General features: G+C 70.2%; 221 protein-coding genes and 2 pseudogenes (2 of these 223 only partly in view). 106 read left to right on the top strand and 117 right to left on the bottom strand.

Annotated elements, in window-relative coordinates:
- The 5 genes from QF037_RS17450 to QF037_RS17470 form a co-directional block, all read right to left on the bottom strand.
- A protein-coding gene (locus QF037_RS17450; protein ID WP_307026292.1) for an ABC transporter substrate-binding protein crosses the window boundary here: on the bottom strand, positions 1–596 show its 5' portion. The gene continues 1,213 nt to the left of window position 1, outside the view; only the first 596 of its 1,809 coding nucleotides appear in the window; the start codon lies at positions 594–596; the stop codon falls past the left edge of the window.
- 122 nt (positions 597–718) lie between these two features.
- Positions 719–1,756, bottom strand: coding sequence for an ABC transporter permease (locus QF037_RS17455; RefSeq protein WP_307026294.1), 1,038 nt, complete (start codon positions 1,754–1,756; stop codon positions 719–721).
- 642 nt (positions 1,757–2,398) lie between these two features.
- On the bottom strand, positions 2,399–4,306 hold the full coding sequence (gene typA, locus QF037_RS17460; RefSeq protein WP_307026296.1) for a translational GTPase TypA: 1,908 nt from the start codon (positions 4,304–4,306) through the stop codon (positions 2,399–2,401).
- 134 nt (positions 4,307–4,440) lie between these two features.
- Positions 4,441–5,040 (bottom strand): hypothetical protein, encoded by a 600-nt coding sequence (locus tag QF037_RS17465; protein WP_307026297.1) that lies wholly within the window; start codon positions 5,038–5,040, stop codon positions 4,441–4,443.
- Between the two features lie 88 nt (positions 5,041–5,128).
- A complete protein-coding gene (locus QF037_RS17470; protein WP_307026299.1) occupies positions 5,129–7,321 on the bottom strand; it encodes an ABC transporter family substrate-binding protein in 2,193 nt (730 codons plus the stop codon).
- 283 nt (positions 7,322–7,604) lie between these two features.
- Here QF037_RS17470 and QF037_RS17475 point away from each other — a divergent pair, with 283 nt between their 5' ends.
- From QF037_RS17475 to QF037_RS17490, 4 genes are read left to right on the top strand one after another with little or no spacing between them, the layout of a single operon-like run.
- Positions 7,605–7,895 carry a hypothetical protein gene (locus QF037_RS17475; protein WP_307026301.1) on the top strand — a complete coding sequence of 97 codons (291 nt, stop codon included), beginning with the start codon at positions 7,605–7,607 and terminating at the stop codon, positions 7,893–7,895.
- A 19-nt stretch (positions 7,896–7,914) separates the two neighbouring features.
- Positions 7,915–8,736 (top strand): hypothetical protein, encoded by an 822-nt coding sequence (locus QF037_RS17480; RefSeq protein WP_307026303.1) that lies wholly within the window; start codon positions 7,915–7,917, stop codon positions 8,734–8,736.
- Positions 8,736–10,679: a fumarate reductase/succinate dehydrogenase flavoprotein subunit gene (locus tag QF037_RS17485; protein ID WP_307026305.1), complete on the top strand. Its 1,944-nt coding sequence runs from the start codon at positions 8,736–8,738 to the stop codon at positions 10,677–10,679. The genes QF037_RS17480 and QF037_RS17485 overlap by 1 nt, the downstream gene beginning before the upstream one ends.
- Positions 10,676–11,446, top strand: a complete 771-nt coding sequence (locus QF037_RS17490) for a succinate dehydrogenase/fumarate reductase iron-sulfur subunit (RefSeq protein ID WP_307026307.1) — start codon at positions 10,676–10,678, stop codon at positions 11,444–11,446. Before QF037_RS17485 ends, QF037_RS17490 begins: the two co-directional genes overlap by 4 nt.
- Here the strand turns inward: QF037_RS17490 and QF037_RS17495 are convergent.
- The 3 genes from QF037_RS17495 to QF037_RS17505 form a co-directional block, all read right to left on the bottom strand.
- The gene (locus QF037_RS17495; protein ID WP_307026309.1) at positions 11,427–11,747 is read right to left on the bottom strand and encodes a hypothetical protein; all 321 of its coding nucleotides are present in this window, start codon (positions 11,745–11,747) and stop codon (positions 11,427–11,429) included. The two genes, QF037_RS17490 and QF037_RS17495, sit on opposite strands and share 20 nt — an antisense overlap.
- Positions 11,748–11,752: 5 nt before the next feature.
- Positions 11,753–12,742, bottom strand: a complete 990-nt coding sequence (locus QF037_RS17500) for a phosphotransferase family protein (protein WP_307026312.1) — start codon at positions 12,740–12,742, stop codon at positions 11,753–11,755.
- Positions 12,743–12,860: 118 nt separating this feature from the next.
- Positions 12,861–13,604, bottom strand: coding sequence for a hypothetical protein (locus QF037_RS17505; RefSeq protein ID WP_307026314.1), 744 nt, complete (start codon positions 13,602–13,604; stop codon positions 12,861–12,863).
- 545 nt (positions 13,605–14,149) lie between these two features.
- On the opposite strand from QF037_RS17505, the gene QF037_RS17510 reads away from it, so the two are divergent.
- Positions 14,150–14,401 (top strand): hypothetical protein, encoded by a 252-nt coding sequence (locus tag QF037_RS17510; RefSeq protein ID WP_307026317.1) that lies wholly within the window; start codon positions 14,150–14,152, stop codon positions 14,399–14,401.
- A 13-nt stretch (positions 14,402–14,414) separates the two neighbouring features.
- On the opposite strand, the gene QF037_RS17515 is transcribed toward QF037_RS17510, so the two are convergent.
- From QF037_RS17515 to QF037_RS17540, 6 genes are all read right to left on the bottom strand, one after another.
- Positions 14,415–17,090: a SpoIIE family protein phosphatase gene (locus QF037_RS17515; RefSeq protein ID WP_307026319.1), complete on the bottom strand. Its 2,676-nt coding sequence runs from the start codon at positions 17,088–17,090 to the stop codon at positions 14,415–14,417.
- A 261-nt stretch (positions 17,091–17,351) separates the two neighbouring features.
- On the bottom strand, positions 17,352–17,789 hold the full coding sequence (locus tag QF037_RS17520; RefSeq protein ID WP_307026321.1) for an ATP-binding protein: 438 nt from the start codon (positions 17,787–17,789) through the stop codon (positions 17,352–17,354).
- 192 nt (positions 17,790–17,981) lie between these two features.
- Positions 17,982–18,377: a (deoxy)nucleoside triphosphate pyrophosphohydrolase gene (locus QF037_RS17525; protein WP_307026323.1), complete on the bottom strand. Its 396-nt coding sequence runs from the start codon at positions 18,375–18,377 to the stop codon at positions 17,982–17,984.
- Positions 18,378–18,407: 30 nt separating this feature from the next.
- Positions 18,408–18,602 (bottom strand): SPOR domain-containing protein, encoded by a 195-nt coding sequence (locus QF037_RS17530; RefSeq protein ID WP_307026324.1) that lies wholly within the window; start codon positions 18,600–18,602, stop codon positions 18,408–18,410.
- A gap of 309 nt (positions 18,603–18,911) precedes the next feature.
- Positions 18,912–19,664, bottom strand: coding sequence for a GntR family transcriptional regulator (locus QF037_RS17535; RefSeq protein ID WP_307026326.1), 753 nt, complete (start codon positions 19,662–19,664; stop codon positions 18,912–18,914).
- Between the two features lie 147 nt (positions 19,665–19,811).
- On the bottom strand, positions 19,812–20,966 hold the full coding sequence (locus QF037_RS17540) for a DUF4190 domain-containing protein (protein WP_307026328.1): 1,155 nt from the start codon (positions 20,964–20,966) through the stop codon (positions 19,812–19,814).
- Positions 20,967–21,056: 90 nt separating this feature from the next.
- On the opposite strand from QF037_RS17540, the gene QF037_RS17545 reads away from it, so the two are divergent.
- Positions 21,057–22,250 (top strand): serpin family protein, encoded by a 1,194-nt coding sequence (locus QF037_RS17545; RefSeq protein ID WP_307026330.1) that lies wholly within the window; start codon positions 21,057–21,059, stop codon positions 22,248–22,250.
- A 4-nt stretch (positions 22,251–22,254) separates the two neighbouring features.
- On the opposite strand, the gene QF037_RS17550 is transcribed toward QF037_RS17545, so the two are convergent.
- Positions 22,255–23,811: a S8 family peptidase gene (locus QF037_RS17550; RefSeq protein ID WP_307026332.1), complete on the bottom strand. Its 1,557-nt coding sequence runs from the start codon at positions 23,809–23,811 to the stop codon at positions 22,255–22,257.
- Positions 23,812–23,949: 138 nt separating this feature from the next.
- Between QF037_RS17550 and QF037_RS17555 the strand changes: the two genes are divergently transcribed.
- The gene (locus QF037_RS17555) at positions 23,950–25,056 is read left to right on the top strand and encodes a pyridoxal-phosphate dependent enzyme (protein ID WP_307026333.1); all 1,107 of its coding nucleotides are present in this window, start codon (positions 23,950–23,952) and stop codon (positions 25,054–25,056) included.
- Here the strand turns inward: QF037_RS17555 and QF037_RS17560 are convergent, their stop codons facing one another.
- A complete protein-coding gene (locus QF037_RS17560; RefSeq protein WP_307026335.1) occupies positions 25,057–25,497 on the bottom strand; it encodes a MarR family winged helix-turn-helix transcriptional regulator in 441 nt (146 codons plus the stop codon).
- Between the two features lie 128 nt (positions 25,498–25,625).
- On the opposite strand from QF037_RS17560, the gene QF037_RS17565 reads away from it, so the two are divergent.
- On the top strand, positions 25,626–26,597 hold the full coding sequence (locus QF037_RS17565) for an SMP-30/gluconolactonase/LRE family protein (protein WP_307026337.1): 972 nt from the start codon (positions 25,626–25,628) through the stop codon (positions 26,595–26,597).
- Positions 26,598–26,613: 16 nt separating this feature from the next.
- Here the strand turns inward: QF037_RS17565 and QF037_RS17570 are convergent, their stop codons facing one another.
- Positions 26,614–27,444, bottom strand: a complete 831-nt coding sequence (locus QF037_RS17570) for an oxidoreductase (protein ID WP_307026338.1) — start codon at positions 27,442–27,444, stop codon at positions 26,614–26,616.
- An 82-nt stretch (positions 27,445–27,526) separates the two neighbouring features.
- Between QF037_RS17570 and QF037_RS17575 the strand changes: the two genes are divergently transcribed.
- From QF037_RS17575 to QF037_RS17585, 3 genes are all read left to right on the top strand, one after another.
- Positions 27,527–28,432, top strand: a complete 906-nt coding sequence (locus QF037_RS17575) for a LysR family transcriptional regulator (RefSeq protein WP_307026340.1) — start codon at positions 27,527–27,529, stop codon at positions 28,430–28,432.
- Positions 28,433–28,478: 46 nt separating this feature from the next.
- Positions 28,479–29,387 (top strand): phytoene/squalene synthase family protein, encoded by a 909-nt coding sequence (locus QF037_RS17580; protein ID WP_307026341.1) that lies wholly within the window; start codon positions 28,479–28,481, stop codon positions 29,385–29,387.
- An 84-nt stretch (positions 29,388–29,471) separates the two neighbouring features.
- A complete protein-coding gene (locus QF037_RS17585) occupies positions 29,472–30,053 on the top strand; it encodes a Uma2 family endonuclease (protein ID WP_307026343.1) in 582 nt (193 codons plus the stop codon).
- A 94-nt stretch (positions 30,054–30,147) separates the two neighbouring features.
- Here QF037_RS17585 and QF037_RS17590 read toward each other — a convergent pair whose 3' ends face one another.
- The 7 genes from QF037_RS17590 to ychF all read right to left on the bottom strand — a co-directional run bounded on the left by QF037_RS17590 (position 30,148) and on the right by ychF (position 36,054).
- A complete protein-coding gene (locus QF037_RS17590; RefSeq protein WP_307026345.1) occupies positions 30,148–31,224 on the bottom strand; it encodes an FkbM family methyltransferase in 1,077 nt (358 codons plus the stop codon).
- Positions 31,143–33,059: a stealth family protein gene (locus QF037_RS17595; protein ID WP_307026347.1), complete on the bottom strand. Its 1,917-nt coding sequence runs from the start codon at positions 33,057–33,059 to the stop codon at positions 31,143–31,145. The genes QF037_RS17590 and QF037_RS17595 overlap by 82 nt, the downstream gene beginning before the upstream one ends.
- A gap of 728 nt (positions 33,060–33,787) precedes the next feature.
- Complete coding sequence (locus QF037_RS17600; RefSeq protein WP_307026349.1) at positions 33,788–34,012, bottom strand: hypothetical protein; 225 nt, start codon at positions 34,010–34,012, stop codon at positions 33,788–33,790.
- Positions 33,991–34,185, bottom strand: coding sequence for a hypothetical protein (locus QF037_RS17605; RefSeq protein ID WP_307026351.1), 195 nt, complete (start codon positions 34,183–34,185; stop codon positions 33,991–33,993). The genes QF037_RS17600 and QF037_RS17605 overlap by 22 nt, the downstream gene beginning before the upstream one ends.
- 54 nt (positions 34,186–34,239) lie before the next feature.
- Positions 34,240–34,494 carry a Txe/YoeB family addiction module toxin gene (locus QF037_RS17610; RefSeq protein ID WP_307026353.1) on the bottom strand — a complete coding sequence of 85 codons (255 nt, stop codon included), beginning with the start codon at positions 34,492–34,494 and terminating at the stop codon, positions 34,240–34,242.
- A complete protein-coding gene (locus tag QF037_RS17615) occupies positions 34,491–34,772 on the bottom strand; it encodes a type II toxin-antitoxin system Phd/YefM family antitoxin (RefSeq protein ID WP_307026355.1) in 282 nt (93 codons plus the stop codon). The genes QF037_RS17610 and QF037_RS17615 overlap by 4 nt, the downstream gene beginning before the upstream one ends.
- 193 nt (positions 34,773–34,965) lie before the next feature.
- Complete coding sequence (gene ychF / locus QF037_RS17620) at positions 34,966–36,054, bottom strand: redox-regulated ATPase YchF (protein WP_307026357.1); 1,089 nt, start codon at positions 36,052–36,054, stop codon at positions 34,966–34,968.
- 168 nt (positions 36,055–36,222) lie between these two features.
- Between ychF and QF037_RS17625 the strand changes: the two genes are divergently transcribed.
- Complete coding sequence (locus QF037_RS17625; protein ID WP_307026359.1) at positions 36,223–36,753, top strand: DUF6542 domain-containing protein; 531 nt, start codon at positions 36,223–36,225, stop codon at positions 36,751–36,753.
- 1 nt (position 36,754) lies between these two features.
- Here QF037_RS17625 and ppgK read toward each other — a convergent pair whose 3' ends face one another.
- Together ppgK and QF037_RS17635 are read right to left on the bottom strand one after the other, a co-directional pair.
- Positions 36,755–37,498, bottom strand: a complete 744-nt coding sequence (ppgK, locus tag QF037_RS17630; RefSeq protein ID WP_307026361.1) for a polyphosphate--glucose phosphotransferase — start codon at positions 37,496–37,498, stop codon at positions 36,755–36,757.
- Positions 37,499–37,527: 29 nt separating this feature from the next.
- Positions 37,528–38,538, bottom strand: a complete 1,011-nt coding sequence (locus QF037_RS17635) for a 4-hydroxy-3-methylbut-2-enyl diphosphate reductase (RefSeq protein ID WP_307026363.1) — start codon at positions 38,536–38,538, stop codon at positions 37,528–37,530.
- A gap of 163 nt (positions 38,539–38,701) precedes the next feature.
- Between QF037_RS17635 and QF037_RS17640 the strand changes: the two genes are divergently transcribed.
- From QF037_RS17640 to QF037_RS17655, 4 genes are all read left to right on the top strand, one after another.
- Positions 38,702–38,866 (top strand): hypothetical protein, encoded by a 165-nt coding sequence (locus QF037_RS17640; protein ID WP_373463737.1) that lies wholly within the window; start codon positions 38,702–38,704, stop codon positions 38,864–38,866.
- A 48-nt stretch (positions 38,867–38,914) separates the two neighbouring features.
- Positions 38,915–40,123: an exodeoxyribonuclease VII large subunit gene (xseA, locus tag QF037_RS17645; protein WP_307026365.1), complete on the top strand. Its 1,209-nt coding sequence runs from the start codon at positions 38,915–38,917 to the stop codon at positions 40,121–40,123.
- A 91-nt stretch (positions 40,124–40,214) separates the two neighbouring features.
- Complete coding sequence (locus tag QF037_RS17650) at positions 40,215–40,448, top strand: exodeoxyribonuclease VII small subunit (RefSeq protein WP_307026367.1); 234 nt, start codon at positions 40,215–40,217, stop codon at positions 40,446–40,448.
- Positions 40,449–40,582: 134 nt separating this feature from the next.
- Complete coding sequence (locus QF037_RS17655) at positions 40,583–41,173, top strand: malonic semialdehyde reductase (protein ID WP_307026369.1); 591 nt, start codon at positions 40,583–40,585, stop codon at positions 41,171–41,173.
- 87 nt (positions 41,174–41,260) lie between these two features.
- Here the strand turns inward: QF037_RS17655 and QF037_RS17660 are convergent, their stop codons facing one another.
- Entirely contained in the window at positions 41,261–41,785 is a 525-nt protein-coding gene (locus QF037_RS17660) for a DUF4245 domain-containing protein (protein WP_307026372.1), read from the bottom strand.
- A gap of 128 nt (positions 41,786–41,913) precedes the next feature.
- Between QF037_RS17660 and glpX the strand changes: the two genes are divergently transcribed.
- Positions 41,914–42,948, top strand: a complete 1,035-nt coding sequence (gene glpX / locus QF037_RS17665; RefSeq protein WP_307026374.1) for a class II fructose-bisphosphatase — start codon at positions 41,914–41,916, stop codon at positions 42,946–42,948.
- Positions 42,949–43,131: 183 nt separating this feature from the next.
- Here glpX and QF037_RS17670 read toward each other — a convergent pair whose 3' ends face one another.
- Positions 43,132–43,506 (bottom strand): WhiB family transcriptional regulator, encoded by a 375-nt coding sequence (locus QF037_RS17670; RefSeq protein WP_307026377.1) that lies wholly within the window; start codon positions 43,504–43,506, stop codon positions 43,132–43,134.
- A 163-nt stretch (positions 43,507–43,669) separates the two neighbouring features.
- Entirely contained in the window at positions 43,670–44,353 is a 684-nt protein-coding gene (locus QF037_RS17675; RefSeq protein WP_307026379.1) for a DUF1707 SHOCT-like domain-containing protein, read from the bottom strand.
- 155 nt (positions 44,354–44,508) lie between these two features.
- On the opposite strand from QF037_RS17675, the gene QF037_RS17680 reads away from it, so the two are divergent.
- Entirely contained in the window at positions 44,509–46,176 is a 1,668-nt protein-coding gene (locus QF037_RS17680; protein WP_307026381.1) for a fumarate hydratase, read from the top strand.
- Positions 46,177–46,262: 86 nt separating this feature from the next.
- Here the strand turns inward: QF037_RS17680 and QF037_RS17685 are convergent, their stop codons facing one another.
- The gene (locus tag QF037_RS17685) at positions 46,263–47,537 is read right to left on the bottom strand and encodes an acyltransferase family protein (RefSeq protein ID WP_307026383.1); all 1,275 of its coding nucleotides are present in this window, start codon (positions 47,535–47,537) and stop codon (positions 46,263–46,265) included.
- A gap of 209 nt (positions 47,538–47,746) precedes the next feature.
- Here QF037_RS17685 and QF037_RS17690 point away from each other — a divergent pair, with 209 nt between their 5' ends.
- The 3 genes from QF037_RS17690 to QF037_RS17700 all read left to right on the top strand — a co-directional run bounded on the left by QF037_RS17690 (position 47,747) and on the right by QF037_RS17700 (position 52,238).
- Entirely contained in the window at positions 47,747–49,132 is a 1,386-nt protein-coding gene (locus tag QF037_RS17690; protein ID WP_307037216.1) for a class II fumarate hydratase, read from the top strand.
- Positions 49,133–49,204: 72 nt separating this feature from the next.
- Entirely contained in the window at positions 49,205–49,897 is a 693-nt protein-coding gene (fomD, locus tag QF037_RS17695; protein WP_307026385.1) for a cytidylyl-2-hydroxypropylphosphonate hydrolase, read from the top strand.
- Between the two features lie 295 nt (positions 49,898–50,192).
- Complete coding sequence (locus QF037_RS17700; protein ID WP_307026387.1) at positions 50,193–52,238, top strand: SpoIIE family protein phosphatase; 2,046 nt, start codon at positions 50,193–50,195, stop codon at positions 52,236–52,238.
- 45 nt (positions 52,239–52,283) lie between these two features.
- Here the strand turns inward: QF037_RS17700 and QF037_RS17705 are convergent, their stop codons facing one another.
- A complete protein-coding gene (locus QF037_RS17705; RefSeq protein WP_307026389.1) occupies positions 52,284–54,578 on the bottom strand; it encodes a transglycosylase domain-containing protein in 2,295 nt (764 codons plus the stop codon).
- A 259-nt stretch (positions 54,579–54,837) separates the two neighbouring features.
- Between QF037_RS17705 and QF037_RS17710 the strand changes: the two genes are divergently transcribed.
- The 5 genes from QF037_RS17710 to QF037_RS17730 all read left to right on the top strand — a co-directional run bounded on the left by QF037_RS17710 (position 54,838) and on the right by QF037_RS17730 (position 59,648).
- The gene (locus QF037_RS17710; protein ID WP_307026391.1) at positions 54,838–55,770 is read left to right on the top strand and encodes an SPFH domain-containing protein; all 933 of its coding nucleotides are present in this window, start codon (positions 54,838–54,840) and stop codon (positions 55,768–55,770) included.
- Positions 55,767–56,000, top strand: a complete 234-nt coding sequence (locus QF037_RS17715) for a hypothetical protein (RefSeq protein WP_307026393.1) — start codon at positions 55,767–55,769, stop codon at positions 55,998–56,000. The genes QF037_RS17710 and QF037_RS17715 overlap by 4 nt, the downstream gene beginning before the upstream one ends.
- Before the next feature lie 116 nt (positions 56,001–56,116).
- Positions 56,117–56,641, top strand: coding sequence for a PadR family transcriptional regulator (locus tag QF037_RS17720; protein WP_266822519.1), 525 nt, complete (start codon positions 56,117–56,119; stop codon positions 56,639–56,641).
- Positions 56,638–57,324, top strand: coding sequence for an ABC transporter ATP-binding protein (locus QF037_RS17725; protein WP_307026397.1), 687 nt, complete (start codon positions 56,638–56,640; stop codon positions 57,322–57,324). Before QF037_RS17720 ends, QF037_RS17725 begins: the two co-directional genes overlap by 4 nt.
- Positions 57,321–59,648: an ABC transporter permease gene (locus QF037_RS17730; protein ID WP_307026399.1), complete on the top strand. Its 2,328-nt coding sequence runs from the start codon at positions 57,321–57,323 to the stop codon at positions 59,646–59,648. Before QF037_RS17725 ends, QF037_RS17730 begins: the two co-directional genes overlap by 4 nt.
- Before the next feature lie 52 nt (positions 59,649–59,700).
- On the opposite strand, the gene QF037_RS17735 is transcribed toward QF037_RS17730, so the two are convergent.
- From QF037_RS17735 to QF037_RS17765, 7 genes are all read right to left on the bottom strand, one after another.
- Entirely contained in the window at positions 59,701–60,129 is a 429-nt protein-coding gene (locus QF037_RS17735) for a hypothetical protein (RefSeq protein ID WP_307026400.1), read from the bottom strand.
- A gap of 4 nt (positions 60,130–60,133) precedes the next feature.
- A complete protein-coding gene (locus QF037_RS17740) occupies positions 60,134–60,520 on the bottom strand; it encodes a roadblock/LC7 domain-containing protein (protein WP_307026403.1) in 387 nt (128 codons plus the stop codon).
- A 77-nt stretch (positions 60,521–60,597) separates the two neighbouring features.
- Positions 60,598–61,452 (bottom strand): MarR family transcriptional regulator, encoded by an 855-nt coding sequence (locus tag QF037_RS17745; RefSeq protein ID WP_307026405.1) that lies wholly within the window; start codon positions 61,450–61,452, stop codon positions 60,598–60,600.
- A gap of 169 nt (positions 61,453–61,621) precedes the next feature.
- A complete protein-coding gene (locus tag QF037_RS17750) occupies positions 61,622–62,947 on the bottom strand; it encodes an AI-2E family transporter (RefSeq protein ID WP_307026407.1) in 1,326 nt (441 codons plus the stop codon).
- 153 nt (positions 62,948–63,100) lie between these two features.
- Positions 63,101–63,805, bottom strand: a complete 705-nt coding sequence (locus tag QF037_RS17755; protein WP_307026409.1) for a transglycosylase SLT domain-containing protein — start codon at positions 63,803–63,805, stop codon at positions 63,101–63,103.
- Positions 63,806–64,206: 401 nt separating this feature from the next.
- Positions 64,207–65,532, bottom strand: coding sequence for a PhoH family protein (locus tag QF037_RS17760; RefSeq protein ID WP_307026410.1), 1,326 nt, complete (start codon positions 65,530–65,532; stop codon positions 64,207–64,209).
- A gap of 321 nt (positions 65,533–65,853) precedes the next feature.
- Positions 65,854–66,627: an isoprenyl transferase gene (locus tag QF037_RS17765; RefSeq protein WP_307026412.1), complete on the bottom strand. Its 774-nt coding sequence runs from the start codon at positions 66,625–66,627 to the stop codon at positions 65,854–65,856.
- A 736-nt stretch (positions 66,628–67,363) separates the two neighbouring features.
- Here QF037_RS17765 and QF037_RS17770 point away from each other — a divergent pair.
- On the top strand, positions 67,364–68,530 hold the full coding sequence (locus QF037_RS17770) for a winged helix DNA-binding domain-containing protein (protein WP_307026414.1): 1,167 nt from the start codon (positions 67,364–67,366) through the stop codon (positions 68,528–68,530).
- Here the strand turns inward: QF037_RS17770 and QF037_RS17775 are convergent.
- The gene (locus QF037_RS17775) at positions 68,521–69,327 is read right to left on the bottom strand and encodes a class I SAM-dependent methyltransferase (RefSeq protein WP_307026416.1); all 807 of its coding nucleotides are present in this window, start codon (positions 69,325–69,327) and stop codon (positions 68,521–68,523) included. The two genes, QF037_RS17770 and QF037_RS17775, sit on opposite strands and share 10 nt — an antisense overlap.
- 314 nt (positions 69,328–69,641) lie before the next feature.
- Between QF037_RS17775 and QF037_RS17780 the strand changes: the two genes are divergently transcribed.
- The 5 genes from QF037_RS17780 (at position 69,642) to QF037_RS17800 (ending at position 73,019) form a co-directional block, all read left to right on the top strand.
- Positions 69,642–69,956, top strand: coding sequence for a hypothetical protein (locus tag QF037_RS17780; protein WP_307026417.1), 315 nt, complete (start codon positions 69,642–69,644; stop codon positions 69,954–69,956).
- Positions 69,957–69,959: 3 nt separating this feature from the next.
- Positions 69,960–71,255 (top strand): putative T7SS-secreted protein, encoded by a 1,296-nt coding sequence (locus QF037_RS17785; protein WP_307026419.1) that lies wholly within the window; start codon positions 69,960–69,962, stop codon positions 71,253–71,255.
- Positions 71,233–71,721, top strand: a complete 489-nt coding sequence (locus QF037_RS17790; protein ID WP_307026421.1) for a hypothetical protein — start codon at positions 71,233–71,235, stop codon at positions 71,719–71,721. The genes QF037_RS17785 and QF037_RS17790 overlap by 23 nt, the downstream gene beginning before the upstream one ends.
- Positions 71,722–71,832: 111 nt before the next feature.
- Complete coding sequence (locus tag QF037_RS17795) at positions 71,833–72,369, top strand: hypothetical protein (RefSeq protein ID WP_307026423.1); 537 nt, start codon at positions 71,833–71,835, stop codon at positions 72,367–72,369.
- A complete protein-coding gene (locus QF037_RS17800) occupies positions 72,366–73,019 on the top strand; it encodes a hypothetical protein (protein ID WP_307026424.1) in 654 nt (217 codons plus the stop codon). The genes QF037_RS17795 and QF037_RS17800 overlap by 4 nt, the downstream gene beginning before the upstream one ends.
- 79 nt (positions 73,020–73,098) lie before the next feature.
- Here QF037_RS17800 and QF037_RS17805 read toward each other — a convergent pair whose 3' ends face one another.
- Both QF037_RS17805 and QF037_RS17810 read right to left on the bottom strand, forming a co-directional pair.
- Positions 73,099–74,130, bottom strand: a complete 1,032-nt coding sequence (locus tag QF037_RS17805; RefSeq protein ID WP_307026426.1) for a hypothetical protein — start codon at positions 74,128–74,130, stop codon at positions 73,099–73,101.
- An 8-nt stretch (positions 74,131–74,138) separates the two neighbouring features.
- Positions 74,139–74,795 (bottom strand): hypothetical protein, encoded by a 657-nt coding sequence (locus tag QF037_RS17810; protein WP_307026428.1) that lies wholly within the window; start codon positions 74,793–74,795, stop codon positions 74,139–74,141.
- A 275-nt stretch (positions 74,796–75,070) separates the two neighbouring features.
- Here QF037_RS17810 and QF037_RS17815 point away from each other — a divergent pair, with 275 nt between their 5' ends.
- The 3 genes from QF037_RS17815 to QF037_RS17825 all read left to right on the top strand — a co-directional run bounded on the left by QF037_RS17815 (position 75,071) and on the right by QF037_RS17825 (position 77,902).
- A complete protein-coding gene (locus QF037_RS17815; RefSeq protein WP_307037218.1) occupies positions 75,071–75,436 on the top strand; it encodes a DUF192 domain-containing protein in 366 nt (121 codons plus the stop codon).
- Positions 75,437–75,897: 461 nt separating this feature from the next.
- On the top strand, positions 75,898–76,371 hold the full coding sequence (locus QF037_RS17820) for a carboxymuconolactone decarboxylase family protein (protein WP_307026430.1): 474 nt from the start codon (positions 75,898–75,900) through the stop codon (positions 76,369–76,371).
- A 292-nt stretch (positions 76,372–76,663) separates the two neighbouring features.
- Entirely contained in the window at positions 76,664–77,902 is a 1,239-nt protein-coding gene (locus tag QF037_RS17825) for an RNA-guided endonuclease InsQ/TnpB family protein (protein ID WP_307026432.1), read from the top strand.
- Here QF037_RS17825 and QF037_RS17830 read toward each other — a convergent pair.
- From QF037_RS17830 to QF037_RS17895, 14 genes are all read right to left on the bottom strand, one after another.
- Positions 77,899–78,546: an OmpA family protein gene (locus QF037_RS17830; RefSeq protein ID WP_307026434.1), complete on the bottom strand. Its 648-nt coding sequence runs from the start codon at positions 78,544–78,546 to the stop codon at positions 77,899–77,901. The two genes, QF037_RS17825 and QF037_RS17830, sit on opposite strands and share 4 nt — an antisense overlap.
- Before the next feature lie 7 nt (positions 78,547–78,553).
- A complete protein-coding gene (locus QF037_RS17835; RefSeq protein WP_307026435.1) occupies positions 78,554–79,135 on the bottom strand; it encodes a hypothetical protein in 582 nt (193 codons plus the stop codon).
- Between the two features lie 34 nt (positions 79,136–79,169).
- The gene (locus QF037_RS17840; RefSeq protein WP_307037220.1) at positions 79,170–79,763 is read right to left on the bottom strand and encodes a pilus assembly protein TadG-related protein; all 594 of its coding nucleotides are present in this window, start codon (positions 79,761–79,763) and stop codon (positions 79,170–79,172) included.
- A complete protein-coding gene (locus tag QF037_RS17845; protein WP_307026437.1) occupies positions 79,763–79,915 on the bottom strand; it encodes a hypothetical protein in 153 nt (50 codons plus the stop codon). Before QF037_RS17845 ends, QF037_RS17840 begins: the two co-directional genes overlap by 1 nt.
- Before the next feature lie 119 nt (positions 79,916–80,034).
- Positions 80,035–80,841 (bottom strand): response regulator, encoded by an 807-nt coding sequence (locus tag QF037_RS17850; RefSeq protein WP_307026439.1) that lies wholly within the window; start codon positions 80,839–80,841, stop codon positions 80,035–80,037.
- 64 nt (positions 80,842–80,905) lie between these two features.
- Complete coding sequence (locus QF037_RS17855; RefSeq protein WP_307026441.1) at positions 80,906–82,393, bottom strand: histidine kinase; 1,488 nt, start codon at positions 82,391–82,393, stop codon at positions 80,906–80,908.
- A 15-nt stretch (positions 82,394–82,408) separates the two neighbouring features.
- On the bottom strand, positions 82,409–83,296 hold the full coding sequence (locus tag QF037_RS17860) for a DUF5936 domain-containing protein (RefSeq protein ID WP_307026443.1): 888 nt from the start codon (positions 83,294–83,296) through the stop codon (positions 82,409–82,411).
- Between the two features lie 14 nt (positions 83,297–83,310).
- A complete protein-coding gene (locus QF037_RS17865) occupies positions 83,311–84,255 on the bottom strand; it encodes a type II secretion system F family protein (protein WP_307026445.1) in 945 nt (314 codons plus the stop codon).
- A gap of 10 nt (positions 84,256–84,265) precedes the next feature.
- On the bottom strand, positions 84,266–85,603 hold the full coding sequence (locus tag QF037_RS17870) for a CpaF family protein (RefSeq protein ID WP_307026447.1): 1,338 nt from the start codon (positions 85,601–85,603) through the stop codon (positions 84,266–84,268).
- Between the two features lie 72 nt (positions 85,604–85,675).
- Positions 85,676–86,026, bottom strand: coding sequence for a TadE/TadG family type IV pilus assembly protein (locus tag QF037_RS17875; RefSeq protein ID WP_307026449.1), 351 nt, complete (start codon positions 86,024–86,026; stop codon positions 85,676–85,678).
- Between the two features lies 1 nt (position 86,027).
- Entirely contained in the window at positions 86,028–86,435 is a 408-nt protein-coding gene (locus tag QF037_RS17880; protein WP_307026451.1) for a TadE/TadG family type IV pilus assembly protein, read from the bottom strand.
- Positions 86,432–87,685 (bottom strand): AAA family ATPase, encoded by a 1,254-nt coding sequence (locus QF037_RS17885; protein ID WP_307026453.1) that lies wholly within the window; start codon positions 87,683–87,685, stop codon positions 86,432–86,434. Before QF037_RS17885 ends, QF037_RS17880 begins: the two co-directional genes overlap by 4 nt.
- Before the next feature lie 7 nt (positions 87,686–87,692).
- On the bottom strand, positions 87,693–88,400 hold the full coding sequence (gene cpaB, locus QF037_RS17890; protein WP_307026455.1) for a Flp pilus assembly protein CpaB: 708 nt from the start codon (positions 88,398–88,400) through the stop codon (positions 87,693–87,695).
- A gap of 40 nt (positions 88,401–88,440) precedes the next feature.
- Positions 88,441–89,292: a hypothetical protein gene (locus QF037_RS17895; protein WP_307026457.1), complete on the bottom strand. Its 852-nt coding sequence runs from the start codon at positions 89,290–89,292 to the stop codon at positions 88,441–88,443.
- A gap of 291 nt (positions 89,293–89,583) precedes the next feature.
- On the opposite strand from QF037_RS17895, the gene QF037_RS17900 reads away from it, so the two are divergent.
- Positions 89,584–91,272: a chitinase gene (locus QF037_RS17900; RefSeq protein ID WP_307026459.1), complete on the top strand. Its 1,689-nt coding sequence runs from the start codon at positions 89,584–89,586 to the stop codon at positions 91,270–91,272.
- Positions 91,273–91,314: 42 nt separating this feature from the next.
- Here the strand turns inward: QF037_RS17900 and QF037_RS17905 are convergent, their stop codons facing one another.
- Complete coding sequence (locus QF037_RS17905; RefSeq protein ID WP_307026461.1) at positions 91,315–91,860, bottom strand: hypothetical protein; 546 nt, start codon at positions 91,858–91,860, stop codon at positions 91,315–91,317.
- A 3-nt stretch (positions 91,861–91,863) separates the two neighbouring features.
- Positions 91,864–92,163, bottom strand: a complete 300-nt coding sequence (locus QF037_RS17910; RefSeq protein WP_307026463.1) for a hypothetical protein — start codon at positions 92,161–92,163, stop codon at positions 91,864–91,866.
- 210 nt (positions 92,164–92,373) lie between these two features.
- Here QF037_RS17910 and QF037_RS17915 point away from each other — a divergent pair, with 210 nt between their 5' ends.
- Both QF037_RS17915 and QF037_RS17920 read left to right on the top strand, forming a co-directional pair.
- Entirely contained in the window at positions 92,374–92,883 is a 510-nt protein-coding gene (locus tag QF037_RS17915) for a SigE family RNA polymerase sigma factor (protein WP_307026465.1), read from the top strand.
- Positions 92,884–92,966: 83 nt separating this feature from the next.
- On the top strand, positions 92,967–94,238 hold the full coding sequence (locus QF037_RS17920; protein ID WP_307026468.1) for a hypothetical protein: 1,272 nt from the start codon (positions 92,967–92,969) through the stop codon (positions 94,236–94,238).
- Here QF037_RS17920 and QF037_RS17925 read toward each other — a convergent pair.
- Both QF037_RS17925 and QF037_RS17930 read right to left on the bottom strand, forming a co-directional pair.
- Positions 94,214–95,539, bottom strand: a complete 1,326-nt coding sequence (locus QF037_RS17925; protein WP_307026470.1) for an Nramp family divalent metal transporter — start codon at positions 95,537–95,539, stop codon at positions 94,214–94,216. The two genes, QF037_RS17920 and QF037_RS17925, sit on opposite strands and share 25 nt — an antisense overlap.
- Positions 95,540–95,616: 77 nt before the next feature.
- Positions 95,617–96,126: an ATP-binding protein gene (locus QF037_RS17930; protein ID WP_307026472.1), complete on the bottom strand. Its 510-nt coding sequence runs from the start codon at positions 96,124–96,126 to the stop codon at positions 95,617–95,619.
- A gap of 244 nt (positions 96,127–96,370) precedes the next feature.
- Between QF037_RS17930 and QF037_RS17935 the strand changes: the two genes are divergently transcribed.
- A complete protein-coding gene (locus QF037_RS17935; protein ID WP_307026474.1) occupies positions 96,371–97,720 on the top strand; it encodes a M14 family metallopeptidase in 1,350 nt (449 codons plus the stop codon).
- A gap of 75 nt (positions 97,721–97,795) precedes the next feature.
- Here the strand turns inward: QF037_RS17935 and QF037_RS17940 are convergent, their stop codons facing one another.
- The 5 genes from QF037_RS17940 to QF037_RS17960 form a co-directional block, all read right to left on the bottom strand.
- A complete protein-coding gene (locus QF037_RS17940) occupies positions 97,796–98,329 on the bottom strand; it encodes a hypothetical protein (protein WP_307026476.1) in 534 nt (177 codons plus the stop codon).
- A 159-nt stretch (positions 98,330–98,488) separates the two neighbouring features.
- The gene (locus tag QF037_RS17945; RefSeq protein WP_307026478.1) at positions 98,489–99,961 is read right to left on the bottom strand and encodes a GntP family permease; all 1,473 of its coding nucleotides are present in this window, start codon (positions 99,959–99,961) and stop codon (positions 98,489–98,491) included.
- A 114-nt stretch (positions 99,962–100,075) separates the two neighbouring features.
- Complete coding sequence (locus QF037_RS17950) at positions 100,076–100,504, bottom strand: RidA family protein (RefSeq protein ID WP_307026480.1); 429 nt, start codon at positions 100,502–100,504, stop codon at positions 100,076–100,078.
- Complete coding sequence (locus QF037_RS17955; protein WP_307026482.1) at positions 100,501–101,265, bottom strand: IclR family transcriptional regulator; 765 nt, start codon at positions 101,263–101,265, stop codon at positions 100,501–100,503. The genes QF037_RS17950 and QF037_RS17955 overlap by 4 nt, the downstream gene beginning before the upstream one ends.
- Entirely contained in the window at positions 101,262–102,524 is a 1,263-nt protein-coding gene (locus QF037_RS17960) for a sugar kinase (protein ID WP_373463741.1), read from the bottom strand. Before QF037_RS17960 ends, QF037_RS17955 begins: the two co-directional genes overlap by 4 nt.
- A gap of 92 nt (positions 102,525–102,616) precedes the next feature.
- On the opposite strand from QF037_RS17960, the gene QF037_RS17965 reads away from it, so the two are divergent.
- On the top strand, positions 102,617–103,894 hold the full coding sequence (locus QF037_RS17965) for an amino acid deaminase (RefSeq protein WP_307026487.1): 1,278 nt from the start codon (positions 102,617–102,619) through the stop codon (positions 103,892–103,894).
- Positions 103,895–103,920: 26 nt separating this feature from the next.
- Positions 103,921–105,567: an N-acyl-D-amino-acid deacylase family protein gene (locus tag QF037_RS17970; RefSeq protein ID WP_307026489.1), complete on the top strand. Its 1,647-nt coding sequence runs from the start codon at positions 103,921–103,923 to the stop codon at positions 105,565–105,567.
- Here the strand turns inward: QF037_RS17970 and QF037_RS17975 are convergent, their stop codons facing one another.
- Together QF037_RS17975 and QF037_RS17980 are read right to left on the bottom strand one after the other, a co-directional pair.
- Positions 105,568–106,500: a S1 family peptidase gene (locus QF037_RS17975; protein ID WP_307026491.1), complete on the bottom strand. Its 933-nt coding sequence runs from the start codon at positions 106,498–106,500 to the stop codon at positions 105,568–105,570. It lies immediately after the preceding gene.
- 178 nt (positions 106,501–106,678) lie between these two features.
- Positions 106,679–107,335, bottom strand: coding sequence for a hypothetical protein (locus QF037_RS17980; RefSeq protein WP_307026493.1), 657 nt, complete (start codon positions 107,333–107,335; stop codon positions 106,679–106,681).
- 126 nt (positions 107,336–107,461) lie between these two features.
- Between QF037_RS17980 and QF037_RS17985 the strand changes: the two genes are divergently transcribed.
- The 6 genes from QF037_RS17985 to QF037_RS18010 all read left to right on the top strand — a co-directional run bounded on the left by QF037_RS17985 (position 107,462) and on the right by QF037_RS18010 (position 113,826).
- Positions 107,462–108,673: a pyridoxal phosphate-dependent aminotransferase gene (locus QF037_RS17985; protein WP_307026496.1), complete on the top strand. Its 1,212-nt coding sequence runs from the start codon at positions 107,462–107,464 to the stop codon at positions 108,671–108,673.
- A 77-nt stretch (positions 108,674–108,750) separates the two neighbouring features.
- Entirely contained in the window at positions 108,751–109,170 is a 420-nt protein-coding gene (locus QF037_RS17990; protein WP_307026499.1) for an SCO4983 family protein, read from the top strand.
- A 248-nt stretch (positions 109,171–109,418) separates the two neighbouring features.
- On the top strand, positions 109,419–110,483 hold the full coding sequence (locus QF037_RS17995; RefSeq protein ID WP_307026501.1) for a hypothetical protein: 1,065 nt from the start codon (positions 109,419–109,421) through the stop codon (positions 110,481–110,483).
- A gap of 13 nt (positions 110,484–110,496) precedes the next feature.
- Positions 110,497–111,726: a toxic anion resistance protein gene (locus tag QF037_RS18000; protein WP_307026503.1), complete on the top strand. Its 1,230-nt coding sequence runs from the start codon at positions 110,497–110,499 to the stop codon at positions 111,724–111,726.
- A complete protein-coding gene (locus QF037_RS18005; protein ID WP_307026505.1) occupies positions 111,723–113,246 on the top strand; it encodes a substrate-binding and vWA domain-containing protein in 1,524 nt (507 codons plus the stop codon). Before QF037_RS18000 ends, QF037_RS18005 begins: the two co-directional genes overlap by 4 nt.
- Positions 113,233–113,826, top strand: a complete 594-nt coding sequence (locus QF037_RS18010; protein ID WP_307026507.1) for a hypothetical protein — start codon at positions 113,233–113,235, stop codon at positions 113,824–113,826. The genes QF037_RS18005 and QF037_RS18010 overlap by 14 nt, the downstream gene beginning before the upstream one ends.
- Positions 113,827–114,068: 242 nt before the next feature.
- Here the strand turns inward: QF037_RS18010 and QF037_RS18015 are convergent, their stop codons facing one another.
- The 7 genes from QF037_RS18015 to QF037_RS18045 form a co-directional block, all read right to left on the bottom strand.
- Positions 114,069–115,247: a hypothetical protein gene (locus tag QF037_RS18015; RefSeq protein WP_307026509.1), complete on the bottom strand. Its 1,179-nt coding sequence runs from the start codon at positions 115,245–115,247 to the stop codon at positions 114,069–114,071.
- On the bottom strand, positions 115,244–116,035 hold the full coding sequence (locus tag QF037_RS18020) for a PP2C family serine/threonine-protein phosphatase (RefSeq protein WP_307026510.1): 792 nt from the start codon (positions 116,033–116,035) through the stop codon (positions 115,244–115,246). Before QF037_RS18020 ends, QF037_RS18015 begins: the two co-directional genes overlap by 4 nt.
- Positions 116,036–116,038: 3 nt before the next feature.
- A complete protein-coding gene (locus QF037_RS18025) occupies positions 116,039–116,800 on the bottom strand; it encodes a vWA domain-containing protein (protein ID WP_307026513.1) in 762 nt (253 codons plus the stop codon).
- A 26-nt stretch (positions 116,801–116,826) separates the two neighbouring features.
- Positions 116,827–117,768, bottom strand: coding sequence for a hypothetical protein (locus QF037_RS18030; RefSeq protein ID WP_307026515.1), 942 nt, complete (start codon positions 117,766–117,768; stop codon positions 116,827–116,829).
- 92 nt (positions 117,769–117,860) lie between these two features.
- Positions 117,861–118,217 (bottom strand): hypothetical protein, encoded by a 357-nt coding sequence (locus QF037_RS18035; RefSeq protein ID WP_307026517.1) that lies wholly within the window; start codon positions 118,215–118,217, stop codon positions 117,861–117,863.
- A gap of 85 nt (positions 118,218–118,302) precedes the next feature.
- Complete coding sequence (locus QF037_RS18040; RefSeq protein ID WP_307026519.1) at positions 118,303–119,289, bottom strand: serine/threonine-protein kinase; 987 nt, start codon at positions 119,287–119,289, stop codon at positions 118,303–118,305.
- A gap of 252 nt (positions 119,290–119,541) precedes the next feature.
- A complete protein-coding gene (locus tag QF037_RS18045; RefSeq protein WP_307026520.1) occupies positions 119,542–121,365 on the bottom strand; it encodes a phosphoenolpyruvate carboxykinase (GTP) in 1,824 nt (607 codons plus the stop codon).
- 330 nt (positions 121,366–121,695) lie between these two features.
- Here QF037_RS18045 and trhA point away from each other — a divergent pair, with 330 nt between their 5' ends.
- The 4 genes from trhA to QF037_RS18065 all read left to right on the top strand — a co-directional run bounded on the left by trhA (position 121,696) and on the right by QF037_RS18065 (position 125,491).
- Positions 121,696–122,409, top strand: coding sequence for a PAQR family membrane homeostasis protein TrhA (trhA, locus tag QF037_RS18050; protein ID WP_307026522.1), 714 nt, complete (start codon positions 121,696–121,698; stop codon positions 122,407–122,409).
- Positions 122,410–122,524: 115 nt separating this feature from the next.
- Positions 122,525–124,069, top strand: coding sequence for a DHA2 family efflux MFS transporter permease subunit (locus QF037_RS18055; RefSeq protein ID WP_307026523.1), 1,545 nt, complete (start codon positions 122,525–122,527; stop codon positions 124,067–124,069).
- Positions 124,070–124,074: 5 nt separating this feature from the next.
- Positions 124,075–124,704 (top strand): TetR/AcrR family transcriptional regulator, encoded by a 630-nt coding sequence (locus QF037_RS18060; RefSeq protein ID WP_444972116.1) that lies wholly within the window; start codon positions 124,075–124,077, stop codon positions 124,702–124,704.
- Positions 124,705–124,759: 55 nt separating this feature from the next.
- Positions 124,760–125,491, top strand: coding sequence for a Mut7-C RNAse domain-containing protein (locus QF037_RS18065; RefSeq protein WP_307026527.1), 732 nt, complete (start codon positions 124,760–124,762; stop codon positions 125,489–125,491).
- On the opposite strand, the gene QF037_RS18070 is transcribed toward QF037_RS18065, so the two are convergent.
- The 6 genes from QF037_RS18070 to QF037_RS18095 all read right to left on the bottom strand — a co-directional run bounded on the left by QF037_RS18070 (position 125,478) and on the right by QF037_RS18095 (position 134,703).
- Positions 125,478–127,877 carry a galactose oxidase-like domain-containing protein gene (locus QF037_RS18070; protein ID WP_307026529.1) on the bottom strand — a complete coding sequence of 800 codons (2,400 nt, stop codon included), beginning with the start codon at positions 127,875–127,877 and terminating at the stop codon, positions 125,478–125,480. The genes QF037_RS18065 and QF037_RS18070 overlap by 14 nt on opposite strands.
- The gene (locus tag QF037_RS18075; RefSeq protein ID WP_307026531.1) at positions 127,874–129,037 is read right to left on the bottom strand and encodes a glycosyltransferase; all 1,164 of its coding nucleotides are present in this window, start codon (positions 129,035–129,037) and stop codon (positions 127,874–127,876) included. The genes QF037_RS18070 and QF037_RS18075 overlap by 4 nt, the downstream gene beginning before the upstream one ends.
- The gene (locus QF037_RS18080; RefSeq protein ID WP_307026533.1) at positions 129,034–130,653 is read right to left on the bottom strand and encodes an ArnT family glycosyltransferase; all 1,620 of its coding nucleotides are present in this window, start codon (positions 130,651–130,653) and stop codon (positions 129,034–129,036) included. The genes QF037_RS18075 and QF037_RS18080 overlap by 4 nt, the downstream gene beginning before the upstream one ends.
- Positions 130,650–131,918, bottom strand: coding sequence for a glycosyltransferase (locus QF037_RS18085; RefSeq protein ID WP_307026535.1), 1,269 nt, complete (start codon positions 131,916–131,918; stop codon positions 130,650–130,652). The genes QF037_RS18080 and QF037_RS18085 overlap by 4 nt, the downstream gene beginning before the upstream one ends.
- Positions 131,919–132,101: 183 nt before the next feature.
- Positions 132,102–134,132: a thioredoxin domain-containing protein gene (locus QF037_RS18090; protein WP_307026537.1), complete on the bottom strand. Its 2,031-nt coding sequence runs from the start codon at positions 134,130–134,132 to the stop codon at positions 132,102–132,104.
- Positions 134,113–134,703: an ArsR/SmtB family transcription factor gene (locus QF037_RS18095; RefSeq protein ID WP_307026539.1), complete on the bottom strand. Its 591-nt coding sequence runs from the start codon at positions 134,701–134,703 to the stop codon at positions 134,113–134,115. Before QF037_RS18095 ends, QF037_RS18090 begins: the two co-directional genes overlap by 20 nt.
- Before the next feature lie 90 nt (positions 134,704–134,793).
- Between QF037_RS18095 and QF037_RS18100 the strand changes: the two genes are divergently transcribed.
- Positions 134,794–135,192 carry a hypothetical protein gene (locus QF037_RS18100; protein ID WP_307026541.1) on the top strand — a complete coding sequence of 133 codons (399 nt, stop codon included), beginning with the start codon at positions 134,794–134,796 and terminating at the stop codon, positions 135,190–135,192.
- Between the two features lie 32 nt (positions 135,193–135,224).
- Positions 135,225–138,425: a tetratricopeptide repeat protein gene (locus QF037_RS18105; protein ID WP_307026543.1), complete on the top strand. Its 3,201-nt coding sequence runs from the start codon at positions 135,225–135,227 to the stop codon at positions 138,423–138,425.
- Positions 138,426–138,453: 28 nt separating this feature from the next.
- Here QF037_RS18105 and QF037_RS18110 read toward each other — a convergent pair whose 3' ends face one another.
- Together QF037_RS18110 and mca are read right to left on the bottom strand one after the other, a co-directional pair.
- Positions 138,454–138,702, bottom strand: a complete 249-nt coding sequence (locus QF037_RS18110) for a hypothetical protein (protein ID WP_307026545.1) — start codon at positions 138,700–138,702, stop codon at positions 138,454–138,456.
- Positions 138,695–139,555 (bottom strand): mycothiol conjugate amidase Mca, encoded by an 861-nt coding sequence (gene mca, locus QF037_RS18115; protein ID WP_307037222.1) that lies wholly within the window; start codon positions 139,553–139,555, stop codon positions 138,695–138,697. The genes QF037_RS18110 and mca overlap by 8 nt, the downstream gene beginning before the upstream one ends.
- A gap of 127 nt (positions 139,556–139,682) precedes the next feature.
- Between mca and QF037_RS18120 the strand changes: the two genes are divergently transcribed.
- Both QF037_RS18120 and greA read left to right on the top strand, forming a co-directional pair.
- A complete protein-coding gene (locus QF037_RS18120) occupies positions 139,683–140,081 on the top strand; it encodes a DUF4307 domain-containing protein (protein WP_307026547.1) in 399 nt (132 codons plus the stop codon).
- 168 nt (positions 140,082–140,249) lie between these two features.
- Positions 140,250–140,750, top strand: coding sequence for a transcription elongation factor GreA (gene greA / locus QF037_RS18125; protein ID WP_046260823.1), 501 nt, complete (start codon positions 140,250–140,252; stop codon positions 140,748–140,750).
- An 80-nt stretch (positions 140,751–140,830) separates the two neighbouring features.
- On the opposite strand, the gene QF037_RS18130 is transcribed toward greA, so the two are convergent.
- The 3 genes from QF037_RS18130 to ilvA all read right to left on the bottom strand — a co-directional run bounded on the left by QF037_RS18130 (position 140,831) and on the right by ilvA (position 144,135).
- Positions 140,831–141,676 (bottom strand): ABC transporter permease, encoded by an 846-nt coding sequence (locus QF037_RS18130; protein WP_307026549.1) that lies wholly within the window; start codon positions 141,674–141,676, stop codon positions 140,831–140,833.
- Positions 141,673–142,701: an ATP-binding cassette domain-containing protein gene (locus tag QF037_RS18135; protein WP_307026551.1), complete on the bottom strand. Its 1,029-nt coding sequence runs from the start codon at positions 142,699–142,701 to the stop codon at positions 141,673–141,675. The genes QF037_RS18130 and QF037_RS18135 overlap by 4 nt, the downstream gene beginning before the upstream one ends.
- Before the next feature lie 195 nt (positions 142,702–142,896).
- Positions 142,897–144,135, bottom strand: a complete 1,239-nt coding sequence (gene ilvA, locus QF037_RS18140; RefSeq protein WP_307026552.1) for a threonine ammonia-lyase — start codon at positions 144,133–144,135, stop codon at positions 142,897–142,899.
- A 163-nt stretch (positions 144,136–144,298) separates the two neighbouring features.
- Here ilvA and QF037_RS18145 point away from each other — a divergent pair, with 163 nt between their 5' ends.
- The 3 genes from QF037_RS18145 to QF037_RS18155 all read left to right on the top strand — a co-directional run bounded on the left by QF037_RS18145 (position 144,299) and on the right by QF037_RS18155 (position 145,780).
- The gene (locus tag QF037_RS18145; protein ID WP_307037223.1) at positions 144,299–144,805 is read left to right on the top strand and encodes a MarR family winged helix-turn-helix transcriptional regulator; all 507 of its coding nucleotides are present in this window, start codon (positions 144,299–144,301) and stop codon (positions 144,803–144,805) included.
- Positions 144,806–144,996: 191 nt separating this feature from the next.
- The gene (locus QF037_RS18150) at positions 144,997–145,500 is read left to right on the top strand and encodes a sigma factor-like helix-turn-helix DNA-binding protein (protein WP_307026554.1); all 504 of its coding nucleotides are present in this window, start codon (positions 144,997–144,999) and stop codon (positions 145,498–145,500) included.
- A 31-nt stretch (positions 145,501–145,531) separates the two neighbouring features.
- Positions 145,532–145,780, top strand: coding sequence for a hypothetical protein (locus QF037_RS18155; protein ID WP_307026556.1), 249 nt, complete (start codon positions 145,532–145,534; stop codon positions 145,778–145,780).
- 37 nt (positions 145,781–145,817) lie between these two features.
- Here QF037_RS18155 and QF037_RS18160 read toward each other — a convergent pair whose 3' ends face one another.
- Positions 145,818–146,972: a cystathionine gamma-synthase gene (locus QF037_RS18160; RefSeq protein WP_307026558.1), complete on the bottom strand. Its 1,155-nt coding sequence runs from the start codon at positions 146,970–146,972 to the stop codon at positions 145,818–145,820.
- Positions 146,973–147,155: 183 nt separating this feature from the next.
- Between QF037_RS18160 and QF037_RS18165 the strand changes: the two genes are divergently transcribed.
- The 5 genes from QF037_RS18165 to QF037_RS18185 all read left to right on the top strand — a co-directional run bounded on the left by QF037_RS18165 (position 147,156) and on the right by QF037_RS18185 (position 152,123).
- On the top strand, positions 147,156–148,274 hold the full coding sequence (locus tag QF037_RS18165; protein WP_307026560.1) for a hypothetical protein: 1,119 nt from the start codon (positions 147,156–147,158) through the stop codon (positions 148,272–148,274).
- A gap of 127 nt (positions 148,275–148,401) precedes the next feature.
- Positions 148,402–149,067: a peptide-methionine (S)-S-oxide reductase MsrA gene (gene msrA, locus QF037_RS18170; RefSeq protein WP_307026562.1), complete on the top strand. Its 666-nt coding sequence runs from the start codon at positions 148,402–148,404 to the stop codon at positions 149,065–149,067.
- Between the two features lie 84 nt (positions 149,068–149,151).
- Positions 149,152–150,273, top strand: coding sequence for an AI-2E family transporter (locus QF037_RS18175; RefSeq protein WP_307026564.1), 1,122 nt, complete (start codon positions 149,152–149,154; stop codon positions 150,271–150,273).
- A gap of 176 nt (positions 150,274–150,449) precedes the next feature.
- Complete coding sequence (locus tag QF037_RS18180; RefSeq protein WP_307026566.1) at positions 150,450–151,121, top strand: HEAT repeat domain-containing protein; 672 nt, start codon at positions 150,450–150,452, stop codon at positions 151,119–151,121.
- A gap of 3 nt (positions 151,122–151,124) precedes the next feature.
- Positions 151,125–152,123, top strand: a complete 999-nt coding sequence (locus tag QF037_RS18185; RefSeq protein WP_307026568.1) for a MerR family transcriptional regulator — start codon at positions 151,125–151,127, stop codon at positions 152,121–152,123.
- A 63-nt stretch (positions 152,124–152,186) separates the two neighbouring features.
- On the opposite strand, the gene msrA (QF037_RS18190) is transcribed toward QF037_RS18185, so the two are convergent.
- Positions 152,187–152,699 carry a peptide-methionine (S)-S-oxide reductase MsrA gene (gene msrA / locus QF037_RS18190; RefSeq protein WP_307026570.1) on the bottom strand — a complete coding sequence of 171 codons (513 nt, stop codon included), beginning with the start codon at positions 152,697–152,699 and terminating at the stop codon, positions 152,187–152,189.
- Between the two features lie 203 nt (positions 152,700–152,902).
- On the opposite strand from msrA (QF037_RS18190), the gene QF037_RS18195 reads away from it, so the two are divergent.
- Complete coding sequence (locus QF037_RS18195) at positions 152,903–153,496, top strand: DUF4291 domain-containing protein (protein ID WP_307026572.1); 594 nt, start codon at positions 152,903–152,905, stop codon at positions 153,494–153,496.
- A 17-nt stretch (positions 153,497–153,513) separates the two neighbouring features.
- Here the strand turns inward: QF037_RS18195 and QF037_RS18200 are convergent, their stop codons facing one another.
- From QF037_RS18200 to QF037_RS18210, 3 genes are all read right to left on the bottom strand, one after another.
- A complete protein-coding gene (locus tag QF037_RS18200) occupies positions 153,514–154,074 on the bottom strand; it encodes a hypothetical protein (protein WP_307026574.1) in 561 nt (186 codons plus the stop codon).
- Positions 154,071–155,540 (bottom strand): sensor histidine kinase, encoded by a 1,470-nt coding sequence (locus tag QF037_RS18205; RefSeq protein WP_307037225.1) that lies wholly within the window; start codon positions 155,538–155,540, stop codon positions 154,071–154,073. Before QF037_RS18205 ends, QF037_RS18200 begins: the two co-directional genes overlap by 4 nt.
- 71 nt (positions 155,541–155,611) lie before the next feature.
- Positions 155,612–156,307 carry a response regulator transcription factor gene (locus QF037_RS18210; protein WP_307026576.1) on the bottom strand — a complete coding sequence of 232 codons (696 nt, stop codon included), beginning with the start codon at positions 156,305–156,307 and terminating at the stop codon, positions 155,612–155,614.
- A 139-nt stretch (positions 156,308–156,446) separates the two neighbouring features.
- Here QF037_RS18210 and QF037_RS18215 point away from each other — a divergent pair, with 139 nt between their 5' ends.
- On the top strand, positions 156,447–157,322 hold the full coding sequence (locus QF037_RS18215) for a DUF3152 domain-containing protein (RefSeq protein WP_307026578.1): 876 nt from the start codon (positions 156,447–156,449) through the stop codon (positions 157,320–157,322).
- A gap of 19 nt (positions 157,323–157,341) precedes the next feature.
- On the opposite strand, the gene QF037_RS18220 is transcribed toward QF037_RS18215, so the two are convergent.
- Positions 157,342–158,016, bottom strand: a complete 675-nt coding sequence (locus tag QF037_RS18220) for a hypothetical protein (RefSeq protein WP_307026580.1) — start codon at positions 158,014–158,016, stop codon at positions 157,342–157,344.
- 151 nt (positions 158,017–158,167) lie between these two features.
- Here QF037_RS18220 and QF037_RS18225 point away from each other — a divergent pair, with 151 nt between their 5' ends.
- A complete protein-coding gene (locus QF037_RS18225; RefSeq protein ID WP_307037227.1) occupies positions 158,168–158,785 on the top strand; it encodes a hypothetical protein in 618 nt (205 codons plus the stop codon).
- Position 158,786: 1 nt separating this feature from the next.
- On the opposite strand, the gene QF037_RS18230 is transcribed toward QF037_RS18225, so the two are convergent.
- Complete coding sequence (locus QF037_RS18230) at positions 158,787–159,500, bottom strand: SDR family oxidoreductase (RefSeq protein WP_307026582.1); 714 nt, start codon at positions 159,498–159,500, stop codon at positions 158,787–158,789.
- Here QF037_RS18230 and QF037_RS18235 point away from each other — a divergent pair, their 5' ends adjacent.
- Entirely contained in the window at positions 159,501–159,623 is a 123-nt protein-coding gene (locus tag QF037_RS18235; protein WP_307026584.1) for a hypothetical protein, read from the top strand.
- A 162-nt stretch (positions 159,624–159,785) separates the two neighbouring features.
- Here QF037_RS18235 and QF037_RS18240 read toward each other — a convergent pair whose 3' ends face one another.
- The gene (locus QF037_RS18240) at positions 159,786–160,826 is read right to left on the bottom strand and encodes an NAD(P)-dependent alcohol dehydrogenase (RefSeq protein WP_307026586.1); all 1,041 of its coding nucleotides are present in this window, start codon (positions 160,824–160,826) and stop codon (positions 159,786–159,788) included.
- 169 nt (positions 160,827–160,995) lie between these two features.
- On the opposite strand from QF037_RS18240, the gene QF037_RS18245 reads away from it, so the two are divergent.
- Positions 160,996–161,916 carry a helix-turn-helix domain-containing protein gene (locus QF037_RS18245; RefSeq protein WP_307026588.1) on the top strand — a complete coding sequence of 307 codons (921 nt, stop codon included), beginning with the start codon at positions 160,996–160,998 and terminating at the stop codon, positions 161,914–161,916.
- Between the two features lie 9 nt (positions 161,917–161,925).
- Here QF037_RS18245 and QF037_RS18250 read toward each other — a convergent pair whose 3' ends face one another.
- The 7 genes from QF037_RS18250 to QF037_RS18280 form a co-directional block, all read right to left on the bottom strand.
- Entirely contained in the window at positions 161,926–162,384 is a 459-nt protein-coding gene (locus QF037_RS18250; protein ID WP_307026590.1) for a hypothetical protein, read from the bottom strand.
- Positions 162,385–162,398: 14 nt separating this feature from the next.
- On the bottom strand, positions 162,399–163,169 hold the full coding sequence (locus tag QF037_RS18255; RefSeq protein ID WP_307026592.1) for a group II truncated hemoglobin: 771 nt from the start codon (positions 163,167–163,169) through the stop codon (positions 162,399–162,401).
- Between the two features lie 77 nt (positions 163,170–163,246).
- Positions 163,247–166,495 (bottom strand): S8 family peptidase, encoded by a 3,249-nt coding sequence (locus QF037_RS18260; RefSeq protein ID WP_307037230.1) that lies wholly within the window; start codon positions 166,493–166,495, stop codon positions 163,247–163,249.
- Positions 166,496–166,731: 236 nt separating this feature from the next.
- Positions 166,732–167,415 (bottom strand): ABC transporter ATP-binding protein, encoded by a 684-nt coding sequence (locus tag QF037_RS18265; RefSeq protein ID WP_307026594.1) that lies wholly within the window; start codon positions 167,413–167,415, stop codon positions 166,732–166,734.
- A gap of 133 nt (positions 167,416–167,548) precedes the next feature.
- Positions 167,549–169,024, bottom strand: a complete 1,476-nt coding sequence (locus QF037_RS18270; protein ID WP_307026595.1) for an ABC transporter permease — start codon at positions 169,022–169,024, stop codon at positions 167,549–167,551.
- 136 nt (positions 169,025–169,160) lie between these two features.
- The gene (locus QF037_RS18275) at positions 169,161–170,423 is read right to left on the bottom strand and encodes a L,D-transpeptidase (protein WP_307026597.1); all 1,263 of its coding nucleotides are present in this window, start codon (positions 170,421–170,423) and stop codon (positions 169,161–169,163) included.
- A gap of 230 nt (positions 170,424–170,653) precedes the next feature.
- Positions 170,654–171,007 carry a hypothetical protein gene (locus tag QF037_RS18280; RefSeq protein WP_307026599.1) on the bottom strand — a complete coding sequence of 118 codons (354 nt, stop codon included), beginning with the start codon at positions 171,005–171,007 and terminating at the stop codon, positions 170,654–170,656.
- Positions 171,008–171,138: 131 nt separating this feature from the next.
- On the opposite strand from QF037_RS18280, the gene QF037_RS18285 reads away from it, so the two are divergent.
- A complete protein-coding gene (locus QF037_RS18285) occupies positions 171,139–171,417 on the top strand; it encodes an LPXTG cell wall anchor domain-containing protein (protein ID WP_307037232.1) in 279 nt (92 codons plus the stop codon).
- Between the two features lie 42 nt (positions 171,418–171,459).
- A complete protein-coding gene (locus QF037_RS18290) occupies positions 171,460–172,260 on the top strand; it encodes a hypothetical protein (protein ID WP_307026602.1) in 801 nt (266 codons plus the stop codon).
- A 48-nt stretch (positions 172,261–172,308) separates the two neighbouring features.
- On the opposite strand, the gene hutH is transcribed toward QF037_RS18290, so the two are convergent.
- From hutH to QF037_RS18305, 3 genes are all read right to left on the bottom strand, one after another.
- Positions 172,309–173,847, bottom strand: coding sequence for a histidine ammonia-lyase (hutH, locus tag QF037_RS18295; protein WP_307037234.1), 1,539 nt, complete (start codon positions 173,845–173,847; stop codon positions 172,309–172,311).
- A 79-nt stretch (positions 173,848–173,926) separates the two neighbouring features.
- Positions 173,927–175,075, bottom strand: a complete 1,149-nt coding sequence (locus QF037_RS18300) for a GGDEF domain-containing protein (RefSeq protein ID WP_307026603.1) — start codon at positions 175,073–175,075, stop codon at positions 173,927–173,929.
- Positions 175,076–175,272: 197 nt separating this feature from the next.
- Entirely contained in the window at positions 175,273–176,067 is a 795-nt protein-coding gene (locus QF037_RS18305) for an enoyl-CoA hydratase/isomerase family protein (protein WP_307026605.1), read from the bottom strand.
- A gap of 219 nt (positions 176,068–176,286) precedes the next feature.
- Here QF037_RS18305 and QF037_RS18310 point away from each other — a divergent pair, with 219 nt between their 5' ends.
- Positions 176,287–176,925: a hypothetical protein gene (locus QF037_RS18310; protein WP_307026606.1), complete on the top strand. Its 639-nt coding sequence runs from the start codon at positions 176,287–176,289 to the stop codon at positions 176,923–176,925.
- Between the two features lie 7 nt (positions 176,926–176,932).
- Here QF037_RS18310 and QF037_RS18315 read toward each other — a convergent pair whose 3' ends face one another.
- A complete protein-coding gene (locus tag QF037_RS18315; RefSeq protein ID WP_307026608.1) occupies positions 176,933–178,048 on the bottom strand; it encodes an adenylate/guanylate cyclase domain-containing protein in 1,116 nt (371 codons plus the stop codon).
- Positions 178,049–178,154: 106 nt separating this feature from the next.
- Positions 178,155–179,024: a biotin--[acetyl-CoA-carboxylase] ligase gene (locus QF037_RS18320; RefSeq protein ID WP_307026610.1), complete on the bottom strand. Its 870-nt coding sequence runs from the start codon at positions 179,022–179,024 to the stop codon at positions 178,155–178,157.
- A 110-nt stretch (positions 179,025–179,134) separates the two neighbouring features.
- On the opposite strand from QF037_RS18320, the gene QF037_RS18325 reads away from it, so the two are divergent.
- Both QF037_RS18325 and QF037_RS18330 read left to right on the top strand, forming a co-directional pair.
- A complete protein-coding gene (locus QF037_RS18325) occupies positions 179,135–180,730 on the top strand; it encodes an acyl-CoA carboxylase subunit beta (RefSeq protein ID WP_307026612.1) in 1,596 nt (531 codons plus the stop codon).
- Between the two features lie 9 nt (positions 180,731–180,739).
- Positions 180,740–180,949, top strand: coding sequence for an acyl-CoA carboxylase epsilon subunit (locus QF037_RS18330; protein WP_266822750.1), 210 nt, complete (start codon positions 180,740–180,742; stop codon positions 180,947–180,949).
- Here the strand turns inward: QF037_RS18330 and QF037_RS18335 are convergent.
- The gene (locus tag QF037_RS18335; protein WP_307026614.1) at positions 180,946–182,052 is read right to left on the bottom strand and encodes an SGNH/GDSL hydrolase family protein; all 1,107 of its coding nucleotides are present in this window, start codon (positions 182,050–182,052) and stop codon (positions 180,946–180,948) included. The two genes, QF037_RS18330 and QF037_RS18335, sit on opposite strands and share 4 nt — an antisense overlap.
- A gap of 128 nt (positions 182,053–182,180) precedes the next feature.
- Here QF037_RS18335 and mmpB point away from each other — a divergent pair, with 128 nt between their 5' ends.
- Together mmpB and QF037_RS18345 are read left to right on the top strand one after the other, a co-directional pair.
- Positions 182,181–182,309, top strand: coding sequence for a morphogenic membrane protein MmpB (gene mmpB, locus QF037_RS18340; protein WP_307026616.1), 129 nt, complete (start codon positions 182,181–182,183; stop codon positions 182,307–182,309).
- Positions 182,310–182,331: 22 nt separating this feature from the next.
- On the top strand, positions 182,332–182,952 hold the full coding sequence (locus QF037_RS18345; protein ID WP_307026619.1) for a Maf family protein: 621 nt from the start codon (positions 182,332–182,334) through the stop codon (positions 182,950–182,952).
- Here QF037_RS18345 and QF037_RS18350 read toward each other — a convergent pair.
- Entirely contained in the window at positions 182,921–183,439 is a 519-nt protein-coding gene (locus tag QF037_RS18350) for a hypothetical protein (RefSeq protein ID WP_307026621.1), read from the bottom strand. The two genes, QF037_RS18345 and QF037_RS18350, sit on opposite strands and share 32 nt — an antisense overlap.
- 363 nt (positions 183,440–183,802) lie before the next feature.
- Here QF037_RS18350 and QF037_RS18355 point away from each other — a divergent pair, with 363 nt between their 5' ends.
- Positions 183,803–185,575 carry an acetyl/propionyl/methylcrotonyl-CoA carboxylase subunit alpha gene (locus QF037_RS18355; RefSeq protein ID WP_307026623.1) on the top strand — a complete coding sequence of 591 codons (1,773 nt, stop codon included), beginning with the start codon at positions 183,803–183,805 and terminating at the stop codon, positions 185,573–185,575.
- 160 nt (positions 185,576–185,735) lie between these two features.
- Positions 185,736–186,314, top strand: coding sequence for a TetR/AcrR family transcriptional regulator (locus QF037_RS18360; RefSeq protein ID WP_444972130.1), 579 nt, complete (start codon positions 185,736–185,738; stop codon positions 186,312–186,314).
- A 92-nt stretch (positions 186,315–186,406) separates the two neighbouring features.
- Here the strand turns inward: QF037_RS18360 and QF037_RS18365 are convergent, their stop codons facing one another.
- Complete coding sequence (locus QF037_RS18365) at positions 186,407–187,324, bottom strand: DeoR/GlpR family DNA-binding transcription regulator (protein ID WP_373463961.1); 918 nt, start codon at positions 187,322–187,324, stop codon at positions 186,407–186,409.
- 233 nt (positions 187,325–187,557) lie between these two features.
- Positions 187,558–188,988: an NAD(P)H-quinone dehydrogenase gene (locus tag QF037_RS18370; RefSeq protein ID WP_307026629.1), complete on the bottom strand. Its 1,431-nt coding sequence runs from the start codon at positions 188,986–188,988 to the stop codon at positions 187,558–187,560.
- A 106-nt stretch (positions 188,989–189,094) separates the two neighbouring features.
- Between QF037_RS18370 and QF037_RS18375 the strand changes: the two genes are divergently transcribed.
- The 4 genes from QF037_RS18375 to QF037_RS18390 all read left to right on the top strand — a co-directional run bounded on the left by QF037_RS18375 (position 189,095) and on the right by QF037_RS18390 (position 193,852).
- The gene (locus QF037_RS18375) at positions 189,095–189,532 is read left to right on the top strand and encodes a gamma-glutamylcyclotransferase (protein WP_307026631.1); all 438 of its coding nucleotides are present in this window, start codon (positions 189,095–189,097) and stop codon (positions 189,530–189,532) included.
- Between the two features lie 276 nt (positions 189,533–189,808).
- Positions 189,809–190,633 carry a purine-nucleoside phosphorylase gene (locus QF037_RS18380; RefSeq protein WP_307026632.1) on the top strand — a complete coding sequence of 275 codons (825 nt, stop codon included), beginning with the start codon at positions 189,809–189,811 and terminating at the stop codon, positions 190,631–190,633.
- A gap of 264 nt (positions 190,634–190,897) precedes the next feature.
- Positions 190,898–192,529, top strand: coding sequence for a phospho-sugar mutase (locus tag QF037_RS18385; protein ID WP_307026635.1), 1,632 nt, complete (start codon positions 190,898–190,900; stop codon positions 192,527–192,529).
- Positions 192,530–192,670: 141 nt separating this feature from the next.
- Positions 192,671–193,852, top strand: a complete 1,182-nt coding sequence (locus tag QF037_RS18390) for a hypothetical protein (RefSeq protein ID WP_373463744.1) — start codon at positions 192,671–192,673, stop codon at positions 193,850–193,852.
- A gap of 27 nt (positions 193,853–193,879) precedes the next feature.
- Here QF037_RS18390 and QF037_RS18395 read toward each other — a convergent pair whose 3' ends face one another.
- The gene (locus QF037_RS18395) at positions 193,880–195,544 is read right to left on the bottom strand and encodes a hypothetical protein (RefSeq protein ID WP_307026636.1); all 1,665 of its coding nucleotides are present in this window, start codon (positions 195,542–195,544) and stop codon (positions 193,880–193,882) included.
- A 116-nt stretch (positions 195,545–195,660) separates the two neighbouring features.
- The gene (locus tag QF037_RS18400; RefSeq protein WP_307026638.1) at positions 195,661–196,290 is read right to left on the bottom strand and encodes a PH domain-containing protein; all 630 of its coding nucleotides are present in this window, start codon (positions 196,288–196,290) and stop codon (positions 195,661–195,663) included.
- 190 nt (positions 196,291–196,480) lie between these two features.
- Between QF037_RS18400 and deoC the strand changes: the two genes are divergently transcribed.
- From deoC to QF037_RS18415, 3 genes are read left to right on the top strand one after another with little or no spacing between them, the layout of a single operon-like run.
- Positions 196,481–197,440: a deoxyribose-phosphate aldolase gene (gene deoC / locus QF037_RS18405; protein ID WP_307037238.1), complete on the top strand. Its 960-nt coding sequence runs from the start codon at positions 196,481–196,483 to the stop codon at positions 197,438–197,440.
- A 5-nt stretch (positions 197,441–197,445) separates the two neighbouring features.
- The gene (locus QF037_RS18410; protein ID WP_307026640.1) at positions 197,446–198,882 is read left to right on the top strand and encodes an aldehyde dehydrogenase family protein; all 1,437 of its coding nucleotides are present in this window, start codon (positions 197,446–197,448) and stop codon (positions 198,880–198,882) included.
- Positions 198,875–199,786 carry an aldehyde dehydrogenase family protein gene (locus QF037_RS18415; protein WP_307026643.1) on the top strand — a complete coding sequence of 304 codons (912 nt, stop codon included), beginning with the start codon at positions 198,875–198,877 and terminating at the stop codon, positions 199,784–199,786. Before QF037_RS18410 ends, QF037_RS18415 begins: the two co-directional genes overlap by 8 nt.
- 66 nt (positions 199,787–199,852) lie before the next feature.
- Here the strand turns inward: QF037_RS18415 and QF037_RS18420 are convergent.
- Positions 199,853–200,282: pseudogene (locus QF037_RS18420) on the bottom strand (hypothetical protein).
- A 222-nt stretch (positions 200,283–200,504) separates the two neighbouring features.
- Here QF037_RS18420 and QF037_RS18425 point away from each other — a divergent pair.
- The 13 genes from QF037_RS18425 (at position 200,505) to QF037_RS18485 (ending at position 212,061) form a co-directional block, all read left to right on the top strand.
- Positions 200,505–201,239 carry a helix-turn-helix transcriptional regulator gene (locus QF037_RS18425; RefSeq protein ID WP_307026645.1) on the top strand — a complete coding sequence of 245 codons (735 nt, stop codon included), beginning with the start codon at positions 200,505–200,507 and terminating at the stop codon, positions 201,237–201,239.
- 186 nt (positions 201,240–201,425) lie between these two features.
- Positions 201,426–201,689 (top strand): phosphopantetheine-binding protein, encoded by a 264-nt coding sequence (locus QF037_RS18430; protein WP_307026647.1) that lies wholly within the window; start codon positions 201,426–201,428, stop codon positions 201,687–201,689.
- Positions 201,690–201,692: 3 nt separating this feature from the next.
- The gene (locus QF037_RS18435) at positions 201,693–203,141 is read left to right on the top strand and encodes a methylmalonyl-CoA mutase family protein (RefSeq protein WP_307026649.1); all 1,449 of its coding nucleotides are present in this window, start codon (positions 201,693–201,695) and stop codon (positions 203,139–203,141) included.
- Positions 203,142–203,170: 29 nt separating this feature from the next.
- Entirely contained in the window at positions 203,171–204,514 is a 1,344-nt protein-coding gene (gene ccrA / locus QF037_RS18440; RefSeq protein WP_307026651.1) for a crotonyl-CoA carboxylase/reductase, read from the top strand.
- Positions 204,511–204,651, top strand: a complete 141-nt coding sequence (locus QF037_RS18445) for a hypothetical protein (RefSeq protein WP_307026653.1) — start codon at positions 204,511–204,513, stop codon at positions 204,649–204,651. Before ccrA ends, QF037_RS18445 begins: the two co-directional genes overlap by 4 nt.
- Complete coding sequence (locus QF037_RS18450; RefSeq protein WP_307026655.1) at positions 204,648–204,788, top strand: hypothetical protein; 141 nt, start codon at positions 204,648–204,650, stop codon at positions 204,786–204,788. Before QF037_RS18445 ends, QF037_RS18450 begins: the two co-directional genes overlap by 4 nt.
- The gene (locus tag QF037_RS18455; RefSeq protein WP_307026655.1) at positions 204,785–204,925 is read left to right on the top strand and encodes a hypothetical protein; all 141 of its coding nucleotides are present in this window, start codon (positions 204,785–204,787) and stop codon (positions 204,923–204,925) included. The genes QF037_RS18450 and QF037_RS18455 overlap by 4 nt, the downstream gene beginning before the upstream one ends.
- Entirely contained in the window at positions 204,922–205,065 is a 144-nt protein-coding gene (locus QF037_RS18460) for a hypothetical protein (protein ID WP_307026657.1), read from the top strand. The genes QF037_RS18455 and QF037_RS18460 overlap by 4 nt, the downstream gene beginning before the upstream one ends.
- A complete protein-coding gene (locus QF037_RS18465) occupies positions 205,062–206,639 on the top strand; it encodes an amino acid adenylation domain-containing protein (RefSeq protein WP_307026659.1) in 1,578 nt (525 codons plus the stop codon). Before QF037_RS18460 ends, QF037_RS18465 begins: the two co-directional genes overlap by 4 nt.
- Positions 206,632–206,880 (top strand): phosphopantetheine-binding protein, encoded by a 249-nt coding sequence (locus tag QF037_RS18470; protein WP_307026661.1) that lies wholly within the window; start codon positions 206,632–206,634, stop codon positions 206,878–206,880. Before QF037_RS18465 ends, QF037_RS18470 begins: the two co-directional genes overlap by 8 nt.
- The gene (locus tag QF037_RS18475) at positions 206,864–208,141 is read left to right on the top strand and encodes an MFS transporter (protein ID WP_307026663.1); all 1,278 of its coding nucleotides are present in this window, start codon (positions 206,864–206,866) and stop codon (positions 208,139–208,141) included. The genes QF037_RS18470 and QF037_RS18475 overlap by 17 nt, the downstream gene beginning before the upstream one ends.
- A 165-nt stretch (positions 208,142–208,306) precedes the next feature.
- Positions 208,307–211,138: a condensation domain-containing protein gene (locus QF037_RS18480; protein ID WP_307026664.1), complete on the top strand. Its 2,832-nt coding sequence runs from the start codon at positions 208,307–208,309 to the stop codon at positions 211,136–211,138.
- Complete coding sequence (locus tag QF037_RS18485; RefSeq protein ID WP_307026666.1) at positions 211,135–212,061, top strand: diiron oxygenase; 927 nt, start codon at positions 211,135–211,137, stop codon at positions 212,059–212,061. The genes QF037_RS18480 and QF037_RS18485 overlap by 4 nt, the downstream gene beginning before the upstream one ends.
- A gap of 65 nt (positions 212,062–212,126) precedes the next feature.
- Here the strand turns inward: QF037_RS18485 and QF037_RS18490 are convergent, their stop codons facing one another.
- The 3 genes from QF037_RS18490 to asnB are packed head-to-tail and all read right to left on the bottom strand — an operon-like array spanning position 212,127 to position 217,544.
- Positions 212,127–214,205, bottom strand: coding sequence for a condensation domain-containing protein (locus QF037_RS18490; RefSeq protein WP_307026668.1), 2,079 nt, complete (start codon positions 214,203–214,205; stop codon positions 212,127–212,129).
- Positions 214,198–215,706, bottom strand: a complete 1,509-nt coding sequence (locus tag QF037_RS18495; protein ID WP_307026670.1) for an AMP-binding protein — start codon at positions 215,704–215,706, stop codon at positions 214,198–214,200. The genes QF037_RS18490 and QF037_RS18495 overlap by 8 nt, the downstream gene beginning before the upstream one ends.
- Positions 215,706–217,544 (bottom strand): asparagine synthase (glutamine-hydrolyzing), encoded by a 1,839-nt coding sequence (gene asnB / locus QF037_RS18500; RefSeq protein ID WP_307026672.1) that lies wholly within the window; start codon positions 217,542–217,544, stop codon positions 215,706–215,708. Before asnB ends, QF037_RS18495 begins: the two co-directional genes overlap by 1 nt.
- Before the next feature lie 174 nt (positions 217,545–217,718).
- Between asnB and QF037_RS18505 the strand changes: the two genes are divergently transcribed.
- Together QF037_RS18505 and QF037_RS18510 are read left to right on the top strand one after the other, a co-directional pair.
- Entirely contained in the window at positions 217,719–218,426 is a 708-nt protein-coding gene (locus tag QF037_RS18505; protein WP_373463745.1) for a uridine kinase family protein, read from the top strand.
- 31 nt (positions 218,427–218,457) lie between these two features.
- On the top strand, positions 218,458–218,796 hold the full coding sequence (locus tag QF037_RS18510) for a DUF6281 family protein (protein ID WP_307026676.1): 339 nt from the start codon (positions 218,458–218,460) through the stop codon (positions 218,794–218,796).
- Between the two features lie 142 nt (positions 218,797–218,938).
- Here the strand turns inward: QF037_RS18510 and QF037_RS18515 are convergent.
- Positions 218,939–219,683: pseudogene (locus QF037_RS18515) on the bottom strand (SigE family RNA polymerase sigma factor).
- Between the two features lie 231 nt (positions 219,684–219,914).
- On the opposite strand from QF037_RS18515, the gene afsQ1 reads away from it, so the two are divergent.
- The 5 genes from afsQ1 (at position 219,915) to QF037_RS18540 (ending at position 223,751) form a co-directional block, all read left to right on the top strand.
- The gene (gene afsQ1, locus QF037_RS18520; RefSeq protein WP_046261189.1) at positions 219,915–220,592 is read left to right on the top strand and encodes a two-component system response regulator AfsQ1; all 678 of its coding nucleotides are present in this window, start codon (positions 219,915–219,917) and stop codon (positions 220,590–220,592) included.
- Positions 220,589–222,139: a sensor histidine kinase gene (locus QF037_RS18525; RefSeq protein WP_307026678.1), complete on the top strand. Its 1,551-nt coding sequence runs from the start codon at positions 220,589–220,591 to the stop codon at positions 222,137–222,139. Before afsQ1 ends, QF037_RS18525 begins: the two co-directional genes overlap by 4 nt.
- Positions 222,140–222,168: 29 nt before the next feature.
- Positions 222,169–222,780: a hypothetical protein gene (locus QF037_RS18530; RefSeq protein ID WP_307026680.1), complete on the top strand. Its 612-nt coding sequence runs from the start codon at positions 222,169–222,171 to the stop codon at positions 222,778–222,780.
- 71 nt (positions 222,781–222,851) lie between these two features.
- Positions 222,852–223,403 carry a VanZ family protein gene (locus QF037_RS18535; protein WP_307026682.1) on the top strand — a complete coding sequence of 184 codons (552 nt, stop codon included), beginning with the start codon at positions 222,852–222,854 and terminating at the stop codon, positions 223,401–223,403.
- A gap of 138 nt (positions 223,404–223,541) precedes the next feature.
- Entirely contained in the window at positions 223,542–223,751 is a 210-nt protein-coding gene (locus tag QF037_RS18540) for a PspC domain-containing protein (protein ID WP_307026684.1), read from the top strand.
- A gap of 73 nt (positions 223,752–223,824) precedes the next feature.
- Here the strand turns inward: QF037_RS18540 and QF037_RS18545 are convergent, their stop codons facing one another.
- Positions 223,825–224,169: an ATP-binding protein gene (locus QF037_RS18545; protein ID WP_307026686.1), complete on the bottom strand. Its 345-nt coding sequence runs from the start codon at positions 224,167–224,169 to the stop codon at positions 223,825–223,827.
- Positions 224,170–224,306: 137 nt separating this feature from the next.
- Positions 224,307–225,470 carry an adenosine deaminase gene (locus QF037_RS18550; protein ID WP_307026689.1) on the bottom strand — a complete coding sequence of 388 codons (1,164 nt, stop codon included), beginning with the start codon at positions 225,468–225,470 and terminating at the stop codon, positions 224,307–224,309.
- A gap of 114 nt (positions 225,471–225,584) precedes the next feature.
- On the opposite strand from QF037_RS18550, the gene QF037_RS18555 reads away from it, so the two are divergent.
- Complete coding sequence (locus tag QF037_RS18555; protein WP_307026690.1) at positions 225,585–226,346, top strand: alpha/beta hydrolase; 762 nt, start codon at positions 225,585–225,587, stop codon at positions 226,344–226,346.
- 152 nt (positions 226,347–226,498) lie between these two features.
- On the top strand, positions 226,499–227,072 hold the 5' portion of the coding sequence (locus QF037_RS18560) for a choice-of-anchor M domain-containing protein (RefSeq protein WP_307026692.1). It continues 71 nt past the right edge of the window; the window shows 574 of its 645 coding nt (coding positions 1–574); it begins with the start codon at positions 226,499–226,501; the stop codon falls past the right edge of the window.

The raw sequence follows: 227,072 nt of genomic DNA on the forward strand, positions 1-227,072 counted from the left end.
GGACCGTCCGGGAGAAGCTTGCGGTACTCCGCGCCCGGGGTGTTGGCCATCCACTGCTGGATGAACGTCGGGCCGTTGGAGACGAACGGTGCGAAGAGCCGCTCGAAGGTCCGGCGCACGTCCTTGGCGGTGATCGGGGAGCCGTCGGCCCACTTGATCCCGTCCTTGAGCTCGAACTTCCAGGTCTTGCCGCCGTCGGTGGTGGTACCGCTGTCGGTGGCCAGGTCGCCGACGACCTCGTGCTTCTCGCCGTCGTTGCTGGTCGCCTTGTAGCTGGTCAGGCCGCGGTGTATCAGCTGCGACAGGGCCATCTCGTCCGAGACGTAGATCTGTCCGGGGTCGAGGTGCGCGAAGCTGTCGCGCTGCAGCACCGTGATCGTGCCACCCGGCTTGGCGCCGCTGATCTCGGCGGCCGGGCCGGTCGAGGCCTTGGCGTCGCCGAAGGTGATGCCGGACTGCTGCCGCTCGGCGTTCTCCTTGTCCTGCTTGTCGTTGTCACTGCCTTTGCTGCCACCCTCGCTGCAGCCGGTGAGCACGAGAGCCCCCGCCGCGAGCAGTGAGAGCGCGGCGTACGCGCGGCGTCCACCCTTACCCATCACTCAGATTCCACCCATCTTGTGTCACCGGTGTGCCTGTCACCAGTGCGAATTGAAGTGCGGACCGGCATCAGAGGTGCCATCCGGTCGGTGTCGGGCGAGGATTGCCCACAACTCCGCGGTCAGCGCGCCGTCTTGGGATCGAAGGCGTCCCTGACCGAGTCCCCGAGCAGGTTGAACGCCACGATGAAGATGATCATCGAGATGCCCGGGAAGAACATGTAGGTGATGTCGTTCTGCATCACGAGTTCCGTCGACGCCTTGGAGAACATCTGTCCCCAGTCCGGCGTCGGTTCGACGATTCCGACGCCGAGGAAGGAGAGACCGGCCTCGGCGGTCACGAAGTTGGGGAGCATGTACGTCGACTGCACCAGGATCGGCGTGACCACGTTGGGCAGGATCTCCCTGCGGATGATGCGCACCGGAGAGGCCCCGCTGACCTTGGCGGCCTCGATGAACTCCCGTTCTCGCAGGGCGAGTGTGGTGCCGCGCAGGATGCGCCCCAGACTCATCCAGCCCAGGAACCACTGCACCGTGATCAGGGCGACGACCCGGACGTACACCGGGGTCTCGTCGCGCGGGCTCACGAACAGCGAGACCACGACCGGCATGCTCGCGATGAAGAACAGCTGGGACGGGAAGGCGAGGAGGAAGTCGATGACCCGGCTGATCCAGTAGTCCGTCCGGCCGCCGAGATAGCCGGCCGCGACCCCGAGGAGGATGCCGGTCAGCACCGTCGCGACGGTGACCGCCAGCGAGATCATCAGGGAGTTGCGGATGCCGTAGATCAGCTTGGTGAAGACGTCGTAGCCGTTGCCGGGCTCCAGGCCGAACCAGAACTCGCCGCTGATGCCGCCGTTGGGCTGGATCGGGACACCGGCGCTGTCGAAGAGTTCGGGGCGCTCGTCCGCGAACACCGTGTACGGGTCCTTGCCGTACAGCTTGGCGATCAGCGGGGCCGCGAGGCCGACCACGAAGAAGAAGATCACGACGTACGCCGAGATCACTCCGGTGCGGTCGCGCTTGAAGCGGATCCACATCAGCTGACCAGGAGAGCGGCCCTCGAGCTGCTTGGCCTCCTCCGGTTTCGTCTTCGGCGCTTTCTCGCCGTCGACGACGACCGACGTACCGCCGCCCTCGATGTCGATAGGACTTGTCACAGTTCGCCCATTTCACAGGTGTGGGTGTGCCGAACCGGCGACCGGCGCGAGTGCTGCGCGATCGCGGTTCGGATCATGAAGAAGCGTCAGCGGCGACGTACGGCCCACGGGAGAACCCGCAGCCGGACGCGCGTAGTGGTAAGGGCGTGGCCCTTCAGAGCCGATCGCCGTGCGCCGGGGCGCAGTTGCCGGCTACTGCGGACGCTGTGACCCACCTGGTGCTTGTGACACCGCGCATGGGACTCCTCCTCATGACTCCACGTGTTCACCAACAGGAGGGGGTTCATGTCTTTCCTCCGACACCCCTGACGGAAGATCAGACACCCCCTGGTGCTCGAGAGTCGGCGCCGTCCCCACGGCGCGAGACCCATTGACCCGAGCGCTACGCGGCTAACTATCTGCCATGAGCCAACCGGCGACCACTGTCTTTAAATCTCGATTCAGTCACAGCTGACGCGTACATCTTCCGAAATTTGGACAAACCGTCTGGCGGGATAAGGCCGCGAAACGGACGTGTTACATGCGTATCGGGCGAGGATCTCCGCATTACGGACATCGACCGACGTGAACCGACTGAAAATGAGTTGCAAAAAGCCCGGGCACCCCCAAGATGGGGGCACCCGGGCTTCAAGCGACCGATTGTCAGCCGTGCTTGGCGCGGCTCGCGGCGCGGGCGCGCTCGCGGGCGTCCAGGTTCACCTTGCGGATGCGAACGGCCTCCGGGGTGACCTCCACGCACTCGTCGTCGCGGCAGAACTCCAGCGACTGCTCCAGGGAGAGCTTGCGCGGCGGGACGATCGCCTCGAACGAGTCGGCCGAGGACGACCGCATGTTCGTGAGCTTCTTCTCCTTGGTGATGTTCACGTCCATGTCGTCGGAGCGCGAGTTCTCGCCGACGATCATGCCCTCGTACACCTCGGTGCCGGGGTCGGTGAACAGCACACCGCGCTCCTGAAGGTTCGTCATCGCGAAGGCGGTGACGGCACCGGCGCGGTCGGCGACCAGCGAGCCGTTGTTACGGGTCGTCAGGGTGCCGAACCACGGCTCGTGGCCCTCGTGGATGGAGTGGGCGATGCCCGTGCCGCGCGTGCCGGTCAGGAACTCCGTACGGAAGCCGATGAGGCCACGGGAGGGCACGACGAACTCCATGCGCACCCAGCCGGAGCCGTGGTTGGACATGTTGTCCATCCGGCCCTTGCGGACACCCATGAGCTGCGTGACCGCGCCCATGTGCTCCTCGGGCACGTCGATCGTCATGCGCTCGACCGGCTCGTAGACCTTGCCGTCGACCAGCTTGGTGACCACCTGCGGCTTGCCGATCGTCAGCTCGAAGCCCTCACGGCGCATCTGCTCGACCAGGATGGCCAGCGCGAGCTCTCCACGGCCCTGGACCTCCCAGGCGTCCGGGCGCTCGGTGTCGAGCACCCGCAGCGAGACGTTGCCGACCAGCTCGCGGTCCAGACGGTCCTTGACCTGACGGGCCGTGACCTTGCGGTCCTTGACCGCGGCCTTGTTCTCCGCGCCCTTGCCGGTGCCACCGCGGCCGACCAGCGGCGAGGTGTTCGTACCGATGGTCATCGAGATGGCCGGCTCGTCGACCGTGATGAGCGGCAGCGGGATCGGGTTCTCGGGGTCGGCGAGGGTCTCGCCGATCATGATGTCCGGGATACCGGCGACGGCACAGATGTCACCGGGGCCCGCCATCTCGGCGGGCCTGCGGGTGAGCGCCTCGGTCATCAGCAGCTCGGTGATGCGGACGTTGGACATGGTGCCGTCGCGCTTGATCCACGTGACGGTCTGGCCCTTGCGCAGCTCGCCCTGCTCGACGCGGAGCAGCGCGATACGGCCGAGGAAGTTGTCGGCGTCCAGGTTGGTGACGTGCGCCTGGAGCGGGGCCTCGGTGTCGAACTCCGGGGCCGGGACGTGCGACAGGATCGTGGAGAAGAACGGCTCCAGGCTGTCGCTGTCCTGCGGGACCGTGCCGTCCTCGGGCTTGGTCAGCGAGGCCACGCCGTCCCGCGCGCACGCGTAGACGATCGGGAACTCGATCTGGTCCTCGTCGGCGTCGAGGTCGAGGAAGAGGTCGTACGCCTCGTTCACGACCTCGTCGATGCGCGAGTCGGGGCGGTCCGTCTTGTTGATGCACAGGATGACGGGCAGCCGGGCCTGGAGCGCCTTGCGCAGCACGAACCGGGTCTGCGGCAGCGGCCCCTCGGAGGCGTCGACCAGCAGGACCACCGCGTCCACCATCGACAGACCGCGCTCGACCTCGCCACCGAAGTCGGCGTGGCCAGGGGTGTCGATGATGTTGATGGTGATGACGTCCCCCCCGTCCTTGGGGTGGTACTTCACGGCCGTGTTCTTGGCCAGGATCGTGATGCCCTTCTCACGCTCCAGGTCGTTCGAGTCCATCATGCGGTCGTCGAGCGACTCGGCGGCGTGCGCGGCGAAGGCGCCGGCCTGCTTCAGCATGGCGTCGACAAGAGTCGTCTTGCCGTGGTCGACGTGGGCGACGATGGCGACATTGCGGATGTCGTGGCGCGTGGCCATATTGCGGCGTACTCCCGGAGTCTTAGGAAGGGGCGTCGCGTACGTCTGGTGTTACGCGGACCCTGCCGGGCTGTACATGCCACGGCCTCACCCCATGGTACGTGGCGTTGACGGGGGCGGCCTCCGCAGGGGACTCAGGCCCCCTCGACGGCCCGGGATCCGGCCGGGCAGCTCCGCACCGCGGCCTCGTGCGCGGCCGTGTCCTCGCGGGGGTCGTCGGCGCAGGAGAGGAAGCCGATGCCGAGGGTGTCCCAGGTGCGTACGTGCCCTTTGACGGGCTCGCCGCCGTCGCAGGTGTACGTGAAGTCGGCGTCGACCATCTTGAGGGCGTCCCAGGAGTAGTACATGCCCTTTGTGAGTTCCGTCTCCGTCTCGTAGTACGTGTCGTACCGCGTGTCCTCGTCCTGGGAGGGGTCGGCGAGCGGCTTCTCGACCTTCAGGTGTCTGCCCAGCGCGAGGATCACCGCCCCGGCGTTCGTCCCGTCCGGCACGGGGCTCACCGTGGGCTCGTACCGCAGGGTGTCGTAGGACTTGAGCCGGGCCTTGTAGGACGCCGTCCTCTTCTTGATCACGATGGGGTCGGCCAGCCGGATCAGCTTCTCCGTGCGGGTGACACCCGACCACGCGTACGTCCCGTCCGCGCAGGCTCCGGCCCGGTCCTCCGTGTCACCACTGCAGCCCGTCAGCCCCGCCCCGAGGGCCACCAGCGCCGCCCCCGCCACCCACGTACGCATCCCCGTCATCCCTCTCTGTGGCCGTACGACGGCCGCCACCCGCTCGTCGCGGAGTGGCGGCCGATCGTGTGCTGGAGGGAATGATCCCCTACTCGGCTGTGGGGCTCGCCACCGGCCTCGCGCCCTTCTTCAGGAAGCCGATGTCCTCGTAGACCGGGGTCCGGAAGCCGAAGGCCCCCGCGTTCACCACGTTCTTCCTCGCGGCCGTCAGCTGGGGCCGCTGGTACAGCGGGATGGACCCCGCCGCCGCCCAGATGCGGGAGTCGGCCTTGCGGATCAGGCCCCGGCTCTCGCGCTCGTCCAGCGTCGTCATCGCCTGGTCGAAGAGCTGGTCCACCTGGTCGGTGCCGACCCGGGTGTAGTTCTGCTCGACGTTCAGGGAGCCGTCGGCGGCCGGGACGGGCTTGGCGTAGATCGGGCGGCCGTCGGTGGCGGGGAAGGCGGAGGCGGGCCAGGAGTACAGCGCGAGGTCGTACTGGCCCGACGCGATGTGGTCCTTGAAGTAGCTCTCGTCCTTGACCTTGGAGATCTCGGTGCGGATACCGACCTTCCGCAGCATCTCCGAGATCCGGTCGGCCACGGTGCCCAGGGTCTGCGAGCCCGGGCCCGAGGGCAGTACGAAGCGGAGCGTGAGCGGCTTGCCGTCCTTGGCCAGCGCGCCCGCCGCGGTGCCCGCCGGTGCTGCGGTACCCCGCGGGGCGTACGCACCCGGCGCCCCGCCCTGCTTCAGCTTGTTCGTGTACTGCTTGCCGTCCTGTGCGAGGTGCTTGGGGTCCTTCTTCTTCTCCCGGTCGGCCTCGCGGCGCGCCTTGTCGTCCTCGCCGACGATGTACGTGTCGTCGTCGCCGTCCTCCGACTTGTCCCGGGACTTCTCGCCCTCGGCCCCGGCCGCCTTCTCCCCCTTCTTCGTCTCCTCCTTGAGCGGACCGCCCCGCACCCATCCGGCGTCCGTGAGCAGGGCCTGCGCCTCCGCGGTGTCCTGGCCGCCGAGCGCGCCGCTGTTGTCGGCGTACGCGGCCTGGCCGGAGAGCGCGAGGTGGCTGCCGACCGGTTCGGCGGGCAGACCGAGCGGCGTGAGGACCACCGAGGCGAGGGCCTCCCGGTCCAGGGCGCGGGCCACGGCACGGCGTACCCGCTCGTCGGCGAGGGGGCCGTCGGCGCCGTTGAGGGCGAGCTGGGTGTAGGCGGGCTCCAGGGAGCGGCGGACCTCGAAGCCGCGCAGCGCCTGCTGCTGACGGGCGTATGCCGCGGCCGCCGTCCGCTGCTGCTCGCGGGCGCTGATCTCGTCGTCGGCGGCCTCCTCGTCGGAGCCGTTGGCGACGGCCCAGGAGCGCAGGGAGTCGGCGGCGCCGAGGTTGCTGCCGGGGCCCATCAGCGGGGTGCTGCCCGTGCCGCGCTTCGGACCGGCGGCGCCGGTGATCCGCTTGACGGACTCCGGGTCGATCTCGGCCAGGTCGAGCTTGCCGGCGGCCAGTGCGGCGGCGCGCTCTTCGCGCGGCACGGCCCGCAGCACGATCTCGTCCAGCTTGGCGGGGTGGCCCCACCAGCGCGGGTTGCGGTCGAGGGTGACCTCGTCGTCCTTGCGGTCGACCTTCTTGACCCGGTACGGGCCCGCGCTGACCTTGAGCTTCTTGCGCGCCCCGTCGTTGAAGGAGTCCGGGGTGCCCATGACGTCCTTCGGGTACAGCGGCGAGAACAGCGACTTCCAGTCGGCGTACGGCCGCCCGAAGGTGACCTTGACCTCCAGGTCGTTCTTCCCGCGCTCGATCCGCTCGATGCGGTCGTAGCCGGCGTTGCGGGCCGTCCAGTACGCGGTGTCCTTGCCGGACAGGGCACGCCACTGCGCGGCGAAGTCGGCGGCGCCGATCTCCCGGCCGTCGCTCCACACCGCCTGCTGGTTGAGCTTGTACAGCACGACCTGCTTGGGCTCGGTCTCGACGACCTCGGCCTTCTCCAGGTAGTCGGGGTTGACCTGCGGACGCCCGTTGGCGTCGAGCCGGTACATCGAGGGCAGGACGGCCTGGGCGACCCGGGTGGTGGTGCCGTCGGCGTCCGCCTGGAACGTGTTCAGGGTCTCCGGCACGGAGTCCACGGCCCAGCCGAGACTGCCGCCGTCGGCGACCATCGCCCGGGCGACGGGCGCGACGTCCGGCTCGGCGAGCGGCTTGCCGGCCGGATCCTTGGCACTGCAGCCGGCGAGCGCGGGCACGGCCAGCGCACCCGCGGTGAGGAAGGCGACCGAGCGCATGACCGCGCGCAGGCCGACGCCGTCGTGGGACATGCCACATACCTCCGGGGGTGCACCGCCGGTTTGGATCACGTTTGGCGGTATATGGAGTTGATCAGATGTATGCGGCCACTGAAGAGGAAAGGGTTCGGCAGAGGGCGGCGACACGGCCGAGGCGGCGCCGAAGCCCACCCATGCGGCGCAATCCAGGGCGTACAGGGGGCGCGCACGGAGGCTCACGATCCGCCAATCCGTGCACGTCCCTTCACACCGGCAGGTGTGACGCGCAACACTCGCAGGCGCACATGAACGTTGCCGCCCTAAGTGAGGTCACGTCATGGCCCTGCACGACGAACTGACATCGGCACAGCGCTGCCTCGACGAGCTGCTCCGGTATGTGAAACGCCTGGAACAGCAGTTGGGCAGCGGTGGTCTCGAGATGCGCCGCGTCCGCATGGACGCCGACCGTCTCCGCGAGAGCCTCGCGCTGCTGAGGGACGCCGACCCGGCGCTAGCGAAAGCCAAGCGCCCCGATCTGGTCTCCATCCCCGACACCCCGTACGACAACACCCTCTGGACGGACTCGGACGACGAGGGACTCGGCGCCCGCGACCGCCACGCCCCCTGAACCCGACCGGAGTCATGCGTTGGCCACTGGTACGGAACCCCATCTGAACAGCGGCGGTGTACGAACGGGTACGCGCGCCGCGATCGACGCCCCGCATCTGCGGACCGACCGCTGGTGGCTGGCGCCCGCCGCCACCACGGCCGGGCTGCTCGCGTTCATCGTCTACTCGACGTGGCGGGCCTTCGCCGACACGGACTACTACACGGCGCCGTATGTGTCGCCGTTCTACTCGCCCTGCCTGGCCGAACGATGCGAGCCGATGCGCAACGGCCCCAACTGGGAGATCTTCGGCGGCTGGTGGGGCATCTCCCCCGCCGTCATCATCCTGATCTTCCCGCTCGGCTTCCGCCTGACCTGCTACTACTACCGCAAGGCCTACTACCGCGGCTTCTGGGCGTCCCCACCGGCCTGCGCGGTGGCCGAACCGCACAAGAAGTACTCCGGCGAGACCCGCTTCCCGCTGATCCTCCAGAACCTCCACCGGTACTTCTTCTACGCCGCGATCGCCGTCGCCGGGATCCTCACCTACGACACCGTGCTCGCCTTCCGCGACGAGCACTACGCGTGGGGCCACATGGGCCTCGGCACTCTGGTGTTCCTGGTCAACATCGTGCTGATCTGGGCGTACACCCTCTCCTGCCACTCCTGCCGGCACATCGTCGGCGGCAAGCTCAAGCACTTCTCCAAACACCCCGTGCGCTACCGGGCCTGGCAGTTCATCGGAAAACTGAATGCCCGTCACATGGCCCTGGCCTGGGCGTCATTGGTGAGCGTGGCACTCGCCGACTTCTACGTGTTCCTGGTCGCCTCAGGCGCTTTCGATGATCCGAGGTTCTTCTGATGTCCGTGGTCGATCGCCAGGAGTGGGACGTCGTCGTGGTCGGTGCGGGGGGCGCGGGCCTCCGCGCCGCCATCGAGGCACGCGAGCGGGGTGCCCGTACGGCCGTCATCTGCAAGTCCCTCTTCGGCAAGGCGCACACCGTCATGGCCGAGGGCGGCATCGCGGCGGCGATGGCCAACGCCAACGAGCACGACAACTGGCAGGTCCACTTCCGCGACACCCTGCGCGGCGGCAAGTTCCTCAACCAGTGGCGGATGGCCGAACTGCACGCGCAGGAGGCCCCCGACCGGGTGTGGGAGCTGGAGACCTGGGGTGCCCTCTTCGACCGCACCAAGGACGGCCGGATATCCCAGCGCAACTTCGGCGGCCACGAGTACCCGCGCCTCGCCCACGTCGGCGACCGCACGGGGCTCGAACTGATCCGGACCCTCCAGCAGAAGATCGTCTCGCTCCAGCAGCAGGACAAGAAGGAGACCGGCGACTACGAATCCCGTCTGAAGGTCTTCCAGGAGTGCACGGTCACCCGCGTCCTCAAGGACGGCAACCGGGTCTCCGGAGTCTTCGCCTACGAGCGGGAATCCGGCCGTTTCTTCGTCCTGCAGGCCCCGTCCGTGGTCATCGCGACGGGCGGCATCGGCAAGTCCTTCAAGGTGACGTCGAACTCGTGGGAGTACACCGGCGACGGCCACGCGCTGGCGCTGCTGGCGGGAGCGCCCCTGCTGAACATGGAGTTCGTGCAGTTCCACCCGACGGGCATGGTCTGGCCGCCGTCGGTGAAGGGCATCCTCGTCACGGAGTCCGTCCGCGGTGACGGCGGCGTGCTGCGCAACTCCGAGGGCAAGCGGTTCATGTTCGACTACGTCCCGGACGTCTTCAAGGAGAAGTACGCCGAGTCGGAGGCCGAGGGCGACCGCTGGTACGAGGACCCGGACAACAACCGGCGTCCCCCCGAACTCCTCCCCCGCGACGAGGTCGCCAGGGCCATCAACTCCGAGGTGAAGGCGGGCCGCGGCTCCCCGCACGGCGGGGTCTTCCTGGACGTGTCGACGCGGATGCCCGCCGAGGTCATCAAGCGCCGGCTGCCGTCCATGTACCACCAGTTCAAGGAGCTGGCGGACGTCGACATCACCGCGGAGGCGATGGAGGTCGGGCCCACCTGTCACTACGTGATGGGCGGCATCGCGGTCGAGTCCGACACGGCCGCCGCACGCGGGGTGCCGGGGCTGTACGCGGCCGGCGAGGTCGCGGGCGGCATGCACGGCTCGAACCGGCTCGGCGGCAACTCCCTGTCCGATCTGCTGGTGTTCGGCCGCAGGGCGGGCCGGCACGCGGCCGAGTACGCGGCGGCCCAGGCGTTCGAACGCCCCGCGGTGGACGAGCTCCAGGTCGACGCGGCGGCCGCGGAGGCGCTGCGCCCCTACTCGGCGGAGTACCCGGAGACCGGCGCGCAGGACGCACGTCCGCCGGAGAACCCGTACACCCTCCACCAGGAACTCCAGCAGGCCATGAACGACCTCGTCGGCATCATCCGCCGCGAGCCCGAGATGAAGCAGGCCCTGGAGAAGCTCGCCGAGTTGCGGGTACGGGCCCGGCGGGCCGGCGTCGAGGGCCACCGCCAGTTCAACCCCGGCTGGCACCTCGCCCTGGACCTCAGGAACATGCTGCTGGTCAGCGAGTGCGTGGCACGGGCCGCGCTGGAGCGCACGGAGTCGCGCGGCGGCCACACCCGCGAGGACCATCCGACGATGGACCGCAAGTGGCGCCGTATCAACCTGCTGTGCCGGCTCACCGATCCCACCGGCGGACTGGCGGCCACGGACCCGGTCCGCGGCCAGATCGAGCTCACCCGTGAGACCACCGACCCCATCCGTTCCGACCTGCTCGCCCTCTTCGACAAGGAGGAGCTGGTCAAGTACCTCGCCGAAGAGGAGCTGTACGAGTGAGCAGCTACAAGGCCCGCTTCAAGGTGTGGCGCGGCGATGTGAAGGGCGGCGGCCTGGAGGACTTCGCGGTCGAGGTCAACGACGGTGAAGTGGTCCTGGACATCATCCACCGCCTCCAGGCCACCCAGGCCCCCGACCTCGCCGTCCGCTGGAACTGCAAGGCGGGCAAGTGCGGTTCGTGCTCGGCGGAGATCAACGGCCGGCCGCGACTGCTGTGCATGACCCGGATGTCGGTCTTCACCCGGGAGGAGACGATCACCGTCACTCCCCTGCGTGCCTTCCCGGTCGTCCGCGACCTGGTCACGGACGTCGGCTTCAACTACGAGAAGGCGCGCGAGGTCCCGGCGTTCGTGCCGCCGGCGGATCTGGGTCCCGGCGAGTACCGGATGATGCAGGAGGACGTGGACCGTTCGCAGGAGTTCCGCAAGTGCATCGAGTGCTTCCTGTGCCAGGACACCTGCCATGTGGTCCGTGATCACGAGGAGAACAAACCGGCGTTCGCCGGGCCCCGCTTCCTGATGCGGGTCGCCGAGCTGGACATGCATCCGCTGGACGCGGCGGAGGAGAGCGGCCTGGACCGCAAGAAGACGGCTCAGGACGACCACGGTCTCGGCTACTGCAACATCACCAAGTGCTGCACGGAGGTCTGTCCCGAGGGCATCAAGATCACGGACAACGCGCTCATCCCGCTGAAGGAGCGGGCGGTGGACCGCAAGTACGACCCGCTGGTGTGGCTGGGGTCGAAGATCAGGAGGAGGCCCTCGTAGCTCCGGCGCCCGCCGGGAACCGGGCCCGGCGCTGCACGTACAGGCCGAGCATGGCCACGGCCGCGCCGGTGAGCGCGAACGGGAAGAAGCCGGGGTGACGCGACGCGTCGAGCGGGCCCAGGAAGAGGAACGCGCCCGTCCCGGCCTGGTTCAGCAGCGTGCCGTATCCCCAGACCCTGGGCCGGAGTATCTTCGCGCTTCCCCGGACCGGGAGCAGCCAGCCCTTGGTGACGGCGGCCGTACCGATCGACAGGCCGGTGGTGATCACCACGGCGCCCACGATCCCCAGTACCTCGTTCATACCGATCATGCTTCCACGAGTTCCAGCACACGCAAGAGATTTGACTCGGCGATGGCCCGCAGGAAACCAGGGTTTGGGAAGTCACCGTCCAGGAGCCGGAGCGGGCCCGCGACCAGGGACAGGTGCATGACGAGCCGGTAGAGGCGCAGCCGGTCCTCGTCCAGGCCGGGGACGCGCAGCGCGTCGTAGCGCGGCCCGAAGCGGATCCGCAGGAAGACGTGCTCCCACTCCACGTCGAAGTACATGAGCCCTTCGATGTCGATGAGGGCGGGACGGCCGTCGCTGTCGAGCAGGACGTGGTCGGGGCCGAGTTCACCGTGGATCAGGGTGTGGCGGGCGCGCGGGCGGACGGCGGCGGCCAACTCCCCGATCCTGGCCGTCAGCCGGTCCGCCACGGCGGCGATCCGGGTATCGCGTACGGCGGTGGCGGCGATGTCGCGCAGCGCGCCCTCGGTGATCCGCCGCGCGCAGGAACCCGCCCCCGAGTCACCGCCGTTGTCGACGATCACGACCTTCCCGAAGTCCCGGCCCTCGTGCGCGTGCAGGAGCGCGAGCTCGTCGGCCAGCCGCTCCAGGGAGGCGCGCGCCGCGACCGGGTCCCTCTCCAGGGCCTCCTCCAGGCTGCCGCCCGTGATGTCCTCCATGATCGCCACGTCCGCGGGCACGTGGGTGTGCGTGGCGTCCGCGTGCAGGAGACGGGGTGTGCGGACGCCGGCCGCGACGAGGCGGTCGTGCGCGGCCGTGAACACGTCCAGACTCGAACCCGCCGAGAAGGGGTCGCGCAGGTCGGAGGGGCCGGAGTCCCAGTAGTCCTCGTCGGCCGACCAGACGTAGGCGACCGCCGTGCTCCCGTCGTCGAGGGCGAGCCGGTAGACGCCCTTCTTGGAGCCGCCGCGCAGCCGGGTCACGGCGGCCAGGGTTCGGTGGGGGCCCAGGGCGGTGTGGGCGAGCGGTGCGAGGTCGTCGCGCGTGAGGAACTTCCGGGTCGCGGTCATCCGGCAGATCGTCGCAGCCGTGCGGGGCGGACCGCCTCGGTTTTTCTCACGGCACCCCACCCCTGCCCCACCCCGGTCGCGCCGCCGCATTCCTGCTCATACGCTCCGAAATGTGACGTCATCCTTGTTCCGGGGCCGGCCGCGGCGCGCGACCTCGCACATATCCGTGCGGGTGGCGCACACCCTGCTGGGCGGGCTGGCCGGGGTGGTGTGGCTGGTGCTGCCGGGGATGGCGTTCGACGACGGTGCCGCGGTCGCGGGGCCCCGGGCGGGGACCGCGCAGCAGGTGCAGGCTCAGGAGGACGGGTCCTCGGCCGCCGATCTCGTCCTTCCGCTCCTCGCGGTGGGTGCCGCGGGTGCGGTCGCGGGATACACCTACGTACGGCGTACGCGGCGGGCCCGGACCCGCACGACTCCCGGCGGCGTCCTCGCCGCCCCATGGACACCGTCCGCCGGTGAACTCGACGCACAGGCTCAGGCCCTGCTCGTCACGGCCGACGACTGCGTCCGCACCAGCCGTGCGGAACTCGGCTTCGTCGAGGCACTGTTCGGAAAGAGTGCCGTGGCGCCCTTCACGGCGGCCCTGCGGGACGCGGAGGGCGAGCTGAGGGCCGCCTTCCGCATACGGCAGCAGTACGACGACGGCGTACCGAAGGAGCCCGCGGCCCGGCGGCACGCGCTCGCCGGGATCGTCGGACGGTGCGAGGAGGCCGGACGGCGGCTGGACGCGGAGGCGGCCGGGTTCGACCAGTTGCGGGCGCTGGAGAAGGGCCTGGGCGAGGCCCTGGAGATCGCCGAGGGCCGCTTCCGGACGCTGGCCGGGCGCACCGGGACCGTCGAGGCGCTCCTCGCCGACTGGCACGAGCGGTACGCCCCCTCGGCCACCGCCCCCGTCACCGGCCACACCGAACAGGCCAAGGACCGCCTGGTGTTCGCCACCGTCCGCCTCAACCAGTCCCGCCAGTGCGCCGACCGCGCGGAGACCGAGAAGGCCGCCCTGCACCTCTGTGCCGCCGAGGGCGCGATCGCCCAGGCCGCCGTCTTCCTGGACGGCGTCGAACGGCTCGGCGCGGCCCTGACGAACGCCGAGGCCCTGCTACCGGCGGCACTGACCGGCGCGGAGGCGGAACTCGCGAGGGCACGGGAACGGCCGGCCGGTGCGCCCGCCGGTGAGCTGCGGGCCCGGATCCTGCATGCCGACGGTGCCCTGGCCGTCGTACGGGAGGAACGGACCACCGGACCGTACGACCCCCTCGGCGCCCTGCGCCGGATCGTGCGGTCGGCCGGCCCGCTGACGACGGAGCCGACGGCCGGGGTGCTGGGGGGGCGGCCGCCCTGCTGGTCGGCCGTACCGCGACAGCCGCCGCGGACGATGTCGTCGCGACCCACCGGGGCGCGGTGGGCGCGGTGGCCCGCACCCGGCTGGCGGAGGCGGCACGAGTGCTCACCGACGACCCGGCAGCCGCGGACGAGTACGCCACGGAGGCCCGCGACCTCGCCGAACAGGACGTACGGGTGCACGGCAATCCGGCGACGGAGCACGAGAGCGGTGTCGCGGGGGCGATCCTGGGCGGGGTACTGCTGGACGCCGAGACGCCCACGACCTTCGGCGGCCCCCGGACGCGAGCACGCGGGATGGGCGCGAACACGCCCTCCTAGGGGCAGGGCGAACTCAGAACAAGCTGAGCAAGGCTTCCGCGGGGTCCGCCAACCCCGTCTCCCCGTCCGGCAGCGGCAGCTCGAACCACACCGTCTTGCCGCGAGGCGTCCGGCGCGACCCCCACGCCGCACTCAGCAGCCCGACCAGCTGCAACCCCCGCCCGCCTTCGTCCGTGTCCCGCGCCCGCCGCCGCCGCGGCTGCACCAGCCCGGAGTCCCACACCTCGCACACCAGGGTCCGGTCCAGCAGCAAGCGCAATCTGATCTCCCCCTCGCCGTACCGCAGGGCGTTCGTCACCAGCTCGCTGACCAGCAGCTCCGTCGTGTCGACCAGCGGCTCCAGATCCCACGCCAGCAACCGCGTACGGGCGTACTCCCGCGCCCGGCCCACACTCCGCGGTTCCCGCGGCAGCGTCCAGTCGCCCACGGAGTCCTCGGGCAGGCCCTGGACACGTGCCATCAGCAGCGCGATGTCGTCCTCGCCGTGGTGGGAGTCGAGGGTGTTGAGGACGTGGTCGCAGACGTCCTCCAGCGGCTGGGCGGGATCCGTCAGCGCGCCCACGAAGGCCTGGAGCCCCTCGTCGAGGGGGTGATCGCGGCTTTCGACCAGTCCATCCGTGTAGAGCGCCAACAGCGCGCCTTCGGGCAGTTCGACCTCCACCTCCTCGAAGGGCTCGCCCCCGACGCCGAGCGGCATGCCCGGCGGCACGTCGAGCATGAGGGCGGCCTCGCCGGGCTCCACGAGGACCGGCGGCAGATGACCCGCGTTGGCGAAGGTGCAGCGGCGGGTCACGGAGTCGTAGACCGCGTAGACACAGGTCGCCAGGTACACCTCGGACAGGTCCGCCTCACGGGGCCGACGGGCCGCGCGGGTGGCCTGCTGGACGCCGCCCGGCGCACCGAGACCGCGCGCGATCTCGTCCAGCGCGCTGAGCACTTCGGCCGGTTCGAGGTCCAGCAACGCCAGTGTCCGTACGGCGGAGCGCAGTTCACCCATCGCGACCGCCGCCCGCAGTCCGCGGCCCATCACGTCGCCGACCACCAACGCCGTACGGTGACCGGGCAGTTCGATGACGTCGAACCAGTCGCCGCCGACCTCGCTGGGCCGGTCGGAGGAGGAGTTGCCCGGCAGATAGCGACAGGCGATGTCGAGGCCGGAGGCGACCGGGTCGCCCGGGGGCAGCAGGGACCGCTGCAGTATCAACGCCCGCTCGTGCTCCCGCCGGTACAGCCGCGCGTTGTCGATACAGACCGCCGCCCGCGCCGCCAGCTCCACCGCCAGATCCCGGTCCCGGTCCCCGAACGGCTCGCTGCCCTTGGTACGGGCGAACTGCGCCAGTCCTACGACCGTGTCGTGGGCGACCATCGGCACGGCGAGCGTGGACTGCACCAGGCCGCCCTCCTCGGCCGGGATGAACAGCGGGCGGGCGGTGCGCAGGGCGTCCGCGCAGGGCGAGTTGAACGGGAAGTGGTGGACGGCGCCGACCGAGGCGGGCGGGCCCGAGCTGATGAAGGGGGTGTCGGAGACGGCGCTGGCGAAGGCGACGCGGCGGAGTTCCGCGCTGCCGTCGGCGAGTCCCGGCGGGGTCTCGTCGCCCGCCAGGAGGCCTTGGTAGAGGTCGACGGTGGCCAGGTCGCAGAAGCCGGGGACGACGACGTCCAGGAGTTCGCGGGCCGTGGTCTCCAGGTCGAGGGAGTTGCCTATCCGGGCGCCGGCCTCGTTCAGAAGGGCGAGATTGCGCCGCGCCGCGGCCGCTTCCCGGGCTGCCGCGCGGCGGGCCGTGATGTCGGTCGCGAGCCAGGCGATGCCGATGGGGCGGCCGGAGCCGCTGCGCACGCGGTAGAGGTTGACCGACCAGTGGCGGCGCTCGTCGGAGCCGGGCAGGAAGCCGGTGACGTGCATGTCCGTGATGGATTCGCCGGTCTCCAGGACGCGGCGCAGGGTGGCCGCCACCCGCTCGGCCTCGGGGCGGGGCAGGTAGTCGCCGACCCCCTTGCCACGGTGGTCGTCCGGGGTACCGCCGAAGAGGGAGGCGAAGCGGTGGTTGGCGCGCCGGACCCGCAGATCGGGGTCGATCAGCAGAAAGCCGAAGGGAGATTGGCCGAATATCGACTGCGAGGCGGCAAGGTCGGTCTCGATCCGACGCAGGGTGCGGACGTCCACGACGATACAGACGGCGGCCCGCTCACCCTCCGCGGTCTGCGTCGGCATGACGTAGACCTCTGCCAGCCCCTCCTCGCCCGCCTCCCGGTCGGCCGACTCCGGCACCCGGAAGGGGACCACCCCGGTCCACTCGCGCCCGTCGAGGATCTCGGCCATCTTGCGCTGACCGACCTCGCGCCGGTCGGCGTCGATGAACGCCTCGATGGGGTCCATGCCGACGGCCCGGTCGGCGGGGATCCCGAAGAGCTGCTCGGCGCGCACACTCCACTGGTCCACGAGGCCGTCGGGGCCGATGGAGAAGGACGCGACCTTGATGTAGTCGTAGATGGAGCCGGGCGGGCTGCTCTGCCACATCGCGTCGCCCCGCAGGACGCCAGCGACTCCGCCGGGTCCACCGGCGGATTCCAGGCCTGTCCCGCCCGTGGCACCACGCGTCACGTCCGCCTCGGTGTCACCCGCGACCTCCGACCTCGCGCCGTCCGACGGGTCCTCGGACTCCGTGGCCTTCGCTGGTATCTCGCTCACGCGAACCGTCCCCTCCAGCTCACCGCGTCCGGCACCGGTCACCGGCAGCGGCTGCCCGCAGTATCCAGCACTACGGCGCCGCACAACACGGTGTTCACGATCACAGCACGGTCCCAGCGTTTTTTGGACCGCACCGCGACAACACTTCCAGTCTTCTAACCAGCCAACACACTGTCGAACCACCCACTCCGGCAACCGTCAGTGGCCTGAACCAGTCGCTGGACAGCACCGGCGGGGTCGTACAGCCGGGGCGGCCCCGCCTCATCCCGGGACCGCGAGCTCGAACCACACCGTCTTGCCCGTCGCACCTGGTCTGGTGCCCCAGCGGCGCGAGGAGTGGGCGACCAGTTGCAGACCCCGGCCGCTCTCGTCCTCGGGGCGGGCGACCCGCTCCCGCGGCGGGTCCGGAAGCGGGTCGGAGACCTCGACCAGCAGGACGCCACCGAGGCCGGCGGGGCGGACGAGGCGGACTCCGATGGGGCCGGTGGCGTGCCGCAGCGCGTTGGTCACCAGCTCGCTGACCAGCAGGGTCGTGATGTCGGCCACGCTGTCGAGCTTCCAGTCGCACAGCCGGCCGCGGACGGCGGCGCGGGCGGCGCGTACGGCGCCGGGGTCCGCGGGGAAGGTCCAGTCGGCGCGGTCGCCCTCGGTGTCGATCACGCCGATCACTTCCCAGGCCACATCCATGTCCGGTTTCATCGGGTTAATGGGCACATACCCGATATTCAGGGCGTGGTACCGCCTGGGAGGGCGCGTTGTGGTGCGAACGGCGTAGCCGGGGGCGCCCCTATGAGGCTGGGGGTGCCTGTTGTGTGGCGGCTGCGGGTGCGTGGCGGCTTGTCGCGCCCCGCGGCGGAGCCGCTGATGTCACAGCCCCGCGCCCCCAGGTCGCTACAGTCGGCCCTCGACTTCACGGACCGCCTCCACGTCCTGGTCCAGCCAGGGCACGTCCCAGAGGTGCTCCCGTGTCAGCCAGCGCAGGTCGTCGTGGTCCTGGAGGGGCTTGGGGTCCGGTGAGGCCGGGAACAGTTTCGCTGTCCAGACCTGGAGGACGTACGGGGATCGCAGGGGCCACTCCCCCGGGATTCGCTCCCCCACCTCCACCTCTACGCCCAGTTCCTCCCGTAGCTCGCGCGCCAGCGCCGCCTGTGGGGTTTCGCCCGGTTCGACCTTGCCGCCGGGGAGTTCCCAGCGGCCGGCCAGTTCGGGGGGTGCGCTGCGGCGGGCGGCGAGGAGGTGGTCGGCGTCAAGCAGGGCTGCGCCCACCACCACGATCGGTTCCGTCATGTGCCGGAGCCTACGGGAGGCGTCGATCGGTCAGTTCGCCGTCGCGGTGCTGCCGTTCTGGCCGATGCGTTCGACCCAGTACAGCTGCTTGTGGCCGCGGCCGTCGAGGCTGTCCGCGATCTTCTGCGCCTCGGCCCGGGTGGCATAGCGGCCCACGCGATAGCGATTGCCGTTGTCGTCCTGCCGTATGACGAGCCAGGGAAGAGTGATCGTGCCGTCGTTCATCGCGCCCCACCGCCCCTTCCCGCTCGCGGTTCTCGCCCTACCCCGCCCGTTGAGGAAACCGCAATCCGCATATGCCTGAGCCTACGCCTAACCTTTACGGAGCGAACACGGATTCTCACAAAGAGGTACGCAACCAGCCAGAACGCAGGGGGCGTGCGATGCCGAACGCGCCGTGCGCGCGCAGGAATGCATCCGGTCAGAGCGGTGTGCGCACGCCCGGGGCCACCTGCGAGAACGGCCAGATTCCAACGCCGCTCGCATGGGCCCCGATGGGACGGGTACTGGTGGCAACTGCCGTAGCGGCGTGCGCTACTTCACCGGAAGGTGGTAGGCGACCCGGTAGCGGTCCGCCGGGATGACCACGTCGGCCGTCTCCACAGGGCGGCCGGAGGCGTAGAACGTGCGGTGGACGACCACGACGACATGGCCGGGGACGCCGCCCAGCGCGAGGAGTTCCTCGGCGAGACCGGGGCGGGCGCCGACCTCCTCGGTGACGTTGTCCACGATCACGTCGATGGCGGCCATGCGCTCGACGACGCCCATGCCGCCCAGCGGGCCCTCCTCGGGCAGCATCACGGGGGTGCGGCCGGTGACGGCGAGGGGCTCCCAGGAGGTGGAGAGCATCATCGGCTCGCCGTTGTCCCGGTAGACGTACTTGGTGCACATCACGCGGTCGCCCGGCCGGATGGCGAGCCGCTCGGCGACGGCGACGCTCGCCTCGGCCTGCGCACTGCGGGACTCCCAGGTGCCGCGCGTCTCGAGGTCGGCCTGCTCCTGCCGGAAGGGCGTGGCCCCGCCGTCCGGACGGAAGCCGGAGCGGGCCACCCGACGGGGCACCGGGCGCTCGCGCACATACGTCCCGGAGCCGGAGCGGCCCTCGACCAGCCCCTCGGCCATCAGCACCTTGCGCGCCTCCAGGGCGACGGTGTCCGAGACGCCGTACTCCTCGCGGATTCTGGCCTGGGAGGGCAGTCGGGTGTGCGGTGGCAGCGACCCGTCGGCGATCTTCTTGCGGAGATCGCCCGCGACGCGCAGATACGCCGGCTGCTCACCGAATGTCACTGGCCGCTCCCATCAGGTTGTACAGACAGCAACAGCCTGGCAACCGTGGGTTCCGCCATGCAAGCAAAGGCCAGAGAATCACTCGATGTAGTGACATGTGCCCGCCTCGGGCTTTACGCAGGCACTTTCTCCCCGCTATGGCGGCGATCACACATCAAGTCCCCCGGCACCCCCGCCGCCGCTCCCGCTGTCGTCGCCCTCGTCGTACGTCGGCGCCGTGGTGGCCAGGCCCAGAGCTTTGCGGGCGGTGACGGTGGACTTGCCGTCGATGAAGTCGTAGCCGGCGTCATAGTGCTCGTAGTACGTGTCGACGTCCTCCGCGTCCGCCGCCTTCGCCCACTCCTTGCGGGCGTCCTTCATGTCCTTCACGAAGTCGGCGACGGGCTGCGCGGCCTCGGCGGACCAGGAGCGGCCGCCCAGTGCCTCGGACTGCTCGCCGAGCGCGGTGTCGACGTCGGCGGCCCAGTCCGTGTTCGCCGGGAGGTCGTCCTCGGCGTAGTCCTCGGGCTCCTCGTAGAGCACCGTGTCCAGGGCGTTGGCCGCCTTGAGGAAGGCCAGCTGGTCGGCGTCGAGGGTCGTCTCGTCGTTGCGCAGCGAGCCGGTCAGGTTCTTGTCCTCGTCGACGTTGCCGAACAGGCAGGTGATCTCGCGGTCCCCGAAGGCCCAGCTGTCCTCGGACGGCACCAGGTAGTAGACGTCCACGTCCTCCGGTACGGCCCAGGCGTCCATGGCGTACGTCTCCTGGAGCGCGTAGCACTTGTCGTCGGCGGTGTCCTCGACCGCGCTGTCGCCCGGGAAGTCGCCGCCGGGGAGCTTGACGACGGCGAACACCTCACCCTGGTGCGCCTGGGCGCAGGGCACTTCGTCGACGTCGTAGGTCTCGCCCGTCAGGGCATCGGTGCCCGAGTCGAAGCAGTCGCCCTTCTTGAGCGAGTAGGCGCTGCCCTCGCCGCTCGCGGCGTCCTTGAAGCCGTCCCAGAAGTCGGCGGCGGCGCCGGTGGTGAGCGACAGGGTCCACAGGACGAGGCCCACCGAGGACAGCACGGAACCCGCGACCGCCATGCCCTTGCCGCGCTCGCCCTTCCTCTTGATCTGGCTCAGCGCGATGAGCCCCAGGACCAGTCCGACGGCCGGCAGGAAGCAGAGGATGCCGAGGACCAGGGCGGCGATGGCGAGGCCGTTGACGGGCACGGGCTGCGCGTATCCGCCGTAGCCGTAGCCCCAGGGGCCGGGCGGGGCGTAGGGGCCCGACGGGTACGGCCCTTGGGGCTGATGGGGGCCGGGAGGGGGTGGTATGGACACGGGTACCGTGCTCCTGGTTCGGGCTGGGGGTTCTCGGGAGAACTCACGTGCGACTTGGCGCATGGTAAGCGCGGGGTGAGTGGGGGCGGAATGGCGGTCACGAATGCGACGATCCGGGCGGTCAACGACCTGACCTCGCGATGGGCGGGGGCGTCAAAGGGCGGGACGGTCTTCTCGGCGGCCGGGGTATGGCCCCTGCTCGCCTTCCTGGCGGACGGAGCGGCGGGCAGGGCGCGGGAGGAGCTGGCGGAGGCTCTGGGTGTCCCGGCGGGGCGGGCGGCCGTCGCGGCGCGGGAGTTGCTGACGACCATGGCCGCCGTCGTGGGGCTGGACTCGGCGGTCGGGCTGTGGACCCGGCGGTTCGTGGAGCTCCGGGAGGAGTGGGCGGCGGGGTTGCCGGCCGAGGCGCACGGTGTGCTCACCGGCGACCTCGACGCCGATCGGGAGGCCCTGGACGCCTGGGCCGCCAAGCACACCGGCGGGGCGATCGGGCGGCTGCCGGTGACGCTGGGGCCGGACTCCTCGCTGGTGCTGGCGACCGCCCTGGCGTTGCGGACGGACTGGGAGGTGCCGTTCGAGGGCGAGCTGGTGCCGTGGTGCGGTCGGGACCGGGCCGGGCTCAGCCGGACCGACCCGGACCTGGACGGTGTGGCGGTGGCGCGGACGGCGGTCGGGGCGGTGACCGAGGCGCGGGTGCGGGGGACCGACGGCGTCGATGTGCATCTGCTGCTCGGCGACGAGGAGTTGACACCCGGGCAGGTGCTCGGCGCCGGAGTGGACATCCTGGCGGGCGCGGTGCCGGCCGTACCCGGGAGCCGTCTGCCGCTCGGCGCGGCCGGGCCCGGGCTCAGGGTCGAGACGGTCCGCACCGCGCGCCCCGAGCCGCCGAGCCTCACGCTCAGCACCGTCGGGTTCACGCTCGACGCGGATCACGACCTGCTGGCGCACCCCGGGCTGTTCGGTCTGGCCACGGCGTCCGACCGCGCCCCCGGCCACTTCCCCGGCATCACCCCGGCGCCGCTCGCGCTCGCGGAGGGACGGCACTCGGCGACGGCCACGTTCGGCGCGGAGGGGTTCCGGGCGGCGGCCGTGACCGCGTACGCCATGGACTGGATGGGGTGGGAGCCCGAGCCGGAGCACGAGTCCAGGCGGGCCTACGCCGGCTTCGACCGCCCCTTCGGCTTCCTCGCCGTCCACCGCGACACACGGCTCGTCCTCGCGGCGGGCTGGGTCACCGACCCGGAGCCCGTCCGCGAGGACGATCGTCGACCGAGGGGCCGTTGACGTACTAGAACTGCAGCGCCCAGGCGTCGATCCGCCCGGTGTCCTGCGCCGCGTTGTCACTGACTCCCAGCCGCCACGTGCCGGCCGCGACCTCGGAGGAGGCGTTCACGGAGTACGTGGTGTCGACGTTGTCCGCGCTGCCGCCGGTGCCGTACGCCTTGAGGGTGTACGCCGTGCCGTCGGGGGCGATCAGCTGGACCTGGAGGTCGCCGATGTACGTGTGGACGATGTGCACCTCGACGGCCAGGGCCGAGGGCGCGTTGCCCGTGACGCCGGAGACGGTCACCGGGGACTCGGCGGTGGAGTTGTCGGCGATCGCGTAGTCCGCGGTGTTCTCGAAGCGCGGTCCCGGCGGGGTGACGGTGCCTCCGGGGACGTTCAGGAGACGGTTGGGTGACCCGGTGCCGGGGCTGGTGACGACGCCGGTGGAGGCGAGGCCCACCAGGGCGGAGGAGACCTGCGCGGGCGTCGAGGCCGGGTTGGCCGCCAGGTACAGCGCCGCCGCGCCCGCCACGTGCGGGGTCGCCATCGACGTACCGGAGATGGTGTTCGTGGCGGAGTCGCTGGTGTTCCACGTCGAGGTGATGGACGAACCGGGGGCGAACAGGTCGAGGACCGTGCCGTAGTTGGAGTAGCTCGCCCTGGCGTCGGTCGAGGTGGTGGCGCCGACCGTGATGGCCTCGGTCACGCGGGCGGGCGACCGGGTGGAGGCGTTGGTCGTCTCGTTGCCGGCCGCGACGGCGAAGGTGACGCCGGAGGCGACGGCATTGCGGACGGCGGTGTCCAGGGCGGTGTCGGCGGTGCCGCCGAGGGACATGTTGGCGACGGCCGGCTTGACCGCGTTCCGGGCGACCCAGTCGATGCCGGCGACGACCTGGGCGGTGGTGCCGGAGCCGGAGTTGTCGAGGACGCGGACGCCGACGATGCTCGCCTTCTTGGCGACGCCGTAGGCGGTTCCGGCGACCGTGCCGGCGACGTGGGTGCCGTGGCCGTTGCCGTCCTGGGCGGTGTTGTCGTTGTCGATGGCGTCGTAGCCGTAGCGGGCCCTGCCGCCGAAGTCGCTGTGGGTGATGCGGACGCCCGTGTCGATGATGTACGCCGTGACACCCGTGCCGGCCGAGTCCGGGTAGGTGTACGAGCTGTTCAGCGGGAGCGTCTTCTGGTCGATGCGGTCCAGGCCCCAGGACGGCGGGTTGGTCTGGGTCGCCGCGATGCCGAAGGTGCGGTTCTGGACCACGGAGGCGACGGCCGGGTCGGCGGCGAGACGTTTCGCCTCGGACGCGGAGGCCTCGATCGCATAGCCGTTGAGCACCTTGGTGTAGGTGCGCTCGATGTCGGCGCCGTACTGCCTGGCCACCGCCTTGCCCTGGGCCGAGCCCGACTTGGTGCCCACCTTCAGGGTCACGATGTAGCTGTCGGCCACGGCGTTCGCCGCGCCCTCGTACTGGACACGACCCTCGGGAGCGGCCGTGGCCGGGAGGGCGGAGACGAGGCTCGCGGTGAGTGCGGCGGTCATCGCCGCGCCGAGCACCGCACATCTTCGGTGACGCATCGCTGCCATCTGAGGGATCCTCCTCGATCGCTGGTGCGCTGATATGTTCATGTCAATTTGCTGTGGGGTTGCTGTGCGCCCGCCGAAAGATTGATGCCTCCACAGGAATTGCACAAGGGCCCTGCGGGGCCCATCTACGCTGCACACATGACCCCACTGCCGGACTGTTACTGCCCCGTCGACGGCACCCGCGTCCCCGGCGGTTCGCTCGTCTGGTGCTGCCCGGTCTGCCACGGCCCCCTCGACCTCGACTTCCACCCCACCCCGGCGTCGCTCAAGTCCCTCACCGGGCGGGCGAATTCCCTGTGGCGGTACGCCGAGACACTCCCGCTCGCGACCCCCTCGGTCTCCCTCGGCGAGGGCCGCACCCCGCTGGTCCCCCTGCGCGACGGAGTCTCGGCCAAACTGGACTTCCTGATGCCGACGCTGTCCTTCAAGGACCGGGGCGCGGTGCTGCTCGCCGAGCTGGCGCTGCGCCTGGAGCCGCGCCGGGTGGTCGCGGACAGCAGCGGCAACGCGGGCACGGCCATTGCCGCGTACTGCGCCCGGGCGCGACTGCCCTGCACGGTGTACGTCCCCGAGGGCACGTCGGCGAAGAAGCTGGAGCAGATCGGGGCGCACGGGGCCCGCCTGGAGGTGGTCGCCGGTGACCGGGAGGCGGCCGCGGCGGCGGCCCGGGAGGCGGCGGACTCGGCGGGCACCTTCTACGCCTCCCATGTCTTCAACCCGTACTTCCTGCACGGCACGAAGACCTACGTCCATGAACTCTGGGAGGACCTCGGCGGCCGTCTCCCGGACGTCCTCGTCCTTCCCGTCGGCAACGGCACGCTGCTGCTGGGCGCCGCCCTGGCCGTCGCCGAGCTGCACGGCGCCGGGCTGATCGACCGCCGGCCCGCCCTGTACGCGGTCCAGGCGGCGGCGGTGGCCCCGCTTGCCCGGGCCTGGCAGCAGGGGGCCGAGGACCTCGTCGGCACGACCGCGGCGGCGCCGACGCTCGCCGAGGGCATCGCGATCCCCCGGCCGCCGCGTGCCCGGCAGATCCTGCGGGCGGTGCGGGAGTCCGGGGGCATCTTCGTGACGGTGACCGAGGACCAGATCCGGCACGCCCAGCGGGACCTGGCCTCGACAGGGCTGTTCGTCGAGTCGACGGGGGTGGCGTGCTGGGCGGCCGTGCGGGAGGGGGTGCTCGGGGAGCGGAGCGGGGTGGTGCCGCTGTGCGGGGCGGGGATGAAGTCGGGGCTGGCTGAGGCCTAGTTACGGCCGCTCCTTTTCCAGGAGCTCGACGCACCGCCCCAACAGCCCCGCCAGGGCCTCGCGTTCCTCGTCCGTGAACTCGGCGGCCAGGGCCCGCTCCACCCGTACGGCACGGGCGTCCGCGTCGGTCATGACGGCGCGGCCCTCGTCGGTGAGCCGGGTCTCCAGGACGTTGCGGTGCCACTCGTGGGGAGTGCGCTCGATGAGGGCGCGGTCCTGGAGGTTCTTCAGGACGGTGTTCATCGTCGGGGGTGTGACCCCGCACAGCCGGGCCAGGGCCGCGGCCGAGATCCCGGGGTTCTCGGAGAGGACGAGCAGCGCCGCGTACTGCGCGACGGTCAGGCCCGCCGGCTTCAAGACCGCGGTCTTCGTCGCGTTGAGAGCCTGTTCGGCCCGCTTGATGTGGGAGCCGAGGCGCTCGGAGGCGGGCATGGACGTCATCTGCGCATGGTAGCGGCCTCGACCATCGACGAGCCCTCACTCATTCATTAATGCATTGACGATGATTAGGACTCTAATCTACGTTCATACCCATCAGTCAGTGAGTAGCCGAACCGAGAGGCTCCGCCGTGTCCCGTACGACGCCCCGCCGCACCTTCCTGACCAGCGCCGCCGCCCTCACCGCCACCGCAACCCTCCCCGCGACGCCCGCCGCGGCCGCACCCAGGATCACCACCGCCTTCGAACTGCCCGGCGACCGCGTCTACCCCGAGGGCATCGCCGTCGACCCGCGCACGGACGACGTGTACGTCGGCTCGTACGGCACCGGCACCGTGTACCGGGCGACACCCGGCCGCCGTAGGGCCGAGGTCTTCCTGCCCGCCGGAACCGACGGCCGGACCACCGCCAACGGCATCAAGGCCGACCGCGCGGGCCGGCTGTGGGTCACCGACTCGACGGCCGGGGTCGATGTGTACGACATCCGCAGCCGTGCCCTGCTGGCCCGCTTCGCACCGCCCGGTGGCACCCCGTTCCTGATCAACGACCTGGTGATCACCGCGGACGGCACGGCCTATGTGACCGACAGCTTCCGGCCACTGGTGTACCGCGTCACCCCGGCCGACCTGGACCGTGCCCGCGGCGGCCGGGCGACGCTGAGCCCGTACGCCGATGTGAGCGGGGTCGGCGTACCGCGCGACGCGTACACCCTGAACGGCATCGCGACCGACGGGCGGCACCTGTTCGTCGTCGACATGGTCGTGGGCGACCTGTTCCGGGTGGACCTGGCCACCGGTGCCGTACGCCAAGTCGCTCTGCGCGGCGGGGACATGACCCACGGGGACGGGCTGGAGCTGGTCGGCGGCACGCTGTGGGTCGCGCACAACGCGTCGAACACGCTCAGCAGGTGGCGGCTGGGCCGGGGGGCCGGATCGGCCCGGCTGGAGCAGCGGTTCACCGATCCCGCGCTGCAGATCCCGACCACGCTGGTGCACAGCCGGGGGCAACTGCTGGTCGTGCGCGCCCAGTTCGACAAGGGCGGGCCGTTCGGGCCGGGGGTGCCGCAGACCCCGTTCACGGTGGCTCGGGTGGACGGGATCTGAGGGGCCGCTCGGGCGGTCAGTCGTCGAAGCCGGTCGCCCGGGTGGTCTTCTCCCACGCCGTGACGTCCTCGCGGACCTGGTCGAGGTGGCCCAGGACCGCCGTGACGCCGTCGTCGCCGAGCGGGAGGCGCAGGGGCGTGCGCTCCGCCTGGAGGGCGGCCAGGATCACCGCGGCCGCCTTGGCCGGGTCGCCGGGCTGCGAGCCGTCACCGCCGGCGACGAAGCCACGGGTGCCGCTGACCTTGGCGTACACCCCGCTGTCCGCGCTCGCGCCGGCCCGGTCCGCCTCGAACAGCGAGGTCCGGAAAGCACCCGGCTCCACGATCAGCACCTTGATGCCGAACTCCTCGACCTCGTCGGCGAGCGCCTCGGACATGCCCTCCAGGGCGAACTTCGTTCCGCTGTAGGCGCCGAAGCCCGCGAAGGACATCTGCCCGCCCACGCTGCTCATCTGCACGATCGCCCCGGAACGGCGCTCCCGCATCGACGGCAGCACCGCCCGCACGAGCGCCGCGGGCCCGAAGACGTGCACGTCGAACAGCGCGCGCAGCTCGTCCTCGCCGGTCTCCTCGAAGGCGCCGACATGGGTGCGGCCCGCGTTGTTGACGAGGACGTCGATCCGCCCGTGCCGCGCCACCACGTCCCGCACCGCCGCCTCGGCGGCCGCCGTGTCGGCGACGTCCAGGCGCAGCGCCTCCACCTGGTCGGGGTGGGCGGCCACGAGTTCGTCCAGCGCCTCGGGCCGGCGGACGGCACCCACGACGACGTCGCCGTCGGCGAGGGCCGCCTGCGCGATCTCCCGCCCGAATCCGCTGCTCGCGCCCGTGATCAGCCAGACCTTGTTCATCTCGATCCCCTTCATCCGAGTGGTTCGTGAACCACCTTGCTGCGAAAGTCCGTTGCCCGTCCAAGACCCACGGTGATAACCGATGGCTATGACAACGGACGTGCATCTGAGGGATCTGCGCTACTTCCTCGCGGTGGCCGAGGACCTGCACTTCACGCGTGCGGCCGAACGGCTGTATGTGTCTCAGCCCAGCCTGAGCAAGCAAGTGCGAGCTCTGGAGCGGCAGTTGGGTGTCGAGCTGTTCCGCCGCGACCGGCACGGCGTGGCGCTCACCGGGGCGGGCGAGGCGCTGCTGCCGCATGCCCGGCGGGTGCTGGCCGACTGGGTGGAGGGCGCGGCGGCGGTGGCGGCGGCCCGCTCGGCCCAGCGCAGCACGCTGGTCGTGGGGATGAGCACCAGCCCGGGCCGCGGCGGACTGCTGCCGGCGATCCGGTCCCGTTTCACCGCGGGCCATCCGGACGCGGCACTGCGGGTGCGCCAGGTGAGCTGGGAGGACCCCACCGCGGGCCTGGCGGACGGGGACGCGGACGTCGCGTTCGTCTGGCTGCCTCTGCCGGACGCCGACCGCTACGCGTGGACGGTGGTCGCCGAGGAACCCCGCCTGATCGCCCTCCCGGAGACCCACCCCCTGGCGTCCCGCCCGGAACTCGACTTCGCCGACCTCGCCGACGAACCGTTCCTCGCCCTCCCCGAGAGCGCGGGCCCCCTGCGTGACCACTGGCTCGCCCTCGACGAACGCGCCGGCCGCCCGGCCCGCGTCGGCGCGGAGATCGCCGGCACGGAGGAGACGTACGAGGCCCTGGTCGCCGGCCTCGGCATCTGCCTGGTCGCCGAGGGCAACGCCCCGCTGATCACGCTGGGCGGAGTGGTGACGCGGGCGGTGCGCGGGGTGAGCCCGAGCCGGTATGTCCTCGCCTGGCGGGAGGGGGACCGCAGACCGCTGGTACGGGCGTACGCGGAGGCGTGCCGGTCGGTCGCGGGAGTCTGACAGGGCGGCTGCTTCGCGGCGCGCCGGGGCTGTCTACGATCGCCGCATGAGCGCGTGGAAGAGGGCCCTGGACGCGGCGGGGATCCGGGAGCCGGAGCTGCGGAGCGACTACGACGCCCAGCGGCGGCTGGTGGCGCGCGAGCGGCGCAGTTCGTATCTCGCGGCCCGGGTGCTGCTGCCGCGGCCGATGCTGCCGCACGTGATGGCCGCGACAGCCGTGATGCACCACGGGGACGACCTCCTGGACACCGGCCCGAAGCACCTGCGGGTGGCGGCGTGGGCGTCCTGGGAGCAGCGGGTGCGCGAGGCGCTGGAGAAGGGCGTGGCCGACGATCCGCCGATCCGCGCGTTCCTGCACACCGTGACCGCGTATCCGCGGCTCTGGGAGGTGACGGAGGAATATCTGGCCACCGCCACAGCCGAGTTGGAGTTCACCGGTTTCACGACGGAGGCCGACTTCCAGGCCTATGTGGACGCCTACTCGCTGCCCGCTTACCTGCTGGTCGGCACCTTGCTGGGGCCGGAGACCGACGACGGACGGTACCGGGCGCTGTCCCGGACCCTCATCGAGGGCAGCCAGCGGCTGGACTTCGTCAACGACCTCGCCGAGGACCTCCCGGAAGGCCGCCTCGGCATCCCGGACGAGACCCTGCGGCGCTACTCGCTCACGCTGGAGGACCTCACGGCGGGCCGAGCCTCACCAGGCCTGCGCGACCTGGTGCACGACCAGGTCGACACCGCCCGGACCGCCCTGAAGGCGGCACGCGAACTGCCCGCCCTGGCGGCGCCCCCGGGCCGGGCGCTGCTGAGCGCGGTGATCGAGATCGAACTCCTGACCGCGGACGCGGTGTCGGCGCGCGGAACGGGGCTGCTGCACGGCTCCGCGAGCCCGCCGCTGCCGGGCACGCTGAAGGTGCTGCGGAACGCCCGCAGGCTGCGCCGAACGACGTCCTGACCGGGAGCTCCCGACGACGTGAAGGCGGTCGCCCCCGTTGACGATCTCGTGGCCCGGACCCCGTCGAGTCGCTACGGTTGAGCCATGACCGCACTGCCCGACTGGATGCGCCCGCCGCGCGCGGAAGGCTGGTTCGCGGAGGACCTGGACCGCCTCCCCGAGGCACCCCGCCATACCGAGCTGATCGACGGAGCTCTCGTCTTCATGCTGTCGCCCCAGCGAGCCTGGCACGGCCGCCTCGTCACTGCCCTGACCACCACGCTGATGGCGCAGGCGCCAGCCGGTTTCGAGGTCGAGCGGGAGATGACGATCCGCCTCGATGACCGAAGCCGCCCCGAGCCAGACCTGTTGCTCACGGACCTGCCCTACGACCCCAACCGCACCTGGTACGCCCCCGAGGACGTGAAACTCGTCATCGAGGTCGTCTCCCCCGAGTCCGCCCACCGCGACCGCACGGTCAAGCTCCGCAAGTACGCGGAGGCGGGCATCCCGCACTACTGGTGCGTCGAGGACGAGGACGGGGCGCCCGTCGTCCACGTCTACGAACTCGACGAACCGACCGGCCGCTACGCACCCGGGGGTATCTTCCGGGGCACCCTGGAGCGCCCCGTGCCTTTCGAGATCAGCCTGGATCTCGACAAGCTCACCCCGCCGAGCGGGAAGTAGAAGTCGTACGGGAACGCGGAGGGGGCCGGGCTCACCAGAGCCCGGCCCCCTCCGTCACGGCTGATCAGACGTTGAAGCGGAAATCAGCACAGAATCAGCACGGTTCGAACAAGGCGGCATCGAACGGTTCATCACCTACGCGGCGTTCGGACAGTCGCACGCGCTCGGCCCTCGGGACTGGTGACGTCGCATGTTCAAGTGTCGCGCATTCGCAGTGCACGAATGACCAGTCGTCACGCGGAGTGAACGTTGTGCGCCGCAGATACGGGGCGTTCCAGCCGCGGGGGAAGGAGGCACCGGCGGGGACCATCAGGTTGGTGCGCTCGTCGCACGCCAGGATGGCCCTGAGCCAGGTGCGTACCGCGAGGTGGAAGTCGTACGTGAGCGGCGCGGGCGCAAGCAGCCAGTCGCGGCACTGACTGCCCACATGCCGACGGTAGTCGCCGCGGTTTCTGCCGGGCCACGGGCTCTCCGGCTGGAGGAGATGCAGTCCGTATCCCAGCTCGGTGAGCACATCCAAGGCCCGGCCCAAGGCGTCATGGTCGGAGCCGGGCAGGATCTCCAGCACGATCCAGGGCCGGTGCCGGCGCACCGTCTCCAGCGCGCCCGCCAGCACCTGGCCCTCCAGCGTCTCCACATCGATCTTGATGAGGTGGGGCCGGGCCGACCGTTCCTCGGTGAACGCGTCCAGCGTGGTGACCGGCACGCTCACCGTCTCGGTGTGCTTGCGATGCGCGGCGTTGAGGGAGTTGGAGGATTCGGCCTTCAGGGACAGACAGAGCTCGGCGGTGCCCGGCGTGTCGGAGACCGCCGAGGTGATCAGCTCGAAGCCGAGGCCGTTGTGCCGGCGGATGTCCCCACAGATGCGTGCCGTGTCCGGTGTCGGTTCGAAGGCGTGCACCGACAGCCGGTGGCCGTACACCGCGTCGATCAGTGCCGCGTAGAGCCCGATGTGGGCGCCGACGTCGTACACCGCGCTGCCCGGCGGCGCCTGCTGCGCCAGAGCCAGCAGCGTCGCCTGGGTCACGGGCTCGTACCCCGCCAGGCCCGATCGGCGCAGCTGCCGCTGTACGGCGGTCTGCTTGCGGCTCAGGACGTTGAGCGCGCGTGGGTAGGAGCCGTCGGCCTCGAGGACGCCGGGATGGTGAGGGAGCCTGATGGCGAGGGGCATGGCAGGGAGAGCGCTTCCTTGTGGTCGGGCTGGTGCTCGAAGGGACTGGGGGCGGGGAAGTAGCCGTCCAGAAAGTGCTGTACGAGTGCCACATCGGTGTGGCGCTCGGCGTCGCAGGTCACCGTGTCGTTGAGGCAGAAGGCGACATTCGATCTGGAGGCCAGCAGACGGCTCAGCCGCGGGGCGATGCCGGGCTGGGAGATGTCGATGTAGTCGTAACGGATGCTGCCGGGCACGGCCCGGCCCGTGTGGAATGCGTAGTAGTGGTGCAGCGAGTTGGTGATCGAGATGTCGTCCGGGCTGCGGAAGGCGTGGGCGGCGGTGCGCCGGTGTTCGTCCGCGAAGACCTGTTCGATCTCCGCGAGCACACTGCGCCGCAGCGCGCACGGTGTGTGCTTCATCTTCTGGGTGATGCTGCTGCCGAAGCGTGCCTGAAGGAGCCGGCGGTTGGTGAGGCCCGCGGCGGAGACCGGTACGTCGTCCGCGCCCGCGCTTCCGACGGGCGGCAGCAACGCCTTCGAGAGGAAGAACTTGCTGATGCCGTTGGCCAGGAAGAACTGCTGCGGCACCGTGGGGCGCCCGAGGAAGACGTCGTCGTTGAAGTAGAGGAACTGCTCGGCGAGCCCCTCGATGTGATGCAGCTGGCTCTCGATGGCGTGCGAGTTGAACGTCGGGAGGACGGCAGGGTCGGTGAAGATCTCCCGGTGGTCGACGACCGTGAGCCGGGGATGTCCGGTGTCCAGCCAAGCGGGCACCTGCTGGTCGGTGACGAGGTAGACATGCCGGATCCAGGGGGCGTACATGTGCAGCGAGCGCAGCGAATAGCGCAGCTCGTCACGGCTGAGATAGCGGGCCGCGTTGGCGGCCTGCGGGTGGTACGGCTCCCCCACGACCGTCGCGCGGCGCCGCTGCCATTCGGGGTCGGAGCCGTCGACCCAGGTGTACACGGCGTCGATGGGGAAGTGGATGTCGTCGGGCACCGGCTCGGCGAACTCGCGCCGGGTGCGTACGGTGGCGGGCTGCGGCCGGGTGTGCTCGGACGCGAGTCGGGTGAAGCGGCGACCGGGGACCTCGACCGTGGGCGCCTCCCGGCAGACGCGCTCGCAGGTACGGTTGCGGCGCGGCGCCACGAGTTCGGCGCCCCCCTCGGACGGTCGCCAGACCTCGATGTCGCAGCCGTAGCCCGCACCGAGCACCATGCCGGGTGCGGCGGCGTCGGCCAGATAGCAGAAGACGCGGATGACCTGCCGGCCGGCGGCACGGTGCCAGGAACGCCGGGAGCCGACCGGTTCGGCGCGCCGGTCCCGGGCCCGCTCGGATCCACCCGTCCGCGTGAGGTAGGCCGGCACGTCCGCGCCCATGGCGACCAGTGCGCTTTCGGCTGCCGCCCGGTCTTCGGAGCTGATCCCCACGGCGGAGGAGGTGCTCGCGGCATTGCGTACGACGAAGTGCTCCACGCCCGCCTTTTCCAGCGTGCTCAGCACCAGTCGCAGATTGTGCTCCCGGGCCAGAAGGGGCGTCACGCCCTCCTGCAACAGGGCGATTCGGGCCCCTCCGGCGGTCCGTACGGGAACCCGTTCGCCGTCCCGCAGCAGTCCCAGGCGCTTCAGGCGCGCGCAGAGCCGGCGGTGCCGCGCCTCGCGCACCAAGGCCGCCGGTCTCTCCAGCCGCTGCCGCAGCCTCTCCCACTGCTCCGCACCGAACCAGGCCCGCACGGCCCTGCGCATCCGCAGGGGCAGCAGCCTCCGATAGGTCCTGAGCATCACGGACGGCGGTGCAGCCTGAAGCTGCGCGGCGCGGCGCGCATCGGCCTGCGCCGGGAGTTTGACGGTCATGGCACACCCCTGGTCTGTGTCGTCCAGGTGTCTATGCACTTGCCCGCCGGGCGAATATCAGATATGGGCGGAAACAGCCTGATTGTCCTAATGCCTCAGCCTCACGCGGCAGGCCGGTCGGCGTACAAGAGACGCGATCTTGTCTGAGGCACCGATGCCCACGAGGTGATCCGTGCTGCCTCCCCTTTCTACTACCGGCACCAAGCCGACAACGCGATCCTCGTCCTGCAATCACCCAACTAGTTGTGGCCCGACAACCCGGCCCATCCTGGCCTTCCAGCCATACCCGACCGAACCAGCAACGGCTCAGCAACCGGAAACCCCGCCCGGATTCAACTACCGGACGGAAATGCCGTGACCTGCACAAACACTGCGCCCCATCTCGCGAACCCAGCCCTTGACGTTCTTGACTTTGGTGGGCCTGTGGCCGAGTGAGCGGGAAACCTCGTGAATGGGATGCCGTTCGCGAGCGCCGTCGAGGCGAAGAAGTCCCGCAGAGGCGCGGCGTGCACTTCGCCCGGCCCTGGCTGTCCACCAGCCCCGCAGCCATGGGCGCCTTCTTGAACTGGTGACCGTACGTCGAAATGGCGACGCCCGGAACCCGTACGGCGCTGCCGCAGAGTCCGCACTATGCGGCGCAGGCTGGCGTGCCGCCACCGGTACAGCGGCGGCGCGTCAGTCGGCGCCGTGTGGCGACACGTCTCCGGTGGGCCCTGTTCAGTGCTCGGTCAGCGAAGGGCGTCGTTGGTGCGGGCGGTCCAGATCGCCAGGGCGGCGAGGAGGGCGCAGGCTCCGCCGAGCCACAGCACACCCTGGAGGGTGAGCGTGTCGACGATGACGCCGCCGACCAGCGCGCCGAGGCCGATGGACAGGTTGAGCACCGCCACCCACAGCGAAGAGGCCGTTTCCTCCGCCCGCGGGGCGGCCTTGATCATCCAGGTCTGGGGGCCCACGGAACACCGCCGTAGGAGAGACCCCAGACGATCAGCAGGATGGCGCCGCCGACCGGGGTCTGGCCCAGCAGCAGGAAGAGCGGCATCGCGACCGCCAGGGCCACGGAGATGATCAGCACGGTCCGGTGCACCTGACGGGAGAGCGCCGAGCCGGCGACGAAGTTGCCGATCATGCCGGCCACGCCGAACCCGAACAGCAGCGGACCGCCGTAGCGCTCGTTGATCGGTCAGTAGTGGTAACGAGCCGCGAGGATGACGATCTCCTTGTCGGTCACCAGGTAGACGAGGCGCTGCTCATCGTCGATCCGCCGGGACCACGCTCCGGGCAAGTGGTACTTCAGCGGCTCGGGCTTGCCGATACCGGTGAAAGGATCCCGCCTGACGTCCTCAATGAGCTTGTTGATCCGCACCAGCATCTTACGGTCGTTCTTGAGCCAGGACGTGTAGTCCTCCCAGCCCTGATCCTCAAAGGCAAGCCTCACGCAGTACCCGCAGCAGGGTCCACCGCATCCGGATCGATCAGCTCGCGCTCCGACACGTTGATGTTGGCCAGGGCGTTCTCATATGCCTTGAGCAGCCGACGAGCGTTCACCGGAGAGCGCAGGAGGTATGAGCCCTCGCGCAGCGCCGCGTAGTCCTCCGCCGAGACGAGCACGGCGTTGCCGTGCTTGGAGACGATCTCGATGGCCTCGTGATCGTCGTTGACCTTCTTGATCAGCGGAAAGAGAGCCTTGCGGGCTTCGCTCGCAGTTATCGACATGGATTGACTCCCTCTACCAAGTGGTACCGAATAACGTACCGCTAATGGCCGCCTGAAGCGAAGCCAAACGAGTGACAACCCGTCAGGAATCCCAGCACCATCCCAGCACGGGAAAGAGCCAGGGGCCCGACTTCGACGAGTCGAACCCCTCTGACCTGCGCATTTAATAAATGCTGACGTGGTGGATTTGCGCCTAAACGTTGAAGCGGAACTCCACGACGTCCCCGTCCTGCATGACGTACTCCTTGCCCTCCATGCGCGCCTTGCCCTTGGCGCGGGCCTCGGCGACCGAGCCGGTCTCGACGAGGTCGGCGAAGGAGATGACCTCCGCCTTGATGAAGCCCTTCTGGAAGTCGGTGTGGATCACGCCGGCGGCCTCGGGAGCGGTGGCGCCCTTCTTGATCGTCCAGGCGCGGGATTCCTTGGGGCCTGCCGTGAGGTAGGTCTGGAGGCCGAGGGTGTCGAAGCCGACGCGGGCCAGCGTCGCCAGGCCGGGCTCCTCGGCGCCGACGGACTCCAGGAGCTCCATGGCGTCCTCCTCGTCGAGCTCGGCGAGGTCCTGCTCCAGCTTGGCGTTGAGGAAGATCGCCTCGGCGGGGGCGACCAGGGCGCGCTGCTCGTCCTTGAAGGTCTCGTCGACCAGCTCGTCCTCGTCCACGTTGAAGACGTAGAGGAAGGGCTTGGTCGTCAGGAGGTGCAGGTCGTGGAGGAGTTCCTCGTTGCCCGAGCCCTGGACGATGCCCGCCGAGAACAGCGTGTCGCCCTTCTCCAGGATCTCCTTCGCGGCCTCGACCGCCGCCACCTTCGGTGCGATGTCCTTCTTGATCCGCGACTCCTTCTGGAGGCGCGGGAGGACCTTCTCGATGGTCTGGAGGTCGGCGAGGATCAGCTCGGTGTTGATCGTCTCGATGTCGTCCTTGGGCGAGACCTTGCCGTCGACATGGACGACGTTCTCGTCCTTGAAGGCGCGGATGACCTGGCAGATCGCGTCGGACTCACGGATGTTCGCGAGGAACTTGTTGCCCAGGCCCTCACCCTCCGACGCGCCCTTCACGATGCCCGCGATGTCCACGAAATCGACGGTCGCCGGGAGGATCTTCTGCGAGGAGAAGATTTCGGCCAGTTTCGTCAGCCGCGCGTCCGGGACGCCCACGACACCGACATTGGGCTCGATCGTGGCGAACGGGTAGTTGGCCGCGAGCACGTCGTTCTTGGTCAGGGCGTTGAACAGGGTCGACTTGCCGACATTCGGCAGACCGACGATTCCGATCGTGAGCGACACGTTGCGACTTCCCGTACGTGAGAGGAGAGGACTGAGGGCTGGGGCCGATCCACCAGTCTACGGCGTACCGGGCCCCGCCCCCTTCGAGGCGTCGAACACTTGGCCAAGGTCGATCCCTCGGCGTGTCTGAAGGGCGATTCTGCATATAAACCGTCCTAAGTTGGTCCGGTGGAGCAACACAGGACGCGACCCCCGCACATCCGAGCACGACGCGAGACGCCATCCCTGCCCCCGCAGGCGGCCCGCGGCGGGCGCCGTCCGGCGGCCGTACGGCGGCCCGCTCCCCCGGTCGTGCAGGCGGTGCGGCGCTTCCCCAACCCCCGGCTCACCGGGCTCGGGGGTGGTCTGTTCTGCATCGCGGTGATGGTGGTGCTCGGCTGTCTCGACGCACTGACATTCGATTCGCTGACGCTGTACGGCGTGCTGTTCCTGCCGGTGTGCGTGCTGACGGCCGTCTGGGTGCGGCGCAACGACCTGGTCACCGCACCCATCGTGGTGCCGATCGCCTTCGCCGCGGGCCTCGTGCCCGTCGCCCAGGGAGGCGACGGGTTCGGCGCCCGGCTGATGGGCCTCGTGACGGCCCTCGCCACCGAGGCCGGATGGCTCTACGGCGGGACGCTCCTCGCCGGTCTGATCGTGACCGTACGGAAGATCCGGCTGATGAACCGCCGGCGGCAGGCGAACCGCCGGCCCGCGTGAGCTACTCCTGCGCCGCCCGCATCGCCGCCCCCACGATCCCCGCGTTGTTCTGCAGCTGCGCCGGGACGATCTCCGCCTTGATGCCCTCGATGTAGTGCAGGAACTTCTGGGACTTGCGGCTGACGCCGCCGCCGATGATGAAGAGCTCGGGCGAGAAGAGCATCTCGACATGGGCGAGGTACTTCTGGACGCGGCTCGCCCAGTGCTCCCACGTCAGCTCGCCGTCCTCCTTGGCCTTGCTGGAGGCGCGCGTCTCCGCGTCGTGCCCGTGCAGCTCCAGGTGGCCCAGCTCGGTGTTGGGGACCAGGACGCCGTTGACGAACAGGGCGCTGCCGATGCCGGTGCCGAAGGTCAGCAGGACGACGGTGCCCTTGCGTCCGTGACCGGCGCCGAACTCCATCTCGGCGACTCCCGCCGCGTCCGCGTCGTTGACCACCGTCACCGGCAGGCCGCCGAGCCGCTCGCTGAACAACGCGCGCGCGTCCGTGTCGATCCAGTCCTTGTCGACATTGGCCGCCGTACGGATCGTGGCCCCGCCGGTGACCACGCCCGGGAAGGTCAGCCCGACCGGCCCCGACCAGCCGAAGTGGTCGATGACCTCCTTCACACCGTCCGCCACCGCGTCCGGCGTCGCCGGGTGCGGGGTGAGCACCTTGCAGCGCTCCTGGGCGAGGTCGCCTCTGGCCAGGTCCACCGGGGCGCCCTTGATCCCGGATCCGCCGATGTCCACACCGAAGATCTGCATGGCCCTACGTTACGACGGGCGACCGACAGTCACTCCTTCGAGGTGCCCGTACGCTCCGCGACCAGCGCCGCGGCCTCCTCGCGCAGATCGCGGCGGAGCTCCTTGGGCAGCGAGAAGGTGATGGACTCCTCGGCCGCCTTGACGAGCTCGACATCGCCGAAGCCACGCTGGGAGAGGTACTCCAGGACCTCCTCGACGAGGACCTCGGGCACGGAGGCACCGGAGGTGACGCCGACCGTGGTGACGCCTTCCAGCCAGGCCTCGTCGATCTCGTCGGCGAAGTCCACGAGGTAGGCCTCGCGGGCGCCGGCCAGCTTGGCGACCTCGACGAGTCGCACGGAGTTGGAGGAGTTGCGGGAGCCGACCACGATGACGAGTTCGGCCTCGGCGCCCATCTGCTTCACCGCGAGCTGACGGTTCTGCGTGGCGTAGCAGATGTCGTCGCTGGGCGGGGAGATGAGCTGCGGGAACTTCTCCTTGAGGGCGTCGACGGTCTCCATGGTCTCGTCGACGGAGAGCGTGGTCTGGGAGAGCCAGACGATCTTCGACTCGTCACGGACCTCGACCTTGGCGACGTCCTCGGGGCCGTCGACGATCGTGATGTGGTCGGGGGCCTCGCCGGAGGTGCCGATGACCTCCTCGTGGCCCTCGTGCCCGATCAGGAGGATGTCGTAGTCCTCATTGGCGAAGCGGACGGCTTCCTTGTGGACCTTGGTGACCAGCGGGCAGGTCGCGTCGATGGTGGCGAGCCTGCCGCGCGCGGCCTCCTCGTGGACGACGGGCGCGACGCCGTGCGCGGAGAACATGACGATGTTCCCCTCCGGGACCTCCTCCGTCCGCTCGACGAAGATGGCGCCCTTCTTCTCCAGGGTCTGCACGACGTACTTGTTGTGGACGATCTCGTGTCGAACGTACACCGGAGCGCCGTACTGCTCCAGGGCTTTCTCGACGGCGATCACGGCGCGGTCCACACCCGCGCAGTAGCCCCGGGGGGCGGCGAGCAGGACACGGCGGCCAGACGAAGCAGTCATGCGTCCCATCGTAAGGCCGCGCCGGACGGGTCGAAGATCGCGTCGTTGGCGAGACTGGCCGGGAAGTGTGAAGGGCGGGGAACCCGCGACGGCAGTCGACGGATGAAGCAGCGGAGAAGGGGCCGAAGGGCTTCCTCAGAAGGGTGGTGGTGGGAGACGGGCGGGCGGTGCGGTGAGCTGGTGGCGGCATGTGCTGGTGCCGGTGGCCGGCGCGGCCATCACCGTCGCGGTGATCGTGGAGGCGTCGGGGGCGGCACAGGTGGTGGGGACGGTGTGGTTCGTGATCGGACTCGCGGTCCTGCTGGGGCAGCGGGGGCGGACGGAGGCCGCACGGTGACCGGTGGACGTGGGCCGCGTTGTCACAACCGGCCACTACGCTCGGCGCATGGCTCTCAACACGTCCGCGGAAACGCCGCTGCCCGTCGGTGAGGTCTCCCGGCTGATCGGGGGATGGATCGACCGGCTCGGTGCCGTCTGGGTGGAGGGGCAGATCACTCAGCTGTCCCGGCGGCCCGGTGCCGGTGTGGTGTTTCTGACGTTGCGTGATCCGTCGTACGACATCTCGGTGAGCGTCACCTGTTTTCGGCAGGTGTTCGACGACGTCGCCGATGTGGTGAGCGAGGGTGCGCGGGTCGTCGTGCTCGCCAAGCCGGAGTGGTACGCGCCGCGGGGGCAGCTGTCGTTGCGGGCCGCGGAGATAAGGCCGGTGGGGGTCGGGGAACTGCTCGCGCGGCTTGAGCAGTTGAAGAAGTCGCTCGCCGCCGAGGGGCTGTTCGCGTCCGAGCGCAAGAAGGCGCTGCCTTTCCTGCCGCAGCTCGTCGGGCTGGTGTGCGGGCGGGCGTCCGCGGCCGAGCGGGACGTGCTGGAGAACGCCCGGCACCGCTGGCCCGCCGTGCGCTTCGAGGTGCGCAACGTCGCCGTGCAGGGCGTGCACGCGGTGCCGCAGGTGGTGCAGGCGGTCAAGGAGCTCGACGAGAACGACGACGTCGACGTGATCATCGTGGCCCGGGGCGGGGGCAGCGTGGAGGATCTGCTGCCCTTCTCCGACGAGCAGTTGGTGCGTACCGTCGCCGCCTGCCGTACGCCCGTCGTCTCCGCCATCGGGCACGAGCCGGACAACCCGCTCCTGGACCATGTCGCCGACGTGCGCGCCTCCACCCCGACCGACGCCGCCAAGAAGGTCGTACCGGACGTGGGCGAGGAGTACGAGCGCGTGCGGCTGCTGCGGGACCGGGCGCGGCGGTGCGTCGAGGCGTTCATCGAGCGGGAGGAGCGCGGGCTCGCCCAGGCGCTCGCCCGGCCGTCGATAGAGGATCCGCACCGGATGATCGACGAGCGCGCCGATCACGTGGCCGCGCTCGTGGAGCGGTCGCGTCGCACCCTCGGCCATCTCCTCGACCGCGCCGACTCCGAACTCACGCACACGCACGCACGCGTGGTGGCCCTTTCCCCCGCCGCGACCCTGAAGCGGGGGTACGCGGTGCTGCAGAGGGCCGACGGGCATGTCGTGCGGGACCCGGAGGAGGTCACCGCCGACGAGGTGCTGCGGGCGCGGGTGTCCGAGGGTGAGTTCACGGTGATCCGGGCCGAATGAGCGACGCGGGCCCCCTGCGGTCCGGCCGGGGGTCCGGGGGTTGCCCCCGGGGAAGCACAGCAGTGTCCGAGTCGATGCTTAGGGTGGGCGCATGACCAGCAAGGTGGATGAGGCGCTCGGGTACGAGCAGGCGCGGGACGAGCTGATCGACGTCGTACGACGCCTTGAGGCCGGTGGTACGACGTTGGAGGAGTCCCTCGCGCTCTGGGAGCGGGGCGAGGAGCTGGCCAAGGTGTGCCGGCGGTGGCTGGACGGGGCGCGGGCGCGGCTGGACGCGGCCCTCGCCGAGGGGGAGACGGCGGAGGAAGAGGCCGGCTCCGAGTAACGGACTTCGGTGATCTGTGAAGCGGGTCACCACGCTCCGGTTTTTGTTGAAGGTTCAACCTATGCCGCGTACAGTCATATGTGTCAGCCGATCCGGAACCCGGATCCGACGTACGTCCCCGAGAAGGTTCACGCATGTCTCTCGTCCTTGACCCCACCGCCCAGGACCTGCTGTTCCGCGAGGCCCGCACGGCGAACACCTTCACCGACGAGCCGGTGACCGACGAGCAGGTGCAGGCGATCTACGACCTGGTCAAGTTCGGCCCGACCGCCTTCAACCAGACCCCGCTGCGCATCACCCTGGTCCGCTCCCCCGAGGCCCGTGAGCGTCTGGTGCGGCACATGGCCGAGGGCAACCAGCCCAAGACGTCCACCGCCCCGCTGGTCGCGATCTTCTCCGCGGACAACGAGTTCCACGAGGAACTGCCCACGCTGCTCCCGCACTTCCCGCAGGCCAAGGACCTCTTCTTCAGCGAGCGCCCGGCCCGCGAGAGCGCTGCCGCGCTGAACGCCGCCCTCCAGGCCGCCTACTTCATCATCGGCGTCCGCGCCGCCGGTCTGGCCGCCGGCCCGATGACCGGCGTCGACTTCGAGGGCGTCCGCAAGGAGTTCCTCGACGGCGACCACACCCCGCTGATGGTCGTCAACATCGGCGAGCCGGGCGAGGACGCCTCCTACCCGCGCTCCCCGCGCCTCGCCTACGACGAGGTCGTCACCACGGTCTGAGCGACCCGGACACAGGAGAAGGGCCCCCGGTTCCGGGGGCCCTTCTCCTGTGTCCGCATGTGCCGGGCGCCTCGCGCCTCGGGGCGCTCACTCCGACGTGAGCGCCTTCACCATCCGCGTCAGCTCGGCGTGCGAGCCCGCGCCCGCCACCACGGTCGTCGCGCCGTCGGCCTGGTGGACGAGCGCGTCGTAGCGACCGCCGGTGTAGCGCGTCCAGGTCCGGCCGCCGATCTCCTCGGTGGTGTCCGTCTTCTCGCCGCCCTGGCTGGCCTCGTCGATGAACTCGGCGGCCGGCTCATGGGTCGACTGCTCGATCTGTACGTAGCCGTCGCCGGGGGTGTGGAAACCCAGGTGCCAGGCGTCGGAGTCCGCGCCGTCGTACCGCACGGAGGTGGCCTTCCAGGTGGCGGGCAGACCCGTCGGCGCCAGCACGGGGTAGGGCGCCGCGCGCCGGGCCGTGAGCAGCTCGACGCGGTAGTCGACCCGCTTGACCTCCTGCGGAGAGTCGTCGTGCGGGATGAAGAGGTAGATGACCCCCGCCATGAGACTGATCAGGCCCAGGGAGAGAACCATGTCCCGGACCGTCTTCTGCTTGCCGCTCGAACCTGCCACCGCTCTATCGTCGCAGGTGCCCTGGTCCGCTCATCCGTGGGGTCCCCTGCTCATTTTGTCTGCCTGACGATAGAGTTCGACGGCATCACCCTCATCCGGCCGTCGTCGTATCAGAAAGGTGCGCTCCGATGACCGAGCATCATCATCTGCCCTCCGAGCTCGAAGTACCCTCCGAGGCCCCCGACCGCAACCTCGCCCTGGAACTCGTCCGGGTGACCGAAGCCGCGGCCATGGCCGCGGGCCGCTGGGTCGGTCGCGGCGACAAGAACGGCGCCGACGGTGTCGCGGTGCGCGCCATGCGGACCCTCGTCTCCACCGTGTCGATGAACGGCGTGGTCGTCATCGGCGAGGGCGAGAAGGACGAGGCCCCGATGCTCTTCAACGGGGAGCGCGTCGGCGACGGGACCGGGCCCGAGTGCGACATCGCCGTCGACCCGATCGACGGCACCACCCTGGCCGCCAAGGGCATGCCGAACGCGATCTCCGTACTCGCGGCCGCGGACCGCGGGTCGATGTTCGACCCGTCCGCCGTGTTCTACATGGACAAGCTGGTCACCGGCCCCGACGCCGCGGACTTCGTCGACATCAACGCGCCCGTGTCCGTGAACATCCGGCGGGTCGCGAAGGCGAAGCGGTCCACCCCGGAGGACGTGACCGTCGTCATCCTCGACCGGCCCCGGCACGAGGGGATCATTCAGGAGATCCGCGAGGCGGGTGCGCGCATCAAGCTGATCTCCGACGGTGACGTGGCGGGCTCCATCTACGCGCTGCGCGAAGGCACCGGCGTCGACATGCTGCTGGGCATCGGCGGTACGCCGGAGGGCATCATCTCCGCCTGCGCCGTGAAGTGTCTCGGCGGCACCATCCAGGGCAAGCTGTGGCCCAAGGACGCGGAGGAGCGGCAGCGGGCGATCGACGCGGGGCACGATCTGGACCGGGTGCTGACCACCGACGACCTGGTGTCGGGCGAGAACGTGTTCTTCGTCGCGACGGGGATCACCGACGGTGAGTTGCTGCGGGGTGTGCGGTACCGGTCGGAGACCGCGACGACCGACTCGATCGTGATGCGGTCGAAGTCGGGGACGGTGCGGCGGATCGACTCCGAGCACCGGTTGAGCAAGCTGCGGGCTTACAGCGCGATTGACTTCGATCGCGCCAAATAGCGCCGGATAGCTCGGGGGGCGTGGTGCGTTGGCGGCTGCGGGTGCTTCGTGGCTTGTCGCGCCCCGCGGCGGAGCCGCATATCGATACAGCCCCGCACCCCTGGGGGCATTCAGTCCCCCTGATGGAAAAGTAAAGGGCGCTCCCGGTGCGGTGGGGGCGCCTCTTTACATGTCCTGCGGCGGTCAGCCCGCCTGCGCTATGCGGGAGGTTCCGGCCGCCTTCTTCAGTTCCATGTCGCGGCGCCTGCGGCGGGCCAGGACCACGCGGCGTTCTGCCGCGGTGAGGCCGCCCCAGACGCCGTAGGGCTCGGGTTGCAGGAGTGCGTGTTCGCGGCACTCGACCATGACCGGGCAGCGGGCGCAGACCCGCTTCGCGGCCTCCTCACGGGAGAGCCGGGCGGCGGTGGGTTCCTTCGAGGGCGCGAAGAACAGGCCGGCCTCGTCGCGCCGGCACACCGCCTCGGTGTGCCAAGGCGCGTCTTGGTCCCTGTCTCGCACTGGCACCCGCTGAGCCGGAACGGCAGCTACCTGCAGGGACGAATGCGGCGGTTGCAGCACGGTCTACTCCTGACGACGGCTTCGCGAGCGAGCGACGATGCAGCAAGGCCTACCCGCTGTGCGCGTGCCTATGCACTGAGTTCCGAACCGCTGGATTCCGGGTGGTCCCGTGCTGGGGTGTGAGTGGAAGCGATCGTTTCGCACGCGGCCCGATTCACAACCGTCAACGGTCCAGATGCTTGCGCAAACTCTTGTCGACCTTGTGCTGCACCCGATCGAGAATGTCCGCAACGAGCTTGCCCCGCCGGGGCCGCCCCTCGATGTTGCCGAGCACGGCCCACCCGTCGACGTAGACCACGGGCGCCTCGGGGTCGTCCGAATCCAGGGTGTGCACCTCGAAGTTGCCCAGAACCCCGCCGCCGGTGCCGCGCAGCGACACATTCTCCGGGACCCGGACCTCGACGTTGCCGAAGACCGAGATCGCCTTGATCACGACCTGCTGGTACTCGAACAGGGCCTCGCTGAGGTCTATTTCGACACTGCCGAAGATCGCGTACGCGTGGATACGGCGGCACGCGCGCCAGCGTCCCTTGCGGACGGCGCTGCTGAACACCGCCACCACGTTCTCGTCGGGCTCGATCGGGACGGCGCCGACCGTGGGGCGGTTGGGGGCGGCGGCCGGTGTCGTGCGCCGCCGGTGGGCGGCGGGCAGGTCCTGGATGAAGGCGTCCAGCTCACCGACCGTCTTAGCGGCCAGCACGCCCTCGACGCGCTCGGCGTGCTCGTCCGCGGTGAGACGGCCCTCGGCCAGCGCCTCGCGCAGGATGTCGGCGATGCGGTCGCGGTCGGCGTCGGAGGCGCGCAGGTCGGTGGTGGCAGCGGGCGAAGTCTGCTTCTCAAGGTCCACGGCAGCAGCGTACCCAAACGCGATAGATCGCGACTAGGCCTGTGGACAACCAACTGAGCCTTACCTCACAAGCTTCGGGCCTCGGGCAGGTTCTACGCTGGTGAGGCTCGCCAACGGAGGCGGGTCGCCGTCTGCCGAGTGAGGAATGGGCTGAGATGCCTGAGTTCGCGTACACCGATCTGCTCCCCATGGGAGAGGACACCACCCCCTACCGGCTGGTGACCTCCGAGGGTGTCTCCACCTTCGAGGCCGACGGGCGCACGTTCCTCAAGGTCGAGCCCGAGGCGCTGCGCAAGCTCGCCGAAGAGGCCATCCACGACATCCAGCACTACCTGCGCCCCGCGCACCTGGCGCAGCTGCGGCGCATCATCGACGACCCCGAGGCGTCGGGCAACGACAAGTTCGTCGCCCTCGACCTGCTGAAGAACGCGAACATCGCGGCGGCGGGCGTCCTCCCGATGTGCCAGGACACCGGTACGGCGATCGTCATGGGCAAGCGCGGGCAGAACGTCCTGACGGAGGGCGGTGACGAGTCGGCGCTGTCGAAGGGCATCTACGACGCGTACCTGAACCTCAACCTGCGCTACTCGCAGATGGCCCCGCTGACCATGTGGGACGAGAAGAACACCGGCTCCAACCTCCCCGCGCAGATCGAGCTGTACGCGACCGACGGCGGCGCCTACAAGTTCCTCTTCATGGCCAAGGGCGGTGGCTCGGCCAACAAGTCCTTCCTCTACCAGGAGACGAAGGCCGTCCTGAACGAGGCCTCCATGATGAAGTTCCTGGAGGAGAAGATCCGTTCGCTCGGTACGGCCGCCTGTCCGCCGTACCACCTGGCGATCGTGGTCGGCGGCACGTCGGCCGAGTACGCGCTGAAGACCGCGAAGTACGCCTCCGCGCACTACCTCGACGAGATCCCCGCCGAGGGCTCGGAGCTGGGCCACGGCTTCCGGGACAAGGAACTGGAGGAGAAGGTCTTCGAGCTGACGCAGAAGATCGGCATCGGCGCGCAGTTCGGCGGCAAGTACTTCTGCCACGACGTGCGCGTGGTGCGCCTTCCGCGGCACGGTGCGTCCTGCCCTGTCGCGATCGCCGTGTCCTGCTCCGCGGACCGGCAGGCCGTCGCGAAGATCACCGCCGAGGGTGTGTTCTTGGAGCAGCTGGAGACGGACCCGGCGCGGTTCCTGCCGGAGACGACCGACGAGCACCTCGACGAGGCCGGTGACGTCGTTCGCATCGACCTGAACCAGCCGATGGAGTCGATCCTCGCCGAGCTGACGAAGTACCCGGTGAAGACCCGGCTGTCGCTCTCCGGTCCCCTGGTCGTGGCCCGTGACATCGCGCACGCCAAGATCAAGGAACGCCTCGACGCGGGCGAGGAGATGCCGCAGTACCTCAAGGACCACCCGGTGTACTACGCCGGTCCCGCGAAGACGCCCGAGGGCTACGCGTCCGGCTCTTTCGGGCCGACGACGGCCGGACGTATGGACTCCTACGTCGAGCAGTTCCAGGCGGCGGGCGGCTCCAAGGTGATGCTGGCGAAGGGCAACCGGTCCGCGCAGGTCACCAACGCGTGTGACGCGCACGGTGGCTTCTACCTCGGTTCCATCGGTGGCCCGGCCGCCCGGCTCGCGCAGGACTGCATCAAGAAGGTCGAGGTCGTCGAGTACGAGGAGCTCGGCATGGAGGCGGTCTGGAAGATCGAGGTCGAGGACTTCCCGGCGTTCATCGTGGTGGACGACAAGGGCAACGACTTCTTCCAGGACCCGGCGCCTGCGCCGACGTTCACGTCGATCCCGGTGCGGGGTCCGGGCCTGGGCTGACCCGGCAGCGACAGCCACGGCGAGCCCCTGGCGAGTTGCCGGGGGCTCTGTCGTTCTCCTCGGCACCCACGGACCAGGAGCAGCACTTACAGGTCCCCGTGGGGCCGCTCTCCGAGCGGTGCTGAGGGGAGGTAAGCATCGCGAGGAAGGCTCCCGCGCCGCGGCTGGGAAGCGGCTGCGGATGTGGGGCGGTCCTTTCCCGCACTGACTCGCGGCAGGGCGACGTGACCCGGAGCAGGCAGTGGCTCCCTGCCCTTCCCCGTCAGACGGCGCGTCAGCCACCGTCGCGCCGGTGTCTCGAACCTGTCCGTCAGGACAAGGCCCCCTGCCACCAGCATCGCCATGAAGACGAATCCGCCCCATGGGGCAAAGGATTCCAACCGCTGGCCGGAGAATTGCAGGACGACAGCATAGAGAAGGGCTGCCAGCGGGCGGTGCAGCACGTACGCGCAGTAGGACGCCTTGCCCAGTGATTCGTAGACGCGTTGGGTGCCGGATCGTGGCTCGCTCCTCGCACCGAGCAGGACAACGAGCGGGAACACAAGCAGTACGGACAGGAGCTGCCCGGTCGGACCGGGCCTGAGGAACGCCATGGCCGGCAGTACACCCATCAACACCAGCGGCGGGATTCGGGGCGTACGCAACGTGTCTCGCAGGCGGTAGATCAACAGGCCGGCGGCGAAGGAGTAGCCCACTCGCGCGAGTCCTCCGGGAAAGTTGACCCATGTCAGACCCAACGCGGGGGTTTCCCAGTACATCAACGCCCATGAATAGAATCCGCCGCACACCACGACCGTGGCGGCAAGGAATCTGACGGACTGAAGCGGGCGCCAGAACACCGCCCACACCAGATTCGCCATGAGTTCGAAGAAGATCGACCACATCGGGCCGTTGAAGGGAAAAGCGTGGGACAGCGGCGCGGGCAACATGAACACGGCAAACGGAAGCGCGATGAGCAGTTCGCTCCAAGTCCACGCCACAGTTGGCGAATCGTACAGAATGCACATCGCCTGGTGCACGATCCCCAAGAGGAGCCCCACGCCATAGAGGGGATAAAGTCGCACCCAGCGCTGACGAAGGAAGGCCAGAGGAGTCATCCCCTGAAGGAAACGATCCTCATAGGCATGAGCAAGCACAAAGCCGCTCAGTACGAAGAAAAGATCGACAGCCAAACCCAGGAATCCCGGCATCGGTCCGAACAGTCGCGGGGAATGCAGGGCGACGATACACAGGGCCGCAACACCGCGAATGCCGTGGAGGGTCCGGTAGTTCTTTACTGGCATCGGCGGGCTGCCCCTCAGGGAAAAACGACATGACGTGCTCGCAATTGCGACGGCGGCGGCCACTTTAGCCTCGAACACCGGGTTATTATCGGCGACTGACGGCCGAGGCGCGGTTTCCTTGAAGCAATCAACGCACGAGGCTCCCGAGCCGTTGCGGGGCGTGCTCGAAGTCTCAACTCGCCGACACAGGAGATGCACGGCCGTCATGAGACCTGGGTCACATGACAACGGCACCCGAGTGGCCGAGCGCCCGGAACATCCCCGGCGTCCCGTTCGCTGTACCGGGCATGAGTGAATACCGCATCGAGCACGACTCCATGGGCGAGGTCCCGGTCCCCGTCGACGCCAAGTGGCGGGCGCAGACTCAGCGGGCCGTGGAGAACTTCCCGATCTCCGGGCAGCGCATCGAACGCGCCCACATCGAGGCGCTGGCACGAATCAAGGGCGCCGCGGCGAAGGTGAACGCCGACCTCGGTGTGCTTGACAAGGACATCGCCGACGCGATTCAGGAGGCGGCGGCCGAAGTCGCCGAGGGGCGGTGGGACGAGCACTTCCCGGTGGACGTGTTCCAGACCGGGTCCGGGACCTCGTCCAACATGAACGCCAACGAGGTCATCGCCTCGCTCGCCGGTGAGCGGCTCGGCAGGGGCGTACACCCGAATGATCATGTGAACGCCTCGCAGTCGTCCAACGACGTGTTTCCGTCGTCGATTCACATCGCCGCCACCGCCGCCGTCACCCGTGATCTGATCCCCGCCCTCGATCACCTCGCCGACTCCCTCGGCCGTAAGTCCGAGGAGTTCGCCGACGTCGTGAAGTCGGGGCGTACGCATCTCATGGACGCCACCCCGGTGACCCTGGGGCAGGAATTCGGCGGGTACGCGGCCCAGATGCGGTACGGCGTCGAGCGGCTGCACGCCTCCCTCCCCCGTCTCGCCGAGCTCCCGCTGGGCGGTACCGCCGTCGGCACCGGCATCAACACCCCGCCCGGCTTCTCCGCCGCCGTCATCGAGGAGGTGGCCCGCGTCACCGGGCTGCCGCTGACCGAGGCGCGCGACCACTTCGAGGCGCAGGGGGCCCGGGACGGGATCGTGGAGACGAGCGGGCAGCTCAGGACCATCGCCGTCGGGCTGACGAAGATCGCGAACGATCTGCGGTGGATGGCCTCCGGGCCGCGCACCGGGCTCGCCGAGATCTCCCTCCCCGATCTTCAGCCCGGGTCCTCGATCATGCCCGGCAAGGTCAACCCGGTCATCCCCGAGGCCGTCCTCATGGTCGCGGCCCAGGTCGTCGGCAATGACGCCACCGTCGCCACCGCCGGGGCCGCCGGCAACTTCGAGCTCAACGTCATGCTGCCGGTCATCGCCAAGAACGTACTGGAGTCGATCCGGCTGCTCGCCAACGTCTCCCGGCTCCTCGCCGACCGGACCGTCGACGGGATCGTCGCGCACCGCGAACGCGCCCGCGAGTACGCCGAGTCGTCACCCTCCGTGGTCACGCCGCTGAACAAGTACATCGGGTACGAGGAGGCCGCCAAGGTCGCCAAGAGGGCGCTCGCGGAGCGGAAGACCATTCGTCAGGTCGTCGTGGAAGGCGGGTACATCGAGCGAGGCGACCTCACCGTCGAACAGCTCGACGAAGCGCTGGATGTCCTGCGCATGACGCGTCCGTAACCATTGGCGCCCCGGACGCGAACCGTGACGCGCACCGCAGCGTCGTATGGCCATGGCACCTAATATCTGTTCATGGCAGACGGTGGAGCGGTGAGAGCGGCGGAAGCGGGTAGAACGACGTCCTTCTGGAAGCCCGGGAGTCAGATCCTGTGGCGGTACCGGGAGAACGGCGCCGCGCGTATTCACATCGCACGCCCTGTGACCGTCGTCCGGGACGACCACGATCTGCTGGCCGTGTGGATGGCGCCCGGCACCGAGTGTGTGAAGCCCGTCCTCGCCGACGGCACCTCGGTGCACGCGGAGCCGCTGGAGACCCGGTACACCAAGCCGCGGACCGTGCAGCGCGACCGCTGGTTCGGCACCGGTGTGCTGAAGCTGGCGCGGCCGGGCGAGCCGTGGTCGGTGTGGCTGTTCTGGGAGCCGGGCTGGCTGTTCAAGAACTGGTACGTGAACCTGGAGGAGCCGCTGGCCCGTTGGGACGGCGGGGTGGACTCCGAGGACCACTTCCTGGACATCTCCGTGCACCCGGACCGCAGTTGGCACTGGCGGGACGAGGACGAGTTCGCGCAGGCCCAGCGGGACGGGCTGATGGACGCGGCGCAGGCCGAACAGGTGCGTCGGGCCGGGCGTTCGGCGGTGGAGGTGATCCGCTCCTGGGGGTCCCCGTACTCGGACGGCTGGCAGCACTGGCGCCCGGATCCGTCCTGGTCGGTACCGTTGCTGCCGGATGACTGGGACCGCACGCCCGCGCACATGTCCTCATGAGACCCTTGATGCGCCCCCGGGCAACAAACGTAGGATCGTCCTCCGCAAGAGCGCGCGACGGCAACCACCGGAGCGTGCATCGAGCTTGACCATTCGTCACCGAGGGGCGGCAGGACGTGAGCGAGGGGTACGAGGGCAACACCGGTACGGAGGCCAGACGCTCCGCCGGTGGCACAGGAACATCCTCTGACCACGCGGGAATTCCGTTCCTGGGGCACGTATACCGGGTATCGGCATTTCGGCGGGACGAACTGAGCGCACGGCGCGCAGCCACCGACGGACGGATTCGACACGCGTGACGGAGCAGCCCACCTCCTTCGAGCGCCCCCAGCCGGGCGCCGACCCCGCGGACCCTCGCGGGGCGCTCCTGCGTGCCTCCACGCCCCCGCACAGCGCCTTACCGGCACAAGCCCGGGCCGGCGAGACGCCGCCCCCGGGGGCCGACATCGCGGCACCGGTGCCCGGCGGCGATCCCGAGCACTCGCAGCCCACCCTGGCCGCCGAGCCGGACACCCACCGTCCACGACCGGCGCCCGAGGGCATCTCCGCCCCGTCGGAAGCCGCGGCCGACGGTCCTGAGCGGCGGACCGGACAGAGTCAGGCGCTCGGCCGGCCCACGCCGATGCGGCGGGACGGCGACCGGCTGCGGTTCGTGGGTGCCGCGACCCGGCGGATCGCCCGTGGCATCGACCTCGACGAGATCGTGATGGGGCTGTGCCGGGCGACCGTGCCGACCTTCTCGGACGCGATCCTGGTCTATCTGCGCGACCCGCTGCCGGTCGGCGACGAGCGGCCCACCGGCCCGCTGGTGCTGCGGCTGCGCCGCACCGACCGGATACCGGAGGAACGGGACACCGAGGGCGGTTTCACCGTGCCCGCGCCCCAGCCGGAGCCGACCGAGCTGACCGAACTGTCGGCCGTCACCGCCGAACTGTGCGAGGTGCGCACCGGCGGCGCGCTCGCCGAGGTGCTGCGGGGCGTACGCCCCGTCTTCACGGACTCTCCGGCGGCCCGCGCCGCGCTGCCGGAACTCCTCGGCGAGGGCGGTGAGTCGATCGTCCCCGGCGGCCGGCGCGCCATCCTCGCCCCGCTGCGCGGCCGGCGCCGGGTCATCGGCGCCGCGCTGTTCCTGCGCCGCCCGGATCGCATCGCCTTCGAGCCGGACGACCTCCTGGTCGCCGCCCAGCTCGCCACGCACAGCGCGCTCGGCATCGACAAGGCCGTGCTGTACGGCCGTGAGGCGTACATCGCCGACGAACTCCAGCGCACCATGCTGCCGGAGACGCTCCCGCGGCCGACGGGGGTCCGGCTGGCCTCGCGCTACCTCCCGGCCGCCGAGACCGCCCGCGTCGGCGGCGACTGGTACGACGCGATCCCCCTGCCGGGCAGCCGGGTCGCGCTGGTCGTCGGTGACGTCATGGGCCACTCCATGACCTCGGCCGCGATCATGGGCCAGCTGCGGACGACGGCCCAGACGCTCGCCGGTCTCGACCTGCCGCCGCAGGAGGTGCTGCACCACCTGGACGAGCAGGCCCAGCGGCTCGGCACAGACCGCATGGCGACCTGCCTCTACGCCGTCTACGACCCGGTGTCTCATCGCATCACCATCGCCAACGCCGGCCATCCGCCACCCGTCCTGCTCCACCTGGGCGGCCGGGCGGAGGTGCTGCGGGTGCCGCCGGGCGCGCCGATCGGTGTCGGCGGCGTCGACTTCGAAGCGGTGGAGCTGGACGCCCCGGCCGGAGCGACCCTGCTCCTGTACACCGACGGGCTGGTCGAATCGCGCCTGCGGGACGTGTGGAGCGGCATAGAGCAACTGCGCGAGAAGCTCGCCGCGACCGCGCAGTTGACCGGGCCGGATCATCCGCCGCCGCTGGAGGCGCTGTGCGACGAGGTGCTCGACATGCTCGGACCGGGCGACCGGGACGACGACATCGCGCTGCTCGCCGCCCGCTTCGAGGGGATCGCGCCCAGTGATGTGGCGTACTGGTTCCTGGAGCCGGAGGACGCGGCACCGGGGCGTGCCCGGCGGCTGGCCCGACGTGCCCTGTCCCGCTGGGGGCTCGAGGACATGTCCGACTCGGTGGAGCTGCTCGTCAGCGAGGTCGTGACCAACGCCGTGCGGTACGCCTCGCGGCCGGTGACGTTGCGGTTGCTGCGGACCGATGTGCTGCGCTGCGAAGTCGGCGACGACGTGCCTCAGCTGCCGCGGCTGCGGCAGGCCCGGGCCACCGATGAGGGCGGGCGGGGTCTGTACCTGGTCAACAAGCTGGCGCGCCGGTGGGGAGCGACCCGGCTGAGCACCGGCAAGGTCGTCTGGTTCGAGTTGAACCGAAGCTGAGAGGACGAAGGGCGCCCGGCGGCTGCCGGGCGCCCTTCGTGCTGCCTACTGACCGTCCCCGGGGTCCACCGGGTCCTCCGGAATGCCGTCCGTCGGTGGTGTCGGCGTCGGAGTCGGCGTGGGTGTCGGGGTCGGCGTCGGGGTGGGGGTCGGCGTCGGCGTGGGGGTCGGCGTGGGTGTCGGGGTCGGAGTCGGCGTCGGGGTGGGGGTCGGCGTCGGCGTGGGGGTCGGTGTCGGGGTCGGAGTCCACGTCGGCTCGACCGCCGCGCCCTGGTCGGTGTCCAGGTCGAACTCGGCGGACGTGGACGTCACACCGAACATGTACGCCGCCCAGATCTGCGCCGGGAAGCCACCGCCGTTGACGCGCTCGAAGCCGCCCGCGTTGTACATCTTGGCCTGGGCCTTGGTCTTGTAGTCCTCGCCGAACAGACCCACCGAGGTGACCAGGTCCGGGGTGTAGCCCGTGAACCAGGCCGACTTGTTGTCGTCGGACGTACCCGTCTTGCCCGCGACCTCCTGGCCGTCGCGCTTGGGGTTGTCACGGACGGACGTCTTGGCCGTACCGTCGTCGACCACTCCGGTCAGGATCGAGGTCACCGTGTCGGCAGTCACGCGGCTGATGACCTGCTCGCCGATCGGGTCGGGCATCTCGACCTCGCTGCCGTTGCGCTCGGCCGACTTGATGATGGTCGGGGTGACCTTCTTGCCATGGTTGTCGAGGGTGGCGTAGACCCCGGCCATCTGGATCGGGCTCGCGCCCATCGTGCCCAGGGTGTAGGCGGGCAGCGCCTTCAGGCCCTCGGTGCCCATGCCGAGGTCGGCGGCGGTCTTGAGGACCTTGTCCATGCCGACGTCGACGCCCATCTGCGCGAAGACGGAGTTGATGGACTTGTTCATCGCCGTCTGGACGGTGACGTCGCCGTAGTCCTGGTCATCCTCGTTCTCCGGGGCGAAGGCGATGTCGCTGCCCTCGACGGGACGCTTGCTGGTGCCGTCGTAGACCGTGCTCGCGGTGATCTTCTTGTCGTCCTGGGTCACCGCGCCGTTCTCCAGGGCGGCGGCCAGGATGACCGGCTTGAACGTCGACGCGGGCTGGTAGTCGGTGCGGTTGGCGTTGCTGAAGAAGTGCGTGGTGTAGTCCTCGCCGCCGTACAGGGCGACGATCTTCCCGGTCTTCGGGTCGACGGAGGCGGCGCCGGCCTGGATGTTCTTGTCGACCTTGCGCTTGTCCGGGTCCAGCTTGTCGGTCAGCTGGGCCTTGACGGCCTTCTCCAGCTGCGCCTGCTTCTTCTTGTCGATGTTCAGGGTGATGGTCCAGCCACCCCGGTCGTACTGGGCCTCCGCCTCGTCCTGGGTGAGGCCGTCCTTGCTCATCAGCTGCTTCACGAGCTGTTGCTTGGCGAGCTTGACGAAGTAGCCCTTCTGCCCCTTGAGCCCGGACTCGGCCTTGGGCTCCTTGGGGATCGGGAACTTCATCTCCGCGCGCTTGGAGGCGTCCAGCCAGCCTTCCTCGACCATGTTGTCCAGGACGTAGTTCCAGCGCTGCTTGACCAGCTTCTTGCTGAAGTCCGAGGCGACCGCCCAGTCGTACTGGCTCGGCGCCTGGAGCAGCGCGGCGAGGTAGGCGCCCTGCTCGACGCTCAGGTCCTCGGCGTCGACGCGGTAGTAGGCCTGCGCGGCGGCCTGGATGCCGTAGGCGGTACGGCCGTAGTAGCTGGTGTTGATGTAGCCCGCGAGGATCTCGTCCTTGGACTTCTGGCGGTCCACCTTGAGCGAGATCACCAGCTCGCGGAGCTTGCGGGTGACCGTCTGGTCCTGGGTGAGGTAGTAGTTCTTGACGTACTGCTGGGTGATCGTCGAACCGCCCTGCTTGCCCTTGCCGGACAGCGTGTTGAGCAGACCGCGGGCGGTGCCCTTCAGGTCGACGCCGGAGTCCTGGTAGAAGGACTTGTTCTCGGCGGCGACAAAGGTGAGCTGGACCTTCTTGGGGATCTTGGCGAGGTCGACGGTCTCGCGGTTCACCTTGCCGTCCCGGACCAGGACGTCGCCGTTGCTGTACTTGATGGTGTTGCTCTGGAGCTCGGCCTGCGCGTTCCCCTCGGGGACCTGCACCATCATGTACAGGACGATGAAGGCGCCGATGCCGAGCAGGCAGAAGCCGAGGAACGTGCCGAGGATCTTCTTCCAGGTGAAGATCCGGCGTATGAGGCTCTTGTCGCCGCTGCCGGAAGCCCGGGTCGAAGCGCCGGTCGAAGCGCTGGCCGCCCTCGACGAACGGCCCTTGGGCGCGGCGCGGTGACCGCCGCGCTGTCGCGCTCGTCTTTCTTCCGCTCGTCCCATGGGTCCGTTCTGCTCCGCTTCGCTCGTGTGTGCGCATCTGTCACACAGGTTCGCCGCTCAGGTCAGCTCAGAAAGCTAACACCGGGAGATGTGACAAAGGGCGGCCGATCCGGTCTTTTACGGACGTGACAATCAGCACCCGTTCCTTACGGAACTGACGAGCGAGGGGTGTGAAGGGTTGCGTTCGAGGGTAAAAGTGATATCACTTAGATAGGTCAGAGCTAGCCGTACGAGCACTTCGAGAACCGGGGGACCAACCATGACCACCCACGACGACACCACCGTCGACGTACCCGACATGCCCGCTCCACGGGTGCGGGAGTTCACCGCCCACAGCATCGGCGGCGGGCTCGCCCTGCTTCTCGGGCTGCTCGGACTGTTCGCGGGCGCCGGAATGATTGCGGGCGCTACGGCGGTCTCGGCGACCGGCGGGAAGGCCGCGCTGATCGTCGGCGGGATCCTGGTCGGCCTCGCCGCGTTCCTCGCCATGTGCGGGCTGAACACGGTGGCGCCGGGCGAGGCGCGGGTCGTGCAGCTCTTCGGGCGCTACAAGGGGACGATCCGGCAGGACGGGCTGCGCTGGGTGAACCCCTTCACCTCGCGCACCAAGATCTCGACGCGGGTGCGCAACCACGAGACGGCCGTCCTGAAGGTCAACGACGCCTACGGCAACCCGATCGAGCTCGCCGCGGTCGTGGTGTGGCGGATCGAGGACACCGCGCAGGCCACCTTCGAGGTGGACGACTACATCGAGTTCGTCTCCACCCAGACCGAGGCGGCCGTGCGGCACATCGCCATCGAGTACCCCTACGACGCCCACGAGGAGAGCGGCCTCTCCCTGCGCGGCAACGCCGAGGAGATCACCGAGAAGCTCGCCCTCGAACTGCACGCGCGCGTGGAGGCGGCCGGCGTCGAGATCATCGAGTCCCGCTTCACCCACCTCGCCTACGCTCCCGAGATCGCCTCGGCGATGCTCCAGCGGCAGCAGGCCGGGGCGATCGTCGCGGCGCGGCGGCAGATCGTGGACGGGGCGGTCGGGATGGTCGAGGCGGCGCTCGCCCGGATCAGCGAGCAGGGCATCGTGGAGCTGGACGACGAGCGCAAGGCGGCGATGGTGTCGAACCTGATGGTGGTGCTGTGCGGGGACCGCGCGGCACAGCCCGTCCTGAACACGGGGACCCTCTACCAGTGACGGAGGAGTCCGCGCCCAAGCGGCGGCCGCAGCAGCGCAAGCAGGTGCTGCTGCGGCTGGACCCGTCGGTGTACGAGGCGCTGGCCCGGTGGGCCGGGGACGAGCTGCGTTCGGCGAACGCGCAGATCGAGTTCCTGTTGCGCACGGCCCTGGCGGACGCCGGGCGACTTCCGGGCGAGGCCGGGCCAATCCCGCGCCGGGGGCGGCCACCGGCGGATCCGGAGGCCTGAGATCCGTGTAGCAGAACCGTGACAATCGGCCCTCACCTGCGGTTCGGCACCCGTCCACGCTCTCTACACACTCGACGTATACATGCCGTGTATACGCCGCGTGTACAGTCCTCCGCATGTCCATCGGTCACACCCTTTTGGGACTCCTGGAGTCCGGGCCCCGCCACGGCTACGACCTGAAGCGGGCCTTCGACGAGAAGTTCGGTCACGACCGGCCCCTGCACTACGGCCAGGTCTATTCGACGATGTCGCGCCTGCTGAAGAACGGGCTCGTCGAGGTCGACGGCATCGAGGCCGGCGGCGGGCCCGAGCGCAAGCGGTACGCGATCACCGAGGCCGGCATCACCGACGTACAGCGATGGCTGGCCACGCCGGAGAAGCCCGAGCCGTATCTGCAGTCGACGCTGTACACGAAGGTCGTCCTCGCGTTGCTCACGCACCGCGACGCCGCCGACATCCTCGACACGCAGCGCTCGGAGCATCTGCGCATGATGCGGATCCTCACCGACCGGAAGCGGAAGGGGGACCTCGCCGATCAGCTGATCTGCGACCACGCCCTGTTCCATCTCGAAGCAGATCTGCGCTGGCTGGAACTGACCGCCGCGCGTCTCGACAAGCTCGCACAGGTGGTGGCCGAATGACTCCCGCTGGTTCCCTGCTCGTGGCCGACGACCTGCGCAAGGCGTACGGCCCGACCCTGGCGCTCGACGGCGCCCAGTTCTCCATCCACCCGGGCGAGGTCGTCGCCGTGATGGGCCCCTCCGGGTCCGGCAAGTCCACGCTGCTGCACTGTCTCGCCGGGATCGTGACGCCCGACTCGGGCTCGATCATGTACGGCGGGCGCGAGATGGCGACGATGAACGACGCCCAGCGCAGCGAGCTGCGGCGCTCCCAGTTCGGGTTCGTCTTCCAGTTCGGTCAGCTCGTCCCCGAGCTGACCTGTGTGGAGAACGTCGCCCTGCCGCTGCGGCTCAACGGCACCTCCCGCAAGGAGGCCGAGCGGACCGCCCTGACGTGGATGGAGCGGCTGGAGGTCGACGACCTGAAGAAGAAGCGGCCGGGCGAGGTCTCCGGCGGGCAGGGGCAACGTGTCGCCGTGGCACGGTCGTTGGTGACCGGCCCGCGCGTGCTGTTCGCCGACGAGCCCACCGGCGCGCTCGACTCGCTCAACGGCGAGCGGGTGATGGAGCTGCTCACCGAGGCCGCGCGGTCCACCAACGCGGCCGTCGTACTGGTCACGCACGAGGCGCGGGTGGCGGCCTACTCCGACCGCGAGATCGTCGTACGGGACGGGAAGTCCCGGGACATGGAGCGAGTCGTATGAAGCAGTGGACGCGGGACCTCGGTATGGGGGTCAGGTTCGCGTTCGCCGGGGGACGTGAGGGCTGGGTCCGGGTCGCCCTGACGGCCGTCGGGGTGGGGCTCGGGGTGGCGCTGCTGCTGCTGACGACCGCGATCCCGAACGCGATGGCGGCACGCGGCGACCGGGAGGACGCACGGGCCGACTCGGCGTTCAGCGCGACCCCGTTGAAGAAGGCCGACGACACCCTGATCGTCGCCTCCGTCGGCACGACGTACCACGACAAGAACGTGCGAGGGCGGGAGCTGGAGCCCGAAGGGGCGAAGGCGCCACTGCCGCCGGGGGTGCGGAGGTTCCCGGCGGTGGGCGAGATGGTGGTCTCCCCCGCCCTCAAGAAGCTCCTGGAGTCGGACGACGGCAAGCTGCTGCGCGAGCGGCTGCCCGACCGGGTCGTCGGCACCATCGGGGAGAGCGGACTGGTCGGCCCGGCCGAACTCGCCTTCTACCGGGGCGCCGAGGGGCTCGCGGCGCACATGAACAGCTTCCACTCAGAGCGCATCGACAAGTTCGGGAACCCGGACCCGAGCCCGTCGGACCGGATGGACCCGACCCTGCTGCTGTTGATCCTCGTCGTCTTCATCGTGCTGCTGATGCCCGTGGCGGTCTTCATCGCCGCGGCCGTACGGTTCGGCGGGGAGCGGCGGGACCGGCGGCTCGCGGCGCTGCGGCTGGTGGGCTCCGACGCCCGGATGACCCGGCGGATCGCGGCGGGCGAGGCGCTCGCCGGGGCCGCGGTGGGCGTGCTCTTCGGTGCGGCGTTCTTCCTGGGCGCCCGGGAGTTCGTGGGCTCGGTCGAGGTCTTCGACATCAGCGTCTTCCCCAGCTATCTGAACCCGTCGCCGCTGCTGGCCCTGCTGGTGGCCGTCGCGGTTCCGGCGGCAGCCGTGGTCGTCACCCAACTCGCCCTGCGCGGTGTGGTGATCGAGCCGCTCGGTGTGGTGCGGACGGCGAAGCCCGCGCGGCGCCGGCTGTGGTGGCGGCTGCTGCTGCCGGTGGGCGGAATCGCCCTGCTCTACCCGATGATCGGCCAGGGCAACGACGGCGGCGACTTCAACCAGTACCTCGTCACCGGCGGTGTCGTGCTGCTGCTCGTCGGCATCACCGCGCTGCTGCCCTGGATCGTCGAGGCGGTCGTCGCCCGGCTCGGCGCGGGTCCGGTGGCCTGGCAACTGGCCGTGCGCAGGCTCCAGTTGAGCAGCGGTACGGCGGCCCGCATGGTCAACGGCATCGCGGTGGCGGTGGCCGGGGCGATCGCGCTCCAGATGCTGTTCGCGGGCGTCGAGGGCGACTACACCAAGCCCACCGGCAAGGACGTGTCCCGCGCCCAGATGCAGGTGCAGGTGCCGACCGGGGCCTCCCTCTCGGCGGCGCAGGCGAAGTTCGAGGCGACCCGGGGCGTCAAGAGCACCGTCGCGCTGTCGTCGGGGTACCTCGGCGAGAGGCCCAAGGACCCCGAGAAGTGGGCCCAGGTGAACGTCGGCGACTGCGCGTCCCTACGCGTGATGGCGAAGCTGCCCTCGTGCCGGGACGGCGACGTCTTCCTCATCAAGGGCGGCGAGTTCAACTACGAGACCCCCGAACTGGTGAAGCAGGGGCGCACGCTCTGGTTCGACGGGTCCGGCCGCGCCGAGCCGGTGAAGTCGATCGCCTGGCCCGTGCCGAAGAACCTGAAGGAGGCCCAGTCGATCGAGGACCCGACCGGCATGAAGAACGGCGGCCTCCTGATGACACCGAGCGCCCTGCCCGAGGGGGCCGAGAAGACCGTCTCCGGGGACCTCTATCTGCGGCTCGACGAGTCCCTGCCCGGCGCACGGGAGTACGTCCGCAACACGGCGGCGCGCATCGACCCGTACGACGAGCCCATGGTCTGGGTCTCCGAGGCCCGCGACGACACCTACGAGTCCATCCGTACCGGCCTGTTCGTCGGCGCCTCAGCGGTCCTGGCACTGATCGGCGCGAGTCTGCTGGTCTCCCAGCTGGAGCAGCTCCGTGAACGCAAGAAGCTGCTGTCCGCGCTGATCGCCTTCGGCACCAAGCGCTCCACGCTGAGCCTGTCGGTGCTGTGGCAGACGGCGATCCCGGTCGGCCTCGGACTGGTGCTGGCCTCGACGGTGGGGCTGACGCTCGGCGTGGTCCTGCTGAAGATGACGGACACCCCGGTGTCCGTGGACTGGGCGAGCGTGCTGTCGATGACGGGCGCGGGTGCCGCGGTCGTCCTGGTGGTGACGCTGCTCAGTCTGCCGCCGCTGCTGCGGCTGATGCGGCCGGACGGGCTGCGCACGGAGTAGCCGGTACGACGATGAGGGCCCCTCCGGTGCGGGAGGGGCCCTTTCCGCGTGCTCAGAGGCTGTACTCCCGTACCACCCGCCGCACCTGGGCGAAGAGCATGCCCACGTTCACCGATTTCCGGCAGACCACCACGGCCACCACGTCCTGCTGCTCGTTCAGCCGGATGAACAGGTGGGTGAGGTTCTCGCTGTTGACCAGGATCTCCTGGAAGAAGTGGTTGTCGCCGCCCACCCCGCGGCGTTCCTTGAAGACGTCCTCGATCATCACGACCGTGCGGCCCTGGAACAGGTCGAGCGTCGCACCCGCCAGCAGGTCCAGCACCTCCGGCGGATGGTTCTCGACGGTCTCGTACGAAAGGAGCATGCCGGTGGACATGTCGACCACGCCCGAGGCGACACAGTCGGGGGCATCGGTACGCAGTGACTTGACCAGGCCCATCACCTGATCGGAGAAACCAGGGGTCATACGCTTCGTCGCCATCCCTTCAGACTCCTTCCGCTGCCTTGTGCGTGAGGATCGAGCCGATACGGTCGAGAGCGGGCTGGGTCGCCCGGTGCAGTCGGTCCACGTCCATGCCCTCGTCGCCGAGGACGACCATCAGGGCGGTGTCGCCGACCGCGTAGAACGCCGCACAGCCGTGACTGCCGTAGGTCACGGTCTGGCGCAGGGTGCCCCGGGCGGTCGCCTGGGCGGTGCGGCGGGCGAGACCGAGGCCGGCCGCGGCGAGGGCGGCGAGGCCCTCCGGATCGATGGAGTCGGCGGTGTCCGCCGCGATAAGCAGTCCGTCGGCGGCGGCGACCGCCGTGTCGGTGATGCCGGTCACCTGTTCGCGCAGTCCACGCATTTCCCGTGCCAGTGCTTCGTGATCCATGTATTCAACTCCCCTATTTCTGTTCGGATCTGTTCGGCTTCTTCATTCGAGGCCTCTCTTCGGGCTCATTCGGGCGCTCATTTGGGGGCTCCGTTTCGCATCCGGAAGAATCCGCCGGGTTTACGGCGGGGCAGGCTGCCGGGGACGAGCGGCGGGGCGGTGGGAGGCGACGGATCGCGCTGCCGCACCCCCTGGCCGTCGGGGAGGGGGCGGACCGGGATCGGGGTGGGTGCCACGGCGCACTCAAGGAGGCCCTCGCCGAGCATCCGGGCCATCTCGACGGTGACGGTGTAGACGCCGCGCCCGGTGCGGAAGGCCAGGTCACGGGCGGTGCTGCGGCCGTCGGCGTGGGTGAGCAGCTCACGGTGCAGCGCGGTGAGGGGGCCGGCGTCCATGCCCGGGACCGGATGCGGGCGCTCCCGCTCGGGGTGCACGGGGTGGGGCAGCGCGGCCAGGGCGGCAAGCCTGCGGGTGCCTTCCTGGAGCAGCCGGTTCGACGTCTCGCCGACGGCGATCGTGGCGAACGGCTCGGTCTCGGCGCCCCGTTCGCAGCCGTGCACCCGGCCGGCGAGGACGGCGAACACGGCGTCGTGCAGCGCCATCACACACACGACCTTGAGCTGGGCGGCCCCGGCGTAGCCGCGCGCGATCAGTCGGGCCGCCGGCCAGCGCGCGCCGCCCGACTCCCGTACCAGCGCGGCCCATTCCTCCCCGCTGACCCGGCCCGAGCGCAGCAGCAGCGCCTCCGGGCCGGGGGCGCCGGGACTCTGCGCGCCCACGACGAGGCCGTTGCGCAGATGGAGGGTGCCACCGGGCGCACCGGCCACTCTCAGTTCCCCGGTGAACTCCTCACGCCCGCACAGTGTCAGGGCGTGTGCCAGCAGGTCGTGACCGACCCGGTCGAGGTCGAGGGGGTCGCGGAGGCCCGACATCACTTCCCCCTGGCATTTCGCACATACGCCTGGCGCGTAGCACTGAGGGGGTATGTGTATCAGCCGTGCGGCATATTTCGGCCGGGTTATTCCGAGCTGCTCCCAGCTGTCGGAAATTGAAGCCTGGAGCCGTTCAATTCACTTTGTTCGGCGCTCATTTGAACGATTCTCATCCCAGATCGGCGGGGCCGTCCTTGGGGGCAGGGTCGTCCGTGGGGGTCACGGGGGCGATGTCCGCCGCCGTGGCGCCCCTCGGGCGGGGGGACTGCTTCAGGGCCTGTTCCTGGGAGTACGACCGCAGATAGCCGACCACCGTGTTCGTGACCGCGACCAACGGCACCGCGACCACCGCACCGCCGATCCCGGCGATCATGCCGCCCGCGGCGACGGACAGGACCACGGCCAGCGGGTGGACCCGGACCGCGCGGCCCAGGATGAACGGCTGCAGGATGTGCCCCTCGATCTGCTGCACCGCCAAGACGACCGCCAGGGACATGACCGCCGTGAAGACGCCCTGTGTCACCAGCGCGACCACCACCGCCAGCGCGCCCGAGACGACCGCGCCCACCAGCGGGATGAACGCGAACAGGAAGATGAAGACCGCCAGCGGCACGGCCATCGGGACACCCAGGAAGTAGATACCGAGGCCGATGAAGATGGCGTCGATCAGAGCCACTATCACCGTGCCGCGCACATAGGCCGTCAGCGTGCGCCACGCGCGCGGGCCCGCACCCGCGACGCCGGGCCGCGCCGCCGCCGGCACCAGCCTCAGCGTCCACTCCCAGATACGCTTTCCGTCGTAGAGCAGGAAGAGCGTCGAGAAGGCGGCGAGCAGGATGCCCGTCAGCGCCTCGACGACGACCGTCACACCTTCCAGACCGGCCGACGTGATCTGGTCCGTGTTCGCGCCGACCGCCTCCCGCAGGTTCTCGGCGATGTCGTTGATCTGCTTGTCCGTGACATGGAACGGGCTGTTGAGCAGCCAGTTGCGCAACTCGTCGATGCCGTCCTGAACCTGGTCGGAGACGTTGTCGATGTTCTCCATGACCTGCCAGGTCACGAACCATCCGATCAGGCCCATCACGACGAAGCCGAGGATCGCGGTGAGCGCGGTCGCGAGGCCGCGCGGGACGCCGTAGCGCCGCAGCCACGCCACCGTCGGCTGGAGCAGCGCGGTGATCAGCAGCGCGGCCACGAAGGCGAGGACGACGAGCTGTACGGCACTGATGACCCGCATGAGGACCCAGACCGTGCCCGCCAGGACGAGCAGTCGCCAGCCGGCCTCGGCGGCGACACGCATACCCCACGGGACCGCCTGCGCGGGATCAGGGCGGGGTACCGCGGCGAGGGGCGCTTCGTCGGGGGGCGGCGAAGGCTCGTCGGGGGGCAGGTCCTCCTCCTCGCGCTCCGCCTCCGCGCGGCGCTCGTCCAACCGGTCACCCATCTCGGTCAGTCCGTGGCCGAGCCGGCCGAGCCACCCAGGCACTCGCGACATGATCCGTGTCCGTCCCTTTCCCCCGTCTTTGCCCACCACTCCCCCCTGGAGTCCGTAAGTCGTCCGTCAGACCGTACAACAGGGCGAAAGCCCCCCACCGTAGGACGGTGAGGGGCTGCGCGGGGTTGAGCGTCGGCCGGGGGCCGGGCGGCTCTAGTACCAGTGGTTGGCCTGCCAGAAGGACCAGGCCTCGCACGGGCTGCCGTAGCGGCTGTCCATGTAGTTGAGGCCCCACTTGATCTGGGTGGCCGGGTTGGTCCGCCAGTCGTCACCGACGGAGGACATCTTGGAGCCGGGCAGAGCCTGGAAGAGACCGTAGGCACCCGAGGAGGCGTTGACCGCCGTGTAGTTCCAGCTTGACTCGTGGTCCACGATGTTGCTGAAGCACGTCCACTGACCGCTCGGCACCAGCTGTCGCGCCATCGCCTGGATCTGCGCGGTGGAGTACGAGCTCTGGACGGGGAAACTGGAGGAGTCCCGGGAGGCGGCGGCGGCCTTGACCTCGGCGCGCTCCTTGGCTTCCTTCGCCGCCTTCTCGGCGGCTTCCTTCTTCTCGACAGCCGACTTGGCAGCAGCCTTGCGAGCCGATTCCTCGGCGTCCTTCTTCGCGCTCACGTCGGCGGCGATGGCCTGGACATTGGCCTGCTGCGTCAGGGACGCGGTCTGCACCTGGACCTGCTGGCCCGCGGGTATGTCCGCGAGGAGCGTCGAATCGGCTACTGCCGCTTCGGCGTCGTTCGTCTGCGCGGTGCTGCCCGAGGCAACGCCGACGACGCTTCCGACAGCGGTGACCGCGGTGGCAGAGGCCACTGCGAATCCCCGGACCGAAATCGGACTCACACGGTTTCCTTCCAGCATCGCCCGCTTCGGTGACCCTGGCGGACGCAATCTTGCCCCTGGCGCTGACCTCCCAACTGCTGGGTCACGGGAGGTTCGGGCCCGGTGGGCAACCCCCGTGAGGGAGGCGCCGCATGGTGCTCGGGCGGCATACGACGTCGGCTATGGAGTTGAAGCTGGTGGTGCTGTGGTGCCGTACCGCTGGGGGTACAGGTGTGTCGTATGCGGGGCCTGACAGGAATGAGACTCTGCCGCAAGCGGACGCCGAGTGGCAATTCTGAGTTGCGTGTGAAAGCTCACACCTCGTTTGGCCCAGGGGATTTCAGGAAACCCGCACACCGCGAGGCGCCGCCCGGCTAGGCTCACTGCCTTTCCGGACGGCGCCAACTATTGCGTAACCCTTGTGAAGTTGGACGACAGGGTCAGATCTGCCCGTCCTCCAGCATTTCGGTCACAAGGGCGGCGATCTGGGACCTCTCGGACCGCGTCAGCGTGACGTGGGCGAAGAGCGGATGTCCCTTCAGCTTCTCCACGACGGCGACGACACCGTCGTAGCGACCCACCCTCAGATTGTCCCGCTGGGCCACGTCATGGGTGAGCACCACCCGCGAATTGGCACCGATTCGGGACAGAACGGTGAGAAGCACATTCCGTTCCAGCGACTGCGCCTCGTCCACGATCACGAACGCGTCGTGCAGCGAGCGTCCGCGGATGTGGGTGAGGGGCAGGACCTCGAGCATCCCGCGTGCGGTGACCTCCTCGATGACCTCGCGGCTGGCGACCGCGGACAGCGTGTCGAAGACCGCCTGCGCCCAGGGGCTCATCTTCTCGGACTCGGAGCCCGGCAGATAGCCCAGCTCCTGCCCGCCCACCGCGTACAGCGGACGGAAGACCATGACCTTCTGGTGCTGGCGGCGCTCCAGGACCGCCTCCAGACCCGCGCACAGCGCGAGTGCCGACTTGCCGGTGCCGGCGCGGCCTCCCATCGACACGATCCCGATGTCCGGGTCGAGCAGGATGTCCAGCGCGATGCGCTGCTCCGCGCTGCGCCCCTTGATGCCGAACGCCTCCCGGTCACCGCGCACCAGGCGGATGTTGCCCTCGGGACTGACCCGCCCCAGCGCCTTGCCGCGCTCGGACTGGATCGTCAGACCCGTGTGCACGGGCAGGTCGGCGGCCTCGGGGACGTACATATGGCCTTCCTCGAAGAGGATGTCCACCTGTTCGCCCGGCAGGGTCAGTTCGGACATTCCGGTCCAGCCGGAGGAGCCCGTGATGGCGAGCTCGGCGCGGTACTCCTCGGCGAGGAGACCGACCGAGGACGCCTTGATCCTGAGCGGGAGGTCCTTCGAGACGACGGTGACGTCGAATCCCTCGGCCTGCAGATTGCGGGCGACCGCGAGGATGCGGGAGTCGTTGTCCCCCAGGCGGTAGCCGCTGGGCAGCACGCTGGGGTCCGAGTGATTGAGCTCGACACGGACGGTTCCGCCGAGGTCCCCGATCGGGATGGGGGCGTCGAGGCGGCCGTGCCGCACCCGGAACTCGTCGAGCAGCCGCAGTGCCTGCCGGGCGAAGTAACCGAGCTCGGGATGGTGCCGCTTGGCCTCCAGTTCCGTCACCACGACGATGGGCAGCACGACCTCGTGCTCGTCGAAGCGGTTCAGGGCGTGCGGGTCGGCCAGCAGAACGCTGGTGTCGAGAACATAGGTGCGCCGGTCTGGCATACGGCGCTTTGTGCTGGTCACCACGGAAGGACGTACCCCCTCGGATGAGGTCGGGGAGCGACGGAGTGGAGCTGGACCGATCGACGGCCGCGATGCACGGGCCGAAGACCGGCCCTCCACTGCTTCTTCCGTGCTGAAACCGCACGGTCGAGCTGGTGCAAAGGGCCTCCCGGGCGAACGGCTCCGGTGCCGTCCGCTGAGATCCGACACCCGTGGTTCGGGTGTCGACCTGCTTGGCTTATGCCCTCGAACATGCGCTGCCATGCCGGTACGTATGACGGCGCGCTGGTGAACTCCTTGTTACTTCCGCCCCAAACGGGGTAGGCCGGGCGCTTGCCGCGCGCCCTAACCGCCGTAGCGCCGATGCCGTGCCGCGTAGTCGCGCAGGGCGCGCAGGAAGTCGACCTTGCGGAAGGCCGGCCAGAAAACGTCACAGAAGTAGTACTCGGAGTGGGCCGTCTGCCACAGCATGAACCCGGACAGCCGCTGCTCGCCGCTGGTGCGGATCACCAGGTCGGGGTGGGGCTGGTCGCCGGTGTAGAGATGACGGCCGATCGCGTCGATGGTGACGGACTCGGCGAGGTCCTCGAGCGAGGTCCCCTTGTCGGCGGCGTCGAGCATCATCGAGCGCATGGCGTCCACGATCTCCTGGCGACCGCCGTAGCCGATGGCGAGGTTGACGAGTATCCCGTCGACATGCGCCGTCGCCTCCGCCGCCTCCTTCAGCGCCAGCTGCATCTGGGAGGGCAGCAGGTCCGGTGTGCCGACGTGGTGCACCCGCCAGCGGCCGTCCGCGGCCAGGGTGCGCACGACGTCCTCGATGATGCCCAGCAGCGGGCCGAGCTCGTCCTGGGGCCGGTCGAAGTTGTCCGTCGACAGCAGCCAGAGGGTGACGACCTCGACATCGGTCTCGGAGCACCAGCCGAGGAACTCCTCGATCTTCTCGGCTCCAGCGCGGTGACCGTGCACGGTGGTGGAGCCGGCGGCCTTCGCCCAGCGGCGGTTGCCATCCATGATGACGCCGATGTGCTTGGGCACCTGAGCGTGGTCCAGGTGGCCTTCCACCCGGCGCGCGTACAGCCTGACCAGCAGGCCGCGCAGCTTGTCGCGCAGGTTCACGTTCTTGTCAGCCCCTCCGTACGGCGGTCCCCGCGGGCGGAAGCCTACCGCTGCGGTGGAGGAATACTTGAGTCCGGGTCGTGTTGCCGCTCACGCCAACACGGCGGAGTCACACGCCGACCCACAAAAAAACGGGCCGGTCCGTGGGGGGGGAGACGGACCGGCCCGAGGGGGGGTTTCCACCATAACCCTTCGTAAGTGATGCTGCGTGCATCGGCATGCCACAACTACTCTCCGGAGTCGAGCGGCGACGGCCCGATGACCTGGAAAGGCCCCGCTCCTGGAGGACTCATGGCCGAATCACAGCGGATTCCCAAGGCAATCGGATGGGATCCGGAGGCTTTGGGGCGGCTTGCCGGATGCCCGACGACGTGTTCTCGCATCCCCCAGGTGGGTGACCCGGCCGCGAACCTCCGCTTGACGCCGGGCGCCGATCACACAAGGAGGCCGGTGACCTGCGAAGGCAGCGCACCGCGCAGCCCCCTCCGCCGCGCGGTGCCGCCCGCGCAGATTTGCTCACGCGAATTACCTTGGTCCGAACTTACGCGAGATCAAGGTAAGAGGGGAGTTGACGGTGATAACAATGTGGAAACCCCGTGAATCCCATGGATGCGAAGGGGAAATGGGACGCTGATGCGATGATGGCCCGATTTGCCCAACGAAGATGACTACCACCGCCCCACGCGCATCTCCATAGAGGACAGGAGCTGACCTCGTTCCGGCCTAGCGTCGCATCATGACGGTGAGGATCACATGGGCCGAGGCGAGCGCACGCCGGCTCGAACGGCAGTTCCTGGCCACTTCCGCGAAGCCGCGCGTCCCGGTCGCCGATGTGGTCGCCACGATGCTCGGGGCACATGCGCAGGTGCTGTCCGCGGCCGAGCTGTCGGTCGGGGTGCGGACCGAGGGGGCGACACGGTCGCACGTGCGCGAGGCGCTCTGGGAGGACCGGTCACTGGTCAAGACGCACGGCCCGCGCGGAACCGTCCATCTGCTTCCCACTGCCGAACTCCCGCTGTGGTGCGCCGCGTTGCCGGCCGTCCCGGCCGGGTCGGTGTTCGCGCCGGACGTACGGGTCACCGAGGAGCAGGCCGGGCAGATCGTGGCGGCGATCGGGGACGCCCTGGACGGGGTGTGCCTGACCGTGGACGAGCTGAGCGAGGAGGTCGTGGCGCGCACCGGCGCCTGGGCCGGTGACCTGGTGATGCCCGCCTTCCAGACCCTGTGGCCGCGCTGGCGGCAGGTGCTGCACCGGGCGGGCTGGTCCGGCGCGCTGTGCTTCGGCCCCAACCGGGGCCGCAAGGTGACGTACACCCGCCCGCCGCACTTCGATCCGCTGCCGGCGGACGACGCCGTACGCACTCTCGTACGACGGTATCTGCACGCCTACGGGCCCGGGACCCCGGCGTGGTTCGCCAAGTGGATGGCGGCGCCCGGCGGTTGGTCGAGCGCGGTGTTCGGGCGGATGGCGGAGGCCGGGGAGATCGAGGAGGTCGACTTCGAGGGGACGGCGGCCTGGGTGGCGGCGGGCGACACGGAGTTCCCCGGGGACGGGGGCCTGGATCGGGATGGGGTACGGGGTGTGCGGCTGCTGCCGTACTTCGACGCGTACGGGATCGCCGCCCAGCCGCGGGAGCTGCTGTTCCCCGGTGTCGCGTACCGGCGGGCGCTGGCGGGCGGCCAGGCCGGCAACTTTCCGCTGCTGCTGGTCGACGGCGTGGTGGCCGGGGTCTGGCATCAGCGGCGCCGGGGCCGTCGTACGACCGTCACGGTGGAGCCGCTGCGGCGGCTCACGGCGCGGCACGAGCGGGAGTTGGGAGAGCGGGTGCAGCGGGTGGGCGAAGTACTGGAGGCGGAGGCGGAGTTGGTGGTCGGGGAGGTGACGGTCGGGCCTCACGCGTGAGACGCGGGTTTCCGGACGTCGAAGAGATGGCGGGTGCTGTGGGCGACGAACGGGCCCTCGGACTCGATCCGCTCGTGCAGGGCGCGGAGTTGGGGCTGGTACGTCTCGACGGTGAAGCCCGGAACCATCCACACCACCTTGCGCAGGAAGTGGACCACGGCCCCGATGTCGTAGAACTCGACCCGCAGCCGCTCCGCACGCAGATCGACGACCTCCAGCCCCGCGGCCTCGGCGCCGGCGCGTTCGCGGTCGGGGTGGCGATTCGCGCTCTGTTCGGCGGGGAGCGGCCCGAGGAAGTGCTCGACGAGCTCGAAGACGCTGCGCGGGCCTACGTGCTGGGCGAAGTAGGTGCCGCCCGGCTGGAGCACGCGCGCGATCTCCGGCCAGTCGGGGGCAACGGGGTGGCGGCTGGTGACGAGGTCGAAGGCCGCGTCCGCGAAGGGCAGCGGGGCGTCCTCGGGCGAGGCGACGACGGCGACGCCGTAGGGGCGGAGCAGCGCGGTGGCCTTGGCCACGTTGGGCGGCCAGCCCTCGGTGGCGACGACGAGGCGGGGCGCCTTCGAGGTCGCCGCCGCCTTGCCGAGTGCGAAGTCCAGGACCTCCCCTCCCCCGGTCTGGACGTCCAGCGCGGCGGTGGCCCGGGAGAGCCGCTCGGCCTTGGCCACGGCGTACCCCCAGGAGGGCCGTTCCTCGCTGGCCCGCCCCTCGAACCAGGAGAAGTCCCAGCCCTCGGTGGGCACGGAGGAGCCTTCGGCGACGAGGGCTTCGTAGCTGGGGTGGGGGTGGTCGATCGGCATGGGGTGATCGTCGCAGGGTGGCATCGGGGGCGCCGCTGAATTTTTGCGGGCCGGGGAGGGGTGGCGGACACCGTGGGCCTCCTGCCGTCACGAGACCGGCGGCCGAACGGAGACGGTCTCGGGACGTCAAACGATGAGGGCAGCATCCAGCAGGCCTAGTTGCACCAGCACAGCATGGATGCGAGAGGATGCAGCAGCGGACACGGTCACCTCACGATCAGCGGCCGGGGGCGGGAAGGTGCCCGCGGTGACTGTGCCGGTGGGATGAGCCCAACGGGGACGTGCTGACCACGCAAGCGCAAACGGAGAGGCCCATGGGGGAGCGCGACCGTCTGGTAGTCGACTACGGACTCCTGGAGTCTTCGAAGACGAATCTGCAGGACATCAAGAAAGCCCTCGAAGGCATCGACAAACACCGCGCCGACATCCATGACATCTGGGGCCATAGCAGTATCGCCGGCAAGATGGACGATTTCGTCAGCAACTGGGACAACTATCGGCGTGAACTCCTCGAGAACGTCGAGGACTTGGGCAAGCAGGTAGAGACCTCGCTCAAGAGCTTCGAGAAGCTGGACCTCGATCTCGCGAAGGCGAACGAGAAGAAGCACGGCGAAAACGGGGGGAGCTGACCGATGGGTACGGGCAAGGGCAGGCGCCGGCCGGTCGACTGGCATCCGCTGGCGGAGAAGGACCCGGTCCCCGGCGATCCGGAGGACATCCGCGACGAGGTCGGCAGAATGAAGAACCTCGCCTCAACCCTCCGCGACCAGGCTCGCATCCTGCGCAAGGCCGCCGACGGCGAAGCGCTGAAGGGCAAGTACGCCGACAAGATCCGCGAAAAGTCCGGCGACCTCGAAAAGCACTTCCGCGAGACCGCGGCCCGCTACGAACGTGTGGTCGGCGACCTCGGCCATTGGGCCAACGAACTGGAGGACTTCCAGGAACAGGCCGACGGCGTCCTCCGAGCCGCGAAGCAGGCCGACGAGGAGCACGCTGCCGAGGTGAAGAAGAAGGAAGCCGAGGCCAAGAAAAGCGGCGAAAAGAACGCGTCGGAGTCATCCGACCCCGACAGCCACCTGGCGCCTTACCACAAGCAGCTCAACCAAATCGTCTCCGAGCGCGACTCCCGCGCCCAGTACTACGCCGACAATATCGGCGATGACATCTCGGACATCATCAAGGACAGCGCTTGGGAGAACTTCAAGGACGGGGTGCACGAGCACGCGGATACCATCAAATCCGTCATCGAAGTCCTGAGTTGGGCCGCGACCGCCATCGGGATCATCGCCCTCCTCTTCACTCCGGTCGGATGGGTGGCGACCCTCATCACGGTGACCGCCATCAGCCTCACAGCGCTCGTCGGTATCGGACACACGCTGCTGGCGCTTTCCGGTGACGGGAACTGGGCGGACGTCGCCATGGACGTCTTCGCCTTGGCGACGCTGGGAATGGGCAGCGTGGCGATGAAGGGCGTGAAGGCCGCGACAACAGCGCTCAAGACCGTCAGCAGGGCGGAGCGGTTCCAGCGGTACGCGAATCTGCGCAAGCTGCTCAACAAGAATGTCGCGCGGTACGGTCTTGAGTCGGTCCGAGGCTCGAAAGCGGCACGCGCGCTGCAATCCCTGCGCCAGATCGGGGCGCGAGAGACACGTCCTGTGGCAACCCGGGTGGAGCGCCTGCTGGGGGGCGACGGGGAGGTCATCAGCGCGAGCAAGTTTGCCAAGGCGATGCGGGCTGAGTTCGGTGGGAATGCCAGCGTGCGGGCGGCGGCCGACACGGTGAACACGGCCGTACTGAAGTTCCGGCTGAACTACGGGGCTGCCACCCTGGTGGACGTGGGCGACAAACTCGGAGAAAAAGGCCCATACAAGGACCAGTACGGCGACGCCAAGGATGTCCTGACGCGTGAAGTCGGGAGCCGTTGGTGAACACACCGGAGCGCGCACTTACCCGCAACAACCGGGCACGACCAAATTCAGAGCAAAGTTCGAGGGAGTGGAGATAGTGGCGACAATCCCGGCGAAAAGCCCGCAGGAATCCCGGGCCATGAAGTTCCTCGCCGCGTGCACACTGGTACCGTTTTTCTGTTTCGCCTTCCAAGACCTCGGCAGCAAGTACGGCGAAATGGACTGGCTCACCTACGGCTACGTGGCATGGCCGTTGATGATCTCGCCCGTCCTGATGCTGGCCCTGTTTTTCAGGAACCGAGAGCTCATCCGTAACCCGCATATCGGCGCCAACTTCTCCCAGACGATCAAGATGGTTGCCATCATGTACCTGGTCTGGAACATCATCGGGACCATCGGCTACAACTGGCTGGGCATCATTTCAGTGCTCTGCTGCCTGACGATCCTCGTGGCCGACCGCCAGCTCAAGAAGCAGGCGCGCGTGTGAGCGCCTCCGATCTGGGGCAGCAGGCGCCACCCCCCGTCAAGGCGACCGCTCCCCACCGCTACGAACTCGTCCTGCCCCCCCGGCTGGGTCCGCATCCCCCTGCGCGAGGGCATGAAGGAAGCACTCGAGAGGATCCTCTTCTCGCACATGGAGCAAGTCCCGGAAGGCATCCCCCGGGACGACGCGATGCGCTTCCGGTTGGAGATGCGTCGCCAGTTGGAAAAGCAAGCCCGCGCGGCCAGAAGGAACGGCGGCCTTGACCTCTACCTTCCGGTCCTCCCGCGCGGGGGCATCTTCCTCATGGCCTCTTTCATCGTTGCCGAGCTGCCGATCGGCCGAGACCGTACGGTTCCCCCACAGGCGGTACTCGCACAGCTGGCCGCCGAGAAGGTGCCCGGCGGAACGGCGACAACGGTCGACGTGGCAGGGGCACCCGCACTCCGCCGCGCCTACCGCTCCACCCCTGATGAGGAGGAGCTGCCGACGCGGCGGGTCGACTATGTGATCCCCGTGGCGGACGACCCCGGCCGCTGGGTCAGCATCAACTTCTCCACACCGGGTGACGGAGACATCGACAGTGAATTCACCGACGTGCTGGTCGAGTTGTTCGACGCGGTGGTCGGCACGTTCAAGTGGAGTTACGAGTGAGCTGGCTCAACGTCAAGCACGCCATGGATCTGTCCCCCTGGATCCGCATCCCGCTCATGTGGCCGGAGCCGGGCCTTGAGGACGTCGAGGAGGCACAGACGCCCGAGGCATGGGCACGTTACTTCGCCGAGGGCCTCTGGGAGGATTTCGCGCCGGAGAAGCCGGAACCTGGCGAAGTCGATCTGCTGACCGACATCCTGTTGATGTACGCCATCAGGGCCCCCGCGGCCTTTCCCGACTTCGAGGTCTTCCTTCATCTCCCGCACCCACGGGAGATCCCGCTTCCCGCGTATGTCGACCTCGTGGAGATCGAGGAGGGCGAAGACCGGGAGACGGCACTGCGTGAACTGACCCACGCCGATGCGAGCTACGCCATCGAGCCCCCCATCGTCGAGGGCTTCGACTCCCCGCACCTGGGACCCGGCCTGCGGGTGCTGCGCTACTTCCAGGACGAGGACAGCAACGAGGTACACGTTGGCCTCCGTTACGCCTGGCGCTACGAGAAGGGCACGGAGGCCGCGAACGTTCTGATCATCCTGGCCGATCCCGACGCCGGCCGGATCCTCAAGGCTCTCGACGATGTCGACGAGTTCGCCCGCACCGTCCGGATCAGCCCGGATGAGGAAGCGGACAACTGGACGTCCTCATGATCACGGGCAGGTCGCCACGGCACGCCGGGCGATCACTCCCCTAGGGGAGTGATCGCCCGACCGCGGGATCTCGCGGTTGTCAGCGGTTGATGGCCTGGATCTCCTGTACGACGACGTCCTGCGTGGCACCGAAGCTGCCGTCGGGCAGGTCGCCGCCGGCGCCGCCGGTGCCGGTCCAGGTGATCTTCCAGGTGACCGTGGCCTGGAGCGGGTACGAGCCGTCGCCCGAGGAGCGCAGGTACTTCACGCCGCAGGGCGGCGTCTGGTCGGCCTTGCCCTTCGCGTAGGGCTCACCGATCCGGCCGTTGTTGATCTCGCAGACGCCGGAGGCCGGGTAGGTCACGGCGTCGGCCGTGCCGGGCTTGATCTCGAGGGAGATCGGTTCCGCGGTGGCGGTCGCTGTCAGGCCGATGGCGTCGATGGAGGCGGTGACGGAGACCGGCTTGAACTCGGCGCCGTCGAGCCAGGCCCAGGTCGGGAGGTTGACCTTGGTGTTGTTCGCGGGGGCCAGGGTCACTTCGGTACCGGGGACGCGGATCTCGTTGTAGGCGAGCCCGGCGAGGATCTCCGGGGTGACGGCGTTCGGGATGTTGGCCGGTGGGGCGTCACCCGTGTCCACCCAGAAATAGTCCTCGTCGCAGGCGTCCCAGCCGGGCGGGAAGTCCTTGTTGACGTACGAGCCCCACCAGTAGCCCTTGCCGGACTTGTCCTTGTTGAAGCCCTTCTCTTCATCCTTGGCGTTGTACTTCTCCCGCTGCTCGGCATCCCACTGGTAGCCCGTCGACTCGGCCTCCCAGATCGGCTCCAACTTCTTCTGCAGCTCTTCGGGGGAGTACATCGGGGCGTACCAGCAGGCGGGCGGCGTCCAGGAGGTGCTGGACGTCAGGGCGCCGGTGGAGGCGCCGCTGCCATTCTTCGAACGGTCGAATTCGACGGTGCCGACGGTGACGGAGAGATTGCCCTTGTCGTCGGCGTTGGCGTCCTGAGTCGGGTTGCTCGAGTCGAGGGTGCCACCGCCTCCGGTGGGCGAGTCATCGGCGTGGGCCACGCCCGGCACCGCGAAGAGCGACAGGCACACACCGACGGCGACCACGCTCGGTATCTTCCTCATTGCGCGTGTCAGGGCTGGCACTTCGCGCTCCCCCTCTGCGAGACGATCTTCTGGATCGCCCACACCCCCTTGCCGTTCTTCTTCAGAGACGTGTGGTAGATCACGTAACTGTCGGAAGTGACCTTGGTCTTCCTGACCTTGCCGTTCTTGAGGTCCTTCGCGTACGCCTTCCCCTGGTCCTCGCAGTAGCTGAGGGAAGCGGTACCGTCCTTGTCCACGGCCACTTCGGGGTTGTAGAAGCGGTAGGCCCCCGTGATGCTGACCTTTGCGTCCACGTACTCCTTGACGAAGTTCTCCACGCCGACGGCGGCCTCGCCCTCGTAGTAGTAGACGTACGCCTTGTCGAGCGCGTTCTGGTTCACGATGGCCAGGTCCACAGCCTTGATGGACTGCTCGCTGTCGGACAAGACCGCGTCCTTGTCCTGGTCGCCCGTCTTGGGCCAGTCGAAGGTGTAGGTCAGATCCGAGGGCAGGTCGATCTTCGGCCGGTCGGCCGCCGTCGAGGCGGACGGGCTCGGCGACGCCGACGTCTTGCCGGTGTCGGATCCCGCGATCTTGTCGTTGTCCTTGCCCTTGGAGCTGTCGTCGCCTCCGCACGCGGACAGCGTCAGGGCCGCGGTGGCGGTCAGTGCTAGCGCTGCAAGCAGCGTGGGGCGGCGGTTCACGGTCGGCTCCCGGTGAGGCGAGGCTTCTCTTGAGCGAAGCAACGCTATCCAGGGGGCAGCGGTGACACCAGGGTTGCTGTTGCCGAGGGGCGGGGTAAATGCGGCCAAATCGGCCTTGCCTGACACCACTTGGGCCGTAACGGTTGGATAACGCGTGGTGAGCGGGTGGTTCCAGTTATGAACTCGCAAAGCTGACGGGTGGTCGGCGAGGCCTCGTTCGGTTCGCAGGAGGGGTGGAGGGGCAGGTTGTGGTGGGCGAAGGGGGCGGTTCGGGTATGCGGCGGTTGCGGGACGGGCGGGGGACGTTGGTCGTCCCTGGGGAGCCGACCGGTGTTTCCGTTCCGTTGGAGATCGCCGCGTCCTATCGCGCCCGTACCAAAGGGCTGTTGGGGCGGGATTCCGTGGACGGGGCGATCCTGCTCTCGCCTGCCAGCGGTGTGCACACCTTTCGTATGCGCATGCCCATCGATGTCGCCTACCTCGATCGCCACCTTGTCGTCACCGCCGTACGCACCATGAAGCCCGGCCGACTGGGGATGCCCCGGCTCCGTTCGCGGCATGTACTGGAGGCGGAGGCCGGAGCCATGGCCGGGTGGGGACTGCGGGCCGGGGTACGGGTGGCCGTGGCCACCGACGCGTGACGGGGTGCAGGCCGAGCTGTCACGCCAGTGATTGGCCGACCTGTCTCACCAACGGCAGCGCTCACCTGGTCCTTTCCGTCCCGGCTTCGGGACGGATCTGCCAATCAATGGGCTTGGAGCGCCCTGTCGTCCGTGGTCATGACCAGGTGGCTGCCCGGGGCCGGGCAAGCGGGAAGAACGCGTACACCGTGTCGAAGGCGTACGGCGGTGGCTCGTACGTGCGTACGACGGCCAGCTCGAACCTGGCTCAGGGACCTGCGCCCGGGCCCGTTCGACCATCGCCGGTGACACGTCGATCCCCGTCACCTCGCAGCCCGCCCGCCTCACCCGCGTCAGATGAACCCGGCGGGAGTACGTCGGCGCCCCGTGAGACGCGCGTCACATTCTGGGGTGTCACATCTCGGTGGGGTCGTTCCGTCTAGGGGGTGTAGGCATCGACACCAACGCCACAGGAGCTCACCATGGAAGCCCGCCTCGACCTCTTCGGAAACCCGCTCGCCGGCAAGATCATCCGGTACGTCAACTCGGCGGGCAAGGCGGTCGCGGACTCGACCCTGCCGCACTCGACGGCGGAGCTCGTCAAGCTCCGCGCCAGCCAGATCAACGGCTGCGGGTTCTGCACCGACATGCACACCAAGGACGCGGTCGCCGCCGGCGAGACCCACGAACGTCTCCACCTCGTCGCCGCCTGGCGTGAGGCCAAGGTGTTCACCGAGGCCGAGCGTGCCGCGCTGGAACTGGCCGAGGAAGGCACCCGCATCGCCGACGGAGCCGGCGGGGTCAGCGACAAGGTCTGGGCCAACGCCCAGAAGCACTACGACGAGGAGCAGCTGGCCGCGCTGGTCGCCACCATCGCCCTCATCAACCTCTACAACCGCTTCAACGTCATCATCCAGCAGCCCGCCGGTGACTACCAGCCCGGCATGTTCGGCTGACCGAACGACGATCGACCGTTCCCACCGGTGCCGGGGAGTTCTCCTCCCCGGCACCTCGCCGTTCAGCGAATTCTTGCGAGGAACCCCGGGCGTTCAGGCCCGGGAGGAATCGCATCCCTGTGGTTGCGGCGCGGAGCGCCGCAGCATCACTGTCGGCTCGGCCGCGGAGCGGCTGGGCGCCGTCCCCGGCGGAGCTTGGTGATGCGAACGCGTGGCCGGCTGGGTCGCTCGGTGTGATGAACGCTGCCGAACGCGTGGGGGTGTCTCGTACGGGTGCGTAGGGTCAGTGATCGTGAAGCTGGTGGTGCAGATCAGACTCCTGCCGACCCCCGGACAGGCGGCGGCGCTCGAGGCGACCCTGCACGCCTGCAACGAGGCCGCCACTTGGGTGAGTGAGATCGCCTTCGAGCGCCGGGAGTTCAAGAACTTCCCCCTGCGCAAGCACACCTACGAGGCGGTCAAGTCCCGCTGGAGCCTGGGTGCGCAGGCCGCCCAGCACGTGATCAAGAAGACCTGTGACGCGTACACCACGCTGAAGGCGAACCTGAAGACCGGCAACCTCGGCAAGCCCGGCTCGAAGCGCTACCGCAAGGCCACCGAGAAGCCTCTCGCCTTCCGCCCCCAGGGTGCCCAGCCCTACGACGACCGGATGCTCTCGTGGCAGATCGCCGAGCGCACGGTGTCGGTCTGGACCACGTCGGGGCGGGTCAAGAACGTGGCCTTCACCGCCTCGATGGAGCAGCTCGCCACGCTCGCCCTGTACCGCAGGGGCGAGTCCGACCTGCTGGAACGCGACGGCATGTGGTTTCTCAACGCCACCTGCGAGGTGCCCGAGGCAGAGCTGAACACGGCTCCTGCGGACTTCCTCGGCATCGACCTGGGCATGGTGAACATCGCCACCACCAGTGACGGCGAGATCATGGCCGGGCGCGAACTCAACCGCGCCCGGGTCCGCGAGCGCGGCCTGCGGCAGAAACTGCAGAAGAAGAACACCCCGTCGGCGAAACGGCGCCTGAAGAAACGCAGGCGCAAGGAGGCCCGGCGGGCGCGGGACATCAACCACAAGATCGCGAAACATGTGGCGGCCGAGGCAGAACGCACCGGTCGCGGAATCGCCCTGGAAGAGTTGACGGGCATCCGTGAGCGGGTACGGCTTCGCAAGCCCCAACGGGCCACCCACTCCAGCTGGTCGTTTGCCCAGCTGGGTCAGTTCATCGCGTACAAGGCCCGCCGGGCGGGGGTGCCGGTGGTGTATGTCGATCCGGCGTACACCTCGCGCACCTGCGCCGAGTGCGGTCACATCGACAAGGTGAACCGGGTCTCGCAGGCCTGGTTCGCGTGCCGGAACTGCGGATTCGTTGATCACGCAGACCGGAACGGCTCCCGCAACATCCGCGCCCGTGCGTGGGAGTTGTGGCGACGCGGGGCCCAGTCAACGGCCCCTGCCCCACCCCGGACATCCGGGCGTGGGGCTGGACGCAAACGCAGCACCACAGCCAGTGATGCCCGTTGTGCAAGCCCGGCGCTTTAGCGCCGGGTAGTTGACCTCTCCGTGCGCGGGAAAGAGACCTCGACCCGTCGGTTCTTCTTGCGGCCGGCCTCCGTCGAGTTGTCGGAGATCGGGTACTGCTCGCCGTATCCGCGTACCTCGTACGTGACGTTCGCGTCGTTCAGTTCGGCTTCCAGGACGTCCTGCACGGCGTTGGCCCGCTGCTTCGACAGGACGTCGCCGTGGGCAGAGGTGCCCAGGTTGTCCGTGAAGCCGAAGACGCGGATCTTCGTCGCGTTCTGGTTCTTGATCTCGTCCGCGATCGCCGCGATACGGGCCTTCGACTGGCCGCTGAGTTTCGCGCTGTCCTTGCCGAACAGGACCTCCGCCTGGAGGGCGAACTTGACGTCCGCGTTGGTGTCTTCACGGCGTTCCTCGCCGGACTGGTCCTCCACGACCTGCTTGATGTCCAGGACCTTGGGTTCGGCGAGAGTGGCGCCCTCCGGGAGCTTGAGGTCCGGGTCGTTGGCGTCCACCTTCACGGGGGCCGCGGCGGTGGCCTCGGTGCCCGGGGGGACGCTGGGGGTTTCGTCGGCCTCGGCCGTCGTCGCGACGAAGAGGTTCGTGGCGAGCATGACCGACGCGGCGGAGAGGGTCAGGGCGAGGCGGGGTGGGGTGAGGGTCATCGGGGCCTCACCCGGAGATGGTGATCGTGGCGGCGGCGAAGCTGGGCAGTTGGAAGGTGACTTCGGTCGTTTCGGCGGGGGGAGCCGGGAACTGCATGAAGACGGGTGCTGACTCACCAGCCTTCAGCGAGTTGAGGTCCGTGGTCGTAAGCGGGCGACCATCAGTGTCGCGGAGTACGTAGTAGCGCTTCTTGCTTGCGGAATCCACGAGCGTGGCTCCACCCAGTGACCTGCCGTGCCTGATGATCTCGGTTTCGTCTCCCCTGAGCCCGGCAGGAACGACAACGGTCTCTGAACCGTCGTTCTTCAAGTTTCCGTTGACAGTGACGAAGCCGCCCGCATCCCGCTCGGCGGAGGTGACCTGAAGCAGCAGTCCGTCGGGCCCCTTCAACTCGGCCAGGGGCGTGTCTGCTTGACCTTCCTGAGCACTCGGGTCGGACCCGCTTGACTTGGAAGCTGAAGCCGACGCCTCCGGCTTCTTGTCGTCGTCGCCTCCACCGCCGCAGCCGACTACGCCGAGAGCCAACCCGGCCGCAACAGTCAGCGCGACCATCCCCCTGCGGGCCTTCGTAGTGAACCGAATGCTCATGACTCCGCTTCCTTCGTCCCTCGTCGTTCGCTTGTCAGCCGGCCAGATGGACGTCGAACAGATCCTCGGGTTCCGGTAGAACGGCGAGGTCCTCCGGATCCAAGTCCCAGTTCCTGTCCTCACAGGTGAGTTGCGGCAGTACCTCGTCTCCGGCATCCGCACCGGGAAGCTCGAACGTGCACAGGGGCTCGACCAACGCCTTGGCAGACGCCTTCGCGTACATGCCCTCCGTACCGGGCACGAGGGAATCGCCCACCGATTCATCGCTCTCGACATCGACTGTGTAGCTCAGGACATCCGGGTCACAGGCCACAACATGCGCCGCGTTCTGCGCCGCCAACTGATCTGCCCTCCCGCAGGAAGGCGTGAGGCCCTGTGCGTAGCCGTCGAAGATGTCCTGCCACTTCGTCGGGTCGAGTACGACCTCCACCCACTTGCCCGCGAGTTGGTCCCGGGTGTCCTGGGCAGCCGCGAGCGCCGCCGCGTCCGCGGCCGTCTGGGCGCCGTTCCGGCTTGCCGCGGCCTGGCCGACCGCAAGGTATGCGAACGCAAGAAAGAGCAGGCCCGCCACCACCATGATGTAGATGGGGAAGGCCTGCCCTGCGTCGCCGCACTTGCGGCGCCTGATCAACCAATGACCTCTTGAATCTTCGCGGTGATCGCGTCGAAGATCTGCGCACCAATGTCCGTCCCCGTAATCGCCAACACGATCGCCACAACCACCGCGATGATCCCCAGGTACTCGACCGCGGTCTGTCCCTCGTCGTTCCAGTTCCGCATGGCGTTGCCCTCCGTTGTCCGTGGTGTGGGCAACGTATGAGGTGGCGCCCGTCTTCGCGGAGGGTCCGTGGGCCCAACTCCGGGCCCAATTCGCCTTCCTCTTCCCCCCAGCCCTCATCTCAGGTCACCCCTAGCCACTTCGCGGCGGCTTCGGCGCGGCTGGTGCTGTGGAGTTTGGCGAAGATGCGGTTGATGTGGTTCTTGACGGTCTTCTCGCTGATGAAGCAGGTGGCGGCGATCTGTTGGTTGTTCATGCCGGATGCGATGAGGTCCATGATCTCCGCCTCCCTTGCGCTCAGATGGAACCGCGACTTGTCAGACTGTGCCACAACTGGTTGCAGTTGCGAAAGGCGTTTCGCGGAAATCAATGGGGACTTGGGTTGATGGGGGGTGTAATTGTGTGCAGTCGCACTGCCTTCCTTCGTCTGCCGTAGCCGGGCCACCAGGGCGTCCGCCGCCGTCGGTGTGAAGTGGGCCCGGCCGTTCTTGATGTTCCTTACGGCGTCGACGAGTTGGTCCGCCGTGAACTCGCCGTGGACCAGGTAGCCGCCGGCGCCCAGGCGCAGGGCCTCGTGGACGATCTCCGACTCCCTGCTGTAGGTGAGCATCACCACCGGGGCGATCTGGACCAGGTGCGGGAGGGCCGAGAGGCCGTCGACACCCGGCATGCGGACGTCCAGGAGGATCACGTCGGGGTGGTGGGCCAGCGCCGCCTCGTAGGCCTGGCGGCCGTCCGCGGCTTCGGCGACGACCGTGATGTCCTCGCGGCCGGAGAGGAGGGCGGTCAGGCCCGCGCGGACCACCGGGTTGTCGTCCGCCACCACGACACGTAGGGCGGTCGATGGCGCGGGGGGCGGGAAGTCCTCGAACGGGTCGTGGGGCGGTGGCTGCTTCGCGCCGGGGCGGGGAGTTGTCTGGTCCGGCATTCTGCGGCCTCCTCTCGTCGTCTCGCGTTGCGTGGGGGACTGTGCGGCGGCGTCGTGCGGATGGTCAAGCGCTGCCTGGGGCCGGTGCCGTCAGCGGGAGTTCCAGGCGGACCTCCGTGCCCTTGGTGTGGGTGCCGCGGCCGATACGGATGCGGGCGCCGAGCGCAGCGGCTCGTTCGACCATGCCCACCAGGCCGAAGTGGCCTGTGCTGCGGAGTTGTTCGAGGGTGGTGCCCTGGGGCAGGCCCCGGCCGTCGTCGTAGACGGTCATGCAGAGCAGGTCGCCGTGGACTCCCGCGCTCACGTCCACCCGGGTCGGTGCCGCGTGGCGGTGGGCGTTGTCCATCGCTTCCGCGGCGATGGTGAGGAGTTGGCGGGCGACGGCCGGCGGGATGAGGGGCGTCTCCTCCTCGCCGGTGGGGTGGTAGGTGGCCGCGAGGTTCGTGCGGGTGCCGAAGTCCCTTGTGCGGGCCGCCAGTTCCCTGAGTACGTCGGTGGCGTCCGCCTCCCGGCGCAGGTCTGCCAGGAGTTCGCGGGATTCGGCGGCTGCCCGGCGGGCCGAGCGGGCCACCAGCTCCGCCTGTTCCTTGACCAGCGTGGGGTCCATGCGGTCGGCCGTGCCTGCCAGGCCGTCCGCCGCCAGGGCCACGCCGTACAGGGTCTTGGCGACCGAGTCGTGCATCTCCCTTGCCAGGCGGGCCCGTTCCTCGGCGATCGCCTCCGTGACGGCCAGGCGGGCCTGGACCTCGGTCAGGGCCCGGGTGGCGGCGCCGAAGCGGAACATCAGGTTGCGCAGGGCCGAGCCGACCGCTCCGGCGATGACGCAGAGGCCGGGGAGGAGGAGGCGCTCGGCGACGGTGGTGGCCGGGTTCTGCGTCGTCGCGTAGACCAGGAGGAAGATCAGGGACTGAAGGCTCGCGAAGACCGCGGCGCCTCGCCAGCCGTAGACGATGCCGGCGAGGAGGGGGGTGCAGACGCTGACGTAGGCGAGCGTGGTGTCGGGGCCCGCGGAGATGAGGAGCAGGGAGCCGAAGAGGGTGTCCGCTCCGAGGAGGGTGGGGTGGCGGAGGAGGAGGGGGCCGAAGCGTTCCCAGTCCCTGAAGAGGACGTACGAGCCCATGAAGGTGGCGACCACCGCGGCGCCCACCAGGCGGGCGCCCAGGCCTGGGTTGGCGTTGAGGAGGGCGGCGGGGGCGGCCAGGGCGATCATGGCCAGCCGGAAGCCGAAGACGTGGCGGGCCAGGGCTTGCAGGGCGTTGACCTGGATGGGAATTGCGGGTGCGGCGGCCTGTGCGGGAGCGTCAGTCCTAGCGGGAGCGGCAACCCCTGCGGGTGCGTCAGTCCTAGCGGGAGCGGCAACCCCTGCGGGTGCGTCAGTCCTAGCGGGAGCGGCAACCCCTGCGGGTGCGTCAGCCCGCGCGGGTGGCCCCTGTGCGGCGCCTCCGCCCTCCGCGGCCGTCCGTGGCTGCCTCGGCACACCCGGCAGCGGCTCCTCCAGCCGCTCCACTGCCCGTCGCCGCCACACCCCCCGGCGTTCCCCGGTCATCGACATCCTCGTCACCCGCCCCTAGTCGCCCGTGATCGAGCCGAAGTCGGTCCCCGAGCCCAGCAGCAGGCCCGCGCCCAGGAGGATCATCGTGGCCGGGACCATGAACGTGGTGATCATCATCGTGGCCTTGGGGACCGCGCGGGCGGCCTTGCGGCGGGCGTTCTGGGCGTCCGTGCGGCGCATGTCCTTGGCGAGGGCGACCAGGGTGTCGACGATCGGGGCGCCCAGTTCCTCGCCCTGCTGGAGCGCCGTGACGAACATGGCCACCTGTTCGGAGTCGTTGCGGCGGCGCAGTTCCTGGAAGGCCTGGCGGCGGCCCATGCCGAGGTCCATCTGGCGGAGTGTGATGCGGAGTTCGTCCGCCCAGGGCCCCTCGTACTTCGTCGCCACCCGGTCCAGCGCCTGCCGGAAGCCCAGGCCCGCGCTCACCACGACCGCCAGGACGTCGAGGAAGTCCGGCAGGGTCCGCTCGATCACGTCCTTGCGGATCCGGATCGCCGACCAGATGCCGACCTCCGTCCAGAACGCCCCGAAGGCGAGCAGGAGCAGCGCCACGAGGAACTGGCCCCGCATCAGGAAGACCAGGCCGCCGAAACCGCCCAGGAAGCCGTAGACGGCGCGGCGGGCCGCGTAGCGGTCGATGGTCAGACCGCCGGGGTTGCCGGCCAGGTCGATCCTGCGGCGGTACTTCGCGACCTGTTTGGGGCCCATCAGGCGCAGGACGGCGGGTGCGTAGCGCATGCCGAGACGGTCGATCAGCGAGTCCACCGCGCCGGTCCGCGTGGCGCCGACCTCCAGGGCGAGGACCAGGTCGCCGGGGAGTTTCGCGTCCGCCCGGTACATGCGGATCCCGGCGAAGACGCCCCAGACCCCGAGGCCCATCAGCAGGGCGAGAAGAAGTGCCATCTGCGTACGCCCCCTCAGACGTCGATACGGGACAGGCGGCGGATCAGGACGAAGCCCACCGCGTAGAGCGCGAAGGCGACGATCACTGCCGCCTGGCCGGCCGGGGAGCCGGTCATACGGTCCAGGGCGCCGTCCTTCACGCCGTTCATCAGGAAGAGGGAACCCACTCCGAGGACCGGGACGGCGTACGACGTCATGTTGACCTGCGCCAGTTGGGTGCGGACCTCCCGGCGGGTCTCCTTGCGTTCCTCCAGTGTCTCCGTCAAGTTGCGCAGCGCGCCCACCACTTGGCCGCCCGCGCGGTTGGAGAGCACCAACGTCGTCACCAGGACCACCAGTTCGCGCGACGGCAGGCGCTCCGCCATCTCCCCCAGCGCGTCGTCCAGGGAGGCGCCCAGCGCCAGCTGGTTGGCCACCTTGCCCAGCTCCTCCCCGGCCGGGGCCTCCAGTTCCTCCGCCGCCATGCCGATCGCCGTGCGCAGGGCGAGGCCGGCCTGGGTGGCGTTGGCCAGGATCCGGGACATTTCCGGGAGTTGGTTGATGAACTTCTCGATGCGTTTCTGGCGTTGCCAGTTCAGGAACTGCACTGCCACCCAGATGCCCAGCAGACCGGCGAGGGGGCCGAAGAAGGGGGCCAGGGCCGCCTGGCTGATCAGCCACAGGCCGGCCGCCGTGGCCACCATGTAGACGAAGAACTCGCCCGGGGTGATGTCCAGGCCCGTCGCCGCCAGCCTCAGTTCCAGTTTCCTGCCGAGCTTGGTGCGGCGCAGCCGGCGGTCCAGGGTCGGGAAGCGGCGCCGGCGGCCGCCCGCCTGTATCTGGCCCGTCGCCGAGAGGCGGTCGACCAGGGCCTGGCGCTGGGCCTTGCCCATGGCGTACGCGTGCAGGCCCGCCACGGCGAGGACGCAGGTCAGCAGGGCGATGCCCGTGGTGAGCGTGATCAGCGAGTGGAGTTCCATCGGGCGGTACCTACCTGGCTTCTCGGGTCGTCAGTTCGAGCGCGGACTGGGCCACGCCGAAGGCCTGGGGGATCGGCTGGCTCGCCATGTAGAGGCGGTCCGCCGTACGGCGTGGGAGCGGGAAGTACTCGAAGGCGCCGTGGACGCGGCCGTCCGCCGACATGGGCTGGGCGTGGAAGCGGGCCGCCGTGGCCAGCCGGTAGGGCTCGGCGCCGTGGCTGTCGAGGATGGCGATCTCCGTGATGCGGCGGGCTCCGTCGGGGAACCGGGTCAGCTGGATGATCACGTCGAGCGCGCTGTTGATCTGGTCGTGCAGCGCTTCGAAGGGGACGCCGACCTCGGACATCGACGCCAGGGTCTTCAGCCGCATCAGGGCGTCCTCCGTGCTGTTGGCGTGGACCGTGGCGAGTGAGCCGTCGTGGCCGGTCGACATCGCCTGGAGCATGTCCAGGGACTCGCCGCCGCGGACCTCGCCGACGACGATGCGGTCCGGGCGCATACGCAGGGAGTTGCGGACCAGGTCGCGGATGGTCACCTGGCCCTTGCCCTCGACGTTCGGCGGGCGGGACTCCAGACGGATCACATGCGCCTGCTGGAGCTGGAGTTCCGCGGAGTCCTCGATGGTGATGATGCGTTCGCGCTCCGGGATCAGCCCCGACAGGGCGTTGAGCAGGGTCGTCTTCCCCGTGCCCGTCGCGCCCGACACGATGATGTTGAACTTGGCCTGCACCAGGCCCGCGAGCAGGTACAGCATGTGCTCGTCCAGCGAGCCGAGGCCGATCATCTCCTGGAGGGTGAAGGAGCGCGGGAAACGGCGGATCGTCAGGGTCGCGCCCGTCAGCGACAGGGGCGGGATGATGACGTTCACGCGCTCGCCGGACGGGAGGCGGGCGTCCACCATGGGATTCGACTCGTCCACGCGCCGGTTGACCGTCGAGACGATCCGCTCGATCGTCTGCATCAACTGGTCGTGGGAGGGGAAGCGGAGCGGCAACTGCTCCACCCGGCCACCGCGTTCGACGAAGATCGCGTCGGGGCCGTTGACCATGATCTCGGTGATGGACGCGTCTTCGAGGAGCGGCTCCAGGATGCCGAGGCCCAGCGCCTCGTCCACGACCCTGCGGATGAGCTGCGAGCGCTCGACCGTCGACAGCACCGGGCCCTCGCGGCTGATGATGTGCCCGAGCACCCGCTCCAGGCGGGCCCTGCGCTCGGCGGCCGCCAGCGAGCTCATCTCCGCGAGGTCGATCTCCTCCAGGAGCTTGGCGCGGTACGAGGCGACCAGGTGGCCGTCCTCGCCCCGGCTGCCGTTCTCCTCGGGGGTGCTGATGCGTGCCCGCAAGCTCATGGTGCTCCTCGTTCAGCCGAGTTCAGCCGATTTCAGCCGAGTTGATCCAAGTCCGTCCGGTTTCAGCCGGGTTCAGTGGTCGAGCGGCATCGTCGCCGTCTTGTTCGCGTCGCCGAAGTCCCAGCCGGGGACGATGGAGGGGATGGCGACGGTGGCGGTGACGGTGACCTCGTCGCCGGCCTGCGCGGCGGAACAGGTGACGGACAGCCAGTCGCTGACCGCGGTCGTACAGCCCTCCTGCGCGCTGTTCTCCAGCGAGGCCGCCCGCGCGCCGGCCCGCGCCGCCGTACCCGCCTGCTGTGCCGTGTAGGCGATCAGGCCGATCTGCACGCCCGCCATGGCGACGAGGATCAGGATCGGGATGAACCCGAGGTACTCGATGGCCACTTGGCCGCGGTCGCGGACTTTCCTGTCGTACGACATCTCAGTCCCCCTTCTCCTCCTCCACGGCACCGGCATGACCCGTCACCTCGAACGGGAAGCCGATCGCGCCCGGGAAGAGGACGGGGACCCGGAGTTCGACGTCGGCCGTGACATAGCCGCCGCCGGTGCCGCACTCCACGGTGCCGTCCCACGCGTCCGGCAGCTTCTCCAGCCCTGCCGTCTCGCACGCGCCCTGCCGCTCCCCCGGGCTCGCCGCCGTGCCCGCCCGTACCGCCTCGTCCGCAGCATTCCCCGCCAGCGTGAAGGTGTATCCCACCAGCACGAACTGCCACAGCAGCACCAGGGTGACGATGATCAGCGGGGTCATGCCGAGGAACTCGATGGTGACCTGGCCGGAGTCCCGGCGCCCCGTGCCCCAGAGCCGCCTCATGACCCCGAGCCGCCTCATGGCCCCAGCTCCTTGCGTCGGCGGAAGCCCACCGCGGCCCGGTCGCCCCTGGACCGTCCGCCCTTGTGCGCTCCCTCGGCCGGCTTGACCAGTCCCAGTTCCCCCGCGAGCCCCCACATCGCCTGCTTCACGACACTCTTGTTGTCGAGCTCGTGGACGCGTCCGGCGTCCACAACCGACTGCAGTTCCTTGAAGTTGGCGGGGATCGCCACGCCCGCGACCGGTGTGCCGGTGATCTTCCGGACCAGGGAAGGCTGGATCTCGGTTCCGCGGGTGTGCCGGTTGACGACCACCGTCGTCTCCTCGGCCTTGCGGATCTGGAGCCGGTCCCACATGCGGACGGTCCGTTTGGCGCCGCGTACCGCGATCACGTCGGGCGTGGTGACGAGCAGGGCCGTGTCCGCCATCTCGACGGCCGCCGCGCCGGCGCCGCCGATCTGGGCGCCGCAGTCGATGACGACGACCTCGTAGCGGGAGCGCAGGGCGCTGACGATCTGGCGGACGGCCCGGTCGGTGACCTCCTCGCCGCGTTCGCCCTCGCCGGGGGCGAGCAGCAGGGCGAGCCCGGTGTCGTGGCGGAAGACGGCGTCGGCCAGCACGCGGGGGGAGATGTCGGTGATGGTGGCCAGGTCGGCCACCGAGCGGCGGAACTGGACGTCCAGGAAGGAGGCGATGTCCCCGGTCTGGAGGTCGAGGTCGACCAGGGCCGTGCTGCGGCCGGACGCCTGGGCGGCGAGGGCGAGTTGGATGGCGGTGAGGGTCGTCCCCACTCCGCCTTTCGCGCCGCTGACCGTGACGACCGTGCCGCCTACGCCGGTGAACACGTCGACGGTGCCGCCCAGATGACGCCGTACGCCCACCGACCACTGGGCGACCGCCTGGACCCGGATGGCCAGTTCCTCGTAGCTCAGCGGCAGCGCCACCAGTCCCCGTGCCCCGTAGTCCATGGCGGCCTGGAAGAGGCCGGGGCTCGCGTCGGAGGAGACGAGGATGACGCCGACCGCGGGGAAGCGCAGGGCGACCTCGCGGATCAGTTCCAACGCCGGGACCGGGCCGATGCGTTCGTGGACGATCACGACCTCGGGCAGTTCGTCGAAGGACTCGGCGGCCAGGCGCGCGAGGGTGTCGACGAGCTGGGTGGAGTCGACGACCGGGGCCACCGGTTCGGCGTCCGGGAGCTGGCTGAGCAGGGTGGTGATGGAGCGGACCGCGTCCGCGTCGCCTACGGCCGGCAGGATCCTCGTGGGCATACGGCTCTCACTTGTCCTTCGCGAGTTCGTACGTGCGGTCCTGGTCGGGGACGGTGCCGGTCTCGCCCGGTGCGACCAGTGCGAGCCGGACGCGCTTGGCGAAGGACTCGGCGTACGTGATGCGCTGGGCGTCGATGGCGGAGAGCGCGAAGGTGATGGGGACGGCCTCGGTGGCCTCGCGGGTGCGGTCGTCGGCGTCGGGCTGGAGCGGGGTGAGGTCGCCTACGTCGAGGACTTTGGCGTTCGTTACGATGATCTTGGACTGGTCGGGAGCACCCTCCCGCTCACCCTCGAAGGTGGCGTACACGTTGACCGTGGAGTTCGGCGTGATCTTGCCGGCCACACCGGTCGCCGCGTCGATCATGATGGCGACCTCTTGCTGCCCGGGCTGCAGAGCCGGCTGTGCCACGATCATGTCGCTCTGCAGCAGGGAGCCCTTCTTCAGGGCGGTGACCGCGATCTTGCCGTCGATCTCACGGAGATTGCGGACCGCGTTGTCGGACAACCACCGATCGGGCATCTCGATCTTCTCGAACTGGGCCGTGCTCAACGGTTTGTAGGGCTCCACGTTCGTCTTGAGCCGGTAGGCGGTGACCTCGGGTCCGACCTTGGACTCGGCGTCGTTGATGACGGACAGGACGCCGGCGAAGGCCGCGAGGGCGCAGACGGCCGACAGGATCAGGAGTATGACGCCGCGGCGCTGACGGGAGTTCATGAACCGGACAACCTCATTGGGGGATATCGGTCGACAGGGCTCACCCGGCGGTGAGTTGGTTCTGCTGGTTCTCGGTGAGCGGTGACGTGGCGGAACAGAACACACAGCGGTCGCCGATCACATCGATGCCGCACCAGTGGCAGGCGCTCTGGCGGACCGAGGTGACCAGTTGGTAGAGGACCGAGAGGTCGGGCAGGAACGAACAGAACTCGACCACTTTCGGGGTGCCCCACCACGACGCCGACTCGGCGGGGAGCGGGACCTCGCGCAGACCCTGGACGTTCCAGGACGGGGCAAGGGTGGTGGAGACCCAGTCGGACGGGAACTGCCCCTTGGCGACCAGCAGGGCGGTGGCGAACTCGGGTCCCTTCAGGGCGGCTTCGGGGCCGATGCGGACCAGTTGCGGTTCGGGGTGGGCGATCACACCGAACTGACTTCCCGGCATCCATGACTTGGCATGCGCCTTGAGGTCCACGGGAACGCGGTCGAGCTTGGTGACGGAGCCGAGGACCGCCCCGGCGTGGATGTAGTGGGTGAGCAGCCGGCCCGCCGAGGCGAGCACGCCGGGACCGAGGTCGCAGGAGGCGAGCTGCCTCAACTGGCGGGCCAGGACGGCCAGCCCGAGGGGCGGCAGATCTGGGCGGAACACGGCGATACGGTCGCTCTCCAGGAGGGACCGTACGGTGTGCAGGCGTCGCTCGACCGCCTTCGGCACCGCCTGGGAGCAGACGACGATCACATGGCCGTGCTGGTCGATGAGCGCCTGGAGGCCCAGCAGCGTGCGCTCCAGCGGTTCCTTGTCCAGGCCCTTGAGCACGACGGCGGGCACGGTTCGCTCGTCCTGCGGCGGCAGCGCCATGTCGGCACCGGTCACGGCAATGGCAGTTGGCACGCGCAGCTCCCCGTTCCCATGCCCCGCCGGCCCGACCGGCGTTACTCCGGCACACCCAGTCGACTTCACTGCGTGACTACGTCAGCACTCTAGCCACGCCCATGTGACCGGAGAACAGCGTTTCTTCAGCTGATGGCAACTGTTTTTGCGCAAGGCTCCCCAAATCAGGGCGGATTGCATATGCCGATGCCCCTATGGGAGGACCCGCGGGACCACCGCAGACCTCGCAGACTCGCAAAGATGGTCTGGACCTATTGACGGACGCGATTGGTCTGAACCAGTCTGCTTGTCATGGCCATACTCAGACGACGCTCTGCTCGCTTCTGGTCGGCAGCGGTTCTCGCAGCCCTCGCCCTCGGTGTGTCCGGCACAGGCCAGGCCTCCGCCGCGGATGTCAACAACGCCAAGAACGCCGGCTTCGAGTCCGGCCTGACGAACTGGACCTGTACGGCGGGGAGCGGGGCCACCGTCTCCTCGCCGGTGCACGGCGGCACGGCCGCGCTGAAGGCGACGCCGGCCGGGCAGGACCACGCGAAGTGCACGCAGACGGTGGCGGTGAAGCCCGGGTCGACGTACACGCTCAGCGCGTGGGTGCAGGGCGGGTACTCCTACCTCGGTGTGACCGGCACCGGTACGACGGACGTGTCGACGTGGACGCCCGACTCCACGTCCTGGAAGCAGCTGTCGACGACCTTCACCACCGGCGCCTCGACGACCTCGGTGACGGTCTACACCCACGGCTGGTACGGGCAGTCGGCGTACTTCGCGGACGACGTCTCGGTGTACGGCCCCGACGGCGGCGGTGGCACCGACCCGGCCCCGACTGTTCCGGGCGCGCCGAGCGGCCTCGCGGTCTCCGGTACGTCCTCGTCGTCGGTGTCCCTGGCCTGGAACGCGGTGTCCGGGGCCACGGGGTACAACGTCTACCGCGGCGGTACGAAGGTGACGGCGGTGACCGGCACGTCGGCGACGGTGACCGGGCTCGCGGCGTCGACGTCGTACTCCTTCCAGGTCACCGCGACCAACGCGGCGGGTGAGTCGGCGAAGTCGACGGCGGTGACGGGGACGACGACGACCACCCCGACCGGGCCGGCGCTGCCCAAGCACGCCGTCACCGGCTACTGGCAGAATTTCAACAACGGGGCCAAGGTCCAGAAGATCTCCGACGTCCAGTCCCAGTACGACATCATCGCGGTGGCCTTCGCGGACGCCACGACCACTCCGGGCGCGGTGACCTTCAACCTCGACTCGGCGGGGCTGGGCGGTTACACCGTCGACCAGTTCAAGGCGGACATCGCGGCGAAGAAGGCGGCCGGGAAGAAGGTCATCGTCTCGGTCGGCGGGGAGCGGGGGACGGTCGCGGTCAACGACTCCACCTCGGCGGCGAACTTCGCGAACTCGGTGTACTCGCTGATGCAGACGTACGGCTTCGACGGCGTGGACATCGACCTCGAGAACGGCCTCAACGCGACGTACATGACCCAGGCGCTGCGGTCGCTCTCCGCCAAGGCGGGCTCGTCCCTGATCATCACGATGGCGCCGCAGACGATCGACATGCAGTCGACGTCCAACTCCTACTTCCAGACGGCCCTGAACATCAAGGACATCCTCACGGTCGTCAACATGCAGTACTACAACAGCGGTTCGATGCTCGGCTGCGACGGCAAGGTGTATTCGCAGGGCTCGGTGGACTTCCTGACGGCCCTGGCCTGCATCCAACTGGAGGGCGGCCTCTCCCCGTCCCAGGTGGGCCTGGGCCTGCCGGCCTCGACGAGCGGCGCGGGCAGCGGGTACGTCTCACCGTCCGTGGTGAACAACGCCCTGGACTGCCTGACCAAGGGCACGGGCTGCGGCTCCTTCAAGCCGTCCAAGACCTACCCCGACCTGCGCGGCGCGATGACCTGGTCGGCCAACTGGGACGCGTCGGCAGGGAATGCGTGGTCGAACGCGGTGGGTCCGCACGTGCACGGGTTGCCGTAGCGGATGGGGTTGAGCGTGGGGGCGGGCAGACCATCCCCACGCTCACTGCCGGAGCAGACCACCGAGGAACTTCAGCACGTCCTCGGCCTCGCGGATCACGAAGTCGGCGTATCCGTCCACCGGGTTGTCGTGGCAAAAGCGCTGCCATTCGTCGATCAGCTCAGGGGAGCGCCTAAGGCGCTGTGTGACGGCTCGGGCGAATTCCGCCGGATCCAGCTGCGGTGGATCGACCTCCTCGATCAGGTCGCCCAGGCTGCCGTACCCCGCGATGTGGTCGCTCGGAAGAAACAGCAGCCGATCGAGCCAGTCTCGCGGGCCGAAGGCGTCATCCAGATCCGCCCGCCAGTCAGCATGCCCCAGCTGCGCCGACATGAACAGGTCCCGCCAATCGATCTGCATCTCCTTGATCGCACGGAAAAGCCTGTCCGCATCGCCATTCGCCCGGATGACGATGGCGGCCGTCACTCTCTCCGACGGGACCTTGCGAAATCTTTCGGCCTCTGCTTCCTTCAGCAACCAGATGACCGTATCCGCATCGGCCCCGTACTGTTCCGCGACCCTGACGGCGATGCGATGGGTGACTGCCACGACTCACCCCATCGGCCTGTAGTAGCCCAACACCGCGGCCAGCCCCGCGAACCACTCCCCCAGCCGGTCCCTCGACTTCGCGTCCACCACGCACTCGTAGAACTGGCCGTCGAGATGGACCACGGCCAGCATCAGCGATTTTCCGTTCGGGCTCGCCTTGTAGTGGACGCTGCGGATCTCCGGCCAGTCGAAGTCGGCCTCGACACCGTTGAGTTCCAGGGTGACTCCGGACGCGTCGACGGACACCGAGCTACGGCGGTCGACGGCGAGGAACTCGGGGCCGGCGGGGGGCGGTGGGGGCATCGGTGGGGGTGGACCGAAGCCTTGGGGCGGGTAGGGCGGGTGGGTCATGGTGAGCCCCCGGGGTGGTGTGCGTGGGTGTGTACATACGGCAACCTACTCGTCGTACCCGGCCTCAAGATTCCCCGCATCTCGTGTGAAACATTTCCGGGGTGCCACCGCATCAATGAAGTGAGAGCGCGCAGTCGGCGCCTCCACGAGCAGGGGGAACACATGAGACAGGTCCTTGCGGACCAGTACGCGGAGTTCGCGGCGGCACGCGCGGGGCATCTGTACCGCTCCGCGTGCCTGCTCACCGCCGGGGACACGTATCTCGCCGAGGACCTGGTGCAGGAGACCCTGGGCCGGCTCTACATCAGCTGGCACCGGGTGGCCCGGGTCGGCAACCCCGCCGGGTACGCGCAGACCGTCCTCACCCGGGCGTTCCTCGCCCACCAGCGGCGCCGCAGCAGCAAGGAGCGCGCCACCGCCGAGTTCCCGGAGCAGGCCTACGCCGACCACGGCGACGTCCCGCTGCGCCTCACGCTGCTCCAGGCGCTGGCCCGGCTGCCCGCCAAGGACCGGGCGGTGGTCGTACTGCGCTACTGGGAGGACCGCTCGATCGAGGAGACCGCCGACGCCATGAACGCCAGTTCCTCCGCGGTCCGCACCCGCTGTACCCGCGCCCTCGGCCGGCTGCGGGAGCTGCTGGGCGAGGACCTCGGAGAGTACGCCCGCTTCTGACGGCCCCACCCGTCCCTGTGCCCTCGCCTCATCCACACCTCTGACTTCTCATCCTTCACACCTCGGGGAAACGGTGGTTAGCCATGCCCGCTCAACAGCAAAGTGATCCCTTCGAAGACCGTGTCGTCGCCGAACTGCGCGACGCAGGCGGCCAGTTCGACGCCGACGCGTACGCGCTCACCACCGCGGGCCTCGCCCGTGGCCGCCGGCTGCGGTTGCGGCGCCGGGCCGCCGTCGTGGGCGGCGCGGCCTCCCTCGCGCTCGTCGGGGTGGGCGGGGCGCTGCTCCTGCCCGGCGGCGGTTCGGACCCGGACCCGTCCTCGGTGGCCTCGAAGCCGAGCGCCACGGCGACCGTGCCGCCCGTCTCCGGCCAGGAGCTGATCAGCACGCTCAAGGAGCAGCTCGGCTACGGCAAGTTCAGCCAGGAGACCGGCCGCGGTACCGAGGACGCGCCGTACGCGTGGCTCGTGTGGGACGACGGGGACGGGGGTTCCGTCGTCTCCGTGAGCATGGACCGGGTCGAGCCGGGCACCGAGCAGACCCGGCAGTGGACCGAGTGCCCGGACAAGACGTTCACGCCGTACGACAGTTGCCGGACGAGCCGGCTGGACAACGGCTCCGTGCTGAGGATCTTCCAGGGGTACGAGTATCCCGACAAGCGAGAGCCCACCAAGCACTGGACCGCCGACCTGATCACGCCGAAGGGCCAGCACGTCGCGGTGTACGAGTGGAACGCCGAGGCCGAGAAGGGCTCGCCGGTCACCCGCGAGAACCCGCCGCTGGACGCCGCCGAGTTGAAGAAGCTGGTGACCGCGCCGGCGTGGCTGACGGCGGTGGACGCCATCCCCAAGGAGGACAAGTCCTCGCTGGCAAGCCCGGAGGAGACCGCCGCCCCCACCAGCGACATCCGCAAGACGCTCGTCGATCTCCTCCCCGACGGTCTCACCCCGGTCTCGAGGGGCGGTGACGAGTCCGGGTGGGGCTATGTCGTCGTCGACGACGGCAAGGGCAAGAGCCTTGTCGAGATCAACGTCCAGCCGAACATGGGGGACCTGCTCGGCGAGAGCATCTTCCAGGGCGCCGAGGAGGTCGGCGACGGCACGATGCTCGTCACCCGCGAGGACGCCGGTGACAAGGACGTCTCGGGCACGGTCAGGTGGACCGTCGACACGGTGCGGATCAACGGGCTGCGGGTCGTGATCAGCGCCCTCAACGCGGGCGGGCCGCACGACGCGCCGAGCCGTGACAAGCCCGCCCTGACGATGGAGCAGCTCAAGAAGATCGCGCTCAGCTCGAAGTGGGGGCCGAGCCGGGAGGAGTCGCAGACCGGTCAGAAGAACTCCGACCAGGGCTGATCCCAGATCTGCTTCACGCACAGCACCAGGAACAGCAGTCCGGCGATCACCAGCATCCCGTTGCTGATCAGGCCGTTGCGCCATTCGGCCGGTGTACGCGAGGAGTTGAGGAGCCAGATCAGCGTGCCGGCCAGGAAGGGAAGGAAGGCCGCGCCCAGGACGCCGTAGAGGATGATCAGGCGGAAGGGCTGGCCCTGGAAGAGCAGGACGATGGGCGGGAAGGTCAGCCACAGCAGGTACGCGCGGAAGGGCCAGGAGCGTTCGCGCGCACCGGAGGCGACCTCCTCGCCCGTCCCCTTGCCCTCGCCCTTGTCGCGGAAGCGGGCGACGAAGTCGGCGAACATCAGGCTCACGCCGTGCCAGACGCCGATCAGGGAGGTGTACGAGGTGGCGAAGAAGCCGATGAGGAAGAACTTGGCGGTCGCCGAGCCGTACTTGTCCTCCAGGATGTCGCTGAGCTGGATGAGCCCCTTGTCGCCACTGGCGATGGCGATGTTCGCCGAGTGCAGCATCTCGGCGCCGACGAACAGCATGGAGATGACGAAGATGCCGGTGGTGGCGTAGGCGACGCGGTTGTCGAGCCGCATGACCTTCATCCAGCCGGTGTTGGTCCAGCCCTTGGCGTTGACCCAGTAGCCGTACGCGGCGAGGGTGATGGTGCCGCCGACGCCGCCGATGAGGCCGAGGGTGTTGAGGATCGAGTCCTTCTCGTCGGGGAGGACGGGCAGCAGTCCCGCGAAGGCGTCGCCCAGGTTCGGGGTGACGCGGACGGCCAGGTAGACCGTGACCACGAACATGACGCCCACCAGGACCGTCATGACCTTCTCGAAGACCTCGTACTTGTTGAACCAGACGAAGACGAGGCCGGTCAGACCGCAGGCGACCGCCCACCACTTGAGGTCCATCACGTCCGGGAACAGCGCCTGGAGCGGGAGCGCGCTGGACGACATCGCGGCGGCGCCGTAGACGAAGCCCCAGATCACCACGTAGGCGACGAAGAACCACGAGGTCCAGCGGCCCAGGCTTGCCCAGCCGTCGAAGAGGGTGCGGCCGGTGGACAGATGCCAGCGGCCGGCGGCTTCGGCGAGGGAGATCTTGACGAGGCAGCCGATGACGGCGGCCCACAGGAGCGTGTAGCCGAAGTTGCTGCCCGCGATGAGGGTCGCGACCAGGTCGCCGGCGCCGACGCCGGTGGCCGCGACGACGATGCCGGGTCCGATGTACTTCCAACTGGACTTACGAGGTCGGGAGTTGCCGGATGATGCCTGGGTGTCCGTGGGGTTGCCCGTGGTGTCCGCCATGCAGGTCAAGAAAGCCCAAAGCGGCCTGCCCGGCAAGAGGGCCTGCGTGGATCTTCACCTGATGCGCGTACTCGACGTCACAACAGCTCTCGCCGACCACAGTCGTCGGACCCGCACGTGCCGAGCTCGAACCACACGGTCTTGCCCGGCCCGTCCTGATGGCAGCCCCAGCGCCGGGCGAGCGCATCCACCAGGAACATCCCCCGGCCGCTCTCCGCGGTGCCCGCCTGGGGAGTGCGGCGGCCGACATCGGCGACCTCGCAGCGCAGCACGCCGTGCGAGGCGGAGAGGGTGAGCCGGAAGCTGCTCGCGGTGGGGGTACCTCCCGCGTCGTTCGGACTGTGGGGGCGCAGCAGGGCGTTGGTGGCGAGTTCACTGACGAGCAGCTCGGCCGTGTCCACCAGGTCCTCCTGGTCCGCGAGCCCCCACCTCTCCAGTTGTCGGCGGACCGTGGCGCGGGCCTCGCGGACGGCGGCTGGACGGGGGGTGTACTCGACGCTCAGATGGCCTGCCCCCAAGGGGGGTTGGAGGCACGAGGCGTACCGAGGATCGGGGCCCGGGGGGCGGCTCCCGGAGAGTTGCAGCATGGGAGCAGGATGTCCGCCGCGACCGTGACACAAACGGGGAGGAATACCCGATTCACTACCTAAGGACATCAGTTCGGGATCGGGCCACGGCCGCCGGGTTCCGGCCACCGCGCCTTTATTGACTCTTGACCTGCTCATGCCATAGGCGCACGATGAGCGCCGCACCCGCACCTGTGAGTCACCTGTATCCCCACTTGCTCCAGGCCCGGAGACCCCGGAATCCCTGGAGAAACTAGGAGACTTCATGCGACTTCGCATACGAGGCTCAGGCGCCCGCGGCGGAAGACGTACCGCTGTGTTCGCCGCCCTCCTCGCCCTCGCGCTCGCGGCACCCCTCTCCCCGGGCGCCAGTGCCGACAGCACCGCCAAGGCGGCTCCCTCGGCGGACACCATCCGCCAGTACGAGGTCCACACGCACGCCACGGTCAAGGAACGCACGGCCCTCCAGCAGGCCGGCGTGGCCATCGACGAGGTGGACGACCACGGTGTCGTGATCTCCGGCCGCGCCGACCAGATCAAGAGACTGCGGGCTCAGGGCTACGACATCACGGCGCTCGGCGCGGTCCCCGACCGGTCCTCCGCCGAGGACGGCGAGGTCGGAATCCTCGACTTCCCCTCGGCCGACTCGAGGTACCACAACTACGCGGAGATGACGAGCGAGATCAACTCGGTCGTCTCCGCCCACTCGTCCATCGCGAGCACCCGCGTGATCGGCACCTCGTACCAGGGCCGGAACATCGTCGCCATCAAGATCAGCGACAACGTGGCGACCGACGAGTCCGAGCCCGAGGTGCTGTTCACCCACCACCAGCACGCCCGTGAGCACCTCACCGTCGAGATGGCGCTCTATCTGCTCAACGAGCTGACCTCGGACTACGGCACCGACTCCCGCGTGACCAACATGGTCGACAACCGCGAGATCTGGATCGTCCCGGACCTCAACCCCGACGGCGGCGAGTACGACGTCGCGACCGGCTCCTACCGCTCCTGGCGCAAGAACCGCCAGCCCAACTCAGGTTCCTCGTACGTCGGTACCGACCTCAACCGCAACTGGGCCTACCGGTGGGGCTGCTGCGGCGGCTCGTCCGGATCGACCTCCTCGGAGACATACCGCGGCCCGGCGGCCGAGTCGGCGCCCGAGGTCAAGGTCGTCGCCAACTTCGTCCGCAGCCGGGTCGTCGGCGGCGTGCAGCAGATCAAGGCCGGCATCGACTTCCACACGTACAGCGAACTGGTCCTGTGGCCCTACGGCTACACGACGGCGAACACGGCCACCGGCATGACGGCCGACGACCGCAACGCCTTCGCGACGGTCGGCGGGAAGATGGCCGCGAGCAACGGCTACACGCCCGAGCAGTCCAGCGACCTGTACATCACCGACGGATCGATCGACGACTGGCTGTGGGGCAGCCAGAAGATCTTCGCGTACACCTTCGAGATGTACCCCTCGTCGAGCTCCGGAGGCGGCTTCTACCCGCCCGACGAGGTGATCGCGGCCGAGACCGCGCGCAACCGGGACGCCGTGCTCCAGCTGCTGGAGAACTCCGACTGTATGTACCGGTCCATCGGCAAGGAGACGCAGTACTGCAGTTAGAGGTGGACGGGTCGGCGGGGAGCTGCGGGCCGGTGATGGCCGGTCGCGCAGTTCCCCGCGCCCCTGGGTGGGTGACTAGTCGTCCTCGGTCTTGTCGGCGGCGGCGTCGGCGTCGTCTTCGAAGTAGGCGTCGAGGACGGCGTCCAGCTGCTCGTCCCACTCCTGGAAACGCGCCCGCGACGTGGCCTCGATCTCGATCGGGTACCAGCGCCGGTCCGGGGTGTGCACGGTGATCGTGTACCGCTTGCCGAAGCGCGGCGTCTCGGTCTCGACCGCGCCGATCTCGTCCCAGCGGAACTCGCACCGCTCCTCGTCGAGGCTCAGGCGCACGCCCTTGGCGTCGGCGACGATCTTCGCGCGGCGGTCGGACGCCTCGAAGACAGGGCCGTCCGCCGCGTCCGCCTCCGGCTCGTCGGGAGTGGGTTCCTCCTCGGTGTCGGCGGCCTCCTTCTTCGTGAGGGACACCTCCTCCGCGAGGGGCTCCTCGGCGTCCTCCGGCTCGACGTCCTCGGGCTCGCCGGACACGGGTGAGGTCAGCCCGGGGATGAAGGCCGGGTCGAACCCGGCGCCTTCCAGGGGCTTGCTGCTCGAACCTATGCGCTGCTCCACAGCGGGAAGTATGGCGGACGAAGCTGTGCCGTGGGGCGCCGGGGGCCGAGGTCGGCTGCTGGGAATGCCGAATCGGCGGATCTGTCCCCCACCGACGCACCGGCAACATGCGCATGTACCGCCGGTGGGGGGACAGATCCGTCGATCACCGTCTCCCGCCTACACGATCAGGCTGAGCACGGCCGCCATCACGAAGCCGACCACCGACAGGACCGTCTCCAGGACCGTCCAGGTCTTCAGCGTGTCCCGCTCGCTGATGCCGAAGTACTTGGCCACCATCCAGAAGCCTCCGTCGTTCACATGCGAGGCGAAGATCGAGCCCGCCGAGATGGCCATGATGACCAGGGCCACGAAGGCCTGGGAGTGGCCGCCCGCCGAGAGCAGGGGCGCCACGATGCCCGCCGTCGTCACGATCGCCACCGTCGCCGAGCCCTGGGCCACCCGCAGGACCACCGAGATCAGGTACGACAGGACGATCACCGGGAGGCCCACGTCGTTGAAGGTGTCCGAGAGCGCCTGGGCCACACCGCTCGCCTTGAGGATCGCACCGAAGACCCCGCCCGCACCCACGACAAGCAGGATGTTGCCGACCGGCTTGAGCGAGGCCGTCGAGACGGTCTCCAGGGACTTGCGGGACCAGCCGCGCCTCAGGCCCAGGAGGTAGTACGCGAGGAGCAGCGCGATCGTCAGGGCGACGAAGGGGCTGCCGAAGAACTCGATCACCGAGCGGCCCGTGGAGGGGTCCAGGGCGATCGAGGAGAAGGTGGCGGCGAGGATCAGAACCAGCGGGGTGCCGATGATGCCGAGGACCGTGCCCAGCGGGACCGGGTCCTCGCGGGGCTCCACGCCCTGCTCGCGCTGCTCGTTGACGACCGCGAGCCTGGCCTCCGCGGCCGCTTCCACCATGTCCTGCGGTACGGCCACGAAGATGCGCCGGCCGATCCACGCGGAGTACGCCCAGGCGGCCAGTACCGCCGGGATGCCGCAGACCACGCCCATCAGGATGACCCAGCCGAGGTCCACGTGGAGCAGTCCGGCCGCGGCCACCGGTCCGGGGTGCGGGGGCAGGAAGGCGTGGGTCATCGACAGACCGGCCAGGAGGGGGAGGCAGTAGAGCAGGATCGACCTGCCGCTGCGCTTCGCCGCCGCGTACACGATCGGGGCGAGGACGAAGATGCCCACGTCGAAGAAGACGGGGATGCCGAAGATGAGGCCGGTGAGGCCCATGGCGAGGGGCGCCCTCTTCTCACCGAAGAGGTTGAGGAGGCGGGACGCCAACACCTCGGCGCCGCCGCTGACTTCGAGGATCGCGCCGAGCATCGTGCCCAGGCCGATGATGATCGCGACATGGCCGAGGATGCCGCCCATGCCGGACTCGATGGTGGAGACGGCGTCGGAGCGCTGGACCGTGCCGAAGAGTTCGGTGACCGAGAGGCCCGCGAGGAGGCCGACGGCTATGGAGACGGCGAGGAGGGCGACGAACGGCTGGAGTCTGACCTTGATGATCAGGAAGAGGAGGAGGGCAATGCCGATGGCGGCGACGGTCAGCAGACCGGCCGTGCCGTCGATGAGGAGGAGCAGACCACCTGTGTGCGGGGGAGCTTCGGTGGTTGCGGCGAGCGGTTGGGACATGGGGGTCCTCTGCTTGAGTGCATACAGCTTTCGGGCAGGGGGTATCGCGGCATGGCCACCCGTCGGGGGCCATGCCGTCCGCTTACGGCGTGCGGGAGTTGAGGGGGTGCGGGCTCAGCCGAGTACGGCGAGCGCGTCGATCTCGATGAGGAGTCCGGCGGGGAGGCCGACGTAGACCGTCGTGCGGGCGGCCGGGGGCGCGGTGAGGCCCTGCTCCTCGAAGTAGGTGTTGTAGATGCCGTTCATCTCGGCGAAGTGGTCGACGTCCGTGAGGTAGACGCGGATCATCATCACGTCGTCCCAGCTTGCACCGCCCTCCTCCAGGATCGCCTTGACGTTGGCGAGGGTCTGCAGGGTCTGCTCGCGCAGGGTGGGGCCGGCGGGCGTCGGGGGCTTGCCCTCCTCGGCGGGGAGGAAGCCGACCTGGCCGGCGACCTGGAGGATGTTGCCCTTGCGCACACCGTGCGAGAACTTCGCGGGCGGCGTGGTGTGGGTCCTGGGGGTGAGCGCGACCTTCTCGGCCTTCTCGGTCTTCTCGGTCATGAGGTGGCTTCCTTGACGGGAGTTCTGCCGGAGTACTCGCCGCTGACGGTGTCCGCGGTACGGCGGACCAGCGGGAGCAGGGTGAGGAGTTCGTCGGCGGTGACGACGACGTTCGGGGCGGAGACCGACATCGCGGCCACGACCCTGCCGTCGGCGCCGCGGATCGGTGCGGCGACGCAGTTGATGGACTCCTCGTGGCCACCGAGGTCGGTGGCCCAGCCCTGTTCGCGCACGCGATCCAACTCCTTGAGGAAAGCGGGTGCGTTGGGGGTCGAACGGGACGTGTACATGGGGTACTCGAGCTTGTCCGCGAGGGTGCGGCGCTCGGACTCGTGGAGATCGGCGAGGAGCAGCTTGGCCACGGCCGCGACGGTGATCGCGACGGGTTTGCCGATCCGGGAGTACATCCTGACCGGGTAGCGGCTCTCGACCTTGTCGATGTAGAGGACTTCCTCCTCCTCGTACACGGCGAGGTGGACGGTGTGGCCGCACTGCTCGTTGAGGCGTACGAGGTGGGGGTGGGCGATCTCGCGGATGTCCAGGTTCTCCATCGCCTCCTGGGCCAGCGCGATGAGGCGGGCGCCGAGGCGGTAGCGCTGGTCGGACTGGCGGTAGACCATGCCGTGTTCGTGGAGCGTGCGCAGGAGCCGCAGTGCCGTGGACTTGTGGACGCCGAGGCGGTCGGCGACCTGCCCCAGGTCTGCGGGACCTTCTGCGAGCAACGGCAGGATGCTGAGCGCGCGGTCGACGGTCTGGCTCATGGAATGCGTACCTCCTCCGGGGCCTGCACGGCTTGCGTCCAGCCGGGGCCGAGTCGAAGTGTCCCCCAGGTGCCGTCGTCCACGGCCGCCAGACGGTCGAGGGTGTCGCGGGCGGGGGGTACGGCGAGGTCACCGCGGGTGGTGAGGGTGGCGGCAGCATGGAGATGTGCGGCCCGGAGACAGGCCTTCACGGAGAGACCTCGCAGCATGCCGGAGAGAAACCCGGCAGCAAAGGCGTCCCCGGCACCGGTGGTGGCCACGACGTCGACGTCGAGGGCGGGAACAAAGGTGGGCGAGGAAGCCTCGCCTTGTGACTCCGGGTCGGTGCCCGACCTCAGGGGCGCGGGGAACTGCGCGACCAGCCCCCACCGGCCCGCAGCGCCACAACTACCCGCACCCTGCGCGGACAAGGAAACCTCACCTTGGGACCCCGGCCCGCCACCCGCCCCCAGGGGCGCGGGGAACCGCGCGACCAGCCCCCTCCGGCCCGCAGCCGACACGAATGCCGCGGCCCCCTTGGCCCCTTGCTTCACCACCAGCACGCCCGGCTCCGGCAGCAACTCCCGGATCGCCTCAGGTCCGCCCGTCACCCCCCACGCCTCCTCCGCCTCGTCCTCCCCCACGAACACCACATCCGCCCGGCGTGCCAGTTCCCGCACCACCCCCGCCCCCTCGGCGTCCCGCCACAGGTCGGGCCGGTGGTTCACGTCGAAGGAGATCAGGGGGCGCCCCGCGCCAGGAGCCGTCAGCTCGTGCAGCAACCCCCGGCAGTCCTCGGACAACGCCGCGGTGATGCCCGTCAGATGCAGCACCCGCCCCGCCCGCACCGCCTCCAGATCCACGTTCTGCGCAGACATCGCCGACGCCGCCGACCCCGCCCGGTAGTAGGCGACCTCGTGCGCGTCCGTACCCCGCTCCCCCGCCGTACGGAAGTACACGCCCGTCGGCCGCGCCGGATCACGGCGTACGGCCGACACGTCCACGCCGTACGAACCGACCGTCGCCACCAGATGGTCACCGAAGCCGTCCGCGCCCACCCGGCTCACCCACCGCACGGAGTGCCCCGCGGCGGCCAGCCCGCAGGCCAGGTTCGACTCGGCCCCGCCGATCCCCCGCTCGAACGACGGCACATCGGCGAGAGGGCCGGGCCGACTGGGCAGGAACGTGACCATGGACTCGCCGAGCGCGACGACATCCACGATGTCGGGGGCGTTGGTCACGATGGTCGTAGCTCCTCGGTCTCGGTCATGGGGGTCCATTGACCCTGCGTTGGCCGAGATGTTAGACAGCAGTAAGCGATATACGCAATGGACGTTGCAGCAAGCGCAACGCACCAGATCAGGGAGGCTCCATGACAGCCGACAGCCCCTCCGAAGCGCTCGCCCGCCTGGCAGAGGACCGTGTCGATCACCGCTTCAAGGGCCTCCCCCCGGACGCCGACGGCCTCACCGTCGCCGAGCTCGCCGCCCAGCGCCGCAACCTCTTCACCGACGGCTTCACGACCCCCGTCCTGGCCCTCTCCGCCGAGCGCCTGGAGCACAATCTGCGGCTCATGGAGACCTACTCCGAACGGCACGGACTCGCGTTCGCCCCGCACGGCAAGACCTCCATGGCACCCCAGCTTTTCCAGCGCCAGATCGAGCACGGGGCGTGGGGCATCACCCTCGCCGTGCCGCACCAGGTCCGCGTCGCCCGGGCCTTCGGCACGCAACGCGTCTTCCTCGCCAACGAACTCGTCGACCCGGCCGCGCTCCGGTGGATCTCCGCCGAGCTCGACTCCGACCCCGGCTTCCGACTCATCTGCTACGTCGACTCCGTACGCGGCGTCGAACTCATGGACGCGGCCCTGCGCGGAGCCGGCCGCCCCCTCGACGTGGTCGTCGAGCTCGCCGCCGGTGACGGCGCCCGTACCGGGGTCCGCACGGAGGCCGAGTGCGCCGCTGTCGCCGACGCCGTGGCCGCCGTACCGACCCTGCGGCTCGTCGGTGTCGCCGGGTACGAGGGGGAGGTCCCGGACGCCGACCCCGAGCGTGTGCACGCCTGGCTGCGGCGGCTGGTCTCCCTCGCGGTCGCGTTCGACAAGGACGGGCGGTTCGGCGGCACGGACGAGGTCGTCGTCAGCGCGGGCGGCAGCGCCTGGTTCGACGCCGTCGCCGACGTGTTCGCGGAGATCCCCGAACTCTCCCTTCCGGTACTGAAGTTGCTGCGCTCCGGCGCGTACGTCTCGCACGACGACGGCCACTACCGGAAGATCACCCCCTTCAACCGGGTCCCGGAGGAGGGCGCCCTGGAACCGGCGTTCCGGCTGTGGACGCAGGTCGTCTCCCGGCCCTCCCCCGAGCAGGCCTTCGCCAACGCGGGCAAGCGGGACGCGGCCTACGACCTCCATCTGCCGTTCGCCCAGGTCGTACGGCGGGAGGGGGCCGAACGTCCCGCGGACGGCATCGAGGTGACCGGCCTGTCCGACCAGCACGCCTGGCTGCGCACCGGGGCCGAGGCCGATCTGGAGGTCGGTGACTGGCTCGGCCTGGGGCTGTCCCATCCGTGCACGTCCTTCGACAAGTGGCAGCTGATTCCGGTCGTCGAGGCGGACGGCACGGTCGTCGACTACATCCGTACCTACTTCTGAACCTGCTTCTGAGGGGGCTGTCGCCGATGGAAGAGCTCGTCATCCGGGACGCGGACGTCGTGGACGGCAGCGGTGGGCCGTCGTACCGCGCGGACGTCGTGATCGACGGCGGCCGGATCGTCTCGATCGTCAAGGAGGCGGCCGACGCGGGCTGTCAACGTCCCATGGCCCGACGCAAGCTGGACGCGGAGGGGCTCGTCCTCTCCCCCGGCTTCATCGACATGCACGCCCACAGCGACCTCGCTCTCCTGCGCGACCCCGACCACAGCGCCAAGGCCGCGCAGGGGGTCACGCTCGAAGTCCTCGGCCAGGACGGGCTGTCGTACGCTCCCGTCGACGACCGCACCCTCGCGGAGGTCCGCCGGGCCATCACCGGCTGGAACGGGTACGGCGACGACATCGACTTCGACTGGCGTTCGGTGGGCGAGTACCTCGACCGCCTGGACTTCGGTTTCGAAGGCCGGGGCATCGCCGTCAACGCGGCCTATCTGATCCCCCAGGGCACCGTCCGCATGCTGGCCGTCGGCTGGGAGGACCGGGAAGCGACCCCTGAAGAGCTCGACCGGATGCGGCAGTTGGTCGCCGAGGGCATGGAGCAGGGCGCGGTCGGCATGTCGTCGGGGCTCACCTACACGCCCGGCATGTACGCCAAGGACGCCGAACTCACCGAGCTGTGCCGGGTGGTGGCGTCGTACGGCGGCTACTACTGTCCGCACCACCGCTCGTACGGGGCCGGGGCCCTTGAGGCGTACGAGGAGATGGTCGCCCTGACCCAGGAGGCGGGCTGCCCCCTCCATCTCGCCCACGCCACCATGAACTTCGGCGTGAACAAGGGCCGGGCGCCCGAGCTGCTGGCTCTTCTCGACGACGCGCTCGCGCAGGGCGCCGACATCAGCCTCGACACATACCCCTACACCCCCGGCTGCACCACCCTCGTGGCGATGCTGCCGAGTTGGGCGAGCGAGGGCGGACCGGAGCGGATCCTGGAGCGGCTCGCGGACGACGGGACGGCCGAGCGGATCCGGCACCACCTGGAGGTCATCGGCGCGGACGGCTGCCACGGGGTGCCCATCGAGTGGGACACGATCGAGATCTCGGGGGTCGGCGATCCGGCACTGGGCGACTTCGTCGGCCGTACGGTCCGGCAGTCCGCCGAGTCACGCGGCGAGACCCCCTGGACGACCGCGCGCCGCCTGCTCCTGCGGGACCGGCTCGGGACGACGATCCTCCAGCACGTGGGCCACGAGGAGAACGTCCGGCAGATCATGCGCCACCCGGCCCACACCGGCGGCTCGGACGGCATCCTGCAAGGAACGAAGCCGCACCCGCGCGCGTACGGCACCTTCCCGCACTATCTCGGCCGGTACGTCAGGGAGTTGGGCGTGCTGTCCCTGGAGGAGTGCGTGGCCCATCTGACCGGCCGCCCGGCGGCACGACTGCGCCTGCCGGACCGCGGGCTGGTGCGCGAGGGGTACCGGGCCGACCTGGTGCTCTTCGATCCGGCGACGGTGGCGGCGGGGTCGACGTACGAGAACCCCCGTACGCTCCCGACAGGCATCCCGCACGTCCTGATCGACGGCCGGTTCGTGATCGAGGACGGCCGACGGACGGACGTACTGGCGGGGCGGGCGATCCGTCGTAGTCCCGTACGACGGAACGCCACCCGTGCATGACTACGGCTTGGGCAGCGTGCAGGTGCTCGCGCTCAGGTTCAGCTGGTTGCGGGTCGTGAAGCAGGCCGGGATGTTGTAGATCTCCTGGGCGTAGTTGATGCCCTGGCGGACGGTGACGGTGCCGCTCTCGCTGACCTCGCACGGGTTGTTGACCGTGCAGGACTCGCCGTCCTCGTTGCCGGTGTTGTTGACGGCGACGACCTTGCCGGTGGCCTGGTCGATCACCGGCGAGCCGGAGGTGCCGCCGATGGTGTTGCAGGCGGAGGTGTAACGGACCGAGTCCTTCCAGGTCCAGTCACCCTCCTTCAGACGGTAGGCGAACCCGTCGATGTTGCAGTTGTAGAGCGTCTTCCAGTAGCCGGAGGCCACGGTGATGGCGGTGCCGGCGGTCGGGTGGGTGTCCTGGACGGTCAGCGGGGAGATGTTGTACGAGCTCTTGATCGTCGCGTACGTGCTGGTGAGCTGGTAGATCGAGACGTCCGTGTCGGTCATCGTCGCGTAGGCGAGCTTGCTCGCGCGCAGCGTCGCGACCCGGGAGCCGGAGGAGTTGAGCAGACCGAAGGTCCGGGTGGAGGCCTGGTTGGTGATGACCTGGCCGGGCGCCGGGAAACCGGAGGTCAGGCAGTGGCCGTTGCTGAGCACCAGGGCCGGGTCGGTGTCCAGGGAGTTCGGGAAGCGGATGACCGAACCGGAACAGTTGCTGAGCGAGACGGTCCCGGCGAGCGTGACGGCCTGGAGCGTGGGCGACGGCGAGGTGGCCTGGTTGACGGCCGCCGTGGTGGACGTGACCAGGTCGTGCACGACCGACGTGACCGTGTCCGTGTCCACGCTCTTGCCGACGCCCGCGGCCGCGGGTTCGGCGGCGACCGCGGGTGCCGTACCCATCCCGGCGAGCGCCAGGACACTGAGTGCGGCGACGAGAGGCTTTCTCATGTGGGGGTCCCCTCTTGCGACTTGGACGACCGGAAATCTTCCGGCCGTCCGTGAGTTTGTCATGCGCATTGTGAAGAGGGGTGGGCAATCGGGCAAGAAGTTGTGTCAAGCCTGATCACGCGACCTGGCCGGAACGGACACCCCACGTCCGGCAAGGGCAACCTACCCAGTACGACGGCTACTTGGGCCCTTTCGTGCTCCCCTGTCCGCGCCCCTTGCCGCTGGCGTTGCCCGGGGCGGACTGGCTCGCGGTCGCGGTCGGCGACGGGGTGGTGGAGGCACCCGAGGGCTGCCCCGACTCCGTCGCGTCCTTCGCGCCCTTCGACGTCTCCGCCGAAGCCGACGGGGAGGCACTGGAGACGGCAGCCTCGGAGGAGGGCGAAGACGAGGACGCGCCCGCGTCCGGCGACCCGGTCCCGTCCGAGCCGGTCGCGGTGCCGGCCTCGCCGGGCTCCGTGGAGCCGTCGGCCGCCGACGGTCCCGTACGGCCGTGCTTGCCCTCGGCGTCACCCGGCGCCGACCCGCCCCCCGAGAAGCCGAACCCGGCGATCAGCGCGGCCGCCGACACGGCACCCACCGCACCGGCCGCGACCGCCATCCGCCGCGAGCGCCAGGGGCTCGGCTTGCGGCGGGAGCCGGTACGGGAGCGCCGGGACGGGATCCGCGGCAGCTCTGCCGTCTCGTCGTACGCGTTCTGCCAGCCGTGCGCGACGGCCGGGTCGGCGTACTCCTCGTACGGCGGAGGCGGCTCGGTCCGCGGGTGGTACACGTTCGGCGGGACCTGGGGGTCGCTCGCGCGGTGTCTCCCGTTTCCGTACTCGTCTGGGCTGGACATGGCCGCGGATTGTAGGGACGGGCGGGGCCCCTGGGACAGCCACCGGCGATAACCACCCAAACCGCTCCGTCTCGCGTGGTGGAAAACACGACCCACGGAGCGTTACCCCGCCGTAAGCTCCCTGACATGCAGGTGATCCAGTCGACCAAGCTCGCCAACGTCTGTTACGAGATCCGGGGCCCGGTTCTCGAGGAGGCCATGCGGCTTGAGGCGGCGGGCCACCGCATCCTCAAGCTGAACACCGGAAACCCGGCCGCCTTCGGCTTCGAGTGCCCGCCGGAGATCCTCGAGGACATCCTCCGCAACGTGTCCTCGGCCCATGGGTACGGCGACGCGAAGGGTCTGCTCGCCGCGCGCCGCGCCGTCGTCATGCACAACCAGACCCTCGGCATCGAGACCGACGTCGAGCACGTCTTCGTCGGCAACGGCGTCTCCGAGCTCATCGTGATGGCGATGCAGGCCCTGCTGGACGACGGCGACGAGGTCCTCGTCCCGTCCCCGGACTACCCGCTGTGGACCGCCGCCGTCTCCCTCTCCGGCGGCACCGCCGTGCACTACCGCTGCGACGAGCAGTCCGACTGGATGCCGGACCTCGCGGACATCGAGCGGAAGGTCACCGACCGCACCAAGGCGATCGTGATCATCAACCCGAACAACCCCACGGGCGCGGTCTACGACGAGGCGATGCTCCGGGGCCTGACCGACATCGCCCGCCGCCACAACCTGCTGGTCTGCTCGGACGAGATCTACGACAAGATCCTCTATGACGGCGCCACGCACACCCCGACCTCGGCCGTCGCCCCCGACCTGCTCACCCTCACCTTCAACGGCATGTCGAAGGCGTACCGGGTCGCGGGCTACCGGGTCGGCTGGATGTCGATCTCCGGCCCGCGCGCGCACGCGGACTCCTACATCGAGGGCCTCACCATCCTCGCGAACATGCGCCTGTGCGCGAACATGCCGGGTCAGCACGGAGTCGTGGCCGCGCTCAGCGGGCGCCAGACGATCAACGACCTGGTGCTGCCGGGCGGGCGACTGCGCGAGCAGCGGGACGTGGCGTACGAGCTGCTGACCCAGATCCCGGGCGTGAGCTGTGTGAAGCCGAAGGGCGCGCTCTATCTCTTCCCGCGGCTCGACCCCAAGGTCTTCAAGATCAAGGACGACCGGCAGATGGTCCTCGACCTGCTGCGGCGCGAGAAGATCATGGTCGTCCAGGGCACCGGCTTCAACTGGAGCGAGCCCGATCACTTCCGGGTCGTGACGCTGCCGACCGCCCGTGATCTGCGGGACGCGGTGACGCGGATCGGGAACTTCCTGGACGGCTACAGCCAGCCGTAGGTGAATCCGCGACCGTCGCTCAACTTTAGACTGAATCTAAGCTAGGATGATTTCCTGACAGCACAGGAGGCCATCCCATGTACGAACCGATCCGCACCAAGTCGGTCCACAGCACGATGGCCGGCACCGCGTCCGACTTTCCGCACCGGACCCGCGAGGAGGAGCTGGAGTTCCAGCTCGCGGGGCATCTGGCGGCCCTGCTGGCGGTGACGGACGAACTGCGTGCGGCTTCACCCTCGGCCGACCTCGACGCGGCCGCGGAGCGGCTGGCCGAGCAGGTGACGCGGCTGCGGAACGGCAGCACGCCGGCCCGCGCCTCCGGCGGGGGCGACGGTCGGCTCACTTCTCTGCACCGACGGGCGCATGCCCTGGCGGGGCGGGCGCTGGTGGTGGCGGCATCGCGTGCGGACACGGCGGCGGCGATTCTGGCCGCGGAACGCATGGATGCGCATGCCGCTGCGCTGGCTGAGCCGCGTGAGTTGACCGCGGCCGGCTGATCCCTGGAACGGCCCTGGTCCGCGTGCACCCACAGAGACGCGCGGACCAGGCGCCACACACTGCGTTGGCTTGAGCCGCGGCGCCTCTTCGCCGTAGGGGTTCGTGTCGTCTTGCGGCTGCGGGTTCGTTGTGGTTGATCGCGCAGTTCCCCGCGCCCCTGGCGGCGTTGCAGTACTGGAGTGGGTATGACACCTCCCGTTCATGCCTCCTGCCGGGGAATGTTGGGTTCCGCGAGCAGTCTGGCTGTGTGAGACGAATCATCGGAATCGTCCTCGCGGTGTTGCTGATCGGCGGAGTGGTGGCAGCCGTCGCAGCGGGCCGGGACAGCGGGGACAAGAGCACGGCAACGAAGACCGTGCGAGGAGTGATCGGATCGGAGAAGGCGGAGTTCTTCGCCGATCCTGATGTGGTGAAGGCCCTGGCCGCCAAGGGGCTCACCGTGAAGGCCGAGACCTCCGGGTCCTGGGCCATGGAAGGGCTCGACCTCGAGGGGTACGACTTCGCCCTTCCCTCCAGTCAGGCGCCGGCCGTCGAACTCGCCGCGAAGTACAAGGTGCCGGGGACACTCCCCCGCCCCTTCTACTCGCCCCTCGTCGTCGTGGCGCACAAAAGCGCCGCCCAGGTGCTCGCGGACAACGGGCTCGCCACACTGGACGCCGAACACCGCGGCACGCTCAGGATGGCCGCCTACCTCGACGCGGCCCGCGAGGACCGCACCTGGCAGCAGCTCAAGGGCGCCGCGAAGTACGGGGAGCTGAGCGGCACGCTCTACCTCGCCAGCACCGACCCGGAGTCCTCCAACTCCGGCGCCCTCTATCTGGCCGCCGCCTCCTATGTCGGCAACGGCGGCAAGGTCGTCGCGAGCGACGCCGAGGTCGGGAAGGCAACTCCCCTGCTGCGCAAGCTGATCAGTGTGCAGGGCGCCCAGCAGACCAGCACGGACGCGGCGTTCCGGGACTTCGTCAGCGGGGCCGGCAACCCGCTGGTCCTCGTCTACGAGTCGCAGGTGGCCTCGCTCCTGGCGAACGGGCAGCGGCCGGACGACCTGGTCGTCCTCTACCCGGACACCACGGTCAACAGCGACCACACCGTCGTACCGCTGACCGAGAACGGCCGGGCGCTCGCCGAACTCCTCTCCTCGGAGCCCGGGTTGCGCGAGCTGGAGGTCCGGCACGGGTTCCGTCCGCAGGGCGCGGCCGCCGGGTTCACCTCGGCCGGCACCTATCTCCAGCGGGAACTGACCGGCGTCCGCCAGGCGCCCGTGCCCACCTCCGCGGTGCTGCACGAGCTGGCGCGACGGGCGCGTGGATGAACGGGGGGATCGTATGAACGGCTTCGACAACACCAGCCAGAACACCAGTCAGCACAGCAGTCGGCAGCACACCCTCAGCGGGGACGACGTCTTCACGCTCACCCCGCCCGAGGCCGTGGCACCCGTGCCGCGGGAGAAGGCCGGCGGGCTCGTCCCCGTCGACGAGAGCGTCCGTGCCGGCATGGCACAGAAGGCCGCCGACTATGTCGCGGGGCTCGCCGCCCTCGACGCCCGCTCGCCCCAGTTCGCGGGCAAGGTCGGTGAGATCACCGGGCTCGGCGCCGGCGAGATGCGTACCGCGGCCGCGCAGTCCAACCGGATGCTGGAGCGGACCATCCGCAGCCTGCCCGACACCGGCGGGGACGCCCAGTCGCAGGTCGCGGGCTCGCTCGTGGAACTGCGGCGGGTGGTGGAGGACCTGGACCCGCGCGACCTCCCGGCCGCCAAGGGGCGGAAGTTCCTGTCCCGGCTGCCCGGGGGCAACAAGGTCCGCGACCACATCGCCAAGTACTCCTCCGCGCAGGGGACCCTCAACAGAATCGTGGGCTCGCTGCGCGGCGGGCAGGACGAACTGCGCCGGGACAACGCCGCGTTGCAGACCGAGCGGGTCCGGCTGTGGGAGAGCATGGGCAAGCTCCAGGAGTACGTCGTCCTCACCGAGGCCCTGGACACGGCCGTCGAGCGGCACATCGCCGCGGTCGGCGACCCCGGGGCGGCCGACTCGCTCCGCGCCGACGTGCTCTTCCCGGTCCGGCAGAAGCACCAGGACCTGCTCACCCAGCTCGCGGTGTGCGCCCAGGGCTACCTCGCCATGGACGTCGTACGCCGCAACAACGAGGAGCTGATCAAGGGCGTCGACCGGGCGGCCACGACCACGGTGTCGGCGCTGCGGATCTCCGTGATGCTGGCCTCCGCGCTCGACCACCAGAAGAAGGTCATCGAGCAGGTCAACGCGTTGCGCGGCACGACCGAGGACCTCATCCGGGGCAACGCGGAGATGCTCGCCACGCAGAGCGGGGAGATCCAGCGCATCGCCGCCGACCCGGCCGTGGGCGCGGAGACCCTGCGGTCGGCGTTCCAGCAGATCTACCGGACCCTGGACGCCATCGACACCTACAAGGTGCAGGCGACCGAGGTGATGGCGTCGACCGTGGAGTCCCTGACCTCCGAACTCCAGCACGCCTCCGCGTACCTGGAGCGCAGCCGGTCGCGGGGCACGCTGGACGACGGGGGGCTCGTATGAGACGGGCACTGGCCCTCGTCCTCGCCGTGGTCGCCCTGCTCGCGGGAGCGGGCTGTACGGCCGAGAAGGAGACGAGGCGGGCGGACGGCCACCTCTGGATCCTCGCCTCCAGTGAACTCCGCGACATGGAACCGATCGTCGAACGGGTCGGCGCGGACATCGGTGTCGACGTCCGGCTGTTCTACATGGGCACCCTGGAAGCCGCGGACGTGCTCGCCAAGGGCGAGGCCGACCAGTGGTACCAGGCCGTGTGGCTGTCCTCCAACGATTCTCTGCGGCTGCGTCCGGAGGCCGCCCGCAGGGTGGTGTCGGAGACCCCGGTCATGTCCAGCCCGGTCGCCCTCGGCGTACGGCCGGCCGCCCTGCGGAAGCTGGGCGGGAAGCCCGACGACGTCACATGGGCGCGGGTCGCGCAGGCCGTGCGGGACGACGGACTGACGTACGGCATGACCGACCCGGGCTCCTCCAACTCCGGTTTCTCCGCGCTGATCTCCGTGGCCTCGGCGCTCTCCGGGGCCCAGTCCGCCCTCACCGACGCGGATGTCGAGAAGGCGACGCCCCGGCTGAAGGAGTTCTTCCGGGGGCAGAAGCTGACCTCGGGGTCGTCGGGCTGGCTGGCATCGGCGTACAAGCGGCGCGGGAACGTCGACGCGCTCATCAACTACGAGTCCGTCCTGAAGGGCATCCCGGGCCTGACCGTGATCCGCCCCCGCGACGGCGTCGTGACCGCCGACTACCCGCTCTCCACGCTCGCCTCGGCCGACGCCGCGCGGCGGGACGACGTCCGCCGGCTGGCGGATGCCCTGCGCACACCGAAGGTGCAGCGCGAGATCACCGAGCGCACCCATCGCCGCCCGGTCGTCGCCTCGGTGCCGCCCGCGTCCGGCCTCGACGAGAGCCGCCGGCGCGAACTGCCCTTCCCGGGCAGCCGATCGGTCGCCGACGGACTGCTCGACTCCTACGACAACGAGCTGCGCCGTCCCTCGCAGACCGTGTACGTCCTCGACACCTCCGGCTCGATGGAGGGCGACCGGCTGGCGCAGCTGAAGAAGGCGCTCACCCACGTCAGCGGCCGCTTCCGGGGCCGCGAGGAGGTCACCCTGATGCCGTTCGGGTCGCAGGTGAAGGACGTGCGCCGGCACGCGATGGGTCCGGATCCCCGGTCGGGCGTCGCAGATGTCCGTGCGGACATCGGCACGCTCACCGCCGAGGGGGACACCGCGATCTACACCTCGCTGGAGAAGGCGTACGACGAACTCCGCACCGACCGGGACATGTTCACGTCGATCGTGCTGATGACGGACGGCGAGAACACGGCGGGCAGCACCGCGGCGCAGTTCGAGGGGTTCCACGCGCTGCTCGACCCCGCGCAGCGGGAGATCCCCGTCTTCCCCATCCTCTTCGGCGACTCCGACCGGGGGGAGCTGGAGCACATCGCCGAACTGACCGGCGGCCGGCTCTTCGACGCCCGGCAGGGCTCGCTGGACGGCGCCTTCGAGGAGATCCGTGGCTATCAGTGAGTACCTCGAGTCCCGGAAGAACATCACGGGCAGCGTGTGCGGGATCGCCGGGCTGGGGCTGACCTTCGCGGGGGTGGCGGGCCCGTACTGGCCCGTCGTCGTCGTGGGGCTGTACGGCGCGGGCGCGCTGATCGCCCCGCCGGAACGGCCGCCGCTGCCGGACTTCCCGGACGCCTCCGCCCGGCTGGACGCCCTGCGCGGTGACTTCGAGACCCTCCAGGCGTATCTGGCGGAGATCAACCTGCCGCCCGCCGCGGCCGGCCGTCTCACCGAACTCACCGGGCTGCTCGGCGCGTTGCTCGATCCGGGCTGGTCGGCAGAGCTCCTCGCGCACGATCCGGAGGGGGTGCACACGCTCTCCCGGGCGGTACGGCAGGACGTTCCCGAGGCCGTCGACACCTTCGTACGCACCCGGTGGTGGACGCGTCTCGCACCGGGCCAGGAGGCGCCGGAACGGCACCTGGAGCGGCAGCTCACGCTCCTCCAGGGGGAGGCCGAGGGGCTGGCGGCGGCGCTGCGCGAGACGGAGGCGCGGCGGCAGGAGTCGCACACGCGCTATCTGGAGGACCGGGCGAACTAGTGCCGCGGCAGGCAACGTTTGCCCGTCAAGGAGCGGCGTCGTGGGGGTCCCTCCCGCCCGAGCCGTGCGAAGCGCGGTTCGAGGGTGGGGGAGCGTGCTCTCGGCGTGCCGGCCGGAAGCCCTCGTACTGGACGTACTTGGGCTTTCGGCCGGTGCGGCGAGTGGGGGCCCCTCCCACGCCCTCAAGGCAGTGGGGGAGCGTGCCGGGCGTCGCGACGGGGCAAACGTTGCCTGCCGCGGCACTAGCCTCCGCTCTCCAGGGCGATGGCCACGATCACGATGAACAGCACCAGGGCGATCAGCAGGTACACCACCTTCAGCGCACCGGACCCGGTACCCGTCGGCACCTCCTGCGCCAGCACCGGTGGCGGGGGCGGCAGCGGTACCGGCCGGGGGCCGTTGAACACGTCGTGGCCGGTGTGGACCGCCCTTACGCACCACGGGCAGTCCGGCAGATGGGCGCCGTACGCGTGCAGCGGACGCGCCTGGCACACCCGTATCTGTGCGCGCTGCCGGTCGAGGGCGCGCAGCCATGCCTCGGCCGGCGGGCGGGCGGCGGGGGCGTGGACGCCGGGGCCGAAGGCGGCGCGGGAGAGGGTGAGCAGGTCGGGCGGGAGGACGGACGGGTCGATGGTGCCGCGCGGGATGACGACCTGCTCGGGGCGGACGACGTAGGAGCAGCTGGCGGCGATGTTGTCCTTGACGGTCGACTCGGAGGTGCTCTCGTGCGGGACGCCCCCGAAGGGGTGGTTGCCGGCGGTGAGGAGCTGGTAGACGAGGACGGCGAGGGCGAAGTCGTCGCTGGAGCGGGTGGCGGGGCCGCCCGCTTGGCGTTCCGGGGCCGAGTAGTCCGTGGTGTGCATCAGACACGGGAACGGCTCGCCCGTCACCGGGTCGGTGAAGGCGATGGAGTCGCAGTCGAGGAAGGTCACGAAGCCGTTGGCGTCGACGACGACGTTGCTGCTGGAGAAGTCGCCGATGACGAGGTGGTCGTGGTGCATGCGCGCGGTCATGAAGGCGAGGTTCCAGGAGACACCGACCAGGAAGCGCCAGTCCGCCTGGGGAAAGAGCCGCAGGCGCTGGGCGCGGGTGAACAGCCCGACCAGCTGGACGTGTTCGGGCTCGCCGAACCGGTGCATGGCGTAGCCGAGGAACGCGCCCTCGGGGCTGCGGGCCATCGCGGTGGGCCAGGCCAGTTCGGGCGGCTGGGAGCGGTCGGTGGGGCGGGCGGCGAGGGGGGACATGGTCAGCATGCGGGCCAGTCGGCGCTCCTGGTCGGGGCCCGGCGGGTCGCGGTAGAGCTTGACGACGGTTCCGTGGTCGCCCTCGACGGGGAAGACGGCCGCCTGTCCGCCGCCCTTCAGGGGCTGCTCGGCGAGGACGACCGGTTTCCCGTCCAGGTGGACGACGCGGCCGCTCATGGCCGCGCCTTGCGCACGGCTCGCAGCAGTGTCTTGTCGTCGGCGTTGAGCGCGGTCAGCCGGTCCGACCTGAGCAGTGCGGCCAGGTTGTCGTGCGCGGAGTCGGACACCGGGCCGGGGCCGTCGAGGGAGCGGAAGACGGCGTCGGCGAAGGAGGCGTTGGGGGCCGGGGTGCCGCCGCCGGTGCGGGAGAGGGCGGCCTGGGCGAGTCCGTCGGTGGAGAGCAGGACGCCGTCGATCCCCGGGTCGCACACACAGTCGGTGCGCATCCAGCGGGCCGCGTCGGGCGAGGTGAGGAAGACCGTCTCGTTGCTGTACTCGCTGGCGTCCGCGGCCTGCGGCAGCACATGGAACTGCGGTTCGCCGTCCTCGGCTCCGGCGCGCAGGACGACGAAACCGTCGCCGACGGTGAGATGGCCGAGCCAGTCCGGGGCCAGGACGACAACGGTGAGGGTGGTCGCGAAGTCGGCGGCCGCCGCGCCCGTGGTGTCCAGGAACGCCATGGTGATCTCGTGGAAGGCGTCCGCGAGCAGGTCGTGCACGGCCTTGCCGGGCGGACTGTGGACGGCCTCGCCGGCCCGTCGTACGAAGTGTTCGGCGGCCAGCTCCACGGCGAGCCGCGAGCCCTCGTCGGAGCGCGGCCGGCTGCCGGCGCCGTCCGCGACGGCGAGCACGGCGACCGGTCCCTCCGTGACATGGGCGCAGGCGTCCTGGCAGGGCAGACCGTCCCGGCGGTGCCGGTAGCCCTCGACGCTCATGCCGTGGATCCGCCAGTCGGCCCTGCCCATCGCTCAGCTCTCCCAGGCGGGGCGCTGGGTCTTGAACTGGCTGAAGATCTTCTCGAAGACCTCGTCGCCGGCGCCCTTCTGCTCGGCGTTGGCGCTGGCGGACATCATCTGGAGCAGTTCGCGGAACGGGAAGCCGTGGATGGTGGCGTTGAACTTCGGGGCGAACGCCCGCAGGACCTGCTCGCCGGTGTCGGTGATGCCGCCGACGCCGATCGCGTACAGCCTGAAGCGGCGGGCCTGCTGTTCCTCGGCGAGTACGGGGACCAGCCGGTGCCAGGAGTCGGTGCGGCGGCCGGTGGCGTCGGTCGGGATGCCGTCGGTGACCAGGCAGATCTGCGGGCGGTAGTACTGGAGTCCGGAGGCGCGCAGTTCGGCCTTGCGGGCGGCGACGATGTGCATCGACAGCTCCAGTGCCTCCGTCATGAGGGTCACGCCCGCGGCACCGAGCTGCGGCGGGCGGAACATGTGCGCGGGCACGAAGGGGCTCACGGGGGCGCCGGGGGCGAGGGGTTGCGGACCCCGCCAGGCGGCGACGCCCTGTCCGCCGAAGGTGACGACGGCGACCTCGACGCTGTAGCTGAGGGCCACGTCGTCGTGCAGTTCACGCGTCCACTCCACGAGCGCGTTGTTGAGCGTCTGGATCGGCGCTCCCGCCATGGAGCTGGACGTGTCGAGGCACAGCACCAGCGGCAGCCGCTGAGCGTTGTTCTCGAACTCGATGTCGGCGTACTCCGCCGGCAGCGTGGGCGGGTATTCGCTGGACATGGGCTTCTCCTGGTGGAGCGGTACGACTAACGGGCGTGGGCGTGGCGCCCGGCGGCGGGCGGAAAGGCGTGCAGAACGTCGGAGTCCGGCTCCGGTGCGTCGGTGACGTCGACGCGCGAGCCGGGCGCGGGCGGCGCCTGCCCGGGATCCGCCCACACGGCCCGGTACAGGACGCGGTCGAGTTCGACGTAGCCCTGCGGGTGCAGGTCGGTGCGGACGACGGCAGGCCGGGTGGGACCGCTCGGGGCGCGGTGCCGGCCGGGGCGGGCCGGGGTGGTACGCAGGGCGCGGGTGGGCTCGTCGGCGCTGCGGGCGGCGGGCGCCGGGCCGGAGGCGGAGGCGGGGGCCGTGCGGGTGCGGCGTACGAGGAGGAAGAGGGCGGCGAGGAGGAGGGCGAGGACGGTGGCGGTGGCGGGGAGGAGCCAGTCGTCCGGGTCGCCGCCCGCGTCGTCGGGGGAGCCCGCGAGGTAGGCGGGGTGCTCGGTGACGAGCCTCCTGTCGATCAGCAGGGTGCCGGACACCGGGTCCGACTCCTCCTTCTGCGCGACGAGATCGCACAGGGCCTTCCGCGGCACCTTGCAGATGCGGTTCAGCTCCTTGAGCGTGCTCGGCTTCAGCCGGTCGATTTTGGCGTCCGGGTCGACGAGCCGGCGCTCCTGGTCCGCCAGGACGAGGAGTACGGTGCCGCCCTCTCCGGTGGAGACACCCGCCGGCACCTGGACCACCAGCTTGTCGGTGTGCCCCTCGATGCCGGCGAGGATCTCCTCGCGGGACTTGTCGGTGTCGTCGAGCGACAGCGCGCGGTCGAGCGTGAGGGTGACGGGATCGTCGCCGAGCCGGCTCGTCCAGCACTTCAGCCGGGCGGAGAAGTCGCCCTGGCACTTGTCCTCCGTCCCCGCCGCGGGAACGGCCGGCAGCAGGGCAAACAGAATTCCGAAAAAAATGATGACACGCAGCACTCGCCCCATGGGCACCCCCGTGGCCCGAAAACGACCCGTGCCCATAGTGGAGGCAACAAGCCTGTGCCCGAAAGGGTTTTACGCTTTCCCGCCATTCCCTTCTACAACTGGAACACCTCATGACAACGGGTGAACATCTGCCGCGCCCGTTCCACCCAATCACTGGCCAAAGCATCGAAGTCCGCTTGGGTGACCCGGCAGGTCAGCGGCAGATCGCACACCCCTGCGAGACACGGCCGCGGCCCCCGGACGTCCCACACGGAGAGCATGGGATTCAACTGTTCGGTATTCCACGCGTTCGACGCCGCCGCGGCGACCGCCAGTTGGTCATGGCGCAGGAAATTCCCGTCCGTGACAAAGGCGACGAGCAGCCGTTTGGTGGTCATGAATCTGACCGTGAGCGTGCGTCCCGTGTCCTCGAGATCGAATTTCAGGGACACGGAATCGGTGTCGGTCACGGCGTGGAAATTCCGGCCGGCTCCCCAGTTCCGCACCAACTGCCGCCAGTGCGTGCCGATTTCATGGGCCGGGCCGGTCGAGGATTCAGGCGGTGCCACGGCCCACCGCCCGGGCGACCATCGCGTCGGTCAGTCCCGCGTCCAGCAGCGCCTGGGCGTGCAGCATCAGACAGGAGGGCACGGACACGCTCGTACCGGAGGTGCGGCGCGCGGCCAGCTCGCCCACGCGGACCTCGATGGTCCGCCGTACCTTGGGCGGCGGCCACGAGGGCGACTGCGGGGCCTCCTCCAGCAGTTCGGTCAGCAGTGCGTCCAGCCGCGGCCGTTCCTCGGGCCGCTTGGCGAGGCAGCGCGCGATCAGCGGGCGCAGGGCAAGGGGTACGCCGTCGAGGTCGGGGTCGCCGAAGACGACCTGGTAGCGCACCGATTCCCCCGCCCCGTGCGGCGGGCGGCCCGACAGCGCGTACACCAGCACTCCGCCGAGGGAGAACACATCGCTCTCCGGCCCGGCCCGCGCCCCCTTCATCTGCTCGGGGGACATGAACGGCGGTGTGCCGACGATGAGTCCGACCTTGGTGAGGCCGGGCGCCCCGTCGACGCGGGAGATCCCGAAGTCGATGACGCGCGGCCCGTCGGAGGCGAGGAGCACGTTGGACGGCTTGAGGTCGCGGTGCACGACTCCGGCCGCGTGCACGGCCTGGAGCGCCTCGACGAGGAACGCGCCGAGCCGGCGTACCTGGTCCTCGGGCAGCGGCCCGTCCGTGCGGACCGCCTCGGCGAGCGAGGGGCCGGGGACGTACATCGTGGCCAGCCAGGGCAGTTCGGCCTCGGTGTCGGCGTCGATCACCGCCGCGGTGTAGGCGCCGCTGACGACCCGGGCGGCGGCGACCTCGCGCGCGAAGCGTTCCCGGAACTCGGGCTCGGCCGCCAGCTCCGGGCGCACCACCTTCACCGCCACCTCGCGCCCGGCGGGCGACCGTCCGAGATATACCCAGCCCATGCCGCCGGACCCGAGCCGTCCGACGATGCGGTAGGGCCCCACCTTCAAGGGATCGCTGACCGGTGTGCGCACCCCGCTCACCTCATTTCGGGGTTCGTTGCAGGATGTCCCGAGTGTCCCGCGAAATCCCCGTCCGCACAGAGGTGATGAGGAAAAAGACGAAGGCCTGTCGTCGGTCTCCCGTCGGGGCGGACGGGAGACCGACGACAGGCCTCAAGCCCCGCACGCCGTTGTACGGAACCTCGTCGGCTGTCACCGCGGCCGGCCGTGACGATCACTGGTCAGGGCAATATCCGGGCCGGCCGCGGAGTCTTCGGGCGGGCCTCAGCCCAGGCGCTGCACCAGCGCCCGGTACTCGTCCCACAGTTCCTTCGGGGTGTGCTCGCCGAAGGTGTTGAGGTGCTCGGGGACCAGGGCGGCCTCCTCGCGCCAGACCTCCTTGTCGACGGTGAGGAGGAAGTCCAGGTCGGACTCGGAGAGTTCGAGGCCCTTGGTGTCCAGCGCGCCCTTGGCCGGCAGCACGCCGATCGGGGTCTCGACGCCCTCGGCCCTGCCGTCGAGACGCTCGACGATCCACTTCAGGACACGGCTGTTCTCGCCGAAGCCGGGCCAGACGAACGTGCCCTCGTCGTTCTTGCGGAACCAGTTGACGTAGTAGATCTTCGGGAGCTTCGTCTGGTCCTTGTCCTTGGCGACGTCGATCCAGTGACCCATGTAGTCGCCCATGTTGTAGCCGCAGAACGGCAGCATGGCGAAGGGGTCGCGGCGCAGCTCGCCGACCTTGCCCTCGGCGGCCGCGGTCTTCTCGGAGGCCACGTTGGCGCCCAGGAACACGCCGTGGTTCCAGTCGAAGGACTCGGTCACCAGCGGTACGGCGGTGGCGCGCCGTCCGCCGAAGAGGATCGCCGAGATCGGCACGCCCTTGGGGTCCTCCCACTCGGGCGCGATGATCGGGCACTGCGAGGCGGGCACCGTGAAGCGGGCGTTGGGGTGGGCGGCGGGCGCCTCGGACCGCGGCGTCCAGTCGTTGCCCTTCCAGTCCGTGAGGTGGGCGGGAGTCTCCTCCGTCATGCCCTCCCACCAGATGTCGTTGTCGTCGGTGAGGGCGACGTTGGTGAAGACGGAGTTGCCCCACAGCGTCTTCATCGCGTTGGCGTTGGTGTGCTCGCCGGTGCCGGGCGCGACGCCGAAGAAGCCGGCCTCGGGGTTGATGGCGTAGAGGCGGCCGTCCTCGCCGAACCGCATCCAGGCGATGTCGTCGCCGATGGTCTCGACGGTCCAGCCGGAGATCGTGGGCTCCAGCATGGCGAGGTTGGTCTTGCCGCAGGCGCTCGGGAAGGCGGCGGCGACGTACTTCGACTCACCCTGCGGGGGCGTGAGCTTGAGGATCAGCATGTGCTCGGCGAGCCAGCCCTCGTCGCGGGCCATCACCGACGCGATGCGCAGGGCGTAGCACTTCTTGCCGAGCAGGGCGTTGCCGCCGTAGCCGGAGCCGTAGGACCAGATCTCGCGGCTCTCGGGGAAGTGCGAGATGTACTTCGTGGAGTTGCACGGCCACGGGACGTCCGCCTCGCCCTCCGCGAGGGGGGCGCCGAGGGTGTGGACGGCCTTCACGAAGAAGCCGTCGGAGCCGAGCTCGTCCAGGACCGGCTGCCCCATCCGGGTCATGGTGCGCATCGAGACGGCGACGTAGGCCGAGTCGGTGATCTCGACGCCGATGGCGGAGAGGTCCGAGCCGAGGGGGCCCATGCAGAACGGGACGACGTACATCGTCCGGCCCTTCATGGAGCCGCGGAAGACGCCCTTCTCGCCGGCGAAGATCTCCCGCATCTCGGCGGGGGCCTTCCAGTGGTTGGTGGGGCCCGCGTCCTCTTCCTTCTCGGAGCAGATGAAGGTGCGGTCCTCGACGCGCGCGACGTCGGTCGGGTCGGAGGCCGCGTAGTAGGAGTTCGGGCGCTTGATCGGGTCGAGCTTCTTGAAGGTGCCCTTCTCGACGAGCTCCTCGCACAGGCGCTCGTACTCGGCCTCTGATCCGTCACACCAGACCACGCTGTCCGGCTGCGTCAGTTCTGCGATCTCGTTCACCCACGAGACCAGTTCCTTGTGCTGGGTGGGGATGACGGGGGGAGCCGCGATGTCGCGCGCCACGATTGCTCCTAAATGAGGGATTTTTTGTTTGGAGGCCCCGTGGGGGCTGCGGCCCGGATGCTTCTCGGTGGTGACCTGGCGCTCATCCGGTGCCGACCGCACTCATCTGATCATCCGTCGCGAGTGCCCATCTGTCCAGAAGGCTTCACACTTGAGCGGAGTGAGGATTGCCACGTGTCGGAGTGTTGCCAACCGTGCACTTTGGGTTCGCTTGACGCTTCCTTGACCGCACCCTCACGGCGTCAACTGCCGTGAGATGATGGCCACTCTCGGCCCTTTCGGGGCCCGCACTCATCCGCAACCTACGGTTCCGTAGGTACGATGCAGTGCATGACTGCGTCCGCCTCCGACGCGCCTCTGGACTCGCCGGCCGCCGGCCGTAACCCCGTGGCGCTCTCCCTGCCGCAAGAGATCAAGCCCAAACTCCGGGGCTGGCTGCATCTCGGCATGTTCCCGGCCGTGCTCATCTCGGGTCTGGTGCTCACCGCCCTCGCGGACTCGACGCGGGGCCGTATCGCCTGCGGGATCTTCGCCCTGACCGCCTGCCTGCTGTTCGGCGTCAGCGCCCTGTACCACCGGGGCAACTGGAGTCCGCGCATGGACGGCGTCCTGCGCAGACTGGATCACGCCAACATCTTCCTGATCATCGCGGGCACCTACACCCCGCTGACCATGCTGCTCCTGCCCGGCACGAAGGGGCAGTGGCTGCTGTGGGGCATCTGGGGTGCCGCCCTGGCCGGAATCATCTTCCGTGTCTTCTGGGTGGGCGCTCCGCGCTGGCTCTACACCCCCTGCTACATCGCGATGGGCTGGGCCGCGGTCTTCTTCCTGCCCGACTTCATGCGCACCGGCGGCATCGCGGTCCTGGTCCTGGTGATCGTCGGCGGCCTGCTCTACAGCGCGGGCGGCGTGATCTACGGCCTCAAGCGCCCCGACCCCTCCCCGCGCTTCTTCGGCTTCCACGAGGTCTTCCACTCGCTCACGCTGGCGGCGTTCGTCGTCCACTACGTCGGGATCTCACTGGTGGCGTACCAGCACGCGTAACCCTCCCCACCCCTCCAAGGCCACGGCTTCACGCCGTGGCCTTTTTGCATGCCCGAACCGATTAGCCGCCCCAACCAATTGACAGAACTCATCTTTTGAGAGTTACTCTCATTTCATGGAAACTTTCACTCCTGATCCCCGACGCTGGTGGGCCCTCGGCGCCCTGGTCGCGAGCATGCTCACGCTCGGCTTCGACATGACGATCCTCAACGTGGCCCTCCCGACGATGGCCGCCGACCTCGGTGCGAGCACCGGCCAGCAGCAGTGGATGGCGGACGCGTACGTCGTCGTCTTCGCGGCGCTGATGCTCCCCGCCGGACTCCTCGGCGACCGGTTCGGCCGCCGCCGGATGCTGATCGTCGGACTGGGCATCTTCCTGGCCGGCTCGGCCCTCGGCGCCCTGGCCGACGACGTGAACGCGGTGGTCGCGGCCCGTGCCCTGATGGGCGTCGGCGGCGCCCTCGTCACCCCGCTCGCGCTCTCCGTGCTGCCCTCGCTCTTCGGCTCCGACGAGCGCACCAAGGCCGTCGGCATCATCTCCGCCGCCTCCGCGCTGGGCCTGCCGCTCGGCCCGATCATCGGCGGCTGGCTGCTGAACCACTTCTGGTGGGGCTCGGTCTTCCTGGTCAACGTCCCGATGGCCGCGCTCGGCATCGCCGCGTGCCTCTTCCTGCTCCCCGAGACCCGCGACCCCGCCTCCCCCAAGGTCGACGCCGTCTCCACCGCGCTCACCGCGACCGGCCTCGGCGCCCTGATCTACGCGATCATCGAGGCACCCGCCCGGGGCTGGGGCGACCCGCTGGTGGCGGCCATGTTCGCCGCGGCCACGGTACTGATCGCCGCGCTGGTGGTGCGGGAGCGGCGGGTCGAACGCCCCATGCTCGACATGAGCCTCCTGAGCCACCGCGGCTTCCTCTTCAACACCATCGCCGCGACCCTGGTGATGTTCATCCTGTCCGGCCTGCTGTTCGTGCTGCCGCCCTACCTCCAGGCCGTCCTCGGCAACGACGCCCTCGGCACCGGCGTACGACTGCTGCCGATGATGGGCGGTCTGCTCGTCTCCTCCCGGCTCGCCCCGCAGATCGTCGCCCGCTTCGGCGCCCGCGCCACGGTGAGCGGCGGCCTGGTGGTGCTCGCCTTCGCCGCGTTCCTCGGCAGCCGTACGACGATCGACTCCGGCTACGGCTTCACCGCGCTGTGGCTCTCCGTCACCGGTCTCGGCTTCGGTCTCGCCCTCATCCCCGCCATGAACAGCGCCCTGGGCACCCTCCCCCGCGACCGCGCCGGCAGCGGCTCCGGACTGCTGCTGACCCTGCGCCAGGTGGGCGGCGCCATCGGTATCGCCCTGCTCGGCAGTCTGCTCGCCGCCGCCTTCCAGGACCGGCTCGACGTCACCGGGCTGCCCGCGCAGGCCGCCGACACCGCCGAGAACTCCGTGGTCGCCGCCCACGTGGTCGCCCAGCAGACCGGTTCGGCCGACCTGATCGCCTCCGCCGACAACGCCTACGTCCACGGTATGGGCCTCGTCCTGCTGGTCTGCGGGGCCGCGGCCCTCGTCGCCGCCCTGCTGGCGGCGGCGTTCCTGCCGGGCACACCCCGCCCGAGCGAGACCGCGGCCACCCCGGACATGGCTCCCGAGCCGGCAGATGCCCGACAATGACGTCCATGACACCCGCACGCACCTCTCCGCCCACGGACGTCCCCCAGCTGGGACTCCGTGAGCGGAAGAAGATCAAGACTCGGACGGCGATCCGTGACGCGACGTACGCGCTCATCGAGGAGCAGGGCTACGACGCCACCACGATCGAGCAGATCGCCGACCGCGCCGAGGTGTCGCCGTCCACGGTCTTCCGCTACTTCCCCACCAAGGAGGACATCGTGCTCACCGACGAGCACGACGCCCTCATCCTGGAGGAACTGCGTGCCCGGCCGAAGGACGAGCCGTGGGCGGACTCCGTGCGGCACATCATGCACAAGGCCGTCCGCCTCGGCCACGAACGGGAACCCGAGGTCACCCGGCTCCGCGCGCACCTGATGGTCCAGGTCCCGACGGTGCGCTCCCGGATGATGGAGAGCATGTCGGTCGCCTCCCACATGCTCGCCGAGGGCATCGCCGAACGCACCGGCCGCGACGTGGACAGCCTGGAGGTACGGGTCTACACGATGTCCGTGGTCGCCGGGCTCGCGGAGATCACCCGGTACTGGGCCGAGAACGACTTCCGGGACGACCTCGCCGACCTCCTCGACCGCGCGATGGACGTCCTGGAACACGGGCTCACCAAGAAGAACGCCTGAGGCGCCACGGGAAAACACCCGAGGCCACCGCACCCGGCCGTGGCATCCTGACCGGGTGAACGGACCGGAGATCCACGTCGAATTCGCCACCAGGCTGGCCCTGTTCGTCCCGCACGAACGCCGCCACGGCTCCACCACGGTCACCACCGACGGCGTCTCGACCCTCGGCCATGTCGTCGAGTCCCTCGGCGTCCCGCTGACCGAGGTCGGCACCCTCCTCGTGGACGGCCGCGAGGTGCCCAGGTCGTACGTCCCCGCCGTCGGCGACTCCGTGGCCGTACGGGACGTCGAGCGCCCCCAGCAGGTGCCCGGCGCCCCGCTGCGCTTCCTCCTCGACGTCCACCTCGGCACCCTCGCCCGCCGGATGCGCCTGCTCGGCGTGGACACGGCGTACGAGTCGACGGACATCGGCGATCCGGCCCTCGCCACCCGCTCCGCGGTCCAGCAGCGGGTCATGCTCAGCCGCGACCGGGGCCTGCTGCGCCGCCGCGAACTGTGGGCCGGCGCCTACGTCTACAGCACCCGTCCCGAGGAGCAACTCCGCGACATCCTGGACCGGTTCCGCCCCGAGCTACGGCCCTGGACGCGCTGCACCGCCTGCAACGGCCTGCTCAGGGAGGCCACCAAGGAGGAGGTGGCGGACCAGCTGGCCGGCGGCACACACCGGTCGTACGACGTGTTCGCGCAGTGCACCCAGTGCGGGCGCGCCTACTGGAAGGGCGCGCACCACGAACAGCTGGAGGCCATCGTGGCGCGCGCCCTGGCGGACTTCCCTAACGCTTCCTGAGGTCGGCCTTCCCGCAGGCGATCCCGTCCCCGTCGCGGTCGAGCCGCAGCGGGTCGTCCTTGCCGTTGACCTTCAGCCGGCCGTAGTCGTTCTTCTTCAGCCAGTCGCAGCGGGCCTTGGCGGTGGCCTTCACGCTCGGCGGGAAGTGGGTCGGCACACAGACGTTGATCGAGCCGTAGTGCCGGTCGCAGCCGGAGACGGTGACCGGCACCCGCTGCGAGGCGCGCTGCTTGCCGGGCTCGGTGACCTTGCCTTCGAGTGAATCCGCGAAGGAGTGCACATGCGCCGAGGCGTCCGTCGCGCCGAGCGCCGAAGGCCCTTGCAGATGGACCCACTTGGCCACCGACGGCACCCCGCCCGCGTCGACCGCGAAGAGCATGTACCAGCCGGGCGGGGCCAGGTCGGGATTGCTCGTCACATTGAGGTCGACGTTGTTGCCGTCCACCGACAGCGGCAGATCGACGAACCGCTGGTTCGGGTCGGAGGAGTGCGTCACCGCGGCCGGGCGGATGAGCTCGGCCTTGGCGACGGGCCGGTCGACGGTGATCCGCTGGGTGTCGCCGTAGGTCCACTCGGTGTCGATGACCGAAGTGATCGCCGGACGCGGGCCCTTGAGGAGATAGGGCGGCGTGTAGATCGACACGTTGTGGTTCCAGGTGCCGTTGCCCGGGTTGTCGCCGGTCGTCATCACCCGGCCGTCGGGGAGCAGGAACGCCGAGGAGTGGTAGCCGCGGGCCTCGGGGTCGGCGGCCACCGGGTCGAAGGTGCCGGTGTCCGGATCGTAGAGCGACGACTCGTACACCGGGTCGGCGCGGTTGTGCAGCGCGCCGCCCGTCTCCAGCACCTTGCCGTCGGGCAGCAGGACGGCGGAGACATACATCTTGCCCTGGTTGCCGGTCTCGGCCTGCTTGCCGTTGCCGAGGTCGACCGTGCCCTGCGGAAGCGGCGGACCGGCGGTGTAGGCCGGGTCGGCCTGCTTGAGGTCGATGACGTCGGTCAGCCGGCCCGCGTCCGGATTGGAGTCGATGTTGCCGCCGCCGATCGTGAGGACCTTCTGGTCCTGCGCGGGAGGCAGCAGCACGCTCGCCGACTGGTCCCGCTGGTCCTTGTTCTGGAGCCCCGGGACCTGGGTGACCGTGTTGGCGTCGTAGTCGTAGATCGCGCTGCCGGTGCCCGGGATGTTGTTGCCGAAGACATGGCTGCCCGAGTAGAAGAGGCGGCCGTCCTGCATCAGGATCATCGACGGGTACAGACCCCAGTACGACCAGGTCTGGTTGACCTTCCAGAGCTCCAGCCACTTCTGCTCGGCGTCCGACCACAGCTCGGCGGTCACCGAACCGGTGGAGTCCTCGCGCAGCCCGCCGAAGGAGATGACGTCACCGTTGCCGAGGATCGTCGCCGACGGGTACCAGTGGCCGTCGTTCATGTCATTGGTCTTGCTGTACGTCTCGGTGACCGGATCGAAGATGTACGAGTCCTTGAATCCCTCGTAGCCGTGCCCGCCCGCGACCGGGTACGCCTTGTTCCCGCTCATCACCAGCACACGGCCGTCCTGGAGCTGGACGTGCCCGGAGCAGAACATGTCCTTGGGCGTCGGGATCACCTTGTACGTCCCCTTGACCGGGTCGTACACGGCCGAGGTGAAGGTGCCCGCGTCGAACTGCTCCTCGCTGTTGCCGGAGCCCGCGATCAGCAGCACCTTGCCGTTGTTGAGGACGACGGAGTGCATGGAGCGCACCGGGTTCTGTGTGGGCAGCACGTCCCAGCGGCCGTTGGCGCACTGTTCGGCGGTGCCCGTGCACTGCGGTGCGGGGACGGGGTCGGCGACCTGCTCCATGGTGTAGTCGTCGGTGGTGGCGGATCCGGTGCCGTAGACGGAGACACCCCAGGTGATGCGGTCGGTGCCGGTGGGGACCTCGGGCGTACGCACGCTCGCCTCGGTCCAGCTGCCGGCGATCGCCAGGGTCTTCAGGTCCGTCCAGTACTGCCAGCCGGCCGTCGTGTCGTGCCGGAACAGGGTGACCGACGTGTCCGGGGTGGTCGACTTGTACCAGAGGTTCAGGTCGTACTGCTTGCCCACGCTGACGACGGGGGCGCACTCCGCCGACTCGGTGATCAGCGCCTTGCGGTCGCCCTCGGTCCGGCGGGTCAGCTCGACCTTCATGGCCTTCGACCCGGAGTGGGCGTCGGACGTGGTGGTGAAGGTGAAGTCGTTGTCGCCCCAGCCGGACTTCTCCCAGCAGTACGGCATGCCGCCGGTGCCGGCGGTCTCGAAGCCGGGGTTCTTGATGAGGTTGGCGGCGGAGGCGGGCTGCGGGGCGGTCAGGAGCAGGCCGGCGGTCAGAGCGCCCACCGCGAGAAGGGCGGTTCTCCGTCTTCGGTTCATGCGGTGCGGCTCCTGTTTCTGCGCGGGAGATAGACCAGCGCCTCGGTCCCGGCGAAGCGCAGGACGAACGTCGTCACCAGCGCGAGCGCGGTGGCGGACAGCGCGCCCATTCCGAACCGGTGGACGAACAGGGCGATCAGCGGGATGCGCAGCACCAGGTCGGCGTTGGCGATCAGGGCGAACCGGCCGGCGCGATCCCACCAGCGCCGGTGCCGGCGGCGGTCGCGGAACAGCAGATGCTCGATGAGCAGGAAGTTCCAGGCGACGCCGAGCTGGTTGGCGAGGATCTCGGCCGGTACGTAGTGCATGCCGAGGACGGTGAGGGCGTACAGCCCGAGCAGATTGGGCACGAAGCCGGTCGCGCCGATCAGGCCGAAGCCGACCATGCGGGCGACCGGCGAGGCGGTGCGCAGACCGACCAGGTGACGCAGGAAGCGCAGGCCCTCCTGGGCGCTGGACTTGGACTCGCCCGCGTACCGGTCCTGGAAGACGAAGGGCACCTCGGTGACCGCGCGGGGGCGGCTGCGGACGGCGAGTTCGAGGAGGATCTTGTAGCCGAGCGGCTTCAGGACGTCGGCCGTGATGTCGCTGCGGCGGATCGCGAAGAAGCCGCTCATCGGGTCGCTGATGCCGTGCAGCCGGCGCGGGAAGAGGGACTTGGTCAGCCAGGTCGCCGCTCTGGACACGGCCACGCGGTAGCTGCCCGCGAGCCCGGCGCGGCTGCCGCCCTTGATGTACCGGGAGGCGACGACGAGCCCGGCGTTCGCCCGCTCCCCCGTCGCGACCAGCTCCGGGACCAGGGACGGCGGATGCTGGCAGTCGCCGTCCATCACGACGACCCAGTCCGACCCGGCCGCCTTCATCCCCTCCACGACCGCCCCGCCGAGCCCGCCGACCGGCTCGTCGCGGTGCAGCACGGTCACCGGGAACGGACAGTCCTTGGCGGCCTCGTGGATCACCTCGGGGGTGTCGTCGGTGGAGTCGTCCACGAAGAGGACCTCGCAGGGGAGTCTGGCCGGCACCGACTCGGTGATCTGGTGGAGCAGCTGGCGGATGTTCGCGGACTCGTTGTACGTCGGTACGACGATGGTGACGGCGCCGGGCTCGGGAACCTCGGTGACCCGTACGTCCGGGACGGGAGCGGTGTACTCGTGGGTCATCGAACGCCTCCGGAGACGGTCTGGATCTGCCGGATCTCGATCCGGTCCGCACCGGTGCCGAAGACGGCGACCGGCGTCGAGTGCTGGATGGCGGCCCTGACGTTGGGCAGGTCCGCCGCGTCGCGCCGCACGGTCGGGGAGGCGACGACGTAGTCGAGGTCCTTCCAGCCGTGCGGCATCGTCTTGGTCACCGCCGGGTCGAGGTCGGCCTTGTAGAACCAGATGGCGCCGAGCCCGGGCCGGTACCCGGCGTGGACCAGGTCCAGCCAGAGCGCGTCGTCCACGAGTACCCGCGTCTTCTCCGGCTGCTCCACCTCGGTCGCCAGCCACTTGGAGGCGGCCTGGTAGGGGGCGTTGGCGTCGGCGGTGACGGCGGTGCGGTCGCCGTCGTACCAGCGCGGGACGACGTAGGCGCCGGCACCGATCGCGAGGACGGCGGCGAGGGCGTACCGGCCGCCGTGGGGCAACCGGTGGCTTCTGCGCAGGACGGCATGGGCGACGGAGGCGGTGCCCCCGGCCAGCACGAGCGCGAGGAACGGCAGCGCCTGGATGACGTACATCGCGGGCAGATAACCGTTGGGGCGCAGGGCGAGCCCGGCGAGGATCGCGACCGTCAGCGCGGGTCCGGCCAGTGCGCGGGCGGTGACCGACCAGCGCCAGGTGGCCAGCAGCAGGAGGGCGCCGACGAGACCGCCCAGCGGCAGGACACGGTCGTAGTAGAGCCACGACCGCAGCACCCCGTGGGAACCGGACCCCTGGTCGAGGATGAAGCCCGAACCGGGCCTGGTCATCTGGTACTTGACCCCGTCCCACAACGACACGTGTCCGCCGCCGGGCAGCAGCTCGCCCTTGAGCAGGGCGAACAGGGGGTACGCGAGGCCGATCAGCGTGCACGCCGTGATCGCGCCGGTGAGGGCGAACTTGCGGGTGTCCCGGTGGCTGTGGCGCCACATGGTGAGCAGCAGCGCCGGCAGGACGACGAGCATCGTCTCCTTGGTGAGGACGGCCGTCGCGGCGGCGACGCCCGCACCGAAGTGGTGCCAGAGGTGGCGGCTCGGGGACGCGGCGAGGGTGAACGCGAGGAGCGTCCACATCACCGCGAGGTTGTCGAGGAAGATCTCCCGCTGGAGGACGACGGAGAGCGGGGAGAGCCCGAACAGGGCCATGCCGAGCCCGGCGGCCCAGCGCGGCAGGGCGAGCCGGCGCCCGAGGACGTACACGAGGGCCGCGCTGATCGCGCTGATCAGCAGCATCGTCACCCGCATCGAGCCGACGGTCATCGACTCGGGGCTCAGCATCTTCGGTATCCAGGTGAGCACGGCTATCTGGATCCAGCCGAGCGGCGGGTGGTCGTACCAGTAGGTGTAGTGGGCGAGGCCCTTGCCCTCCTGGACGGCCCAGGCCTGGGCGAGGTAGGTGCCCTCGTCGTCGCTGAGGGTCGGGTAGTCGGCGATGTTCCAGCCCTGGACGGTGAGGATCGCGACGAGGAGCGCACCGCACAGGAGGAGGTCGGGGCGTTTCGACGACGCCGTTCGGCCGGCCGGACGCACGTCAGGCGCAGGCTGCCGCTGCGCGGGGACCTGGGGAGCGGTCACCGCGGGAAGGGTGGAGGTCACGCAGGGACGTCCTCTCGGATCGCCGGCGCCTGGTTCAGATGCGCACCGACATGAGTGGTCAACTCCCAGTCGTTCCGGCCGCGTTGCTCACGCCATACGGCGCGGACGGCGGCTCCGGCGAGGAGCACCTGGTAGAAGGGGCCGCCCACGACGAGCTTGAGGTAGTGGACGGAGCGGACGCGCAGGCCGTACTGCTTGCCGAAGTCGTGCAGTCCGACGACCTCGAAGACGAAGGTGACCAGTGCGGTGACGGCCGGCAGGAAGGTGATGAAGGCGACGCCGACCGGCACGTCGAGGAAGAGCGCGATCGCGACGTTGAGCGGGATGACGACGCCGGAGAAGGCCTGAAGGAACGGCGTCATGAGGGTGTAGCGGGCGAGCAACCGCTGTCCGAGACCGGGGAGTTGCTTCCAGTCCTTCTTCCGGTAGACCTGGAGGAAGCCCTGGTTCCAGCGGGTGCGCTGCTTGAGCAGCGACATGAGCGAGCCGGGGGTCTCCTCCCGGGTCACCATGTCGGAGTCGTAGGCGACGACGACTTTCTTGCCGACGCTGGAGAGCCGTACGCCCAGGTCGCAGTCCTCGGCGAGACAGTCGGGATCCCAGCCCCCGGCTTCCTTGAGGGTGTCGGTCCGCACGAACACGGTGTTGCCGCCGAGCGGGATGAACCCCTTCTGTGCGTGCAGGTGCAGCCGGGAGCGGAACCAGAAGAAGTACTCCAGGCAGTTGCGCAGGCTGTACCAGCTGGAGTGGAAGTTGATGAGCTGCACACCGCCCTGGACGACGTCGGCCCCGGTGGTGCTGAAGGCGTGGTCGACATGGGCGAGGAGCTCGGGGTGGACCTGGTCCTCGGCGTCGAAGACCCCGACGACGTCACCGCGGCAGTGCGGCAGCGCCGTGTTCATGGCCTTCGGCTTGTTCTTCTTCTCGTGGGTGTCGACGACGACGCGGACGCGCGGGTCACGCGCCGCTGCCTTCTCGGCCACTCGCGTGGTCTCCGGGTCGTCGTGCCCGACGATGACGATGATCTCGAAGTCGGTGTGGCTGGACTCCAGCAGCCGCTGGATGGTGTGGTCCAGCACGGCCTGTTCGTGCCGCGCGGGCAGCAGCAGCGAGAACGACACATGCTCGCCCCCGTCCGGTCTGCTGAACCGGGTGGAGGCGAGCACCTCGGGCGTGCGCCACGCGTGCATCTGCCACCACAGGGTGAACGCCGCCATCCAGAACAAGGCGAGCGAGACGGCGGCGATGAAGACAGACGTCAGCAACAGATCCCCCCAGATCCCCAAACCCCCTGCCACGACGATCGGTCATATCCGCCGTGATCACTGTGGAGAGGTTATGGGTGATCTGTGAACAGAGGGATCTGCTCCCATAAATAGTGTGTTTCGGAGGAGTGTGGAGACTTAGGGGCGAATCCGAACACCGGATGACTGCCGGGTAACGGCGTTTCAGCCGTTCAGCGCCGCGCGCAGCCGGTCCGGGTCGGTCGTCGGGGCGTCACAGGTGAAGTTACGGCAGACGTACGCGGTCGGTTCACCGCCCACGAGAGGCCGGTCGGCGAGCAGCGGCAGTTCGTCACTCCCCGTCACCCCGACGGCGACCACGGCACCGGGGGCGGTGCCGAGAAGTGCCGTACGGTGCAAGGCCTTTGTGCCCGGGTCGTCGAGCGCGGGCCCGACGACCGCGACCTCCCGCGGCCCGTCGAGCAGCGCCTCGGCGACGGCGAGCCCCCACCCGATGAACCGCGGCACCCGCGGACCGAGCGCCTTGACGACCCCGAGGGCCTTCCCGGCGGCGGTGCGATGGGGCTCGGCACCGGTCTGGGCGGCATAGCCGAGCAGGGCGCCGGCGGCAGCGGTCCATCCCGAGGGGGCCGCGTTGTCGGTCGGGTCCTGGGGGCGCCGGATCAACCGCTCGGCGTCGGAGGCGGTGTCGAACAGCGCGCCGGACTCCTCGTCGACGAACCGTGCCAGGACGTGGTCGAGCAGGAAGCCGGCGAACTCCAGCCAGACCCCTTCACCGGTGACGGAGGCCAGCGCGAGGAACCCTTCGGCGACATCGGCGTAGTCCTCCAGCACCCCCGCGTTGGCGCCGGCATGCCCGTCCTTGCTGGTACGCGAGAGCCGCGCCTGCTCGTCGAGATGCAGCCGTACGAGGAGGTCGGCGGCCCCGACCGCGGCGTCGACGAGGTCGGGCCGGTCGAAGTAGGCGCCGGTCTCGGCGAGCGCGGCGATGGCGAGCCCGTTCCAGGCGGCCACGACCTTGTCGTCCCGGCCGGGAGCGGGGCGCTGGGCCCGCGCCTCGAGCAGCCGGCCCTTCACGGACTCGATGTGCCCGGCGTCGAACACGCCCTCGTGCTGCGGAAGCTGGAGGACGGAGGCACCTTCTTCGAAGGTCCCCTCCCCGGTGACGCCGAAATACTGGGCGGCGAGTTCGGCGTCCTGGGCCCCGAGGATCTCGGTGAGCTGCTCGGGCGTCCAGACGTAATAGGCCCCCTCGACGTGCTTGCCGCTGCCGTCGTCGCTGTCGGCGTCGAGCGCGGAGGCGAACCCGCCTTCGGGGGTGCGCAGTTCGCGCACCATGAAGTCGGCGGTCTCCAGGGCGACCCGGCGGGCGAGCTCGGAGCCGGTGGAGCGCCAGAGATGGGCGTAGACGCGGCAGAGCAGGGCGTTGTCGTAGAGCATCTTCTCGAAGTGCGGCACGACCCACTCGCGGTCGACGGAGTAGCGGGCGAACCCGCCCCCGAGCTGGTCGTAGATGCCCCCGCGGGCCATCCGCTCACAGGTGTCCCGCGCCATCTGGAGCGCGCCCTCGGAGCCGGTCCGGGCGTGATGCCGCAGCAGGAACTCGAGGACCATGGACGGCGGGAACTTCGGCGCCCCGCCGAATCCGCCGCGCTGCGGGTCGTACTCCCGGGTCAGCCCGAGCAGCGCCTTGGCGAGCTCCTCCTCACCGGGAGCCTGGGTGTCGCCGTAACTGATCTCCCGCCCGGCGAGATCCCGCACGATCTTCCCGGCCACCTCGGCGACCTCGTCCCGCTTGTCGCTCCAGGCGCTCCGCACGCCCTCCAGCACCTGCCGGAAGGACGGCATGCCGTGCCGGGGCGCGGGCGGGAAGTACGTGCCGAAGTAGAAGGGTTCGGCGTCCGGGGTGAGGAACACGGTCATGGGCCAGCCGCCCTGCCCGGTGGCGGCCTGGACGGCCTCCATGTAGACGGCGTCGACGTCGGGGCGTTCCTCCCGGTCGACCTTGACGCTCACGAAATGGGCGTTGAGGTAGTCGGCGGTCTCCTGGTCCTCGAAGGACTCGCCGGCCATGACGTGACACCAGTGGCAGCTGCTGTATCCGACGCTGAGCAGGACCGGTTTGTTGCTCCTGCGGGCCTCCTCGAAGGCCTCGTCGGACCAGGGCCACCAGTCGACCGGGTTGTCGGCGTGCTGGAGCAGATACGGGGACGTCTCATGGGCCAGTCGGTTCACCGTTCCACTCTCCCACGCCGTCCGGTACGGCGTAGAAGCGCAGGGAGACCGGGCGCGCCCCCTCGGGGGCGTCCTCGCGCGCGTGGCTGTAGCTCTCCAGGAGGGCGTTGTAGTCGCGCAGGAAGGCGTGGAGTTCGTCCTGGGTCATCCAGCCGCCGTGCCGCTGGACCTGGGCCCAGCCCTCCGGGCCCCGGTACTCCTGGTGGGCGCGGCGGAAGAGCTCCGTGTCCACGTCGATCTTCAGCAGGGCGAGGTGCTCGGCGGCGGCGTACTCCTCGGCCGTCATCGTCGCCGGGTCGGGGGTGGTGTGGCGGAAGGGCAGGGTCCGCCACCAGCGTTCGCGGCCGCCGGACTTCTCCGGGATCTCCTCGATGAGCCGCTGCTCGGCGAGTTTGCGCAGGTGGTAGCTGGTCGTGCCCGAGCTCTCGCCGAGTCCCCTGGCGAGCACGGTGGAGTTCGCCTCGCCGTGCTCGCCGAGGAACTCGAGGATCCGGCGGCGCAGCGGGTTGCCGAGGGACTTGTAGAGGGCGGTGCGTTCGAGGCTGGTCAGCTCGGGCGGGCCGTCGGTCATGCAGTCACGGTAACCCTGAGAACCCTGAGCCATCCCTGATGTTTGCCGAATTTTCTTTGCAGAACTTTCTCTGCGATCTACGGTGGGTGCATGCGCAGCAAATGGATGCTTGTCCTGCTCGGTTCCGCCGCCGTCCTGCTCGTGCCGTGGATGGTCGCCCTCGCCCTGACCCTGCCGAGTCGTACGGAGGTCAGGAACTGGTCGCTGGCCTGGATCGGCCTCGACGTCCTGATGGCCACGGGCTGTGCGGCAACGGCGTTACTGGGCCTGCGCGGTGACCCGCGCGCACACCTCACGGCGTCCGCGACCGCCGCCACCGCCGCACTGGACGCCTGGTTCGACATCACCACCTCACCGCCGGGCTCCGCCCTCGCGCAGGCACTGGCGTGTGCGGTGGCGGAGGCCGCGCTCGCCGGCGCCTGTGTCTTTCTCGCACTCGGTGATCGTCGGCCCTCTCGCATTGACGGCTCCCCCGAAGGACACTCATAGACAAGGAAGTTGTCACCGGAGGGGGACGTGACATGCGGGACAGCCATCGGGCGGACGCCGAGCGGCTGTTGGCACGGGCCGTGGAGGAGGAGGTGCGGCGCTCCGGCGGGCGTACCGACGGGCCGGTGCTGATGGCGCGAGGGCGTGGGGCGCTGGACGCCATGGCGCAGAGCGCCGCGGAGGAGTACGAGGCCTACACGCGCGCGCTGGACGAGGCGGCGGCAGGCCGGCTCACGTTCGGGCAGCGGTACGCGAAGGAGGGCGGCGGAACTCCGCTGATGGTGGCGGGCGTCGCGGCACTCGCGGCCGTCGTCACGGACCTGGCACTCGGCACCGGCGCGGGTACGGCCCTCGGTGCCGGAGCGGCCGTCGGCGTCGTGGGTGCCGCGGCGACCGTGGTGAAGGTCGCCGGTACCCATCTGCCGGCCGCGCATCATCAGGCGGGCGCCGTGGGACAGCCGGGCGGGCCCGAGCAGTTGCGGCTGGCATGGCTGACGGCGCTGGAGGTGCGGGGCATCCGGCCCTTCCTCGACCAGCAGCGGGTGCTGAGCGCCTCGACGGGGCCGAAGAAGACGGGCCCGCGGCTGAAAGGCGCCGACAAGAGCGCGGCGGCGCGCGGCCGGAACGTGCTGCAGCAGTCGTTCGGTCAACTCCCGGAGCCGGTGGCCGCGTTCGCGGGCCGGCGGCAGGAGCTGGGGCGGATCCGGCAGTGGGTGCAGGCGGCCCGGGCGAGCACGGAGACCCGGCCGACGGTGGTGGTGCTGCACGGGTCCTCGGGCAGCGGCCGTTCGGCACTCGCGCTGCAGGCGGCCCACGAACTGAAGGACTACTTCCGCGGCGCGTGCGTCGTGGACCTGCGCGGCGACAGCCCGGAGGAACCGCCGCTGTCGACGCGGGACGCCCTGCTGCATCTGCTGAACCGGCTGGGCGCGCCCCGCGAGCAACTCCTCTTCCGTGAGCGTTCCTCACCGGACCAGCAGGTCAAGCGGCTGGGTGAGCTGTACCACCAGCATCTGACGGGGCTGCCGGTGACGATCGTCCTGGACGACGCCTCGGACCCCGAACAGGTCCGCACCCTCGTCCCCGAGCGCTCCGACAGCCTGGTCCTGGTCACCGCCCGCACCTCCCTGGACCTGCCCGCCGAACTGCCGGCCTGGGTGCACCAGTTGCCGGTCGAGGCGCTGGACGCGGCGGGCGCGGAGGAGTTGCTGGGGGCGGCGGCGCAGGACGCGTCGGGTCCGTACGACGCCGATGCGACCGACCGGGTGCGGGAGTTGTGCGGGGGCCTGCCGCTGGCGCTGCGTGTCGCGGGTTCCTCCCTCGGCCCGCGCTCCCCGCGCGCGCTCGCCTCGGATCTCGGGGCGTACGGTCCGGTGGAGCCGGTCGAGCGGGTGCTGTGGCTGCGCTACACCGATCAGTCGGACACGGCCCGCCGCCTGTTGCGGCGGCTGGCCCTGGCCGGCCGGGCGTCCCTGGGTGCGGCGGCGGCCGCGGCGCTGCTGGCCACCGACCAGGCGGAGGCCACCCGCCAGTTGGTCGCGCTGTCCCGGGCGGGCCTGATCGACCACGTCCGCGGCGACCGCTACCGCCTGCACGATCTGGTCCGCGCCTTCGCCCAGGCCCGCCTCCTGGACGAGGAGGAACCGGCCGAGCGCAACTCGGCGCAGGAACGTCTCATCGTGAACTACGCCGAACTGGCCGACTCGGTCCTGCGCCTGGTCGACGGCAACATGTCGACCCGCTCGGACCGCTTCAGCCCGCACGGCTTCACCTCCCTGGACGAGGCGCTGCGCTGGCTGGACGACGAGTCGAGCTTCATCACCTCGACCCTGCGCCATGCGGAGGGCGTGAACCAGGGCGCGGTGCTCAACCTCCTGGGCGCCCTCTGCGACTACTGCCTCCTGCGCGGCGACCTCTACCGCCTGGGCGAGATCAGCGAACTGGCGCAGGCCGTGGACCAGGGTCTGCTGCTGAGGTCGGTCCAGTGGCGCACCGGCATCGCGGCCCGCCAGCTCGGCGAGCTGGACAAGGCCCGCACGACCCTGACCTCGGTGGTCGACCTCTACATGGAGGCCCACCACGACGCGGGCGCGGCCCGCGCCCTGTGCTCCCTCGGCATCACCCTGCACCACCAGGGCAACCTGACGGAGGCCGCGGCGAAGCTCCACGAGGCCCTCGATCTCCAGGCGGCCCCCGCACTGGCCACCGACCGCGCCTGGACCATGCACGCGCTGGCGGCGGTGGAACGCGACCGGGCGCGGGTGGGCGAGGCCATGGAGCTGCTCACCCGATCGCTGGTCCTGCACCGCGCGGGCGAGTCCGTGCACGGCGAGGCCTGGGCCCACTTCCAGCTCGGCCAGCTGGGCCTGCGCATGGGCGACGTCCCCCGCGCGGAGACCGAGCTGCGCACCGCCCTGGACCTGTACGGCCGCACCCGCGACGCCCGCGGCGAGGCCTGGGCGCTGACCCAGCTGGCCCGCGCCCGCCTGGTCGCCGGCGACCCCTCCCCCGCGGTGGACGGCCTGCGTCAGGCGGCGTCCCGGCATCGCGACAACGAGGACGCCCGTGGCGAGGCGTGGACGGTGTACTACCTGGGCCAGGCACTGGAGGAGACGGGCAACCTGGACCTGGCGGTACGGGAGCTGGAGAGGTCGAGAACCATGTTCTCGCGGATGCGGGACGTGTACGGCCTGGCCTGCGCCCGCCACCACTCGGCCCGGGTGACGCGCGACCAGCGCGCGGCACAGACCGGCTCGCTGCGGAACTCCGGCTTCGCGCGCCAGCTCCTGGTCGACGCGCGTGCGGACTTCCAGCGCATCGGCGTCGCCCACGGCGAGGCATGGACGTGCCTGGAACTGGCCGTGGTCGACGCCGGCAACACCCGCACCCAGCAGGCCCTGTCGCTGTGCGACGAGGCGATCGGCCTGTTCACGTCCTACGGAGACCGCCGCGGCGAGGACTGGGCCCGCTTCCTGCGCTGCACGCTGCTGCCGTACGCGGCACCGGGCGGCGTCGAGGTCGGCACGGCGGTGGCCCAGGAGGACCTGTCCCAGCTGGGCCGTAACAGCCACCCGCTACGGGACGAGAAGCTCGACGACTACGTCGAGGCGTACCAGCTCCTGCTGGAACGCGGAGTGAATCTGGAAGCCGGCTGGCAGGCGTGGCGCCTGGGCATGGTCCCGAACCGGCATGCCCGCGAGGTGATGGGGGTGGCGGTACCGGCCGGGAACTGACCGCCGCACACCCCCACGCCTGCGGGCGTCAGCTCTGGCGGGCCCTGGGCTCGGCCGAGGGCTCCCCGGACCCGGCCTCCGGGTCCGGGGTCTCCTTGAAGTCGACCTTGCCCATGTGCTTGCTCATCGACTTCATCAGCACCCACACGGCCAGGGCCATCGCCGCGAAGACGATGAAACCGAGGACGCCGGGGGTGACCTTGTCCTCGTCGACCTCCTTGGCGAAGGTCGCGAAGTGGGTCATTGCCAGGCTCACGCTTGCGCTCATGTCAGGCATTGTCCCGGATGCCCGCGAAGAGGTCGTCCTCGGGGAGGGAGGTATCGACGAGGGACTTCGCGAGCTCGTACTCCTCGGTCGGCCAGACCTCCTTCTGGACCTCCATCGGAACGCGGAACCAGCCGCCGTCGGGGTCGATCTGCGTGGCGTGCGCGATCAGCGCCTTGTCACGGATCTCGTAGAAGTCGGCGCACGGGATGTGCGTGGTCAGCGTGCGCTCGGTGCGCTCGATCTCGCTCCAGCGCTTGAGCCACTCCTCGTACGGCGACTCCAGTCCGCGCTCCAGCATCGCGTTGTGCAGCGCCTCGGTGCGCTGCCGGTTGAAGCCCTGGTTGTAGTAGAGCTTCCGCGGCTGGTACGCCGGGCCGAACTCCCCCTCCGGGTACTTCTCGGTGTCCGCCGCGCCCTCGAACGCCACCATCGAGATCTTGTGGGTCATGATGTGGTCGGGGTGCGGGTAGCCGCCGTTCTCGTCGTACGTCGTGATCACCTGCGGACGGAACGAGCGGATCTTGCGCACCAGCTCGCCGGCCGCCTTGTCGACGTCCTCCAGGGCGAAGCAGCCCTCGGGGAGCGGGGGCAGCGGGTCGCCCTCGGGCAGGCCGGAGTCGACGAAGCCGAGCCACTCCTGCTTGACGCCGAGGATCTCGCGGGCCTCGTCCATCTCCTTCTTGCGTACCTCGTGGATGTGCTCCTCGATGTACTTGTCGCCCTGCAGCTTCGGATTGAGGATGGAGCCGCGCTCCCCGCCCGTGCAGGTCACGACCAGCACGTCCACCCCCTCGGACACGTACTTCGCCATGGTCGCCGCGCCCTTGCTCGACTCGTCGTCGGGGTGGGCGTGGACGGCCATCAGTCGCAGCTGGTCAGTCAAGACTCAATCCTTGGTAAGTCGGCGCCCCTGATGTGAACCGGGGCGATCGGCGCTTCTATAGTGACCGAATCGGGGGGCGAATAATTCCGGTGTCCGGAGGACGATCATGAGCACGGCGAGCACGCGACTGCCCGAGGGCCGTTACGGCCGTTCCTCGGACGAGCGCGCCGACCACAAGCTCAGGATCGCCGGTGCCGTTCTCGGGGCGCTGCTGCTCGCGCTGATGGGTTATTTCGCCTACCACTACGTCGGCCAGAACAAGATCAGCGCCGAGGTGATCAGCTTCGAGCAGGAGAAGGACGCCGTGAAGGTGCATCTGGAGGTCCGCAAGGACTCCGGTGCGAGCGGCTACTGCACGCTGCGTTCCCAGGCCGAGAGCGGTGCCGAGGTCGGCCGGGCCGACTTCCGCTTCGACGGGGACGCCACCCGCATCGACAGGGTCGTCACACTGCGTACGACGTCACCGGGCACGACCGCGGAGCTGCTCGGCTGTCACGCCGACTGACCTCGTCCGCATTACGTACTTGCTGACCTGCTTCGATGTGATTCTGACGGCTTATGTCCTCCCCCTTGGGCCGCTGAATTGTTAGGCTCGTGGTTTCGCCCATCCGTGAAGGAACATTCTTCTGGGTAGGGCGATGCTTTGTATTCCCAGTACCTACGAGGAGCACCTGTGACCCAGACCAGCGAAGACGTCACCTGGCTTACGCAGGAGGCGTACACCAAGCTCAAGGAAGAGCTGGCGTACCTGTCTGGTCCCGCGCGCGAGGAAGTCACCGCGAAGATCGCGGCCGCGCGCGAGGAGGGCGACCTGCGCGAGAACGGCGGGTACCACGCGGCCAAGGAAGAGCAGGGCAAGCAGGAGCTCCGCATCCGCCAGCTGACCCAGCTCCTGGAGAAGGCCAAGGTCGGCGAGGCTCCGGCGTCCGCTGACGGCGCGGTGGCGCCCGGCATGGTCGTGACGATCGCCTTCGACGGCGACGAGGACGATACGACGACCTTCCTGCTCGCCTCCCGCGAGTACGCCAGCTCCGACATCGAGACCTACTCGCCGCAGTCCCCGCTGGGCTCCGGCGTGCTCGGCCACAAGGTCGGCGAGGACGCGGAGTACGAACTGCCGAACGGCAGGAAGGCCTCCGTGAAGATTCTCAAGGCCGAGCCCTACAGCGCCTGATTCCCTTACCCCGCATTGCCCCGACAGGCCCCCGGCGTCTTACCGACGCCGGGGGTTTCGTCATGCCGCCCGGCGCCTTCTCATGCGGTCGCGGACCGGTACTTCCGCACCGCCAGCGTCCTGAACAGGACGACGATCAAGATGGACCAGATCAGCGACGCCCACACCGGGTGCTGCATGGGCCAGGCATCGGAGGTCGAGACCCCTGGGTTGCCGAAGAGCACGCGGGAGGCCTGGACCGTGGCGCTGAACGGGTTCCAGTCGGCGACATGGCGCAGCCAGGGCGTCATCTGGCTGGAGTCCACGAACGCGTTCGAGACGAAGGTGACCGGGAAGAGCCAGATCAGCCCGCCCGAGGTAGCCGCCTCCGGGGTCCGCACGGAGAGTCCGATCAGCGCGCCGACCCACGTGAAGGCGTACCCGAGCAGAAGCAGCAGACCGAAGGCGCCGAGCACCTCACCGACGCTGGTGTGGGTGCGCCAGCCGACCAGCAGGGCGACCATCGCCAGCACGAACAGCGTGAGCGCCGTCTGCACCAGATCGGCGAGGGTCCGCCCGGTCAGCACCGCGCCGCGCGCCATGGGCAGCGAGCGGAAGCGGTCGATGAGCCCCTTGTGCATGTCGTCGGCGATCCCGGCGCCCGCGCCCGCGGTGGCGAAGGTGACGGTCTGGGCGAAGATGCCGGCCATCAGGAACTCGCGGTAGACCGCGGGGTCCGTGGTGCCGCCGATGTTCATGGAGCCGCCGAACACATAGCTGAACAGCACCACGAACATGATCGGCTGGATGAGCCCGAAGATGACCATCTCGGGGATCCTGGACATGCGGATCAGGTTGCGTTTCGCGACGACCAGCGAGTCCCGGATCGACTGGCTGACCGGGTTCGTGGCGGGCGTGACGCGTACGGCGTCGGTGACGGCGCTCACTGGCCGGCCTCCTTCTTCTGGCGGCGGTCCTGGGCGTCCTTGGCGGCACCGCTCGCACTGGCGGCACCGTTCCCCTCCGTCTCGGCCTGCGCGTGGTGGCCGGTCAGGGAGAGGAAGACGTCGTCGAGGGTGGGGCGGCGCAGGCCGATGTCGTCTATCTCGATGCCGTGCACGTCGAGTTCGCGGATGACCTCGGCGAGGAGCTTCGCGCCGCCGGTGACGGGCACGGTGAGCTTGCGGGTGTGGTCCTCGACGGTGGTCTCGCCCTTGCCGAAGCCGGCGAGCACGTCCCGGGCGGTCGGGATGTGCTCGCGCTCGTGCACCACGACCTCGACGCGCTCGCCGCCGGTGCGGGCCTTGAGCTGGTCGGAGGTGCCGCGAGCGATGACGCGGCCTTGGTCGACGACCGCGATGTCGTGCGCGAGGTGGTCGGCCTCTTCGAGGTACTGCGTGGTCAGCAGCAGGGTCGTACCGCCGGAGACGAGCTGCTTGATGACCTCCCACAGCTGCTGGCGGTTGCGCGGGTCGAGGCCGGTCGTCGGTTCGTCCATGAACATCACGGGCGGGGAGACGACCAGGGCGGCCGCGAGGTCGAGGCGGCGGCGCATGCCTCCGGAGTAGGTCTTCGCGGGGCGGTCGGCGGCGTCCGCGAGGTGGAACTGGTCGAGCAGTTCACCGGCCCGGACCTTCGCGTCCTTGGCCTTCATCTGGTAGAGCTGGCCGACCATCTGGAGGTTCTCGCGGCCGGTCAGATACTCGTCGACGGCGGCGAACTGGCCGGACAGACCGATCGAGCGCCGCACCTCGTTGGGATGCTTGAGCACGTCGAGGCCCGCGACGACCGCCTTGCCGCTGTCGGGTCGCAGCAGGGTCGTCAGACAGCGGACGGTCGTCGTCTTGCCCGCGCCGTTCGGCCCGAGCAGGCCCAGGACGGTGCCTTCCGGCACGTCGAGGTCGACGCCGTCCAGAGCCCTTACGTCACCGAAGGTCTTCACCAGGCCTTCGGCATAGATGGCGCCTGGCATATGAGTCTCCACGTCGTCGGGGATTCTTGGAAAAGCCTAGGTTCGTACGTTTTTGCTCCGCCTGATGGATGGCGGCATGGCGGCGGTGATCCGGCCACGAGACACACCATAACGCGATGTATCGCGTCTCTCAACGGACTTACTCGAACGGGTGATGGAGAGGCTCCTGAGCTGGGAGTTCGGTGTTCCGGCGGCTCAGTCGATGACCGTGTAGCCCGCGTCCCGCAGGGCCTGGCCGACCTCGGCGCAGTGCTCCGGACCCTTCGTCTCCAGGTGCAGCTCCACCTCCGCCTCCGTGAGCCCGAGCCGTGGATCGGTCCGTACGTGACTCACGTCGAGGACGTTAGCGTCCACCACTGACAACGCCCCGAGAAGTGTCGCGAGGGCGCCCGGACGGTCCGTCAGCCTGAGCCGTACGGCCAGATAGCGACCCTGCGCGGACATACCGTGGCGCAGCACGCGTTGCAGGAGCACCGGGTCGACGTTGCCGCCGGACAGCACCGCCACGACCGGCCCCTCGAAGGCACCGGGGTCGCTCAGCAGTGCCGCGATCGGGCTCGCCCCGGCCGGCTCGACGACCAGCTTGGCCCGCTCCAGACTCAGCAGCAGCGCCGCGGACAGCTCGTCCTCCGACACCGTACGCACTTCGTCGACGAGCTCGCCGATGATTTCGAACGGCACATCGCCGGGCCGGCCGACCTTCATGCCGTCGGCCATCGTCACCGGGTTCTCGATCGACACCGGACGCCCGGCCGCCAACGAGGGCGGGTACGCGGCCGCGCCCGCGGCCTGGACGCCGACGATCCGCACATCGGGCCTGATCGACTTCACCGCGATCGCGACACCGGCCGCGAGCCCGCCGCCGCCGATGCCGAGGACGATCGTGCGCACCTCCGGGCACTGCTCCAGGATCTCCAGACCGACCGTGCCCTGACCGGCGATGATGTCGGGATGGTCGAAGGGGTGGATGAACACCGCGCCGGTCTGCTCCGCGTACTCCTGCGCGGCGGCCAGCGTCTCGTCGACCACCTGCCCGTGCAGCCGGACCTCGGCGCCGTACTCCCGGGTCGCGCTGATCTTCGGCAGCGGGGCACCCTTCGGCATGAACACCGTGGAACGCACACCGAGCAGGGCCGACGCCAGCGCGACGCCCTGCGCGTGGTTGCCGGCGCTCGCGGCGACGACCCCGGCGGCCCGCTCCTCGGGCAGCAGCCCGGCGATCCGGACGTATGCGCCGCGCAGCTTGAACGAGCCCGTCCGCTGGAGGTTCTCGCACTTGAAGTGCACCGGCGAGCCCACCAGCTGGGTCAGGTGCCGGCTGCCCTCCATCGCGGTCACCCTCGCCACCCCCATGAGCATCTTCCGGGCGCCGCGCACATCGTCCAGGGTGACGGGCCGCAGGGAGTGCAAGGAGTCAGCCGTGCCATAGCTCATGACACAAGCATCGCAGTTCACAGGCGCAAGCGGCCGCTGTGACCAACCTCCGAGACCGGTTTCCGCAGCGCCGGTACGGCCCGCCTTCCGGCCGCGTACCCTGTCCCCCAACCCAGCACCCCTTATCTGAAGTGAGCCCCCGGCCATGCCCACAACACCTGAAATGTCGATGGACATGACGACCGTCGGTGACACCGGTCTCCTCGACACGCTGCAGCACGAGGTGGCGGTCTTCGCCCGTCGTGCCGAACAGACCCGGCTCGGCGGAGTCGGGCAGGTGCGCAACTCCATGGACCGCGCCGCATATCTGCTGCTCAACCGGCTCGACAAGGAAGGCCCGATGGGCGTCAAGGCGCTCGCCGCGAGCATGGGCATCGACTCGTCGACGGTCACCCGGCAGGTGGCGCCGCTCGTGGACACCGGGCTCGTCAAGCGCACCTCGCACCCGGAGGACGGCCGGGCGGTGGTGCTCCAGCTGTCCCCGCGCGGGCTGTCGCGACTGGAGGAAGTGCGTTCCTCCCGGCGTCAGTTGATGGCCGAGCTGACACACGACTGGTCACCGGAGGAGCGCGAGGCGTTCTGCACGCTCCTCACGCGCTTCAACACCGCGCTCTCCTCCCGGATGGCGGCCCAGGGCCTGCCGGGCGCGGACGCGCCGTCAGCTTCCTGACCGCCTTTCACGCGCGCGTGGCGCACCCGTTTCCCGGGTGCGGGGCTCTCGAGGGGTGCGCGGCTCTTGACCGAAAGGCCACCCCTGGCCTCATATGAGACCGGGTCCTTGACTCGCACACGGTTCCGTATCCGGAACGTGGCGCGGGTCCCGTTCCCTCACAGGTCGCCCCTCAAGGCGGGAGGCGCGCGGTGCGACAACGGCATGCGTCCCAGGACGCCCGCCGGGCCCGGGAGTTCAAGGCGTTCGTCGCGGGCGCCGCCGGGCGACTGCTGCATGCCGCGACGCTTCTGACGGCGGAGGCGCCGGACGACAACCCCCGCGCGCGGCGCCTGCTGACGCTGGCGCTCGCCCACACGTACGCGTGCTGGGACGGACTGCGCGGCGAGGACCCCTACGACCGCACCCGCCAGTACCTGGCCAGCCGCTTCGCCCGCGGCGCCTGGCATCAGTACGGCGGCCTGGGCGGTCACCGGCCGCACCCCGCGAGCCCGTTGGCCGCGCTGGCCCCGCAGGAGCGCCTCGTCCTCGTCCTGCGGCTCTACGAGGGCGTCGCCGAGGAACAGACGGCCGCTCTGCTCGGACTCGCCACGGAACGCGTCCGCACGATCTGCGACCGGGCGACGGCGACGCTGCTGCATCCCCCGCGGGGGCCCGCTCCGGCGGTGGGCGGCGCGAAGGTGGCGGCGTCATGAGGGCGAGCGGCCACCCGGGAAGGGAGCGGCCATGAACCGGCCCGAACGCGAAGCCGCCGTACGCCGCATCATGGAGCAGGCTCATCCGCCCGTGCCACCGGAGCTTCATGCCGAGGTGGTGCGCCGGGGCGGCCGCATGCTGCGGCGCAGACGGGCAGCCCTGCGGCTGATGTGGTTCCTGATGTTCGCGGCGAGCGTCGCGTTCGTGGTGTGGGCGGTGACGGCCCGGCCCTGGGTGGAGCCGCCGTCGGAGACGACTCCACCGCTGACCGGCTGGTGACCGGCCGGAACGCCCGGCTCGTGAACCGTCGAAGGGACTAGCCCAGGGCCTGCTGAAGGTCTTCCAGCAGGTCGTCGACGTTCTCGATGCCCACCGAGAGGCGCACGAGGTCGGCGGGGACCTCGAGGGCCGAGCCGGCGACCGACGCGTGCGTCATCCGGCCGGGGTGCTCGATCAGGGACTCCACGCCGCCCAGGGACTCGCCCAGCGTGAACACCTTGGCGCGGTTGCAGACCTCGACGGCCGCCTCCTCGCCGCCCGTGACCCGGAAGGAGACCATGCCGCCGAAGGACCGCATCTGCTTGGCGGCGACCTCGTGACCGGGGTGGTCCTCCAGACCCGGGTAGAGCACCTTCGACACCCGCGCGTGCCGGGTCAGCATGTCGGCGACCTTGGCCGCGTTCTCGCTGTGCCGGTCCATCCGCACCGGCAGCGTCTTGGCTCCGCGCAGCACCAGCCAGGAGTCGAAGGGCCCGGCGACCGCGCCCATCGCGTTCTGGTGGTACGCCAGTTCCTCACCGAGCGCCTCGTCGGCGGTGATCAGCGCGCCGCCGACGACGTCCGAGTGGCCGCCCATGTACTTGGTCAGGGAGTGCACGACCACGTCGGCGCCGAGTGACAGCGGCTGCTGCAGATACGGCGTGGCGAAGGTGTTGTCGACGACGAGCTTCGCGCCGGCGTCCCGGGCGATCTGCGCGACGGCGGCGATGTCGGTGATGCCGAGCAGCGGGTTGGAGGGGGTCTCCACCCACACGGCCTTGGTCTTCGGGGTGATGGCGGCCCGGACGGCGGCCGGGTCGCTGGTGTCGGCGACCGACCATTCGACGCCCCAGCGGGCGACGACCTTCGCGAAGAGCCGGAACGTGCCGCCGTACGCGTCGTTGGGGATGACCACGTGGTCGCCGGGGCTGAGCAGCGTACGCAGCAGGCAGTCCTCGGCCGCCAGTCCGGACGCGAACGCGAGGCCCCGTCGGCCGCCCTCGAGGGCGGCGAGGTTCTCCTCCAGGGCGGTACGTGTCGGGTTGGCGCTGCGGCTGTACTCGTAGCCGCCGCGCAGGCCGCCGACGCCGTCCTGCTTGTAGGTCGAGACCTGGTAGATCGGCGGGACGACCGCACCGGTGAGGGGGTCCGCCGTGTTGCCCGCGTGGATGGCGAGCGTCTCGAAGTGCTGACTGATGTGCCTGTCGCTCATGGGCACCGAGCGTAGTCCGCTCGCGGGGCAGGCGTCGCACAGCGAGGCCGGAGAAGGGTTTTCCCCAGGCCGCAGAGCCGGGACGGGAGGTTTTCCCCCGGCACTCGGAGCCTGGACACGAGGTTTTCCACAGGCCCGGGACCGGGTTGGCCAATTGTCGGCGGCGTCTGGAACGCTTGAGGCATGGAAATTCTCTGGGTCCTGATGGCGGTGGTCATGCTCGGCTTCGTGCTGCTGCCGGTCCTGCGGCGCCGCCGGGGCATGATCGAGCAGGTCCCGCCGGGCCATCCGGACGCGGCGGACCCCGCGGACTACGGCTTCGTACGGCAGGAGGAGCTGGACATCCGCATGCCCGGCCCCGACCAGGACCTGCTGGACGTCCTGGACCTGGTGCAGCGCACCCAGGACTACCGAGCGGCCTCCCAGCTGCTGGCGGGCACCGAGGCGACGGGCGAGCTGCGCTGGCAGCGGGTGCAGGCCTTCGCGGGCGCGGCCTCACTGGAGCTGTCGCAGCGGCCCGGCGGGGTGAGCGAGTCGCCGGGCGGCCAGTGGCTGCGGGTGTGGCGGTCCGAGCAGCCCAAGGACGCGGGTGGTGCGGCCATCCACGCGGAGTTCCTGGTGCAGCAGGCGTGGCGGACGGCGACGCCCGGCACGGACTCGTTCCGGATCATCATGGAGGAGGCGAAGGCGGCGTGCGGCGAGGCGGCACTGCTGGCGCCGGGTGACCCGATCCCGTACATCGTCGAGCTGTCGGTGGCCCGTGGCCTCGCCTATCCGCGGGCGGAGTTCGAGCAGCTGTGGCTGAAGATCCTGGACCGCGCCCCGGCGCACATGGGCGCGCATCTGGCGGCGCTCCACTACTGGTGCGAGAAGTGGCACGGCTCGCGTGAGCTGGCGATGTCCTTCGCGGAGGCGGCCGCGGCCCGCGCCCCGCAGGGCTCGCTCCTCGCCGCCATGCCCCTGTTCGCGGTCTTCGAGCACCTGCCCGAGGTGAACCTGGTCAGCGGCTTCTACCAGAGCGAGACCGTCACCAAGGCGATGCACGGGGCGCTGCACGCCGTGCACTCGGCCCGCGCGGACGACCCGATGCTGGCGCATGTGCGGCACCTGCTGGTCTTCTTCCTGGTCCGCGGCGAGCGCTGGCAGGAGGCCATGAACCAGCTCATACACATCGACGGCCACGTGGGCGCCCTGCCGTGGACCCTGTCCCCCGATCCGGCGGCCGAGTTCGCGGTCTACCGGGCGCTGGCGGTGGCGGGCTACGAGGCGAACGGCGGCAGCCCGGCGACGCTGCCGCACTGAGGGGCACGGGGACCGGCGTCGCCCCGCCTCGACGGAATGCGGGGCGGCGCCGGGCCGTTGTGCGGATGCCGCTTCCGGCCACCCCCGCAGGGGCCGCCGGCGAGGAGACGAGAAGGAGCCCGCGCCCATGCTGTTCGGCCGTACGCCCGTCCTGCCCACCGCCGAGCAGGCGCTGAAGGGCCGACCCGCCCCGGTGTTCGCGGTCCCCGACCGCCACACCGTCCTCGGCACCCCGCTGCTCGGCCCCTATCCCGAGGGCCTTGAGATCGCCGACTTCGCCCTGGGCTGCTTCTGGGGCGCCGAGCGCACGTTCTGGCAGCTCCCGGCCGGCGTCTGGACCACCCTGGTCGGCTACCAGGGCGGCCACACCGAGAACCCCACCTACGAAGAGGTCTGCTCCGGCCTGACCGGCCACACCGAGGTCGTCCGCGTCGTGTACGACTCCTCGCTCATCTCCTACGAGCGCCTCCTGAAGACCTTCTGGGAGTCCCACGACCCCACCCAGGGCTTCCGCCAGGGCAACGACGTCGGCACCCAGTACCGCTCCGCGATCCACACCCACACCCCCGCCCAGGCCACCACCGCCGAAGCCTCCCGCGAGACCTACCAGAAGCGCCTCACCGGCACGGGCCACGGCACGATCACCACGGAGATCCTGCCGGCGGCGGGGCGTACCTTCTATCCGGCCGAGGGGTACCACCAGCAGTACCTGGACAAGAACCCGGCCGGTTACTGCGGGATCGGCGGGACCGGTGTCTCCTGCCCGGTCGGCGTGGCCCGGGCGGATGGCTGAGCCGGGTTCACAGGCCCGCACGACCAGGCATACAAGCTGCCAGGAGTGATGCCCAAGTGACGTGGGTCGCCATAGGGTGCCTCCGTGACTGCCACGTTGAGTTCCACGCGAGCCCGGGCCGCGCTGCGTACATCTGCGCGGACCTCCGGGGAGTTGCTGCTCGTACTGCTGATGCTCGCGGTGACTCTGTGGATCCTGGGCCGGATGTGGTCGGTGGTCTGGCCGCTGCTGATCGGCCTGCTGCTGACCACGCTGACCTGGCCGCCGACTCGGTTCCTGCGGCGTCGCGGGTGGAAGCCCGCTCTCGCCGCGTCGGTCGTGACGGTGCTGTTCCTTCTGGTCGCCATGGGTGTCGTGGCGCTGATCGCGGTGCCGGTGGCATCGCAGTCCGGGGAACTGAGCGACGGGGTGTTCAAGGGCATTCAGGAGTTGCGCGAGTGGGCCGCCGGGCCGCCGTTGAACATCGATGACGCGCAGATCAACAAGGCCTTCGACACCGCGGTCTCCCGCGCGCAGGACAGTCTGGGCAACGTGGCGGGCGCTGTCGTCACGGGAGTGAGTACCGTGCTGAACGGTCTGGTCACCGCTGTGGTGGCCCTCTTCCTGATGTTCTTCTTCCTCAAGGACGGTCCACGGTTCCTGCCGTGGCTGGCCCGGCAGCTGCCCGGCCGACTCGCCACCGACGTCCCGACCGTGGCCGAGCGCGGCTGGAACACCCTGGGCGCGTTCGTGCGTTCGCAGGCGGCCGTCGGTCTGATCGACGCCGTTCTGATCGGGCTGGGGCTGTGGATCCTGGGCGTACCCCTCGTGCTTCCGCTGGCGGTGCTGACCTTCGTCTCCGCGTTCGTGCCGATCGTCGGTGCCCTGTTCGCCGGTTTCGTCGCGGTTCTCATCGCGCTGGTCTCCAACGGCCTGACGGACGCGCTGATCGTGCTGGCGATCATCGTGGTGGTGCAGCAGCTCGAGGGCAACGTGCTCCAGCCCATCATCCAGAGTCGTGGGCTCGGCCTCCACGCGGCCGTGATCCTGCTGGCGGTGACCTTGGGCGGCAGTCTGTTCGGCATCGTGGGGAGCCTGCTCGCGGTGCCGGTCACCGCGCTGATCGCGGTGTGCTGGGACTATGTGCGTGAGCAGCTCAGCGAACCGTCCGAAGGGCCGGGGCCGGGAACCGACGGGCTGGACACCGACGCCCCCGTCCCGTCCTAGGGAGCTCGACGCGCCGGTCACCACACGGCCCGATCCCCGCCTCCTCCGACGATGAGCAGCCAAAAGTACTCACCGGCGGCACGGCGCAGTACGGCACCCGCCGCGGAATCGCCCGGTGAGCGTTTGACCTTGACACGGTGACAAGGCCTTCACTGCTTGCCGAGGAGGTGGTCACGGTGACCATGACGCGACAGGACACGGACGCGCCGGCAGCGCTCCGGCAGTTGGAGGACGACCGTTCGTCCGTGCGGCTGCGGGCGGCCATGGCGGTCGGCACGACGCCCGAGCCGCGCTTCGTCGACAAGCTCGTCGAGCGATGCGCGATCGAGCCCGAGTTCTTCGTCCGCGACATGCTGACGTGGGCGCTCGCCCGCCACCCGGTGTCCGTGACCCTCCCCGTGCTGCTCCGCGAAGTCCGTTCGGAGCGGGCGCAGGCACGGAGCCAGGCGTTGCACACGCTGTCCAAGATCGGGGACCGGCAGGCGTGGCCGGCGATCACCCGGGCGCTGCTGTGCGACGCCGACGACGAGGTGGCGCGAAGCGCCTGGCGGGCCGCGGTCGTGCTCGTGCCGGAGGGCGAGGAGTCGGCGTTGGCCGCGGTACTGGCGACACAGCTCGGGCGCGGTGAGCGCGAGACGCAGCTGAGTCTCAGCCGGGCGCTGGTCGGGCTGGGTGAGGTCGCGCTGCCGGCTCTGCGTGCCGCGGCCACGGCCGCTGACCGGCAGGTGCGCACGCACGCCCTCGCCACGGAGCGGCTGCTGGGCGACCCGGACGCCGGTTTCGAGTTCGCGATCGAGGAGGCGAAGCGCGTGGTGGCCCTCGGCGGGCCGGGCCAGGCGGGACAATAGGGCGTGTTGATCGGTGAGGTGGCGCGACGGTCCGGGGTCAGCGCCCGCATGCTCAGGCATTACGAGTCGCTCGGACTGCTGCGGCCCTCGGCTCGTACGGGCTCCGGCTACCGGGAGTACTCCGGCGACGACATCCGGCGGATCTTCCACATCGAGAGCCTGCGGTCGCTGGGGCTGTCGCTGCGGGAGATCGGGCGGGCGCTGGACGATCCCGGTTTCACGCCCTCGGCGCTCGTCGACGACCTCGTCCGGCAGACGCGCGAACGCATCGCGGCCGAGACCGAGCTGCTCACGCGGCTCCGCAGGATCGACGCCGCCGAGCCCGCCGCCTGGGAGGACGTCCTCCAGATCGTCGTATTCCTCCAGGCGCTGGGGTCGAAGAGCCCTGCCGCCCGCCAGCGCGCGGCCCTTTCCTCGGCCGCCGAGATTCCGGTGGAGGCCCTGGTCGAGGCGGTGCTCAGGGAGACGGAGCCGAACGTCGCCGGAGCCCTTCGCTGGGCGCTGGCGCGATCCGGTGACGGCGCGACGGCACTGCTGGCCCAGGGCCTCGGCTCACCGGTGGCCGCCGTGCGGGAACGTGCCGTCCGGTCCCTCGCCGAGCTGCCCGGTGACGAGGCCACCGCCCGGCTGCGGGACGCCCTCACGGAGCCGGATGCCGTGGTCCGCGGCCATGCGGCTCTGGCCCTCGGGACGCGGGGAGTGGCCGAAGCGGTACCGGCCCTGGTCGACCTGATCGTGGAGGGCCGGAACGACACGGAGGCGGCCGACGCGCTGAGCATGCTGGCGGGCGACACCGCGACGGCGGACCGGATCGCCACCAGGCTCGTCGACCACCTCGCCCAGGACACCACCGAGGCGCCCGCACGCGTACGGCTGACGCAGGCGCTGGCGGACATCCCGGGGCGCACGGCTTCGGGCGCCCTCATGGAGCTGTCCGGCGACGGGGACCGTGCCGTCGCGCTGACCGCCGCGTACCTTGTTCGGCTGCGCGACGCGGGGTGACGGCTCTTCTCGGGTACCGCGTACGCGGCCCGGCCGCGGGTCCTGCGCCGGGCCGCCCCTCGGTCAGCCCTCGGCGCGGGCGGGCAGCCGCCATCCCGGGCGCGGGAAGTGGCAGGTGTAGCCGTCCGGGTAACGCTGCAGGTAGTCCTGGTGCTCGGGCTCGGCCTCCCAGAACGGGCCCACAGGCTCCACCTCGGTGACGACCTTGCCCGGCCACAGGCCCGAGGCGTCCGCGTCCGCGATCGTGTCTTCGGCGATCCGCTTCTGCTCGTCGTCCACGTAGTAGATCGCCGAGCGGTAGCTCAGACCGATGTCGTTGCCCTGCCGGTTCTTGGTGCTCGGGTCGTGGATCTGGAAGAAGAACTCCAGGAGCGCCCGGAAATCGGTCTTCGCGGGGTCGAAGAGGATCTCGATGGCCTCCGCGTGCGTGCCGTGGTTGCGGTACGTCGCGTTCGGCACGTCACCCCCGGTGTATCCCACCCGGGTCGCCGTCACGCCCGGAAGTCGGCGGATCAGCTCCTCCATCCCCCAGAAGCATCCGCCCGCCAGCACGGCCCTCTGCGTCTGCGCAGCCATTCCCGCTCCTCCCATATCTGCCGTCTCGGTCACTCGGGCTGCTCGGCTCGCACGACGGGCATCCCGGACCCACCCCCCTCAACGCACGAGGGCTTCCGACGATTCCGTGCCGGGCGCACGGCACGCCGCGACTCGCCAGGACAGGTCCGGGCGGGTCGAAAACCACTGGTCCCACCACCCGGAGCGACCCCACCCTGTACGTCATGGAACAGCCCCGCCACCAGATCCGTGCGGCCCACACGGCATCCACGATCACCGTCTACCAGGCGTACTCCCCTGCCCTCGGCCTGTCGGCCGCCCGCGAGGGCCGTTTCCCGGCGGCGTGGAAGCGCGACCGTATGTCGTGGATCAAGCCCAGCTTTCTCTGGATGATGTACCGCTGCGGCTGGGCCACGAAGGAGGGGCAGGAGACCGTGCTCGCCGTCGAGATCACCCGTGGCGGCTTCGAGTGGGCGCTGCGCCACGCGTGCCTGTCCGGCTATGTCCGCGGCCTGCACCCCGACCGGGCCGCCTGGCAGCGCCAGTTGAAGCGGGCGCCCGCTCGGGTGCAGTGGGATCCCGAGCGGGACCTGCACCTGCGGCCCCTGCCCCACCGCGCCCTGCAACTCGGCCTCTCCGGTGAGGCGGTTCGGCGATACGCGGACGAGTGGACGGTCTCCATCCGTGACGTGACCCCGCTCGCCCGCGAGATACACGCACGGGTCCGCAGCGGCGATCTGGACTCCGCCGCCCGGCTGCTGCCCGAGGAACTCCCCTTCCCCGAGGGCGACGGTCTCCTCGCCCACCTGCGGGGATGAAGCGAGGACGCCCCGCGCTACAGCTCAGGACAGCGCTCCACGCCCCCTTCGAAGGTCCTGCCCGCCGCGTCCGTCACCGTCACCGTCGTCGAGTCCAGATCCGGGCGGGTGAGCAGATACGCGCGGGCCGCGGTGCAGATGACCTGGTTCGCCGCGAGGGGGGTCAACTTGCCTGCGTAGATAGGTAGTTCGAGGCGGATCCTGTCGGTCTCCGTCATCAGCCGTACCGACTCCTCCGGGGCCGGCTCGGCGGGCGAGGGGGTCGGGAGGGTGGTGGCGGGGAGTTGGCGGGCCAGTTCGGTGGTCAGGTGTTTGCGTCGTTCCTGTGGGGTCGGGCCCTTGAGGAGTGACTCGACGGCTGCCACGGGTTCGCCGGCGTCGGAGATCGTGCGGTCCACCGCGACCAGGGCGCCGTCCCGGATCAGGTAGATCGGTACGGTCGGGGGGATTCCGCTCGCGGGTCCGCCCGCCTCCACCACGCCGGTCGTGGGGATGTCGCAGCCGGAGAGCAGGAGGACCGACGCCGCGACGAGCAGCGCGGCGGCATGGGCCGGCTTCAGGAGTGACCCCGGCTTCATGAAGACCCTCCGCTCTCCGACTCGTCCCGCCGTAGCGGCAGTTCTACGGTGAAGACCGCGCCGCCCTCGGCACGGTTCGCCGCGCGGATCGTCCCGCCGTGCATCCGTACGTTCTCCTCCGTGATCGAGAGGCCCAGCCCGCTGCCCTCCGTACGGGTGCGCGCACTGTCCGACTTGTAGAAGCGCTCGAAGACGTACGGGAGTACGTCGGCCGGGATGCCGGGGCCGCTGTCCGTCACCTCGACGATCACCGAGGCGGCCGCCGGTACGTCCGCCGGTACCTCCTTCGCCGGTACACCCGCCGACAATCGGATCCGCACCGGCCGCGCCCCGTGCCGCAGCGCGTTCCCGACCAGGTTGGCCACGACCACGTCCAGCCGCCGCGGGTCGACCCTTCCGCGCAGTGCGTCGGGGCCCGGCAGTGCCGTCTCCACCTCGTCCGACCAGCCGCGGGAGGCGAGGGTGCGGCGGATGGACTCGGCGAGGTCGATCTCGTCCAGGTGGAGGACCGCCGCGCCCGCGTCGAAACGGGAGACCTCCATCAAGTCCTCGACCAGACGGGCGAGTTTGACCGTCTCCTCGCTGATCAGCCGTACCGCGGTGGCCGTATCGGGATCGAGGTGCCCGGCCTCCTCGTCGAGGACGTCGGTGACCGCCGACATCGCGGCCAGCGGGGTGCGCAGTTCGTGGGAGACGTCCGCGACGAAACGGCGGGCCCGCGCCTCCATGGCGCGCAGTTCGGCGACGGACTGCTCCAGGGCCGCCGCGGTCTCGTTGAACGTGTGGGACAGGTCGGCGAGTTCGTCGGAGCCGTTGACGTCGAGGCGGGTGTCGAGGTGACCCTCGGCGATGCTGCGGGTGGCGCGACGCAGGGCACGGACCGGACGCAGTACGCCGCGGGCAGCGAACAGGGCGAGGAGTACGGCGGCGCCGAGGGCCGGAACCATCGCCCGCTCCACGGCGGTGACCAGGGCGTCGACGGACGCCTGTTCGCCGGTCTGGGGCACGGTGAGGAAGACCTGGACGCCGGACAGCACCGGAACGCCCCGGGTGGGACCGGCGAAGACGACCGACATGCCGACGAGCAGAGAGGTACGTCCACCGTCGCGCACCCGCTGGAACACCGTGGCCTGGCTCGCGTCGACGGCCTCCCGCACGGCCGGCGTCAGCGCGTCGAAGGGGTCGCCCGGGGCCGAGGTCTCGGAGATCCCCTTGTAGCGGACCAACACCCGCCAGGTGGCCGCCGGTTCGGCGCGGGCCACGTCCACGGCGAACCGGCGCAGCGACTGCCGGGACGGGGGGTACGCCAAGTCCGGTGCCAGGCGACCGACTTGGGCGCGCAGTTGCGCGATCACCGTGTCCTGGCTCTGCTTGAGGACCCCGTTGCGGGCCTCCCGGAAGGCCAGGGCGCCGGTCGTCATGGTGGCCAGGGCGGCGACGAGCCCGAACGCCACGACCAGCCGCATCCGCAGACCGCCGCGCGCGATCCACGCCGGGAACCCCACCCTCGTACGCCCGCTCACCGCCGTACGACGTCTCACTTGGCCGCGAACCGATAGCCGAAGCCACGCACCGTCTGTATGTAGCGCGGATCCCGCGGCGGTTCGCCCATCTTGGCGCGCAGCCGTTTCACGCAGGCGTCCACCAGGCGGGCGTCGCCGTGGTAGCTGTGCTCCCAGACCGCCTCCAGCAGTTGCTGTCTGCTGAAGACCTGTCCGGGCGAGGCGGAGAGGGTGAGGAGGAGGCGGAGTTCGGAGGGGGCGAGGGCGACCGGGGTCCCCGCGACGGTGACGGTGAGACCGGCCCGGTCGATGGCGAGCTCGCCGTGGGTGTCGATCCTCGGCAGGCCGGCGCCGTCGGCCGCGGCGCCGCCCGCCCGGCGAAGTACCGCGCGGATACGGGCGTTCAGCACACCGGCCTGCACCGGCTTGACGACGTAGTCGTCGGCGCCCGCCTCCAGGCCCACGACGATGTCCACGTCGTCGCCCCGCGCGGTCGCCATGACGATCGGCAGGGTCTGGTCGACGGAGCGGATGCCCCGGCACACGTCCAGGCCGGTCATGCCGGGCAGCATCAGATCGAGGACCACGACGTCGGGGCGGAAGGACGTGAGGTGCGCCATGCCGTCCTCGCCGGTCGCGGCGGCGGCGACGTCGTGTCCCTGGCGGCGCAGTGCCAGGGCGACCCCTTCGCGGACGGCGCGGTCGTCTTCGATCAGCAGAACTCGTGGCATGGGCTCAGTATCGGGACCGTCGGGCGCGCGCCCGGACTCTGTTACCGGATGATCACACAGCTCGCGACGGATCGTTCGTTATCGTTTCGTGATCATTCGGGCCAGATCCGATCACATGGCGACCACAACCTAGCCAACCATGACCGCCCACACCGCCACACCCGATCGTTCCCGACGCCGCCGACGCGGCGCCACACACGCCTCCGGAAGGCGGCGCGGAACGGGACGCGTGTGGGCGGGCCTGGTCGCCCTGACCGTCCTCGGTGCCGCCGGTTTCGCGGCCGCCCAGTGGGCGCCGCCCGGAGACGGGGAGGCCGGGACGGACGCCGGGCGGAAGACGGCCCCCGACCGTAAGGCGACACCGACATCGACTCCGGCGCCGACGACCGACGCGCGCTCCACTCAGCGGGCCAAACCCGCCCCCGCCCCGTCCCGCAAGACCTCGACGATCCCCGCGACCGGCCCCGGAACCTTCGTCACCGCATCCGGCGGCAGCCCCAAGGCCGGCAACGGAAGGGCCCTGCGCTACCGGGTCCAGGTCGAGACAGGGCTCGACCTGGATGCGGCGGACGTGGCCGAGCAGGTGGACCGCATCCTGGCCGACCCCCGGGGCTGGACGGCGGACGGCACCTCCGCGTTCCAGCGGATCTCCTCGGGGGGCGCCGACTTCGTGGTCAAGGTCGCGACTCCGGGCACCGTCGACAAGATCTGCGCGACGCAGGGCCTGGACACCGGGGGTGAGTACAACTGCAGCGTGAACGACGACGTCATGGTCAACCTCAAGCGCTGGGAACTGGCCACGCAGTACTACGCCGACGACGTACGGTCCTACCGGGCCCTGATCATCAACCACGAGGTCGGCCACTTCCTGCGCCACGGCCACGTCACCTGCCCCGGCCCCGGCAGACCCGCCCCGGCGATGATGCAGCAGATCAAGGGCCTGAAGGGCTGTGTCCCCAACGTCTGGCCCTACGACGCCCAGGGACAGCTCATCACCGGACCGGCCGTGCCCTGACGCCGTGCCGGGGTCACACTCACCCGGAAGCCGTCAACTTCTTCAGCTGCGCCTCGACGATCGCCTCCGGCACGGCGGCCGGGGGCGAGTCTCCCGACGCACGGGGCCGGTCGAAGTCGTAGAACATGGCGACCGTGGCTCCTTGCCGGACGGCCACCACCGCGAAGGGCACCCGGACAGGCTGCTCGTCCCCGGCGCCGGCCGCGACCTGAGTGAGCCGCAGGGACACGGACTCGTCGCCGTAACCCGAGTCGGGCCGCAGTTCGGTGTCCTCGTACGGGAAGTCCGCCGTGACGTCCTCGAAGGTCTCGCACTTCTCGGCGGCGGTACGGAGTTCGGCGATCACCCGCGCGGCGTCCTGACCGCTGTGCGACGACAGGATCACGGTCGCGCCGGTCGCGCTGTCCTTCTTCGAGAAGACCATCCGGCCGGCACGCGCGACGGCGCCGAAGCCGCTGCTTCCCCCCAACGCCCGGGCAACGGGGGTGCATTCGTCGGGATCGGCCGTACGCCGCGACGCGGACGTGCCCGTCACCACCTTCTCGACGTCGTAACCCCCGAGGTCCGCCCCAGCGAGCACCGCCTCTTCGAGCTCCGCCGCGCTCAACGGTTCCGCCTCCACGACGGCCACGTCCGCCGAGGCGTCCGCGCCGGAACCGCATCCGGCGACCGTCACGCACAACGTGACCACCACCAGGCAAACACCCACCCGCGACTGCCGAACCATCGTCGTCCCCACCCGTTCCCCACCCGCTCCCCACCGGAGCATCGACCAGCAGAGTAGAACGTCAGTCCCGCTCCCGAAGGCCCGAACCGAGATCCGGGATCATGGTGGGATGACAAACATGGAGCAGGCCGGTGGTCGTGGTGGACTGACCGTCTATCAGGCGGAGTTGCGGGACCGTATGCTCGCCGCCCCGGTCGTGCCCGCGCCCGAGCCCTGGCGGTCGGTCTTCGAGGGGTGTGTCCCCGTCGGAGGGTTGCTCGGCATCGGTTTCGCCACGCATCCGGGGAATGGGAGGGACCTGGTGATGGTCGTCTCCGGGGACGGGCACGGGCTGTTCGACGCTGTCACGGGAGAGAGGATCGCCCGGGACCGCGACCCCGATCCCGATGCCGAGGAGTGCGGTCGCGACATGCCTCCCGGGCTGTTGTGCAGGGGGCTCGGGCCGATCGCCGATCGCCGGGTGTACGTCGCCGGGCTTCTCGGCGGTGCTCTGCACACCGGCAGCGGGGACGGCTGGGTCCTGGAGGTCGTGAGTCCCGACTGGCCGCACGACCGGGTCCTGTTGTCCCGCGGCAGCAGCATGCCGCACCGCGCACCGCACGGAGAGGGGTGGTGGCACATCTTCCACTCGTCCCACTCCGAGTTGCGAGCCGTCGGCTTCTCCCCCTCCGGCCGCACTCTCGCCGTGGCGACCAGCAGCGACGTGACCCTGTGGACCCGCGCCCCCGCAGACTGAGTCACCCCACGCGCCCCGCCAGGAACTCCTCCCACGCCCGCTTCCCCGTCTCCGCCCCCCCCGCAGCGTGGTTCGCCCCCGCCCGGTACGCCTTCCCCGCCTTGCCCGGTATCCGCACCGGCATCCTCAACCGGGTCCGCTTTCCCCGGAGTCCGAGGTAGGGACGGGCCGGCTCGGCGATGTCGTACGTCTTCGGACCCGCGATGTCGGGGACCAGCCCCTGGGGCTCCCCCAACGTCAACTCGACGAGCCGCGCCGCCCCTTCGGCCGAGTCCACCGGCTGAAGACGCAGACCTCCCGGCACCGGGAGCACCGGCAGCTTCGTCATCTTCTCGATCATCGTGAGGGTCAGCTCGTGGAACTGGGCCGCCCGCAGGGTCGTCCAGGGGATGCCCGAGCCGGCGGCGGCCCGCTCCGCGTCGAGCTCGGTCCGCAGCCAGGTCAGCGGGACGCGGTCGGCGCCGATGACCGAGATCTGGACGAGGTGACGCGCCTCGGCGCCGACGCAGGCCCGCACCAGGTTCCGGGTCGCCTCGTCGTCCCCCTTCGGCCCGCCCGCCAGATGCAGGACCGTCCCGACACCGGCCACCGCCGCCGCCACGCCCTCCCCCGTCAGGAGATCGCCGGTGACGTACTCGACGCCGTCCCCGCCCTCGCGGGCACCGCGGCTCAGGACCCGCACCTCGTGACCGGCCGCCCGCAGCAGCGGAACCACATGACCGCCCAGGGTGCCCGTGCCGCCGGTGACCAGGAGGGGTGCCGTCTTCGTATCGGGCCGGAGAGCGTCGACACCGCCGACGGGGACTGGATCTTCTACTCCGGGCCGGGCACGCGGTGAAGGTCGACGACGACCCCTGGTACCTCGACTCCGGTCCCACCGCCGCGCGTCTGGTCGTACGACAGCTCACTGCTGTGGCTGCTGGGGAAGCGGTGAGGGCCCCGGAGCAGTGCGGCTCCGGGGCCCTCGGTCATGCGGCAGGCGTCAGATCGTCGCCGTGTCTCAGATCGTCGCCGTGTCGATGACGAAGCGGTACCGGACGTCGCTCGCCAGCACCCGCTCGTACGCCTCGTTGATCTCGTCGGCGCGGATCAGCTCGATCTCCGCGCCGAAGCCGTGCTCCGCGCAGAAGTCCAGCATCTCCTGGGTCTCGGCGATACCGCCGATCATGGAGCCGGCGAGCGTCTTGCGGCCGCCGATCACGGAGAAGAGGTTGAGGGAGATCGGCTCCTCGGGGGCGCCGACGTTCACCAGGGCGCCGTCCCGCTTGAGCAGGGAGAGGTACGCGCTGAAGTCGAGCGGGGCCGAGACCGTGGAGACGATCAGGTCGAAGGTGCCGGCCAGCTCCTCGAAGGTCTTCGGGTCGCTGGTGGCGTAGTAGTGGTCGGCGCCCAGCTTGAGGCCGTCCTCCTGCTTGCGCAGGGACTGAGAGAGGACGGTGACCTCGGCGCCGAGCGCGTGGGCGATCTTGACGCCCATGTGGCCGAGGCCGCCCAGACCGACGATCGCGACCTTCTTGCCGGGGCCGGCGTTCCAGTGCTTGAGCGGGGAGTACAGAGTGATGCCGGCGCAGAGCAGCGGCGCGGCCTCGTCGAGGGCGATGCCCTCGGGGATACCGACGACGAAGTTCTCGTCGACGACGACCTTCTCGGAGTAGCCGCCGTAAGTGGGCTCGCCGTCCTTGCCGACCGCGTTGTAGGTGCCCACGTTCCCGCCGGTGCAGTACTGCTCCTCACCGGCCTTGCAGCTCTCGCACTCGCGGCAGGAGTCGACGAGACAGCCGACACCCACCCGGTCGCCGACCCGGAACTTGGTGACGCCGGGTCCCACCTCGGACACGACGCCGGCGATCTCATGGCCGGGGACCATCGGGAAGATGGCCTCGCCCCAGCCCTCACGGGCCTGGTGGATGTCGGAGTGGCAGATGCCGGCGAACTTGATGTCGATCAGGACGTCGAACTCGCGGACCGCGCGCCGTTCGATGGTGGTGCGCTCCAGCGGAGCCTTCGCGGCGGGGGCGGCGTACGCAGCAACGGTGGTCATGCCGGGGTTCTCCTAGCAGTGGTGTCGCACCCGGCCGCCTTCTGACCGGGTACGACACCACCCTGCCCGACCGGAGGATGTTCACCCAGGTCACCGCTCTGCCTACGTTCACTGTTCCTACTACTGGCGGGGTCAGGATGATGAGCGTACGACCGTGAATACTTGAGGCATGGACGAACGCCCCGAACCCGTACAGGAGCCCTCCGGCGGCGCGCTGGACCGGCGTGCCGAGCTGAGCGAGTTCCTGCGCACCCGGCGGGCCCGGCTGAAGCCGGAGGACGTGGGCCTGCCGGACTTCGGACGGCACCGGCGGGTGCCGGGGCTGCGGCGCGAGGAGCTGGCGCAGCTGGCCGGGGTGTCGGTGGCGTACTACACGCGCCTGGAGCAGGGCAACGGACGGAACGTGTCGGCGGAGGTCCTGGACGCGATCTCCCGTGCCCTGCAGCTGACCGACGCCGAGCACGCCCATCTCACGCATCTCGCGAAGCCGAAGCAGCACAAGAAGAAGCAGACCGGGCGGACCCAGCAGGTGCGCGGAGCGCTGCTCCAGCTGCTCGACTCGATCGAGGGGGTCCCGGCCTACATCTCGGGCCGGCGCTCCGACATCCTCGCCTGGAACCGGATGGCCGCGGCGGTCTTCGGCGACTGGTCCGAACTGCCGCCGCAGGACCGAAACTGGGCCCGGATGGTGTTCCTGCGGCCCGAGTACCGCGACCTGTTCATGGAATGGGAATCGAAGGCGACCGACATCGTCAGCTATCTGCGCATGGACGCGGGCTGCCACCCCGACGACCCGCGCCTGTCCGCCCTGGTCGGCGAACTCTCGGTCAAGAGCGAGGTGTTCAGACGTCTGTGGGCCACCCATGACGTCAAGGAGAAGGGCTACGGCGTCAAGCACTTCCGCCACCCCCTGGTGGGCGAACTCTCCCTCTCCTTCGAGTCGTTCCGGCTCTCCGACGACAGCGAACAGATGCTGATCACCTATCACGCCGAACCCGGCTCGCCCTCGGCGGAGGCCCTGCGCCTGCTGGCCAGTTGGGGCACGGACGCGACCCGGGCGGGCAAGGGCTCGACGGCCCCGCGGACCTGACCGGGCGCCTCAGTCCGCGACGCCGAGGTCCTCGCGCATCAGCCGCCGCATCTCGGACAGCCGGGGCTCGGCCTCCTTCAGGTCGAGCAACGCCCGCACGGCGCTCTCCCCGTCCCGGGCCCGCCCCCGGTCGAGCCGCTTCACCAAGGCGTCGATGCCCGCGAGCACCTCGTTCACGGCCCGCGAGGCCTCAAGGATCCGCTCGGGCACGACCATCTGCGCCTCGGCGGACCGGTCCCGAGGAGGGTGTGGAACTGCCGCGAGGCCTGGGGGTCTGGGGGTGCCCCCCAGAAGGCACAGCATCGCCGTGCAGGCGGTCCGCCGGTCCTCGAACAGCCATCTGCGTTCGGCGACTTCGGCCTCCTCCGCCCGCTGTCGCGAGGTCAGCCGCTGGCTGAGGACAGGGGCGAAGGGAGTGCCGAGGACACCGACCACGGCGGTGATCATGGCGGTCACGGCAGCGGTCATGCGCGGACCCTACGTCACCCCTGGTACGGCGGCATCATCCCCCACCCCCACTTCGGCACCGGCTGCTCCGCCGGCGGCTTGGCGTCCGGGCCGGAGAAGTACACCGCGAGCCGGGTGCCCCACTCGACGTAGGCGAGGAAGGCCGAGCGGAACTCGGCGTCGGTCGGCAGGCCGGCCTCGTCGGCGGCGTCCTGGATGAGGCCGACCCAGCGGCGGCGCTGAGGCTCGGTGATGCCCCGGCCCAGGTGCTTGGCGACCATGTGGCCGTGGCCGCCCTGGGTCTCGGAGTACCCGGGCGGGCCGCCGAAGACCTCCGCCAGCCAGAGGGACACGTGCTCGGCGTGCTCGGGGGCCAGGCCGTCGAACACCGGGGCCAGCAGGTCGTCCTTGAGGACCTTGCCGTAGAAGACCGACGTGAGCCGGGCGAAGGCCTCCGCGCCGCCCGCCCACTCGTACAGCGTGGGCACGGCCGAGCCCGCGCCGCGTACCGTCGTCGGTTTGTAGTGCCGCATCTCCTCGATGTCGGCGATGTACGGACGGATCTCGGCGAGGAAGGCGGGGAAGAGGTCCGACTTCCGGAAGCCCTCGATGTGGTCCTCCGTCGAGGTCCATGTGATGCGCAGGACGAAGTGCGCGAAGTCCTCCTCGCAGCGCGCCAGTTCGTAGTCCACGCACTGCGGCGCCGCCGCCAGCTGGGCCGCGGCGCGGGTGTAGGCGGCCAGGAACTCCGCCGAACGGTCTTCCGGGATGTGGTACCGGACGTATTCCACGGTGTGGGCGGTCATGGGCCCACACAAACACGGAAGCCCCACCGGAGGCTGCACCTCCGGTGGGGCTTTCGCTCATGGCCTACTGCCGCGGACTACTTTCCGTAGTACGCGTTGTAGATCGAGATCGTCGACTTGTTGCCCTTCTTGTCGGCGATCTTGGCGTGGAAGGAGATGGCCTTCCCCTTCTCCGGGTTCTTCACGGTGATCTTGCCGCCCGTGACGGTGACCTTCTTCCAGGTCTTGCCGTAGTCGTAGGACACGTACACCGACAGCGACTTCAGGTTGGAACCCTTGGCCGCGCCCTCGACGCTGACCGGGATCTTCACCGTCTCGCCGGCCTTGACGCGGCTGTCCAGCCCCGTCTTGGCGTTGAAGCGGACCGTGGAGGCGGGCAGCGTGACGGCGTCGTCGCCGGCGGCCTTCTTCGAGCGGAACGTGAAGCTCACGTCGATCCGCGTCGAGGCCGCCGCCAGCTTGACGCTCCGCTTCACGGAGGACGTCAGCTTGTACTCGGCGTCGGCGGCGGGAACCGTGAACGTCTCCCCGAAGAGCGGGTCCTGGTTGGAACCGATCTTCGTGCCGTTGCGGTACAGCTCGGTCTTCACCGCGGTGAAGTCGGACGAGCCCGAGTGCTGGGCGCCGTCGGCGAACAGCGACAGAGCCCCGTAGAGGTAGTTGCCCTCGCGGAAGACGCCGTTCATCTTGTTGATGTGCGGGCCGAAGACCGCGGTGTTGAAGGTCTTCGTGGACGTGGTGCCCGGCTTGAACGTCTGCGGCTCACCCAGCGTGTAGCCGGCCTCCGGGATGGGGAGACCGTCCGGGTCCTTGGCTCCCCCGTACTGCAGGAAGTCCAGGCCCCACTGGATCTGGTCACCCGTGGACAGGTGGACGGTGCGGGTGCCGGGCAGCGGCTGCTCGACGGGCGCACCGAAGACGAAGTCGTTCGGCAGCAGGCCCCACGGGCTGATCGCGCCGGTCTTGCCACTCGCCGCGGCACCCATGGCGGCCTTGACCGTGGCGAGCTCGCTCTGCTTGTAGTGCCGGACCTTGTCGCCGACCAGGTGCTTGACGTCGGCGCTGGTCGCCACGTCGTACTCGGCGGTCGCGCCCTTCGCCCACTGACCGAACCAGGTCTGGGTCAGACCGCTGGGGACATCGGCACCGAGCGCCGCGATCCGGATGTTCTCGAAGGAGTCCATGCCGACCCCGATGGGCAGCATCGCGGGCTCGTAGAAGTAACTGATCATCGCGGACACCGGCTTGGCCGAGGCGTCCGGGACCGTGATGTCGGACGTCTTGGTCTTGCGGGCGTCGATCGTCACCGAGCGGTTCTTGGTCATGCTCAGCTTCGGCTGGACCACCCAGTCGAGGCCGCCCTCGAAGGTGACCCAGTCCTTGGCGATCCACGCGTCCAGCAGGTAGTCGCCCTTGGGCAGCCGCATCTTCGTGGTGCCGGACTCGTCGACCGTCACCTGGTAGCCGCGGTCCTTGGCCAGACCGGTGTAGCCGACGACGACGGTGTTGTAGTCCTTGGTGGGCCGGCCGTCCTTGCCGATGTGCTTGATGGTGAGGTCGTACGACTGCACCTCACGCTCCACGGCCGCGCCCGTACGGACCGTCTGGCCGCCGCCCGTCGCGGTCACGTACGCGGAGTACGCGCCGTCGACCGTGCCGCCCAGCTTGGTGTTGACGGTGAAGTCGACGGAGGCCGTGCCGCCCGCCGGGACGGTCACCTTCGTCTTGGAGAGCTTGAAGAAGCCCGCCGGAGCCGCCGCGCCCTTGGGGTTGGTGGCCTTCGACGAGAGCGTCAGCGTGACGTCCTTGTCACCGAGGTTGCGGTACGTCAGCTTCTTGGTGACCGGCTTGTCGTCGGTGTGCGGCCACTGCTGCGTACCGAAGCTCACCGACACCGGTTCGGCGATCACGGTCTGCTTGATGGCCTTGTCGACCTGGATCCGGCCCGAACCCTGCTCGAACGGGGTGTACTTGCCGCCCTTGGTGGAGGCGGTCAGCGCGCCCTTCAGTTCGGCGTACGTCCACTCCGGGTGCTCCTGCTTGAGGATCGCCGCGGCACCCGCGACATGCGGGGTCGCCATCGACGTACCGGAGATGGTCAGGTAGCCGGCCGGCTTCTCGCCGACTTCCTGCTCGATGACGCTGCCCTTGGCCGAGGCGGCCGTGATGTCCACGCCCGGCGCGGTCACGTCCGGCTTGATGGCGCTGTCGCCGACCCGCGGGCCGGTGCTGGAGAAGGGGGCCAGGACGTCCTTGTCGTCGACGGCGCCGACGGTGAGCGCGGCGTCCGCGCTGCCCGGCGAACCGACCGACTGCGGACCGGAGTTGCCCGCCGCGATCGCGAAGAGCGTGCCCTTCTCGGCGGAGAACTTGTTGACCGCCGCCTCCAGCGGGTCGACCTCCGGGGTGTCCATGCCGCCGAGGCTGAGGTTGACGACGTCGGCGCCCTGCGCGACGGCCCACTCCATGCCGGCGAGGATGCCGGAGTCGTCGCCCGAGCCGAAGTCGTCGAGGACCTTGCCGTTGAGGATCTTGGCGCCGGGCGCCACGCCCTTGAACTTGCCGCCCGACTTGGCGCCGGTGCCCGCCGCGATGGACGCGACGTGCGTGCCGTGGCCGAAGTGGTCGGTGGCGTCGGCGGCCGCGGAGAAGTTCTTGGCGTCGATCACCTGGTCCTTGAGGTCCGGGTGAGTGGCATCGACGCCGGTGTCCAGGACGGCGATCTTGACGCCCTTGCCGTCGTAACCGGCGGCCCACGCCTTGGGGGCGCCGATCTGCGGCACGGACTTGTCGAGGCTGGCCTTGCGGACGCCGTCGAGCCAGACGTGCGCGATGCCGGAGGCCGTCTTGTCGCCGTTGGTGACCGCGTCCCAGAGCTCGGGCGCGTCGGCGGTCGGGGTCTGCACCGCGTCCGCGTTCAGTGCCTTGAGGGTCTGGCGCAGGGTGCCGGCGTCGCGGACGTCGTCCTTGGCGGCGGTGGCGGCGCCCTTGTAGCCGACGATCACCTTCAGGCCCTTGGCCTGCGACTTGCGGGTCGCGGACTTGTTGAGCTCGGTGATGTCGAACAGCCGCTGGTCGAGCTTGCCGGCGGCGACCAGACGGGCCGCGTCGCCGGGGATGACCAGGGTGTGCCCGTCGGCCTTGCGGACCTGGAAGGGTATGTGCTCGCGCCCCTCCGCCCGCTCGACGCTGACGACCTGCCCCTTGGCGGTCACGGAGACCCGGTCACCCGTGATGAGGGTGATGCGGTGGTGTGCCTTGAGCGAAGAGGAGGCCGCCGGTGAGGGCGCCGCCTGCTCCGGCTGCGCCGCCGCGGGGCTGGTCATGCCCGCCGCGAGGGCGACCGCTGCTCCCGTGGCCACGGTGGCAGCACACACTCTTTTCACTTGTCTGCGCAAGTTTCCCCCTTGCAGAAGAACCGGGTGAATTCCCCGTTCACCCAGCCGGGGGTGGTCCCGTACGCATGCGCGTCGCCCCCCGGAATACGCAGTATGCCGGGGGGCGATCAGGCACCTCAATAGACAGGAACCCCACAGGAGGCACTGTTACGTGTTGCTCATATTCACGCGCCCGCGTTCTCCTTCACCGTGATCTTGCCCTTGCGGATGGTCGCGATCCGCGGGGCCTTCTTCGCGAGGGCCGAGTCATGCGTGACCATGATGAAAGTGAGCCCGAGCTCCTTCCACATGCGTTCGAGTACGTCCATGATCTCGTCGCGCATCGACTCGTCGAGGTTGCCGGTGGGTTCGTCGGCGAGCAGCACCTTGGGGTTCTTGACGAGGGCACGGGCGATCGCGACGCGCTGCTGCTGTCCTCCGGACATCTCGCCGGGCAGGTGTCCGAGGCGTTCCCCGAGGCCTACGGACTTCAGTGCCTCGACGGCCCGTTCGCGGCGCTCCTTCACCTTGGTGCCGAGGGGGACGAGGGCGGTTTCCACGTTCTCCTGTGCGGTGAGCGTGGGGATCAGGTTGAAGGACTGGAAGACGAAGCCGATGTTCTCGCTGCGGACCCTGGTGAGTTTGGCCTCGGAGAGCTTGGCCAGGTCGGTGCCGTCGAGGACGACCTCGCCCGCCGTGGGACGGTCCAGGCCGCCGAGCATCTGGAGGAGGGTGGACTTGCCGCCGCCGGTGGGGCCCTGGATGACGAGGCGGTCGCCGTCGGCGATGGTGAGGTCGATGCCGGCGAGGGCGTCCACGGATTCCTTGCCGCGGGTGTAGCGCTTGGTGACGCTTCTGAGTTCGTACATTTTGGGTGGCTCCTGAGTGTTGTTCGACTGCGGGTGCGTCGTGGCTGGTCGCGCCCACGCGGCGGAGCCGCATATCGATGCAGCCCCGCGCCCCTGGGTGGGTCAAGTCCCGTCGGCCACGCAGAACCCCTCGCTACTCGACGCGCCTCAGCGCGTCCGCCGGGCGCAGCCTTGACGCGCGCCAGCCGCCGAACGCACCCGCGATCAGGCCGCCGGCCACCGCGAGGCCCACGGCTATGGCCACGGTCGTCACGCTCACGGGGGCCGTCAGGGCGACGTCCAGGGTCCGGGACGCGGTCTGCCGGCCGGGGCCACCGCCGAAACCGCCGCCTGCGCCGGGGCCGCCACCGGCGTTTCCGCCCCCGCCCAACTGGGCTTCCAGCGTGGGGCTGATGGCCGTGACGACGTACGCGCCCGCCAGGCCCAGCGCGATCCCCAGCGCGCCGCCGAGCAGCCCGTTGACCATCGCCTCGCCGACGACCTGCCGGGTCACCCGGCCCGAGCGCCAGCCCAGGGCCTTGAGCGTGCCGAACTCGCGGACCCGGCGGGAGACCGCCGAGGAGGTCAGCAGACCGGCGACCAGGAACGCGGCGATGAGGACCGCGATGGAGAGCCACTTGCCGACGCTGGTGGCGAGGTCGGAGGCGGTGGAGAGGGAGCCGGAGACGGTGTCCGCGAGGTCGGCGGAGGTCGTCACGGTCGTACCCGAGATGTTCTTCTGGATGGTCGACTTGACGGCGTCGATCTGCTGGGAGTCCGTCGCCTTGACGTAGATCGTGGTGACCTTGTTCTTCTGGTCGCTGATCGTCTGCGCCTGCTTGAGCGGGATGTACAGGTTGGCCGCCGCGTCGCCGCTGTCCGCGGTCGCGACGCCGATCACCTTGAACTTGACCTTCTTGATGGTGACCGTGGAGCCGACTTCGAGTTCCTTCTCCTTGGCGTAGGCCGAGTCGACGACGGCGACCTTGGCGCCGGTCTCCGTCGTCTTGAAGGTACGGCCGCTGGTGATCTTGGAGGAGGTCAGCGGGCCGGCGCCGGACTGCGTGACGTCGGTGCCGTAGACGGAGTAGTTGTTGACGTCGAAGTCGGCGCCGCCGCCGCGCACTTCGCCCTGCGGCTGGCCGGTGCCGCCGCCGTTCCCACCGGGGCGGCCCTGCTGCTGCCCGCCGTTGTCGTTCTGCTGGAACTGGCCGCGGGTGAACTGACCGTCGACCTTGATGACCTGGAGGCTCAGACCGCCGACCGCGTCCGCGACACCCTTCTGCGAGCCGACCTTGGTGACGGTGGTGGCGGCCAGCGTCTGGAAGCCCTGCGGCATGACGATGTCGCTGCTCTGCTCCGCGTCGGAGTCGCCGTCCTGCGCGTCGAACTGGAAACGCGGCCGCTGCTGGGCGTTGTCGCCCGACTGCGCCGGGGCGGCCTTGGTGACCGTCATGTCGGTGCCGAGACCGTAGAGCGACTCCAGGACCTTGTCCTGGGCCTTGCCCATGCCGGAGGACACGGAGTTGACCACGATGACCAGCGCGATACCGAGCGCGAGCCCGGAGGCGACGACGAGCGCCGCCTTTCTGCGGCGGCGCAGTTCGCGCCTCAGGTAGGTGAAGAACATGCGCCGCAAGCTAGGTACGGCGCGTGATGACTGGATAAGGCCCAAATAAGAGATGCATGAGAAGGCTGTGGTGAAGCCCGGAAACACCGATGCCGCCCCTGGGGGCGGCATCGGGAAACTGTGAGCTGACCCTGGATCAGACGGCCGAGCCGGCCTTCCAGTCGGCCCAGCTGAGGTTCCAGCCGTTGAGGCCGTTGTCCGGGGAGACCGTCTTGTCGCCGGTGTTCTGGACGATCACGACGTCGCCGACGATCGAGTTGTTGTAGAACCAGTAGCCCGCGGTGCCCTTGTCGTTGGCGCCCTTGGTGTCCGAGAGGCCGACGCAGCCGTGGCTGGTGTTCACGCTGCCGAAGATGGACTTCGCGCCCCAGTAGTTGCCGTGCACGAAGGTGCCGGAGTTGGTGAGGCGGATGGCGTGCGGCACGTCCTTGATGTCGTACTCGCCCTTGCCGTCGTCGTCGGTGAAGCCCACGGTCGCGCCGTTCATGCGCGTCTCCTTGAACTTCTCGGACATCACCATGATGCCCTCGTACGTCTTGTTCTCCGGGGAGCCGGCCGAGATCGGGATCGTCTTGACCGTCTTGCCGTCCTGCGTGACCTTCATCTGCTTGGTCTTCGCGTCGACGTACGTGATCTGGTTACGGCCGATCTTGAAGGTGACCGTCTTCTGCTGGACGCCGTAGACACCGTCCGCGCCCTCGACACCGTCGAGCGCGAGCTTCAGCGTGACGGTGGAGTTCTCGGTCCAGTAGTCGTCCGGGCGGAAGTCGATGCGGTTGGCGTTGAACCAGTGCCCGACGACCTCCTGGCCGCTGGACGAGGAGACGGTGATGCCCTTCTGGACGGCGGACTTGTTGGTGATCGCCTTGTCGAAGTTGATCGACACCGGCATGCCCACGCCGACGGTGGAACCGTCCTCCGGCGTGAAGTTGCCTATGAAGCTGTTGGTCGGGGAGACCGTGGTGAACGAGGCGTTCTCGTGGGCCACGCGCCCGTTGGAGTCCTTGGCCTCGGCGGCCAGCTTGTAGGTGGTCGAGCGCTCCAGCTGGGCGCTCGGCTTCCAGCTGGTCTTGTCGGCGGACAGCGCGCCCGCGACCTCGGCGCCGTCGGCGGTCGTCATGGAGACGTCCGTGAGCGTGCCCTTGCTCACGGTGACGGCGGCCGAGTTGTTGATGGAGGCGTTGTCCGAGCCGTCCTTGGGCGTGATCTTGATGTCGGCCTCGGACGTCTTCTTGGCCGCCGCCTCGTCGGCCTTGGCCTGCGAGGTGTCGTTGCTGCTGCCAGAGGCATCGTCGTCGCCGCTGGAACAGGCCGACAGTACGAGTACACCGCCGAGCAGTGCGGACGCGACCGTCAGGCCCCTGCGCCGCTTACTGACCGTCATCACACGCTTCTCCATCGTTGCCAAATCCCCAAAACCCCGAGAGTCCCCGTTAATGAATCTTCAACGCTACGACCGGTTCGTCCCGTTCCACATTCTTCGAAGGTGTGGGGCACACCACGTCCGCCGTGGCGGGTGGTGTGGCTACAGCCATTAACGGCTGCGCCGCGTGCGGTCCGTGCGCCCCCTGAGACGAGTAAACCCCGGGCGGCGGTTGCCGTCCGGGGTCACGATTTCCCCAAGACTGCTCAGCCGGCCGCCGCTGTCGCCTCTTCTTCCTCGTCCTCGGTCACATCATCCTCGTCGAGGTCCCACTCCGGCGAATCCGGGTCGTAGTCGGTCTGCTCGCTCGACCAGGAGGCCTGGACGAGTTCGACCCCTGGCACCTCGCTGACCAGGTCGAACGGATCGACGAGATACGCGAGGGCCTCCGCGGTGTCTTCCGTCACAGCGCTCTCGGCGTGGGCCTGCTCGTCGGCCGGGATCTCGGAATCGTCGGCGATCCGCTCCAGCGCGGCCCTCGTCACGGCCTCCTCGTCGCCGATCTCGACGACGAGTTCCACGCGAAGGCGGACAAAACGTGATGTCTCTGAAGTGCTCATGTCCCGGAGAGTACGGCCCTTCGTCCCCGTGACTTTCCTGTGACCCGCCCCTTTCATTAACATCGCCCCACACGGCCAATTCGCCAGCGCCACAAGGGGATCGATATTCCGTGTCACCTGCTCGCCGTTCGTTGCTGACCGCCACCGCCGCGGGCACCCTCCTGGGCGCCCTGTGGTTCGTCCCTTCCGCCAACGCGTCCCAGGACGAACCGGCGAGAACGCAGGTCACGCAGCAGGCCAGGGCCACGACCGCCGAGGCGGCCCAGGACCAGGACACACAGGACGGCGCCCGGCTCGCCGACACCGGCAGCTTCGACACCACGCCGTACGTCGTCGGCGGCACGGCCTTCCTCGGGCTCGGTGCCGGATTCGTCGTCTATTCGGTACGCCGGGAACGTCTCGGATTTTGAATCGACTTGACGCGCGTTTGACCAAAACCTCATAGTCCGCTCATGAAGAGATCACCGGGGGCGCGCATAGGCGCCACGCTCGCCGTGAGCGCGCTGTCACTCGCCCTCATCACGGGCTGTTCGGACGAGGGTTCGGACGACGCCAAGGAGACGGGGTCGGATTCCTCCTCGTCGGCCCCGGCCGGGAAGACGTACACCGCGGCCGAACTGAAGAAGCTGATCCTCGCCCAGGGGGACCTGGGCGGCTACAAGGTCGCCAAGACCCTCGGGGCTCCGGAGACCAAGGACGAGGTCACGACCTCCGACGAGAAGTGCCGGCCGCTCGCCTTCGCCATGTCGGCCCAGGCGCCCGGCGACGCGGCCGCGGAGGCCAGCGTCCAGGCCACTCAGGAGAAGAACCCCACCGACACCGCCTCCAAGTCCGTGGAGGACCTGGCGGAGGGCGAGGTGGAGGACACCCTCACGGACGCGATGAGCGTCAACGTGACGATCGTCGGCCTCTCCTCCTACGAGGGCGACGGGGCGACGAAGACCTTCAAGTCCGTCTCGGACGCCGTCGAGAGCTGCTCCGGCGGCTTCACGGTCAACGCGGACGGTGAGAAGCAGAAGCTCACCAAGATCACCGCGGAGAAGGGCTCGGGCGCCGGCGACGAGTCGATCGCCTTCGCCTCCGAGGGCGAGATGGAGGGCTCGGCCGACACGGGTACCGTCCACGCCGAGGTCGTCCGGCACGGCAACACCATCGCCACGTACTACACGATCAACCTCGGCTCGCTGATGACCGGCAAGGCGTACACGATCGACGGCACCGTCGTCGACGCGCAGGCCAAGAAGCTCAAGTAAGCACCGCCGCAAGGGGCCCTGTCGCACGACAGGGCCCCTTCATGCTGTCTAGCGAAGCGGTCCGGTGACCGTCTCGGCCGCCGCCACCAGCTGCCCGCTCCGCACGAACGCGTCCGCCGCGGCCAGGTCGGGCGCGAGGAACCGGTCCGGACCCGGACCCTGGACACCCGCCTTCCGTACGGCCTCGATGACCGCCTGCGAGGCCGGCGCCGGGGACAGCCCCTCGCGCAGCTCCACCGCGCGCGTGGCCGCGTACAGCTCGACGGCGACGACCCGGGTGAGGTTGTCGACGGCCGTCCGCAGCTTGCGCGCCGCCGACCAGCCCATGGAGACGTGGTCCTCCTGCATCGCGGAGGACGGGATCGAGTCCGCCGACGCCGGCACGGCCAGCCGCTTCATCTCGCTCACCAGCGCGGCCTGGGTGTACTGGGCGATCATCAGCCCCGAGTCGACGCCCGCGTCGTCCGCGAGGAACGGCGGCAGACCGTGACTGCGGTTCTTGTCGAGCAGCCGGTCGGTACGCCGCTCCGTGATGGACGCGAGGTCGGCGGCGGCGATGGCCAGGAAGTCCAGGACATAGGCGACGGGTGCGCCATGGAAGTTGCCGTTGGACTCGACCCGCCCGTCGGGCAGCACGACCGGGTTGTCGACGGCGGACGCCAGCTCACGTTCGGCGACCAGCCGCGCATGGGCCATGGTGTCCCGCCCGGCGCCCGCGACCTGCGGGGCGCAGCGCACCGAGTAGGCGTCCTGGACGCGCGGCGCGTCGTCCTGGTGGTGCCCGGTGAGCTGCGAACCCTTCAGCACGGCCAGCATGTTGGCGGCGCTGGCGCCCTGCCCCGGGTGGGGGCGGATGGCGTGCAGCTCGGGGGCGAGGACCTTGTCGGTGCCGAGGAGGCCCTCCATCGACAGGGCGGCCGTGATGTCGGCCGACTTGTAGAGCATGTCGAGGTCGGCGAGTGCCATGACCAGCATGCCGAGCATGCCGTCGGTGCCGTTGAGGAGGGCGAGGCCCTCCTTCTCCCGCAGCTCGACGGGGGCGATGCCGTGCGTGGCGAGCAGTTCACCGGCGGGCCGCAGGACCCCGTCGGGCCCCTCGGCGTCCCCCTCGCCCATGAGGGTGAGGGCGCAGTGGGACAGGGGCGCGAGGTCTCCGGAGCAGCCGAGGGAGCCGTACTCGTGGACGACCGGGGTGATCCCGGCGTTGAGCACGTCGGCCATGGTCTGCGCGACCTCGGGACGGACACCGGTGTGCCCCGAGCAGACGGTCTTCAGCCGCAGGAACATCAGGGCCCGTACGACCTCCCGCTCGACGCGCGGGCCCATGCCGGCGGCGTGCGAGCGGACGATGTTGCGCTGCAGCTGGGCGCGGAGCTCGGTGCTGATGTGCCGGGTCGCCAGTGCGCCGAAGCCGGTGCTCACGCCGTAGACGGGGTCGGGCTTGGCGGCCAGCGCCTCCACGATCTCGCGGGCGGCGGCGAGTGCCGTGACCGCCTCGGCGGAGAGCTCGATCCGGGCGCCGTCGCGCGCCACGGCGAGAACGTCGGACGCGGTCACCCCGGACGTCCCCACCACCACAGTGTGCATATCCATATTCAGGAGCGTACGCACTGAAGACGAGGATGTCACGAGTGGGGTAGGGGTTTGCCCCTTACCCGTGCGTACGTCACAGACGCCGCCCCCGGAACCGCCGACGCTCCGCACGCCCCTCCCCGGAGGGCTCGTCGGCCAGTCGTACGACGGGGTCGTCGGGTCCCTCCCGCCCCGCGACGACCGGCTTGACGGCGTGTTCGGCCTTCGCCCGGTACTGCGCGGCGTCGGCGAGCCGGAACAGCCGGCGGGCCGAACGGACGGGCCCGATGGGATCCTCGGTCGACGCGACACCGCAGGCCACACCGTCCCCCAGCTCCAGTTCGGCGGCACGGCGGCACAGTTCGTCGGCGGCCTTCACCACCTCGTCGGCATCGGGCCCGACGACGAGCAGACAGAACTCGTCCCCGCCGAGCCGCGCGGCGAGCGCCCCCGGCAGCATGGCGCCACAGAGCGAGAGCACGGACCCGAACCGCTCCAGAAGCCGGTCGCCCACGGCATGCCCCTGGGTGTCGTTGACGCGCTTGAGCCCGTTCAGATCGCAGACGACGAGGCTGACGACGACACCCTCCCGCTTGTGCCGCTCCACCGCCTCGTCAAGGCGTACGTCGACGGCGCGACGGTTGGCGAGTCCGGTGAGCGCGTCGGTGAACGCCAGCCGTCTCGCCTCCTCCAGCCGCTCGGTCTGGGCGATCCCGGCGGCGACGACGGAGGCGAGGACTGTGGCGAAGTCGGCGTCGGCGCGGTCGAAGACGGGGTGTCCGGTGGGGCGGGCGACGTAGAGCTCGCCCCAGGCGCGGCCGTTGAGCACGATGGGGGCGACGACGCAGCAGCCGCGGCCCCTTCTGCGCAGGGCGGCGACGCGCTGGTGGACGTATCCGGGCCGGCGCCCGGCGGCGGGCCCCTCGGCCGTCTCCACCCAGGCGTTGGGCTCGCCGCCCCCGGCCCACCGCTCGTGCAGGAACTCGGTGATCTCGGGGAACTGATGGACGGGGTACGCCTCGCCGTCGGGGAACTCCTCCTCGTCCGGCGCCCGCTCCCCGACGTTGACGAGGACCCTGAGCCGTCCGAGCTCCCGCTCCCATACGGACAGCGCGGCGAAGCTCCCGCCGAGGGCACGGCAGGCACCGGCCGCCGCGGCGCGCCACGCCTCGCGTGAACCATGGGCTGCCGCCATGCCCTGAGCCAACGCGACGACGGCCGCGAGCCGCTTGTCCTCACCCATCACTCCAGGCTAGGGAGGTTTGGGACGAACAGGGACATTGATGCGCCGAACAGGTGTGGGGGCGCCGGAAAGGTGGGGGGCGGCTGAGCGGTTCGGCGGAGTGCGGGTGCGTGGGGGCTGGTCGCGCAGTTCCCCGCGCCCCTCATGTGCGTGCGGTCACCGGCAGTCACATGTCGCCGCACCCCGTCGCGCCGGGCTCACTCCCCCGGCCACTCAGGTGTCCGCTTCTCGTTGAACGCCCGTACCCCCTCCGCCCGGTCCCCCGAGAACGCCACCGACCTCCACGCCGCGTCCTCGACCTCGAGGCCCGCCCTCAGGTCCAGCCCGTGCCCGAGCCGCAACGCCTTCTTCGCGGCCCTCAACCCCACCGGGGAGTTCGCGGCCATCCGCGCCCCCAGCTCCAGCGCCTCCTCCCGGTCCCGCCCCTCCTCCACGAGCAGATCCACGAGCCCCAGCTCCCGGGCTTCCCCGGCCTCCACCCGTCGCGCCGTGAAGATCAGCTCCGCGGCCCGGGCAGCCCCCACCCGACGCGGCAGCAACTGCGTGCCCCCGCCGCCCGGAATCACCCCGACCGAGACCTCCGGCAGCCCCACCACGGCGGTACGGTCCGCCACGATCACGTCGCACGACAGGGCCAGCTCGAAGCCGCCGCCGAGTGCGAAGCCGTGCACCGCGGCGACGGTCGGCACCGGCAGTTCCAGGACCCCGGTGTACGCACCGCGAGCCACCGGCCGCTGGCGCACCAGGTCGGCGTCGCTGAAGGAGTTCCGTTCCTTCAGGTCCGCCCCGACGCAGAACGCCCGCTCGTGCGTCGACGTCAGCACGACCGCCCGGACGTCCTTGTCGTCCCCCAGCGCCGCACAGGCCGCCGCCAGCGACCGGGCCATCCCGGTCGACACGGCGTTCATGGCCTTCGGCCGGTCGAGGGCGAGTTCCGCGACGTGCCCGTGCCGCCGCACCAGCACGAACTCCCCGAACCGTTCCTCGCTCATGACACCCTCCGGTTAACGCGGGTTAACAACATCCGCCCCGATCATCGCAGCCCGGCCCCCGCCGCGAAAGGGCGGCAGGCACGGGCGGTGCCCGCATCCCCGTCCGACTCCCCGTTCGAGTGACATCCCGCCCAACTCGGGTCCCACCGCCCACAGGAGCACATAGCGTGCGCTCCGCCGCGGCGCACCGGGGGCGCGAGCGCATGGGGAGGGATCGCGATGACGACCATGACGGACACCGCACCGCGGCTGGACGCGGCCTTCGCCCAGGCTCCGGAGAGCGCACCGCCCCGCCTCTTCGCGGCTCCCCGTGGCCGGCACCGTCGTCCCCGCCCCCGCAAGATCCTCCTCGCCGCCGGCGGCCTCGCCCTGGCCGCCGGAGCGCTGGGCCTCCTACGGCTGGCGTCCGAGCCGGGCCTCGGCGGCGGCCCGGGCACCGGCACCACGGAGGCCGAACCCCGCTTCGACGACCCGGGCACCGGCGCGGACCGGGCGACCAACGCCGCCGCGACCCTCGGTTCGGTACCGAAGGTGAGCCCGTCGGCGACCGCCACGATGGGCGTGTCAGGCACGACACCGACACGCTCACCTTCGGTACCGCTCCCGTCCGCGACGACCGTCGTACCGGCGGGCTCCGCGGTCCCCGCGGTCCCCGCGGCCGTCGCCACGACCATCCCCGACGCCCCGAACACCCCGCCACCCGCGACCACACCCCCGGCGGCGGCCCCGAGCAGCGCGGCCCCGCAGCCCGCGCCCACTCCGGCACCGAGTCAGACCACACCGTCCCCCGGACCGCAGCAGCCCGGCGGAGTGTGCGTGCCCGTCATCGGGCTGTGCGTGCGCCCGCTGGGCCGCTGAGCGGCGGTTACGCGGGCCCGCCCGCGCGCCGCGTCAGCAGCCAGGGCTCCACCACGCCCAGGCCACGCACCGGCCGCTGCCACATCGGCTGGAGCGCGAAGCGGTACGTCGGCGGCTCCTCGCCCTCCTTCTCGGCGGTGGCCGCGGCCTCAGCGGCCTCCGCCTCGGAGGCGGGGGCCTCGGTGGTGCGGATCAGCTCCTCGGCGAACGCGGCGTCGACGAGCACGGCGTCCCGGGGAGCTATCGAGGTCAGCCGGGAGGCGAGGTTCACCGTCGTACCGAAGACATCGCCCATACGGGTGGTCACCGTGCCGAAGGCGATGCCGACCCGCAGCTCCGGCATGGTCTCGTCGTTCGCCATCGTCTCGATGAGCCGCAGCGCGATCTCGGCGGCGACGCCCGCGTCGTCGGCGGCGTACAGCACCTCGTCGCCGAGGGTCTTGATGAGCCGGCCGCCGTGTGCGGCGACCAGGTCGGCGGCGGTGGTCTCGAAGGCCTCGACGAGCTCGCCGAGTTCCTCCTCCTCCATACGACGGGTCAGCCGCGTGAACCCGACGAGGTCGGCGAACCCGACCGCGAGCCGCCGGTCCACCATCTCCTCGTCGTCGGCGGCCTGCACGACCCGGCCCGCCGAGGCGGCGAGCTGGCGCCGCCAGACGTAGACGAGGAACTCCTCCAGCTCGGGCAGGAGCAGCTCGATGATCGGGTACGTCACCTCGGTACGGGTCATCCCGGGCTCGGGCGGCTCGGTCAGGCCCTCCAGGAAGGAGTCGATCTGCCACTCCGCGAGCCGGGCGGTGGTCTGCCCGGTCGACCTGGCCACCTGCACGGCCATCGCCTCGCTCAACAGCCCCGCCTCGACCAGACCGGCGAGCCGGCGCAGCGCGAGGACGTCGGCTTCCGTGAACGCCCTGGCCTGTCCGACGTCGGCGAAGCCCATCGCCCGCCAGAAACGGGTGGCCAACTCCATCGAGACACCGGCGGTACGGGCCGCCTGAAAGGGCGTGTAGCGCCGCTCGGCGCCGAGGATCAGTGCCTCCAGACGCACGGCGAGCGGGTGCGGGTCCCCTCCGGGGGTGGCGCCGTTCGTGTCCGCGCCGGACCCCGTGTCGTCGACGGTCACGCCTGCTGCCCTTCCGATCTGCCGCGGTCAGGTATCGACCGGCCTTTACTTTACGTCAGGTGTGCCGTAGCTCACTCCCGTGGAGCCGAGAGAAGGGCCTTGCAGTTCACGCAGGTCGCAGGTGGACGATGTCTCCCGCTCCCACCGGTTCCTGTACGCCCTCCTCCGTCGCGATCACCAGGCGCCCGTCGCCGTCCACCGCCACGGCCTCCCCGGTGATCGAACGATCGCCCGGCAACTCCGCACGTACCGTCCGTCCCAGCGTCGCGCAGCCCGTCGCGTACGTCTCCTGCAAACCGCTCGCCGCCGGGTCTCCGCCCGCCTCGCGCCAGCGGCCGTACCACTCCTCCAGCGACCGCAGCACGGCCCGCAGCAGAGGGTCACGGTCCGTGGTGATCGCCCCGGCCAGCAGCAGCGAACCCGCCTGCGGCACCGGAAGCTCCTGCTCACTGAGCGTGACATTGATGCCGACGCCGACGACGACCCCGTCCTCCCCGGCCCGCTCCGCGAGGATCCCGCCGACCTTGCGTTCCTCGCCGCCGATGGAAACCAGCAGGTCGTTGGGCCACTTGAGTGCCGTGTCGATGCCCGCCGCCCGGGAGAGCCCGGTCGCGACGGCCACGCCGGTGAGCAGCGGCAGCCAGCCCCAGCGCGCCACCGGCACCTCGGCCGGCTTCAGCAGGACGGAGAAGAAGAGACCCGAGCGGGCCGGAGCCGTCCACTGCCGGTCCAGCCGCCCCCGCCCCGCCGTCTGCTCCTCGGCGACAAGAACGGCACCCTCCTCGGCGTCCCCCCTCGCGGCGAGGCCCACCAGGTCGTTGTTGGTGGACCCGGTGCTCTGCACGACCTCCACATCGCAGTACAGGCCGCCGTGCCCCCCGTCCCGCACCAGCCCGCGCCGCAGCGCGGCCCCATTGAGGGGCGGACGATCGAGGTCGGACCAACGGCTGTCGTCTGAAGCATCTCGCGGCGTCATGCAAGCCACCCTAGGTGTGTGAAACGCCGCACTGCTGATTGGTAGTGCCACCACTACTCTACGGATGAGTAACCGTCCCCCCTTTTGAGCAGGCAGGGAGCCGACCCCCGATGTCCGAGCCGGAAGAGATCGACATCCACACCACCGCGGGCAAGCTCGCGGATCTCCAGCGCCGTATCGATGAGGCGACGCACGCCGGCTCCGCACGCGCCGTCGAGAAGCAGCACGCCAAGGGCAAGTTGACGGCCCGTGAGCGTATCGAGCTGCTGCTCGACGAGGACTCCTTCGTGGAGTTGGACGAGTTCGCGCGGCACCGCTCCACCAACTTCGGTCTGGAGAACAACCGCCCGTACGGCGACGGAGTCGTCACCGGGTACGGGACCGTCGACGGGCGTCCCGTCGCCGTGTTCTCGCAGGACTTCACCGTCTTCGGCGGCGCCCTGGGCGAGGTCTACGGCCAGAAGATCGTCAAGGTCATGGACTTCGCGCTGAAGACCGGCTGTCCGGTCATCGGCATCAACGACTCGGGTGGGGCGCGAATCCAGGAGGGTGTCGCCTCGCTCGGTGCGTACGGCGAGATCTTCCGCCGCAACACCCATGCGTCAGGGGTCATCCCGCAGATCAGCCTGGTCGTCGGGCCGTGCGCGGGTGGCGCCGTGTACTCCCCCGCCATCACGGACTTCACGGTGATGGTCGACCAGACCTCGCACATGTTCATCACCGGCCCGGACGTCATCAAGACGGTCACCGGTGAGGACGTCGGTTTCGAGGAGCTGGGCGGCGCCCGCACCCACAACTCGGTGTCCGGCGTGGCGCATCACATGGCCGGGGACGAGAAGGACGCCATCGAGTACGTCAAGCAGCTGCTGTCGTACCTGCCCTCCAACAACCTCTCCGAGGCGCCGGTCTTCCCGGAGGAGGCGGACCTCGCCCTCACCGACGAGGACCGCGAGCTGGACACGATCGTGCCGGACAGCGCGAACCAGCCGTACGACATGCACGCGGTGATCGAGCACGTCCTGGACGACGCCGAGTTCTTCGAGACGCAGGCCCTGTTCGCACCGAACATCCTCACCGGCTTCGGCCGGGTCGAGGGCGCCCCGGTCGGCATCGTCGCCAACCAGCCGATGCAGTTCGCCGGTTGCCTCGACATCACGGCGAGCGAGAAGGCGGCGCGCTTCGTGCGTACCTGCGACGCCTTCAACATCCCGGTCATCACCTTCGTGGACGTGCCCGGCTTCCTCCCGGGCGTCGACCAGGAGCACGACGGCATCATCCGCCGCGGCGCCAAGCTGATCTACGCGTACGCGGAGGCCACGGTCCCGCTGATCACGGTGATCACCCGCAAGGCCTTCGGCGGCGCCTACGACGTCATGGGCTCCAAGCACCTGGGTGCCGACCTCAACCTCGCCTGGCCGACCGCCCAGATCGCCGTCATGGGCGCCCAGGGCGCGGTCAACATCCTGCACCGGCGCACGATCGCCGAGGCGGAGACGAACGGGGAGGATCTGGAGGTGGTCCGCGCCCGGCTGATCCGGGAGTACGAGGACGCTCTCCTGAACCCCTACGTCGCGGCCGAGCGCGGCTACGTCGACTCGGTCATCATGCCGTCCGAGACCCGCCGCCACATCGTCCGCGGCCTGCGCCAGCTGCGCAGCAAGCGGGAGTCCCTGCCCCCGAAGAAGCACGGCAACATCCCTCTCTAAGGAGCCGCTGTGACGATCAGAGTCGTACGGGGCAACCCCACCCCCGAGGAGCTGGCCGCCGCTCTGGCGGTGGTCCGAGCCCGCGCCGCGGCGGCAGCGGCCGCTCCGTCCGGCGCACCCGAGCAGCGGGACGGGTGGTCGGACCCGTCCCGCATCGCGGCCCACCGTCTGCCCCAGCCGGGGCCGACGACCTGGGCACGTACCTACTGGCCCGGTTAGAGGACCGCCGACACGGCTTCGGCCATCACCTCGTATCCCTCGTCGTTGGGGTGCAGGTGATCGCCGAAGTCGTAGGCGGGGTGGAGCCGGTCCGGGTCCTGCGGATCGGCCATCAGCCGTTGCAGGTCCACTACGGCGTCGTACTCCCCTGAGCAACGGATCCACTCGTTGACCTCGTGACTCACCTTCGCCGCGTGCTCGCCCCAGTGGTCCGAGCCCGCGAAGGGGAGCAGGGTGCAGCCGACGATGCGCAGCCCGCCCTGACGGGCCTGCCGTATCAACTGCCGGTACCCGGCGACGATCTCGTCCGCCTCCACCACGGGCGCCGGCTTGTACGTCGGCTGCTCGTCCGTCTCGCTGAACCCGATGTCGTTGAGCCCGAGCAGCACGACCAGCGTGTCCGTGCCGGGCCGGTCCAGGACGTCCCGCCGCAGCCGGTGCACCCCCTTCTCCCCGTACCACGAGGAGTCGTTGAGCAGCAGGTTGCCGCCGATCCCCGCGTTCAGGACGGGCCGCCCGGTGAGCCGGGCCAGCGTGTCCGACCAGCGTCGGTCCGCACCCGGGGTGGATCCGAACCCGTCCGTCAGGGAGTCCCCGAACAGCGCGACCCCGTCCGTGCGGCCGGCGTCCGCCTCCACCGCGCTCAGGAAGTACCAGGACTCGCTCGCCGCGTCGAACCCCTCCCCGTCCACGTCGTCCAGCAGGTCCCCCTCTCCCCGACGGCTGGTCGTGAAGGCCTGGGCGTGGAAGGTCGCGGGCCCGGTCGCCGTGTCGAAGTACAGCGTGACCGTCATCGACTCCCCCGCGGCGACGGCGAGCGGGACGGCGTCGCTGACGACCTCTCCGCGTGCGGGGATCTCGGTGTCCGGCCCGCCTGCGAAGGTGAGCCGCGTCGACGTTCCCGCGGACCCGGCGCTCGCGCCCGCGATCCGTACCGGCGAGGTGCCGTACGCGTGGGACAGCCGCACCCGCACCCGGTCCCCGCCCGCGCTCAGCCGGACGACCTGACGCAGCGACTGCCGCCAGAAGCCCTCCCGGGACCAGTTGGGCGTGAAGCCCTCGCTCGGCGGTTGAGGTGACGCGGTCCAGACGGTGGTGAACATGGCACGCCCTTTCAAACGGGACCAGGGTTCCTTTAACGGTAGACAGATTAACGGAACTCCAGACCCTTTTGGTGAATTTGAGTACGCGTACTCAGGCGCCGCCCCCTGCCTCCCCGCACCCTGGAGGCATGTTGTGGTCCGACCCCGAGAACGAGCCGCCCGAGGAACTGCGCGACATGCAGGACATGTTGCGGAGACTGGGACTCTTCCTGGCGTTGGCCATGGTGCTCGCGATGATCGTGCTCGGCATCGGCTGACGGACGCCGATACCCTGACCGCATGACTGATCAGCCGCGCCGCCGACTCGTTCTCGCCTCGCAGTCCCCCGCCCGGCTCAACCTGCTGAGGCAGGCCGGACTGACCCCCGAGGTGCTGGTGAGCGGGGTCGACGAGGATGCCGTCACCGCCCCCACCCCCGCCGATCTGGCACTCGCCCTGGCCGAGGCGAAGGCCTCCGTCGTCTCGGCGAAGCCCGAGGTCAAGGGCGCGCTGGTGATCGGCTGCGATTCGGTGCTCGACCTGGACGGCGAGGCGCTCGGCAAGCCCGCCGACCAGGAGGAGGCCACCGCCCGCTGGAAGGCCATGCGCGGCCGCGCGGGGACGCTGCAGACCGGGCACTGCATCTACGACACCGTCACCGGACGGTATGTCTCCGGCGTCGCCTCGACCGTCGTCCGCTTCGGCGAGCCGACCGACGAGGAGATCGCCGCGTACGTCGCCTCCGGCGAACCCCTCTACGTCGCCGGGGCGTTCACCCTGGACGGCCGCTCGGCGCCGTTCATCGAGGGCATCGAGGGCGACCACGGCAACGTGATCGGCATCAGCCTGCCCCTCGTACGCAAGCTGCTGGCCCGACTGGGCGTCGGCATCACGGAGTTGTGGGCGCCGGCGCAGGCCTGACCGGGCTCACGTCGTCCCCCTCGGGGGCCTCCGGGCCCGCCCTGGGCCCCTCCGGGTCCCCCTGGGGGACGTCCGGCTTCGCGTCGGCGGGCTCCTGGGGACGGTCGTACGTCATCAGGAGCAGCACTATGAGGCCGAGCACGGCCACCATGAACACGAACTCGGGCCAGCCCAGCAGCCCCCACGCGAACGCGCCCAGCAGTGCGTGCACCACCGCCGCGCTGATCAGCAGGACACGCCCGAGGCCGGCCGGCGGACGGTTCCGCAACGCCACGAGCAGCGCGACCACGCCGCACAGCGCGAAGTAGAGACCGAAGACAATGCCGCCGATCTTCGACGACAGCGACATCACGTCCGGGTCCAGTCCCGCCAGGGACATGTCCTGCCGGTCCACGACCACACCCATGAACCACTGCACCGCCGCGATACCGAGCGCCTCGACGAAGAGCACGACCGCCACGATCCACGCCACCGGTCTACGCACCACCGGCCCCCACCCACTCTCAAGCCGAGCTCTTGTTACCTCAAGTACGTTCGATACACGCGAACGCTACTAACGGGTAAACCGTGGGACAAGGGTTCTACGGAGGGCAAAGAATCATTGGGCCATTCGTAGGGACTCCACAAAGAAAGCGAGTGGTCCGCAGCACGCTCTCACAGAGACCTTGGCCACAGAGGAGGGCTAGGGTTTCCCGGAGGAGTCCTGCGTACCGAGGTGCGACAAGGGATTTCGCGGGTCGAGCGAGCCTCGAATCACGCTCCGTGTGGGCAAGCTCACCATTGGGGACGGGTCGAAGTGCCGTGTCGGCAGTCCCTAAACTCGGCTTGTTTCAAGGAGGGAGCCTCAATCGTGCGCAAGGTGCTCATCGCCAACCGTGGCGAAATCGCTGTCCGCGTTGCCCGGGCCTGCCGGGATGCCGGCATCGCGAGCGTGGCCGTGTACGCCGACCCGGATCGGGACGCTCTGCATGTCCGCGCCGCGGATGAGGCGTTCGCCCTGGGTGGTGACACCCCGGCAACGAGCTACCTGGACATCGAGAAGGTCCTGAACGCGGCGCGCGAGTCGGGTGCTGACGCCATCCATCCGGGCTACGGATTCCTGTCCGAGAACGCCGAGTTCGCTCAGGCGGTTCTGGACGCGGACCTGATCTGGATCGGGCCGCCCCCGCAGGCCATCCGCGACCTGGGCGACAAGGTGGCCGCCCGGCACATCGCGCAGCGCGCGGGCGCCCCGCTGGTCGCCGGTACGCCGGACCCGGTCTCCGGTGCGGAGGAGGTCGTCGCCTTCGCCGAGGAGCACGGTCTGCCGATCGCCATCAAGGCCGCCTTCGGTGGTGGCGGTCGCGGTCTGAAGGTCGCCCGCACCCTCGAAGAGGTGCCGGAGCTCTACGACTCGGCGGTCCGTGAGGCCGTCGCCGCGTTCGGCCGCGGCGAGTGCTTCGTCGAGCGCTACCTGGACAAGCCGCGGCACGTGGAGACGCAGTGCCTGGCCGACCAGCACGGCAACGTGGTCGTCGTCTCCACCCGTGACTGCTCGCTGCAGCGCCGCCACCAGAAGCTGGTCGAGGAGGCCCCCGCGCCCTTCCTCTCCGACGCCCAGGTCGCCGAGCTGTACGCCTCCTCGAAGGCCATCCTCAAGGAGGCCGGCTACGTCGGCGCCGGCACCGTTGAGTTCCTGGTCGGCGTCGACGGCACGATCTCCTTCCTGGAGGTCAACACCCGTCTCCAGGTGGAGCACCCGGTCACCGAGGAGGTCGCCGGCATCGACCTGGTCCGCGAGATGTTCCGCATCGCCGACGGCGAGGTGCTCGGCTACGGCGACCCGGAGCTGCGCGGTCACTCCTTCGAGTTCCGTATCAACGGCGAGGACCCGGGCCGCAACTTCCTCCCGGCCCCCGGCACGGTCACCGTGTTCAACGGTCCGTCCGGCCCGGGCGTCCGGCTGGACGCCGGCGTCGAGTCCGGCTCGGTCATCGGCCCGGCCTGGGACTCCCTGCTGGCCAAGCTGATCGTCACCGGTGCCACCCGTGAGCAGGCCCTGCAGCGTGCCGCGCGTGCCCTGGAGGAGTTCCAGGTGGAGGGCATGGCGACGGCCATCCCGTTCCACCGCGCGGTCGTCAAGGACCCGGCGTTCGCTCCGGAGCTGACCGGCAGCGAGGACCCCTTCACGGTCCACACCCGCTGGATCGAGACCGAGTTCGTCAACGAGATCAAGCCCTTCGCCGCCCCCGCCGACGCGGAGACGGACGAGGAGCCGGATCGCGAGACGGTCGTCGTCGAGGTCGGCGGCAAGCGCCTCGAGGTCTCCCTGCCGTCCTCGCTCGGCATGTCCCTGGCCCGCACCGGCCTCGCGGCGGGCGCCAAGCCCAAGCGCCGCGCGGCCAAGAAGTCCGGTCCCGTCGCCTCCGGCGACACCCTCGCCTCCCCGATGCAGGGCACGATCGTCAAGATCGCCGTCGAGGAGGGCCAGGAGGTCAAGGAGGGCGACCTGGTCGTCGTCCTGGAGGCCATGAAGATGGAGCAGCCGCTCAACGCGCACAAGTCCGGCACCATCAAGGGCCTGTCCGCGGAGGTCGGTGCCTCGCTCACCTCGGGTGCGGCGATCTGCGAGATCAAGGACTGACACACCTTGCCGGGAAGGTCGTAGGACACCCCGGAGCGCCCGGCGGACTGACGGTCAGTCCGCCGGGCGCTTCTTTTTTCCGGCATCCTGGAGGCACACGCGAGCCGGAGAGAGGGCAGGTGGGGCCATGGGGAGCCAGGAGGCCACGGCGACGCGTGCCATGCGCGCGGACGCCCGCCGCAACTACGAGCGTCTCCTCGCCGAGGCCCGCACCGCCTTCGCCACCCACGGCTCCGAAGCGTCCCTGGAGGACGTGGCCCGCCGCGCGGGCGTGGGCATCGGCACCCTCTACCGCCACTTCCCCAACCGCAACGCCCTGTTGAGCGCGGTCTTCGAGGACGCGGTGAACGACCTGCTGGCTCGTGCGAGCGAACTGCGCCGGTCACCGGAACCCTGCGTGGCCCTGGTGACCTGGCTCCGCGAGATGATCACCCAGGCGAGCGAGTACCGGGGCCTGGCAAGGGCGTTGATGTCCGTCTCCCACGACGACACCTCGGCCCTGGCGCGGTGCAGCGACCCCATCCGGGAAGCGGGCGGCGCCCTCCTGGCCCGCGCGCAGCAGGCGGGCGCGGTACGCGAGGACGTGGCGATCGGCGACCTGCTCCAACTCACCCACGCGATCGCGCTGGCGGCGGAGGAGACATCGAGCGACCCGGACCTGGCGGACAGATTGCTGATGCTGACGCTACGGGGCTTGAAACCCGCCCAGGGACAACGCCCCCAGGGCGCGGGGCTGTGACATCAGCGGCTCCGCCGCGGGGCGACCAGCCACACCCAGCCGGCACCCGCGCAGCAGACACGAACCCCTACGGCGAAGAGGCGAACCCGAACCTACCGCCGCCGCATATCCGCGACCCGAGCCGCCCGCTGCTCCGCCCCCGCCGACTCACTGAGAACCGACGTCGCCCGGAGCCCCGCCCCGGCGGAGCCGGCCGGCACTCGGCGCGGCCCCGGGAGGGACACGTCCCGGCGAGGCTGGCGCGGGGGGACCGCATCACTCCCCGAGCCCCCGGCGACAGCGATCTGAACACCCTGGTCGGCCAGCGCCTGCAACTCCGTGGCCGCACGATCGTCGTGCGCCGGGGGCTCGTCGGTCACCAGCCGGGTGATCACATCCGTGGGCACGGTCTGGAACATCGTGTCCGAACCGAGCTTGGTGTGATCGGCGAGGACGACGACCTCCGCGGCTGCCTGCACCAGCGCCCGGTCGACGGATGCCGACAGCATGTTGGACGTGGACAGCCCGCGCTCGGCGGTGAGTCCGCTCCCGGACAGGAAGGCCCGCGAGACCCGCAGCCCCTGGAGGGACTGCTCGGCACCGGAGCCCACCAGGGCGTAGTTGGAACCGCGCAGAGTGCCGCCGGTCATCACGACTTCCACCCGGTTGGCATGGGCCAACGCCTGAGCCACCAGCAGGGAGTTGGTGACGACGGTCAGCCCGGGTACGCGAGCGAGCCGGCGGGCCAGCTCCTGTGTCGTCGTACCCGCCCCGACCACGATCGCTTCGCCCTCTTCGACGAAGTTCGCGGCGAGGTCGGCGATGGCCGTCTTCTCGGCGGTCGCGAGATGTGATTTCTGCGGAAAGCCGGACTCTCGCGTGAACCCGCCCGGCAATACCGCACCGCCATGTCGGCGGTCGAGGAGTCCTTCTGCCTCCAGTGCGCGCACGTCCCGCCGTACGGTCACTTCGGAGGTCTGGACGACGCGGGCGAGCTCACGGAGCGATACGGCCCCGTTCGCTCGCACCATTTCGAGGATCAATTGGCGACGTTCTGCAGCGAACACGAAACTGACAGTAACCCCAACGACCGTCTGCTTTCAGCAGTATGCGCCGAATAACAGAAGTTGTTCGCACAGGAGGGTCGGGAGTGGTATAGGGCCTACGCCCCCCGACTATGCCGTACGAATGGGCGACAACTCCCTGTGACCAGCGGGGAGTCGGTTTCGGCCGCCAGGCCGTGCCCTAGCTCTCGCCCGTCTCCTTACGGGGTGTGGAGCTGGCGTGCGACCTCGGCGATCGAGCCCGAAAGAGACGGGTACACGGTGAAGGCATTCGCGATCTGCTCGACGGTCAGGTTGTTGTCGACGGCGATCGAGATCGGATGGATCAGTTCCGAGGCGCGCGGCGCCACGACCACACCGCCGACGACGATGCCCGTGCCGGGGCGGCAGAAGATCTTGACGAAGCCGTCGCGGATGCCCTGCATCTTGGCGCGCGGGTTGCGCAGCAGCGGGAGCTTCACGCTCCGGGCGTCGATCTTGCCCCCGTCCACGTCCGCCTGCGTGTAACCGACGGTGGCGATCTCGGGGTCGGTGAAGACGTTGGAGGAGACGGTCTTGAGGTTGAGCGGGGCCACCGCGTCGCCGAGGAAGTGGTACATGGCGATACGGCCCTGCATGGCGGCCACCGACGCGAGGGCGAAGACACCGGTCACGTCGCCGGCGGCGTACACACCGGGGGCCGTCGTCCTGGAGACCTTGTCGGTCCAGATGTGCCCGGACTCGCGCACCTTGACGCCGGCCTCCTCCAGACCGAGGCCCGCGCTGTTGGGGATGGCGCCGACCGCCATGAGGCAGTGGCTGCCGGTGATGACGCGGCCGTCGGAGAGGGTGACCTCGACCCGGTCGCCGACCCGTTTGGCGGCGGCGGCGCGGGAGCGGGCCATGACGTTCATGCCGCGGCGCCGGAAGACGTCCTCCAGCACGGCGGCGGCGTCCGGGTCCTCGCCGGGCAGGACCCGGTCACGGGACGAGACGAGGGTGACCTTCGAGCCGAGCGCCTGGTAGGCACCGGCGAACTCGGCACCGGTCACACCGGAACCGACCACGATGAGCTCTTCCGGCAGCTCGGTGAGGTCGTAGACCTGTGTCCAGTTGAGGATGCGCTCGCCGTCGGGCTGGGCGTCGGGCAGCTCGCGGGGGTGGCCGCCGGTCGCGATGAGGACGGCGTCGGCGACGAGGGTCTCCTCGCTGCCGTCGGCGGCCCGCACGATGACCTTGCGGGAGCCGTCGAGGGCCTGCATGCCCTCGAGCCGGCCACGGCCGCGCAGCACCCGGGCGCCGGCGCGGGTGACGGAGGCGGTGATGTCGTGGGACTGCGCGAGCGCGAGCCGCTTCACACGACGGTTGACCTTCCCGAGGTCCACGCCGACCACCCGGGCGGCCTGCTCCAGGGGTGGGGTGTCGTCGGCGACGATGATGCCGAGCTCTTCGTACGACGAGTCGAAGGTGGTCATCACCTCGGCCGTAGCGATAAGAGTCTTCGACGGCACGCAGTCGGTCAGCACCGACGCTCCGCCCAGACCGTCGCAGTCGACGACGGTCACCTCCGCGCCGAGCTGCGCTGCTACCAGCGCCGCTTCGTATCCGCCGGGTCCGCCACCGATGATCACGATCCGAGTCACGTACTCCATTGTCCCGCACGCTTCAAGGTGCTACTGCCCGGGGGCGGCGGGACGGTCCATGTTGTTACCTACGGGACGGGCGGGTCGGCCGTTTCGACTGCCGTACCCTCTCCCCATGTCGCTCTACGCCGCGTACGCCGGCAACCTCGACGCGCGGCTGATGACGCGCCGCGCACCCCACTCGCCGATGCGCGCGACCGGCTGGCTGAACGGATGGCGGCTGACCTTCGGCGGCGAGCAGATGGGCTGGGAGGGCGCGCTCGCGACACTCGTCGAGGACCCCGAGTCCCAGGTCTTCGTCGCGCTGTACGACATCGCGCCGCCGGACGAGGATTCCCTGGACCGCTGGGAGGGTGTCGGCCTCGGCATCTACCGCCGGATGCGGGTGCGGGTGCACACCATGGAGACCGAGGAGCCGGCGTGGCTGTACGTCCTCGACGCGTACGAGGGGGGCCTGCCGTCGGCGCGCTACCTCGGCGAGATCGCGGACGCGGCGGAATCGGCGGGGGCGCCCCACGACTATGTGATGGAACTCCGCAAGCGCCCCTGCTAGTGCCGCGGCAGGCAACGTTTGCCCGTCAAGGAGCGGCGTCCGGTGCGTGCTCTCGGCGTGCCGGCCGGAAGCCCTCGTACTGGACGTACTTGGGCTTTCGGCCGGTGCGGCGAGAGTGCGTGCCGGGCGTCGCGACGGGGCAAACGTTGCCTGCCGCGGCACTAGCCCCCGCGCCCCACCATTCGCCGGATTCGTTGGAAACGACAAGACAACGATCGGCAACCCGTGAGCTCTGTCATCTACGCGCGTAGGCCGGAAGAGGCTACGCTCATCCGCGTGAACGCATCTCTTCTTCCGGACGACATCCAGGGCGACCCGCATGGCGCCGCCGACGCCGCCGCCGCGCGCCTGCGCGAACTGACCGGCGCCGAGACCCACGACGTCGCCCTCGTGATGGGCTCCGGCTGGGCTCCGGCCGTGGACGCGCTCGGGGTTCCCGACGCCGAGTTCCAGGTCACCGAGCTGCCCGGGTTCCCGCCGCCGGCGGTCGAGGGTCACGGCGGCAAGATCCGCTCGTACAAGATCGGCGAGAAGCGGGCCCTGGTCTTCCTGGGCCGCACGCACTACTACGAGGGCCGTGGTGTGGCCGCCGTCGCGCACGGTGTCCGTACGGCCGTGGCGGCCGGCTGCAAGACGATCGTGCTGACCAACGGCTGCGGGGGGCTGCGCGAGGGCATGCGTCCCGGGCAGCCGGTGCTGATCAGCGACCACATCAACCTCACGGCGACGTCTCCCATCGTCGGCGCGAACTTCGTGGATCTGACGGATCTGTACTCGCCCCGGCTGCGGGCCCTGTGCAAGGAGATCGACCCCACGCTGGAGGAGGGTGTCTACGCCCAGTTCCCCGGCCCGCACTACGAGACGCCGGCCGAGATCCGTATGGCCCGTGTCATCGGTGCGGACCTGGTGGGTATGTCGACGGTCCTCGAGGCGATCGCCGCGCGCGAGGCGGGTGCGGAGGTTCTGGGTATCTCCCTAGTGACCAACCTCGCCGCGGGCATGACGGGCGAGCCGCTGAACCACGAGGAGGTCCTCCAGGCGGGCCGTGACTCGGCGACGCAGATGGGCGCGCTGCTCGGGCAGGTGCTGAGCCGGCTGTAGCCGACGGGACTTTTCCTCGCCCCCGCCGCCCCTACCCGTCCCGTCCCTGGGGGCTGCGCCCCCAGACCCCCACGACCGGCGTCAGTGAATCCAGCCCCTCCGGCGTTTGAGGAGCGGGGGTCCAGGGGGCGGCGCCCCCTGGGAGCGGGGTCGAAGGGGCGGCATGCCCCTGGAGGGAGGGGAACGGGTAAGGGCGGCGGGGGCGAAACCCACTCCACGCCCACCCCCACTCACCCGCACACCAACACGAGAGGTTGACCCGACGTGCACGACGATCTCATCGCACGAGCCACCGCATGGCTGGCCGAGGACCCCGACACGGAGACCCGTGACGAGCTCGCCAAGCTCATCGAGGCCGGAGACGTCACCGAACTCGCCGCGCGCTTCAGCGGCACGCTCCAGTTCGGCACCGCGGGTCTCAGGGGCGAGCTCGGCGCCGGGCCGATGCGTATGAACCGCAGCGTGGTCATCCGCGCCGCCGCCGGTCTCGCCGCGTACCTCAAGGGGAAGGGCCAGACGGACGGCCTCGTCGTCATCGGCTACGACGCCCGCCACAAGTCCGCCGACTTCGCCCGCGACACCGCGGCCGTGATGACCGGCGCCGGACTCAGGGCCGCGGTCCTCCCCCACCCCCTCCCGACCCCCGTCCTGGCGTACGCCATAAGGCACCTCGGCGCGGTCGCCGGCGTGGAGGTCACCGCCAGCCACAACCCGCCCCGCGACAACGGCTACAAGGTCTACCTCGGCGACGGATCGCAGATCGTGCCCCCCGCCGACGCGGAGATCGCCGCCGAGATCGACGCCGTACCGTCCCTGGACGACGTCCCCCGCCCGGACGCCGGCTGGGAGACCCTCGACGGCGCCGTCCTGGACGCCTACCTGGCCCGCACGGACGCCGTCCTGTCGGACGGGTCCCCCCGCACCGCCCGCACCGTCTACACGGCGATGCACGGCGTCGGAAAGGATGTCCTCCTCGCCGCCTTCGCCCGCGCCGGCTTCCCGGAGCCGGTGCTCGTCGCCGAGCAGGCCGAGCCCGACCCCGACTTCCCGACCGTGGCCTTCCCCAACCCGGAAGAGCCCGGCGCGATGGACCTCGCCTTCGCCAGGGCCCGCGAGACGGACCCCGACCTGATCATCGCCAACGACCCGGACGCCGACCGCTGCGCCGTGGCCGTCAAGGAGAGCGGCGAGTGGCGGATGCTGCGCGGTGACGAGGTCGGCGCGCTCCTCGCCGCGCACCTGGTGAGGCGGGGTGCGCAGGGGACCTTCGCCGAGTCCATCGTCTCCTCCTCCCTCCTCGGCCGGATCGCCGAGAAGGCGGGTCTGCCCTACGAGGAGACCCTCACCGGCTTCAAGTGGATCGCCCGTGTCGAGGGCCTGCGCTACGGCTACGAGGAGGCCCTCGGCTACTGCGTCGACCCCGACGGCGTACGGGACAAGGACGGCATCACCGCCGCCCTCCTGATCACCGAGCTGGCGTCCGAGCTCAAGGAGCAGGGGCGCACGCTGCTCGACCTTCTCGACGACCTCGCCGTGGAGCACGGTCTGCACGCCACCGACCAGCTGTCGGTCCGTGTCGAGGACCTGTCGGTCATCGCGGACGCCATGGGGCGTCTGCGGGAGCGGCCGCCGACCGAGCTGGCCGGCCTGGCGATCACCAAGGCCGAGGACCTCACGCGGGGCACCGACAGGCTGCCGCCCACCGACGGCCTGCGGTACACCCTCGACGGCGCCCGCGTCATCGTCCGGCCCAGCGGCACCGAGCCCAAGCTCAAGTGCTACCTGGAGGTCGTCGTCCCGGTCGCCGCCCACGCCGATCTGCCCGCGGCCCACGCGAAGGCGACGGACCTGCTGGCGACGATCAAGCGGGACCTGTCGGCGGCGGCCGGCATCTGACCCACCCGTTGGGGTGCCCTGACCGACCGGGGCACCCCAACGGGTGATTTCACCGCGCCGGTCGAAGCGCGCTCCACGCCTTGGCGCCCACCCCGGGAAACGGTGACGGGTATCCCGTCCGCCGAGCCCCGGAGCCGCCCCGTGTCCTCGACCGCCCCCGAAACCGCCCCCGGCGGCAGCATCCCGGGCAGCCGGCGACCCGAGACCACGCCCCGCCCGCACCCCGCCGTCCGCGCCCTGCGCCGCGCGGCCCCGGCGCTGGGCGCCTTCGTCGCCGTACGGCTCGCGGGTCTGCTGTTCCTCGCGCTGTGGGCCCATCACCAGGACCACGGCGTCTGGCCGATCCTGGCGCGGCAGTGGGACGCGAAGTGGTATCTCGGCATCGCCGACCACGGCTACGCCCGGGAGGTCGGGACCGAGGGAAGCAATCTGGCGTTCTTCCCGCTCTACCCGGTCCTGGTCAAGGCGGTCGCGGCCGTCACCCCCGGCACCAGGGCCACCACCGGTCTGTGTCTCGCCGTCGCCGCGTCCTTCGTCGCGGCGTGGGGGGTGTTCGCGGTGGGCGACCGGCTGTACGGCCGCCGGGTCGGGGTTCTGGCCACGGTTCTGTGGGCGGCGTTCCCGGTCGGCCTGGTGCAGTGGATGGGCTACACCGAGTCCCTGTTCACCGCGTGCGCGGCCTGGTCGCTGTACGCGCTGCTCTCCCGCCGCTGGCTGTGGGCGGGCACGCTGGCCGTGCTCGCGGGTCTGACCCGCCCGACCGGTGTCGCGCTGGCGGCCGCGGTCACCGTGACGGCGCTGCTGTCCCTGCGCCGCGGCTTCTCCGTGCGCGCGCTCACGGCCGCTCTGCTGGCCCCGCTCGGCTGGTGCGGGTACATCGCCTGGGTGGGCCTGCGGGTGGGCCGCTGGGACGGCTACTTCGCCGAACAGCGGGTGTGGAGCAACGAGATGGACGGCGGCCGGCGGACCCTGCGGGAGATCCGTCAGCTGCTGGTGCGGGACTCGACGCCGCATCTGTTCCTGGTGCTGGTGACGCTGGTGCTGGTCGTCTCGGTGGCGCTGTTCGCGCTGTCGGTGCGCGACCGTCAGCCCCTGTCCCTGCTGGTCTTCACGGGCGTGACCCTGCTCATCGTCCTGACCAGCGGGGGCGTCTACTTCCCGCGCGCCCGCTACCTCCTGCCGGCCTTCCCGCTCCTGTTTCCCCTGGCCCTGCGGCTCTCCTGCGCCGCCCGTCGCCACCGCGTCCTCGTCCTGACGGCGGCGGTGGCGGGCTCGGTGTACTGGGGCGCGCACATGGCGCTGGTGTGGCCGGGGGCGCCGTGACCCCCGCTGCGGCGGCCGGCCCGCCCGTTACGGCAGCAGCACCAGGAACGCCGTGAAGACCGCCGCCTGGGCGAGGGCGAGCGGCCACAGCGGGCGGCCCCGCTCCCGCTCGGTCGCCGAGACGGTCGGCCGCAGCGCGGGGTCCTCCCACATCGCGGTGATCTCGGCGGCGGTGCGCTCGTAGGGGTGGATCCAGCCCCGCCGCAGCTCCAGCTTCGGCCAGCGGACGCTCTGCATCGTCCAGGTGGGGAAGCCGGCGCCGCGGCTGTCGATCTTCAGCTCGGCGCCCTTGCAGCGGACGACGCGGATGTCGTCCCAGGCGATGTGGCGGACGCGGCGGAGCCCGTTGAACCAGAGACCCTCGCGGTCGGCGGTGACGGTCCAGCCGAGCCGCTCGGACAGCAGCAGGGCGCCGCCCAAGGCCACGCTGCCGACGAGGACGTAGCGCCAGAACCAGCCGGACTCGTCCAGGGCGATCGGGACGAACCACAGGATCACCACCACGGCGATGATCCGGTCCGTCCACCCCGCGCGCCACCGTCGCACGGCCCCCGAGCCGAGCGGGGCGACGGCCGCCCCGGCGGCCAGCCGGCCCAGCTCCTGGTACGCCGCCTTACGGGTCCCCGCCCGCTTGTCGCCCACGACGCGGCCGCGTCCGAACCGGCCCGACAGGGGTCGTACGGGCCCTTGCGAGCGCTCGACCAGCGGCGGCTCGCCGGGCTCCTCGTCGGCGCTGACGAGGAGGATCTCGGCGCCGTCGTACGGCGTGCCGTACAGGACGGCCTCGCGCAGGGGGCCGGGCTCCTCGTCGTCGATCCGGTCGAGGGCGTCCCGCATCTCCGCCTCGGCCGCCTCCTCGTCGAAGTCGTCGTCGTCCGCATCCTCGAAGAAGGGTTCGTCCTCGTCGTCGGGCTCCGACACCGAGACGGTGAACAGGGGGCGCAGCGCGCCCAGGTCGTCGGCCGCGTAGACCTCGGTGTCCACGTCGGCGTTCTCCCGCACGAGCACGCGGAGGACGGGGACGGGTGCGCCGCGCAGGGCGGCGGCGCGGCGGCGGCCGAGGAGGCCGGAGAGGACGGCGGTGAGGCCGAGCCCGGTCACGTAGAGGCCCGTCGCCGCGAGCACGTGGTCGTCTCCGGGCCCGAAGGTCGCGACCCCCGCGGCGCCGGCCGCCGTCACGGCCAGCCCGAACCAGACCAGGAGCCTGCCCCGCCGGAACGTCCTGCCCTCGTCCGGCGGTACGGCCGTCGCCCCGCCGGCCGCCGCCAGGGCCGCCGCCCGCTGCCGTCCGCGCGCGACCAGCCGGAGCATGGCGAGCGCCCAGGCCAGCAGCAGGAACGCGAGCACGGGCAGGGTCACCGGCCACGGCAGCGGTTGCTGGGCGGGGACCAGGAAGAGCAGAACCGGCACCGAGACCCGTACGACCTCGGGCCGTACCGCGAGCCAGATCGCGTGGAGCGCGACGACGGCCGCGGCCCACGGGCTCAGGTCGGTGGACAGCGCCAGGGCGCCGGAGCCGAGCAGACCGGCCAGCGCCACCCCGACGAGCACGCCCGTGCCGAGCCGCACCGGCACCCACCAGGCCGGCAGGGCCTGTGTCCACCGCCGGGTCTGCTCCGCGTCCCAGGGGAGGCAGTCGTCGGGTATCGCGGAGGCGGGCAGCGGCAGCGGCTGCTGGAGGTTCGTGCTCATTGTCTTCCAGACACTCGGACCACAGGTGTGGTTGCGGTCCTCGGGTCCTTGTTCGGGGCGGCACGCCGAGGTGGGGCCGCATCATCGCCCCCGGAAGCCGTGAAAGGACAGGCGTCTCAGCCCGTTGCGATCAAGATCACCAGCAGTACCGCTCCCGCGATGACCGGCGCGAAGATCTCGTACGCCCAGCGCACGGTCACCTCGCCCTGGGCGCTCTCCGCCGTCCCGCGTGTCTCCATGAGCTCGCGCAGGTCGTCCATGATCTTGTCGGTCTCGGCCCGGGCCGGCCCGGCGGCGGGGACGGGGACCGGGGCGGCGCCACCGCCGCCGAAGCCGAGCCGCAGGCCGGCGCCGCCGCCGCGCTCGGCGCGCGCGTCCTTGCGTGCCGCCCTCTTGCGGGCGCGCAGCGACACCGGGACGGCCCACAGCTGGAACGTGTCGCCGGACTCGGCGACGACCTCATTGGAGTAACCGGACCGCAGCGCGGCGGCCTGCCCCCAGGGGAGCACGATCACCCGGAACGGGTTGCGGATGCGCAGGCGGTCCTCGTTGGCGTAGACGGCCGGGCGGACGGTGAAGGCGACGATCAGCGGGAGCGCGAGGATCATCGAGGCGAGCGCCAGCCAGGGGGTGCGGTCCTCGCCCTGGACCAGGGCGTCGATGCCGAGCCAGAGGACGATGGCGAGCAGCAGGGCGCCTCCGGCGATGCCTGCGGGTGAGCGGTAGATGCGGTCCTTGGTCGTCATGCGGGCGATTGTGCCTCAGTTGTTCGCCTTCTCGCCGTGGGGGGCCGCCGAGTGCGCGGGTGCAGGTCCGTCGGTGGTTGCTCGCGCAGTTCCCCGCGCCCCTGGGTGGGTGCGCTCCCCTGCGTCCAGAGCAAACCGTTCTTTCGGGGTGTACAGCCGCTACGCGCGTAGATATGCTCGGCTGGTGACCATGCCCACCACTGCATCTCCCGCACACCCGCTTACGGATGTCGCCGCGTCCGACAGCACGCTGCGTCGCTTCCTCCACGGGCTGCCCGGCGTCGACGCGGTCGGCCTGGAGGCGCGCGCCGCCTCTCTCGGCACCCGTTCCATCAAGACGACCGCCAAGGCGTACGCCATCGACCTCGCCATCTCGATGGTCGACCTGACGACGCTGGAAGGCGCGGACACCCCGGGCAAGGTCCGGGCGCTCGGCGCCAAGGCGGTCCGCCCCGACCCGACCGACCGTTCGACCCCCGCGACCGCGGCCGTCTGTGTCTATCCCGACATGGTGGCCCCCGCGAAGGAGGCCGTCGCCGGCTCCTCCGTGAAGGTCGCCTCGGTCGCCACCGCCTTCCCGGCGGGCCGCGCCGCCCTCGCGGTGAAGCTCGCCGACGTGCGCGACGCCGTCGCCGCGGGCGCGGACGAGATCGACATGGTCATCGACCGCGGGGCGTTCCTCGCGGGTCATTACCTGAAGGTGTACGACGAGATCACCGCCGTGAAGGAGGCCTGCGGGACCAGCGCCCGTCTGAAGGTCATCTTCGAGACCGGCGAGCTCTCGACGTACGACAACATCCGCCGCGCGAGCTGGCTCGGCATGCTGGCCGGGGCCGACTTCATCAAGACGTCGACCGGCAAGGTGGCGGTGAACGCGACCCCCGCGAACACCCTCCTCATGCTGGAGGCCGTCCGCGACTTCCGCGCCCAGACCGGCGTCCAGATCGGCGTGAAGCCGGCCGGCGGCATCCGCACCACCAAGGACGCCATCAAGTTCCTGGTGCTGGTCAACGAGACCGTCGGCGAGGACTGGCTGGACAACCACTGGTTCCGCTTCGGCGCCTCCTCGCTCCTGAACGACCTGCTGATGCAGCGTCAGAAGCTGGCCACCGGCCGTTACTCCGGCCCCGACTACGTGACGGTGGACTGATCCACATGGCATCTGCATTCGAGTACGCACCGGCACCCGAGTCCCGCTCGGTCGTCGACATCGCGCCCTCCTACGGGCTGTTCATCGACGGCGAGTTCGTGGAGGCGGCGGACGGCAAGGTCTTCAAGACCGTCTCCCCCGCCACCGAGGAGGTCCTCTCCGAGATCGCCCAGGCGGGCGAGGCGGACGTCGACCGTGCGGTGAGGGCCGCCCGCAAGGCCTTCGAGAAGTGGTCGGCGCTGCCCGGCGCCGAGCGCGCCAAGTACCTGTTCCGCATCGCCCGGATCATCCAGGAGCGCAGCCGCGAGCTGGCCGTCCTGGAGACCCTGGACAACGGCAAGCCCATCAAGGAGACCCGCGACGCCGACCTCCCCCTGGTCGCCGCGCACTTCTTCTACTACGCGGGCTGGGCCGACAAGCTCGACCACGCGGGCTTCGGCGCGAACCCGCGTCCTCTGGGTGTCGCCGGTCAGGTCATCCCGTGGAACTTCCCGCTGCTGATGCTGGCGTGGAAGATCGCCCCGGCGCTGGCGACCGGCAACACGGTCGTGCTGAAGCCGGCGGAGACCACGCCGTTGAGTGCCCTGTTCTTCGCGGACATCTGCCGCCAGGCCGGTCTGCCCAAGGGCGTCGTCAACATCCTTCCCGGGTACGGCGACACGGGCGCCGCCCTCGTCGAGCACCCCGATGTGAACAAGGTGGCCTTCACCGGTTCGACCGCGGTCGGCAAGGCGATCGCGCGCCAGGTGGCGGGCACAGACAAGAAGGTCACCCTCGAACTGGGCGGCAAGGGTGCCAACATCGTCTTCGACGACGCCCCGATCGACCAGGCCGTCGAGGGCATCGTCACCGGCATCTTCTTCAACCAGGGCCAGGTCTGCTGCGCGGGCTCCCGGCTGCTGGTCCAGGAGTCGATCCAGGACGAGCTGCTGGACTCGCTGAAGCGCAGGCTCTCCACCCTCCGGCTCGGCGACCCGCTGGACAAGAACACCGACATCGGCGCGATCAACTCCGCGGAGCAGCTCTCCCGGATCACCTCGCTCGTCGAGGCGGGCGAGGCGGAGGGCGCCGAGCGCTGGTCCCCGGCCTGTGAACTCCCGTCCTCCGGCTACTGGTTCGCCCCGACGCTCTTCACGAACGTCACCCAGGCGCACACCATCGCCCGCCACGAGATCTTCGGCCCGGTCCTCTCGGTCCTGAGCTTCCGTACACCGGACGAGGCCGTCGCCAAGGCCAACAACAGCCAGTACGGCCTGTCGGCGGGCATCTGGACGGAGAAGGGTTCGCGGATCCTCGCCGTCGCGGGCAAGCTGCGCGCGGGCGTGATCTGGTCCAACACGTTCAACAAGTTCGACCCGACCTCGCCGTTCGGCGGTTACAAGGAGTCGGGCTTCGGCCGCGAGGGCGGTCGCCACGGCCTGGAGGCGTACCTCGATGTCTGAGAAGAACGAGAAGACGGACCGTTTTGATCGGTTGTCGGTCTTCAAGACCTACAAGCTGTACGTCGGCGGGAAGTTCCCGCGTTCCGAGAGCGGCCGGGTGTACGAGGTGAGCGACGCGAAGGGCAACTGGCTGGCGAACGCGCCGCTTTCGTCCCGTAAGGACGCCCGTGACGCGGTGGTCGCCGCGCGCAAGGCGTTCGGCGGCTGGTCGGGCGCGACGGCGTACAACCGGGGACAGATCCTCTACCGCGTCGCGGAGATGCTGGAGGGCCGCCGCGAGCAGTTCGTGCGCGAAGTGGCCGACGCCGAGGGGCTGTCGAAGTCGAAGGCGGCCGCTGTCGTCGACGCGACGATCGACCGCTGGGTCTGGTACGCGGGCTGGACCGACAAGATCGCCCAGGTGGTCGGTGGCGGCAACCCGGTGGCGGGTCCGTTCTTCAACCTCTCCACCCCGGAGCCGACCGGCGTGGTCGCGGTCCTGGCCCCGCAGGAGTCGTCCTTCCTGGGCCTGGTCTCGGTCGTCGCCCCGGTGATCGCGACCGGCAACACGGCGATCGTGATCGCGTCCGAGAAGTCCCCGCTGCCCGCCCTGTCCCTGGGCGAGGTGCTGGCCACCTCCGACCTGCCCGGCGGTGTCGTCAACGTCCTGTCCGGCCGTACGGCGGAGATCGCGGCGCCGCTGGCCGCGCACCAGGACGTCAACGCGATCGATCTGGCGGGCGCCGATGACGTACTGGCGAAGGAGCTGGAGATCGCGGCGGCGGACAACCTGAAGCGGGTTCTCCGTCCACAGGCTGTGGACTATTCGGCGGCTCCGGGTATCGACCGGATGACGGCGTTCCTGGAGACGAAGACGGTCTGGCACCCGACGGGCTCGCTGGGCGCGTCCGGCTCGTCCTACTGACGGCCACACAGACCGGAGAGCCGCGCCTTCCCACCGTCCTGGGAAGACGCGGCTCTCTGCGTACCGTCAGCCGTTGTTGAGCAGTCCCGCCGCCTGGCCGACCACCGGGATGCCGCCGATGGACTGGGCCTGCGCCACCGGGCCGGTCAGCGCCTGGGTGGCCAGGGGCTGGAAGTCGGCGAGCTGGGTGCCCAGGCCGTTGCCGAGGGGGTCGACGCCGGTGCCGACGAGGGGGTTGGGCTTGAGGCCGCTGACCGGGCCGGTGACATAGCCGACCGTGCTGGTCAGGCCCTGGAGGCCGGCCTGCGGGTCGATGTTGCCCAGCGAGGCGGGTGCGCATCACGTCGATGACCGGGTCGGTGTCCGCGGCGGCCGTCGCCGCGCCTGCGCCCAGGGCCACGCCCGCGGTCGCGAGGGCGGCCAGCGCACGCTGGGCGGTGGGGGTGGAGGAGGACGCGTGTCGGGCGACGACGGGTAGTTGAGGTTCGGCGCACACTCCACCGCCGACCCGCAGACTTCAAAGGCATCCCCATAGGCGTGACAAGTAATAGTCATTTAATGCCGGAATCCGATATGCGGCATTCGAACTATCGACTGAATAACGCCGCTTGACGTACCCTCACGATCACTTCAAAGCGGGGGCAACACCCCTGCCGCGGTGCGTGAGTCAGATGACCAGCCTTTCGATCAAGGATGGAATTTGAGACCCGGGGGGGCCATGTCCATACACATAGCCGATGTCCAGCAGCACACGCGCGCCACCGAAACCTATTCGGCTCTCGATGATTTCGAACTGGTGCACCCGGTACACGCCGACGCCGTCTGCGGAGTTCTTCGCAGCGCGTTCACCGAGGCACCGCAAACCCGGGGCTTCACCCAGTTGACCGGACGCTTCGCCGTCGAGACGATGCATCACCCGCTCTCCGATTTCTCGCGCCTGATCCGCACCGAGATCCTCACCCGCGGGCACAGTCTGCGGCTGCTGGCGGACCGCGGCGTCATGACCGACCCCCGCTCCCGCGCGCTGCCGGGCGGCGCCCGGACCCGCCAGGTGCAACTGCGCGTCACCGACGCCCCGTTGCCCGACCTGGCCCTGCTGGGGACCGAGCTCGGCCTGGTGCGCACCGTGGCGCCGGACGGCCGGCTGCAGATCCTGCTCGCCCGCCGGGAGGCCACCGCCGCCCTGCTCCAGTTCCAGCAGGTGCTGTGGGGCCACGCCGAGGGCCTGACCGCACCGCGCGACGTCCGTGAGCTGCACCTGGACGAGATCCAGCGACAGGTGTTGCAGATGCTCGGCTCCGGCATGAAGGACGACACGGCGGCCCGGCAGATGAACGTGTCCGTGCGCACCTACCGCCGTCATGTGGCCGCCATCCTCAAGTCCCTTGACGTCAGCACCCGTTTCGAGGCGGGGATCAGGGCCGCGGAGTACGGCCTGGTGTCCGCGACCTGACAGCCGCACCCGGGTCCGCGCCAGGGCCCGGGGTGGCAGGTTGCTGCCGACTTTGGCGCCCGGAACCTGTTGCTGCCGCGGCGCGCGGACTTCTAGGTTGATCAGGAAACCAGCACCCCCACCAGGTAATTGACCCCCGTTCTTCCGTGCCCACGCACGGCACCACGGGCAGAAACGGATGACGGAATGTCCATTGCTTCGGTCACCCTTGCCGATGTCGAGGCTGTCGTACTCGCCGTGACGGCAGAGGCCCTGAATGTCCCCGAAGTGCACCTCGACGACAATCTTCTGGAACTGGGCGTCGACTCCCTGGTCGCCACCCGGATAGTGGCGGCACTGCGCACCCGCTTCGGCGCGGACATCCCGTTGCTCAACATCTTCGAATACCCGGAATTGCGCGAATTCGCCATATCGGTCCTGGACACGATCCAGGACGCACCCCAGGAATGACGCATGGGCATACCGGGCGAGTTCCCCTACGACGCCGGACTGCACCCGGGCGGATACACGACCCGGCTGTGGACCATGCGACAGCTCGCGGGCCTCTACAGCGCCGAGAGCACCAATAGTCGTTTCCGCTACCTGCTGGAGATGGGTGAGACGGGCCTGTCGCTCGCCTTCGACCTGCCGACCCAGCTCGGTCTGGACCCCGACGCCCCCGCCGCCGACGGCGAGGTGGGACGCACCGGTGTCTCCGTCGCCACGGTGGACGACCTGAAGACCGTGTTCAAGGAGATCCCGCTCGACCGGGTCTCGGTCTCGTTCACCATCAACGCCACCGCCCCGATGCTGCTCGCGATGTGGATCGTGGCCGCCGAGGAGTCGGACGTGGACCCCGCCGCCCTGCGCGGCACCCTCCAGAACGAGATGCTCAAGGAGTTCCTCGCCCGCAAGGCGTATGTGTACGACCTCGACACCAGCGTGCGCTACGCCCTCGACGTCGTCGAGTACTGCATGGAGCACCTGCCCGGCGTCAACCCCATCTCGGTCTCCGGCGGGCATGCCCGGGAGGCCGGGGCGGACGCCGCGCTGGAGGTCGCCTGTGCGCTGGCGAGCGTGGACGCCTATCTCGCCGGGATGGTCGAGCGCGGACACTCCGCGGAGCAGGTCGCCTCCCGGTTCAGCTTCATCTTCGGCACCGACATGGAGGTGCTGAAGGAGGCCGCCAAGCTGCGGGTCGCCCGCCGCCGGTACGCGGAGCGGATGCGGGACCGCTGGGGCGTGACCGCGCCCCGGGCGATGCGGCTGCGCGCACAGGTCAACACCTTCGGCTCGGCCCTCGCCTACCAGGAACCCCTCAACAACATCGTCCGGGCGACCCTGCAGGCGGTCGCGGCCGTCCTCGGCGGCACCCAGTCGCTGCATGTGTGCAGCTTCGACGAGGCCGTGCAGACGCCCGGCCCGCTCGGCGCCCGGATCGCGCTGCGCACCCAGCAGATCATCGCCCACGAGACGGACCTGGCCCGCTACGCCGACCCGCTCGGCGGCTCCCATGTGATCGAGGGCCTCGTCGAGGAGCTGGGCAAGGAGGTCGACGACTGGCTGGAGCGCATCGAGGCGCGCGGCGGTGTGGCGGCCTGTATCCGCAGCGGCTGGCTGGAGGGCCAGATCGAGGAACTCGCCTACCGCGACCCCGGGCCCACCGTGGGGGTGCTGGAGACCTCGCCCTCGGAGTCCGAGCGCCGGCTGCTCCAGAGCGAGGCCCACACCACGACCGGTGGCCGCCGTGACATCGAACGCCCGGACTGCGAACCGGAGTTGACCCGGCTACGGGACGACGCCCGGGCCGGCCGCAACATCCTGCCGGCCCTGATCGAAGCGGTCCGGCGGCGGGCCACCATCGGGCAGCTCTGTACCGCCATGCGACCGGCCGACGACCTCTCGGCACCGTCCCTTTCCTGACACTCCCCCACCCCAGCGGAGTCGCACTGATGTCTCAACTGATCGAGGCGGTCCGGCACGGCGCGGACCCGGACGAACTACTGGCCTGTCCCGTACCGGAGTCCTATCGCGCGGTCTTCCTGCGCCGCGAGGACGAGGACCTGTTCAAGGGGCTCGACAGCCGCGACAAGGACGTACGGCGCACCCTGCACCTCGGCGAGGTGCCCATGCCGGAGCTGGCGCCGGACGAGGTGCTGGTCGCGGTGATGGCGTCCGCCGTCAACTACAACACCGTCTGGTCCGCGCTGTACGAGCCGATGTCGACCTTCGGGTTCCTGGGCCGGTTCGCCCGCGAGGGCCACTGGGAGGCACGGCACGACCGCGACTACCAGGTCGTCGGGTCCGACGCGGCCGGCGTGGTGGTCCGGGTGGGCGGCGCCGTACGGCACTGGTCCCCGGGTGACCGGGTGGTGGTGAACCCGCCGTACATCGACGAACAGGATCCCGTCGCCCAGCGGGACGGGATGCTGACCACGGGCATGCTCGCCTGGGGGTTCGAGACCAACTTCGGCGCGTTCGGCGACTTCGCCGTGGCCCGCGCCTCGCAGCTCGTGCCGATGCCACCGCATCTGTCGTGGGAGGAGGCCGCCTGCAACACGCTGTGTCTCGGCACCTCCTACCGCATGCTGATCGGTGACCACGGCGCCCGGATCAGGGCCGGGGACATCGTGCTGGTCTGGGGCGCGGCGGGCGGGCTCGGCAGCTACGCCGTGCAGCTGGTGCGGCAGGCCGGCGGGATCGCCGTCGGGGTGGTCGGCTCGCGGGACAAGGCCGACCTGGTGGAACGGCTGGGCTGCCAGGTCGTCGTCGACCGCAACGACGTGGGGCTCGGCGACGACGAGGACGACGCCTCCGCGTGGCGGGCGCTGGGCTCGGTCATCCGCAAGGAGCTCGGCGAGGATCCGCACGTCGCCTTCGAGCACGTCGGCAGGTCCACCTTCGAGACCTCGGTGAACGTGGTGCGGCGCGGCGGTGTGGTCGTGACTTGCGGGTCCAGCAGCGGATACCGGCACGTCTACGACAACCGCTATCTGTGGATGAAGCTCAAGCGGGTCATCGGCAGCCACGGCGCCAACATCGACGAGGCGTGGGAGGCGAACCGGCTGCTGCGCCTCGGCATGGTCGTGCCCGCCCTCTCCCGGGTCTTCCCCCTGGCCCAGGCCGCGGAGGCCACCCGCTCGGTACAGCTCAACGCCCACGAGGGCAAGGTGGGCCTGCTGAACCTGGCGACCGCGGAGGGCCAGGGCGTACAGGACCCGGGGCTGCGGGAGCGGATCGGCGAGCCCCGACTGCGACTCTTCCGCGACCACGCCGGACAGGTGGCCCGACCGTGACCACCCCGTACGACAGCGCCCCCGAGACCTTCCGCCACCGCCCGGCCAGGACGCCGGGAGCGATCACCGACACCACCGCGGACAAGGCCCGGCCGCAACCTCTCCACGACCACACCGAGCAGGCGGGACGCACATGACCACCCGTCACGACCGCGCCCCCGAGACCTCCCGCCACCGCCCGGCCAGGACGCCGGGAGCGATCACCGACACCACCGCGGACAAGGCCCGGCCGCAACCTCTCCACGACCACACCGAGCAGGCGGGACGCACATGACCACCCGTCACGACCGCGCCCCCGAGACCTCCCGCCACCGCCCGGCCAGGACGCCGGGAGCGATCACCGACACCACCGCGGACAAGGCCCGGCCGCAACCTCTCCACGACCACACCGAGCAGGCGGGACGCACATGACCACCCGTCACGACCGCGCCCCCGAGACCTCCCGCCACCGCCCGGTCGGGGCGCCGGGAGCGATCACCGTCACCACCGCGGACGAGGAGGACCGGTCGCGGCCTTTCCGCGGCCGTGTCCGGTGGGTGGGGCGCGCATGACCACCCCGTACCTCAGCATTCCCGAGGCCTTTCGTCGTCAGGTCGTCCGGGGGCCGGAGGCGGTTGCCGTCGCCGGGGCGGGGGAGGAGCTGACCTACGGTGAGCTGGACCGTCGCTCGGACGCGTGGGCGGATGCGCTCGTCGCGGGCGGGGTGCTGCCCGGTGACCGGGTGCTGATGTGCCTGGAGCGGTCGGTGTCGCTGGTCGTCGGCCTGCTCGCGATCCTCAAGGCGTCGGCGGCGTATCTTCCGGTGGACCTCGGCGAGGCGCCCGCGCGGCTGGCGGGCATCGTCGCGGACGCGGAGGTACGGCTGGCGTTGTGCGATGCGGTGGGGGCCGGGGTGCTGGCGGCGCATGGGGTGCCGATGCTGTTGGTCGGACGGTCCGGCGAGGCGCCGACGGATACGGCGGCAAGGGTCCCCCTCGACGTACCCGTGCCCCTGGCGCCCGCGGTCCCCGGCATCCCCGTACCCCTTGCCGGGCACCCCGCGACCGGGCCCGAGGATGTCGCCTGCGTCATGTACACCTCCGGCTCCACCGGCCGTCCGAAGGGCGTGCTCGTGCCGCACCGGGCCGTGCTGAACCTCGTTCACGAGCCGAACTACGTCACCCTGGACGGCCACGACCGGCTCCTCCAGCTCGCCCCGGTCGCCTTCGACGCGGCGACCTTCGAGATCTGGGGCGCCCTGCTGAACGGCGCCCGGCTGGAGGTGGCGCCGACCGGTCCGCTCGGTGCGGAGGGGCTGGGCGGGCTGCTGCGGGAGCGGGGCATCACGGTCCTGTGGCTGACCGCGGCACTGTTCCACCGTCAGATCGACTTCGACGCCGGTTCGTTGAGCTCGCTGCGCGTGCTCCTGGCGGGCGGTGACGTGCTGTCCGTCGAACACGTCCGGCGACTCCGCGCGGCCGCCCCCGACGTGCGGATCGTCAATGGTTACGGCCCGACCGAGGCCACCACCTTCTCGCTGTGCCACCGGATCGCGCCGGACGAGGAGTTCCCCCGCTCGGTCCCGATCGGCGTCCCCGTCCAGGGCACCGAGGCCCAACTGCGGGACGACTCCGGGGCCGTCGTGCCCGAGGGCGTCGAGGGCGAGCTGTGGATCGCCGGAGCGGGCGTGGGCCTCGGCTACTGGCGCCGCCCCGACCTGACCGCCGAGCGGTTCGTCACCGACGCCGACGGCCGCACCTGGTACCGCACCGGCGACCTGGCCCGCCGACGGGCCGACGGCGTCCACGAGTTCCTCGGCCGGATCGACGGCCAGGTCAAGCTGCTCGGCCACCGCGTGGAACCCGGCGAGATCGAGAACCTGCTCGCGGAGTGCCCGCCCATCGGCCAGGCCGCCGTGGGCGTACGCACCAACCTCGTGGGCGATCCCAAACTCGTCGCCTGGGTCACCCTCACCGCCCCGCTGGACCGCCGCGCACTGCGCGCCCGACTCCGCCGCGAACTGCCCGAGTACATGGTGCCGACGCTCTTCGCAGCCGTCGACGCGCTGCCCGTGACCGCCAACGGCAAGGTCGACCGGAACGCCCTGCCGACCCCCGACTGGCGACGTAAGGAGAACTATGTCTGAGGTGCGCGACCGGCTCGCGGACACCGTCACCGCGGTCTGGACCGAGGTGCTCGGCATCGACGGGATCGGCCCCGACGACGACTTCTTCGACCTGGGCGGCGACTCCCTGGTGGCCACCCGGCTCACCGCCCGGCTGGAACAGCGGCTCGGCACCGCGATCGACGTACTGACGGTGTTCGACCACCCCACGATCGGGGAGCTCGTCACGGAACTGGAGAAGGCACATGGCGACCGGCTCTGAGACCGCCGGGAGCGGAGCGCCTGCGCCCGCTCCGAACAGGCGGAACGTACGGCTGTGGCTGGCCGGGACGTCCGTCTCGCTGTTCGGCGATGCCGCGCTGTGGATCGCGCTCGGCATCTGGATGAAGGACCTGACGGATTCCGACGGCGCGGCCGGACTGGCCTTCGCCGCCTATGTGCTGCCCCGCCTCGGCGCCCCGTTCCTCGGTCTGGTCGTGGACCGCTACCGGCGCCGGCCACTGATCGCGCTGATCAACTTCGCGCTGGCCGGCTGGGTGTGCCTGGCCTTCCTGGTCCACGACAAGGACCAGGCGTGGCTGCTGTACCTGGTGCTGTTCGGCATCGGCCTGGGCGTCGGCATGCACAACGCGGCGGGCAGCGCGCTGCTCACCCGCCTAGTGCCGGCCGAGGAACTGGGCCCCACCAACGCGCTGATGCGCACGCTCCAGGAGGGCGGCATGCTCGTCGCGCCCGCCGTCGGCGCTGCGCTGTACACGTGGGTCGGGCCGCGTGCCGTGGCCGGCCTTGAAGTGGTGACGTTCCTGGCGTGCGCCCTGTGCGTGCTGGCGGTGAAGGTCGACGAGCCCGAGCCGAAGCGGCCGGACGGCAAGCTCGTCCAGGAACTCCTGGCCGGCGTACGGCATCTGGGACGCACCCCGCAGCTGCGCGCGGTCTCCGTGGCCATGGGGCTCGGCCTGCTCGGCTTCGGCTTCATCGAGACGCTGATCTACGCCGTCGCCGACGAGGGTCTGCATCGCAGCGCGTCGTTCGTCGGGGTGCTCACCGTCGTCAAGGGCGTCGGCTCGGTGCTGGGCGGTCTCGCCGGGGTGCGGGTGCTCAAGCGGATGGGGCCGGGCCGGGAGGCGATGCTGACCGTGTTCGGGCTCGGCACGATGGGCCTGGGCTGCGCCCTGCTCGTCCTGCCCGGCGTGGTGGCGGCGCTGGCGGGTGTCTTCGTGATCGGCCTGGGCATCCCCGGCGCGGTCGTCGGCCTGTACACCTCCGTGCAGCGCAACTCCCCCGACCGGCTCCAGGGCCGGGTCGCCTCGGCGGCGAGCATGCTCGCGACCGCGCCCCAGGTGCTGGCCGTGTTCACCAGCGCCGCGCTGGTGGCGAGCGTCGACTTCCGGGTTTTGCTGGGCGTGATGACCGTCCTGGTCCTGGGCGGCTCCGGCTACCTCGCCCTGCGGATGCGCGACTTCCCCGCCGTGCCCCGGCCCACCACAGCGCAGCCGCACTCCGCGCCCGCCGCGGCGGAGTGACGTACCGCCGCGCCAGGCACTGTCCGGTGGACGCCAGGGTCTGTCCGGCGGATCGGCGCGGCGGCCGACCCGAGCGAAGCCGAGTGACGACGCAGCAGACCGCGACGCCCGCGTGGCCCCGGCCGGACCCAGGAGCCGGCCCCGCACCTTCCGAAGGAGATTCCCATGACCGGCGCCCCCGTGGTGCTGCCTCTGACACCCCAGCAGCGAGGCGTGTACTTCCTGCACTGTCTGGCCCCGGACAGCGCGGTGTACAACGTGCCGATCGTGCTGCGGGTGCGCGGCGGTCTGGACCGCGGGCGGCTCCAGCGCGCGGTGGACGTGCTGGTGACCCGGCATCAGGCGCTGCGGCTGACGGTGCGGGAGAGCGACGGGCAGGTGCTCCAGCTGATCCACCCCGCGGACGCGGCGCCCCGGGTCGAGGTCAACTGGATCGCGCTGCCGGGCGCGGACCTGACCCGGGCGGCCGCGGAGGTCGTGCGGTACGCGGGCCGGCCCTTCGACGTGGTGCGCGGTCCCCTGATGCGGGTGGACGTCGTGGACCTCGGTGGCGAGGAGCACGCGGTGTCGCTGTGCTTCCACCACCTGGTCATCGACGAGATCGCGGCGACCGCGCTGGCCGGCGAACTGCACCGGCTCTACGAGGATCCCGCCGCCCTGCCCGCGTCCGGCCCCGAGCACCAGTACGCCGAGTTCTGCGCCGGACTGCTGGCCGAGCCCGATCCGAAGGGCCTCGCCTTCTGGCGGGAGCGGCTGGCGGGGATGCCGGTGCTGCCGCTGCCCGAGGAGCATGTCCCCGGGGAGCACGGGCTGTTCACCGGGGACCGGGTCGGCTTCACCGTGCCCGAGGCCGTGTCGGCGCGCGTCGCCGAGGTGAGCCGCGCCCACCGGGTCTCGGAGTTCATGGTGTTCCACGCCGCGCTGCTGGTGCTGCTGCACCGGTGGACCGGCGCCGAGGACATCGCCGTGGGCACGCCGATGAGCGGCCGGGTCGACGAGCGGTTCGCCGAGACCGTGGGCTTCTTCCAGAACACGGTCGTGCTGCGCGGCACGGTCGACCCCGGGCAGAGCTTCGCGGCGCTGCTCAAGGCGTCCCGGCGGACCGTGCTGGAGGGCCTGCAACGCCAGCACGTGCCCTTCGAGACGGTCGTGGACGCGGTCCGGCCGTCCCGGGAGTCCACCCGCAACCCGCTGTTCCAGGTGGCGCTGGTCTTCAACCGGCGCAAGGTCGAGCAGGACTGGAGCCTGCCGGGCCTGACGGTGGAGCCGCTGCCGTTCCCGTGGCCGACCTCGCACTTCGATCTGGCGCTGACCCTGCTGCACGAGTACGGGGTGCTCAAGGGCGACTTCGCCTACAGCGCGCAGCGGTTCTCCCGGGCCACGGCCGAACGGCTGACCGTGGTGTTCCTGCGGCTGCTCGGCGGACTGCTGGCGGACCCGGACGCGCCGGTCGGCGACATCGACCTGATGGACGCCGAGGAGCGGGCGCGGGTGCGGGAGCTGAGCACCGCGAGCGGCCGGCAGGTGCTGGACGGACGGGGCCGGGTGCTGCCGCTCGGCTTCCACGGCGCCGTGCACACCGCGGACCCGGCCGGCGGGCGGCCGGTGCCGACCGGGGAGCGCGGCCGGTTCACCGCGGACGGACGGTTCGAGCTGTGGCGCGATCCCGTCGAGTCGGCCCTGGAGGCGCATCCGGGTGTGCTGGCCGCCGCCGTGGTGCGGCTGCCCGCCGCCGAGGACGGCGGCGGCGAGCGGCTCGTCGCCTGTGCCGTGCCGCGCCCGGGCACCGAACCGCCCGCGCCGCGCGAGCTGTCGGCCCATCTGCAGGCCCGGGTGCCGACGCATCTGCTGCCGCAGCGGATCGTCGTACGGGACGAGATCCCCACCGGGGCGGACGGCCGCCCCGACCCGGCCGCGCTGGCCGCCGTGCCCGGACCGGCCGAAGGGGCGCCGGAGGAGGCCGCCGACGACGCTCCGCGCGATGCCGTCGAGCGGCGGCTGGTGGAGTTGTTCGAGGAGCTCCTCGGCGTGCCGGGACTCGGCCGCCACGACAACTTCTTCGACTACGGCGGCCAGTCGCTGCTGGCGGTCCGGCTGGTCGCACGGGTCGCCGAGGAACTGGGCCGCCCGCTCGGCGTCGGCGTCTTCATGAACAACCCGACCGTGGCCGCCCTGGCCCGGGCCCTCGCCGGGGACGGCTCTGGCGACCCCGCCGGTCTGGTGCGTCTGCGCACTCCTGCGGGCGCCCCCTCGGACGTGGCGGTGGCCCTGATCCACCCGGTCGGCGGCACCCTCATGTGCTACGCGCCCCTGGTCGGCCTCCTGCCCGAGGACACCGAGGTGGTCGGCCTGGAGCGGGTCGCGGGCGCCCACCCCGACGACAACGCCTACGCGGACCTCGTCGACCGGTACGCCACCACCCTGGCCGACGCCCTGCCCGGCCGCCGGATCGCCCTGCTGGGCTGGTCGCTCGGCGGTGTCCTGGCCCACTCGGTCGCCGACCGGCTCACCGAACTCGGCCACGACGTCGCCCTGGTGGCCCTGCTGGACTCCCTCGCCCAGCGCACCGCCGAGGACGCCGAGCGGATGTCCGCCACGTCCGCGGAGCTGTTCGCGCTCGCCGGTTCGGTGCTCCGGGACGGCACCGGTGTCCTCGGGGCCACCGCCGGGCAACGACTGCTCATGCGGCGCTTCGGCGTCGACCTGGACCTCCTGCGCGACACACCCGCGGACCAGGCCGCCCGCATGCTGGAGGACTGGGCGCGGCTGCTCGGCCTGGTGGCCGGGTGCGCCCCGGCGAAGACCACCGCGCCCCTCCAGCTGTTCCTGTGCGCGGACAACCCGGCCGGCTACCCGGAAGCGCTGGCCGCGAGCTGGGAGGGCCTCGGCGGGGCGCTGGAGCTGCGCCGGGTGCCCGGGACGCACATCGAGGTGCTCGCGTCCCCCGCGGTGGAGCAGGTCGCGGCGGCGTTCACCGAGCGAACAGGACGGTCATGACGGAGCCCCGCGTCGCCGCCGACTGGTACGAGAGCGCAGGGGTGCGCGGCGGTCCGCGGCGGATGCTCCAGGAGGATCGCGAGGCCGGACTGAAGGTGTTCCCCGAGCATCTGGTCCCGCATCTGCACCACGAGGGACTGGCCGGCCTGGGCGCGGACACCCGGCAGGCGTTGCTCACCCAGCACTTCTACCAGTACATGCTGTTCACCTCGCAGCTGGAGACCAAGGTGGTCAACCGGGGGGCGGCGATGGTGGCCCACGGCGAGACCGACGTCGACCTCGGGCCCGGCGCCCGGCTGGACGCGTTCAAGATCTACAGCGACGAGGCCTACCACGCCCTGTTCAGCCTGGACGTGGTGCAGCAGGTGGAGAAGACCACGGCGGTGCCGGTGCTGCCGTACGACTTCGCGCCGCGCATGGCCCGCCTGGAACGCACCGGTCACGCGTTCCTGCCGGACCACGGCTCGCTGGCCCACATCCTCCAGGTCGTCGCCTTCGAGACCGTGGTGACACGGATGCTGGCGCGGATCCCCCGGGACGAGACGGTGTTCCGGGTGGTGCGCGAGGTCGTGGGCGACCACGTCCGTGACGAGGTGCACCACCACGCCTACTTCACCCGCTACTTCAAGGAACTGTGGGCGAGCCTGTCCCCGGCGACGCGCGTCAAGGTGGCGTGCGCCATGCCGCACTTCGTCGACGACTGTCTGCGCCCCGACCTCGACCCGGTGCGATCCGCCCTGCGCACGGCGGGCGTGAGCGCCGAGCTGGCCGAGGAGGTGGTGCGCGACTGCTATCGCGAGGAGGTCCTCGCGGCCGGCGTACGGGACGCGGGCCGGCACACGCTGGGGCTGTGCGAATCGGTGGGCGCGTTCGACATACCCGAGGCCCGCGAGCAGCTGCATCTGCTGGGGCTGACGGACTGACGGGTCCCGGGCGGCGGCGCGGGCCGCCCGGGGCTCACTTCCTCTCGTACGTCATGGCCGGTACGTCACTTCTCCAGCGCCGCCGCGAGCGCGACGCCGTCGACCCGCCCGGACGCCAGCCGGGGCAGCCGGTCCAGGACGTGCACGGTGGGCGGGGGCCAGCCCGCGGGCCAGGCGCGGCGCACGGCACGGCGCCACACCCGGGGGTCGGGGTCCGTGCCCGCGGTCGGCACCACGGCGGCCCGGACCCGCAGTGCCCCGCTGTCGCCGGTCACGACCGCGGCCTCCTGGACCCCGGGCAGCGCGGCGAGCACCGTCTCGGCCTCGGCACGGTCCAGGGTGCGCCCGACCCAGTGCCGCACCTGGTCCGCGGTGCCCAGCAGCCGGACCCGGCCGTCCGCGTCGATCCAGGCACGGAACCCGCCAGGACGCGGGTCGTCGCCGACGCCCAGCAGCCCCGCGATCCCCCGGGGCAGGGTGCGCCCCTCGGGGTCGGTCACCCGCAGCGGGCGGCCGGGCGCCGGGTCGGTGAGCCAGATGCCGTACGGATCCCGCGCCCGCCAGTCGCACACGCCGAGCCGCCCGAGGGCGGGGTCGACGACGTCCAGCAGGACACGGCCGCCCGCACGCCGGTACGCGGCGACCGCGGGCGTCGGCAGGAACTGCTCGACGGGACAGTGCGCGACCGGGACGGCCGCCGGGCCGGTCGCCGCCGCGGCGGCGAGTTCGGGGAACGACCCGCGCGCGGTGGGCGGCAGGGTGTCGGTGTCGCCGTCCGGTGCGGGGCCCCCGGCGGGACGTACGTGGGGTTCGGCGAAGGTGTGCAGCGGGGCGTCGGGGCGCTCGGTGAGGGCGCCGAGCAGCCGGGTGAAGTCGGCCGTGAGGCGCCGCGCGCCGGCCTGGTCGAGGGCGGCCGGGGTGAAGTCGAGCCGTCCGTAGGCGGCGTCGCCCTCGCGGCGCAGTTGCAGGATGAGGTCGAAGGACCGCGTCGAGTTGGGCGCGAAGAAGTCCCAGTCGAACTCCAGCCCCGCCACCTCGCCCAGGTCCCGCGCGACCGACGGACAGGACACGCCGATCCGGTCGAAGGCGCCCTGGCTGACGTCCACGCCGTGACGTCGGCGCAGTTCGCGCAGGACCCAGCTGAAGGGGACCCGGCGATGGCGGTGAACGAGGCCGAGCGCCTCCCCCGCGGCCGCCAGCAGGTCCCGGAACGTCGTCTCGGGTGTCGCCTCCATCAGACACGGCACGACGTTGACCTGGAGGCCGATGTGGTCCCGGGTCTCGGGCACGCTGGTGTCCACCGGGATGCCCAGGACGAAACGGCGGTTGCCGTACCCGTGCAGGACCGCCGCGGCACAGGCCACCAGGCCGGTGAAGAAGCTGACACCGGTCTGCCGGGTGAGCTCGCGCAGCCGGGCGCAGTGCTCGGCGGGCAGGTCGAAACGGGGCGTGGGGCGCACCGCGGCGTCCTCGTCGGTGCCGGCGGAGCGGGGCAGGACCAGACCGGGCAGGTCGAGCAGGCCGGCGCTCAGCCAGTACCGGACGACGTCGTCCAGCTCCTCGTCGATCGCCGGGTGTTCGGGCAGGGCGTGGTTCTCGCGCGGGGGCCGGGGGCCGGTGGCGAGGGCGCGCAGGAACTGGCGGGCGAAGACGAACTTGGAGCGCCCGTCGAAGGCGATGTGGTGGACGCCGACGACCAGGGTGTGCCGGTCGGGTCCGTGCGTCAGCAGGGAGAAGGTGATGGGCGAGCGGGTGGTCAGGTCCCAGGGTCCGACCCGGTGCGCCCGGTACCAGTCGCGGGCCGCGGCGAGCTCCTGCCCGGGTGCGGCCTCCATCCCCAACTCCTCGAACTGGAGCACGTCCGACGCCGGACGGATCGCCATCCGCGCCTCGGCCCCGTCCGTGACCAGCCCTCTGAGCTGCGGATGATCCTCACACACGGCCAGGCACGCCGCCCGCACCCGCTCGGCGGTCACCCCACCGCTGATGAGCACCGACAGGAACCCGCCGTTGATGGACCGCGGATGCAACTGCTGCTCCAGCCACATCGCCTCCTGCGCGGGAGACAACCGCACGAGCACCGGTCCCGCGCCGGACGCCCGAGGGTCCGCCGCCCCCGTGACCTCCCGCACCGCCTCAGCCACCCGATCCCCCCGCCCCCACCGCGTCCGGCAGTTCGCGGCGGGCGAGCTTGCCGTTGGCCGTCAGGGGGAGCTCGGGGACGAGGACGAAGCGGGCCGGGACCATGTAGTCGGGCAGGGCGGCCGCACAGGCCGTGCGCAACGCGCCGACGTCGGGGGCCCCATCCTCGCCCGCCGGGACGACGTAGGCCTGCAGCGCGGTCGTGCGGTCCCTGCCGAGGCCGACGACGGCGACCCGGCGCACCCCGGGGACCCGGCTCAGCACGGCCTCGACCTCGCCCGGCTCCACGCGGTACCCGCGGACCTTGAGCTGGTCGTCGATACGGCCGACGAAGTGCAGCAGGCCGTCCTCCAGGCGCACGAGATCGCCGGTGAGGTAGCCGCGCCGGGTGCCGCCGTCGACGTACGGCAGCTCTGGGAACCGTTCCCCGGTCAGCCGCTCGTCGCCGAGGTAGCCCGTGGCCAGGCAGCGGCCGGTGACGACGAGTTCGGCCTCCTCGCCCTCGGCGAAGGGTCCGAGGACGCCGTCCCGCAGCCGCAGCAGCCCGGCGCCGGCCACGGAGCCGCCGAGCGGCGGATGCGCGGGCCACCGGGCCGGGTCCCGGGGCAGCCGGTACTCGGTGACGACATGCGTCTCGCTGGGCCCGTACTGATTGACCAGCGTCGCGTCCAGGCCCGTGAACAGCGCGCGCACCTCGTCGTTGACGACGAGCCGCTCGCCCGCGACGACGACCTCCCGCAGCGCGGGCAGCCGATGACCGGTCACCGGCACCGCGACGGCCAGCGCGTGCAGGGACGTCACCGGCAGGAAGGCGCGGGCGATGGCGTACCGCTCCAGCACGGCGGCGAGCAGGAACGGGTCGCGGCGGGTGATGTCGTCGACCACGACCAGCGGCGCGCCCGCGGCCCAGGCCGCCGCCAGCTCCTGGAACCCGACGTCGAACCCGACGGACGCGGCATGCAGCGTGCGCGGCACCTCGCCCCGCTCCCACCCGTCCAGATGCCAGCCGGCCAGCCCCTCGAGAACCACCGGCGCGACCGCCACGCACTTGGGCGTCCCCGTGGAACCGGAGGTGGCGACGACGTAGGCGACAGGGCCGCTCCGGTCGGCCGCCCTTTCCTTGGTCACGCCCGGCGTCTCGACCCCGAGTGTTATCACCTCCGGAGCGAGGTCGACGGATGGCGGGGCGTCGGTCAGGGTCAGCCGGACGTCCGCCGCGTCGATGATCCGGTCCAGGCGGTCGGCCGGCAGCCCCGGGTCCAGGGCGACGACCGCCGCTCCCGTACGCCAGACACCGAGCACGGCCGCGCACCGCCACCAGCCGCGCCCCGCCAGCACCCCGACGGACGCGCCGGGCGCCACGCCCCGTTCGGCGAGGACGGCCGCGATCCGGGCGGAGGCGGCGTCCAATTGGGCGTACGTGTACTCGGTGTCCTCGTGCACCACCGCGACCCGGTCCGCGTACGTCTCGCACGCGGCGACCAGCAGCTCGGTGAGCGGCATCAGAGCTCGACCCGTACGCCGGACTCGAACCAGTGGTCCAGCTGCACGGCCGCCTCGATGCTCATCCGGGTCACCCCGGCCCGCAGCCCGTAGGTGGGGTCGGTCAGCACGGACTCGACGCGCGCGGGGTCGAGCAGGTCGTTCACCCGGGCCCCGGGCCGCTCGGTGATCTCCTTCAGCTGGGCGCGCAGCGCGGTGCGGTAGGCGGGGTCCTGAACCGTCGGGTACGGCGACTTCTTGCGCTGGAGGACCGCCTCCGGCAGCAGGTCCCGGACCGCGGCCCGCAGCAGGCTCTTCTCCCGCCCGTCGGCGACCTTCATCTCCCACGGCACGTTGTAGACGTACTCGGCGAGTTCGTGGTCGCAGAACGGCACCCGGCCCTCGATGGACGCGGCCATCCCGAGGCGGTCCTTGCGGTCGAGGATGACCCGCAGATAGCGGGTCATGTTGAGGTACGTGATCTCCCGCATCCGGCGTTCGTGCGCGGACTCCTCACCGCTCAGCGGAACCTCGGCGACGGCCTCCTCGTAGCGGTCCCGGGTGTACCCGGCGAAGTCGAGCTCGTGGTAGAGCTCCCGGTCCAGGAGTCCGGACAGGAACTCCATCTGGTGCGAGGCGCCGAGCCAGGGGAAGGTCCTGGACTTCACGTAGAACGGGTCGTGGAACCACATGTAGCCGCCGAACAGCTCGTCCGAGCCGTCCCCGGTGAGGGTGACCGTGCAGAAGCGGCGGACCTCCTGGGAGAGCCGGTACAGCGACACGTACATGTCGAGTCCGGCGACGGGCCGCTCATGGGCGCGCACCACGGCCGCCTGGGCCTCGCGGTCGGCCAGGTGGTCCCGGTCGACCAGCAGCTCGCGGTGCTCGCTGCCCAGGTGCGCGGCCATCTTGGCGACGTAGGGGGCGTCCGGGGAGTCGTGCACCTCGTCGGGGCGGAAGTTCTCCAGGTGGTAGGCGAACTCCATGGAGAAGGTCTGGAGCCGGTCGCCGCCGCCGAGTGAGCGGTTGACCAGGGCGCAGACCGCGCTGGAGTCCAGGCCGCCGGAGAGCATCGAGGAGATCGGCACGTCCGAGATCACCTGGCGCCGGACGATGTCCTCCAGCATCTCGCGCACGGTCCGTTCCGTGGTGGCGAGGTCGTCGGTGTGCTCGCGCGGGGTGAAGTTCCAGTAGCGGGCGCGGCTGACGCCGGCGCGCGAGTAGCGGACGACCTCGCCCGGGATCACCTCCCGGGTGTGCCGGAACACCGACAGGCCCGGGGTGGGGGTGAAGGACAGCGCCTCCAGCAGTCCGGTCCGGTCCACGACCGGCTCGACCAGGCCGGTGGCGAACAGCGCCTTGGGTTCGGAGCCGAACGCGAAGCCGTCCGGGGTCTCGGCGTAGAACAGCGGGTAGATGCCGAAGCGGTCGCGGATCAGGACCAGTTCCTCGGTCCGTACGTCCCACACGGCGAAGGCGAACATGCCGCGCAGCCGTTCGGCGCAGGCCGGGCCCCACTCCTGGTAGGCGCGCAGCACCACCTCGGTGTCGCTGCGGTCGCGGAACTCATGTCCGCGGCCGCGCAGTTCGGCGCGCAGTTCGGCGAAGTTGAAGACCTCGCCGGTGTAGTTGAGCACGACGGTCTCGCGGCCCGCCGCGTCGGTGGCGACGGCGGGCTGGTGTCCGCCCGACAGATCGACCACGGCGAGCCGGCGGGGCACGAACAGGGCTCTCGGAGAGGACCACTCGCTGACTTCGTCCGGACCGCGCAGTGCGAGCGCGCCACGCATCGACTCGACCAGGTCTGAGCGGTGCGCGAGGTCCTGGGTGAAGGAGACAAGGCCGACTATGCCGCACATGGAAAGAACGCTCCCAGCGTCGCGTGCAGGGTGACGAAGGCGAGGATCACGCGCGACGCACCCGTGCGTCACCCCGGTTGGCAGCTAGTTGCCAGGTCTGGTGCTGTGGCTTCCCTACGGCCTCTGCGTGATCCACCTACGGTGACCGGTGCGGCACCGAAGGTGGTCGCCGATGTGACGCGCACTGCAAAGCCGGTCCGCGGGGTCGATGAACAGCGGGTGAATGCCGCACACTGGTGTCCCGTGAGTTCCCCTTCGTCCATACCGACGCGAGTCGTGCTGCTCTGCGGCCCCTCCGGCTCCGGCAAGTCCCTTCTCGCGGCCCGTTCCGGTCTTCCGGTCCTCAGGCTCGACGACTTCTACAAGGAGGGCGACGACCCGACTCTGCCGCTGGTGGCGGGGAGCTCCGACATCGACTGGGACCACCCGGAGTCCTGGGACGCGGACGTGGCCGTCGCGGCGATCGTCGAGCTGTGCGGCACGGGTCGTACGGACGTCCCCCAGTACGACATCTCGCTGAGCGCCCGCACCGGCGCGGAGACCGTCGACATCGGCCGGACCCCGCTGTTCATCGCCGAGGGCATCTTCGCCGCGGAGATCGTCACGCGCTGCCAGGAGCTGGGCGTGCTGGCCGACGCCCTGTGTCTGAGCCGCGGTCCCGTGCAGACGTTCCGGCGCCGGTTCCTGCGGGACCTCAGGGAGGGCCGCAAGTCGGTGCCGTTCCTGCTGCGCCGCGGCTGGCGGCTGATGCGGCAGGAACGCACGATCATCTCCCGGCAGACCGCGCTCGGCGCCCACGCGTGCGACAAGGACGAGGCGCTGGGCCGGCTGGCCGCGGCCGCGGCGGGACGCCGTCCGGCGGCTTCGACGCCGGCGGGCTGAACGTCTGCGGCGCCTTCGGCGTCGTAGGGCCATGACGATCACACGTGGAACCCTGCTCGTGGCGGCCGCGGTGCTGCTGGCCGCCACCGGATGCGCGGACGGCGCGGACGGCGAGGCCGCGGCCTCCTGCTCGGGCCTGGTGACCTACGACAGCCGCGGCTATCTGCCCACCGAGGAGACCGGCTTCGCCGTCGGCGAGCGGCTGGGCACCGCCACGGTCGAGGCCTGCGACGACACCGGCGACGGCGTGGACAACGGCAGCCCCGGACGCAGGACGGGCGCGTACGTCGTGCGGGGTGTCGATCCGGCGGAGGCCATCGCCGTAGGCGACAGCGCGGCCGGGACGGAGCTCGTGCGGGTCCACCGCTGACCACACACCAAAGCGGAACCGGACGGGCCCCCCGGCCCTCCAGTCCCGCTTTTTGGTGCTTCCCCCGTGGTGGTGCTTCCCCCGCTTTCCCCCCGGTGGTGCTTCCCCCGTGGAACCCCCCGGTACTGCTCCCCCCGAACCCTCAGGCGACAAGCTCCCCGAAGGCGTCTTCCTCGTCACGGCCGAAGCTGAGGACCTCGTCCTCGCGCAGCCGGCGGAGCGACCGCCAGATGCTGGACTTCACCGTGCCGACACTGATGTCGAGGATTGTCCGCGATCTCCGGGTCGGTGCGGCCCTCGTAGTAACGAAGGACCAGCATCGTCCGCTGGAGTTCGGGCAGCCGGGCCAGCGCCTGCCACAGGACCGCACGCAGCTCGGTGCCGCGCATCGCGTCCGTGTCGCCGGGCGTCTCCGGCAGTTCCTCGGTCGGGTACTCGTTCAGCTTGCGGCGGCGCCACGCGCTGATGTGCAGATTCGTCATCGTCCGGCGGAGGTATCCCCCGACGGCCGCCTTGTCGCTGATCCGGTCCCATGCCCGGTACGTCGAGAACAGCGCGCTCTGGAGCAGGTCCTCGGCCTCGAAGCGGTCACCGGTCAGGTGGTAGGCGGTTGCGTACAGGGAGGCGCGGCGCTCCTGAACGTAGGCGGTGAACTCCGCCTCCGACAGCGAACGACGCTCCCCCGTGTCCTCCCTGTACGCGCTTCCCCCGTGTGCTTCCCCCGTGAAACCGTCAACCACCGTCATGTACGCGGTGTGCTGACGCCCAGCGCCGCGAGCGCACCCCCGCCCGCTCACGGCGCCGGACTTCTCGGAACCCCGGCCCCCGTTCACGTCGTGCAGACGCGTGATCACTGCGCTGGTGCTGTTGCTGTGCAGCGTGTTCATCTCGCGCCCCCCGTCGTGGACTTCCGGTGTTCTGCTTGCCCAGGCTGTGCTTCCTTGCCTGTGCCGAGAATCTTGCCCTCGCACCTTCATGACCGTGTCCGCCGACTGTCACAGACCTGTCACAGGGGTCGGCCTCAGGGAAGACACAGCTTGGTCACAGAGAGCAGCGCTACACGTACGTACCTGTACAGGTGTCGATACCGCACCCCGCCATGGGCCAGAATGAGCCCCGTGCCTTCCCTGTTGCTGATCGAGGACGACGACGCCATCCGTACGGCCCTGGAGCTGTCTCTGACGCGCCAGGGTCACCGGGTTGCCACGGCTGCCACCGGCGAGGACGGCCTGAAGCTGCTGCGTGAGCAGCGGCCGGACCTGATCGTGCTGGATGTGATGCTGCCCGGCATCGATGGTTTCGAGGTGTGCCGGCGCATCCGGCGCACGGACCAGCTGCCGATCATTCTGCTGACCGCTCGCAGCGACGACATCGACATCGTCGTCGGACTGGAGTCCGGCGCCGACGACTATGTCGTCAAACCGATCCAGGGGCGGGTGCTGGACGCCCGGATCCGGGCCGTGCTGCGGCGCGGGGAACGCGAGTCGACCGACGCGGCGAGCTTCGGCTCCCTGGTCATCGACCGCGCGGCGATGACCGTCACGAAGAACGGCGAGGACCTCCAGCTCACGCCCACCGAGCTCAGGCTGCTCCTGGAGCTGAGCCGACGGCCCGGCCAGGCCCTGTCGCGGCAGCAGTTGCTGCGGCTGGTCTGGGAGCACGACTACCTCGGTGACTCGCGCCTGGTGGACGCCTGTGTCCAGCGGCTGCGCGCCAAGGTCGAGGACGTTCCGTCGTCCCCGACACTGATCCGCACGGTCCGTGGTGTCGGCTACCGGCTGGACACGCCTCAGTGACCCAAGCGCAAGGGGGGATCCGCGGCTGGGCCGCGGCTCGCAAGGGACATCTGACACGACTGCGCTTCACCAGTCTGCGGCTGCGGCTCGTCGTGGTCTTCGGACTCGTGGCGCTCACCGCCGCGGTGTCCGCGTCCGGGATCGCCTACTGGCTCAACCGCGAGGCGGTGCTCACCCGCACCCAGGACGCGGTGCTGCGCGACTTCCAGCAGGAGATGCAGAACCACGCGGGTCTGCTGCCGGAGCTCCCCGAGCGGTACGAACTCCAGCGCACCGCGCAGAACATGGCCAACAGCAGCCAGCGCTTCAGCGTGCTGCTCGTCGCGAAGGGCTCCGACGGCGAGGCGCTGTACGCCAACTCCGGTGCCCTGAACGGCTTCTCGGTCCAGGACGTCCCCGAGTCGCTGCGGGCCGCGGTGAACGAGACGCAGGAGGTCGACTCCTCCAACAAGTACGCGTACCACCTGTACTGGCAGCGGATCGTCGACGACGGCACCCCGTATCTCGTGGCCGGCACCAAGGTCATCAACGGCGGCACCACCGGCTACATGCTCAAGTCGCTGGAGCCGGAGGCGAAGGACCTCAACTCCCTTGCCTGGTCGCTCGGTATCGCCACCGGTCTCGCGCTGATCGGCTCGGCGCTGCTCGCGCAGGCCGCCGCCACGACCGTACTGAAGCCGGTGCACCGGCTCGGGGTCGCCGCCCGCCGGCTCGGCGAGGGCAAGCTGGACACCCGGCTGCGGGTGTCCGGCACCGATGAACTCGCGGATCTGTCACGGACGTTCAACGACGCGGCCGAGGCCCTGGAGAAACGGGTCGACGACATGGCCGCGCGGGACGAGGCGTCCCGGCGGTTCGTCGCCGACATGAGCCATGAACTGCGGACGCCGCTCACCGCGATCACCGCCGTGACGGAGATCCTGGAGGAGGAGCTGGAGGCGGAGTCGGGTTCGATGGACCCGATGATCGAGCCGGCGGTACGGCTGGTGGTCAGCGAGACACGGCGCCTCAACGACCTCGTGGAGAACCTGATGGAGGTCACCCGCTTCGACGCGGGCACCGCCCGTCTCGTCCTGGACGATGTCGACGTCGCCGACCAGCTCACCGCCTGCCTCGACGCGCGGGCCTGGCTGGACGCGGTGGACCTGAACGCCGAACGCGGCATCCACGCCCGGCTCGACCCGCGCCGCCTGGACGTGATCATGGCGAACCTGGTCGGCAACGCGCTCAAGCACGGCGGTTCCCCGGTGCGGGTGGCGGTGCGTGCGGCGGACGATTCGGTCGTCATCGAGGTGCGGGACCACGGGCCCGGCATCCCCGAGGACGTTCTGCCGCACGTCTTCGACCGGTTCTACAAGGCGAGCGCGTCGCGCCCCCGCTCCGAGGGCAGCGGACTCGGCCTCTCCATCGCCCTGGAGAACGCCCACATCCACGGCGGCGGGATCACCGCCGCGAACTCCCCCGAGGGCGGCGCGGTCTTCACGCTGCGACTGCCCAGGGACGGGTCGGAGCTGGCGCAGGAGTGCGAGGCGGAGAAGAGCTCATGAGCGTGACGCGAGGGCGGGGACGGCGGGCCATGAGCACCGTGACCGTACGACGGCTGCTGGCGCTGCCCGTGCTGGCGGCGCTGGCCACCGGGTGCGGTATCCGGGCCACCGAGGTCCCGACGGACTTCGGGCCCGCGCCCTCACGGGTGCACTGCTCCGTCTCGGAGCCGGACATCTCCGCGCAGTCCTCGCGCGGGCTGGCGGTGCAGGTGTTCCTGCTGTGCGGTTCGGCGCTGGTGGCCGTCGACCGGACGGTGAGCGTCGAGGACGGTACGGCGGACTCCCGGCGGCGGGTGCTGGTGGCGCAGGAGCTGCTCAACCAGCTCGCCGCGGCGCCGTCGGCCGGCGAGGCGGATGCCGGGTACCGGACGACCGTGCGCGACGGCATGACGGTGACCGGGCCGCGCCCGGCGGACCCCGAGGACACCCTCCGGCTGAGCTTCCCGCCGGGTGCCCTCGCCAAGTCCTCCCTCGCCCAGATCGTCTGCACGTTCTCCGACTCGGCCGCCGCCGAGGGCGACGGGTCGGTCATCCTCGGCGGCCCGGACGGCGCTGCCCCGCGCCGCTACGAGTGCACCGACGAGGTCCGCGCCGAACCGACCAGCGTGAAACCGCCGTCGACGGAGGTCACGGACGGCTGATGTACGGGTGTGTCGGACGCCTCACCCGTTCGCCCGGAACCGATCCCGCCGCACCCCGCGTCTAGGGGGTCGTGCAGCGTCAAGGCTTCATCGGCAGCAGCGCCGTGATCCGCATGCGGGCGGCGGGGGGTTTCCTCCTCGTCGCGCATCTCGCGTTCGTGGCCTGGCTCACCCTGCGACCGCTGGATGTCCCGTGGATGACGCCACCGAATCTCACCCCGTTCGCCGGCATCCGGGCCGACCTGGTCCTCGGCTGGCCGCAGGCCGCCCGGCGGATCGGTGAGGCGGTCGCGCTGCTGGCCCCGCTGGGGGTGCTGTTCCCGCTGGCGCACGGCAGGCTGTACGTCTCCCCGCTGGCGTCCCTGATCCGTACGGTCGCCGCGGGCGCCCTGATCTCCCTCGGCATCGAACTGCTGCAGACCGGCGTCCCCGGTCAGGTCGTCGACATCGACTCGGTCCTCCTGAACACCGTGGGCGTGGCCCTCGCGCACGCCGCCTTCATCCCCGCGGGCCGCGTCTGGTTCCGCCGCAGGTCCCACTCCCCCAGGCGGGTGACCGTGCTCGCGGAGGACCCCTCTCAGGGTCGCACCCCGACAATTCCCAGGGTCGGCATCGCACCGTAGAGCGACGCTTTGTCCCTTCGGGCTCCGTAGCTTGGATGGCAGATGGGCAGCCCGCCCACAGCAGCCGACAGCCAGAGCCCACCAAGGCCACGTGTCCCGACGACACCGGCCGGGCGACCCAAAACAAAGGAGTGCCCAATGTCCCGCCTTGCCCGCCCCACCAACGGCCGCATGATCGGCGGAGTGTGTGCCGCGCTGGCACGGCGCTTCGGCACCTCCGTCACCACGATGCGGGTGATCTTCGTGCTCTCGTGCCTGCTGCCCGGCCCGCAGTTCCTGCTCTACATCGCCCTGTGGATCCTGTTCCCCTCCGAGGGCAAGGTGAACAAGACGCAGGCGGCCTGGTAACCGGCCTCACGTACATACGCCGATGGGGCGCACCCCTGGTACGGGGTGCGCCCCATCGGGGCGTTCGGCGGGTTCAGCCGAGCGGGATCCCGTTCAGCGGCAGGCCCTGGGTGGGCAGCCCGGTCTGGCCGATCGGCAGACCGCCGAGCAGACCGGCGACCGGCTTGGTCGGGCCGTCGGCGAGCGCGCCCTGAGCGGCGGGCGTCACGGCGGCCAGACCCGCCGCCGGCTGCGCCTGCGACAGCGCGTCACCGGCTCCCGGCAGCGCCTTGGCGACGTTCTCCGCCGGAAGCGTCTTGGTGACGGTGTCCAGCGCCTGGGAGGCGGCCGGCGCGGCGTTCGCGGCACCCGCGCCGACGGCGGCGAAGGCGGCACCGAGGGCGGCGACACCGAGGGTCTTGGCAGCAGACTGCTTCATGAAAGTGCGTCCTCGAATGGGATGACGGTGAGTGAGCGGTCCACGACCGTAAACACGCATCGGCATCCACCGCAAACATCAAAATGCGGACGGATGGTGAATACCCGTCCGCATTTCGATTCCCGCGAGATTCCCGGTCAGCCCTCTTCCGCCACAGAACCGCTGGTGGAGGCGGTCTGCTGGAACAGCCATTCGGACTTCAGCTCGGCATAACCGGGCTTGACGACGTCATTGATCATGGCCAGTCGTTCATCGAAAGGAATGAACGCTGATTTCATCGCATTGACGGAGAACCACTGCATGTCGTCGAGCGTGTAGCCGAATGCTCCGACCAGGTGCTCGAATTCCCGGCTCATGCTCGTGCCGGACATCAGCCGGTTGTCGGTGTTCACGGTGGCCCGGAAGTGCAGCCGGCGCAGCAGCCCGATCGGGTGCTCGGCATAGGAGTCGGCGGCCCCGGTCTGGAGATTGGAGCTCGGGCACAGCTCCAGCGGGATGCGCTTGTCCCGCACGTAGGAGGCGAGCCGGCCGAGCTTGACCGAGCCGTCCTGCTGGACCTGGATGTCGTCGATGATGCGCACACCGTGGCCGAGCCGGTCGGCGCCGCACCACTGCAGGGCCTGCCAGATCGAGGGGAGCCCGAAGGCTTCGCCGGCGTGGATGGTGAAGTGGTTGTTCTCGCGCTTGAGGTACTCGAACGCGTCGAGGTGCCGGGTGGGCGGGTAGCCGGCCTCGGCGCCCGCGATGTCGAAGCCCACCACGCCCAGATCGCGGTAGCGGTTGGCGAGTTCGGCGATCTCCAGGGCGCGGGCGGCGTGCCGCATCGCGGTGAGCAGGGCGCCGACGCGGATGCGCCGGCCGTTCTCGCGGGCGATCCGCTCCCCTTCCCGGAAGCCCTCATTGACGGCCTCGACGACCTCTTCGAGGCTGAGCCCGCCTTCGAGGTGCTGCTCGGGGGCGTACCGCACCTCGGCGTAGACGACCCCGTCGGCGGCGAGGTCCTCGGCGCACTCGGCGGCGACCCGGACCAGGGCGTCGCGGGTCTGCATCACACCGACGGTGTGGGAAAAGGTCTCCAAGTACCGTTCCAGCGAACCGGAGTCGGCGGCCTCGCGGAACCAGATGCCGAGCTTGTCGGCGTCGTTCTCGGGGAGTTGGGCGTACCCGGTGGCCCGGGCGAGGTCGACGACGGTGCCGGGGCGCAGCCCGCCGTCGAGGTGATCGTGCAGCAGAACCTTGGGTGCCCGGCGGATCTGGTCCGAGCTCGGGGTGGTTCCCGTCCGGTCAGTCTGGCTCGTCATTCACGCACTCTAACTCCTACGCGCGTAGATCGCTCGCTGTACTCCACCCGTCGATACGTAACGGTGACCGCCCCGACGGGTGGAGTACACCAACGCTTCTGACACTGTTCTGTCATGGCACAGCAAGCGACGCCGGTTCGCACGGCCCGGCTGGGACGGGCGCTCGGTCCGGAACCGACGGCGGTGAGCGGGGTGGTGCTGCTGCTCCCCGGCGGCGAGGAGAGCTCCGGCCGCAGACCGTCCCCCCTGATGGCGAACGCGTCCGTCCGCGCCCTCGGCCGCCGGCTGGCGCGCGCGGGCCGGGAGGACGGCCTGGCCACCCATGTCGTCCACTACCGCTACCGCGGCTGGAACGGCGCGGAGGCACATCTCGCCCGGGACGCCGACTGGGCCACGGAGGAGGTCGTACGGCGTTACGGCGATGTCGCCGTGTGCCTGGCCGGTGTCGACATGGGTGCCCGGGCCGCACTGCACGCGGGCGGTCACGAGGCCGTCAACTCCGTTCTGGCCATCGCCCCTTGGCTGCCCGAGGAGGACGTGGCGGCGCCCCCCGAACCGGTGAAGCAGCTCGCGGGCCGACGGGTGCTGATGGTGCACGGCACGAACGACGCGCGCACGGACCCGGAGCTGTCGTTCCGGCTCGCGGCACGGGCGAAGAAGGCGAACCGGGACGTCTGCCGGTTCGAAGTCCACTCGGACGGCCATGCGTTGCGTCAGCACCGGGACGAAGTCCACGCGCTGGCGGAGGACTTCGTCATGGGCTCACTGTTCGGCCGCGCGTTCTCCCGTCCCGTCGAGGACGCCCTGGCCGCCCCGCCGCCGCTGGGGCTGCGGATGCCGCTGGCGGCGGGCTTCGGGCGGTCGCTGCGGCGCTAGCCGACAGCACCGCCCGGCGGTGACCGACACCGTCACGCGGTTCACAGCGCCCTCACGTCCCTCTCATGACCCTCTTGCGACTCTTTACTGAAAATGATTATCGTCTTTACGTGTCCATGGGGGCATGTCCATGACCTAAGGGGGGTCCTCTTTTGCGTACCCGCAACCGTCTGCTGACCGTCGCCGGCCTCGCCGCCGCCACGCTCGCCGCCGCCGGCCTCAACTCCTCGGCGTTCGCCGCGACGACCCTGTCGTCCGGCCATGTCGACGTCCTCGACGCCGACTGGGACGGCTCCGCGCTGAGCCTGCACGCCCATGACGAGGAGAACGACACCGAGTACGACCCCGCGGACCTGACGCTGGCCGTCCCGGCCGCCGCGAAGGTCACCAACCCGGGCTACACCTTCCTCGGTTCGGGCAGCCAGGTCTGGCTGCTGCCCGACACCGAGGCCGAGGCGACCGCCGCCGGAGTGCTCTTCCCCGGCGTCTCCACCGAGCACCTGACCACGGGGGTCTTCGCCAACAACAACGTCACGTTCACCCTCGTCAGCGCCACCCGCAACGGTGCCGCGACCGAGGACTTCAGCGTCTACGCGGGCAGCGGCAGCCGCTGGTTCGACAGTGACACCGCCACCGGCGGCTTCAAGTCCAGAACCTTCGCCGTCGCCACCCACAACCACGCCAACTGGGCCTTCGAGGAGGCCGGCACCTACCAGCTGACGTTCC

Source organism: Streptomyces canus (genome assembly GCF_030815415.1).
In the GTDB taxonomy this organism is placed as follows: Bacteria; Actinomycetota; Actinomycetes; order Streptomycetales; family Streptomycetaceae; genus Streptomyces; species Streptomyces canus_F.

Coding starts and splice junctions, on each gene's coding strand:
- typA (WP_307026296.1), bottom strand. CDS start 4,306: ATGGCCACGCGCCACGACATCCGCAATGTCGCCATCGTCGCCCACGTC.
- QF037_RS17465 (WP_307026297.1), bottom strand. CDS start 5,040: ATGCGTACGTGGGTGGCGGGGGCGGCGCTGGTGGCCCTCGGGGCGGGG.
- QF037_RS17470 (WP_307026299.1), bottom strand. CDS start 7,321: ATGTCCCACGACGGCGTCGGCCTGCGCGCGGTCATGCGCTCGGTCGCC.
- QF037_RS17475 (WP_307026301.1), top strand. CDS start 7,605: ATGGCCCTGCACGACGAACTGACATCGGCACAGCGCTGCCTCGACGAG.
- QF037_RS17485 (WP_307026305.1), top strand. CDS start 8,736: ATGTCCGTGGTCGATCGCCAGGAGTGGGACGTCGTCGTGGTCGGTGCG.
- QF037_RS17495 (WP_307026309.1), bottom strand. CDS start 11,747: ATGAACGAGGTACTGGGGATCGTGGGCGCCGTGGTGATCACCACCGGC.
- QF037_RS17500 (WP_307026312.1), bottom strand. CDS start 12,742: ATGACCGCGACCCGGAAGTTCCTCACGCGCGACGACCTCGCACCGCTC.
- QF037_RS17520 (WP_307026321.1), bottom strand. CDS start 17,789: ATGAAACCGGACATGGATGTGGCCTGGGAAGTGATCGGCGTGATCGAC.
- QF037_RS17525 (WP_307026323.1), bottom strand. CDS start 18,377: ATGACGGAACCGATCGTGGTGGTGGGCGCAGCCCTGCTTGACGCCGAC.
- QF037_RS17530 (WP_307026324.1), bottom strand. CDS start 18,602: ATGAACGACGGCACGATCACTCTTCCCTGGCTCGTCATACGGCAGGAC.
- QF037_RS17545 (WP_307026330.1), top strand. CDS start 21,057: ATGGCGGTCACGAATGCGACGATCCGGGCGGTCAACGACCTGACCTCG.
- QF037_RS17550 (WP_307026332.1), bottom strand. CDS start 23,811: ATGGCAGCGATGCGTCACCGAAGATGTGCGGTGCTCGGCGCGGCGATG.
- QF037_RS17555 (WP_307026333.1), top strand. CDS start 23,950: ATGACCCCACTGCCGGACTGTTACTGCCCCGTCGACGGCACCCGCGTC.
- QF037_RS17560 (WP_307026335.1), bottom strand. CDS start 25,497: ATGACGTCCATGCCCGCCTCCGAGCGCCTCGGCTCCCACATCAAGCGG.
- QF037_RS17570 (WP_307026338.1), bottom strand. CDS start 27,444: ATGAACAAGGTCTGGCTGATCACGGGCGCGAGCAGCGGATTCGGGCGG.
- QF037_RS17575 (WP_307026340.1), top strand. CDS start 27,527: ATGGCTATGACAACGGACGTGCATCTGAGGGATCTGCGCTACTTCCTC.
- QF037_RS17580 (WP_307026341.1), top strand. CDS start 28,479: ATGAGCGCGTGGAAGAGGGCCCTGGACGCGGCGGGGATCCGGGAGCCG.
- QF037_RS17585 (WP_307026343.1), top strand. CDS start 29,472: ATGACCGCACTGCCCGACTGGATGCGCCCGCCGCGCGCGGAAGGCTGG.
- QF037_RS17590 (WP_307026345.1), bottom strand. CDS start 31,224: ATGCCCCTCGCCATCAGGCTCCCTCACCATCCCGGCGTCCTCGAGGCC.
- QF037_RS17595 (WP_307026347.1), bottom strand. CDS start 33,059: ATGACCGTCAAACTCCCGGCGCAGGCCGATGCGCGCCGCGCCGCGCAG.
- QF037_RS17605 (WP_307026351.1), bottom strand. CDS start 34,185: ATGATCGGCAACTTCGTCGCCGGCTCGGCGCTCTCCCGTCAGGTGCAC.
- QF037_RS17615 (WP_307026355.1), bottom strand. CDS start 34,772: ATGTCGATAACTGCGAGCGAAGCCCGCAAGGCTCTCTTTCCGCTGATC.
- ppgK (WP_307026361.1), bottom strand. CDS start 37,498: ATGCAGATCTTCGGTGTGGACATCGGCGGATCCGGGATCAAGGGCGCC.
- QF037_RS17635 (WP_307026363.1), bottom strand. CDS start 38,538: ATGGGACGCATGACTGCTTCGTCTGGCCGCCGTGTCCTGCTCGCCGCC.
- xseA (WP_307026365.1), top strand. CDS start 38,915: ATGGCTCTCAACACGTCCGCGGAAACGCCGCTGCCCGTCGGTGAGGTC.
- QF037_RS17650 (WP_307026367.1), top strand. CDS start 40,215: ATGACCAGCAAGGTGGATGAGGCGCTCGGGTACGAGCAGGCGCGGGAC.
- QF037_RS17655 (WP_307026369.1), top strand. CDS start 40,583: ATGTCTCTCGTCCTTGACCCCACCGCCCAGGACCTGCTGTTCCGCGAG.
- glpX (WP_307026374.1), top strand. CDS start 41,914: ATGACCGAGCATCATCATCTGCCCTCCGAGCTCGAAGTACCCTCCGAG.
- QF037_RS17680 (WP_307026381.1), top strand. CDS start 44,509: ATGCCTGAGTTCGCGTACACCGATCTGCTCCCCATGGGAGAGGACACC.
- QF037_RS17690 (WP_307037216.1), top strand. CDS start 47,747: ATGAGTGAATACCGCATCGAGCACGACTCCATGGGCGAGGTCCCGGTC.
- fomD (WP_307026385.1), top strand. CDS start 49,205: ATGGCAGACGGTGGAGCGGTGAGAGCGGCGGAAGCGGGTAGAACGACG.
- QF037_RS17705 (WP_307026389.1), bottom strand. CDS start 54,578: ATGGGACGAGCGGAAGAAAGACGAGCGCGACAGCGCGGCGGTCACCGC.
- QF037_RS17710 (WP_307026391.1), top strand. CDS start 54,838: ATGACCACCCACGACGACACCACCGTCGACGTACCCGACATGCCCGCT.
- QF037_RS17720 (WP_266822519.1), top strand. CDS start 56,117: ATGTCCATCGGTCACACCCTTTTGGGACTCCTGGAGTCCGGGCCCCGC.
- QF037_RS17725 (WP_307026397.1), top strand. CDS start 56,638: ATGACTCCCGCTGGTTCCCTGCTCGTGGCCGACGACCTGCGCAAGGCG.
- QF037_RS17730 (WP_307026399.1), top strand. CDS start 57,321: ATGAAGCAGTGGACGCGGGACCTCGGTATGGGGGTCAGGTTCGCGTTC.
- QF037_RS17735 (WP_307026400.1), bottom strand. CDS start 60,129: ATGGCGACGAAGCGTATGACCCCTGGTTTCTCCGATCAGGTGATGGGC.
- QF037_RS17740 (WP_307026403.1), bottom strand. CDS start 60,520: ATGGATCACGAAGCACTGGCACGGGAAATGCGTGGACTGCGCGAACAG.
- QF037_RS17745 (WP_307026405.1), bottom strand. CDS start 61,452: ATGTCGGGCCTCCGCGACCCCCTCGACCTCGACCGGGTCGGTCACGAC.
- QF037_RS17750 (WP_307026407.1), bottom strand. CDS start 62,947: ATGTCGCGAGTGCCTGGGTGGCTCGGCCGGCTCGGCCACGGACTGACC.
- QF037_RS17755 (WP_307026409.1), bottom strand. CDS start 63,805: ATGCTGGAAGGAAACCGTGTGAGTCCGATTTCGGTCCGGGGATTCGCA.
- QF037_RS17770 (WP_307026414.1), top strand. CDS start 67,364: ATGACGGTGAGGATCACATGGGCCGAGGCGAGCGCACGCCGGCTCGAA.
- QF037_RS17775 (WP_307026416.1), bottom strand. CDS start 69,327: ATGCCGATCGACCACCCCCACCCCAGCTACGAAGCCCTCGTCGCCGAA.
- QF037_RS17780 (WP_307026417.1), top strand. CDS start 69,642: ATGGGGGAGCGCGACCGTCTGGTAGTCGACTACGGACTCCTGGAGTCT.
- QF037_RS17785 (WP_307026419.1), top strand. CDS start 69,960: ATGGGTACGGGCAAGGGCAGGCGCCGGCCGGTCGACTGGCATCCGCTG.
- QF037_RS17795 (WP_307026423.1), top strand. CDS start 71,833: ATGAAGGAAGCACTCGAGAGGATCCTCTTCTCGCACATGGAGCAAGTC.
- QF037_RS17805 (WP_307026426.1), bottom strand. CDS start 74,130: ATGAGGAAGATACCGAGCGTGGTCGCCGTCGGTGTGTGCCTGTCGCTC.
- QF037_RS17815 (WP_307037218.1), top strand. CDS start 75,071: ATGCGGCGGTTGCGGGACGGGCGGGGGACGTTGGTCGTCCCTGGGGAG.
- QF037_RS17820 (WP_307026430.1), top strand. CDS start 75,898: ATGGAAGCCCGCCTCGACCTCTTCGGAAACCCGCTCGCCGGCAAGATC.
- QF037_RS17830 (WP_307026434.1), bottom strand. CDS start 78,546: ATGACCCTCACCCCACCCCGCCTCGCCCTGACCCTCTCCGCCGCGTCG.
- QF037_RS17835 (WP_307026435.1), bottom strand. CDS start 79,135: ATGAGCATTCGGTTCACTACGAAGGCCCGCAGGGGGATGGTCGCGCTG.
- QF037_RS17845 (WP_307026437.1), bottom strand. CDS start 79,915: ATGCGGAACTGGAACGACGAGGGACAGACCGCGGTCGAGTACCTGGGG.
- QF037_RS17850 (WP_307026439.1), bottom strand. CDS start 80,841: ATGCCGGACCAGACAACTCCCCGCCCCGGCGCGAAGCAGCCACCGCCC.
- QF037_RS17855 (WP_307026441.1), bottom strand. CDS start 82,393: ATGTCGATGACCGGGGAACGCCGGGGGGTGTGGCGGCGACGGGCAGTG.
- QF037_RS17860 (WP_307026443.1), bottom strand. CDS start 83,296: ATGGCACTTCTTCTCGCCCTGCTGATGGGCCTCGGGGTCTGGGGCGTC.
- QF037_RS17865 (WP_307026445.1), bottom strand. CDS start 84,255: ATGGAACTCCACTCGCTGATCACGCTCACCACGGGCATCGCCCTGCTG.
- QF037_RS17870 (WP_307026447.1), bottom strand. CDS start 85,603: ATGAGCTTGCGGGCACGCATCAGCACCCCCGAGGAGAACGGCAGCCGG.
- QF037_RS17875 (WP_307026449.1), bottom strand. CDS start 86,026: ATGTCGTACGACAGGAAAGTCCGCGACCGCGGCCAAGTGGCCATCGAG.
- QF037_RS17880 (WP_307026451.1), bottom strand. CDS start 86,435: ATGAGGCGGCTCGGGGTCATGAGGCGGCTCTGGGGCACGGGGCGCCGG.
- QF037_RS17885 (WP_307026453.1), bottom strand. CDS start 87,685: ATGCCCACGAGGATCCTGCCGGCCGTAGGCGACGCGGACGCGGTCCGC.
- cpaB (WP_307026455.1), bottom strand. CDS start 88,400: ATGAACTCCCGTCAGCGCCGCGGCGTCATACTCCTGATCCTGTCGGCC.
- QF037_RS17900 (WP_307026459.1), top strand. CDS start 89,584: ATGGCCATACTCAGACGACGCTCTGCTCGCTTCTGGTCGGCAGCGGTT.
- QF037_RS17910 (WP_307026463.1), bottom strand. CDS start 92,163: ATGCCCCCACCGCCCCCCGCCGGCCCCGAGTTCCTCGCCGTCGACCGC.
- QF037_RS17915 (WP_307026465.1), top strand. CDS start 92,374: ATGAGACAGGTCCTTGCGGACCAGTACGCGGAGTTCGCGGCGGCACGC.
- QF037_RS17920 (WP_307026468.1), top strand. CDS start 92,967: ATGCCCGCTCAACAGCAAAGTGATCCCTTCGAAGACCGTGTCGTCGCC.
- QF037_RS17925 (WP_307026470.1), bottom strand. CDS start 95,539: ATGGCGGACACCACGGGCAACCCCACGGACACCCAGGCATCATCCGGC.
- QF037_RS17930 (WP_307026472.1), bottom strand. CDS start 96,126: ATGCTGCAACTCTCCGGGAGCCGCCCCCCGGGCCCCGATCCTCGGTAC.
- QF037_RS17935 (WP_307026474.1), top strand. CDS start 96,371: ATGCGACTTCGCATACGAGGCTCAGGCGCCCGCGGCGGAAGACGTACC.
- QF037_RS17945 (WP_307026478.1), bottom strand. CDS start 99,961: ATGTCCCAACCGCTCGCCGCAACCACCGAAGCTCCCCCGCACACAGGT.
- QF037_RS17950 (WP_307026480.1), bottom strand. CDS start 100,504: ATGACCGAGAAGACCGAGAAGGCCGAGAAGGTCGCGCTCACCCCCAGG.
- QF037_RS17955 (WP_307026482.1), bottom strand. CDS start 101,265: ATGAGCCAGACCGTCGACCGCGCGCTCAGCATCCTGCCGTTGCTCGCA.
- QF037_RS17960 (WP_373463741.1), bottom strand. CDS start 102,524: ATGGACCCCCATGACCGAGACCGAGGAGCTACGACCATCGTGACCAAC.
- QF037_RS17965 (WP_307026487.1), top strand. CDS start 102,617: ATGACAGCCGACAGCCCCTCCGAAGCGCTCGCCCGCCTGGCAGAGGAC.
- QF037_RS17970 (WP_307026489.1), top strand. CDS start 103,921: ATGGAAGAGCTCGTCATCCGGGACGCGGACGTCGTGGACGGCAGCGGT.
- QF037_RS17975 (WP_307026491.1), bottom strand. CDS start 106,500: ATGAGAAAGCCTCTCGTCGCCGCACTCAGTGTCCTGGCGCTCGCCGGG.
- QF037_RS17980 (WP_307026493.1), bottom strand. CDS start 107,335: ATGTCCAGCCCAGACGAGTACGGAAACGGGAGACACCGCGCGAGCGAC.
- QF037_RS17985 (WP_307026496.1), top strand. CDS start 107,462: ATGCAGGTGATCCAGTCGACCAAGCTCGCCAACGTCTGTTACGAGATC.
- QF037_RS17990 (WP_307026499.1), top strand. CDS start 108,751: ATGTACGAACCGATCCGCACCAAGTCGGTCCACAGCACGATGGCCGGC.
- QF037_RS18000 (WP_307026503.1), top strand. CDS start 110,497: ATGAACGGCTTCGACAACACCAGCCAGAACACCAGTCAGCACAGCAGT.
- QF037_RS18005 (WP_307026505.1), top strand. CDS start 111,723: ATGAGACGGGCACTGGCCCTCGTCCTCGCCGTGGTCGCCCTGCTCGCG.
- QF037_RS18015 (WP_307026509.1), bottom strand. CDS start 115,247: ATGAGCGGCCGCGTCGTCCACCTGGACGGGAAACCGGTCGTCCTCGCC.
- QF037_RS18020 (WP_307026510.1), bottom strand. CDS start 116,035: ATGGGCAGGGCCGACTGGCGGATCCACGGCATGAGCGTCGAGGGCTAC.
- QF037_RS18025 (WP_307026513.1), bottom strand. CDS start 116,800: ATGTCCAGCGAATACCCGCCCACGCTGCCGGCGGAGTACGCCGACATC.
- QF037_RS18030 (WP_307026515.1), bottom strand. CDS start 117,768: ATGGGGCGAGTGCTGCGTGTCATCATTTTTTTCGGAATTCTGTTTGCC.
- trhA (WP_307026522.1), top strand. CDS start 121,696: ATGACTGCGTCCGCCTCCGACGCGCCTCTGGACTCGCCGGCCGCCGGC.
- QF037_RS18055 (WP_307026523.1), top strand. CDS start 122,525: ATGGAAACTTTCACTCCTGATCCCCGACGCTGGTGGGCCCTCGGCGCC.
- QF037_RS18060 (WP_444972116.1), top strand. CDS start 124,075: ATGACACCCGCACGCACCTCTCCGCCCACGGACGTCCCCCAGCTGGGA.
- QF037_RS18070 (WP_307026529.1), bottom strand. CDS start 127,877: ATGAACCGAAGACGGAGAACCGCCCTTCTCGCGGTGGGCGCTCTGACC.
- QF037_RS18075 (WP_307026531.1), bottom strand. CDS start 129,037: ATGACCCACGAGTACACCGCTCCCGTCCCGGACGTACGGGTCACCGAG.
- QF037_RS18095 (WP_307026539.1), bottom strand. CDS start 134,703: ATGACCGACGGCCCGCCCGAGCTGACCAGCCTCGAACGCACCGCCCTC.
- QF037_RS18100 (WP_307026541.1), top strand. CDS start 134,794: ATGCGCAGCAAATGGATGCTTGTCCTGCTCGGTTCCGCCGCCGTCCTG.
- QF037_RS18105 (WP_307026543.1), top strand. CDS start 135,225: ATGCGGGACAGCCATCGGGCGGACGCCGAGCGGCTGTTGGCACGGGCC.
- QF037_RS18110 (WP_307026545.1), bottom strand. CDS start 138,702: ATGCCTGACATGAGCGCAAGCGTGAGCCTGGCAATGACCCACTTCGCG.
- mca (WP_307037222.1), bottom strand. CDS start 139,555: ATGGCCGTCCACGCCCACCCCGACGACGAGTCGAGCAAGGGCGCGGCG.
- QF037_RS18120 (WP_307026547.1), top strand. CDS start 139,683: ATGAGCACGGCGAGCACGCGACTGCCCGAGGGCCGTTACGGCCGTTCC.
- QF037_RS18135 (WP_307026551.1), bottom strand. CDS start 142,701: ATGCCAGGCGCCATCTATGCCGAAGGCCTGGTGAAGACCTTCGGTGAC.
- ilvA (WP_307026552.1), bottom strand. CDS start 144,135: ATGAGCTATGGCACGGCTGACTCCTTGCACTCCCTGCGGCCCGTCACC.
- QF037_RS18145 (WP_307037223.1), top strand. CDS start 144,299: ATGTCGATGGACATGACGACCGTCGGTGACACCGGTCTCCTCGACACG.
- QF037_RS18155 (WP_307026556.1), top strand. CDS start 145,532: ATGAACCGGCCCGAACGCGAAGCCGCCGTACGCCGCATCATGGAGCAG.
- QF037_RS18160 (WP_307026558.1), bottom strand. CDS start 146,972: ATGAGCGACAGGCACATCAGTCAGCACTTCGAGACGCTCGCCATCCAC.
- QF037_RS18165 (WP_307026560.1), top strand. CDS start 147,156: ATGGAAATTCTCTGGGTCCTGATGGCGGTGGTCATGCTCGGCTTCGTG.
- msrA (WP_307026562.1), top strand. CDS start 148,402: ATGCTGTTCGGCCGTACGCCCGTCCTGCCCACCGCCGAGCAGGCGCTG.
- msrA (WP_307026570.1), bottom strand. CDS start 152,699: ATGGCTGCGCAGACGCAGAGGGCCGTGCTGGCGGGCGGATGCTTCTGG.
- QF037_RS18195 (WP_307026572.1), top strand. CDS start 152,903: ATGGAACAGCCCCGCCACCAGATCCGTGCGGCCCACACGGCATCCACG.
- QF037_RS18200 (WP_307026574.1), bottom strand. CDS start 154,074: ATGAAGCCGGGGTCACTCCTGAAGCCGGCCCATGCCGCCGCGCTGCTC.
- QF037_RS18205 (WP_307037225.1), bottom strand. CDS start 155,540: ATGCGGCTGGTCGTGGCGTTCGGGCTCGTCGCCGCCCTGGCCACCATG.
- QF037_RS18210 (WP_307026576.1), bottom strand. CDS start 156,307: ATGCCACGAGTTCTGCTGATCGAAGACGACCGCGCCGTCCGCGAAGGG.
- QF037_RS18215 (WP_307026578.1), top strand. CDS start 156,447: ATGACCGCCCACACCGCCACACCCGATCGTTCCCGACGCCGCCGACGC.
- QF037_RS18225 (WP_307037227.1), top strand. CDS start 158,168: ATGGAGCAGGCCGGTGGTCGTGGTGGACTGACCGTCTATCAGGCGGAG.
- QF037_RS18235 (WP_307026584.1), top strand. CDS start 159,501: ATGACCGCCCAGGGTGCCCGTGCCGCCGGTGACCAGGAGGGGTGCCGT.
- QF037_RS18240 (WP_307026586.1), bottom strand. CDS start 160,826: ATGACCACCGTTGCTGCGTACGCCGCCCCCGCCGCGAAGGCTCCGCTG.
- QF037_RS18245 (WP_307026588.1), top strand. CDS start 160,996: ATGGACGAACGCCCCGAACCCGTACAGGAGCCCTCCGGCGGCGCGCTG.
- QF037_RS18250 (WP_307026590.1), bottom strand. CDS start 162,384: ATGACCGCTGCCGTGACCGCCATGATCACCGCCGTGGTCGGTGTCCTC.
- QF037_RS18255 (WP_307026592.1), bottom strand. CDS start 163,169: ATGACCGCCCACACCGTGGAATACGTCCGGTACCACATCCCGGAAGAC.
- QF037_RS18260 (WP_307037230.1), bottom strand. CDS start 166,495: ATGACCAGCCCCGCGGCGGCGCAGCCGGAGCAGGCGGCGCCCTCACCG.
- QF037_RS18265 (WP_307026594.1), bottom strand. CDS start 167,415: ATGTACGAACTCAGAAGCGTCACCAAGCGCTACACCCGCGGCAAGGAA.
- QF037_RS18270 (WP_307026595.1), bottom strand. CDS start 169,024: ATGTTCTTCACCTACCTGAGGCGCGAACTGCGCCGCCGCAGAAAGGCG.
- QF037_RS18275 (WP_307026597.1), bottom strand. CDS start 170,423: ATGGAGAAGCGTGTGATGACGGTCAGTAAGCGGCGCAGGGGCCTGACG.
- QF037_RS18280 (WP_307026599.1), bottom strand. CDS start 171,007: ATGAGCACTTCAGAGACATCACGTTTTGTCCGCCTTCGCGTGGAACTC.
- QF037_RS18290 (WP_307026602.1), top strand. CDS start 171,460: ATGAAGAGATCACCGGGGGCGCGCATAGGCGCCACGCTCGCCGTGAGC.
- hutH (WP_307037234.1), bottom strand. CDS start 173,847: ATGCACACTGTGGTGGTGGGGACGTCCGGGGTGACCGCGTCCGACGTT.
- QF037_RS18300 (WP_307026603.1), bottom strand. CDS start 175,075: ATGGGTGAGGACAAGCGGCTCGCGGCCGTCGTCGCGTTGGCTCAGGGC.
- QF037_RS18305 (WP_307026605.1), bottom strand. CDS start 176,067: ATGAGCGAGGAACGGTTCGGGGAGTTCGTGCTGGTGCGGCGGCACGGG.
- QF037_RS18310 (WP_307026606.1), top strand. CDS start 176,287: ATGACGACCATGACGGACACCGCACCGCGGCTGGACGCGGCCTTCGCC.
- QF037_RS18320 (WP_307026610.1), bottom strand. CDS start 179,024: ATGACGCCGCGAGATGCTTCAGACGACAGCCGTTGGTCCGACCTCGAT.
- QF037_RS18325 (WP_307026612.1), top strand. CDS start 179,135: ATGTCCGAGCCGGAAGAGATCGACATCCACACCACCGCGGGCAAGCTC.
- QF037_RS18335 (WP_307026614.1), bottom strand. CDS start 182,052: ATGTTCACCACCGTCTGGACCGCGTCACCTCAACCGCCGAGCGAGGGC.
- mmpB (WP_307026616.1), top strand. CDS start 182,181: ATGTTGTGGTCCGACCCCGAGAACGAGCCGCCCGAGGAACTGCGCGAC.
- QF037_RS18345 (WP_307026619.1), top strand. CDS start 182,332: ATGACTGATCAGCCGCGCCGCCGACTCGTTCTCGCCTCGCAGTCCCCC.
- QF037_RS18360 (WP_444972130.1), top strand. CDS start 185,736: ATGCGCGCGGACGCCCGCCGCAACTACGAGCGTCTCCTCGCCGAGGCC.
- QF037_RS18365 (WP_373463961.1), bottom strand. CDS start 187,324: ATGGTGCGAGCGAACGGGGCCGTATCGCTCCGTGAGCTCGCCCGCGTC.
- QF037_RS18370 (WP_307026629.1), bottom strand. CDS start 188,988: ATGGAGTACGTGACTCGGATCGTGATCATCGGTGGCGGACCCGGCGGA.
- QF037_RS18375 (WP_307026631.1), top strand. CDS start 189,095: ATGTCGCTCTACGCCGCGTACGCCGGCAACCTCGACGCGCGGCTGATG.
- QF037_RS18395 (WP_307026636.1), bottom strand. CDS start 195,544: ATGAGCACGAACCTCCAGCAGCCGCTGCCGCTGCCCGCCTCCGCGATA.
- QF037_RS18400 (WP_307026638.1), bottom strand. CDS start 196,290: ATGACGACCAAGGACCGCATCTACCGCTCACCCGCAGGCATCGCCGGA.
- deoC (WP_307037238.1), top strand. CDS start 196,481: ATGCCCACCACTGCATCTCCCGCACACCCGCTTACGGATGTCGCCGCG.
- QF037_RS18410 (WP_307026640.1), top strand. CDS start 197,446: ATGGCATCTGCATTCGAGTACGCACCGGCACCCGAGTCCCGCTCGGTC.
- QF037_RS18415 (WP_307026643.1), top strand. CDS start 198,875: ATGTCTGAGAAGAACGAGAAGACGGACCGTTTTGATCGGTTGTCGGTC.
- QF037_RS18425 (WP_307026645.1), top strand. CDS start 200,505: ATGTCCATACACATAGCCGATGTCCAGCAGCACACGCGCGCCACCGAA.
- QF037_RS18430 (WP_307026647.1), top strand. CDS start 201,426: ATGTCCATTGCTTCGGTCACCCTTGCCGATGTCGAGGCTGTCGTACTC.
- QF037_RS18435 (WP_307026649.1), top strand. CDS start 201,693: ATGGGCATACCGGGCGAGTTCCCCTACGACGCCGGACTGCACCCGGGC.
- ccrA (WP_307026651.1), top strand. CDS start 203,171: ATGTCTCAACTGATCGAGGCGGTCCGGCACGGCGCGGACCCGGACGAA.
- QF037_RS18450 (WP_307026655.1), top strand. CDS start 204,648: ATGACCACCCGTCACGACCGCGCCCCCGAGACCTCCCGCCACCGCCCG.
- QF037_RS18455 (WP_307026655.1), top strand. CDS start 204,785: ATGACCACCCGTCACGACCGCGCCCCCGAGACCTCCCGCCACCGCCCG.
- QF037_RS18460 (WP_307026657.1), top strand. CDS start 204,922: ATGACCACCCGTCACGACCGCGCCCCCGAGACCTCCCGCCACCGCCCG.
- QF037_RS18465 (WP_307026659.1), top strand. CDS start 205,062: ATGACCACCCCGTACCTCAGCATTCCCGAGGCCTTTCGTCGTCAGGTC.
- QF037_RS18470 (WP_307026661.1), top strand. CDS start 206,632: ATGTCTGAGGTGCGCGACCGGCTCGCGGACACCGTCACCGCGGTCTGG.
- QF037_RS18475 (WP_307026663.1), top strand. CDS start 206,864: ATGGCGACCGGCTCTGAGACCGCCGGGAGCGGAGCGCCTGCGCCCGCT.
- QF037_RS18480 (WP_307026664.1), top strand. CDS start 208,307: ATGACCGGCGCCCCCGTGGTGCTGCCTCTGACACCCCAGCAGCGAGGC.
- QF037_RS18485 (WP_307026666.1), top strand. CDS start 211,135: ATGACGGAGCCCCGCGTCGCCGCCGACTGGTACGAGAGCGCAGGGGTG.
- QF037_RS18495 (WP_307026670.1), bottom strand. CDS start 215,706: ATGCCGCTCACCGAGCTGCTGGTCGCCGCGTGCGAGACGTACGCGGAC.
- asnB (WP_307026672.1), bottom strand. CDS start 217,544: ATGTGCGGCATAGTCGGCCTTGTCTCCTTCACCCAGGACCTCGCGCAC.
- QF037_RS18510 (WP_307026676.1), top strand. CDS start 218,458: ATGACGATCACACGTGGAACCCTGCTCGTGGCGGCCGCGGTGCTGCTG.
- QF037_RS18530 (WP_307026680.1), top strand. CDS start 222,169: ATGAGCACCGTGACCGTACGACGGCTGCTGGCGCTGCCCGTGCTGGCG.
- QF037_RS18540 (WP_307026684.1), top strand. CDS start 223,542: ATGTCCCGCCTTGCCCGCCCCACCAACGGCCGCATGATCGGCGGAGTG.
- QF037_RS18545 (WP_307026686.1), bottom strand. CDS start 224,169: ATGAAGCAGTCTGCTGCCAAGACCCTCGGTGTCGCCGCCCTCGGTGCC.
- QF037_RS18550 (WP_307026689.1), bottom strand. CDS start 225,470: ATGACGAGCCAGACTGACCGGACGGGAACCACCCCGAGCTCGGACCAG.
- QF037_RS18555 (WP_307026690.1), top strand. CDS start 225,585: ATGGCACAGCAAGCGACGCCGGTTCGCACGGCCCGGCTGGGACGGGCG.